Genomic DNA, 226,383 nt, shown 5'->3' on the forward strand with positions numbered 1-226,383 from the left:
CTGAACATCGGCTATCTGCCGCAGGAACCGCAGCTCGACCCGACGAAGACGGTGCGCGAGGCGGTCGAGGACGGCCTCGGCGACCTGTTCCAGGCGAACAAGAAGCTCGAGGAAATCTACGCCGCGTATGCGGAACCCGACGCCGACTTCGACGCGCTCGCGGCCGAGCAGGCCAAATACGAAGCGATCCTCGCGTCGAGCGACGGCGGCAGCCCCGAGCAGCAGCTCGAAGTGGCCGCCGACGCGCTGCGTCTGCCGCCGTGGGACGCGAAGATCGAACACCTGTCGGGCGGCGAAAAGCGCCGCGTCGCGCTGTGCAAGCTGCTGCTCGAAAAGCCCGACATGCTGCTGCTCGACGAGCCGACCAACCACCTCGACGCCGAGTCGGTCGACTGGCTCGAGCAGTTCCTGGTGCGCTTCCCCGGCACCGTCGTCGCCGTCACGCACGATCGCTACTTCCTCGACAACGCGGCCGAGTGGATTCTCGAACTCGACCGCGGCCACGGCATTCCGTGGAAGGGCAACTACAGCAGCTGGCTCGACCAGAAGGAAGAGCGCCTGAAGCAGGAGGAAGCGTCGGAATCGGCGCGCCAAAAGGCGATCAAGAAGGAACTGGAGTGGGTGCGCCAGAACCCGAAGGGCCGTCAGGCGAAGTCGAAGGCGCGGATCGCGCGCTTCGAGGAACTGAACAGCCAGGAATACCAGAAGCGCAACGAAACGCAGGAAATCTTCATTCCGGTCGGCGATCGCCTCGGCAATGAAGTGATCGAGTTCAAGAACGTCAGCAAGTCGTTCGGCGATCGCCTGCTGATCGACAACCTGAGCCTGAAGATCCCGGCCGGCGCGATCGTCGGCATCATCGGCCCGAACGGCGCCGGCAAGTCGACGCTGTTCAAGATGCTGACCGGCAAGGAGCAGCCGGATTCCGGCGAAGTCGTGCTCGGGCCGACGGTGAAGCTCGCGTACGTCGACCAGAGCCGCGATGCGCTCGACGGCTCGAAGACGGTGTTCGAGGAAATCTCCGGCGGCGCCGACGTGCTGACGGTCGGCAAGTACGAAACGCCGTCGCGCGCGTACATCGGCCGCTTCAACTTCAAGGGCGGCGACCAGCAGAAGATCGTCGGCAACCTGTCGGGCGGCGAGCGCGGCCGCCTGCACCTCGCGAAGACGCTGATCTCCGGCGGCAACGTGCTGCTGCTCGACGAACCGTCGAACGACCTCGATGTCGAAACGCTGCGCGCGCTGGAAGACGCGCTGCTGGAGTTCGCGGGCTCGGTGCTGGTGATCTCGCACGATCGCTGGTTCCTCGACCGGATCGCGACGCACATCCTCGCCTTCGAAGGCGATTCGCAGGTCACGTTCTTCGACGGCAACTACCAGGAGTACGAAGCCGACAAGCGTGCGCGCCTCGGCGAAGAAGCGGCGAAGCCGAAGCGTCTGCGCTACAAGCCGATCAGCCGCTGATCGGTACGGGGCGGCGTCCGGCGCGGTGCGCGGCAACGCGTGGCCGCACGCCCGCGCCGCCGCTTCGGGATCGCCAAAACGAAAGCGGGCCACTGGCCCGCTTTTCTATTGGCTCAACGCTCGACGCTCGCCTACGTGAGGGCGCCCAGCTCGCGCAGACGCGCCTCGGTCGCCGCCGCGCTCGTGTGATGGATGCCGTGCCAGCCGAGCGCGGTCGCGGCCGCCGCGTTGTTCGCGTTGTCGTCGATGAACACGAGTTCATGCGGCGCGACACCCGGCAGATGCGGTTCGATCCGCGCGTGCATTGCGCGGTAGATCGCCGGATCGGGCTTCACGAGCTTCACGTGGCCCGACACGACGATGTCCTTGAAGCGTCGCAGCACCGGGAAGTTGTCCCACGCATACGGAAACGTCTGCGCCGACCAATTGGTCAGCCCGAACAGCGGCATGCGCTGCGCATCGAGCCGCTCGACCAGCGCCGCGCCTTCTTCGAGCACGCCGCCGATCATCTCGTGCCAGCGTGCGTAGAACGCGCGAATCAGCGCCTCGTGTTCCGGAAACTTCGCGACGAGTTCGTCCGTTCCTTCGTCGATCGTCTGCCCGCCGTCCTGGCGGACCACCCAGTCCATCGCGCATACGTGCGTGAGGAACCAGCGGCGCTGCGCTTCGTCGGGAATCAGTTGCCGGTACAGATACTCGGGGCTCCAGTCGATCAGTACGCCGCCGAAATCGAATACCACCGCCTTGATCGTCATGCGAACTCCGTTGCGAGCACGTCCGCGAGCGGACGCGGCGTCACCGCGTTGCCCGACAGCGTGCTGTTTTCCCACACGAACTGATGGTGCGCGACGATCTGCGCGGCCGACAGATGCGTGCGCTCGTTGGTCGTATGCAGGTCCGACACGACGCTCGTCCGGTAGCCGAGCAGCGCCGCGCGGCGCGCGGCCGCATCGACGCAGAACTCGGTCGCATAGCCGCAGATCAGCACCGACCGGATGCCGTGCCCGTCGAGCTGCGCGGCGAGCGGCGTGTCGTGGAACGCATCGCTCATCTGCTTGCGGATGCGCCAGTCGGCGGGGCCGACGCTCAGCGCGTCGTGCAGTTCCCAGCCGGGTGTGCCGGGCACGATGTCGTCGTCCGCGTCGCCGTCGTGCTGCACGAAGCACACGGGCGCATTCGCCGCGCGCGCGGCCGCGGTCAGGCGGTTGATGCCCGCCACGACGTCGTCGAGCCGGTACGCGGGCCGCGCCCGCTGCAGCAGCCCGCGCTGCATGTCGATCACGATTACTGCGGTGTCTGCCATCGCGTGCCCTCGGTGATGGTCCGGCCGCCGTGCGGCCGGTATGCGGCGTCTGCTTTGCCGTGCGTCGGGCCGGGTCAGATCGGTTGCGTGCGCACGTCGAGCCAGGCCTTCGCGTCGCCGCTCACGTGCCGGCCGACCCGCTCGCGCACGCTCGCGTGATACGCGTTCAGCCAGGCGCGCTCTTCTTCGTGCAGCATCTCGATCAGCACGCAGCGCGTGTCGATCGGGCACAGCGTGAGCGTCTCGAACGCGAGGAAATCGCCGAATTCGGTCTGCCCGGCCGCGCGATTCACGACCAGGTTCTCGATCCGGATACCCCATTTGCCGGGCCGGTACACGCCCGGCTCGATCGACGTGATCATCCCCTCTTCCATCGCCGTGTGCGGCTCGGCCGGCGCGTAGTGCGAAATGACCTGCGGCCCTTCGTGCACGTTCAGGAAATAGCCGACGCCGTGACCGGTGCCGTGGCCGTAGTCGAGCCCGGCCGCCCACATCGGCGCGCGCGCGATCGCATCGAGCATCGGCGAGCGAATGCCGCGCGGGAAGCGCGCGCGCGACAGCGCCATCATCGACTTCAGCACGATCGTGAAATCGCGCCGCTGCAGATCGCCGACCGTGCCGACCGGCACGACGCGCGTGATGTCGGTCGTGCCGCCCGTGTACTGGCCGCCGGAGTCGATCAGCAGCAGGCCGTCTCCGGCGATCGTCGCATGCGACGCGGGCGTCGCGTGGTAATGCGGCATCGCGCCGTTCGCGTTGAAGCCGGCGATCGTCGCGAAGCTCGGCGACACGTAGCCGGGACGCCGGGCGCGCGCGGCCGTCAGCTGCTCCTCGATCGTCAGCTCGGTGATCGGCTCGCGGTTCACGGCCTGCTCGAACCACGCGAAGAATTCGGCGAGTGCGGCGCCGTCGTGCTCCATCGTCACGCGCACGTGCTCGATCTCGGCGGACGTCTTGCGCGACTTCGCGAACGTCGACGGGTTCACGGCCTCGATCAGCTTCACGCCGGCCGGCACGGCCTCGAGCGTGCCGAACGTGACGCGGCGCGGGTCGATCAGCAGGCTCGCGCCGTCGGGCAGCGCACCGAGCGCCGCGCGCGCGGCGTCGTACGCGCGGACCTCGACGCCGTCCTGCGCGAGCGATGCGGCCAGCGCCGGCGGCACCTTGCCGTCGGCGACGAACAACGTCGCGCGCTCGGCGCCGATCAGCGCGTGCGCGACGAACACCGGGTTGAAGTTGACGTCGGCGCCGCGCAGGTTGAACAGCCACGCGAGATCGTCGAGCGTCGACACGAAGTGCCACTGCGCGCCCTGCGCGTGCATCGCGCGGCGCACTTCGGCGAGCTTGCTGGCGCGCGTCGTGTCGGCCTGCGGCGCCGTGTGCTCGAACACCGCGGCGCCCGGCAAGCCAGGGCGCTCGGGCCAGATCGCGTCGAGCAGGTCGAGATCGGTGCGCAGCGCGATGCCGCGTGCGTCGAGCGCGGCCGTCAGCGCGCGGGCGGCCGCGATGCCGAGCACCGCGCCGTCGACGCCGACCGTCGCGCCGGCCGGCACGTTCTGCGCGAGCCAGTCGACGTGCGGCGCGCTCTGCTGGCCGCTCGTCATCTTCATCAGCTGAACGCCCGTGCCGGCAAGCTCGGCCTCTGCCTGCACCCAGTAACGGCTGTCGACCCAAAGCCCGGCGAAATCGGCGGTCACGACCAGCGTGCCGACCGAGCCGGTGAACCCGGACAGCCAGCGGCGCGCCTGCCAGCGCTCGGGCAGGTACTCGGACAGGTGCGGATCGGCGGACGGCACCAGATAGGCGGCCAGGTCCTCGCGGACCATCGCACCGCGCAGCAGCGCGAGGCGGGCCGGCACCGACGAGACTTCGGGGAGACGGGCATTCATGATTTCACCTGAGAGCTTTCAGCGACGGGCCGACACGGCGACCGTCACGGCTACGGCGAGGAACGCGACACCGGTGCAGACCGGCCATTCGAGCGTTTCGCCATCGTAAAACAGTCCGGAGAGGTTACCGGCCATGCGCGCGGCGGCGGCGGCCACGATGCCGACCAGCACCGCGATCCACCATGCCGGCCGGCCTGCGCGCCGCAGCGGGTGCAGCCACCGGCCGAACAGCCCGACGGCCGCTCCGAGAACAATGATTCCAAACCAGTTCATTCGACGCCTTCTATAAATTCAGATTCGTCCCATAGGCGTGAACGTTGCCAGCGGCTAGCATCGACTCATCCATCCATCGAAACCCCCGACCAGCCGGGCGCCGCGAACATTCGAGTGTAGGGGCCGACCTGACGTTATGGCAAGCGCGCACCGGCAGCCGTATTGAAGAAATCCTCATGCGAATTGCCCTGATCGATCCGGAGGCGCGCCATGCTGCGCTCCTGAACCGCCTGCTGTTCGCCGGCGGTCACCTCTGCCACGCGTTCGAGTCGAGCGCGGACTTCTTCGAGTGGCTCGCCACCGACACCTGCGACATGCTGATCACCGGCAACTGGGCCGGCGATCACCCGGCCGAGGAAGTCATCCCGCGGGCGCAGTCGATCCTGCCCGGGCTGCCGGCCATCGCCGTGATGCAGCGCGCGCGGGAAAGCGAAGTGGTGTCGTGCCTGCACGCGGGCGCGGACGACTGCGTCGTGCGCCCCGTGAGCGGCCCCGAGTTGCTGGCGCGCGTCAACGCGTTGAGCCGGCGCGCGGGCGTGCGGCGGCCGCCGAATCGCGCCCGCGAAACGTTCGGCGAATACGCGTTCGACGTGATCCACAGCGTCGTGCGCTTCGGCGATTCGGTCGTCGCGCTCACGCCGAAGGAATTTCGCTTCGCCGAGTTGCTGTTCGCGAACCTGTCCCGGCCGGTGTCGCGCGCCCACATCCTCGAAACGGTGTGGGCGCGTCACCGCGACATGAAGTCGCGCACGCTCGACACCCACGCGTCACGGCTGCGCTGCAAGCTGCAGCTGCTTCCCGAACGCGGCTACCGGCTCCTGCCTCTGTACGGCTACGGCTATCAGCTCAACCGCGTGCCGGTCGAGGCCCCCGCCTGCGCGCCGCCCGGCTGACGTACCCGCCACGCGCTGAGTGAGGAAATCGCCGAGACGCTATAATATGGGGCTAAACGATAGCCCCTGATATGCAACTCCTCACGATCGGAATCAATCACCACACTGCGCCTGTCGCCTTGCGCGAACGCGTGGCGTTTCCGCTCGAGCAGATCAAACCGGCTCTCGTCACGTTCAAGAACGTGTTCCTCGGCCCCCAGGCGCCGAACACGCCCGAAGCGGCGATCCTCTCCACCTGCAACCGCACCGAGCTCTATTGCGCGACGCATGATCGCGCCGCGCGCGACGGGGCGATTCGCTGGCTGTCGGAGTACCACCGGATTCCGGTCGACGAACTCGCGCCGCACGTCTACGCGCTGCCGCAATCGGAAGCGGTCCGGCACGCATTCCGCGTCGCGTCCGGCCTCGATTCGATGGTGCTCGGCGAAACCCAGATTCTGGGCCAGATGAAGGACGCCGTGCGCACCGCGACCGAAGCCGGCGCGCTCGGCACCTATCTGAACCAGCTGTTTCAGCGCACGTTCGCGGTCGCCAAGGAAGTGCGCGGCACGACCGAGATCGGCACGCAGTCGGTGTCGATGGCCGCCGCGGCGGTGCGCCTCGCGCAACGCATCTTCGAAAAGGTGGCGGATCAGCGCGTGCTGTTCATCGGCGCGGGCGAGATGATCGAGCTATGCGCGACGCATTTCGCCGCGCAAGGCCCGCGCGAGCTCGTCGTCGCGAACCGCACCGCGGAACGCGGCCAACGGCTCGCCGAACGCTTCGGCGGCCGCGCGATGCCGCTGTCGGACCTGCCGACGCGCATGCACGAGTTCGACATCATCGTGTCGTGCACCGCGTCGACGCTGCCGATCATCGGCCTCGGTGCCGTCGAGCGCGCGGTGAAGGCACGCCGCCACCGGCCCATCTTCATGGTCGACCTCGCGGTGCCGCGCGACATCGAGCCCGAAGTCGGCAAGCTGAAGGACGTGTTCCTCTACACGGTCGACGATCTCGGCGCGATCGTGCGCGAAGGCAACGCGTCGCGCCAGGCCGCGGTCGCCCAGGCCGAGGCGATCATCGAGACGCGCGTGCAGAATTTCATGCAATGGCTCGACACGCGCAGTGTCGTGCCGGTGATTCGTCACATGCATACGCAGGCCGACGCACTGCGCCGCGCCGAAGTCGAGAAGGCACAAAAGCTGCTCGCACGCGGCGACGATCCGGCCGCCGTTCTCGAAGCGCTGTCGCAGGCGCTCACCAACAAGCTGATCCACGGCCCGACGAGCGCGCTGAACCGCGTGAGCGGCGCCGATCGCGATTCGCTGATCGACCTGATGCGCGGCTTCTACCAGCACGCGCCGCGCTCGAACGACCAGTCCGGCCACTAGCGACGGTCGGCGCGACGCCGCCGGCGGCGCGCCGGCCTATCCTTTTCGAATACCCTTGCCCGGGAGCGCCGCTCCACACCATGAAGACGAGCATGCAACGCAAGCTCGACCAGCTGTCTGTCCGGCTGGCCGAACTCAATGATCTGCTGAGCCGCGAAAACGTCACGGCCGATCTCGACCAGTACCGCAAGCTGACGCGCGAACACGCGGAGCTCGGGCCGGTCGTCGAGCAGTACGCGCTGTGGCGCCAGTCGCGCAACGACGAAGCGGCCGCGCAGGAATTGCTCGCGGACGCGTCGATGCGCGACTTCGCCGAAGAGGAGATTCGCAGCGCACGCGAGCGCATGACCCGCCTCGAAGGCGAATTGCAGAAGATGCTGCTGCCGAAGGACCCGAACGACGATCGCAACATCTTCCTCGAAATCCGCGCCGGCACCGGCGGCGACGAATCGGCGCTGTTTGCGGGCGACCTGCTGCGCATGTATCTGCGCTACGCGGAACGCCAGCGCTGGCAGGTCGAGATGATGTCGGAGAGCCCGTCGGACCTCGGCGGCTACAAGGAAGTGATCGTGCGGATCGCCGGCCAGGGTGCGTATTCGCGGCTGAAGTTCGAGTCGGGCGGCCATCGCGTGCAGCGCGTGCCGGCCACCGAGACGCAGGGGCGCATCCACACGTCCGCGTGCACGGTGGCGGTGATGCCGGAAGCCGACGAGATCGGCGAGGTCGAAATCAATCCGGCCGACCTGCGGATCGACACGTTCCGCGCGTCGGGCGCGGGCGGCCAGCACATCAACAAGACCGATTCGGCGGTGCGCGTCACGCACATTCCGACCGGGATCGTGGTCGAGTGCCAGGACGACCGTTCGCAGCACAAGAACAAGGACCGCGCACTGAAGGTGCTCGCCGCGCGCATCAAGGACAAGCAGTATCACGAGCAGCACGCGAAGGAAGCCGCGACGCGCAAGAGCCTGATCGGCTCCGGCGACCGTTCGGAGCGCATCCGCACCTACAACTTCCCGCAGGGCCGGATGACCGACCACCGGATCAACCTGACGCTGTACCGGCTCGAGGCGCTGATGGACGGCGACCTCGACGAACTGATCGGCGCGCTCGTCAGCGAGCATCAGGCCGAACTGCTCGCGTCGCTCGGCGACGCCGACTGAGGCCGCGATGCCCGAGCTCACCGCCGACGATCTGTTGCGCGCGTCGCCGCTCGACGCGGTCGATGCACGCGTGCTGCTGTCGCACGCGCTCGGCTGGACCCGCACGCAGCTGATCACGCGCGGCGATGCGCCGCTCGAGCCGGCGGCGATCGCACGCTACCGCGCGCTCGAGGCACGCCGCGTGGCCGGTGAGCCGGTCGCGCAGCTCGTCGGGATGCGCGAGTTCTTCGGCCGGCCGTTCGACGTGACGCCCGACGTGCTGATCCCGCGCCCCGAAACCGAGCTGCTGGTCGAAGCCGCGCTCGACGCGATCGACGGCCGGCCGCATCCGGCCGTGCTCGATCTCGGCACCGGCAGCGGCGCGATCGCCGTGTCGATCGCGGCCGAGCGGCCCGACGCCCGCGTATGGGCGCTCGATCGCTCGCCGGCCGCGCTCGAAGTCGCGCAGCGCAACGCCGCCAAGCTGCTCGACGCGCGGCGCCCCGGCGGCCCGCTGCACTGGCTGCAGAGCGACTGGTACGCCGCGCTCGACCCGGCGCTCGCGTTCGATGCGATCGCCAGCAACCCGCCGTACATCGCGCAACACGATCCGCACCTCGAGCAGGGCGACCTGCGCTTCGAGCCGCGCGGCGCGCTCACCGACGATGCCGACGGCCTGAGCGCGATCCGCACGATCGTCGCGGGCGCCGGCGCGCATCTGAAACCGGGCGGCACGCTGTGGATCGAGCACGGCTACGACCAGGCCGAAGCCGTGCGCGCGCTGCTCGCGTCGCACGGCTTCGTCGCGGTCGAATCGCTCGCCGATCTGGCCGCGATCGAGCGTACGACCGGCGGCCGCCTGCCCGGCTGACGCCCGGCCCGCGCGGATGAAATCCGCTATCATTTCGATCTAACGCCCCGCAAACGCAAGGTCAGTCATGGACACCCAACAACGTATCAAGCAAATCGTCGACGAAAACCAGGTCGTGCTCTTCATGAAGGGCAACGCGCAATTCCCGATGTGCGGCTTCTCGGGCCGCGCAGTGCAGGTGCTGAAGGCCTGCGGCGTCGATCAGTTCAAGACGGTCAACGTCCTCGAGGACGACGAAATCCGCCAGGGCATCAAGGAATTCTCGAACTGGCCCACCATCCCGCAGCTGTACGTGAAGGGCGAATTCATCGGCGGCTCGGACATCATGATGGAGATGTACCAGTCGGGCGAACTGCAGCAACTGTTCGCCGCCGCGTAAAGCCCGTCCCGCATGGCATCTTCCAGCGCGCCGCCACGCCGGCTGATCGTCGCGATCACCGGCGCCACCGGCGCGGTCTACGGCCTGCGGCTGCTCGACATGCTGCGCGCAGCCGGCGGCGTCGAGACCCACCTGCTGGTGTCGAACGCCGGCTGGCTCAACGTCCAGCATGAACTGAAGCTGTCGAAGGCCGACGTCGAAAGCCGCGCGGACGTCGTGCATTCGGTGCGCGACGTCGGCGCGACGATCGCGTCCGGCTCGTTCGCCACCGACGGCATGGTGATCGCACCGTGCTCGATGAAGACGCTCGCAAGCGTCGCACATGGTCTGTCGGACAACCTGATCACGCGCGCGGCCGACGTCACGCTGAAGGAACGTCGCCGTCTCGTGCTGATGGTGCGCGAAACGCCGTTCAACCTCGCCCATCTCCGCAACATGACCGCCGTGACCGAAATGGGCGGCATCGTGTTCCCGCCGCTGCCCGCGTTCTACGCAATGCCGAAGACGATCGAGGAACTCGTCGATCAGACCGTCACGCGTGTGCTCGACCTGTTCGCGCTCAGCGCGCCGATGACCACGCCGTGGGCCGGCATCCGGGCCGCGCAATGAGCCGCGCGACGCGCTGTGTATCGGCGTCGTTCTCCGTGTAACGCCAAGCGATCTGCCCACTAATCAGTCGATGTGGGCGGCTTGCGATCGCGCCGACACCGCCGCGCCAGGCTTCGCGCCGATTATCAACTCCAGCGATTCAATCAAATTCCGCCCCACCCGTTTATTGACGCGTGGTACACGCCTATAGTCATAGGCAATCCGTTCCTGAAGGCTGCCTCACCATGAACCGCTTGCCGTCGCTTTACCTGTCCCACGGTGCGCCGACGCTGCCGATCGATCCGTCGCTGCCGTCGGCGGCGTTTACGCACCTCGGCGCCGAATTGCCGCGCCCGCGCGCGGTGCTGATGCTCTCCGCGCACTGGGGCACGCAGCAGCCGGTCGCGAGCGTCGCCGCGCAGCCTGAAACGATCCACGACTTCTACGGTTTTCCGCGGGCGCTGTACGAGATCCGCTATCCGGCGCCCGGCGCACCGGAGGTCGCCGAGCGCGCAGCCGAGTTGCTGAACGCGGCCGGCATCGCAACCGCGACGACCGAGCACGGCCTCGACCACGGCGCATGGGTGCCGATGCTGCTGATGTTCCCGGATGCCGACGTGCCGGTCGCGCAGTTGTCGATCCAGCCGCGCGCCGACGCGGCCCATCATTTCGCGCTCGGCCGCGCGCTGCGGCCGCTGCGCGACGAAGGCGTGATGGTGATCGGCTCGGGCCAGATCACGCACAACCTGCGCGCGGCGGATTTCGGCGCGGCGCCGGAGGATGCGGACCCGCGCGTCGCCGAATTCACCGACTGGTTCGAGGCGCGCCTCGCCGCGCGCAATGTCGACGCGCTGCTCGACTATCGCCGGCAGGCGCCGCACGCGGCGCTCATGCATCCGACCGACGAGCATCTGCTGCCGGTGTTCGCCGCGCTCGGCGCGGCCGACGACGACTATCGGCTCGGCATCCAGTCGCTCGGCACGTATCAGCGCGTGCTGGCGATGACAAACTACGTGTTCGCGAGCGCCGCCGCCTGAACCCGGCGCGGCGCTCGGCGCACCAACAAAAAGCCCGCCGGAGCGATGCTCCGGCGGGCTTTCGTATGTTTGCTGCCGCCGCCGAATCCGGCGGCAGTCGATCGCGTCAGGCGCCGATCCCTTCGAGGATCTCGTCGTGCGATTCGCGCTCGTCGAGGTACTGCGTCCGGTAGCCGGTATTCACGCCCCAGAAGTAGAACCCGAGCGAGATCACCGCGACGACCAGCATGTCCCAGCCGTACGGCAGCACGCCGTGACCGCCGAACTCCTTGCTGCCGATCAGCGACAGCACGGCCATCGTCGGCAGGTAGGCGACCAGCCACCACGCGGCCTTCAGGTCCGCGCCCCAGCCGCCCCAGCCGGCCTTCGCCTGGAAGAAGAAGTACACCGGCAGCGCGACGACCATCAGCAGGATGATTTCGCCGGTCAGCGGCCACTTCGCCCAGTACAGGATCAGCGACGCGCAGACGAACGCGAACGGGGCGATCAGCTTCATCAGCGGAATCGACAGCGGACGCTCGATGTCGGTAGCCGCGCGGCGCAGCGCCATCAGGCTGATCGGGCCGGTCAGGTACGAGATCACCGTCGCGACCGAGATCACCGCCGCGAGCGAGCTCCAGCCGCGGAAGAAGAACAGGAACACGAACGACACGAGCAGGTTGAACCACATCGCCTGGCGCGGCACGCCGTAGATCGGATGCACGTTGCCGAACATCTTCGGCATCGTGTTGTTGCGCTCCATCGCGTAGATCATGCGGGTGGTCGTCGCCATGTAGGTCGTGCCGGTGCCGCTCGGGCTGATGAACGCGTCGACGTACAGCAGGATCGCAAGCCAGTTCAGGTTCAGCGCGATCGCGAGCTCCGCGAACGGCGACGAGAAGTTGAAGTGCGCCCAGCCCTTCGCGACGTCGGCCGGGTTGACCGAGCCGATGTAGGCCATCTGCAGCAGCACGTAGATCACCAGCGCGAGCAGGATCGACGTGATCACCGCGAACGGCACGCTGCGCGACGGATTGCGCGCTTCGCCGGCGAGGTTCACCGGGCTCTGGAAGCCGTTGAACGCGAACACGATGCCGCTCGTCGCGACCGCGGTCAGCACTGCCGACCAGCCGTACGGCGCGAAGCTCGCATTCGACGCGGTGCCGAGGTTTTCCGAGTGGAAGCTCGACAGCATCAGCCCGAGGATCGTGAGGCCCGGAATCAGGAACTTGAAGATCGTGATCGCGGTGTTCGCCCGCGCGAACGCCTTCACACCCCAGTAGTTCAGCAGGAAGTAGATGACGACCAGCACGGCCGACAGCAGCAGCCCCGGTGTCGATAATTCGCCGTTCACGAACAGCGCATGCGCCCAAGGATAGGGCCACGTGCTCATGTACTGAATCGACGCTTCGGCTTCGATCGGAATCACCGACACGATCGCGATCCAGTTCGCCCAGGCGCTGATGAAGCCCACCAGCGAACCGTGCGAGTAGCGCGCATAGCGCACCATGCCGCCCGACTCGGGGAACATCGCGCCCAGTTCCGCATACGTCAGCGCAATCGCGAGAATCACGACCGCACCGATGATCCACGCGCAAATCGCCGCCGGACCGGCGATCTTCGCGGCTTTCCAGGCGCCGAACAGCCAGCCCGAGCCGATAATCGAACCCAGCCCCGTCAGCATCAATGCAAACGGGCCGATGTTCCGTTGAATAGAACTCTTCACATCCTCTCCTGTGTCTCAAAAAGCATGGTCGGCCTGCGGTCCGGGATCGGCTCGGACAGCACCGCGCACGCATTCTTGGGGGGACGGGACACCCGATCGGGGCAACCCGTCCGCGCGGCGCGTAGTTTAACGGTTGCACCTGCGAGTTGGCGCCAAAATCGTTCGGCCCCTACAAAAAATTCGCGTCCCTTGCAAGTTTTGTAAACCTGAACTCCGCAATAACCCTGAGGGAATGGAAATACGGTTGACCGCGCGACCGATTAGCCGTATAAACAACGTTGCAGGATTTCAAGCGGCGAGTGAATTGGTTCTTTCGTAGTTCGCCCATCAACGGTACTCCGGTGGTCCTATTACCCCTTCCTTGATTTTCCGCACCCCATGGGCTTCGGCCCCGTTTTATCTTTTTAGGAACAAGTAACATGGCAACCGGTACCGTCAAGTGGTTCAATGACGCAAAGGGCTTCGGCTTCATCACCCCGGAAGGCGGCGGCGACGATCTGTTCGCGCACTTCTCGGAAATCCGCGTCGAAGGCTTCAAGACGCTGCAAGAAAACCAGAAGGTTGAATTCGAAGTGAAGACGGGCCCGAAGGGTCTGCAAGCTGCGAACATCCGTCCGGTCTAAGTTCGGCGCGATATTTCGTGTAGAAAAGCCCCGCTTCGGCGGGGCTTTTTGTTTTTCCGGCACGGCACGGCGCGGCAGCATGGCCGGGCCGCCGGCCGCTTCGCGCGGCCGGCTCGTCCCGTTCAGCCGAACAGGCGCTGCGCGTGAATGCCGAGCCCCGTCGCGACGCTGGCGAGGCGATCGCCGAACACCGGCTGCGCGTCCGGGAACGCACCGGCCAGCGCACTGGAGAGAAACGCCAGCCCGGTCGAGCCGCCGGTGAAATACAGCGCGCCGACGTCGCGCGGCGCGACGCCCGCGAGCCGCACCGTTTCGCGCGCCGCCTCGACGATGCGCGCGGTGTCGTCCACGCTCGCGGCCACCAGACGGTCGGCGTCGAAGGCGATCTGCAGATCCTCTTCGACGTCGTTCAGGTCGATCATCGTCTCCCCGCCCGCCGCCACGCCGATCTTCGCCTCCTCCGCGCGCGCCATCAGCGCATGCCCGAGCCGCTGCTCGACCACACGCAGCAGCCGCTCGTGCTGCCGCACGTCCAGGTAGAGGTGCTTCATCAGCTTCAGTTCGCCCACGCGCTTCGGCGTGTAGACGGTGTTGATCAGGTGCCAGGTCGCGAGGTCGAAGTAGATCCGGTTCGGCAGTTCGCGGCCTTCGGGATCGAGCGCACGGTAGCCGAACGCGGGCAGGATCGCCGCCAGTTCGACGCGCCGGTCGTAATCGGTGCCCGCGACGTGCACGCCGTGGTGCGCCAGCACGTCGTCCTTGCGTTCGAGACGCGCCATCCGCTGCGGCCCGACCCGCACCAGCGAAAAGTCGGACGTGCCGCCGCCGATGTCGGCGACCAGCACGAGCCGCTCCGCCTGCTGGCGCGACTCGTAGTCGAACGCGGCCGCGATCGGCTCGTACTGGAAATGCACGTCGGAGAAGCCGACCGCACGTGCGGCTGCTTCGAGTTGATTCTGGGCAAGGCGGTCCGCGCGCGGATCGTCGTCGACGAAGAACACCGGCCGGCCGAGCACCGCGCGGCCGAGCGGCGCGCGCGCCTTGGCCTCCGCCTTGCGCTTCAGGTGCGTGAGGAAGCGCGCGATGATCTCGGTGTACGCGATTGCGCTGCCGTCGCCGAGGTCGGTCGTGGTTTCGGCGAGCGGCGAGCCGAGGATGCTCTTCATCGAGCGCATCAGGCGGCCGTCGAAACCGTCGATATAGGACGCGAGCGCCGCCCGGCCGAATTCGACGGTTTCCTCGTCGTTGTTGAAGAAGATCGCGGTGGGCAGCGTCAGGTGCTCGCCCTCGACGGGCGCGAGACGCATGCCGTCGCCGTCGGGCAGCGCCACGGCGGAGTTGGATGTGCCGAAGTCGATCGCGCAGTAAGTCATCGGAAGGTGCCGCAACGTGGCCGGCGCGAAAACGGAAAGGACGGGCTTTTTAACATGAAGCCCGCCGGATCACAACCGGGACGGGCATCGGTATCGCGCCGCGGTTCGATCAGACGAATCGGTGTGTCGGTTGTGACCGTGGTCGGCGCACCGGATTGGTGGTGCGGGCGGCGGCGGCGCGTTGGCCGGGCTGTTCGCACCGTCAGCGCCGTCACGCGCTCGCCACACCGGCGCGCGGCCGACGCGCGGCTCGCCCGCGCACCGAGCCGCGCTCGGCGGCTCAGGCCGCCGCGTCGAAGCCCTTCTTCCACGCGCCGGCATACGCGATCTCGCCGATCGCATGGCGCGTGCGCGGCGCCTTTTCGCGGTCGCGCAGCACCGGATCGAGCTTGTCGACGTTGCCGTAGTGGCCGAGCGAGATGATTGCCGGAATCGCGACGTCGGCCGGGATCTCGAACGCGTCGCGGAACGCCTTCGCGTCGAAGCCGCTCATCTGGTGCGCGGCGAGCCCGAGCGCGTGCGCCTGCAGCACCAGCGACATCGCGGCCGCGCCGGCGTCGTACAGCGCGGTCGGCGCCGGTTCGCCCTTCGGCGTGAACGTGTGCGCGGTGACGGCGATCAGCACCGGCGCCGGCGCGTTCCACCCCTGGTTGAACGGCACCAGCGTCGCGAACGCGCGTTTGAATGAGGCTTCGTCCTGCGTGCGATCGAACACGATGAAGCGCCACGGCTGCGCGTTGTACGCGGACGGCGCCCAGCGCGCGGCTTCGAGCACCGCGTGCAGATCGGCGGCGCTGATCGGCTCGTCCGAATACGCGCGCGGGCTCCAGCGGCCCGAGATCAGATCGTGAATCGAAACAGTGGTGGGGGCAGGTTTGACGGACATGCGGTTCCTCGCTGACATCGATGAAGGGGCGCGAACGCCCGGCGAACCGCAAGCATAACCGCTTGGGCGATCACGCGCCCGCACATCCCGCGCAATGCAAATCGACGATCCTGCATAGGCTCGCGAAGCCGGCCAGCGCGGGCCGCAACCGGCTTGCCGAGCATCGCGCGCGACCTCGGCCGGTCGATCTATACGGGGGCAGCCGCGCAACCGTGCGTGCCCCGGCATGGCCCTGCGTGCGCGGTGCGTGCCTCATGCGTGCCTGATGCACACCTCGTGCGCCCCCCCTGGATACCCGTGCATGCTTCCTGCGTGCGCCGTGTGCCCCGTGCGCGCCTCGTACATGCCTCTTGCGCGCCCCGCGCGCAGGCGCCGTGCGCCGTGCGCCCCCGCCGGCCAACCACCCTCAAACAGCCGGCTGCGCCGCAGCCCGCGACGGGCCGCGGTTGATCCGCAGCACGATGAGCGCACCGACGATGCACAGCCCGCCCGAGATCATCGAAGCAACCGTGTAGGTGCCGAGGCTCGCCCGCAGCAGCCCGGCGCCGAGCGCCGCGAAGGCCGCGCCGAGCTGGTGGCCGGCGACGATCCAGCCGAACACGACGGGCGCCGCCGCCTTGCCGAACACGTCGGTGGCGAGCCGCACGGTCGGCGGCACGGTCGCGATCCAGTCGAGCCCGTAGAACATCGCGAACAGCGGCAGCCCGAAGAAGTCGATGCCGAACGCATGCGGCAGATAGATCAGCGACAACCCGCGCAGCCCGTAGTACCAGAACAGCAGCACGCGATTGTCGTAACGGTCGGACAGCCATCCCGACAGCGTCGTGCCGAACAGGTCGAACACGCCCATCGCGGCGAGCAGCGACGCGCCCTGCACTTCGGTCATCCCGTAGTCGCTGCACATCGCGATCAGGTGCGTGCCGACGTAGCCGTTGGTGCTCGCGCCGCAGATGAAGAAGCTGAAGAACAGCAGCCAGAAGTCGCGCGAACGGCTCGCCGTCAGCAGCGTGCGGAACGCGACCGCGAGCGGATTCTCCTTGGTCGCGTCGGGCGCGGCCGGCGCGTCGGCCGGCTCGCCGTACGGGCGCAGCTTCACGTCGGCCGGCCGCTCGGGCAGCAGGAACGCGACCAGCGGAATCACGAGCGCAGCTGCCACCGCGACGACCAGCACCACCGGGCGCCAGCCGTGGCGCTGCGCGATCGCGGCGAGCATCGGCAGGAATACCAGCTGGCCGGTGGCCGTGCTCGCGGTCAGGATGCCCATCACGAGGCCGCGCCGCGCATGGAACCAGCGCGTAACGAAGGTCGCCGACAGCGTCAGCGCGACCACGCCGGTCGAGCAGCCGACCATCAGCCCCCACACCACGACCATCTGCCAGCTTTGCGTCATCATCGACGACAGCGCGACGCCCGCGCTCAACGTCACCAGCGCGGTGAGGATCGTCGGCCGCAGTCCGAAGCGCTGCATCGCCGCCGCCGCGAACGGGCCGGTCAGCCCATACAGCGCGATGTTGACCGAAATCGCCAGCGAAATCGCCGCGCGGCTCCAGCCGAGTTCGCGCTCGAGCGGCACCATCAGCACGCTGGGCGTCGCCCGCGTGCCGGCCGCCGCCAGCAGGATCAGGAAAACCACCGCCGCCGCGAGCCATCCGTAGTGAAAGCGCCCGCCGATTCGTGTCACCGCCCAGTTCATCTCGTCGTTCTCCAGTTGGCGGCCCGCGCTCGCGCATGCGCCGCCACGTCACCGCCGGGCCACCTCCGCCGCACGCTGCGTCGGCTGACCCTGGCCGACACCTGGCATTTGTCCGTCGCTCCGATCAGCGTTGTTACCGACCGGTCACAAGTGTGTTGCGATCGTAGTGACCAGTCGGTAACATGTCAAGCAATTCACCATGCAGTCGAGGGTCATCATGTCGGGCATCGAGGCGGCCAAGAAGGCGCCGGCACGCCGCACGCGGCGGCCGGTCACCGCGGCCGCCGCGCAGGAGCATCTGCTGCGCGCAGCAGAGGAGCTGTTTTACAGGGAAGGCGTGCGGGCGGTCGGCGTCGAGGCGGTCGTGGAACGCGCGGGCGTCAACAAGATGAGCCTGTATCGCCAGTTCTCGTCGAAGGACGAGCTGATCCTCGCCTATCTGGAGCGGATGGATGCGTGCTTCTTCGAGCGTTTCGATACGAGCGTCGCGAAGCATCCGGGGCAGCCGAAGGCGCAGCTGATCCAGTATTTCGTCGATCTCGCCGAGCGCGCGACGCAGCAGGACTATCGCGGCTGCCCGTTCGTCAACGTCGCGGCCGAGTTTCCCGACGCGTCGCACCCGGCGCGCGAGCGCGTCGCGCAGAACAAGGCGCTGCTGATGAAGCGGCTCGTCGAGCTGTGCGAAGGCGCCGGCGCGCGCGCGCCGCAGGCGCTCGCCGATGCGCTCGCGCTCGTGATCGAAGGGATCTACGCAGCCAGCCAGACCTACCGGCACGGCGAAACGCCGATCGGCACCGCGCCCGCGCTGGCGACGCAGCTGATCGAGGCCGCGTGCGCATGACGGACGACGCAGGTCAGATTGCAGCGCGCGCCCGCCGGCTACAATGCGCCCCTCGCTGCCGCACTACCCGACCGCCTTCGCCATGACCGACACCCGCCCCGGCCCGCACGATTCCCACGATTCGCACGACGACATCCTCGCCGCCACGCGGCACTGGCTCGCGCGCGCGGTGATCGGGCTCAATCTGTGCCCGTTCGCGAAGAGCGTGTACGTGAAGGAGCAGGTGCGCTACGCGATCAGCGAGGCGACGACGCTGGAAGACGCGCTCGCCGATCTCGAAACCGAGCTGCGCGCGCTAGAAGCGGCCGATCCGCAGCGTATCGACACCACGCTGCTGATCTTTCCGCGCGCGTTCGCGGACTTCGTCGACTACAACGATGCGCTGTTCTTCGCCGACCGGCTCGTGCAGCAATTGCGGCTCGGCGGCGTACTGCAGATCGCGAGCTTTCACCCGGCGTACCGGTTCGAAGGCAGCGAAGCCGACGACATCGAGAACTACACGAATCGCGCGCCTTACCCGATGCTGCACCTGCTGCGCGAGGACAGCATCGCGCGCGCGGTCGACGCGTTTCCGGACGCGTCCGCGATCTACGAGAAGAACCAGCAGACGCTGCGCCGCCTCGGCCACGATGGCTGGCGCGAATGGATGGAGCGGCCGGGCGACGACGTCTGACCCGTCGCGCGCCGGCCGCCGGCGCATGTCACACGCGCGGCGTGCCTGACGTACGCCCTGCGCGTCAGCCCGCGTGATCGGCCGCAGGCTGCGCGTCCGGCGCCGCGGCCGCCGGCACGAAGAAGCGCTCGTTCAGCTCGGCGAGCCCGAACATCGCGAGGATTTCGTTCAGCCGCTCGCTGGGCTTGCGGCGCGGCAGGTTCTTGTATTGCGCGATGATCAGCTCGTTCTTCATCGAGTGCTCCCAGCCGACCAGCTCGGTCACGCTCACCTGATAGCCGTGCGCCTCGAGTTGCAGGCAGCGCAGCACGTTGGTGATCTGGCTGCCGAATTCGCGCGTATGCAGCGGATGCCGCCACACTTCCGTCAGCGCATTCGCGAGCGACTTGCCCTTGTTCTTGCGCAGCACGCCGGCGACTTCCGCCTGACAGCACGGCACCAGCACGATGTGCTGCGCGCGCTTGGCGAGCGCGAAGCGGATCGCATCGTCGGTGGCCGTATCGCACGCATGCAGCGCGGTGACGACATCGACCGTCTCGGGCAGCTGCGGCGACGTGATCGAATCGGCGACCGACAGGTTCAGGAACGACATCCCGCCGAACCCGAGCCGCGCGGCCAGCTCGGCCGAGCGCGTGACGAGCTCCTCGCGCGTCTCGATCCCGTATACGTGGGACGCGAACGCCGGCGTGCCGTGTCCCGGCTGCTGCTTGAAGAACAGGTCGTACAGGATGAAGCCGAGATACGACTTGCCGGCGCCGTGATCGACGAGCGTCACGCTGCCCTTGTCGGCCTGCACGCTCGCGAGCAGCGGCTCGATGAACTGGAACAGGTGATACACCTGCTTCAGCTTGCGGCGGCTGTCCTGGTTCAGCTTGCCGTCGCGGGTCAGGATGTGCAGTTCCTTGAGCAGCTCGACGGACTGCTCCGGACGGATTTCGTAGGTCTTGTTCGACATCGTGAAGCGGCGCCGGGCCACGGTCGGTCGACCACGGCCCGGCGGCGGGGATTCGTGAGGAATGGCGACAGTTTACCGAAAATGCGCGCTCAGGCTCGCGCGCCGAGCCGCCAGAGCGACGTGACCTCCGCGCGGCGCGCCGCGTGGAGCGGGTCGTCCGCGTCGGCGGCCTTCGGATGCGCGGGGCGGATGTCTTCGCGGCCGAGCACGACCAGCCCGGCTTCGTCGATCCATTGCAGCAGCGTGTCGCGCGAGCGCAGGCCGAGATGCTCGGCAAAATCGGAAAGGATCAGCCAGCCTTCGCCGCCCGGTGCGAGATGCGCGGCGAGGCCCGACAGGAAGCCGCGCAGCATGCGGCTGTCGGGATCGTAGACGGCGTACTCGATCGGCGCGCTCGGGCGGGCCGGCACCCACGGCGGATTACAGACGACGAGCGGCGCACGGCCGGCCGGAAACAGATCGGCCGCGACGACGTCGACGCGATCGGCATGGCCGAGCCGCGCGACGTTCTCGCGCGCGCATGCGAGCGCACGCGGATCCTGGTCGGTCGCGACGACGTGCTCGACGCCGCGCGCCGCCAGCACGGCCGCGAGCACGCCGGTGCCGGTGCCGATGTCGAACGCGAGCGAGGTGGCCGGCAGCGGCGTGCGCGCGACGAGTTCGACGTATTCGCCGCGCACCGGCGAGAACACGCCGTAATGCGGATGGATCGGCGCGCCGCCGAGCGCGGGAATCGGCACGCCCTTCTTGCGCCATTCGTGCGCGCCGACGAGGCCGAGCAGCTCGCGCAGCGACACGACCGACGGCGTGCCGCCCGGCCCGTAGGCTTCCTCGCACGCGGCGCGCACGTCGGGCGCGCGGCGCAGCGGGATCGTGTAGTCGGCGTCGAGCGGAATCAGCACCATGCCGAGCGTGCGGGCGCGCTGCGACTGCGCGAGGCGGTGCAGGTTGAACGCGTCGACGCCGGCCGCGGCCTTCGCCTTTTTCGGCTTGCGTTCGACGCGCCGCGCCAGCGCCTGCACGAGCTGGCGCGCGTTCTGGAAGTCGCCCTGCCAGACCAGCGCGGTGCCCTCGCACGCGAGGCGGTAGGCGGCGTCCGCGGTGATGCGGTCGTCGGCCGGCACGGCGCGCCGCGGCGGCTGCACGCCCGCTTCGGAGCGCCAGCGCACGGCATGTTCGACGCCGTCGGCGTCGGTCCAGTGGAAAACGGGGAAATCGGTCACGCGAGCTCGGCTACGGTTGGCTTCAGACAGGCGGTGCAGACGCACCGCGCGGACGACACCATACCGCGCTTTGCCCGTCCCGGCAAAACGGCGGCTAGCCGCCCCACGCCGGCAGCGCCGGCATGCGCAACGTGCCGGCGTCGCGAAAGTGCACGGCGCCGAGCGCGCCGCCCGCGAGCCGCCCGCGCAGCGCATACGGCAACTCGCCGCTCGCGGCCGCGCCGGGCAGATTCCACGCCTGGCGCGCGGCCGCGAATGCCGACACGGACACCGGCACGTCGATCACGGCCTCGCCGAAGCGCGGCACGACGCCCGAGCGATCGCTGACGCCGCTCGCGAACGGCGAGCCGTTCACCTCGAGCGCGACCGAGATGCCGTCGTATTCGATCGGCGTGTCGTTCGGGTTCTGCACGCGCAGCTTGAGGGCGAAGCGCATCTCGAGGCCCTGTCCGGGCAGCGGATCGAGCCCGGCGACCGTCACGGACACGGGCTCGCGCGTGAGGCCGGCGCAACCGCCGAGCACGAACAGCGCGGCGAACAGCAGCAGCGCGGCGCGCAGCGGTGCGATACGGAACAGGGCGCGGGTCATCGGCAGGCCTCCTTGGCGGCAATCGGCGGAATGGATCGTCGCTGCATTGTACCGACCGCGCCCCGATTCGTAGTTTCCGCTTCGCGGCGAGATCGTTAATAGATTAAAACTACGGAAACGACTGAAGCCTCCGAAAGCGAATTAATACCGACCGGCATTCAATGCCATGCAAAAAATTCTAGATATACGCTTTCTAATTTTTTCGTTTCCTTTACCCAAAACCATCAAGTATATTTACGCATCCTTCGAGCAGGCCGACAAACCTCGAAGCCGCATGACGGCGATTTTACGGAACGGCGACATGCCGTCCTGCCGTACTGCGGCCCGGCCCGGTCCGCCCCGTGGGTCGTCGTTTCAAAGGGAATCAAGGGAATGCGCGCCCGCGCAGGGCGCGCGGCCCCGTGTCGTGTGCGCGAAATCAATTCAGTACAACCCGCGCACGGCCATTTTGAACCGGCAAGTCAACCGATATCCGGAAACACAGAGGGGGCAGTAAACCATGATTACCTTCACGTAGTCGGCCGCCGTCTTTTTCGAATAAACCGTCATTGGCATCCGTCATCGCCACCGATTAACGGCGAGGGATTTCCTTTGCCGGCGTTTTCGCAGCACTGAACGATTCTTTCAACAATCGAGGTTTCAGTCATGCCGATCAACATTCAGAAGATGCGTTATCTGCCGCTGGTTGCCGCACTCGCACTCGCGGGCTGCGGCGGCGACGATGGCGGCTCGGGCTCCGCTTCCGCGCTCAGCTCGGCCGGTGCGCCGCAAGCGAGCTCGTCGCCGGCGGTCGCCACGGCGCCGAGCGCGTCCAACGTCGACAAGAGCGTGTCGCCGGTCGAACTGCCGGACACCGTGGTGCCCGTCAACTACCGGCTGTGGTTCCGCCCGAACGAAGCGCTGAACGCGTTCGACGGGCGTGCGGACGTCGAAATCAAGGTGCTGAAGCCGGTCAACAACATCGTGATCGCCGGCCACCGGATCAAGTTCACGAACGGCCGCATCACGCTGCAGCCGGGCAACATCCAGCTGATCGCGACGCCGCAGGACAAAGGCGACTTCTACCAGCTGCGCCCCGCTGCCGGCACGATCGCACCGGGCAACTATTCGCTGCACATGGAGTGGTCGGGGATCATCAACTTCAAGTCGTACGACGATCCGGTGAACCACACCGGCGGCAGCTGCGGCGACGATCCGTATCCGGGCTGCTCGGCCGCCGAAGGCGTGTTCCGCGTCGACCTGAAGAGCACCGACGGCACGACGAGCGGCGCGATCCTCACGCAGGGCGAAACCAACCTCGCGCGCCAGTGGTTCCCGGGCTGGGACGAACCGGCGTTCCGCCCGACCTATGAAGTGACGGCCGAAGTGCCGCAGAACTGGCGCGTCGTGTCGAACGCGGCGGAGAAGCCGTCGACCAACGTCGGCGGCGGCTACAAGCTCGTGCAGTTCGAGAAGACGCCGCCGATGCCGTCGTACCTGCTGTTCTTCGGCGGCGGCATGTTCGACACCTACGAGGACAACTTCACGAGCCCGCTGCCGGGCGCCAAGGGCAGCCTGCACCTGCGCGTGTTCACGCCGCCGGGCATGAGCGACTGGGCGAAGCCGGCGATGGACCGCACCAAGCAGGCGCTCGACTTCTACTACCGCTACACGGGCATCCCGCTGCCGCTGACGAAGTTCGACACGGTCGCCGCGAACGACGCGTTCAAGGAGCAGAAGGACCTGAACTTCGGCGGGATGGAGAACTGGGGCTCGATTCTCGAGTTCGCAGACGACATCCTGCCGCAGCCGGGCCAGCCGATGTCGCATTACGGTAACGAGGTGCTGACGCACGAAGTCGCGCACCAGTGGTTCGGCGACCTCGTCACGACCGACTGGTGGGACAACGTGTGGCTCAACGAGTCGTTCGCGACGTTCTTCGAAAACAAGACGACGATCCAGTTCTTCCCCGACGAGTTCAGCTGGCTCGACCAGGTGAAGAACAAGTACCGCGTGATCAACCGCGACATCGGCCCGAACGCGTTCCCGGTCGCGCCGAACTTCAACGACTGGGCGTCGAACGACTTCGTGCTGAGCGCCAGCGCGTTCACGTACGACAAGGGCGGCCATGTGCTGAAGACGCTCGAGAACTATCTCGGCGAGCAGACCTTGCGCAAGGGCCTGCAGCAGTACCTGGTCGACTATTCGTTCGGCAACGGTACGCCGAAGCGCCTGTGGGACGAGCTGTCGAAGGCGAGCGGCCAGCCGGTCGGCCCGATCGGCGACAGCTACGTGCGCCAGACCGGCGTGCCGCTGGTCACGCTCGACACGCAGTGCGACATGACGAAGAACCAGACGATCGTCACGCTGAAACAGCAGCCGTTCCCGAACACGAACGCGTATCCGGGCCTGCAGTGGACGGTGCCGATCACGCTCGCGTACGGCCAGGGTCTCGCGCAGCGCACGACGCTCGCGCTGAAGGACACCCAGGCGCAGACGCGCGTCGACGGCTGCACGGGCGTGGTCGCCGATCCGAGCGGGCTCGACTACTACGTCGTGAACTACAGCGACGCCGCGTGGAGCGGCCTGCTCACGCAGGTCAACAGCTCGACCGATCCGGTGCTGCTCGCGAACCTGAAGAGCGAGGCCGCGCTGCTCGTCGCGAACAACCTCGCGCCGGCTTCACGCTCGACGTCGATCGGCTCGGTCGCTTCGCCGGCCGCGATGAAGCTGCGTCAGACGCCGAGCTTCGGCGGCATCGCACCGACGACGAAGGAGCGTCCGTCGCTGCGCTACCAGGGCATGTTCAAGCCGCGCAAGACGCTGGTGCAGTAACGGCGACGGCGGCGCTCGCCCGGCCGGTGCCGCCGCATGCGCGGCGCCGGTCGGCGTTCGAACCGTCTGGTCCTGCGCCGGGCCCCGCATGCGGGGCCCGTTTTTTTTGCGCGCCGCTAGCGCTCGCCGCGCCGGCGAAACGCCCACCATGCGGCGAGTGCGGTGAAGCCGGCCACCAGCAGCACCATCAGCCAGAAGCCGTGCTTGTTCTCCGCGAACGGCACGCCGCCGACGTTCATCCCGAAGAAGCCAGCGACGATGTTGATCGGCAGCGCGATCACCGTGACGAGCGTCAGCGTGAACAGCGTCCGGTTGTTCTGCTCGTCGAGCCGCGAGCCGATCTCCTCCTGCAGCAGCTTGATGCGCTCGTTGAGCCCCGACAGATCGCCGAGCACCAGCGAGAACTCTTCGGTCGACTCGCGCAGCTCCTGCACGTCTTCGGCATGCAGCCATGCGGGCGGTTTCGCGAGCAGCCGGAAGATCGAGCCGGGCTCGGGCGCGAGCATGCGCTGCAGGCGCGTCAGCGTGCGGCGCAGCGCGCCCAGCTCGACGCGATTCGACGTGAGCCGCTGCGACAGGAAGCGATCCTCGATGCGGTCGACGTCGACGCTCGTGCGCCGCATGATCTGAATCAGCAGGTCGGCCTGGTCGCGCAGCAGATGCACGAGCAGCTCGGCCGGCGACCGGAAGCGCTCGCCGTCGCGCACGCACGCGCGCAGCGTGTCGACCGAGCGCAGCGGCTTCATCCGCGCGGTGACCATGATGCGCCGCTCGACGTGGACGAACAGCGTCGCGATCTCCGACGGCGTCAGCTCGAGGTTGAACATCACGTCGTTGACGATCGCGCGCAGTGCGCCGTCTTCCTGCTCGATGCGCGTCGAGCGCGAGCCTTCGTGCAGGAACGCGAAGAAGCTGTCGGGCAGGCCGAGGTGCGTGCGCATCCAGCGCTCGCTCGCGCCGTGCGCCAGATTGAAGTGCAGCCAGACGAAGTCGTCCGCGGCGGACGCATCGCGCGCGCGGCACGTGCGCAGCCATGCGGCCGCTGCCTCGGCATCGAGCGTCGCGCCCGCTCCGCCCGGCGTGAAACGGAATCCGCACACCATGCCGGACGTATCGGCGCCGTAAGTCTGTACGATCAGGTCCATCGTGTCGAAGGTCGTGCCGCGTCGGTCGCGCCGGAAAATGAAAGGAAACGTATGCCCGACGCATGTGACGCGCGCGTGACGCGCTCGCCGTCACCCGCTGCGGGCGCGGCGGCGGCCCAAAAGCAATGCGCCGCCCGGAGGGCGGCGCATTGGCGACGAACCGATCGGCGTGACGCCGGTTACTGCCGCGTCTCCGGCGATTGCGCCGCGCTCGGGCACGCCGGATCCTTGCCCCAGTGACCGTCGCACACGCGCCAGCGGCACAGCTGATCCTCGAAGAAGCCGCGCTGTTCGCATTCCTTCACGCGCGCGGCGAGCGAACCGCCGGTCGTCGCGGCCGTCTTGGTCGGTGCGGCCTGCGCCTTCTGCGCGGCGGCCTTCTTGTCGGCCGGCTTGGTGCGTGCGACGAGCGCGGCCAGCAGATCCGCATCCGGATCGTCCTTCGCCGAGGCCTTCGCGTTCGCGGTGCGCGCCGTCGCGTCGCGCCGCTTCTTCGCCTGTGCGAGCTCCGCCTGCTGCTCCTTGTGGCGCTTGCGCGCTTCCGCCCTGGTTTCGGTCTTCGTGTCTGCCTTCGCGTCGGCCTTGCCGCGTGCGGCGAGCTTGTCGCTCTTCGCGCCGTTGGCCTTCGCGCTCTTCGTCGCAGCGGCGGCGGCCGTCGCGGCGGCGACGCCGGTCGCGGCCGTGCCCGATGCGTCGGCGGCGCCGTTCGCGAGCGCGCGCGACAGGCGGCTGTTGTCCGCGCCCGACGCCGCGGACGATGCGGATGCAACGGTTTGGGATGCGGCGTCGTCATTGACGATCGTCGCCGGTTGCGCGGCCGGCGTCGCGGACGCGGCCGAGGCGGCATTCTGCGCGACCTGCGCGGCAGCGCCGCTGGCGGGCTCGGCCTTCGCGGGCGCCTGAGCAGGCGCGGCCGCCACGACGGCGGGCTCGGCTGACTGCTGCTGCCAGCGCCACGCGCCCCAGCCGCCCACCGCCACCACCAGTGCGACGATCGCCGCGATCGGCGCCTTCAGCGAACGGCGCGGCGCTTCGGCCGGCGGCGTGACGCGTCCTTCCAGATTCGCGAGAATGCGCGACTGCTGCGGCCCGCCCTCGCCTGCCGGTTTGGTGTCGGACAGGAGGCTAGGCGGGGTTTTCGAATTGGTATTTTCCGGCGCACTCATTCAGCGTCTCATTGAATCCTGGTTTAATTCACCGCGATAATATAGCCCGGCCTCTCAAGGCAGCCTGATTCTAAGAGCAAGCATTGCAAAACACAATCAATTCCAATTTCCGGGGATATCGTTGATTGCCGTCGCCCTCGTCGCCTATTTCGCCCTCGCCGTCGCGGTCGCGGCACTGTTGCTTTTACCGGGTATCCGCGCGGCCGTTTTCGATTCGGTCGCGCAATTTCATGGCCGCCTGACGCGCCGCGCAACCGATCGCGCCGCCCGCACGCGCAGTCAAATTGTTAAATCGGCAAGCGTTACGCGCGGCGCATTAAGCGATGTGCAAAATTTACTGATTCGACGGCGCTTGATGATTATGGTATCGGCAGGTATTCTTGCGACGCCGCCATTGGTGGCCATTGCGTTACGCGGTCGGCAATTGTTTCAGTACGACGACACCGCGCGCGTGCCCGACGAGAAGATCGCCGCGCTGTTGCAGGGCGAGCAGCTCGTGCCGCCGCCGCCGTTGCCGCCTGAAGTGTTTGCGACGCGGGAGGTCGAGCAGGTGCGGCCCGCGCTCAAGGATGCGAGCCGCGACTGGAACCTGCTGGATCCCGATTTCCGTACGCGTTTGCTGCTGGTCTACAAGATCATGCACGAACAGTATGGTTACGAGATGGCGCTGCTGGAGGGTTATCGGAGTCCGGAACGTCAGAACCGGCTCGCGCAAATGGGCACCAACGTGACCAATGCGGCCGCTTTCCAGAGCTATCACCAGTTCGGGCTCGCAGCGGACAACGCATTCCTGCGCGACGGCAAGCTGGTCATTTCCGAGAAAGATCCGTGGGCGATGCGCGGCTACCAGTTGTACGGGCAGGTTGCCGAGCAGGTCGGCCTGACGTGGGGCGGCCGATGGAAAATGATGGATCTCGGACACGTGGAATACCATAAACCCGGTTTTAAACTGGGACGCGGCAGCTAGTCATGGCTGCCGGACAAGAAATAATGAGGGCGGCATGGGGCTTTTCAAACACCCGGCAGGAAATGATTTGGGCGGCGCAATCGATCGGGCATTCCGTTGCGCGATTTTTTCGGGCGCCCGCTTCCGTTTTAATTCTCACGGCATCCTTTCATTAATGCGCGCGCCTTCTCCGATGCCGCGGGCGCATTGATGCCAGCCCTTTTCATCCCGCCTGACAGCGCGGCGACACATCGCGGCGCCACGCTGTCCGCTCGGCGCGCCCGCGTCGCCTCACCGAATCGCACCGGAACCTGAACGTCCTATGCAACGCATCCTCAACGTGCTGACTCATCCGCGTACGCTCTCGATCGTCGGGATCGTCGCGCTAGCGGCGATTCTCTTCATCGTCGCCGACATGCTGCAGCTGCCGCTGCTGTGGGCCGCGCTCGCGTTCGCGGCGATCCTCGTGCTGTGGCTCGCCGTCGCGTTGTGGCGCCGCTGGCGCGTGAAGCGCGCGAACCAGCAGCTCGGCCAGGTGCTCGAAGAACAGGCCGAAACCGGCAAGATCACGGCGCCCGCCGCGGCCGCGCTCGCGCCCGACACGAAGACCGCCGACCTCGACGTGCTGCGCACGCGCCTGTCCGATGCGGTGAAGACGATCAAGACGTCGAAGATCGGCCAGGTGTCGGGCGGCTCCGCGCTGTACGAACTGCCGTGGTACATCGTGATCGGCAACCCGGCCGCGGGCAAGAGCAGCGCGGTGCTGAACTCCGGCCTGCAGTTCCCGTTCGCCGACAAGAACAGCGCGGTGATCCACGGCATCGGCGGCACGCGCAACTGCGACTGGTTCTTCACGACCGAAGGGATCCTGCTCGACACGGCCGGCCGCTACTCGGTGCACGAGGAAGACCGCAGCGAGTGGCTCGGCTTTCTCGGCCTGCTGAAACGCTACCGGCCGAAGGCGCCGATCAACGGCATCATCGTCACCGCGAGCATCGCCGAGCTCACCGGCAACCGCCCCGAGTTCGCGATCAACCTCGCGAAGAACCTGCGTCAGCGCGTCCAGGAGCTGACCGAAAAGCTCGAAGTGTTCGCACCGGTCTACGTGATGTTCACGAAGGCCGACCTGATCACCGGCTTCACCGAATTCTTCAGCAGCAGCGACAAGCACGAATACGACCGCGTGTGGGGCGCCACCCTGCCCTACGAACCGGACGAGAAGCGCGACGTCGTCACGCTGTTCGACGAGCGCTTCGAGGAGCTGTACGAGGGGCTGAAGGAGATCAGCGTCGCGCAGCTGTCGCTGTCGCGCGGCAACCAGCTGTCGCCGGGCCAGCTCAGCTTCCCGCTCGAATTCTCGACGATCAAGCCGGCGCTGCGCGCGTTCCTCGCGACGCTGTTCGAGAACAACCCGTTCCAGTACAAGCCGATCTTCCGCGGCTTCTACTTCACCAGCGCACTGCAGGAAGGCGAGACCAACAGCGCCGCCGCGCAGCGCATCGCTCAGCGCTTCGGCCTCGACGCGAGCGCGCTGCCGAAGCCGCACAGCGCATTTTCGAAGAACGGCTTCTTCCTGCGCGACCTGTTCTCGAAGGTGATCTTCGCGGACCGTCAGACCGTGCGCCAGTTCGCGAGCCCCACCAAGACGCGGCTGCGTTACGCGACCTTCTTCGGCTTCGTCGCGGCGCTCGCGCTCGCGCTCGGCGGCTGGACCTGGTCGACGATCGGCAACCAGCAGCTCGTCGCCAACGTGCAGGCCGACCTCGACAACGTCACGCGCCTGCAGCAGGGCCGCAACGACCTGCAGTCGCGGCTGCAGGCGATGGACATTCTCGAAGACCGCATCGAGCAGCTCGAGCAGTTCCGCCGCGACAAGCCGATGTCGGTGTCGCTCGGCCTGTACCAGGGCGACCGCCTCGAGCAGCATCTGCTGACCGAGTACTACAACGGCGTGCGGCAGATCCTGCTCGCGCCGGTGTCGCAGAATCTCGCGTCGTTCATGAAGGACGTGAACGCGCACCCCGAGCAGCTCGTGCCGATGACGCGTCCGCCCGAATCGGGCGCGGTGCAGGGCGGCGCGATGCCGGTCTCGACCAATCCGCCGGGCGCCACGCCGCTCGCCGGCGCCGCGCAAGGCGCGTCGGCCACGCCGGCCGCCGCGCCGCAACAGCCGGCGGCGCCGCAGGGCGGCCTCTACAGCGACGCGTCGCCGACCAACGTGCAGGACGCGTACAACGCGCTGAAGACCTACCTGATGCTCGCCGACAAGCGTCACGTCGAGCAGGCGCACCTGACCGACCAGCTTGCGCGCTTCTGGCGCGGCTGGCTGGAGACGAACCGGGGCAACATGCCGCGCGACGAGATGATCAAGAGCGCCGAGCGGATGATCTCGTTCTATCTGTCGCGCGTGAACGACGACGACTGGCCGATGATCGACGCGAACCTCGCGCTGGTCGACCAGACGCGCGAGAACCTGCGCCGCGTCGTGCGCGGCATGCCGGCGCGTCAGCGCGTCTACGAGGAAATCAAGGCGCGCGCGTCGACCCGCTTCGCGCCGATGACCATCGCGCGCATCGTCGGCGACGGCAACCAGGGGTTGATCGCCGGCAGCTACGCGATTCCGGGCACGTTCACGCGCGAAGCGTGGTTCGACTACGTGCAGCCGGCGATCCGCGACGCGGCGACCAAGGAACTGCAGGCGAAGGACTGGGTGCTGAACACGTCGACGCAGGACGACCTGACGCTCGAGGGTAGCCCCGAGCAGATCCAGAAGACGCTGGTCGGCATGTACAAGACCGAATACGCGCAGCACTGGCAGAAGTTCATGCAGGGCATCGCGGTGCAGGGCTTCACGAGCTTCGGCCAGGCCGTCGACGGGATGAACCGCCTGGGCGACCCGCAGGATTCGCCGATCCGCAAGATCCTCGAGACCGCGTACGACCAGACCTCGTGGGACAACCCGTCGCTCGCGAACGTGACGATCAAGAAGGCGCAGACGGGCGTCGTGAACTGGGTGAAGCAGTGGTTCACGCGCTCGCAGGCCGGCCAGATGGCCGCCGCGAACATCGACATCAACGGCAATCCGGCCGAGGTGCCGATGGGTCCGATCGGCCAGGAGTTCGTCGGGCTCGCGCGGATCGTCGCGACGCACGACGGCACGTCGATGCTCAAGGGCTACATGGACACGCTGTCGAAGGTGCGCACGCGCTTCAACGTGATCAAGAACCAGGGCGACCCCGGCCCCGGCGCGCGTCAGCTGATGCAGCAGACGCTCGACGGCAACGGCTCGGAGCTGGCCGATTCGCTGAAGTTCGTCGACGAGCAGATGCTGACGGGCCTCACCGATTCGCAACGCAAGTCGCTGCGTCCGCTGCTGGTGCGGCCGCTGATGCAGGCGTTCTCGGTCGTGATCCAGCCGGCCAGCGCGGAAGTGAACAAGGTCTGGAACGCGCAGGTGTACCAGCCGTTCCAGAGCTCGCTCGCGACCAAGTACCCGTTCGCGCCGAACGCGAAGGTCGAGGCCGGCGCCGGTGAAATCGCGCAGGTGTTCGGTCCGGACGGCGCGATCGCGAAGTTCGTCGGCACGACGCTCGGGCCGCTCGCGGTGCGCCGCGGCGACACCCTCGCCGCGCGCACGTGGGGCGACATGGGCATCGGCCTCACGCCGGACTTCACGAACGGCTTCGCGCGCTGGGTCGCGCCGCTCGCGGGCGGTGCGGCAGGCGGCGCGGCCGCCGCGTCCGAACCGCAGACCGTGTTCCAGATCCTGCCGCAGCCGAGCACCGGCACGACCGAATACACGATCGCGATCGACGGCCAGCAACTGCGTTACCGCAACACGCCGCCGCAGTGGACCAACTTCGTGTGGCCGAACCCGCAGGGTTCGCCCGGCGCGACGCTGTCCGCGACGACCTTCGACGGCCGCACCGTGCAGCTCGTCAACGAGCCTGGCCGCTACGGTCTCGAGAAGCTGATCAACTCGGCGCAGCGCAAGCGCCGCCCGGACGGCACGTTCGATCTGACGTGGGTTCAGGGCAGCGTGAACGTGTCGGTGACGATGCGCATCATCAGCACGTCGCAGCCGACCGGCGGCGGCGGCGACCAACCTCAGCAGCAGAGCCTGCGCGGTCTGCAGCTGCCGTCGTCGATCGCCGACGCGAGCGCCGGCGCCGCACAGAACGCGACGCAGGCGGGCGCCGGCGCGCCGGCCGCGGCACCGGCCGTCGCGGCCGCCACCGCAACGAATGCACAGGGGGCGCAATGACGCAAACCGTTCAGGCGCAGATCGCCTACTTCGGCAAGATTCCGTCGCGCGGCGACTTCGTGAAGAGCCCGCACAACCCGCAGCTGCTGCAGACGCTCGATCGCTGGATCGCGCAGGCGCTGGAGCTGCTCGCGGAGGATCCGCGCTGGAAGATCGTCTACGAGGATGCGAAGCCGATGCATTTCGCGTTCCTCGGCTCGCGCAGCAAGCTGGCGATCGCGGGGCACATGGTCGCGAGCCATGACGTGTCGATGCGCCGCTTCCCGTTCCTCGGCGCGACCGCGCTGGAGGTCGAGCGGCCGCTCGCGTTCCTCGCGCGCAGCCCGCTCGCGTTCGCGCGGCTGTGGTCGCGCGTCGCCGCGCAGATGCCGGCGCTGCTCGCGAAGGAGGAGCCGCCCGGCGCGCTGCAGGCGCTCGGCGACACGCAGGTGCCGATCGACGTCGGCGGCCCCGGCACGTCGCACGACGGCACCTTCAACGACTTCGTCGAACACCAGTCGCTGTACGGGCTGCAGCAGATGCTGCTCGAGAGCGGCCATCCGGTGCGGCTGCGCGGCGCGATGCTCGCGCTCGGCTCGCTGCTGCGGCCGGTGATGCAAAGCGGCTCGTCGCACATCGAGCGCGGCCTGACGCTGCCGCTGCCGGTCGATCCGTTCTACCGAAGCCTCGTCGCCGCGTTCTGGCTCGAACTGATTGCACCGTTCGTCGCGCAGGCCGATTTCGAGCTCGCGATCTTCATCGGCACGATCGCCGAGCGCGAACGACTGATCGTCGGCTTCAACGGTGCGTCGTCGAAGACGCTGCTGAGCGTCGTCGATCCGCAGACCTACGCCGCCCACAACATCGACATCGACGATCCCGAGTGGATCGACGCCCATGCGCAAAACGACCACCGGATCAGCAAGCTCGTCAGCTACCTCGACCAACCGCAACTGTCGCTGCGCGTCGCCATCGACGCGTTCCGCGAAGCGTTCATCGGAGGCTGACGCGATGCAACGCACGATTCACGCACGGCGCACGCGCCTGCTGCCGTTCTTCGCCGCGCTGGCTGCGGCCGGCCTCGTCGCCGGCAGCGCCTACGCGCAGAACACGGGCGGCGCGACCGTCACGCCGGTCGGCAACGGCACGGTCGCGACGACGGCGCTGCCGTCTACGCCGAATGCGAGCGACGCACCGGGGGCCGCGCCCGGCACGGCGTCGGGCACGGTCGTGCACGGCACGGCCGGCACGATCACGCCGCCGCCGGCGAACGCGACGCCCGGCCAGGTGGTGGCCGGCGGCAAGGTGCCCGACGAGGCGACCAAGGCCGCGGTACTGCAGAAGCTGCGCGACACGTACGGCGCGGCGAACGTGGTCGACCAGATCGAGGTGGGCGACGTCGCGACGCCGCCGAACTGGAGCACCAACGTGCAGAAGCTGCTCGGCGCGCAGCTCAAGCAGATCAGCAAGGGCCAGTTGAAGATCAACGGCACGCAGATCGAGGTGAAGGGCGAGGTGCACAACGAAGCGCAGCGCCAGCAGCTCGCGAGCGACATGGCGAATTCGCTGAACCCGACCTACACGATCAAGAACGGGCTGCGCGTGTCGGCGTCCGAACAGGGCGTGCTCGACCAGACGCTCGCGAACCGCACGATCGAGTTCGAGACCGGCAGCGCGACGCTGACGCCGCAAGGCAAGCAGATTCTCGATCAGATGGCGGCGGCGCTGGCGAAGATGCAGAACCGCACGGTCGACATCATCGGGCACACCGACAACTCCGGGAACCGGACCTCGAACATCGCGCTGAGCCAGGCGCGCGCGGATGCGGTGAAGGGCTATCTGATCACGAAGGGCATCCAGCCTCAGCAGATGACGACGACGGGCGTCGGGCCGGATCAGCCGATCGCGCCGAACGATACGGCGGACGGGCGGGCGAGGAATCGACGGATCGAGTTCCGGGTGGGGCAGTAGACGCGCGGGTGTGGGCATGGCGAGCCGACGGCAGGACGCCGGTGAACGCGGAACGTGGATCGCGCGGGCGCGATCGATGGGCCGCGTCCTGGTCAATGCACCGGTCCGCTGGTCGGTCGATCGTTCGATCCGGCCGTCTCCGTGAAAGACGCACTGCGCTGCCTGCGGTCGGCCGTTCTGCTGCTCGTTGGCGCGACGCTCGTGCTGATGGGTGCGGCGGACGCGATCGATTCCGCCATCCTCGTTCGCGCCCGTGCGTGGCCTCGCGTGCCCGCCGTCGTTGAGCGATGCGAGTTGTCGCTCCGATATGGGAAATCCGCCGTGACCTGGGAGGCGCGCGCCGTGTTCCGGTATGGCGCGGAACATACGCGGCAGTACGACACGACGTGGCGGCCGGCCGGGTCACCGGTGTATTCGCGTTCGGAAGCGTCCAAGCTCAGCCGCGAACAGTTCGGCGCATTCACCCATACATATTGCAGCGCGGCCGCGACCGACGGGCTGCGCGTTTCGCCGATGTTTCCCGGCGTTGCTCGGCGTAACGATGCGGTTGTTGGCGGAGCATGGGTGCGTGAAACCGGATTCGCGCTGTTCGGTCTGGTTGGCGGGTTGATGCTGTGTGCGGTGAGCGTTTCGCTGTTGCCGTGGGGCGAGGATCGCAAAAAGCAGGCGGTGAAACACAAGGCGCGGCGAGCGCGGAGTCGCGTCAGCGGTTTATGACGCAACGTGCGAGCTCGCCGATAGCGTATCGGCGAGTCCGTAAAACCGCATCGCGCTACTGCGTCGTCTGTACGTGTGGCCGAGGTTTTCAGTGTCTCGAGGAACGCAGGCCACTCCGGCTCGCGTGGATTCGGTTCTGCTCCTGCCAGTACCGCATGTCGCTGCGGAACCTGAGGCTCTCAGCTCACACGGCCATCGCTCACGACTGCTCGTCGGGCCTCACGCCGAGCAGCTCGCGGATATGCGACAGCGATCCGTCGTCCTTCACGACGCTCTCGAGCCACTTGTGCAGCGGCATGTCGGCCCATTCCGCGGCCTTGTCCGCGAGATACGCGACCGGGCTGTGCGGCTCGGTCTGGCGGAAGTAACGCGCGACCGCGCGCAGCTGGTCGACGGCCTGCGCGCGGTTCTGGATGCCGGCGATCATTTGCGCCACCGGCGCACGCGAAGCGGTCTGCGTCTGCACATGGGTCTCCTCGGTGTGGAACGCGTCGCCGAAGCTCGGTTCGACGCGCTCCGGCTGCGCTTGCTGCGCCGACGGCGCGTGCGGTGCGCTGCCCGTATATCCCTGCTCGCGCGCGAAACGCTCGACGAGCCGATACACGGTCTCGAACGCATCGCGCGTCTGCCGAAAGCTCGGCGCCGAATCGCCCGCGCGTTCGACCAGCCGCTCCTCGAACGCGTCGAGCGCGAACTCGAACGCCTTCAGGTTCGCGAGCAGCGCCGTGTAGAACGCGATCGGCGTCACGCGCCGCGATGCATCGATCTGCTCGACCGACGGCTTGCCGCGCGCGATTTCCTCGGCGTGTTCGGGATCGCGCTTCACGGCCTGCGCCACATGCTGCGCGACCTCCCAGTCGAGCGTGGTGAACGCGTTCGACGCGCCGTCGGTCACCGCGACGCCGCGCAGCAGCTCGGCCGTGCGCCCCGACAGCCACGCGACGTTGCCGAGCCGGTATTCGACGTCGTCGCCTTCGGGCAGCGGATGCACGGTGTCCCAGTAGTCGCGGCACAGGCCTTCCAGCAGCGCATAACCTTCGGTGAGGCCGGTGATGCCGTCCTCGAGCGCCAGCGCCTCGGTCAGCCACACGGCGAGCCGCAGGTCCTTGGTGCGCGTGCGCAGCAGCTCGCCGGCATGGTCGACGACGAAGCCCCAGTCGGCCTCCTTGATGTCGGTCACCCATTCGCCCTGGTCGAGCGTCGGATCGTCATGGCGCCGCGCATCCTGGATCGCGTCGAATTCGTTCGAGAACAGCAGGTCGTCGCCGCTGGGCGACGCATCGCTGATCGGCGTCAGCAGCTCGGGGAGATTGATCGGCATGGTGGGTTCAGTTCGTCATTGCAGAGAGCGCGGCCGCGCTCATTCGACGGTGTACGCGAATTCGCCCGCGTCGTCGGCGCGCACGGCGATGCGCGCGATGGCCGCACCGTCGGCGATCCGGCCGAGCACGTGGCCGGCGATCTCGGGCAGCAGCGTGCCGTTCAGGATATGGTCGACGTTGCGGGCGCCCGAATCGACTTCGGTGCAGCGCGCGAGCACCGCATCGACGAGCGACTCGTCCCATTCGAACGCGGCCTTGTGGTTCGCTTCGATGCGGCGGCGAATGCGCTCGAGCTTCAGCTCGATGATCTCGGCCAGCACGTCGTCGGAAATCGGGTAGTACGGCACGACCTTCATCCGGCCGAGGAACGCCGGCTTGAAGGTCTTGTACAGCTGCGGACGCAGCGCCTCGGCGAGCGCGTCCGGGTCGGGCAGCTCGTCGGCCGTCTTGTTCAGGCACGCCTGCATCACCGCGGCCGACCCGACGTTCGACGTCAGGATGATCAGCGTGTTGCGGAAGTCGATCTCGCGCCCTTCGGCGTCGTCCATCGTGCCCTTGTCGAACACCTGGAAGAACATCTCGAGCACGTCCGGGTGCGCCTTCTCGACTTCGTCGAGCAGCACGACGGAGTACGGATTGCGGCGCACGGCCTCGGTCAGCACGCCACCCTCGCCGTAGCCGACGTAGCCCGGCGGCGAGCCCTTCAGGCCCGACACGCTGTGCGCCTCCTGATACTCGCTCATGTTGATCGTGACCATCTTGCGCTCGCCGCCGTACAGGATGTCGGCCAGCGCGAGCGCCGTCTCGGTCTTGCCCACGCCCGACGGCCCGACGAACATGAACACGCCGCGCGGCTTGTTCGGATCCTCGAGGTTCGCGCTCGCGGTGCGCACGCGCTGCGCGATCGCGTCGAGCGCGTGATCCTGGCCGATCACGCGCGCACCGAGCAGCGGCTGCAGGTTCAGCACGGTGTCGATCTCGTCCTTCACCATCCGGCCGAGCGGAATGCCCGTCCATGCGGCGACGATCTCGGCCACGACGTGTCCGTCGACCTGCAGCGGCACCATCGGCTCGCCGCCCTGCAGTGCATGCAGCGCCGCGACGCGCTCGGCGAGCTTCTCGCGCGTGGCCGGCACGTCGACCGGCTCGCCGTCTTCCGATGCGTGGCGCGCGCGGTCGAGCGTCTCGCGCAGCTCGGTGATCTCGGCGACGATCGCGCGCTCCGCTTCATAGCGCGCTTCGTCGTCGCTCAATTGCGCGAGCGCCGTGTCGCGCGCGCCGCGCAGCTCGCCGAGCCGCTCGTCGTGCGACGCGCCGCCGGCCGCTTCGCGCTCGAGCGACGCGATCTCCGCGTCGATGCGCTCGATGCGCTTCTTCGTGTCGTCGATCGCCGCCGGCGTCGCGCTGTGCGCGAGCGCGACCTTCGCGCATGCGGTGTCGAGCACGCTGATCGCCTTGTCCGGCAGCTGGCGGCCGCTGATATAGCGATGCGACAGGCGCACGGCCTCGGTGATCGCATCGTCGAGAATCCGCACGTTGAAGTGCTTCTCCATCAGCCCCGACATCCCGCGCAGCATCGCGGCCGCGAGCGGCTCGCTCGGCTCCTCGACCTTCACGACCTGGAAGCGCCGCGCGAGCGCCGCATCCTTCTCGAAGTACTTCTTGTATTCGCTCCACGTCGTCGCGGCGATCGTGCGCAGCTCGCCGCGTGCGAGCGCCGGCTTCAGCAGGTTGGCCGCATCGTTCTGGCCGGCCTGGCCGCCCGCGCCGATGATCGTGTGCGCCTCGTCGATGAACAGGATGATCGGGTGCGCGCTCTTCTTCACCTCGTCGATCACGCTCTTCAGGCGGTTCTCGAACTCGCCCTTCACGCTCGCGCCGGCCTGCAGCAGCCCCATGTCGAGCACGTGCAGCGCGACGCCGCGCAGCGGCGGCGGCACGTCGTCCGCGGCGATCCGCAGCGCGAGCCCCTCGACGACCGCCGTTTTGCCGACGCCGGCCTCGCCGGTCATGATCGGGTTGTTCTGGCGGCGGCGCATCAGGATGTCGATCGCCTGGCGGATCTCGGCTTCGCGGCCGATCACCGGGTCGATCTTGCCGTCGCGTGCGCGCTGCGTGAGGTTCGTCGTGTACGTGTCGAGCGCGGGCGTCTTCGACGGGCCGGCCGCCGACGCGCCCGGCGCCACGCCGGACACCGCATCGCCGCCGTCGTCGCCATCGGGCTGGCGCGGCTCGGCTTCGCTCGAGCCGGCCATGATCTCGTCGAACTTGTGCTTCAGGTCGGTCACGTTCATTTCCGCGAACTGCGCGGACATCCGCTGCGCGAACTGCGCGAGATCGGGCGCGGTCAGCAGCGCGAGCAGCAGATGGCCCGAGCGGATCCGGCCGAGCTGCGAATCGAGCGACGCGATCAGCCACGCCTGCTCGAACAGCGCGATCAGATGCACGGAGAACACCGGCGTGCGCGTGTTGCCCGTCTTCAGCCGCGTGAGTTCGCGCTCGAGATCGGCACGCAGCGCATGCGGATCGACGCGGCTCGCGCGCAACGCGAGCGGCAGATCGCCCGTCGCCTCGTCGAGCAGCGCGATGAACAGGTGCTCCAGATCGACCTCGTAATGGCCGCGCGCCAGGCACGCGCTCGCCGCGCGTTCGGCCGCGTGCCGGCACAGCGGGTTCAGTTTCGTGATCAGGGTCTTCAGGGGCGTGCTCATGGCGTCGATCTCAGGTTCGATTGCTTGTTTGTTGTCAGTCAGTGAATCACGTGCAGCTCGTAGCGGGCGTCGGAGCGATCCTCCGCCGCGTCGCGCGTGCAGAGGAACGCGTCCCAGCCGAGCCGCGAGCCCGCGCCGAGCACGCTCGCGCCCACTTCCGTGCGCTTGAGCACGAGCTTGACCTCGTATTCGAGCGTGACGCCGGCGAGCAGCGTCAGCATCCGTTCGAGCGCGATCGCGTGCGGGCCGCCGGGCAGGAACGCTTCGTAATCGCGCTTGGACAGCGGGCCGACGACGATCCGCGCGCGCATGTCGCGCTGCCACACCCGTTCGCCGACCAGCGCCGTCGCGCCGAGCACGGCGTTGACTTCGCCGAGCACGCTCAGCTGATCGGGCGGCACGTCGTACCACTTGCCGACGAACTGGTCGATCTTCACCGGCACGCGGAAGTAGTCGGACAGCGTGCGCTGCAGGTACGCGGCCGACATCGGCCGATGCCGCGCGGCCAGCGCGTAGCCGGCGACGGCTTCGTCGAGCACGCCGCCCGCGCCGGCCGCGAGACTGTCGCGCACCTCGTCGCTCGGCACGCCGGCGATCGCGAGCAACAGCGGCAGATAGCGCTCGTCGCGGTCGAGTTCGTAATGGAACGGCAGCCGGTACTTCTTCCACGCAGCGTAGAACAGCGCGGTCGCGCGGTTCGAGAACACGTCGAAGAACGCGCGCGCCGCATGGTCGCGCTTGAGATGCTCGCGCGCGACGATCTGCTCGGTGTAGTGCAGCGGCAGCGCGCCCTGCCCGCCGAGCAGCCCGAAGAACGCGGGCGTCAGCTGGACGCGGCCGAGCTCGCCGGCGGCGAGCGCCGCGCCGCGCGCGTCGCCCGAATCGAGCGGCGTGCCGTCGTCGTCGAACGAGCGCGCGCCTTCGATTTCGCTCGGCGGGAAGCCGATCGACAGCGTGTTGCGGAACTCGATGCGCTGCGCGACGACGTCGCCCTGCCGCCACGCGCCCGGCGCATCGGACGCCTGCCGCGCGAACAGCCCCTCGAGCACGCGCACGGCCTGGAAGAACTCGAAGCGGTGCGGCTCGTCGAGCAGCGCGTCGACTACGCCAGGATCGATTCGCCGGTTCGGGGCTTGCATCGGATGATCTCCTCGCCGGTGCGCTTCGACACCACGACTAGTTGAACGAAACTGTTGAGGTGCACGTACAGCCCGAAGAAGCTGTCGAGCACGCGCACGAACGACGCGAGGCTCGCGCCGACGAAATGCTCCTCGTCGATGGTCAGGCGAATCTCGATGCCGCGCACGAAGGTGGCGAACGGCTTGCCGGGCAGCCACTGCACGGCGCCGCGCTGCTCGACGCCGGCGAGGCCGTCGATCTGGCGCATCGACACCGCGGTGCGCCGCAGGTCGTACAAGGTCAGCATTTCCTTGAGCGGCGCGAGCCCGTGCGCGACCAGCGACACGTGGTTCAGCGCGAGATGCGACACGAGCCGCCAGTGCGCGGCGCGGCCGCGCTCGAAGCGCACGCTCTGCGTCGGGCGCCGCAGCATCGAGATGCCGCTCGTCTGCGCGCCACCTTCCTGGAACAGGTCGCCGCCTTCGAGGCCGAACGCGAGCATCGCCGGCAGGTCGCGGTTGGTGCAGGTGAGGTCGAGGCTCAGCGTGTCGGTTTGCGGCGACGTCGGCTCGAAGTCGATGTCGACGATCGAGATCTCCGTTTCGTAGCCGGGGCTCTTTTGCGCGACCCAGTCGTTGCGGCGCGCGAACCAGTAGTGGCCGATCCGCGCCGATTCGCCGTGATGCAGCGAGTAGAACGGCCGGAACTCGATCACCGATTCCTCGTGCGCCTGCTGCCTGACGAGCTTCACCGAATCGATCGAGTACACCTCGTACGCGAACGCGCGCCGCGCCTCGGCGATCACCGGATACGACACCGCGCGGTGCGTGATGCGGATCGGCTCGCCGTGCTGGCGGAACAGGTTGACGATCGGCGTGCAGAACAGCCGGAAATGGCTGGCCGTCAGCAGCTCGAGCAGGCGCGCGACATGCGAATCGCTGCGCACGTCCTGCAGCACGAGATGCAGCGTCGCGCGCTGGCAGCGGCCCGCCGCGCGCGCGATCGCCGCGACGTCGAAATCGACGAAGTCGAACTTGTCGGGAAACGCGAAGTATTCGGTCAGCAGCCGATAGGCGGGATGCGACTTCGCCGGGTAATCGATCAGCGCGTCGTCTTCGTCGAAGCCGGCCTGCGCGGTCGGCAGGTTGCGCAACGCGGTCCAGCGGCCATTGCGCTCGGGCTCGACGTACGCGGCCAGCACGTTGACGAACAGGCAGTCGGTCAGCGCGGCGACGAACGACTGCTCGCCGTGCAAGTGCGCGCGCAGCGACGGCAGCTTCAGCGCGCCGAGGTCGAGCTGCGCGGCGAGCGATTCGAACGTGATCGAGATCACGCCCGTCGCGTTGGACGGCAGCACCGTCGCGCTCGGCGCGAGCGCGACCGGCGTGAAGCGTGCCTCGGAGATGCGGATCGGCGCGAGCGTCACGTCGTAGGCGGTGCGGAACCGGCATTGCACGCCGCGAATCGGGCGGCTCTTCAGCTCGGTGCCGCGCTGGATCACGACCGGTTCGGTCTGCTGGCCGGGCGAGGCCGGCGTGAACTGCGCGATCGAGCACGACGGGAACGGCCGCAGGTAGTGCGGATACAGCACTTCCAGCAGCGCTTCGGTGAACTCGGGGTAGTCGTCGTCGAGCTTCTTGTTGATGCGCGCGCCGAGCAGCGCGAACGACTCGATCATCCGCTCGACGTGGGGATCCTCGCAATGCTCGCCCGACAACGCGAGCCGCGCCGCGATCTTCGGATAGCGTTCCGCGAAATCTTGCGAATAGCGCCGCAAAAACGATAATTCGCGCTCGTAATACGGCAGCAATTCTTCCATCGACGCCCCCGAAGCTCAATCTTTCCTGCCGGACCCTGGTCCGCCACCGGGCGGTCCGGCCCGCTCGGCAGCTTGATTCACTGCATTCTGGCCGCGCGTGCGCGCGTGACCGAATACTGCAGCGTCGACGGCTGCAGCATCGCGTCGAAATTCACCGGCTCCTCGGCCGGATGCACGACGAGCAGCGCCTGGATCGCGAAGTACAGCGCGTTGGTCGACTGCTCGTTCAGCTCGAACGTCACCTGTACCTGCTGCAACCGCGGCTCGTGGCGTGCGATGGCCTGCTGGATCGACTTGCAGATGAACGCGCGGTCATAGTGACTCGCGAGGCTCAGGCCCGCGAAGTCGTTCAGCCCGTAGGTAAGCACCGATTTCTGGCATTCCGGCAGCGCCGCCAGCTCGAGTTCGGTGTGCGCGATACGGGTGTTGAGGATCGCCTCGACGTCGCGGGCGACCGTGTTCTTGAGCTCGTCCAGCGACAATTGCCGCATCGCTGCCGAGGCCGGCAGGTGCGGTTCGTCGTCGAACAGCTTGTCGAGAAAACTGGGTTCGAAGCGTTTCATCGGTCGGCGTTCACAGCGAAAACGGCAACGGGACGCCCAGCGCCCCGTTGCCGCAACCGACCTTAGACCGCGTAGGTCTTGTCGTTCTTCGTCAGACTCCAGGCGCCCTGCGTGTTGCCGCCCTGGTTGCCGCCGATCTTCTGCTGGGTTTGCTTCCACTGCACGGCTGCGTACTTGAGCGAGAACGTCTCGATCGGCAGACCTTCTTCACGCACGCTCGGCGCGATGCTCGAGATGATCACGTACTTGAGCTTCACTTCCAGATACTGCACGCGCTTGCCTTCGCCGTCCGCGCGCGAGAAATGGACCGTGACTTCGTCGAACGTGGTGCCGCCCGAAGCGTGCTGATACAGCAGCGGGCTCGACGAATCGATCTCCTTCGTGAAGATCATGTCGCCGTGCTCGCAACGCGTCATCGTGTGACCGCCTGCGGTCGATGCCGTTGCCGAACGCGGCTGAACGATCGAGTGATCCCACGATTTCAGTTCGATCCAGCCCTGATGGTCCTTGTCGGCGGACTCGCCCTTCACCGCCGGACTACCAAACTGCATGTGCATATGTAACATGGCCCTTCGACTCCCCAAAGAGGTGGTTTTAACGTCCTACCCAGGCGGCCCGCCCGGGCGAATTGCTCGCTTATGAATTTGCCGGTTTGGGCAGATCAGCGACAAGTCGCAGAGAAATCGAGAGTTCGTCGAGCTGAAAGTGCGGGCGCAGGAACGCGACCGAACGATACGAGCCCGGCTTGCCCGGAATCTCCGATACTTGTATGGATGCCTCGCGCAGCGGAAATTGCGCTTTCTGCTCCTGCGATGCGTTGTCGTCGAGCAGAACGTATTGCGAAATCCACCGGTTGAGGAAAGTCTCCACGTTCTGCGCCGATGCGAAGCTGCCGATCTTGTCCCGCATCATCGCCTTCAGGTAGTGCGCGACGCGCGATACCGAGAAGATGTACTGAAGCTGGGCAGACAGGACGGCGTTCGCATTCGCGCTGTCGGTGCTGTACTTTTTCGGCTTCTGCACCGATTGCGCGGCGAAGAACGCAGCGTAATCCGAGTTTTTGCAATGCACGAGCGGGATGAAGCCGAGGTCGCTCAGCTCCTTCTCGCGGCGATCGGTGATCGCGATTTCGGTCGGGCACTTCAGCGCGACTTCACCGTCGTCGGTCTTGAACGTGTGGGTCGGCAAGTCCTCGACGAGGCCGCCGCCTTCGACGCCGCGAATCGCCGCGCACCAGCCGAAGTCGTCGAACGCGGCCGTCAGGCGTGCCGCGAAGGCCCACGCCGCGTTGCACCACAGGTATTTGTCGTGCTCGGTGCCGTCGACGTCCTCGACGAAGTTGAAGTTCTCTGCGGTCTGGCCGTCCTTCGGATTGAACGGCAGGCGACCGAGGAAGCGCGGCAGCGTGAGGCCGACGTAGCGCGAATCTTCGGCATCGCGGAACGACTTCCACTTCGCGTATTCGACCGTGTCGAACACCTTGCCGAGGTCGCGCGGCTTGCCGAGATCGGCGAACGACTCGAGGCCGAGCAGCTCCGGCGACGCCGATGCGATGAACGGCGCGTGCGCGGCGGCCGCAACGTGCGACATCTGCTCGATGAAGTACATGTCTTCCGGCTGGCGCGAGATCTCGTAATCGCCGATCAGCGCGCCGAACGGCGAGCCGCCGAACGTGCCGAACTCTTCTTCGTAGACCTTCTTGAACAGCGCGCTCTGGTCGAACTCACTCGCGCCCTTGAAGTCGCGCACGAGGTCGCGCTTCGGCGCGTGCAGCGCCTTGATCTTGATCGTCTGGCCGGTGTTGCTTTCCTTGACCAGATAGTCGAGGCCGCGCCACGTGCTTTCGAGGCGCTGGAACTCCGGCGCATGCATCACCGCGGACAGCTGCGTGGAGATCAGGCGGTCGAGCTCGGCGACCCGCGCGTCGATCGTCGCCGACAGGTTGTCGGACACGATCACCGTGCCGTCGAGCACCTGATGCACGAGTTCGCCGATCAGGTCCTTCGCGCGCGCATGCTCGGAATCGGATTTCGCGACCTTGCTCTTCTCGACGATGTCGTCGAGCAGCGAAGTCCCGGCGGCGTATTCCGCGCCGCTCGCTTGGGCCGCAGCCGTTTGCTGGTTCATCTCAACACTCCGTCGTCATTCGCCGTCTTTGTCGCCGCCGGTGCCCTTCGCGAGCTCCTGCAGCTGCTGCGTGTTCTTCAGCACCTCGGACAGCAGATCCTCGAGCTTGTCGTTGCCGGCAAGCTTGTTGCGCAGATCGGCGAGCTTGGAGCGCGCCTCGAGCAGGCGGCGCAGCGGCTCGACCTGCTCGACGACTTCGTCCGGGCTGAAATCCGACAGCGAGCGGAACTTCAGGTCGACCGCGAACTTGCCGCCGTCCGCGCTCAGGCGGTTCTCCACCTGAAACGCGGCGCGCGGCTCGATCGCCTTCATCACGTCGTCGAAGTTGTCGCGGTCGATGTTGACGAACTTGCGGTCGCGCAGCTTCGGCTGCTCGACTTCCGACTGGCCCGCCAGATCGCCGACGACCCCGACGACGAACGGCAATTCCTTCACCTCGATCGCGTCGCCCTTCTCGACCTCGTAGGTCAGCTGGACACGCGGCGGCCGTATCTTCTGCAGACTTTTCTGAATGCTCTCTTTCTTGGCCATCTCGACGGCTCCCAGGTTAGTTGTGGTTATCGCGTCAGTTGCGTGCTGTTGCGCTCAGTTGCGCAGCGCGCTGAACGGATCGGCGCCGCCCTTCTGCGCGGCGGCGGCCTGCGGCGGAGCCGACTGCGCCGGCGCTGCAGCCTCGGCGGCCGGCGCCGCGCCGGCCTTCGGACGATGAATGATGCGGCGCGACGTGCGCGGCTTCGCGACGCGTTGCTCCGGCGGGAACAGCGCGGATTCGCCGAGCGTGTCGCGCAGCTGCTTCGCGAGCGCCTGCGCGTCGGACTTCGCGTCGCCCGCGAGCGATGCATCCTGGCGCAGCTCGCCGAGCGACTGCGTCGCGATCCGCAGGCCCGCGACCGCGAGCACGCTCTTCGCCTGACGGTCGGTCGCATCGCGCTGCAATGCTTCCTGCGCGGCGACGATCGCCTGGCCGTAGTGGTTCTGCGCGAACTGGATCTGCGCGATGCGCGACCACGGCTCTTCGCGCGTCGGGTCCGACTTCGCCAGCTGCTGGTACAGGCCGAGCGCCTTGTCCTGATCGCCCGACTTCGCGACGGCGTCCGCATCGGCCAGCGACTTGTTGAATACCTCGGCGCTCGGCGGTGCGGACGGCTGGGTCGCACAACCGGCGATGACGCCGCAGGCCAGCACTACCCCAGAAAGTTTTGCGAAGAGACGGTCTTTCATCGTTATATCCACCGGCGCGTGAGTATTAAATTCGTTGAGAATCTGGTTCTTTTGCTTTGCAAGAAGCGCGCGGGTATAGTACCGATCAATTTTTCATAATTCAATCGTTGCGTGCAGAGTAATTCCTTTTAAAAGTGTGCGCCCCCCTCGAAACGCCTTCCGCAATGGGCCGCGGACAGCCTTTCCAGCGAAGGGAATGCGCAACTTTTACTTGCTTCGTGGCGTGGCGCACCGAGGACGGAAAAAATTTCCGAAACACGCTGCGGCGCCCGCATGTTTAATAGTTGAAGGCCGATAAGCCGGGCATGCGCGCGATGCGCAGCAATACCGGCAGTTTTGACAGGGGAGTTAAAGGCGGCACGCCGGAAACACGATGAAATCGACCATGATTCGCTATGCGCTGCCGCTGCTCGCGAGCGCGCTGCTGGCCGGATGTGCGGCCGCCCCGTTGCTCGGCTCGGCCGCGAGCGCCGTGATGCAGGCCGCCGGCATCGGCAAGCCCGAGCTCCCGGATTCGCAGAAGCCGCCGCGCAACATCGGGCTTACGCTCGCGGCGGCGTCGAACCTGAACGCCGCGAACGATCGCAAGCCGCTCGCATTGGTGGTGAGACTCTACTCGCTGAAGGACCCGACTTCGTTCCAGCAGGCGCCGTTCGACGCGTTCACCGATCCGACCAAGGAAAAGGCCGCGCTCGGCGCCGATCTGCTGAACGTGCGCGAGATCACGCTGATTCCGGGCCAGCGCTATACGGCGACCGAAAAGGTGTCGCGCGAAGCGCAGGCATTCGGCATCGTCGCACTGTTCCGCGATCCGGCCATCCAGCGCTGGAAACTGACGTTCGACCCGGCAAAGTCGGAGAAATCCGGCATAATCATCGGCCTGCATAATTGCGCGATGACGGTCACCGATGGCACCGTGATCGCACCGCAACAGGGTGCGCCTTCGCAACCGCTGAATTTGCTTTCGTCGGTCACCTGCGGATAAGCATGACGCACGAATGTCAATTAACAAGAGTTAACAAATTGGCGATTAATTCGGGCACGACCAAATCGATTAGATCGCAACGCTACATTAACCGGATTTGACATGAGTTATTCGGCCAAGGTGCTGTGGGGGGAAGGGCTGTTCCTCCGGCCTCAACACTTTCAACGGCAGGACGCCTATCACGAGGCGCGCCTGTTCGAATCGATCCAGGCGATCCAGCCGTACAACTGGGGCTTGCGCTCGGTGCGCATCGATCGCGATGCGCTCGGCAGCAACGTGCTGCGCGTGGCCGAGCTCGCGCTCGTGTTCCCGGACGGCGCGCTGTATGCCGCGCCGCAGGCCGACGACCTGCCGCCGCCGATCGCGCTCGACACGCTGCCCGACGGCATCAACGAATTCGTGTTCTACCTCGCGCTGCATCCGCTGCGCGAGAACGGCACCAACTACAGCGACGATCCGGCGTCCGGCTTCACGACGCGTTTCGTCAGCGAGCAGACGAGCGTCGCCGACAACTTCACCGACGCGGCCGAAGCCGACATCACGTTCCTGAAGACGCAGGTGAAGCTGATCGCGCACAGCGAGCCGCGCGACCAGTTGCTGTCGGTGCCGCTCGTGCGCGTGCGGCGCACGGCGACGTCCGGCTTCGAGCTCGACGACAGCTTCGTGCCGCCGTGTCTCGCGATCGAAGCGTCGCCGATCCTGCACCAGCGGCTGCGCCAGCTGGTCGACGCGCTGCAGGCGAAGGTCAATGCGCTGTACGGCTTTCACCGCGAGCCGTCGAAGAACATCATCGAGTTCCGTTCGGGCGACATCGCGTCGTTCTGGCTGCTGCACACCGCGAACGCTGCGTTCGCGACGCTCGCGCATCTGCATCAGCATGCGGCACTGCATCCGGAGCGGCTGTTCCAGGAGCTGCTGCGCCTCGCGGGCCAGCTGATGACGTTCTCGAAGGGCTACACGCTCGCCGACCTGCCCGTGTATCGCCACGACGATCCGGGCCCGAGCTTCGCTCGTCTCGACCTGATGCTGCGCGAGCTGCTCGACACCGTGATCTCGACGCGCTACTTCGCGATCACGCTCGACGAAGTGCGTCCGTCGTTCCACCTCGGCCGCCTCGATTCGGGCAAGATCGACGACAAGACCGAGTTCTATCTGGCCGTGTCCGCCGACATGCCGAACGTCGAACTCATCGACGCGGTGCCGGCCCGCTTCAAGGTCGGTGCGCCGGACGACGTCGACAAGCTCGTGCTGTCGGCGATGCCCGGCGTGCGGCTGTCGTACATGCCGCAGGTGCCGCCCGCGATTCCGGTGCGGCCCGGTGCGTGTTACTTCCAGCTCGACTCGCGCGGCGCGCTGTACGAGCGCATGCTGCAGGCCCAGTCGGCGATGATCTATGCGCCGACTGGCATCAATGACCTGAAATTCGAACTGATCGCGGTCACATCATGAGCTACGCGCCTTCCCTGTTCGGCGACAACGCGCCGGCCCCGTTGCATACCCCGGCGTCGACCGACGCCGCGTTCCAGGCCCGCTCGCTGCTCGACCTGTTGTACGACGGGTTCTTCATGCTGTTCCTGCTCAAGAACGGCCGCGCGCCGGACAGCGCGAGCGAGTTCAGCACGAAGATTCAGGAATTCCTGTCGGACTTCGAACGCGGCGCGAAGAAGCTGAATATCGCGGCGGAGGACGTGTATGCGGCGAAGTTCGCGTATTGCGCGGCCGTCGACGAGATGGTGCTGTCGTCGCAGTTCAAGATCCGGGCCGACTGGGAACGCCGGCCGCTGCAGCTGGTGCTGTTCGGCGAGCAGCTCGCGGGCGAGAAGTTCTTCCAGTATCTGGAGGAATGCCGGGCGCAAGGTGCGGCGCGGCTGCAGTCGCTCGAGGTGTTCCACATGTGCCTGCTGCTCGGGTTCCAGGGCAAGTATCTGCTCGAGGGGCCGGAGAAGCTCGCTTATCTCACCGCGCGGCTCGGCGACGAGATCGCGCATATGAAGGGCAAGCGCGCTGCGTTCGCGCCGCATTGGCCGCTGCCGGATCAGATTGCGCACCGGTTGAAGCGCGAGGTACCGGTGTGGGCGATCGGTGCGGTGTTCGCGCTTGTGGCGCTGCTCGGGTATCTCGGGCTCAACACCTATCTGAAGGACAAGACGCTGCAGGCGCTCGCGCCTTATTCGCAGGTGATCAAGGTCGGGCCAGAGTCGGCGAATTTGACGATTTCGTTGCCTTGAGCTTGCGGTGAGCGGACGTTGTCGCGTTGGAGGGAAGGACCGCTTGGCGGTCCTTTTTTGCTGTGGCGTGGGGCGTGGCGTGGCGGGCGCGTTCAGAGAAGAATGAACTCGTCGTTGTCGACGTAGAACACGAACGCGTCGAGCAATTGCGCGATGCTTGGTTCGTCGACCTGATCATGCGCGTTGATGACGATGTCCTCGATCGTCGCGCTGTTCAAGGTCACGCGCCAACCTTCTAGTGGAGCGGTGGCGGGTGGCGTCGCGCCTTCGGCGTGAGCGGTGCCTTCGGCGAACTCGCCCTCCGTATCGAGCGTCCACGGCATCTGCGGCAAGCAGAGCCACCCGTGGAAATCGCCAGGGTGTTCAAGAATGTGCTTCAGCGACACGGTGGTCGCGGTGATCGTTGACATGGATGTTGCGGTGGTGACGGGAGTCGAATCGATGCGTTGGGCGATCGGGAAGGGGCGCGTAGGGGCTGCGGGGTAGCCGCTTGCGGCGGTGAGGGGGGATTATGCCAATTTCGTGTGCGGCGCGTGGGTTCGGCGGAGAGTGTCGGGCGGTTGGCTGAACCTGTCCGCATTTTTGTGGGCGAGGCGGTTGAACAGCACGTTATCCACGCGCCTGCATAAATCGCTCTCCGAACAGGATAGCAAACTGATTCATTGCTGATTTCCAGTCGAAGGCGGCCCGCACGGTCTTGGCCAGCACGTTGCGCAACGCCAGCCAGAGCAGCTTGATGGCCGCCTCGTCATTCGGGAAGTGACCGCGGGTCTTGATGATCTTGCGCAGCTGCATGTTCAAACTTTCTATCGCGTTCGTAACCGGCATGATATAGCCGGTGCCTCGCGTTCCCGCGCCGAGCGGTTTGAGCGTATGGTGTGACCATCCGGGACATGGGGCACTGGGGAGCACTTCGGGTGGGCAGGCCGTTCCTATACGATGAGCCGCGAGCTCGTGTTAGTAGTTGGCCGCCCCTGCGACCCGCCCGGTTGCGCTGCGAGCGCGAATCCGTAGTTGTCGTGCTGTCCCACCGGCTCCCAACAGTGATCTGAAACGGGAGACGGTTATGCGAATCGTAGGGTTAGATGTGTCGCGCTCCGTGGCCGAGATCGCGTACCTGGAGGATGGCACGCTGCATGCAGGCGGCCGCACCGGGTTGCGACGCGATGAACTGGAGCGCTTTGCGGCAAAGCTGCGTGCCACCGATCATGTGGTACTCGAAGCGACCGGCAATACCACTGCCATCGTCAACGTCTTGCGCGCGCATGTCGCGCGTGTGGCGATTGCCAATCCGCTGCAAGTTAGGCTGATCGCGGAGGCTCGCGTCAAGACGGACAAGATCGATGCAGCCGTGCTGGCACAGCTGTATGCGAGCGGTTTTCTGCCGGAAGTATGGATGCCGGACGAGCACACGCTGGCGTTGCGTCGACAGATCGCGCGCCGCTCACAGCTGGTGCGGCAACGTACACGGCTGAAGAACGAGATTCACGCAGTCCTGATTGCACACCTGATCGAGCGGTGTCCCGCCACCGATCTTTTTGGCAAGAAGGGGCGTGCGTGGCTCGGTGTTCAACCGCTGCCACTGGATGAACGACTGGGTGTTGAGCAGCGACTGCGCGAACTGGACCGCCTCGGCGACGATCTGCGCGAGGTGGAGCAAGCGCTCGCGCAAGCGACCATCGACGATGCGCGATTGCGCGTGATGCTAACGATCACTGGCGTGAACACCACAGTGGCGATCGGACTGCTATCGGCCATCGGCGACATCGCGCGGTTTCCGAATCCGGAGAAGTTGGTGAGCTACTTCGGTCTCAATCCATCAGTCTATCAATCCGGTCCGGCACCGGCCAGGCATGGTCACATCACCAAGCGCGGGCGCTCTTATGCTCGGGCGATGCTGGTCGAAGCCGCTTGGGGTGCAACGCAAGCGCCCGGGCCGCTGCGCGCCTTCTTCCTGCGCGTGCGCGATCGCCGCGGCCAGCAAATTGCCGCCGTCGCGACTGCTCGCAAACTCGCAGTAATCGTATGGTATGTGCTGACACGCGGTGAACCGTTCGCGTGGGATCGCCCGGCGTTGACTGCGCACAAACTGCGTGCGCTGGAACTGCAGGCTGGAATGCCGGCGCAGCATGGCCCGCGCAAAGGTTCGGCTGCGGCCTACAGTCTGAAGAGTGTGCGTCAGCAAGAGCGAGCCGTGGCCGAGCAGTCTGAGCGAACCTATCAGAGACTGTTTAACCGGTGGAAACAGTCGCGCCCCAAATCAGACAGCGCGCCGATACGGTGGCCGCAGGCGCGAACATAGCGAACGAGCGAAGCGCGGTGCGGGACTTGTGCATTTCATCCGTTGTGTAGACAACTCGTCGAATCTCCGGCGGAAACACGAAGAACGGTATGACGTGCTCCCATGCACGCTGCCACGACTGCACGATGGTCGGGTACTTCGCGCCCCAAGGGCCGTCAGCGAAGTCTTGCAGTGCCTGCCTTGCCGCCTCCTCGCTGGCGGCCGCGTAGATCGGGCGCAGCGCTGCGGCGAGCGCCTTACGGTCCTTGTAGCTGGCGTACTCGAGACTGTTGCGGATCAGATGCACGATGCAGGTCTGAACGGTCGTGCGGGGATAGGCTGCGCTGATGGCCTCGGCCCGCCCCTTCAGGCCATCGACGACGGCGATCAGGATGTCCTGACAGCCACGCGTCTTGAGTTCGTTGAACACCTTGAGCCAGAACTTGGCGCCCTCGGTCTGCTCGATCCAGAGGCCCAGCACGTCGCGCTGGCCGTCGGCCTGAATGCCCAAGGCCAGATAGACGGCCTTGTTGCTGACCACGCCGTCGTCGCGGATCTTGACGCGCAGCGCATCGAAGAACACCACTGGATACATCGTTTCGAGCCGGCGGCTTTGCCAGCTCAGCGCCTCGGCCATCACCTCGTCGGTGACCGAACTGATGAAGTCGGGAGACACCTCGGTGCCGTAGCTCTCAGCCAGAAAGGCCTGAATCTCGCGCACGCTCATGCCGCGGGCGTACATCGCGATGATGCGTTCGTCGAAGCCGGTGAAGCGGCGCTCGTGCTTGGGAATCAGGATCGGCTCGAAGCTGCCGTCGCGATCGCGGGGGACTTCGACCCGAACCGGGCCACGATCGGTGATGACCGTCTTGCCGCTGGCGCCGTTGCGCTCGTTGGCCTGACCGGGCGGCTTGGACTGGCCTGGTCGGTAGCCCAAATGCAGATTCATCTCGGCGCCCATCGCGCGCTCGATGACTGCCTTGTTGAACGCCAGCATCAGGTCCTGAACCTCGGCCGGCGTCATCGGCCCCTTGACCAACTGGTCCAGCAGTTCCTTGGGCAGTTCAGGCAGCGGCCCGCGGGCCGCTGCCTGACGCGCTACAGTTTGCCTTTTCTTCTTCATTGGCATATCCATGACTTTTACACCTCATGATATGCCTCGCCCACGAAATCGCGGATAGGTCCCCATGGAGAGGTGTCTGATGCCGAAGCAACGTCGTTCGTTTTCCCCCGAGTTCAAACAGCAAGCAGCCAATCAGTTGACCACTACAGATCGGGTCCTTGCTGACGAACCGGCCGCTGTTGGGATCATAGTACCTGTGCCGGTTATAGTGCAGCCAGTTTCGGTACCGTGCCGAATTCGCAGACGTGTGACATCATCCGTTTGACCAGTCGATGTAGGCGTCGTTGTCGTAGTAGTAGACGAAGGCGCTTACCAAGTCCGACACAGTCGCGCCTTGCCGCTGTGCTCTAGCATTTTCGACGACGCTTTTGATCACTTGAATTCCAAGTGCGTAGTGCAATCCGTGATCGACGGCGAATCTCGGCCTGTCGGGATCTGGCTCATTGTCGAAATCGTCTGGATTGAGCACTGCGCAAGGCGTGCCTTCATTCCAGTCGACTCCGTGTGGCATGTATAGCGCGAAGTCCCAAGGTTGCCTGTCGATGCCGTCAAGCACGTCTCGAAGGGTCGTGATCTTGTTCATTAGCGAGCGCGTCCGCCTCCCCAATTTTGTTTGCCACCTTGGCCGCCCGGATGCAGCACAGCTTGAACAGGGCCAGGCGCCTGATGCTGAGACATCGGGACCAACTGCAGAACCCCCTTACGGCACGGATGATGATGCCACGAGAACCCGGGCGGGGCACTTGATTTGTATCCGCCTCGTGGGCCAGCCGCAACGTGATCCGAAACCCCGGAATAATGTTGATCCATCATTTGCTTGAACTGTGGATCGCTTTGCATTGCTGCATCGAACTGTCGATTTGCTTCCCTGAAATGCGATGGGTCGCTACCCACCTCCTGACCAGGAGCAAGCTGAACCTCATGAAGCACTGAATATTGGCTACTGCTTAAAGGGCGGTTTGAACTATCGCATCCAGACAGCTCACGCGCTAGACCGAGTGCATCTGTCCACAAGATCGGGTTGGGCGCGTACTGATAGATGTTCGGGCCGCCTTGCAAACCAATCGGATCTTTGCTAACGAACCGGCCAGAATGAGGATCATAGTACCGATACCGGTTGTAATGCAGCCCCGTCTCATCATCCCCCCACTGCCCCTGAAACCGCAGCGCATTCTTCGCCACGATCCCCGTCGCCTTCGACGCGCGCGCGATCACCTCCCGCGCTTCACCCCACGCCTTGTACGACGCTTCCCACACAACGTCACCGTCGTCATCGGTCAGCAACTGCGGCGTCCCGATCTGGTCGCAGTGGTAGTAAAACACTGCCGCGTCGCCCCGCCGCTCCGGCATTTTCTGTAGCGGATCCTCCTCCGGCACATAGCGATCGGTGCTCTTCCACTGCGGCGTCGCAATGCCCTCCACCGGCTCCGCAACATACTGCGCCAGCGGCACGAACGTCCGCGGCTCGTACAGATAGTGCGTACCGCGCTCGCCGTCGCTCTCGTACGCCAGCGTGTCACCATCCCAACCGAACACCGTCCGCTCGCCGTTCACCTCCTTCGCAATACGCCGGCCGAACGCGTCATAGAAATACCGCGCCTCGCTCTGCCGAGACGTCTCCGCAACACGCGCGGACAGCAAGCGATTGAACTCATCCCACTCGTATTGCTGCTCGCCCACCGGCGTCCGCTTGCGCACCAAATTCCCGCGCGCGTCGTACTCGAAGTGCATCCCCGCATACGCCTTCAGCAGGTTGCCCAGCACCTTCGGCACCTCGACCGGCAACGTGCTTTCCGGCCGCACCGGGCTCGGACGCGATGCCGGCGTCTCGGCAGTCCGCACCGGATCGATGATGTTGCTCGCCGGATCGAACGCGAAGCGCTCCTTCGCCACCGGACTGATCGCCTCGACCAACCGTCCGACCGGATCGTACCGATAGTCGGTCCCGCCCTTGCGGCTGTCCTCGATTCGCGACAGTTGTCCCACCGCGTCATAGCGATACCGCCGCTCGACCAGTGGCGCGGGCGCCGTCGACCGTTGAATCGTCTGCTGCAGCACGCGCCCCGCCGGATCGTAGTGCGTGCGCTGCCCCACCTTGCTCGACAGCACGCGCACCGTCTCGCGATGCAGATCGTCGCGCTCGAACTGCACGCGCTCCTCGCCATCGAGCAACATCCCGTGCACATGCCCCGAGCCGTACATCAGCCAGTCCACGACATGCCCGTCCGGCCGCACGCTCCGACGCCGGTTGCCGAGTTCGTCGTAGTCGTGATGCCACACGTAGCTGCGCTGTTCGCCGAACAGGTCGTATGCATGATGCTCGCGCACCAGATTGCCGACCGGATCGAAGAAGAACTGCACGCGGCTGTATCGATTCACCGCGTCGATCAACCGGCCGCTGCGGTCATACGCAAACCGCTCTTCGCTGCCCCCCGCGACGCGCTTCAGCAGACGGCCGTTCACATCGACGTCGACGGACGTCACGCAGCCCGCTTCGTCCATCGATACGAGGCTGCCGCTGTCCGGATCGTATTGATAGCGCGTCGACTTGCCGTCGAACGCGACTTCCTCGATCAACCTCCCCGCCGGATCGTAGTGGAACTGGTACGTCGCAAAGTTCGCATCGGTGAGCGCCGTCAAACGTCCCAGGCGGTCGTAGCGGTAAGCGATCGTCTGCCCGAGCGCATCCGCGCGGCTCGCGATGCGGCCCACCGCGTCGTAGCCATAGCGCGTCGACCGATTGAGCTGATCGGTATGCGCGAGCAATCGGCCTTCGGCGTCGTACTGCACGTGCTCGACACCGGCCGGTGAGCGAATCTCGCTCAATTGGCCGCTCGCGCCGTATGCATAAGCGATCACGCCGCCGGATGCGTCCTTCGTCTCGATCACGCGGCCGATATCGTCGTACCGCCACTCCGTCTTCTTGCCGGAGCAATCCGTGTAGCTCGTGACCTGCCCGGCATCGTTGTACTCGAGCGCCTTCGAGCCGCCCTTCGCATCGGTGATCTGCGTCGGCAACCCCTTGTCGTTGTACGCGTACTTCGTCGAGCGCTCGAGCGGATCGATCTCTTCGACGAGATTGCCCGCATCGTCGTACTTGCGTTGCCACACGTGCCCGTTCGGATCGACGAGCCGGATCATCTGGTCCTTGTCGTCGTAGGCCATTTCGACGACGCTGCCGTCCGCGCGTTCGTGCTCGACGAGATTGCCTCGCGCGTCATACTCGCGCCGCTCGATGCTGCCGTCCTGACGGATATGCAGCACCAGATTGTGATGCGCGTCACGCCGGAACCACTCCTGGTTGCCGTCCGGATAGACGATCCGGTACACGTAGCCATGAATGTTGAAGTAGTAGCGCGTCATCTGACCGAGCGCGTCGGTCACGTAGGTGAGGCGGATATTCGGGTTCCACGCGAGACGCAGATCGAGGCTGCCGTCATCGGCATATTCGCGGATGCATTTCGCGTTCGCGTTGTCGTCGGCCTCCGCGCCATCCCATTCGAGCGTCATCCCGCGGCCGGTGCGGTCGGTGTAGCGCGTCACGAGGTGACGGTGATACCGATACGTCCGCGCATTGCCATGACGGTCGACCGCGCGCACGAGGTCGCCCGCGGTGTCGTACTCGTAGCTCGCCAGCGTCCGGCGCGCGCCGTCCTTCAGCACATGCTCGATCCGTACGATCCGCCCATGTCGGTCGTGCTCGAATGCGAGCACGTTGCCGCTCGCGTCGATCAGCCGCGCAAGGCGGTCGAGCGCGTCGTAGTCGAGCGTGATCGTGTTGCCGGCGCGATCTTTCTGCATCGCGAGCCGGAACGCGTCGCCACGACGCTCGTACGCATGCAGCGCGTCATGGCCGTAGGCGATCGTCACCCAGGTGTCGTCGAGTCGCGACAGCGTCAGGTTTTCCGACAGATCGTCGTGCACTGCGCCGGCCGCCAGCGCCGGATACTCGATGCTGCGTCCTTCCGCATCGCGATAGATCCACTGACCGTCCGCGATGTCGATCCGCGTCGTATAGGGCGTGATCCATCGCGCACCGAGCTCGCCGTCGTCATACGCGGAAAGCCGCGAACGGTACGTACGCTCCCACACGAGCGGCAGCGCGCCCGGCAGATCGAAATCCACGTGCGAGAAGGTTTCGTCGCCGAACGCGAAATCGATCGAAGCCGGCGACGCGCCGATGCCGCACGCCTTGCACGCGCTCTTGCCCGGACCTTCGGCCGGCGCTTGGCCGCTGGTCTTCTCGAGACCTTCCTGCCCGCGCGTCTTCTTTGCCTGGCTCGTCCCGGCAGCCTTGACGTCGGCCGTCTGCGCATGGAGCTTCGCGCGTGCCTTGACGCGCCCGACGGCCTCGATCAGCTGCAACACCAGCCACATCATCTTGCCTTCTTCGCTGCCGGCAAGCGAACGGATCGACGTCGCGATCTTCGGCGCCTCGGTCCGCAGGAACGTCACCGCGCCGCGAAACGGCTCGAGCCACGCGTCGGGCGCGAGCTTCGCCATCGTCCCGGCCGTCTTGTTGACGACCTGCTTGCCGAGCGCCTTGGTGCCTTCGTATGCGAACTGGATGCCATCGCCGACCCGGCTCGGGCTGTACCACGGCCGGTCGTCGGCCATCTTGGTGGCGAGCTGCTGCTGGCGCTTCAGGTTTGCGTTGGCGTCGAGCAGTTGCCCGTGCAGCGCGCGGTCCATGCCCGTCGCCAGCGCGAGCATGAGCTCCTCGGATTTCGATGCGCAGCCGTCCAGCAGTTCGACGAGGCCCGCCTTCAGCTTGTTGAGGAAATCCTCGATCTCGGTCGCGCACGTCGCGTTGACGTGCGTGACCAGCACGGAGATGATCGCCGCGCCGAGATTGCTGCGCGTGGCCAGCAACTCGTGACGCACGAGCGCGAGCAACGGGCGCGCCGACATCCGGAACGGCGCGAGCGTCGGCGGAATCGGGATGATGCCGAGCAGGTTGATCGCGAGGCTCATGTAGTCGAGCACCTGCCCGCCGCGCTTCTCGACGATCTCGGCGATGTCGCCGAGCGCATCGACCATCGCCATGATGTTGCCGACGATCGGCACCGCGCCGGCAAACGTCTTCACGTCTTCGAACGTGATGTGATTGCCGCTGATGCGGCGCAGCCATGCATCGAAGCGGTTGCCGACCGCCGCGACGTCCTTCGCCGAAACGTCACTGAGCCAGGTGACGGCTTCTTCCTTCTCGGCGCCGGGTGGAAGTTGTTGTGCCATGTCGTGGTTCGTTCAATTCGTTTTCTCAAGACGGCTGACGCGCCGCCCTCTCAGGATTTCAACGGTCCGCCGAAGCCGCTCGTCGGCAGCTTCATGCCGCCCGCTGCCGACGCCGTCGCAGTCGTCGTTGCGGCCTTGCCCGCGACTCCGGCGACACCGGGCAACGCGCTCTGGAGCGCGCCCGACGCAGCATTTGCGGCAGGCGCGGCGAGCGCAGCCAGGCCGCCCTGGCGCGCGGTCTGCACCATTGCAGCCACCTGCTTTGCCGCGCCACTAAGGCTGGAGGCCGTCTGCACGGCCGACGCGACGCCCGCTCCGCCGACCGCAGCCGCCGCGGCCGGCAACGCGGCGCCCGCGAGCCCGCCAAGTGCGGCGCCGGCGCCGCTGCCGCTCGCGAACCCCATCGCCGCCGTGGATGCCGCCGGCGCCATGCCTTGCAACTGGCTCGCAAGCTGTCCGCTCGCCGCCGCCTGCGCGGCTTCCGGCGAAGGCGCCACCGGCTCGGCCGGCCACTTCGCCTGCTTGAAGTAATTCGCCGGCTGGTCCGACGCGCGCGGATCCTTGCCGAACTCGACGCGCACCGCGCCCGGCGGCAAGCCGCTGACGACGGTATAGCCGCTGTTGTCGAGCGCGCCCTTCTTCAGCACCGTGCCATTCACGTCCTTCACCGTGAAGAGCCCGCCCTTCACGGCCTCGCCGTTCATGTACTTGTGGAACAGCTCCAGCTGGCCCGGCTGATCGGGCCGCGCGCTCGGCAACGGATAGCCCAGGCTCGCCGGTCCGGCGAACGTATGCGACGCGCCCTTCACATCGATCTTGCCCGGTGCGTGGATTTCGACGTTGCCATCCTTGACTCGGATGTACGCCCCGCCGCTCGTCAGCAGAATCCCCTGATCGGCCGCGATCTCGATCCGGTCGGTTGCGGATACAACCTTCACCGCCTTCTGCGCGGTCACCTCGACGTTGTCCGACTGCGCCTGGATCTCCACCTTGCCCTTGCCCGCGAACAGCTTCATCCCCGCGTTCTGCACGAACAGGCTCAGCTTCTGGCCGATGCTGCCGATCAGCGATTTGCCCGCCGCGACATGCACGCTCTGGCCGCTCGCGACGTTCACGTGATCGTTCGCGACCATGTGCAGCGACTCCTGCGTCGACATCGCGATCCCCGACGGGCTGCCGAACAGCATCACCGGCTCCTTGAACGCGTTCGCGCTCCCCGTGCCGCCGCCCGCGGTGCGCCCGCCCGATGCGTTGCCCGATGCACGGTCCTGCGTCGCATCGGTGAACGCACGCATCGCCTCCTGCGCGTCTTTCAGGCTTTCGGCCTGATGCTGCTCGCTCACGCCCGACAGCGCCTCGATCAGGCTCTCCCCGGACACGAGCTGCTGCTGCGCTTCCGTCACGTCGAGCGGCTGGCTGTTCGCTGCCTTCGGATGGGTCGTCACGTACAGGCCGCGGCTCGCCCGCACCGCGCCGTATGCGTCCGAGCGCAGATCGAAGCCGCTGCCCAGATACGACCCGCGCGTGTTGCCGTTCTGGTCGATGATGTAGCCGAGATGCAGCAGGCTGTTCGCGCTGCTGCTCATCAGCTGCACGCGGTTCTGCCCGGTCGCGTCGTCCATCACGAGCTGGTTGTAGCCGCTGCCCGAATATTCCTTCGAGCGGTATCCGGAGAGAATGCCGTCGCTATGCCACTGCGGCTGGTTCGCGCCGTTGTACACGCGCCCGACCGCCAGCGGCCGGTCGCAGTCGCCGCCGACGTAGTCGATCAGCACTTCCTCGCCGATGCGCGGCACGTGCACGCCGCCGTAGCCGCCACCCGTGTCCGACTGCACGACGCGCACCCAGCACGACGCGTTCTCGTTGCCCGGATTGAGGCGATCCCACACGAACTGCACGCGGATCCGGTTCAACTCGTCCGTATAGACTTCCTCGCCCTGCGGGCCGACGACGATCGCCGTCTCCAGATGCATCTTCGGCTTCTCGTGCTCGAACGGGCTGCGATACGGCACGCTCACCCGCTGCGCTTCGACTTCGACGAGATAGAAGCCCACCGAGCCGTCGTCGTGCGGCACGCGAAATGCCGGATCGGCCCCGTAGCCTTCCTGAGCTTGCGTCAACGCTTCGCGCAGACTGTACGGAAAGTCCGCGCTGCTGCTCGCGACCGGCAGGTTGTTCTCGATCCACCAGTCGACGCCGATCGTCGCGAACTCGCGCTGCTCGGCCGGATCGCGATCGTGTTCGGGATGATCCGACAGCGTGAAGCGCCGGCCCGCATCGATCGCACGCACGCCGCCCGCGCCGTGGAAGCGCTTCGCCTGCGACTCCCATGCCTCCATCCGGATCTTCGTCAGATGGTCGCCGCGGGTCTGGTCGAGGTACGTGTACGCACCGGTGTACTCGTAGACTTCGAGCTGGTCGGGCAATTCGCCCTGATCGGCCATCGTCGGCAGCGTCGTGCCCTTCGGATTCGACGGCTGGGAAGGGTTCTTGTAGTCGAACGTGCGTGTCGTGCGCGTGACGCTCTGCAGCGTGCGCGTGCCCGACCACTGCGTGAACGCGTCGGCATCGCTCGCCGTCCCGCCGCGATAGAAACGCACGGTTTGCGGCGACAGCGGCGCAAACGCCTGCAGGTTGTCGGTGATGACGAGCGTGTGCGACTTGCCGTCGTCGGCCTGCTGCCATGTGGTGTAAAGGCCTTCGCTCTCCATCAGCCGATGCACGAAATGCCAGTCGGTGTCGTGCTGGCGCGTGTACGAGCGGCTTGGCAGCGGCTGCGACAGCGCGAAGCGGAAATGCCCGCGCGCCTGCGGATGCTGGTTCAGCACATCGCTGATGATCTGGTCGACGGTCGTGTCGTTCCAGATGCGCTGATCGCGACGGAACTTCAGGAAATGGGTGAAATCGGCGAACGTCAGCTGGTAGGTGGTGAGCCCGCCGTCGGCGCCCAGGCGCCGCGCCGTGTGCACGTAGCCGTTGACGGGCCGGTAGCTGCGGTCGGCTTGCTGAATCCATAGCGTGACCGGTTGCGCGATCAGCTTTTTCAGCTCCACGTCGCTGTCGGTCGACAGCACGTCGAGCGTGAATTCATAGGCCCGGCCGATGCGCGCACGGCCGACCGCTCGTTGCACGGTCAGCACGTTGGCACCCAGTGGCGTATCGAGCTTCAACAGCCGGTCCTGCTGAAGCAACCCGCCGCGCAATGCGGCAACAGTGTTCTGCATGTTCATGGCAACGGCCTTTTCTTCTTTTGACGCACCCTCGGATGGCGCGTTGAGCGATTTCGCTCGCGCGATTTTACAGACAAATTACGGCGCGATTCGGAAAAATTCCCTGACTCGAATGGGTACTTTTAAGCGTGTCCTGAATGGCGCCGACGATCGGTTCGCCCGCATTCCGTTCGCTGAAATCGATTGCAATCGGGGCCAATTCGACTTCCGGTCGGGGCCGGTTGCGCGTAATGTCTACGTGCCCGTAGTCCGGCCCGGTTCGGGCACGACGATGCCCGGCACCCTCTGACCACATTGAACACTGGAGATCCGCGATGAAACGTTCGAAGTTCCTGCTGTCGGGCCTGCTGCTTGCGTCGGCCCTTGGCTTCACGGCCGTCGCCGCGCACGCTGAAGATCTGCTCGACTCCGTGAAGAAGGCCGGCGTGCTGCGTGTCGGGCTCGAAGGCACGTATCCGCCGTTCAACTCGCGCGGCACGTCGGGCCAGCTCGAGGGCTTCGACGTCGACGTGGCGAACGCGGTGGCCGGCAAGCTCGGCGTGAAGACGCAGTTCGTGCCGACCGAATGGAGCGGGATCATCGCGGGGCTGCAGGCGGGCAAGTTCGACGTGATCGTCAACCAGGTCACGATCACGCCGCAGCGCAAGGAAGCGCTCGACTTCAGCGAGCCGTACACGTACTCGGCCGCGCAGCTGATCCAGCGCAAGGACGACACGCGCAACTTCAAGTCGCTCGAGGATTTCAAGGGCAAGAAGCTCGGCGTGACGCTCGGCACGAACTACGACCAGATGGCGCGCAGCGTGCCGGGCATCGAAGTGCAGACGTATCCGGGCGCGCCGGAAAAGCTGCGTGATCTCGCCGCGGGCCGGATCGAGGCCACGCTCGACGACCGTCTGATGCTGCCGTACATGATCAAGACGTCGAACCTGCCGCTGCGCTCGGGCGCGGTGTTGAACGGCGGCAAGCAGGAGATGGCGATCCCGTTCCGCAAGGGCAATCCGAAGTTCGAGAAGGCGATCAACGACGCGCTGGATTCGCTGCGCAAGGAAGGCACGTTGAAGAAGATCTCGATGCACTGGTTCGGTAGTGACGTGACGGTGCCGGTTGCGCAGTAGGCGGTCTCTTGGGGGCGATGCGTCACGTTCTTCGCGTTGGGGAGGGGGTGACGCGTTGGTACCTGCTGGGCGCGAGAACTCGGTCGCGGCCGTTCCTGACGATGGCACGCTGCCGCCACGTCGCTGCGCATGGTGCGCATCACTCGCCACAACCCAGACGGTGCCTAGGACGTGTCCAACAACAGCTGCATGACGTACGTGATGGACGTGCTCAACGCCGGGGGGAGCCGACGTTCCGGCGAAGAGCTGACATGCGTGGGCATTCCTCAACCGACATGACGTCGGTCCACGCGTGAAGTAGTGGATGACGAGGTAACGACAGATGAGGTCTCAGACGTTGTGCGCCAGGCACCGCGTGCGGTCATTCACGGTCGCTGCGAAATGCATTGGCGACCGAATTCGCGAGCGCGGACGATTCGAGCCCGATGAATTGGTGCGGGTATCGCTGGATCGACCCAAACGCAGCCACGTCGTATGGATGACGCGCGCGGATCTGGACGAGCATGCGGTCACCGCCAACCATGTCGACGACGTCGCGCATGTCACCGAGTTGCGAAAGTTCGCGTTGCTCGACCGGGCGTGCGAGCATGTTTGCCCGGCTTGCCTGGATGAATTGCTCGTACGTTCAGGCGAACAACCGGACTCGCCAACGCACGTGTCACGCGCGTTCGACACGGCGGTCGTCGCCGACAATGCGACGGTGGAGGGTCCACTCGTCAAGTGCGATATCCACGGGATTACGTTCGGTTCGCGCACATCGCCCGCCCTGGCAGGCTTGATCGATCAGCGTGACGCGGGGCCGCATGGCCGACTAATCAATGTAGTCGTGATCTCAACGAAAGCAGAAAACAGATTCTGGTTCGACGAAGCCTTCCTTCTTCGTGCGCTGGGACCGGATATCGATCTCTCTACAGGCATCTATCGAACGGAATCGGGCGACCGCAGCCGCGCCCTGCTCGAAAGCGGGACATCGGTATGCAAGTACTGCCTTCGAGACTGGCTGCAGTGCAACGGCGTCGGTTAGCGATGCGCTGCGGCAATCGGGGGATGCGGGCGTCGGGTCGCGAAGCAAGCATGCGCCCGGAATCACGTGTGTCGCGCGGGGAAGCAGAAAAGACGAAGGGCCGGGAGAATCAATCTCCCGGCCCTTCGTTCAATATGGTGCGGCTGCAGGATCAACAATTCTTATCCAATCCATTGATTCAAAACGAAGATGGAATCGACGATTGGAACATGAACCCCCAAACATACCCCCAATCGGTTGAGCCCATGCGTATGAGGTCATCAAGCGAAAAAATTGTGGCGCAAGTCGCCGATCGTCGGCCGCCCGAACAGAAAACTTCTGGAGATTTGGAGATATATGCTCAATTCACCCCGGAAGCCTTACTGGTCAAGGGTCCGACTATCTCCAAGTGTATCTCCAAGACACTCATTTACTTGGAGACAAAGTTGGAGATAGCCGGCAAATACGTCGCATGACGCCAGCCGTGTCGAGTAGCACCCTGCGGTCTGGAACGCTGCGCGCAAAGAAGCTCCCATGCCGCAGCCCTCCCCGATGCCACAGCAAAGGCTGGCCTTGCGTTCAATGAAAAGTGACTTTGGACGGTCAAAAATCGCACCGCGCCATTCACCTGCGAAGCCTCCCGGCAACTTTGACAGGGTAGTTACCCTTATTCGGTGCGTGCTACAGTCCTCGCAAAACTTCAACAGAGGATTCGGCATGAGTTCTGCGTTCATTCGGGAAGGCGATACGACTTCGCACGGTGGCCGGGTGCTCGCCTGCACGTCTACCAACCTCGTCTTCGGCAAGCCACTCGCGCTCGAGGGCGACATGGTGTCGTGTCCCAAGTGCAGCGGCGTCTACCCAATCATCGGCGTCCGCGTTCGCAGCATGACGTTTGGCGGCCGGGCTGTGGCGACCGAAGGCGACAAGACTGCATGCGGTGCGACGCTGATAGCATCGCAAGGCATGGCGACGGTAGAGCCGACCTCCGGCGCAGGCGGCTCGGTTGGCGCAGGCAAAAGTGTGGTCACGCAGACGACCGCTCAAGACGATGGCGCATATCGCGGCCGCTTCCAGCTCGTCGACGACAAGACACGCGCGCCGATCCCGAATCACCCATACACGGTCACGTCGGCGGACGGCCAAACGATCCAGGGCACGACGGACGCGAGCGGCCACACCGATTGGATCAGCAGTAACCAAGCTGCATCGCTGTCGTTCCATCAGCCCGGGAGCGATGCATGACCGGCCCCTACTCCCCAGGGTCGTCAACTGGGGGCTCGAGCACCGGTGGCCAGACAACGCAGGTTGGATTAAGCGCCTCCAAACTCTCCCCGAAGGACCGGAAAGTTCTGTGTCATACGTTCTGCGAGTGCCGTCGGATCGGCGTCGCGACGAAAGCCGGAACAATCCAGCGGCAGCGCTGCGTCGAAATGCGCCTCGGGCTGCCGAACGAGGTGTCGAAGATGCAGACGGGCGTTCCAACAGAATACCGGCCGGAACAACCGTACGATATGACGACGAATCCACCCGAGCCGATCATGGACTACGACGATCCGCTAGAGCCCAATACGGGCATTCGCCAGTGGATCAAGGACGTATGGCCCAGCAAGGGCAAGAAATACGAGAAAGGCGACGTCCGCCGCCCTGACGTCGTCATCGTGAACGACCCGTCGAAACCTCCCGAGCAATCAAATATCAAGACCGTCGTGGAAATGAAATTCCCCGGCGACAGCTACGGCCCCGACCAGGAAGACGATTACATCGAAATCGCGGGCAGCCCGTCGAAGTTTGTCCACCTCGGCGCAGCCGATTGCGGATGTGGTGACGACGACGGCCAGAAGGAAACTTCGCGCTCGAAGCAATCCGCGCGACAATCCGAGCTTGACGACTTGTTCGGCGGCAATAGTAGCGCGCCCGGAGACCCACCGCTCCCGACCACGCCCTCGTTCCCGCCGCCTGCACTCCCGCTCCCGCTTTGACGCCATGACGAACGACGAAATTGAAGCTTGGGCCAAAGATCCGCGCCGTGCGGACACAATGCCTTTCGGACTTTACGAGCCCGCGCACCAAAAAGGGATTACAGGGGCCGCCCTTGTGGTGCGGGGCGTGCTCTACTTCCGCAACGGTTTCACGTCGGAGGTTCGGCAAGCGCTGGTGCGCTGCTTCAAGCAGTACAGCGCGGCGATTGATGAGTATCAGCACGCGCTCGAAGTGGCGGCCGGCCAGACGCCGTCGAAGTTCGGGCCGCTGCGTTGGTTCTATTCCGAGGGAGAAGAACCGATCCAGTACGACAAGTCTCCGGGATTCGAAAGTCTCGCGACGAGCGTCCCCGCCGACGAGGCCCTTGCGGTCGCGATGACCAGCGCCGAGCACAAGCTCGCGACCGGGTTCTATGAATTCACGGTGTTCGCGCTTAGCGAAAAGAAGGCTGCACGGAAACGCGGGCTCGACGGGCTGGCCTTCACGGTGCCACGAGCATTTATCGCACACCGCCCCGGCGTATTCGAAGCGATGTTCCGCGCGTTCGCTGAAGCGCTGCCGACGGTTAGCGGCCATGGAGGACTAGCCGTGAACGTGCCGCCAATGGGGCGGCGACCGAACGAAGCCAGCGAGTATTTCTACGCGCGCCGGTTCGGGCCAGGCATCGATGTCGGCGATCCAATGCGCTCGACCGTTCGAAAGCTCGACACGAAGATCAAGACCGTTGACTGGCTCAACGCGCTCGATGCGGACTTAGTCACGGCTGTCGGCGGCGCATCGGCACTCGGACTCCCGCCAGATTGGTTCGCCCGTATTCCACTGGGCAACGGAGGCTTAATCATTCAAGCCGGCGTCGCCCCGCAGTCCGGCGTATCAAATGGCCCCGGCATACCCGTATCGCCGCCGGCCGCGTACGTCATTCTGAATCGCGCACTGCGGCCGATCATCGCGGACGACGTCGATACGCTGCAAGACGGGACACTGGACAGTACGGCACCTCTGCTAAACACAGTCGTAGCAACCGAAAGCTGGTTGCGCCGGTTCAACGTACAAGACGATCAACTCAACGACTTCTGGGTCGAGCTACATAAGACGCCGAAGCTGGGCGGCGAAACTGCCTGATGTGGAGACCCGAGAGCGGCTTGTGATCGACCATACGCAACAACGAGCAACATGCTTCAGTGGGGGGCACTTACCAACACAAACCTACCACTCGATCCTCCAAACTTCGAACGTTGGCTCGTCGAAAGCAGACGCTAAACGCCGCGCAAATAATGTGAAATCCCGAACTGGTCTCACTCAGCAGCTCCGGCGCACTCTTAACGGCCATGGCATTTTTTGTACTTTAAGCCACTGCCACACGGACACGGATCATTCCGCCCCAGCTTTTTGGTCTTCGCAGGCGATACGACATTTTTCGGCTGGTTGAAATTCACTGTCCGCTTAGGTTGGGCCATTCGCGTAGCGTCTTCGTAAATATGGGCGTTTTCTTCCGTTCGCTCAGTCGGTATGTTGACCACGAATGACTGCGCCCGATGGTAGGTTCCATCGGCACTAGCCTCTGCCACAATGCCAACGACATTAGAAGCCTTGACGCCCACAGCGGCGGCACTGGCTTTGTCATTCACTTTGCCCCAATCAACTTGGTGGTTGTGTTGTTGAAGCCAGACGAAGAGCGGTTCACCGTCCCCGCACAGAACAAAGTAACGAGCGGGGTGCTGGTTCAGGGTTTGGCGAAGGTCGAACAGCATCTTAGCTAGGTTACTCCGCCCCTCCTCTCCCAAGTCTCGGATATGACTCTCCGCTGAAAGCCATCCGCGTGCTCGGGTGCCGTCAAGCGCTCCGAGCAGCTTCCGCACCTCCTTCGGGAAGTCTTGCGTCGGAAACGGCCGGCTTTCCCAGTCCTCACCCTCGAAACTCTTGTCGACGATGTCGCTCATGCCGCTCCAGATGACCATGTTCATCTTGCCGTCCTTCAGTTGATCGGCAATGTCCTGATCGAAGCGGTTCTTCTTCAGATACGCGCCCAAGTGGTCGAGCTCGTCAAATAAATGAGCGCGACGCGTCCCCGCCACGGCCTGCCGCACTTCCATGTAGTGGGCGAACTCGCCCGGTGTGGGCAGGAAGCGCTTGAGGACAAACAGGTCATCAATGGAGAGAGAGATAAAGGCATGCCGTCCAAGCAACGGCTCAACCTGCGGTAGCTCCTTACAGTACGTGGAAAAAGGTGAGAACGACTCGACCGTCAGCCCGATCGGTACCATCACGCGGTAGTCAGCGCGGCGGACTCGGCCGCACTCTTCGTATTTACCGTCCACCAAGTGATACAGAGGTACTTCGTCCGACGAGTTCAGATAATTGAAGAAGCGCTCACATTGCTTGTAGGCCTTGAGCACCAAGTCCTGTACGGACTGGGCGTGGCGGCCGAAATCAAGCGCTGGCGATGCGATGGTGGCAGCCGCACCGGCCTTGGCTTCAACCAAGAACAACACGTCGTCGACCAGGATGAGGGTATCGTTTTCGGACCACTGCTTGCTGGAAGGATCCTTGTAGTAGACCTCCTGGAAAACCGTGGCGTCGGGAAGCTGGGCGGCCAGAATGTCGGCGAAGGCAGCTTCGCTCATTGTCTTCTGCCGACCTTCAAAGGTCTTCTTGTAGTCAGGTCTTCGCTGAAGGAGGTTGTAGAGAAGCGCACGATACCCCGCATCGCGGGCGAGGCACGGGTCGACGGCATAGTAGTCCGATCCAAGCTGGATTAGTGGTTTCTTCCGGGCAGGCAGTGTCCGATAGGGTGTCCCCGCAAAATCGCCCGCTGCGAAAAACTCGGTTTCTTCTCCGCGCTGGTACGCTAGGTCCGCCAACAGCGTCGGCGGCAGCTTCGTGTGACGGCTCACATTAGCGATGCCGCCCCGGAACATGTCATCCATCGCCCGCCCGGCGTCTTTCGATTGTTCAGCATTGGCCGCAACCCACGCCTGCATGACGTCTTCCAGAGGTTGGTCCTGTGTCGCAGCGAAGGCCTGTGCAGCCTCAAACTGCTTCATCATCACCGTGATAGCGTCGGCATGCCCAGAACGCGTGGCGTTGGCCATGGCCTGGAAACCTTCTGCGATATCGGCGGCTTCAACGCCGTACACTTCTTTCAGGACGTCATTGTGAGGCGTCAGAACGTAGCGGTAGAACTCGCCTTCCAAGACTTGGTAGCGGTTCCCGCGTAGCGTGACCCAAGTGGATTTCGCGTGGAATTCAATGTCAGCCGTGTCGGGACCGAAAACGCCGTCTTTGGTATCCGCGGACGTGGCCATGGCAAAAAACAAGGCCTGCTGTCGCAGTTTGCGGCCAAGTTCATATAGCTCGGCGCACTTGGCTTCGTCGAATGCCAAGTCCGCAGGGGCGACATCTGACGCGAGAACCGCGTGCACGTACTCCAACAGAAACTGATTCTCGTTGATCAGATCATCCGGGCCGTCCTCTTTGTATTGATCCTGAGTGTCGCTTTGGTCTGCCATCGCTTTGATCATGCGCTGGGCGTAGATGTAGCCAAGCAGATCATGCGGAGGCATGGCGACAATCAGCTCGCGCATTCGGGCGGCAACGGCTTCCATGTCCGTCAACAAGGAAGCAGCAGCCTCCTTCCGGTTTATTTCATCCATAATTATTTATGCCTGATGTTGCCGAGGCCCCGATCCATGAAGAGTCGATTCTAGCCTCGGTGCACGTAATTGATAGCAACGTAAGAGACCGGTTCTGTGTGCAAGTCGCGATCGCTTGACCGAGAGCAGCATCATCCCGTGGTCGCTCGCGAGTTGGAAGTAGTCATACGGCGGCCACGGTCGAACATGATTAGCCGCACCTGGCCAAGAGATTCAGGGGGAATATGAGCGATCAATACACTTACGCGAGATTTTGGCGCTGCGCATTACAGGTCAATCCTGTCGGCTACAACGAAACTTACAGAGGTGCCGACCACGGACTGGGCGAAGATGGATACAACCAAGCATTGCTCCAAAAATGCCTTGAGCTACATATCTCGGTTGTTGGCTTGGCCGATCATGGTAGCGTCGCCAGTGTCGATGCCTTGCGTCAGGTGCTACAGCCGCATGGGATTGTGGTGTTCCCCGGCTTCGAGATCTCGTCGAACGACAAGACCCATTATGTCTGCCTGTTTTCGGAGCAAACGACAGGACAGCAACTCGAACGATACCTTGGCAGCCTCGATCTTCTTGACCCAACAGATGGGGTTCGGCCGTCTCGATTAAGTTCTGAGCAATTGATCGAGAAAGTCGATCAACTCGGAGGCTTCATCTATGCTGCGCACTGCACGTCGGACAGTGGCCTCCTGAAGAACCGGCTCAACCATGTGTGGAAGCTTCCCAAGTTGCGCGCTGCCCAGATTCCGGGACCGATAGACGACTTGGCGGGGGTGGAAGGCAATTTCTACCGCAAGGTGCTGCTGAACAAGGATGATGCCTACCGGCGCGAGCGGCCTGTAGCTGTCATCAATGCCAAAGATGTCGCCAAGCCCGAGGACTTGCAGCAGCCTGGCGCCACTTGTCTCATCAAGATGACGCGGCCCAATTTCGCTGCGTTCAAGGTCGCATTCCTCGATCCGGGATCGCGAGTCCGCCTCAATTCCCAAAGGGCCCAAAGCCCAATTGGCAAGGTTATTCGCATGACGGTGGTCGGTGGCTACCTTGATGGTGTCCGGGTGGATTTTTCCGATCATCTCAACACTGTCATCGGTGGACGCGGAACGGGGAAATCGACCTTGCTCGAATGCTTGCGCTACGCCTTGGACTTTCCGCCCAAAGGCAAGCAGGCCCAAAAGCTCCACCAAGACATCATCAAGGAGAACCTTGGTCGATCAGCCGGTCGAGTTGAGCTTACAGTGGTGTCATCTGCTCAGAACGGCAAGCAGTACGCCATCTCCCGCCGTTACGGCGAGCCGCCGATGGTGCGGGACATGGACGACAATGTCTCCACCCTACTACCACGCGATTTGCTGCCGGGCGTCGACATCTATGGCCAGAACGAGATTTACGAGTTGGCTCAAGATGAAACCAGCCGGGTGCAATTGCTGGATCGCTTCCTTCCTCAAGATGGGGGCTACGAGGCCAAGAGCGCAGATGTGCACCGGCGCTTGAAGGAGAACCAGCAGACGCTCGCGAAATCCTTGACCGATCTCGACGAGCTGAAAGCGCAGGTTGAGCGCCTGCCGAAGCTGGAAGAACAGCTACGCGGGTTTGACGAGCTGGGGATCAAAGAGAAGCTGGCCAATACTTCGTTGCTTGCTCGTGAGCGTGAGATTGCCAAGACTGCAAGCGAGAGCGTGCAGAGCTTTCGAGACGCGATTGCCAACCTTCGTGACAGCTTGCCCGACCTCGCCTTCATCAACGACGAAGCGCTCGATGGGTTGCCAGACGCAGCTCAGCTACTTGCTATGCGCACGACACTAGATGGGATTAAGCACGGCCTTACAACCCATCTGGCAGCTATGCAGGCCCTGTTGGATGACGGTGCGGAACAGTTCGCCACCCACCAGGAGGCGTGGCAGCAGGCCGTTAAGGAGCATGATGCCGTGTTGGAAAAGGCGCTTAGGACGTTGCCTGCAACTGCTGGAAAGAGCGGGCAGGAGGTCGGTGCGGCCTACCAGCGCCTTATGATCGAGATCGAGCGCATCAAGCCGATGAAATCGCGAGTAGCTGCCCATGAGTCTCAGCTCGACGCCTTGCGACAGGAGCGACGCAATCTGTTGGCCGAATTATCAGATTTGCGAGGACAACGCATACGCGCCTTGCAGAAGGCCGCGAAGAAGCTGAGCAAGCGGCTTGAAGGCAAGCTCAAGGTGGAAATCGTACCGGAAGCCGACCGCACTCCGCTGATGACGTTCCTTCTGGGATGCAAGCTGGACGGTGTCGGTGAAAAGCGGCTCTCATTTGTTCATGAAGCGGAGACGATCAGTCCGTTGTCGTTCGCCCAGTCGATTCAAAAAGGGGCGGCCCACGTTCAACTAGATTGGGGGGTCACGCAGATGGTGGCCGATGCTCTCACCAAGCTCCAATCCACCCAGCTCATGGAGCTGGAGGCGTTGGAGTTGGAGCACCGCGTGGACATTTTCTTGAATGTCGCGCATGGCCAAGCAGATCCGGTGTTTCGTCCGCTCAACAAACTCTCGACAGGCCAGCAGTGCACAGCAATTCTGCACATGTTGCTTTTGGAAAACGTCGACCCGCTTCTCATGGATCAGCCGGAGGACAATCTGGACAACGCTTTCATCGCGGACCGGATCGTCACCGAACTGAGGGAGGCCAAGACGAGTCGGCAATTCGTGTTCGCGACACACAACGCCAACATTCCCGTGTTTGGAGACGCCGAATGGATCGGAGTGTTTACGGCTGCTGAAAACCATGGGTGTCTCGGACTGGAAGCGCAAGGCTCGATTGACGTGCCTGTGATCCGAGATCAGGTGGCTAGCATTCTAGAAGGCGGGCGCGATGCCTTCATCCAGCGCAAAGAGAAATATGAGTTCTAGGAAGTGATAGCACCGTTCCGATGCAAATTGCGGCCTCGGACTGTCACGGCTACCGAAAAGTGAATTTGAGCGATGCGGGACTTACGCCGCGTCGCGCACCCGCATGATCGTCTGACGGCTTGTGCCGAATTGTCGGGCAAGCGCGGCCACGCTCGCCCCCGCGTCCAGCTCGCGCAGCACGTCCGCCCGTTGTTCGTCCGACAGGGCGGACGGCCGCCCCATCGCCTTGCCTTCCGCCTTAGCGCGAGCGATGCCGGCATGCGTTCGCTCGATCAGCAGATCGCGTTCGAACTCGGCCACCGCGTTCAACACCTGCATCGTCATCCGGCCGGCCGCGCTCGTCAGATCGACGCCGCCCAAGGCGAGACAATGCACCCGGATACCGCGTTCGGCCAAACCCTCGACCGTGGCCCGCACGTCCATTGTGTTGGGCGCAAAGTAATAATGAGCCACTTCGCGCGAAGTAAATCTAAGCCACCTTTCAGTACAGTCAGCCTTTTGCGCGCAAAGGCTGGCGATGCTCCAGAAGGAACAGTGGATGCAAATCCATGTGCTCAAAGCCCAAGGCGTATCGGAGCGCGAGATCGCGCGGCGCCTGGGCATTTCTCGCAACACGGTGGCGCGGTACCTGTCGGCTGAGGAAGTGCCGCGCTACAAGCCGCGTGAACCGCGGCCAACCAAGCTCGGAGCGTTCGAGGCGTACATCATCGAGCGCATGAGGGCCGCAGCACCGGAGATCATCGCAGCGCCGGCGCTGCTGCGCGAGTTGCGGGCGCGCGGCTACGAGGGCCAACTGCGAAGCCTGCAGGCTTTCATGAACACGCATAAGCCCATGCCGAAGCCCGATCCAGTCGTAAGGTTCGAGACCGAGCCCGGCCGGCAGATGCAGTGCGATTTCGTTGTCTTCCGACGAGGCACCAACCCGCTTTACGCCTTCACCGCCACGCTCGGCTTCAGTCGTTGGCGCTGGGCACGCTTCACCACCGATGAACGCGCCGAGACGCTGGTTGCCTGTCATCATGCGCTGTTCGAAGCCTTGGGTGGCATTCCTCGCGAGATCCTTTACGACAACGCCAAGACCATCGTTGTCGAACGCGATGCTTATGGCGACGGCCAACATCGCTGGCACGCCGGCCTGCTCGATCTGGCCAAGCGGTACGGCTTCCTGCCCAGATTGTGCCAACCGTACCGCGCGCAGACCAAGGGCAAGGTCGAGCGATTCCACCGCTATCTGCGCGGCAATTTCTATGTGCCGCTGGCAAGCCAGCTTAAACAATCCGGCTTGATGCTCGATGCCGCGACTGCGAACGTCGAGGTGAGTAAATGGCTGCGCGACGTGGCCAACCAGCGCGTGCATCCGGTTACCGGGCAGGCACCCGCGATTCTGTTGGAGCAACGAGAACGGGCTTGCTTGCTCGATATGCCTGGCTACACATTGCCCCGATTGCCGGCTCGCGCCGTCGCTCGGCCGCGCGTTGATCCCGCGATGTCGATCCAGCACCCGTTGTCCGTCTACCAGCAATTACTGACCGAGGTGCGCGCATGAACTTGCAGCAGGAACGCATCGACGGGCACTGCCAAAGCCTGAAGCTCGAGGGACTCATGCACCGATACGTCGCTCTGGCCAGCGACGCGGCGGCCAAGCAATGGAGTTTCCTCGACTTCCTCGAGAACGCGCTCGCGCACGAACGAGAGACGAGGCAAGTTCGTTCGCGGCAAACACTGGTGCGCATGGCCGGGTTTCCCGCCATCAAGACACTGGATGACTACGACTACAGCTTCGCCGTCGGGGTCCCACGCGAGGCAATCGACGAGCTTGCCACGCTACGCTTCATCGAGCGAGGCGAGAACGCCGTGTTGCTTGGTCCGTCGGGCGTGGGCAAGACGCACCTCGCGATCGCCATCGGATATGCAGCGACGCAGGCCGGCATCAAGACGAAGTTCATCACGGCGGCGGATCTGATGTTACAGCTCGAGGCTGCACGCCGACAGGAGCGATACGACGCCGTTCTTCGGCACAACATTCTCGGCCCGAGGCTGCTCATCGTCGATGAGATCGGCTATCTACCGCTCTCGGGCGATCAGGCCAGTCACTTCTTCCAGATCGTCGCCAAGCGCTACGAGCGTGGCTCGATGATCCTGACCAGCAACCTGCCGTTTGCGCAGTGGGACGAAACCTTCGGCGGCAACACCACCCTCACTGCAGCGATGCTCGACCGCATCCTCCACCATGCCCACATCATCCAGATCAAAGGAGACAGCTACAGACTGAAACAGCAACGCAAAGCCGGGCACGTCCCGACATCGAAGAAGTAACGACTGGCTCAGTTTTACTTTGCGCGATCAGGCGCGAAGTGGCTCAGATTTCAAATGCGTTTGACACATTGCATTGCGGCCGAGCCGATCGAGCTTCGTCACGATCAACACATCGCCTTCTTCCATCCGATCAAGTAACTTTGCGAAGCCCGGCCGCTGATCGGCGCTCACGCTCCCTGAGATGCTTTCCGACACGACGCGGCGCTTGTCGACCGAGAAGCCGGCCGCCTCGATCTCGCGTAACTGGTTCGTGGTGGTCTGGTCGGACGTACTGACGCGGGCATAAGCGAAGGTTCGGGACATATCGGGCACCCAATCTGTACGAAATAGATGTCCGAATATAAATGCCTGTCCAAAATACTTCAACCCTTACTTTCGGACAGATCGGAAAGGGGATGTCCGAAAGGGATCGGTTTCGGACAGTCTATCTCGGGCGTAATCTGGCGGCCGTCACGTGCTGGCGTCCATCGTTACGCTTGGCGAAGTGGATGACCGACGATCGCCCGTGGTTCGAATCGTGCAATCACACACGATGGCGCGGTTCGCGGATAGTGCGGACCGGACAACCTCTAGCAGCGCCTTGGTGAATTCGGGGTAGTCTTCGACCCGCTTCGGACGAAGCGCGCTGCAAGAGACGAAAAGGTCTGAATCTGACGCGTCACTTGCGGATCGTCAGTCCGCCCGCTCTGGATGCCGAGCCAGGCGGCGGTCTTTGGGTATCGGATAGCGAAATCGCCCAGTGCACGCACGAACAACCCGAGTCCGTATTCGTAACGCGACAACAGGTGATCCATTCGGCTACAGCCCCAGTCGGTCGGGACGAACGAGCGTTGGGCCGACGAAGATAAGTTTGCGCAATGACGCTTGCGGGCCGTATGGCTGCATCCGGAAGTGCGGCCGCCGCCAGTGGCCGCTTACTTCGCGCTGCGCGCTGTCCGATGGGACTGATCCGGCCGCCTCGGCGTCGAGAATCGCGGGGCCGACGACGTGTCGATCGTAGAGCTGTTCGATTTCGGCGAGCCGTTCCGTGCGCTTACGCTTGCCGAGCCCCGGAAAGTGGCGCGGCGCGTTTGAATAAGCGCGATCATGGACCACCTGCGCGTCGCGCGCGTTGAGGTACAACAACATCTTGATCGCATAGTCCAAGGCCTCGCGCCAGAACTGCTGTGCGTCAGGCGGATCGGGCATTCCGTCAGCTGCGGGCCGCTGGAACAAGTCGTCCACCAATTCACGGATCGTCTTGTCGGGGTCTTCCAGCGGCAGCGTAATCGAATCCATCGTAGCACCGTCGTCAGGACCGCCGGCCATTAGCCATGTCGCAAATCCGATCGACCGGTCATTCTTGAATATCGCAATCGCCTCAATGTCGCCAGCTTGTTTCCAGCGGGTGGGTTCGGGAATGATGCATAGCGTATCGGTCGGCATCTTCAGCATGCCGATCGGCACATCCTCCGCGATATAGGCGGCGTCAAGCAGGCGGTGCAGCGGAGGGGTCGGCTCGTAAAAAGCCCCTTTTCGTACCTCGAACGCGAGCCACACGGCGCTGTATTGAGCGACCCCGGCGAGTGCATCGGTCGAGCGGCCGTCCGCGCCGTGCGGCAGGAGGTCCCGCGTGAAGCGATCGAAATAGCGAGTCAGACGCAGGATGCCATGCGAGCGCAGCATTTCGGTTAGCGTCGGCGACGCCACACGGTCTGTTGCGGCCCTTAGCGCGTCCCACGCGGCGAGCGCGCCTGTGACCCGATAGCGAATCGGTCCGGGTAAGCGAGCGAGCTTGGGATCGGTGACGGCATCGCCCGAGTGCATCAACGCAGTAACCAGCCGCTGACGGATGTCGGCACGCAGCGCTTCACGTTGAGCATCGGATATCAAGACGGTGTTGCGAGGCGATGCCCCCGTCAAAGTTACTTTCTCCGCCCGGCCTACCGAACCGCTCATGCGCGATACCTCTATTCAAGCGACGAAATCAGTCGCGCCCCGCACTCCGTCAGATCGTCGTGGAAGGCGACCGGTGTACCGTGATGATTTCGAGTGCTGCTTTGCGGAATGATCCTGAACTGCCCGCCGCACTTCGGACATTCGGTCAGGTGCCCTTCGAGCGCGACGGGAATTCCCTGCGCTTTCAGATCGTCGCTTGCGGTGATCACGTGGCCGCCGTGCGTCGTCTTGTCGTTCAGGCGGATCACGCCGCGCCCGTTTTCATCCTTCATGATCCTTTCCGCATCGTTTGCATTGTCATGCTGTTGAACAAGCGAGACCTGATCGGTCAGGTCACCCGTCGCTCTTCGGAGCGACTCCGCTATAAGTTTTCGGATGCTGAGCATTGGCGCAAACTCGGTTCCATCCGGAGAATTCGAACGCGGTCGCGTACCGGCCGCCACTGCCGTCATCACGAATCCCGTAATTCAACTCGGGCTTCTCCAAGTTAAGCGGGCCATAGTCGGCGAGAGACGGATCATCCGAATGGGCCACATAGATAAAGCGCACTCGAACTGGTTTTCCATCCTGCTTTTTGTAGGTGGCGTATCCACAAATGAACGTGCGCTTGTAGTTCGGCGTTTGACTTATTCCATGCAAATCGGGAGTGCTTTCGTATAAGTCGAAAAACTCGATGTCCTGGTCATCGGACAGTGCTGCCCGAACCGCTTTTTCCGCAGCATCGAATTCTTTTGCCGACGCACTGGGCGTACATCCGACGAACAATGCAAGCGCGGTGGCTAGCGTCGCTACGATTCGCCTTTCTATCATGCCGGAAACCCTCGTCATCAATTACCGTTAGCTACGGGCCGCCGCGTGCATCATGTTGGCACCAGGATTTTCGAGCCAAGCCGCTGCATACATTCTGCCATCGGGTTCTCCCCCCCAGTCTTCGACCCGTGCTTTCGGATCATTCGGGTACTCGCCGCGCTGTTGGGCCAGCACGGTATCGCCCCATCCGACAGGTGTTCCGGAGCGGGGTTCCGCGTAAAGATCGTCGGGAGCGATCACGGAGATTTGCTCGATTGCGGCAGGCCAGACGGGATCGCGGCACGTTGCATTCGCAAGGATTCGCATGACGGTGAAAACCAGAATCAGCGGCATCATCAGCATGCGAATGAAGACCGGCGCACGCATCCCGAAGCTATACAGCGAGAACAGGAACGACTCACGCGGAGTCTCGCGCTGCGTGTGAAACAGCATCGGCTTGGGCAAACCGTTAGGGCCGTCGTTCATGTATGCGCACCAGTAGTTCCATTGCGCTAGTGCCATTTCGACCTGCCGCTTGCCGGTCCATTCCCGACCGATCGAGAACACACTCATGACATTGCCGTGGTCGTCAACCGTATAGTGCCGAATGTGGAAGATCGTGCCGAAGGACGTGTTCTCGCGGTGCAAACAAAAGATCGAATCTTCCGTCCACGGTGCTTCCCAAACGACATCACCCTTGCCGGACTTCGCGAAGAAGCGGCGAGCGCGAATCGCAAAAAGCTTGCGGGCTTCACGATGAAAGCGGATCGGGCGATAACGCAGACCAAAGAACAGGCCGCGCCCAAGCTTCCATGCGATTCCGCCAAACACCACTACGAATGACAGAGCCATCAGGTCCGCTATAAACAAGTCAGAAGCGGAAGCGTCGCCAGTGTGAGTATAGCTATACAGATATGGCCCATATAAGGCGGCCAGAAACACGACAAACACGCCAGTAACAAACCATTGTTTTTCTAGAAAGGACGGCTCAATCACGTCCATGAAGGTCGAGTTAATGCTGAACGTTGACCCGAAATCCTGAACGTCCGGACCGAGAAATCGATTGATCAGCAAGCGATGCGCTAGATCCCACTCCGGTACCGGCTTGCCGATACACTTTTTCATGACGCGCTCGTCCATGCGTCAGTCTCCCGCCGCCGAGCTAAATGCTTTGAGCTCTGCCTCAAGCGAGTCGTAGTGTTCCCCCGTGCTGAATTTGCAACGCGAGACCCAATCCTTGAGAGCGGACGCCTTAAAAATCGCGATCGCTATTCCCACCAGAATCGACAAAATCAGCGCCGGCCAGAAAAGTGGCCAACCGAAGAACGCGGCGGCGGCAACGTATACCCCGAGAGCACCACTCACATTGTAGAGAACCCAAAGCTTGGTTTCTTTGTTGCGATATGCCTCTGGGGCATTTTTGATTAGGTCAAACCCAGCCAACACGATGCCAGCGATCGCGCCAAGACCGCGACCGACCTTCGCCCCGACTTCAGCCCATTCACTGGCACCGGCCCACTGCTTCATGAGGAACGCCGACAAAGGATGAGCCGGCGCTTTCACCACGGTTTCCGATGCAGTTTCTATGACGGTCCCTAGGATCGAAACAACAGCACCGACTGCCTTTAAACCGGTTTCGCCTTGACTGAACTGATCACTACCCGCCCAATCTTTGGCCGCAAAGGTGAGTGTTGCCATCTGGAAAATCACCGTTACGACGCCGAGATTGAATTCCCGGGCCGAACCGAGCCACTTCTTGGCAGTATCAACACCCGGAACCTTGACAGCCTTGATCGCGCTGGCCTCCAACTTTCCGTCCTTGACGAGAGCATCGACATCCATCTCATAGGCGACGATATTCGGATCGCTCGGTGGCGCCGTCCTCATGACCTGCTTCCCAACCTGTGTTGCCGACGCGCGCTGTTCAGTCCGGTTGCCATCCAGTTTGACACCCAGTTCTCGGGCCTGCTGCAGAGCCCAATCACGAATTGCAAGCTTGCTGACTTGTGATGGTTTGAGCCGAACACCAGCCTGCATCGCCAAACGAATCGTCACGAAACCGAGTGCGACACCGCGGGTAGTTTTCGTAAGTACGCCAACGACGTGGTTGGCGGTCGTCACAATAAGCCGATCCCGCAGGTTGGCCGCGTTGCCGAGATTCTCGATCTTCTTGAACGCTTCCTTGTAGAGGTTCAGGAAGTTTTCGTACTGAATATCAGAACCGTGCACCTGCGCATCCGCAGCCTTTAGCATCGCGTCCTGATTGAACATCAGGGCACGCACGTACAGATTGCGGATATTTGAAGCTTGACCACTCAACCACTCGTCGAGCACTTTCTTGCAGGGCTCGGTGCCGACCGCCGAGCCGATCACCTGTGCGCACGACTCACTGTACGCGTAGCCGCTCCGAAGGTCCTGCGGATCATGGACGCCCGCCATCCATTCGGCGAGCATTTGCGACTTGAGCCAATCAGCATGTGCCTGTACCAATGGCTGCCATTTTGGCTTGAAGGCATCGAGTGCTTGTTGATACTCCTGTGGGAAGCGTTTGAGGGCTTCCTCATCCAGTACACTGGTCCGCCTGCCATCCGACCCAACCTTGGTCGACGCCTCTTCCCATGCATCGTTGGCCGAGGCCTCTACCGTTGCGGGAACGTTGGCCATCCTTGCATCTTCTTCCTTCGCCGCCTGTTCAAAACTACCGGTCCGGAATACCCCCTTAACAAGACGGTAAAGGCCGGCAAAGTCTGCCATAGGTGGAGCGTTGTAATTTCCAATGCGTGAATTGACGTCATTTACTCTTTGAGCCGTCTGCGACATCTCGTAAGACAGTCCAGTCAATGCCTTGGCGTTGGCGCGAATACCTTGTTCAGCCCGCTCAAGCAGCTGCGCCGACATCCACTTCCAGTACACCTGCTCGTCGAAACCGTTGTTCAGGTTGGGGACGGTCAGTTCGGCGAGGTCATTGGTAAGGCCGACGGGATCGTTAACCGCGATAACGAAACCCTTCTTGTTCGGCGATTCGAGCATCGCATCGCCGATCCGTTTGGCGACGTTCCGCTGACGCAGACGAATCTCGTCTCTGGGAACGCGGTTGCTAAAACCGAACGCAGCCTTCATCGCCTGAGCGTCCATCGCGAAATGCGCGATCTTGCTCTGGGTGGCTTGAAATTCGCCCGTATCGGTCGCCCCCCCAGCCAGCATCGCGGGAACGTTGATGCACTGCATATGCTGCTTGCGCCAAGCAGCATCATTGATTTTGTTGTGTACGAGGTCCTTGGTCCATCGCACGTTCGACCAGCCAATCCAGAGGTTGGTCGCTTCGTCACTTCCGGGCGTGTGCTCGACACTCACGCAACGGCCAAAGGATTCGAAAGCCAAGTCTCCGTTCATCGCGCAGCCTTGGGTAAGCGCGCTCTCCGCGTCACCTGGCGGCGGCGTCACGTCCGGGGGGAAATTCCACATGATCCCGTCGTCGAGAACCATATAGGCGGCCAGCTTCTTCCGTTTCTCGTCGTACGTGTATAGATAGCCAGGGCGCAATGCGCGCAGCGTGTACTTGGCGGTGGCAACGGCCTGAGGGGCGCGCGCGTCGATCCGAAAATTGCCGGACAGGGCCGGCGCTTTGGACGCGCCACGCGGGCACGCGATCGCGTATCGGACGGGATAGATCAGCAGCGACTGGCGATCGCAAAGCGGACAGCCTTTAGTGGTCGGCATGGGTTGATCCTCGGAATTTCATGATATGAAGTGACAGCCTTTATTCGGTCAGGAAAGCGTGCTGCATACGTTTAACCGCATCGTCGACGAGCGCATCGGTGGTCATCGCGTCCTGTCCGCCCGCCGAGCACAAGACCTGATCGAGTGCAGCCGGTAACTGCGCTGCCTGATCGACCGACAGTGCCGGCAGCCGCCGGCGAATCTGGTCGGCAATCTCGCTGCGGTTGATGCGTGGCCACTGGTCCGGGCGCGGCCAGCCAGACTGTTGATCGTCCGGCGGCACGATATCGGCACCTAGGCCGGCGCTGCGCCAGCGATGGCCGGCCCAAGCGAAGCACCATTCGTGGACGGGTCCCAAGAGGGCCAGCCGCTGGGTCGGATCGAACTCCGCAAGCGTGAGGCTCAAGACACGCGGATCGTAGTACCGCCAGAACACTGGCTGGCCGCCCTCGCCAGGCCCCACCAGATACCGCGCGATGTGTTCGGCGAGCGCATCGACATCCGCGGCGCTGTCGATCCACGCGCAAATCGCGGGCGGTCGTTCAACCTCCGGTTCCTCTTGCCATCGTTCGGTCGCGATCCGTCGCCCCTTCAGATCGAGCGCGGCGAGGTCGATCAACCTCGGCATCAGTTCTTCGCGATGGGCCAGCACGCGTGGCGTGCAGGCACGCATGTCGAGCGCGGCTAGATCAGGCACGTGCGCGAGGGTCGCAGGTTCCACCAGCAGGAATCCGGTCGTCATCAGTTCCTGATGATCTGGTACAGCCTGCATCGGAGGCGTGGGCGTTTTCATTCGGCCGTCCATCAGGCGAGCGCGATCGACGCTTGACCGGTTTGTGCGGCACCGTCAGCCAATTGCGAGCACAAGTCCGATCCAGGGAACTGCGCCGGCATGCTCTGCGGGCCCACCGTATCGTGGCTGCCCGCATGAATCTTGTTTTCGCCAGGCGTGTAACCGACGATGCCTTTTGCGCTGACTTCGAGCTGGCTGTTGCCGGCCGTCAAGCGGATACCCTGCTTGGCCGTGATGTTGATCCAGTCCGTCGTGCTAATGATCGACAGGACCTTCTTCGCCAGCAGTTCCAGCTCGTCGTTTTCTGCATGCACCTGCACCTTGCCGCTCGCCGCGATAAGCTTCATGCCCATCTTGTGCACGAACAGTGAGAACTTGTCCGATACGCTCGCGAAGAACGATTTGCCTGTCGCGACCGACATGCTTTCGCCGGCCGTGACCGCTACGTGCTGCCCGCCCGTGACGTGCGCCGTCGCAGGCGTCGTGACCGCGATGCCGGCCGCGCCGGCCAACAGCAGATGCGCTTCATTGAGTTCAGGGAATTCGCCCTTGTCACTGCTGCCCGTCGCACCCGCGCCCTGGATACCATCCACCTGCGATTTCAGCGCGTCGGCAATCGGCGTCTGGTCCCCTCCGTTGTCCTGTGCCTGATAGTGCTGCGCGAGCTTGCCAAGTTGCCCGTGTAACGTTTGCGCTTTAGTCAGGCGTGATGCCGGCTCTCCGATATCCGAGAGATGCCCCTGCGCGGCGGGACGCACCTCCGTGCTGATCACCATGCCCTTGCCGGTGCGGATCGCGCCGACCTCATCCGTACGCAGCTCGAAGCCCTCGCCACGGGCATCCTTGCGCCCCTGCCAATCCTCGATTCGCTTGATCTTGCCGAGCGAGAGCTGGCTTGCCGCATGGTCGGATCGAAGTTGCACCTGAATCGCGTTCGCCGTATCGTCGAAAATTAGATGATTGCTGCGACCTGACGACGCGTTGCCGTCCGCACCGTTCAGCTCCCGGCTGCGAATGCCCATTAGCGCATTCTCGTCCGGCAGCTTCCACGACGGGACGTTGCGCGCGTTCATCACGCGGCCCGTAATGATCGGGTGGTCCGGATTGCCGTCGAGCCATTGCACGATGACTTCCGAACCGATCCGCGGCAGTGCCGCCATCCCCTGGCCGCCGCCAGCCCAGCCGCTTGCGACCCGCACCCACGTCGAATACTTGCCGTCGCGATCCCAATGGAACTGAACCAGCACGCGGCCGTGTTCGTCGGTGTGAATGCTTGTGCCGGACTGGCCGACGACGATCGCCGTCTGCGGCGCGAGAATCTTCGTGTCGACGCTGTTGAAGCCGCGCCCGGGCCGCCAGGCGGTTGCCCTGGGTACGCACGTGAACTCATTGCGGTATTCCGCCAGTACCCCTGTGTCCTGCAAATAGTTGTTGGTCGCCACATGCCGAACCGCGATGATCAGGTATTCGTCGTCGCTCTGATCGCGGCTCAGCGCCGAGCCATAACGGTCCGTCAGCCGGAACCAGCGGCCCGGCTGCACGAAGCGATTGTTGCCCTTCGCGTCGAAGCGCTTGATCGTCGCTTCGATTTCCTCCATCCGGCGGTTTGCGACCTGATAGCCGTGCTCCATGTTCCGATAGCCGTACGCACCGGCGTACTCGTTCCATTCAAGCTGCGGCAGCGCGGCTTCGGGGTTCAACAGACTCGTTTGAACGTGGGTCGGCGTCGGGCTCTTGAAGTCGAAACGTGACAGTTCCGCATGCGTCGAAGTGGTCTGCTGGAACGGGGACCAGCTCAGAACGCTGTCCGATTCCTCCGCGCCCATGCCATTGTGGAAGCGGATTTCGTGCCCCCTGCCGTCGATCGCTGGCGCGGGACGCGTCGGATCAGAGACGGTCAGCTTGTGCGACGTGGCCGTGTGCTCGTACCAGTACAAATAACCAGCGTGTTCCCAGCGTCGATGAACGTAATTGTGGTCGTCTTCGTCGAACTGGCAGGCCATCGTCATGCGCGGATCGGCTTCGCCGACCCGCCACGCCCATTCTGGCAACACGCCGTAGTCCTGAAAAACTGTCGCCGTCTGGTCGTGCAGGTTCTGATCGAGGAACAAACGATTGTGCTTGCCATACTTCAGATAGCGTAGCCAAGGACCGACGTGCGCCTCGTAGAACACCCAGCCGCCGTCCGTGCGAACATGCCGGAATGCGAAGATGTGGCCGTTGAAATACCGCTGACTGCCGTCGCCACGCAACAGACTGACCGTCACGCGCTTGCCGATGAAATCCTTTGGCGCAAGGTGGTCGTTGTCCGACAGGATTTCGATCTTGTACGCGAAATCCTTCGATAGCGCTTCGACCGCCTCGAATGCGTTCGGCAGTAGGATTTTGTAGGGCGCGTTATCGTCCGGAAAGGCTATCTGCACCTGCCGGTTGTGCTGCGGCCCTAGCGCAAGTTCTCTCAGGGCTTGTGCCGTATTCTGCATTGTTTCTTATCCGTCGATCCGAGCGCGAATGCCACTGGGCCGCCCGTGCGCCCTGGAATGCGCCAGCAAGGCAGGGGGCGATGCTCGTGCCCGTCCCGACATGCTGCGATAAGCTCAGACGTATACCACAAAGCCCCTCAAAGGCACACGGTGAGAATTGTTAGCGATGTCAAAGGGCGGGTTCACACCTCGCCCTCATCCGGCACCATTTATTACTGGTACCTTACTGGATTTGTTGAGAAAATATTGGGGTCAAGCCTAGGGCGGCCACCCGAATCCCGGATTCCTTCACCGGCTGGCTTGACACCTTCCGAAGGAGACCGCACAGAAGGGTGCCTCATTGCTCGACAAGAACAACGCTCGTCCGTATTCCGCATCGCCCAAGTCCAGGCCGTTTCAGCAAAAGCGCCGTACGTCTCTCAAGCAGCATCTCCGTTCTGACGCATATGTCGCCGAGCGGCACCGTGCAGCACAGTCGAACACCGATGATGCTGGACACGAGCGGCTCGATCGCCTCCCCGATCTGTTGCCTGCGAGCGCTTCCACCGAAGAGGCAACGGAGATACTGGCGGGTCTGATCGTGCGATGCATTGACGCCAACCATCTGCATTCTGTGGACGATTTGATTCGGCACCCATTGTTCAACAGTGAGATGCTTCGGGCTGTTGTTCAATTTGCGCGTCGCGATATGGCGACCGCTTTGCGCCAGCAGATCGACGAACTGCAGACGCAGGTCAAGGAAATTGAGAATGCTGACGCATTCCGTGTTGCGACCGCGCGCGCGGAAGAGCGAGCACGTCAGCAGCACGCCAAGGAGCGGGCGCGCGAGCGGATTGGTCCGGCTCAACAAAAGCGGCTCGCCTACGCCCAGAAAAACAAGATTCTGGACGCGTTCAAGCGCAAGTTGCGCAATGGGGAAGATTTGATGGCCCGGTCCGTCAGTTCGGAATTGGCGAAGCGCTTCAACGTGTCGCAAAGTCACGTCCGTGAGCTTCGAAAGAACTGGTTGAGAACGTTAAAACCTGACAAACGCAACTGACGAAACCACAGTTGCGTTTGTGAAATCGTAAACGCAGTTGTCGATACGACAGTTGCGTTTCAGCCTGCATGCTTCGCGTTATCCCGTGCAAACCCGCACGGTCCCATAACTAGCGGAGCATAGATGCAAAACACGTCGTACCCGATCAATCGCGTTGTGCGCATGCGCTGCCTCCTCGGCCGCGTCGGTCTGAGCAAAAGCGAAATCTACCGACGCATTCAGGCAGGCGCGTTCCCGAAGCCTATTCCGCTCGGCACCCGCGCCGTCGGCTGGCTAGAGTCCGACATCAATGCATGGATCGACACACAGGCGAAGCGGGGACAGGCATGATCGCGCTCAACTTGATGGCGATCGGCCGAGGTGGTCCATATGGTGGTGCGATAGGCGCTGCCGCGATGGCTCGCGATGCAGCGTACGGTCGCTGTAAAGACAAAAAACTTCGCATAGTCGCGGCTCTTCTCGACGATGTTGAGGGGACTCTGTGGAATCAGGGTGACGACGCCCTTAAGCTTGTCGCGGTGGCCATCACGCTAGCCGCGACGCTAATGCTCGAATCCCCTCGCCTGACGCCCGATCGACTCGGCTCGGCTTCCGACAAGCTGGTCCAAGCGATCATCGCTGCCGCGCACGACGCACGGGCCTATCATCGCGAGCACAACCGCGACCTGCTGGCGGCACATCGCGCTGTTTATAGCGATATCTACGCGCACTGCACAGACGTGTCGCGTCGCTCGTCAGCACAGGCTCTCTTACGCGGTGCCGCGCTCGGCCAAACGCTCGCGCATCGTGATCCGTCACGCATAGACATCGAAGCGATAAAGCTGGCCATTGCTGTACTCAAGGAGCGCGAACAAGCATGATGCCAGCCGAAAGTCACTTTGCATTGCGAGTATTGCGATTTGCGTCGCGCGGCGGTGCGCAGTATCCTATGGGCGTCGCTGAAACAACAGTGACCCGGTTTGGCGACCGGAATTTGTCAAAGGCGGACAACCGCCTGAGCGCGGTTTTTTTGCGTCCGCACATCATGTGCCTTCTATGGTCGGGCCTGATGGGGGTGCGTTCGCGCACGCCGGTTTCCTTTGACGCCGGTTCGCCAACCCTGTCATGTGCCCGGCCACCCCATTTGGCGATGGGAGCCGGGTTCGTCAACCCGTCAAAGGAGGTCGCACCCAATGCGCCAGCCGTCGCACGCCCGTACCGGGCACCAAACCCACCTCATTCAATCCATCGTCCGCGCAGCACTGCGCGACGCAGCAACCGCCAACACGTATCAAGACGCGCTCGATGCAACCGGCGCGGCACTGGCCGCGATCGCAGCACTCGTTCGCGCGGAGGTGCGCCATGGCTGACCTGCGCTGCAAGATTGGCGATCTGGCGATCGTCACGAAATGCGATGCTCGCTCGCGTATCGGCATGCTGGTCGAGGTGGCATCGGCTCGTCCGACGCCCGATCACGATTGGCGCGTGCGGATCTTGGGCGGCCCCGTCTCGGGGCGTAGCGTCTGCGGTCGCCGGTCTAGCGATTTCACGCATGCGGCCGTCTACGACTGGAACCTCACGCCGATTCGCGGCGAAGCGGAGCTGGATTGCACGATCGACGTCGGGCAACTCCTCGCGTCGATTCTGGAGGTGTGCCATGTCTGAATTCCGCCTGCCGAACGAAGTCAAGATGATCGCCATGTGTGCGGCCCATCAGTTCGCCCAGCTCGAAGCCCTGTTCGATGCCGTCCGTTCGCATCTTGCGGAGGGCACCTACGAGCGGGCGCTCGTCGACATGGGGCAAAGCGTTGCGAGCCGGTATTCAGCCGAAATGCGTCGCACTGCGCAGCCGGAGGTGTGCCATGACTGACCAGCGCATCCGAACCGCCGTTGTCGACGGATTCGACAACGCACCGCCACTCGATACCGGCGCTCCGATCGAGCTGCAATTCGCCGTCGACCTGGGCGCGATCTGCGCCGACGCATGGCTCGACCTGAAAGGCGATGTGCGGCTGCACGACTACGCGGCCCATCAAGCCGCCGCATTCGCGCGCGGCATGGAAGCCGCCATGCAGGACGCGGGCGACGTCGACGCGCACCGCGTGACGATCAGCCGTCAGGCGTTCGCGGCCGGCCTGATGGGGCGCGTACAGCAGCATCTGTTCGCAGCCCTCGGCATCGTCACGCGCGAACCGCGCACGACGCACTGACGGAGCGACCATGGCAAAGACGAACAAGAACGCCGTGCAACCGCTCGCGCCACACTTCGTGGCCGAGGTGAACCGCCCCGATCGCAACCGCATCGGAACGCGGATCAACGATGCGATGGAGCTGCTGGACAGCCTGCATTGGGCGGCCGACAAGGCCATGTCCGATGACGACTACTGGCTTGTGCTGAGCCTGTTCCGCGCGTCCCTTCCGTCTATCGGCGCGGCGCTGGAGGCGGCCAACGACGCCCTTGGCGAGTCGCGGCTCGGCCGCTACGTCTACAGCAACGACGTCACGGCCGGCGGGGCGGTTCTGTCGGTGCCTCGCGCGGCCGGCTGACGCCCCGCCGCAAGGCATCGTCACATCATTCAATTCTTCGCGCGTCGGGTAGCTGCTTGCCCGATATGGACTACTAATCGGAAGCCGACCGACGCGCGTCCAGTGGGAACCTATGAGTAACGCACCCATGTCCGAATTCGAGCGGGCGAGAGTCGCGCTCGGCTATGTTCCGCCCGACGACCGCGACACGTGGAGTCAGGTGGGGATGGCGCTCAAGGCCGAGTTTGGCGAGGAGGGCTTCGCCCTCTGGAACGAATGGAGCCAAGGCGCGCAGAACTACAACGGCAAGGACGCGCGCGATGTGTGGAAGTCGTTCAAGGGCGGCAAGATCACCATCAACACGCTCTTTCACCTCGCCAAGCTTGGCGGCTTCGATCCGCGCGCGCATCGGGCCAAGCCCGTCGACCCAGCGGAGCGCGAGCGGCAGAAAGCCGAACGTGCGGCCCGCGAAGCGGCCGAGCTGGCCGAACTGACGGAGAAACAGCAAGCCGCGTCGGCGCTCGCCGAATCGATCTGGTCGGCGGCCGAGCCCGCGCCGGCCGATCATCCGTATCTTGTTCGCAAGCGCATTCCGGTCGACGCGCTGCGCGTCTATCGCGGCGGCTTGTGCATCGGCACGGCCGTATGCGACGGCGCACTCGTCATCCCGGCGCGTGACGCGGACGGCAAGCTGTGGACGCTGGAATTCATCCTGACGGACGGCCAGAAACGCTATCTGCCGAACGGCCGCAAGGCAGGCTGCTTCTCGTTGATCGGCGGCCCGCTATCTTCCGCGCCGTCCACGCTGCTGATTGGCGAGGGTTACGCCACGTGCGCGACGCTCGCGGCCGCGACGGGCCATCCGGCCGCCGTCGCGTTCGACGCCGGCAATCTGCACGCGGTCGCGACGGCGCTGCGCGGTCAGTATCCGGACGCCCGCATCGTCGTGTGCGCCGATGACGATCACACGACGAAGGGCAATCCGGGCGTGACGAAGGCCCGCGCGGCGGCCGAGGCCGTCGCCGGCATCGTCGCCGTGCCCGACTTCGGTCCGAACCGCCCGGCAGCCGGCACCGACTTCAATGACCTGGCTGCGCACCTCGGCCCGGATGCGGTGTCCGCCGCCGTGCGCGCTGCGCTTGCGTCGGCCGGCCTGTCGGATGCCGGCAAGGGCAAGGCTGCTCCAGCCGCCGCGAAGCCCGCCAAGCGCCCGAAAACGGCCCGCGCGCAGGACGGCAAGTCGCGGTTCGTCGTCGACGACAAGGGCGTGTGGTTTCACGGCTTCAACAATCAGGGCGACCCGCTCCCGCCGCATTGGGTCAGCACGCGTATCGACGTGATCGCGGAGACGCGCAACGAGATGAACAGCGAGTGGGGCTACCTGCTCGAATTCACGGATCGCGACGGCATCCTGAAACGGTGGGCGGTGCCGGCCGGCCTCTTTGCCGGCGACGGCACGGAGCTGCGCCGCATGCTGCTCGACATGGGCGTGAAGCTCGGCGTCACGCAGATCGCCCGCACGCAGATTGCGAACTATGTGCAGATGGCGCAGCCGGACGAGCGCGTGCGCTGCGTGCCGCGCGTCGGCTGGCATCACGGTGCGTTCGTGCTGCCCGACCGCGTGATCGGGACGGGCAAGGAGGCGCTGATCTATCAGGCCGATACGCCGATCCAGAGCCAGTTTAAGGAGCGCGGGACGCTGGACGACTGGCAACGCGAGGTCGCCGCCTACTGTGTCGGCAATAGCCGGCTGCTGTTCTGCGTCGCTACCGCCTTCGCTGGTCCGTTGCTGCACTTCTCCGGGCTTCAGTCGGGCGGCTTTCACCTGCTCGGCACGACGTCCAAGGGCAAGTCGACCGGCGGCGTCATCGCCGCGTCAGTGTTCGGCTCGCCGGATTACGTGCGGAGCTGGAAGGCGACCGACAACGCGCTCGAAGCCGTGGCCACGCAGCATAGCGACGCGCTGCTGATCCTCGACGAAATCGGGCAGGTTGAGCCGCGTTTGGTCGGCGATGTGATCTACATGCTTGCGAACGAGTCGGGCAAGGCCCGCGCGTCGCGTAGCGGTTCGGCAAAGCCGGTTCTCACGTGGCGGCTGCTGTTCCTGTCGAACGGCGAAAAGAGCGTGTCCGCGCTGATGGCCGAGGGCAACAAACCGATGAAAGGCGGTATCGAAGTGCGCTTGCCCGCGATCCCGGCCGAGGTTGGCGAAATGGGCGTCGTGGAGAAGCTGCACGGGTTCCCGACGCCGGCCGCGCTGATCGAGCATCTAGAGCGGCACGCCGGCATGCACTACGGCACGGCCGGCCCTGCGTTCATCGAGTGGGCGTCGTCGCAGGCCGGCGAGCTGGCCGAGCATCTGCGCATGCGCGTCGACGAGCTGGTCGGGCAATGGGTGCCGGATGGTTCGCATTCGCAGGTCGCGCGCGTCGCCAAGCGGTTCTGCCTCGTTGCAGTGGCCGGCGAGCTGGCGACGGCACACGGGCTGACCGGCTGGCCGCAGGGCGAAGCGGTCGAGGCCGCGCGTCGCTGTTTCGAAGGCTGGCTCGAACTGCGCGGCGGTACCGGCAATTCGGACGAGGCGGAAGCCGTGCGGCAGGTTCAGCATTTCCTCGCCGCGCACGGCGACAACCGTTTCGTGTGGATGAACCGGGCACAGGACGACCATCGGCCGAACGTGCCGCATCGAGCGGGCTTCAAGCAGCACGTGAAGCGCGACGAGCGGCGCACGCCGATCGCATCCGATCGGGAGTATTACGCCGAGTTCGGCGGCAAGATGAGCGCCGACGATGCGGAAAGCGTCGAGACGGAATACCTGATCGAAGCGGCCGTGTTTCGCAAGGACGTGTGCGCCGGCTTCGATCACAAGATCGTCGCCAAGGCACTGATGAAGCGGGGCGTGCTGATGCCGCGTAGTGACGGCTATCCGTACCGGCAGGAGTACATCCCCGGTCACGGCAAGTTCATGGTCTATCGCGTGCTTCCGTCGATCTTCACGCTTGAGTTGTGAAATGCACCGTCGCCGTCCGGGAGGGCGGTGGCGGGCATTCCTTTGCGCGGCATTTTGGCCCGCGCGTCAAAGTTACTTTGAGCGATACGCTCCAGACGGAACTGGGCGGGCGGTTGCCGCGAATCTTGCCGTAGCCGTAACAATCCAGCCCGGTTTATCTCCAGTATCTCCAGCGTTCTCCAAATCGTTTGGAGACACGCGAAGCCTTACCCCGTATGGCTTTGCGGCCGATTCAGACGTTTATCTCCAAATCTCCAACTCGTTTTGCACTGAGCGGACAGGCGTCGACCGACCGTAGCGACCGCGAAGCTATGCGGGGCGCGGCTCTCCGGGATTCCAAGGGCATCGACGACGTGTTTTCGAGGGGGTGTCCGCGATGCGCCCCGATCGGGCATTGTTGCGCCGGCCGCAAGTGACGGGGTGGCCGGAAAGCGGGGGACCCTGCGTCTAGGGCAAAGACGCGGGGGCTCACACCCGCGTGTTTTCTCTACTGACGGCGGAAACAAGGGGGGCACATAATAATAAGGGGCCAAATCATCGGCTTACCCTATGCCTAGGCCGTGTCCGTTTTACTGGTGGGAGACGCACGGAAGGGGGTCATACTCGCAGCGGTACGGACCTATCCTGCCGCCGCGATCGGGATGATCTGCGCCCCACTCTGCTTGTCGAGATAGTCCGCCCACCACTGCATCATTCGATGGCGCTCAGACAGATACTCGGCATGGTTGTATGCCGCCCGCACCCCGTCCTGCTCCGAGTGGGCGAGCTGGCGCTCGATCCAGTCGGAATTGAATCCCTTCTCGTTCAAGATCGTTGAAGCGAGACCACGGAACCCGTGCCCGGTCATACGGCTGCGATAGCCCATCCGGTATAGAGCGTACAGAATCGTGTTCTCGCTCATCTGCTGCAACGGTCTGCGGCTGTTCGGGAACAGCCAGCGACGGTGGCCCGTCAGCGCGCGCAGCTCGGAAAGCAGCGCGATCGCCTGCTCGGCGAGCGGCACGATATGCACGCGGCGCATCTTCATCTTCTCGGCCGGAATGCGCCACTCTCGGCGCTCCAAGTCGATCTCCGTCCACTCGGCCTGCCGCAGCTCGATGGTGCGAACGAACGTCAATGCCAGGAATCGCAGAGCGAGCCGGGTCTCGGGCTCGCCTTCATAGGAGGCGATCGAGCGAAGCAACTCCGGCAGCTCGCTTTCGCCGACTCGCGCCATATGCTTGACGCGCACCGCCTTCAATGCGCCTCGCAGGTCAGGCGACGGATCTCGCTCGGCACGGCTCGTTGCAACGGCATAGCGAAAGACTTGGCCGCATGTCTGCAACGTCTTGCGCGCCGTCTCGAACGCCTCTCGTCCTTCGATTCGTCGAACGACCGCGAGCAAATCCGGGGCGCCGATCGAAGAAATCGGGCGCTGGCCGATCAGGGGAAACACCTCGCGATCGAGCTGTTTCTTGACTCGGTTCGCGTGCGAAGCGCTCCATGTCGCTTGCTGCGCCTCGTACCACTCCAGCGCGACGGCCTCGAAGGTGTTCTGTGCGGCAATGGCGCGAGTCTGCTTCTCGACGTCACGCTCGAACGCAGGGTTCTTCCCTTCCGCTAACAGCCGCTTCGCTTCGTCACGCCTCGACCGAGCATCAGCGAGCGATGTCGCGGGATAGTCGCCGAACGTCAGCAGGTTTTCTTTGCCATTGAACCGGTATTTGAGCCGCCATTTCTTCGAACCACTGGAGCGCAGATCGAGATACAGGCCGCCGCCGTCGAAGAGTTTGTTCCCCCCGGCCTCATCGAATCTAGCGTTGCGGCACTTGGCGTCGGTAAGAGGTTTGGTTTTCATTGTTCGTCGGGGGTACGGCATACCCCCAAATCCCGGAAGTCATACCCCGAATCTTACCCCCAAATTTTGGGGATGCCCCGGCCTCTCACGGGACGTCCTGAAACAAAAAACCCGCGTCAGCGCTAGGCTGGACGCGGGTTTTGGGACTTCCGGGTACTACTTGAAACTAGTGTTTGGTGCCGGCTGCAGGACTCGAACCCGCCACCTGATGATTACAAATCAACTGCTCTACCAGATGAGCTAAGCCGGCGTAAGCCCGCGATTCTACCTCATTTCACGATCTTGAGGCGAGGTCTGCTACCGCCTTTCGAGCCGTCGCCGTCGGTGTTCGGCGGCTCGTCGGCGCCTTCGGACGGCTCCTCGTTCGCCCCGCTTTCAGCGACCGGCGTCAACGGCGACGCAGCATCGTCGCTCGGCATGCCCTCGTCTTCGGCCACGCCCGAATCCTCGCCCTCACCCGCCACCGCATCGACCTGGAACGCCATCCCCTGCCCGTTTTCCCGCGCATAGATCGCGAGCACGTTGGCCACCGGAATCTCGATCTTGTGCGCCTTCCCGGAAAACCGGGCGGTGAACTCGATCCACTCGTTACCCATCTGCAACTGGCTCGTGGCCTCGAAGCTGATGTTGAGCACGATCTCGCCGTCACGCACGAACTGGCGCGGCACGCGCGTCGACTGGTCGACCCTCACCGCGATATGCGGCGTGTATCCGTTATCGGTGCACCACTCGTAAAGCGCGCGCAACAGATACGGCTTCGTTGAAATCTCTTGCATCACAATCCTCGAACCCGGAGCGGGCACGCGGCACGCCGCGCCGCCCGCTCCGTCATGCACTCATTGCACCATCAGCGACGCATGACCTTTTCGGACGGCGTCAGTGCTTCGATATACGCGGGACGGCTGAAGATCCGCTCGGCATACTTCATCAGCGGCGCAGCGTTCTTCGACAGCTCGATGCCGTAGTGATCCAGACGCCACAGCAGCGGCGCGATCGCGACGTCGAGCATCGAGAACTCCTCGCCGAGCATGTACTTGTTCTTCACGAAGATCGGCGCAAGCTGCGTCAGGCGATCGCGGATCGCAAGACGCGCCTTCTCGTGATTCTTCTCCGCTGCCTTGCCCTTCTCGTTCTCGAGCGTGCTGACGTGAACGAACAGCTCCTTCTCGAAGTTCAGCAGGAACAGGCGCGCACGCGCGCGCTGCACCGGGTCGGCCGGCATCAGCTGCGGATGCGGGAAGCGCTCGTCGATGTATTCGTTGATGATGTTCGATTCGTACAGGATCAGATCGCGCTCGACCAGAATCGGCACCTGACCGTACGGGTTCATCACCGAGATGTCTTCCGGCTTGTTGAACAGGTCGACGTCACGAATTTCGAAGTCCATGCCCTTCTCGAACAGCACCAGCCGGCAACGCTGGGAGAACGGGCAAGTTGTGCCGGAATACAGAACCATCATATTTGCGTTTCCTCAAAAAAGCCGAGGGCCGGCACGCGACGCAACCCCTTTCACGGGTTCCGCCTTGCGCCGGCCCCACGCCGGTCAGGCGTGTTTACTTGATATCTTTCCAATACGCGGCATTGAGCCGCCAGGCCAGGAAAGTCAGGACGCCGAGAAAGATCAGCACCCACACGCCGAGGCGTTTGCGGGTCTGCTGAGCCGGCTCGGACATCCACGTCATATACGCCACCAGGTCGGCCACCGCAGCATCATAATCCGGCGACGACAGTGTCCCCGGTGTGACTTGCTGGAAGCCGACGAGCGTATGGACCTTCTCGCCCGTCTCCTCGTTCGTCTTGTCTTCGAATTTGGCAGTGCGCTGCCCCTGCAGCTGCCACAACACATGGGGCATGCCGACGTTCTCGAACACCGCGTTGTTCCAGCCGGTCGGCCGCGTATCGTCGCGGTAGAAACTGCGCAGATACGTATACAGCCAGTCGCGGCCGCGCGCCCGCTCCTCGACAGACAGGTCGGGCGGCATGGTGCCGAGCCAGTTCTTCGCGTCTTCGGGCCGCATCGCGACGGACATCGTGTTCCCGACCTTGTCGGTCGTGAACAGGAGATTCTTTTCGATCTCCTTCTGGGATATGCCCAGATCCGTCAGACGGTTGTAGCGCATCAGGTTCGCGCTGTGGCAGTTCAGGCAATAGTTTACAAACAATTGCGCGCCGTGCTGAAGCGAAACGAGATTTTCCGTGTTATCGGGCGCCCGGTCGAGCGGAAAATTACCTTCCGCGCGCACGGCCGGCGCCGCAAGCAGCGCCACGGCCGTCGCACCGATCAGCGCGAGCGTCGAAAGCAGTTTCTTCATGTCGTTCTCTCCTCGCTCACGTTAATGGGGCTTGAAGCGCACCCGTTCCGGCGGCTGCTTGAACGTGCCAAGCGGCGTCCAGACCGGCATGCCGAGGAAGAACGCGAAGTAGATCAGCGCACAGCCCTGCGCAATCAGCGTTGCAGCCGGCGACGGCGGCCGCGTGCCGAGGAACGCCAGCGTCAGGAACGCCGCGACGAAGATCCCGAGGAACACCTTGTGGAACAGCGGCCGGTAGCGGATCGACTTCACCGGGCTGCGGTCGAGCCACGGCAGGAAGAACAGCGTGATCACCGCCGAACCCATCACGACGACGCCCCAGAACTTCGATTCGGTCAGGAACATGAACACGACGATCGCCGCGGCCAGCACCGGCAGGCCGAGCTTCCACTTGCCGCGCGCGCGCACCAGCGCGAGCACGCCGAGCAGCGCGATCACGATCATCAGCACGATCTTGAACGGGTCGGTGGTCGCGCGCAGCATCGCGTAGAACGCGGTGAAGTACCAGACCGGCGCGATCTCCGGCGGCGTCTGCAGCGGGTTCGCGGGGACGAAGTTGTTCGACTCCAGGAAGTAGCCGCCCATCTCCGGCGCGAAGAACACGATCAGCGCGAACACCATCAGGAACACGCAGACGCCGAAGAAATCGTGCACCGAGTAATACGGATGGAACGGGATGCCGTCGAGCGGAATGCCGTTTTCGTCCTTCTTCGCCTTGATCTCGATGCCGTCCGGGTTGTTGGACCCGACCTCGTGCAGCGCGACGAGGTGCGCGACGACGAGGCCCACCAGCACGAGCGGAATCGCAATCACGTGGAATGCGAAGAAGCGGTTCAGCGTGACGTCGGACACCACATAATCGCCGCGGATCCACAGCGACAGGTCCGGGCCGACGAACGGGATCGCCGAGAACAGGTTCACGATCACCTGCGCGCCCCAGAACGACATCTGGCCCCACGGCAGCAGATAGCCGAAGAACGCCTCGGCCATCAGGCACAGGAAGATCGCGCAGCCGAAGATCCACACGAGCTCGCGCGGCTTGCGATACGACCCGTACATCAGCCCGCGGAACATGTGCAGGTACACGACGACGAAGAACATCGACGCGCCGGTCGAGTGCATGTAGCGGATCAGCCAGCCCCACGGCACTTCGCGCATGATGTACTCGACCGACGCGAACGCCAGCATCGAGTCGGGCTTGTAGTTCATCGTCAGGAAGATGCCCGTGACGATCTGGTTGACGAGCACCAGCAGCGCGAGCGAGCCGAAGAAGTACCAGAAGTTGAAGTTCTTCGGCGCGTAGTACTCGGAAACGTGCTTCTTCCAGGTGGACGTGAGCGGGAAGCGCTGGTCGATCCAGCCGGTGACACCTGTCGTGGACACTTCGTTGTTGTCGGCAGCCATCACGCTTCTCCTTTCTCGTCCTTGCCGATCACGAGGGTCGTCGCCGACGTGAACATATAGGGCGGGATGTCGAGATTCTGAGGCGCCGGCTTGTTCTTGAACACGCGGCCGGCGAGGTCGTAGGTCGAACCGTGACACGGGCAGAGGAAGCCGCCCGGCCAGTCGTCCGGCAGGTTCGGCTGCGGACCGGGCGTGAAGCGTTGGCTTGGCGTGCAGCCGAGGTGCGTACACACGGCCATCACGACGAGAATGTTCTTGCGATCGGCCCGCGCGCGATACTCGTTCGCACAATACGCGGGCAGCGGCATCGAATAGGGGGATTTCGAGGTCGGGTCGGCCACTTCCTTGTCGGCCTTGACGACGTCGGCCAGCATGTCGTCGGTGCGGTTCAGGATCCACACCGGCTTGCCGCGCCACGGCACGGTGACCATCTCGCCGGGCTTCAGGTTGCTGATGTCGACCTCGACCGGCGCGCCGGCCGCTTTCGCTTTCGCGGACGGCGCAAGCGACGCCGCGAAAGGTATGACGGTGGCTACGCCTCCCACGCCACCTGCTACGGATGTCGCAATCAGCCAGGTACGGCGGCCGCTGTCGACGCGTTTGTCTTCCTTGTCTCGCATCACACGCCCCACTTCTGAGTTGGATTTTCCGTCACGACTTTGCATTCCGCCGCTAGTGTGCGCGAATGGAGTCGCCATTTACAAGGCCCGGAGACGAAAATCCCTTCGAAGTAATTGATAGTTAAGGGTTTTCCCCCACTATCGGAGCAATTAAATCATTTCACTTTTAAGCGCCTGCTTCATTGTGAAAATTCGATGCACCGCCGCAAAATCCGCGATTCAAACCGGATTATGAATATCGATAAAAAGGTGCTCGATATCGAATTCCTCCGACAAGTGGCGGCCCAGCGCCTGGACGCCGTAGCGCTCGGTCGCATGGTGCCCCGCCGCAACGAACGCGACGCCGCTCTCGGCGGCCGCGTGCGTGGTCGATTCCGACACCTCGCCGGTCAGGAACACGTCGGCGCCCGCGTCGATCGCCGCGTCGAAATAGCTCTGCGCGCCGCCGGTGCACCACGCGACACGGCGCACCTGCATGTCGGAATCGCCGAGCACGAGCGGCGTGCGTCCGAGCGTGTTCTCGACCTTCGCGACGAAGTGCTCGAGCGTGACGGGCATCGGCAGCGTGGCCATCCAGCCGAGCTCGCCGTCGCCGAAACGCTGGTCGCCGATCAGCCCGAGCTTCTCGCCGAGCTGCGCGTTGTTGCCGAACAGCGGGTGCGCGTCGAGCGGCAGGTGGAACGCGAACAGGTTCAGGTCGTTCGCGAGCAGCAGCTTCAGCCGCCGGTACTTGCGGCCGGTGATCTGCGGCGCCTCGTTGCGCCAGAAGTAGCCGTGATGGACCAGCACGGCGTCGGCGCCCCATTCGAGCGCGGCTTCGAGCAAGGCGACCGAGGCCGTCACGCCGGTGGCGATCTTCTCGATCTTGCGCCGCCCCTCGACCTGGAGGCCGTTCGGGCAATAGTCCTTGAAGCGCGCGGTTTCAAGGGTATTGTTCAAGTACAATTCAAGTTCGATCCGATCCATATAAACCTCTAATCTATTCAGATGCTTAGACGCTTCTGGCTGTTCTTCGCGCAGGCGGTGACCGTACTGCTCGCGCTGATGTTCATCGTCGTGACGCTCAAGCCGCAATGGCTGCAACGGCAAGGACAGCTCGGCAAGCAGCTCGCCACGCCGATCGTCGCGCTGCGGGAAGTTGCGCCGGGCATCGGCGGCGGGCCGGCGACCACGTCGTACGCGGAAGCCGCGCAAAAGGCGATGCCCGCCGTCGTCAACGTGTTCTCCAGCAAGGACGGCTCGTTGCCGCCCGATCCGCGCGCGAAGGATCCGCTGTTCCGCTATTTCTTCGGCGATCGCAACAACGCCCGCAAGCAGCAGGACGAACCGGCCGCCAACCTCGGCTCCGGCGTTATCGTGAGCCCGGAAGGTTACATTCTAACGAACCAGCACGTCGTCGATGGTGCCGACCAGATCGAAGTCGCGCTCGCCGACGGCCGCACGGCCACCGCGAAGGTGATCGGCAGCGATCCGGAAACCGATCTCGCCGTGCTGAAGATCAACATGACGGACCTGCCGACCATCACGCTCGGCCGTTCGGACCGCTCGCGCGTCGGCGACGTCGTGCTGGCGATCGGCAACCCGTTCGGCGTCGGCCAGACGGTCACGATGGGCATCATCAGCGCGCTCGGCCGCAATCACCTCGGCATCAACACGTTCGAAAACTTCATCCAGACCGACGCGCCGATCAACCCCGGCAACTCGGGCGGCGCGCTCGTCGACGTGAACGGCAACCTGCTCGGCATCAACACCGCGATCTACTCGCGCTCGGGCGGCTCGCTCGGCATCGGCTTCGCGATCCCCGTGTCGACGGCCCGCACGGTGCTCGAAAGCATCATCACGACCGGCTCGGTCACGCGGGGCTGGATCGGCGTCGAGCCGCAGGACGTCACGCCGGAGATCGCCGAATCGTTCGGGCTCCAGCAGAAGTCGGGCGCGATCGTCGCGGGCGTGCTGCAGGGCGGCCCGGCCGACAAGGCCGGCATCAAGCCGGGCGACATCCTCGTCAGCGTGAACGGCGACGACATCACCGACACGACCAAGCTGCTGAATACCGTCGCGCAGATCAAGCCCGGCACGGCGACCAAGGTGCACGTGGTGCGCAAGGGCAAGGAGTTCGACGTGAACGTCGTGATCGGCAAGCGCCCGCCGCCGCCGAAGCAGACCGTCGACGAGCAGGACAGCGACAGCGAATGAACGCGCGCTGGCCGGTCGCAGCCGGCGGCCCGCAGCAGCGGTAAACGACGAAGGGCAGCCATTGGCTGCCCTTTTTGCTTTGTATCGACGTGGATTCGTCGTCCTGAAACCGCATTCGGCGGGCGCCCGGCGCCCGCGCCGCGGCTCAGGTAGCCGTACCGTTTTCCGCTTCCGGTTCCTCGCCGGGCTTCGGCACGAAGAATCGCGCGGCCAGCAGCCCGATCTCGAACAGCACGACGAGCGGCAGCGCGAGCATCAGCTGCGAGAACACGTCCGGCGGCGTGACGACCGCCGAGACGACGAAGGCGCCGACGATCACGTACGGCCGCATTTCCTTCAGCTTCTGCAGCGACAGCACGCCCATCCGCACGAGCAGCACGACGACGATCGGCACCTCGAACGTGACGCCGAACGCGATGAACATCCCGAGCACGAAGCTCAGATAGTTGTCGATATCGGTCGACATCTCGGCGCCGAGCGGCGCGTTGTAGTGCGCCATCACGCGGAAGATGGTCGGGAACACGAGGAAGTACGCGAACGCCATCCCGCACAGGAACAGCACGTAGCTGCTGCCGACGAGCGGCACGACGAGCTTCTTCTCGTGCTGGTACAGGCCCGGCGCGACGAACGCCCAGATCTGGTACAGCACGATCGGCAGCGCGATCACGAGCGCGACGAGCATCGTGACCTTCATCGGCACGAAGAACGAGCCGGTGACGTCGGTGACGATCATCCTGCCGCCCTTCGGCAAGTTCTCCATCAGCGGCCGCGCGAGCAGCCGGAAGATGTCGGGCGCCCAGTACACGAGCCCGAGGAACACGACGATCACGGCCAGCCCCGCGCGAATGATGCGATCGCGAAGCTCGACGAGATGGGAAATGAAGGTTTCTTCCGGGGCGTCGCCCGGATTCTGCTGCGGGTCGCTCACGCCGGCCCTCGGTAGGATTGACGAGCGAGCATGCGCTCGGCTCAGAAGAAACGCGTCGGCCGGCGCAGGCTGGCCGGCTGATGGCGCGCGACTCGCGCGGCGCCCGACTGCACGTGCGTGCGGCGGGCCGTCGCGCGCTTGTACCAGACCGGCGTGCTCGCCTGCTTCACACGCCAGTTGCGGCGCTTGCGCGCCAGCGCGATCGTGCTGGCGCGCCACGACGACGGCGCGGCGGGCGAATCGGTGCCCGACGTGCCGGCATCGACCGAGCCTTCATGAAGGCCGCCGACCGCGGAATTCCACGTGTCGTTCAGCTCCTTCTCGTGCTCGCGCAGGTTGTCGTGAATGGTCGTCTCGACATTGCGCGCGGCCGTCTCGAAATCGGTCTTCATCGTCCGCAGCGCGTCGAGTTCGATTTCGCGCGAGACCTCGGCCTTCACGTCGTTGATGTACCGCTGCGCGCGGCCGAACAGCGCGCCCGCCGTGCGTGCGACGCGCGGCAGGCGCTCGGGGCCGAGCACCACGAGTGCGACGACGCCGATCAGCGCCATCTTCGAAAGACCGAGATCCAGCATCGCGAATGCCTGTCAGCGTGCCGGCGTTACGCCTTGTTCGAGTCGGAACGCGTCGTTTCCTTCGCGTTGACGTCGACCGTGCCCGTGCGCGGCAGTTGCTGCGCGTCGGCCGGCGTTTCGCCTTCCTTCATGCCGTCCTTGAAACCCTTCACGGCACTACCGAGGTCGTTGCCGATATTGCGCAGCTTCTTGGTACCGAAAACCAGCGCGACGATCAGCAGCACGATCAGCCAGTGCCAAATGCTCAATCCACCCATGATCAAACCTCTCCTCAACCACGCCGCGTCGCGGCACAAATCGCCGGCGGCGCGCCGGCTTCGACTATCGATGCGGGGAAAACGCCCCGCGACGTCAACCCATCCGCTGCCACGGGCGCGGGCCGGCCAGAATGTGCGCGTGCAGGTGGTAGACCTCCTGCCCGCCGCCCGGGCCCGTATTGATCACCGTGCGAAACCCCGTCTCGCCGCCCGTGTACGCGACGCCCAGCTGATCGGCCAGACGCGCGACCAGCAGCATCAGCCGGCCGAGCATCGGCGCATCGGCTTCGTTCGCCGCCGACAGCGTCGGCAGGTGCCGGCGCGGAATCACCAGCACGTGTGTGTCGGCTGCCGGGCGGATGTCGCGGAACGCGACGAATTCGTCGTCCTCGTGCACTTTCGTGCTCGGGATCTCGCCCGCCGCGATCTTGCAGAACAGGCAATTCGGATCGTGACTCATGTTGCTCCTGCGAAACGCCCGCGCACCGTCAGAGCCAGGCCTGCGGATCGAGCGTCTTGTTGTCGTTCAGGTACAGCCAACCTTTGATGATACGGTACAGCGTCCAGATCCACGTGACAAACATGACGGCAAACCCCACCACGACAAACATCAGCGCGAAGCCGATCACGTACGCGATGAGCGCGCGCCAGAACGTGCGGATCTGCCACTCGAAGTGATCGGCGTACGGCGTGCCGGCCACGTCGTCGCGCTTCACGTAGTTGATGATGATCGCGATGATGCCGGTCACGCCGCCGGTCAGCCAATGAAACGCATAGAGGCCGTACAGCACGTGCGTCAACGTGCGCAGGCCGTTCAGGCGCTCGGCTTGCGCTGCGTCCGGCACCGACGGTGTCGGAAACTGGCTCGGCGTATCGGTCATGATGCTACCCCCGTCAGATGACAATTCTTACAGCTTACCGCACGGCTGCATGCGCGGCACGCCGCGAATCGTCAGCCGCCGTCAGCCGCCGTTCGCCTCGCGCTCGCGGCGCTTGCGCAGCGCCTTTTCCTCGATGCCCGACAGGCCTTCGCGACGCTCCAGCTCGGCGATCACGTCGGCCGGGCTCAGGTCGAAATGCGACAGCATCACGAGGCAGTGGAACCACAGATCGGCCACTTCGCCGACCAGCGCCGTCGGCGCGCCGCCCTGGCGCACGTCCTTCGCGGCCAGCACGACTTCGGTCGCCTCTTCGCCGATCTTCTTCAGCACCGCGTCGTCGCCCTTGTGGAACAGGCGCGATACATAAGATTGCTCGGGGTCGCCGCCCTTGCGGCTATCGATCACGGCCGCGAGGCGCAGCAGCGTGTCTTCGGTCGATTGCGTCATTTGTAGATGTGTTCGGGGTCTTTCAGCACCGGCTCGACCGCGACCCAGTCGCCGTTCTCGACGGTGCCTTCGAATTTCTGGAAGAAGCATGAATGCCGGCCGGTGTGGCAGGCGATGCCCGACACCTGCTCGACCTTCAGCAGCACGACGTCCTCGTCGCAGTCGAGCCGCACCTCGTGCACGTGCTGCACGTGGCCCGACTCCTCGCCCTTGAACCACAGGCGCTTGCGCGAGCGCGAATAGTAGACGGCCCGCTGCGTCTCGATCGTCTTCGCCAGCGCTTCGCGGTTCATCCACGCGAACATCAGCACGTCGTTGGTCGCCGCTTCCTGCGCGATCACCGGCACGAGGCCGTTGTCGTCCCAGCGGACCTTGTCCAGCCATGCAGGCAGGGATTGCGTGTCGGTCGTCATCACAGCCTCACCGCGATGCCCTGGTCGGCCATGAAGTGCTTCGCCTCGCCGACCGTGTGCTCGCCATAGTGGAAGATGCTCGCCGCCAGCACCGCGTCGGCGTGGCCTTGCTTGATGCCGTCCGCGAGATCCTGCAGGCAGCCGACGCCGCCCGACGCGATCACCGGCACCGGCACCGCGTCCGACACCGCGCGCGTGAGCGCGAGGTCGAAGCCCGACTTCGTGCCGTCGCGGTCCATGCTCGTGAGCAGGATCTCGCCCGCGCCGAGCTCCGCCATCTTGCGCGCCCATTCGATCGCGTCGAGGCCGGTGGCCTTGCGGCCGCCGTGCGTGAAGACTTCCCAGCGCGGCGCTTCGTTAGGCGCGGACACGCGCTTCGCGTCGATCGCGACGACGATGCACTGCGAGCCGTACTTGTCGGCCGCGTCGCGCACGAGCTGCGGATTGGCGACGGCCGACGAATTCATGCTGACCTTGTCCGCACCCGCGTTCAGCAGGCGCCGCACGTCCTCGACGGCGCGCACGCCGCCGCCGACGGTCAGCGGAATGAACACCTGCGACGCGACCGCTTCGATGATCGGCAGGATCAGGTCGCGCTGGTCGGAGGTCGCGGTGATGTCGAGGAACGTCAGTTCGTCGGCGCCCTGCTCGTCGTAGCGGCGCGCGATTTCGACGGGATCGCCGGCATCGCGCAGCTCGACGAAGTTGACGCCCTTGACGACACGCCCGGCAGTCACGTCCAGGCAGGGGATGATGCGTTTAGCTAGAGCCATGATGTTGCGCCATTGGCCGCGGTGGGACGGCCGGTTGCGAGCGTCTCGCGCGAGACGCCCGATCGGGGCCGCCCGGTGGCGGCCCCGGCGAACGGGACGGGCGCGCTTACGCGTCGTCGAGTTCGCCGTTCAGTTCGTCCGCGCGTTTCTGCGCGGCCGCGAAATCGAGATCGCCGGAGTAGATCGCACGGCCGCAGATCACGCCTTCGACGCCGTGCTCTTCCACTTCGCAGAGATTCTCGATGTCGGTCAGGTTCGACAGGCCGCCGCTCGCGATCACCGGAATGCCGACCGCCTGCGCGAGCTTCACGGTCGCGTCGATGTTGATGCCCTGAAGCATCCCGTCGCGGCCGATATCGGTGTAGACGATCGATTCGACGCCGTAATCCTCGAACTTGCGCGCGAGATCGATCACTTCGTGGCCCGTCAGCTTGCTCCAGCCGTCGGTCGCGACCTTGCCGTCCTTCGCGTCCAGCCCGACGATGATGCTGCCCGAGAACGCGGTGCACGCGTCCTGCAGGAAGCCCGGATTCTTCACGGCGGCGGTGCCGATGATCACGTACGACAGGCCGGCGTCGAGATACTTCTCGATCGTCTCCAGGCTGCGGATGCCGCCGCCCAGCTGCACGGGGATTTCGTCGCCGACCTCTTCGAGGATCGCTTCGATCGCCTCGAGATTCTTCGGCTTGCCGGCGAATGCGCCGTTCAGGTCGACCAGGTGAAGCCGCCGGGCGCCGAGATCGACCCACTTGCGGGCCATCGCCGCCGGGTCCTCGGAGAAAATCGTGGCCTGGTCCATATCGCCCTGTTTGAGGCGCACACACTGACCGTCTTTGAGATCGATGGCCGGAATCAGCAGCATAGCAATCGGGTGTCGTCGTGGAAGATGAAAAGAATCGGGCGCGTACCGGCCAAACCGGTGCCGCGCCGTCTCGCTAGTTTAGTACAACTCTTTCGGTGCAGACGCGTGCGAGCCCCGCGCGACGGGCGTTTGCCGCCCGCCCACTGTGGCTCGGACGCGACGTTCACGGCTGCCAGTGCACGAAGTTGCGATACAGACGCAAGCCGACCTCCGCGCTTTTCTCCGGATGGAATTGGGTCGCGAAGATGTTGTCGCGCGCGACCGCGGACGTAAACGGCGCGCCGTAAGCCGTCTCGCCCACCGTGTGCTGCGGGTTCTCCGGGCTCACGTAGTAGCTGTGCACGAAGTAGAAATACGCGTCGTCGGGCACGCCTTCCCACAGCGGGTGCGAGCGCGACTGATGCACGCGGTTCCAGCCCATCTGCGGCACCTTGAAGCGCGAGCCGTCGTCCTGCAGCCGGCCTTCGAGCTCGAAGCGCAGAACCTTGCCCGGCAACAGGCCGAGGCCCTTCGTGTCGCCTTCCGCGCTCCAGTCGAACAGCATCTGTTCGCCCACGCACACGCCGAGCAGCGGCTTCGTGCGCGACGCCTCGAGCACCGCCTCCTGCAGCCCCGATTCGCCGAGGCAGCGCATGCAGTCGGGCATCGCGCCCTGGCCGGGCAGCACGACGCGGTCGGCCGCGCGAATCGCGGCCGGCGTGTCGACGATCGCCACGTCGGCGGCCGGTTCGGCCTTCTTGAGCGCCTGCGCCACCGAGCGCAGGTTGCCCATCCCATAATCCACAATCGCAATCGAAGTTTTCATCTCAGTGCAGGCAGTAGCGCCCTCAGTCCATTGACGATGAATTCCACCGCCAGCGCCGACAGCATCAGACCCATCAGCCGCGTGGCGATGTTGATGCCGGTGCGGCCGATCCAGTTCGCGATCGGCTCGGCAAGCCGCATCGCGAGGAAACACAGCAGAGCGAGGACCGCGCCGATCGCGACGAGCCCCGCCCGTTCATACCAGTGATGCGAGTTCGCCGCATAGATGATCGCCGTGCTGATCGAGCCGGGGCCCGTCAGCAGCGGAATCGCCAGCGGCACGACCGCGATGTTGTCCTTCAGCTCGGCCTCGTCGCGTTCCTCGGGCGTCGATCGCGTATTGCCGATCTGCGCGTTCAGCATGTTGATCGCCATCAGCAGCATGATGATCCCGCCCCCCACTTCGAGCGAGCCGACCGAAATGCCGAAGAAATCGATGATCTGCTGGCCGAGCAGCGTCGTGATCGTCATCACGCAGAACACCGACACCGACGCGATCCGGATCGTGCGGCGCCGCTCGTGCTCCGTCTGCTGCGCGGTCAGGCTCAGGAAGAACGGCACCGCGCCGACCGGATTGATCAGCGCAAGCAGCGAAATGAACGATTTGAGCAGATCCATCGCGAGCCGGCGCGGCGCGCCGAAGCCGTCAGGTTGTCGTTGGCGTCCTGTCCGTCCGGAAGTTAGAGGCTGCCCTTCGTCGACGGAATCTGCCCCGCCGCGCGCTCGTCGAGCTCGACCGCCGCACGCAGCGCGCGACCGAAGGCCTTGAACACCGTTTCGAGCTGATGGTGCGCGTTGATCCCGCGCAGGTTGTCGATGTGCAGCGTGACGCCCGCGTGGTTCACGAACCCGCGGAAGAATTCGATCGACAGGTCGACGTCGAAGGTGCCGATGCGCGCGCGCGTGAACGGCACGTGGAATTCGAGGCCCGGCCGGCCCGAAAAGTCGATCACGACGCGCGACAGCGCCTCGTCGAGCGGCACGTACGAATGGCCGTAGCGCCGGATGCCCTTCTTGTCGCCCACGGCCTTCGCGACCGCCTGGCCGAGCGTGATGCCGACGTCCTCGACCGTATGGTGGTCGTCGATATGCGTGTCGCCATGCGCTTCGACCTCGAGATCGATCAGACCATGGCGCGCGATCTGGTCGAGCATATGGTCGAGAAACGGCACGCCGGTGGCCAGCTTCTGCCGGCCCGTACCGTCGAGGTCGAGCTTCACACGGATCTGCGTTTCGCTGGTATTGCGAACGACTTCCGCCACACGCATGGCAATTCCTTGAATGAGTCTGATGTAAATGGGGGTTGATCGTTGCGCGCCGCGCGCCCGGCTCAACCGCGCAGTGCGAGTTTCAGCGCAGCCAGGAGGCGTGCGTTTTCGTCCGGGGAACCGACGGTCAGTCGCACGCATTCGGCCAACAATGGGTGCATTTTACTCACGTTTTTGATCAACACCCGCTCGGTGAGCAATGCATCGAACACGGCGGCCGCATCGGGCACGCGCACCAGCAGGAAATTGCCGGCGCTCGGGAACACGGTCACGCCCGGCAGCGCGGCGACCGCCTGCGCGACGCGCGTGCGTTCCGCACGCAGCTCGGCTGCCTGCGCGTCGAGCACGTCGAGGTGGTCGAGCAGGAAATCCACGGTCGCCTGCGTCAGCACGTTGATGTTGTACGGCGGGCGCACCTTGTCGAATTCGGTCAGCCACGCGGGCAGCCCGGCGAGATAGCCGAGGCGGATCCCGGCGAGCCCGAGCTTCGACACCGTGCGCATCACGACGACGTTGTCGAACTCGGCCGCGCGCGGCAGCCACGAGTGCTGCGCGAACGGCTGGTACGCCTCGTCGATCACGACGAGGCTGTGCCGCGCAGCCGCGATGATCCGCTCGACGTCGGCTGCGTCGTACAGCGTGCCGGTCGGATTGTTCGGGTACGCCAGATAGACGAGCGCCGGCCGGTGCTCGGCGATCGCCGCGATCATTGCGTCTGCGTCGAGCGTAAGGTCGGCCTTCAGCGGCACGCCGACGAACTCGAGCTGCGCGAACTTCGCCGACAGCTCGTACATCACGAAGCCCGGCACCGGCGCGAGCACCTTCGCGCCGGGCTTCGCGCAGGCGACCGACATCATGCTGATGATCTCGTCGGAGCCGTTGCCGAGCAGCACGTCGCACGCGGCCGGCACGCCCATCGTGCGGCGCAGCTTGTCCAGCAGCGCACCGGGGCGCGGCGCCGGATAGCGGTTCAGCGCGACCTGCGCGAGGCGCTCGCCGAGCGCGGCGGCGAGCGGCGCGGGCAGCGGATACGGGTTCTCCATCGCGTCGAGCTTCACGAAGCCGCTCGCGTCGGGCACCGGGTAGCTCGTCATCGCGAGCACGTCGCGGCGGATGATGTCTTGTGGCGTGGTCATGGTGTCCAGCCGGCGTGCGTCGCGCCGGCATCAAATGGTCGGCAAGGCGGCGGCTGCCGCCCTGCACGGAAGTCTCCTCACGCTGCGGCGCCGATGCGTTCGCGTCGGCGCCGGCGCGCATCACCCCCTCATCCGCAGTTCGGCGCTGCGCGCGTGCGCCTGCAGCCCTTCGCCGTAGGCGAGCTCGGAGGCGATCTCGCCGAGCGTCTGCGCGCCTTCGGCGCTGACTTCGATCACGCTCGAGCGCTTGATGAAGTCGTACACGCCGAGCGGCGACGAGAAGCGCGCGGTGCGCGAGGTCGGCAGCACGTGGTTCGGGCCGGCGCAGTAATCGCCGAGGCTCTCGCTCGTGTAGCGGCCGAGGAAGATCGCGCCGGCATGGCGGATCTGCTGGCCCCATTGCTGCGGCTCGAGCGCGGAAATTTCGAGGTGCTCGGGCGCGATGTCGTTCGCGATCCGGCACGCTTCGGCCATGTCGCGCACCTTGATCAGCGCGCCGCGCCCTTCGAGCGACGCGCGGATCACGTCCTGACGCGGCATCGTCGGCAGCAGCTCGTCGATCGCCTTCTCGACGCGCTCGAGGAACGCGCCGTCCGGGCACAGCAGGATCGACTGCGCGAGCTCGTCGTGCTCGGCCTGCGAGAACAGGTCCATCGCGACCCAGCTCGGATCGGTCGTGCCATCGCACAGCACGAGGATTTCCGACGGGCCGGCGATCATGTCGATGCCGACCGTGCCGAACACGCGGCGCTTCGCCGATGCGACGTACGCATTGCCCGGGCCGCAGATCTTGTCGACCGGCGGCACCGTGGCCGTGCCGTACGCGAGCGCGCCGACCGCCTGCGCGCCGCCGATGGTGAACACGCGATCGACGCCGCCGAGCAGCGCGGCGGCCAGCACGAGGTCGTTCTTCACGCCGTCGGGGGTCGGTACGACCATCACGATCTCGCCGACGCCCGCCACGCGCGCCGGAATCGCGTTCATCAGCACCGACGACGGATAGGCGGCCTTGCCGCCCGGCACGTAGAGCCCGACGCGGTCGAGCGGCGTGATCTTCTGGCCGAGCACCGTGCCGTCGCTTTCCGTGTACTGCCAGCTGTGCGTGCCGCACTCGATCTTCTGCTTCTCGTGGTACGCACGCACGCGTGCGGCCGCGGCTTCGAGCGCCGCGCGCGCCTTCGGCGCGAGGCCGTCGAGCGCGGCCTGCAGCGCGTCCTGCGGCAGTTCGAGCGCGGCGACGCTGTCCGCGTCCAGCCGGTCGAAGCGGTTCGTGTATTCGAGCACCGCGGCGTCGCCGCGCGATTTCACGTCGGCGAGGATCTTCGCGACCGACTGCTCGATCGCTTCGTCCTCGCTCGCCTCGAAGGCGAGCAACGTACGCAGCTCGGCGTCGAAGCCGTCGCGCGTCGAATCGAGTTTGCGGATGGTGATGGCCATGGGAGTTCCGTTACGGTGATGCGCTCAGTTGCCATTCTGCGACGCGCGTTCGAACGCGTCGAGGAACGGCTTGAGCGCCGTGCGCTTCAACTTCAGCGCAGCCTGGTTCACGACGAGGCGCGACGAGATCGACATGATCTCCTCGACCTCGACCAGATTGTTCGCCTTCAGCGTGCCGCCCGAGCTGACCAGGTCGACGATCGCGTCGGCCAGCCCGACGAGCGGCGCGAGCTCCATCGAGCCGTACAGCTTGATGAGGTCGACGTGCACGCCCTTCGCGGCGAAGTGTTCGCGGGCCGTCTCGACGTACTTGGTCGCAACCCGCAGGCGCGCGCCCTGGCGCACCGCGTTCGCATAGTCGAAACCGGCCGGCACCGCCACCGACATCCGGCAGCGGGCAATGTTCAGATCGATCGGTTGATACAGGCCCGAGCCGCCGTGCTCGACCAGCACGTCCTTGCCGGCCACGCCGAAATCGGCCGCGCCGTACTCGACGTAGGTCGGCACGTCGCTCGCGCGCACGATGATCACGCGCAGGTTCGGATCGGTCGTCGGCAGGATCAGCTTGCGCGACGTTTCAGGGTCCTCGGCCACCTGCACGCCGGCGGCTGCCAGCAGCGGCAGGGTTTCCTCGAAAATCCGGCCCTTCGACAGGGCGAGGGTCAACGGCGCGCTCATGCTTGGCTCCCGGAGAGGCGGCGCACGTTGGCGCCGACGGCGGTCAATTTCGTTTCCATGCGGTCGTAGCCGCGGTCCAGATGATAGATGCGGTCGACGAGCGTCTCGCCTTCCGCGCGCAGCCCGGCGATCACGAGGCTCGCCGACGCGCGCAGGTCGGTCGCCATCACGTTCGCGCCGGACAGCTTGTCGACGCCCGTCACGAGCGCGGTGTTGCCGTCGATCGTGATGTTCGCGCCGAGCCGGTTCAGTTCCTGCACGTGCATGAAGCGGTTCTCGAAGATGGTCTCCACCACCTGCGCCGTGCCCGACGCCACCGTATTGAGGGCCATGAACTGCGCCTGCATGTCGGTCGGGAACGCCGGATATTCGGACGTGCGGATCGTCACGGCCGACGGGCGGCGGTCCATCCGCACGCGCAGCCAGCTGTCGCCTTCGTCGATCGACACGCCTGCCTCGCGCAGCTTGTCGATCACCGCGTCGAGAATGTGCGGGCGCACGCCCGTCAGCATCACGTCGCCGCCGGCCGCCGCGACCGCGCACAGGAACGTGCCGGCCTCGATGCGGTCGGGGATCACCGAATGGCGCGCGCCGTGCAGGCGCTCGACGCCCTGGATCACGAGACGGTCGGTGCCGATGCCGTCGATTTTCGCGCCCATCGCGACCAGCAAGTGTGCGAGATCGCTCACTTCGGGCTCGCGCGCCGCGTTCTCGATCACCGTTTCGCCGTCGGCGAGCGTCGCGGCCATCAGCAGGTTTTCCGTCCCCGTGACCGTGATCATGTCGGTGACGATGCGGGCGCCTTTCAGCCGCTTCGCGCGCGCCTCGATGAAGCCGTGCTCGATGCTGATCTCGGCGCCCATCGCCTGCAGGCCCTTGATGTGCTGGTCGACCGGGCGCGCGCCGATCGCGCAGCCGCCCGGCAGCGACACCTTCGCCTCGCCGAAGCGCGCGAGCAGCGGCCCCAGCACGAGGATCGACGCGCGCATCGTCTTGACGAGCTCGTACGGCGCGACCAGGTTGTCGACGCGCGACGCGTCGAGCCGCACGCGGCAGCCGTCCGTTTCGCTCTGCACGCCCATCTGGTTCAGGACCTTCAGCGTGGTGCGCACGTCCTTCAGGTTCGGCACGTTGTCGAGCTCGACGGGCTCGGCGCTGAGCAGGCCCGCACAGAGAATCGGCAGCGCCGCATTCTTCGCGCCCGACACGACGATCTCGCCGGACAGCCGGCGACCGCCTTCGATCACCAGCTTGTCCATCCCGTGTCCCTGCGATTCCCCGTTGGCGGCCGGGTGTGCCGTGGCGACGCTCTCGACGGCGTCGCGCTCGTTGGCGGTGACTTGCACTCAGTGGTTCCGGTTATGCGTTCTGCCATTCGGCGGGCGTCAGCGTCTTCATGCTGAGCGCGTGGATTTCCTGCTTCATGCGATCGCCGAGCGCCGCATAGACGAGCTGGTGCCGCTGGATCGGTCGCTTGCCTTCGAAGGCCGCCGACACGATCGTCGCGAAGAAATGCTGGCCGTCGCCTTCGACTTCCAGATGGGTGCAGGCGAGACCGCCGGCGATGTATTGCTTGACCTGTTCGGGAGTCGGCAACATGAGGGGCTCCTGTCGGCGCGCGCCGCCCGCGGCGGCCGCTGCCTGTCGATATCAATGACGCAGTTTGTAGCCGGTCGCGAGCAGCCGCATCGCGAACATCGCGAGCAGCACGAAGAAACCGGTGACGATCGCGAGGCTCTCGAGCGGGTTGATGTCGGACGCGCCGAAGAACCCGTAACGGAAGCCGTCGATCATGTAGAAAAACGGGTTGAGACGCGAGATCTCGCGCCACACGGGCGGCAGCGAGTGCGTCGAATAGAACACGCCGGACAGGAACGTCAGCGGCATGATCAGGAAGTTCTGGAACGCGGCGAGCTGGTCGAACTTCTCGGCCCAGATCCCGGCGATCAGCCCGAGCGTGCCGAGGATCGCGGAACCGAGCAGCGCGAACGCGATGATGAACAACGGCGCCGCGAAATGCATCGGGATAAACCAGATCGTCACGACGAACACGCCGGTGCCGACCGCGAGCCCGCGCACGACCGAGGCGAGCACGTACGCGCCGAAGATGTCCTTGTAGGACAGCGGCGGCAGCAGCATGAACACCAGGTTGCCGGTGATCTTCGACTGGATCAGCGACGACGAGCTGTTCGCGAATGCGTTCTGCAGCACGCTCATCATCACGAGGCCCGGCACCAGAAAGCTCACGTATTCGACGCCCGGATACACCTCGACGCGGCCCGACAGCGCGTGGCCGAAGATCGTCAGGTACAGCAGCGCCGTGACGATCGGCGCACAGACCGTCTGGAACGACACCTTCCAGAAGCGCAGCAGTTCCTTGTAGAACAGCGTTTGAAACCCGCTCATGCCAAACCCTCGATGACCTCGGCCCCGTTCATCACCTGGACGAAAACATCCTCGAGATCCGCCTTGCGGATCTCGATCTCGTCGAACGTGCAGCCGGCCGCGCGGCATTGCGCGAGGATGCGTTCGACATCGTCGTAGTTGGTGAGGCGCAGCAGATGCTCGCCCGGCGCGCGCGCGGCCGGATCGGTCTCCAGCCCGCGCAGCTCGGCGGGCAGCGCGCCGGTCGCGAGCCGCAGATACAGCTGCAGCCCCGCGAAGCGGCGCAGCAGCGCGTCGGTGCGGTCGAGCGCGACCACTTCGCCGCGACGCAGCATCGCGATGCGGTCGCACAGCGACTCGGCTTCCTCGAGGTAATGGGTCGTGAGGACGATCGTGTGGCCCTCGCGGTTCAGCCGCGAGATGAACTTCCACAGCGTCTGGCGCAGTTCGACGTCGACGCCGGCGGTCGGCTCGTCGAGCACGATCACGGGCGGCCGATGCACGAGCGCCTGCGCGACCAGCACGCGGCGCTTCATCCCGCCCGACAGCGCGCGCATGTTCGCATCGGCCTTCTCGGTGAGGTCGAGATTGGCCATCACCTCGTCGATCCAGTCGTCGTTGCGGCGCAGCCCGAAATAGCCGGACTGGATCCGCAGCGTCTCGCGCACGGTGAAGAACGGATCGAACACGAGCTCCTGCGGCACCACGCCGAGCGCGCGGCGCGCGCCGCGGAAATCCTTGACGACGTCGTGGCCGCGCACCGAAATGCTGCCTTCATCGGCCCGGGCGAGCCCGGCGAGGATGCTGATGAGCGTGGTCTTGCCTGCGCCGTTGGGGCCGAGCAGACCGAAAAACTCGCCTTCCTCGACCGACAGGCTGACGCCCTTGAGCGCCTGAAGCGACTTGTAGCGCTTCTTGACGTGACGGATTTCTATGGCTGACATGACTGTGCGCGGCGCAACGGCCGCGACGCCTATTCTGTGCTTGCTGCGAATGAAAACGGGGCCGGACGCCGATTGGCAGCCCCGCAAAACGCTTGATTATAGGGCAAACCGGCTGGTGGAGCCGGCGCCGACGGCGCGCGGCCCGAAGCGTGCGCGCGCCGGCTGGCGCGGCAGGCTTCGATCGGGCAGCGTCAATGTCGGCCGGTGCCGTCGAGCAGGGCGTCGACGCCGTACGCGCGCGCGAGGCTCGCGAGCTTGGGAGGGAGGTTGACGATGCCGAGCGTCGTGCCGCGCGCTTGGGCGGCACGTTGCCAGGCGAGCAGCACGGCGAGCGCCGACGAATCGAACTGCGTCAGCGTCGCGCAATCGACGGCGCTCGCGCCCGCGTCGATGCGCGCAAGACCGTCCGCGAGCGCGGCCTTCGCGCTCGCGACGGTCATCGAGGAGCCGGCTTGGAAGCCGCTCACGACGCCTGCTTGCCGGCGGCAAGCTCCTGGTTGCGCTGCGTGAGGAACTTGATCAGGCCGTCCACGCCGCTTTGCTGGATCTTCTCGTTGAACTGCTGCTGATACGTCTGGATCAGCCACGCGCCGAGCACGTTCAGGTCGTACACCTTCCAGCCGTTGGCCGTCTTGTACAGGCGGTAGTCGATCTGCACCGGCTGGCCGTTGTTCATCGCGACCGTCTTCACGACGACGTCGGTGTCGGCCGGATCGGCGCGGAACGGCGGGTACTGGATCTGCTGGTCGGGCTTGAGCTGCGCGAGCGCGCCCGAGTACGTGCGGATCAGCAGCAGCTTGAACTGCTCCTGAACCTGCTGCTGCTGCTCGGCCGTCGCGGCGCGCCAGTTGCGGCCCATCGCGAGCTGCGTGGTGCGGCGGAAATCGGTGTACGGCAGGATGTCCTTGTTGACGATCGTGATGATGCGGTTGGTGTCGCCCTGCTTGATCGTCTGCTGCTTGACTTCATCGAGCACCTGCTGCGTCGCCGTCTTGATCAAACCCTGCGGATTCGACTGGTCGACTTGCGCGTGCGCCGCGCTGCCGAACGAGAACAACGTCGCGAATACGGGGATCAGGAACAGTTTTTTCATCGTAATGACCTGCGTGAATGAGTCGAGGCAAAGCTTTGAGCCGGTAGCTTACGCGCAAGTTCGCGCGCGCCACCGACTGAATCGTTTCCGGCTGTAACGAATGTAAGCGGCTCAGTGCAGCTTCTCAGTGCAGCTTGATGCTCGGGAAGCGGAAGCCGCCCGGCGACGGCGGCGTCATCTGCATCGCCGGCACGTTCGTCGCGCTCGCCGGGTTCGGCGCCTCGGCGGCGCCGGATGCCGGTGCCGCAATCGCCGCGCCCGACGCACCGGCCGGCGCGGTCGCGCCGCCGACGGCTGCGGCGCCGGCGGTAGCCGGAGCCGCGCCGTCGTCCGGCAGGTCGTACTTCGGCAGCGCATCGCTGCCCGACGCCGTGGCGGCTTCGCCGCGAGCGTTGTTGATCAGCATCTGGCGGCGCTGCAGATACGCGTTGCGGACGAACGAATACTTGTCGAGCGCGGCCGCGTCGAGCACGTCGCCTGCGCCGAGCAGGTTCGCACGCGTGTTCACGAGGTTCACGCCGAACAGGCCCCAGCTCAATCCGTCCGGCTTCACGTAGGTGAGCGGGTTGCCGATGTAGTCGACGCCGAGGCCGGCCGTGTCGCGCAGCGTGCTCGGGCCGAGCAGCGGCAGCACCAGGTACGGGCCGGCCGGCACGCCGTAGCGGCCCATCGTGACGCCGAAGTCGGCCGTGTGCTTCGGCAGTTTCGCGACCGTCGCGACGTCGAACAGGCCGCCGACGCCGAACACCGTGTTGATCACGACCCGCATGATGTCGCCCACCCCGTCGGCGATGCGCAGCTGCACGATGTTGTTCGCGGCGATGTAGACGTCGCCGATGTTCGAGAAGAAGTTGGTCACGCTGTCGCGCACCGGCTGCGGCACCACGTACTGATAGCCCTTCGCCACCGGCTTCAGCGCGTACGTGTCGACGGTGTCGTTGAACTTGTACATCGACCGGTTGAAGCCCTCGAGCGGATCGCCCTTGGTCGGCGTCTGCACGGTCGCGCAACCGCTCAACGCGGCGACTGCCGCCACGGCCAGCGCGGCATGTCTGATGCGGATCGTCTGCATGGTCATTACCCTCTTGTCTTGTTCTCGTGTGGTTATTGGGCGGCCGAGCCGGACACCGCGGAGGCCGGCACCGCCACCGGTGCGGGTGCGGGCGCGGCCGGTGCAGCCGGCGCCGCGGCGGCGGGCTTCGCGCCGCCCGCGTCGGCCGCCTTGCTGTACAGGAACTGGCCGATCAGGTTCTCGAGCACGATCGCCGACTGCGTCATCGTGATCGTATCGCCCGACTTCAACATTTCCGTGTCGCCGCCCGGATCGAGGCCGATGTACTGCTCGCCGAGCAGCCCGGACGTCAGGATCTTCGCCGACGAATCCTTCGGGAACTGGTATTGGCCGTCGACGTCGATCGTCACGACCGCCTGGTACGTGTTGGTGTCGAAGCCGACCGACTTCACGCGGCCGACCACGACGCCCGCGCTCTTCACGGCCGCGCGCGGCTTCAGCCCGCCGATGTTGTCGAATTTCATCCGCACCGAGTAGGTCGGCTGAAACGACAGCGAGCTCATGTTGCCGACCTTGAGCGCAAGGAACAGCACGGCAAGGAAGCCCACCACCACGAACAGGCCGACCCAGAAGTCGAGAGCAGTCTTTTTCATCGTCATTCCAAAATTTGGCTTGGCTGAGGCTTAGCTGAACATCAGCGCGGTCAGCAGGAAATCGAGGCCGAGTACGGCGAGCGACGCGAACACGACCGTCTTGGTCGTCGCGCGCGACACGCCCTCGGGCGTGGGCTTCGCTTCATACCCCTGAAACAGCGCAATGAAGGTGACGGCGAACCCGAACACGATGCTCTTGATCACGCCGTTGCCGACGTCGGCCCAGACCTCGACACCGCCCTGCATCTGCGACCAGAACGCGCCCGGATCGACGCCGATCAGCACCACGCCGACGAAATAGCCGCCGAGCACGCCGACCGCGTTGAAGATCGCCGCGAGCAGCGGCATCGCGATGATGCCGGCCCACAGGCGCGGCGCGATCACCGTCTTCAGCGGGTCGACGGCCATCATCTCGAGCGCGGTCAGCTGTTCGCCGGCCTTCATCAGGCCGATTTCGGCGGTCAGCGACGTGCCGGCGCGGCCCGCGAACAGCAGCGCGGTCACGACCGGCCCCAGCTCGCGCACCAGCGACAGCGCGACGAGCAGCCCGAGTGCCTGCTCGGACCCGTAGCGATTCAGCGTGTAGTAGCCCTGCAGCCCGAGCACGAAGCCGACGAACAGCCCCGACACGGCGATGATCACGAACGAGTAGTTGCCGAGGAAGTGGATCTGCTTGGTGACGAGCCGAGGCCGGCGCAGCAGCGGGAAGAATTCCAGCACGAGGCGCACGAACAACCGCGTGCCGTAGCCCGCGCGCTCGAGGCCGCCGATGACGTAACGTCCGATCGCGCTGATCATGCGCGTCCTCCGCCGAGCCCGAAATCCGCCGCCAGCGGCGCGCTCGTGTAATGAAATTTGTACGGGCCGTCCGGCGCGCCGTCGATGAACTGGCGCACGCTCGGATCGGTCGATGCGCGCAGCTCGGCCGGCGTGCCCTGCGCGAGCACGCCGCCATTGGCCAGGAAGTACACGTAGTCGGCGATCGCGAACGATTCGGGCACGTCGTGCGTGACGAGGATCGACGTCGCGCCGAGCGCCTCGTTCAGCGTGCGGATCAGGTTCGCGGTGATGCCGAGCGAGATCGGATCGAGGCCGGCGAACGGCTCGTCGTACATGATCAGCTCGGGATCGAGCGCGATCGCGCGCGCGAGCGCGATGCGTCGCGCCATCCCGCCCGATACCTCGGACGGCATCAGGTCGCGGGCGCCGCGCAGCCCGACCGCGTTCAGCTTCATCAGCACGAGATCGCGGATCAGGTCGTCGGGCAGGTCGGTGTGCTCACGCAGCGCGAACGCGACGTTCTCGAACACCGACATGTCGGTAAACAGCGCGCCGAACTGGAACAGCATGCCCATCTTGCGGCGCAGCGCGTACAGGCCATCGCGCGTCTGGGCGCCGACGTCGGCGCCGTCGAACAGCACCTGGCCGCGGCTCGCGCGCACCAGGCCGCCGATCAGCCGCAGCACGGTCGTCTTGCCGCAACCCGACCCGCCCATCACGGCCACGACCCGGCCGCGCCCGAAGCGCATGTTCAGGTTCGACAGCACGAGGCGGTCGCCGTAGCCGAAGTCGACGTCGCGAAGTTCCAGCAGTGTGTCGGGAGGAGTGGGGCTCACGGAGCTGACAGTCCTTTTACGCAGAACGCCGAATTATAGGGCCTGCATCGGAATGATGTCGCGACGGCGTTTCGAGCCCTGCGGTCAACGATTGTCAAATTGTCGGGCAAACCATTGCTGCAACGCAATAACCGCCGCCCGATAATCGGCCGCGCCCGTGATGGCGCTGACCACCGCGACGCTGCCGACGCCCGTCGCCAGCACGTCCGGCAGCGCCTCCAGGCTGACGCCGCCGATCGCCACCAGCGGCGCGTGGGCCGCCGCGAAGCGTGCATAGCGCGCGATCCGCGCGAGGCCCTGCGGCGGCGCGGCGACCGCCTTGGTCGCGGTCGCGAACACGGGACCGAGCGCCAGATAGCTCGGGCGCTCGTGCAACGCGCGCAACATCTCGTAATAACCGTGGCTCGACAGTCCGAGCCGCAGGCCGGCCCGCGCGATGGTCGCGAGATCGGCCGTGTCGAGGTCTTCCTGGCCCAGATGTACGCCGTACGCGCCTTCTTCTACGGCGATCTGCCAGTGATCGTTGATGAACACGCGCGCATCCGGATAGCGCCGGCCTGCTGCCACCGCGCGCGCGATCTCGCGGCGCAGCGCGTCCGGAGTCGCGCCCTTGACCCGCAGCTGCACGGTGCGCACGCCGCAATCGAGCAGGCGTTCGACCCATTCGGCGTCGGGCACCACCGGATACAGGCCCAGTTGCGCCGGACACGGCGGGAACGCGGGCTCCGGCGCGGCCGGCAGGCCGGCTACGCGCGGGAATCGTGCCGGGTCGACGGGCCAGGGGTCCGCGTCGCCGGTTTCGTCGCCGTCGCGCCACGCCAGCGCGAGCACCAGCGCGTCGAGCGGCGCGAAGCCGCAATCGAGGAACGCCGCGAGCGCGGCGATCCAGTCGTCGGCGAGCGGATGGGCACCTTCGAGCGCATGGCGCGCGCCGGCGGCATGCAGCACCGCGCCGCGCTCGTCGAATTCGATCGCGACCGCGTCGGCGGACGCCGGGCGCGATGCGGCCGACGCGCGCACCTGGGCCGCCCGGTCGCCGGCCGACACGATCAGCACGTCGCCGTCGGCCGGCACGTCCGGCGCGGCGACGCAGATGCGCCACGGCGTCGCCGCGGCCGGCCAGTCGCCCAGGCGCGCGCGAATCCGCTCGGCCGCCTCGGCCAGTTCGTCGGCCGGCGGCCAGAACGCGTCGGCGAAGCGCGCGCTCATGCGCCGCCTCCGTCCTGGTGCCAGAACGGCATGCCGACGACCGGCGTGCTCGCATGCGCGGTCTCGCGCGCGTCCATCGGGCCGGCCAGGTATGCGGCGCGGCCGGCTTCGACGCCCTGCGCGAACGCACGCGCCATGATCTCCGGATGCGTGGCCTGCGACACGGCCGTGTTCAGCAGCACGCCGTCGAAGCCCCACTCCATCACCTGGCACGCATGCGACGGCACGCCGAGCCCGGCGTCGACGATCAGCGGCACGTCGGGCAGCCGTTCGCGCAGCACGCGCAGCCCGTACGGGTTCACGACGCCCTTGCCGGTGCCGATCGGCGCGCCCCACGGCATCAGCGCCTCGCAGCCGACGTCGAGCAGGCGGCGGCCGATCACGAGATCCTCGGTGCAGTACGGAAGCACCTTGAAGCCGTCCTTGACCAGTTGCGCGGCTGCCTCGATCAGCCCGACCGGGTCGGGCTGCAGCGTGTAGTCGTCGCCGATCAGCTCCAGCTTGATCCAGTCGGTGTCGAACACCTCGCGCGCCATGTGCGCGGTCGTCACGGCCTCGGCGACGGTCTGGCAGCCGGCCGTGTTCGGCAGCAGCGGCACCGCGTGGCGCTTGAGCAGATCGAAGAAGCCGGCCTCGGCGGTGCCGCCCGTCATCTGCCGGCGCAGCGCGACGGTCACCATCCCGGGGCGCGACGCGTCGATCGAATCGGACAGCGACTGCAGCGACGGATAGCGCGACGTGCCGAGCAGTACGCGGCTTGCGAAGGTTGCGCCGTAGAGCGTGAGTGCGTCGGCGGAAGTGTGGGACGTCATGTCGTTTTCCTGGAAGAGCGGGGGCAACGCGGCGACGCTCAGCCGCCTGCGACGGGATGCACCACGTCGAGCTTGTCGCCCGCCGCGAGTGCGCGCGCCGCATGCTGCGTGCGCGCGACGAACGTGCCGTTCAGCGCGACCGCGTACGGCGGGCGCGCGCCGTACGCGGCGAGCGCATCGGCGACGGTCGCGCCGTCGGGCAGCGTCAGGGTCTGCTGGTTGATCTGGATATCCATGAGGCTCGGTCGGATTCGGTCGGCGGCGCGCGTCAGGCCGGCTGGCGCGCGTCGTCGCGGTGATGAAGGAGCGTCGGCCAGCGCGCGGCGTCGCGCCACGCGGCAAACGCGTCGGCATCGGCGAACGCGCCGCCGAGCGCCGCCTGCGCGAGCGCGGCGGCCGCCTGCGCGACTTCCGGCGCGATCATGAAGCCGTGCCGGTACAGGCCGTTGACCGCGAGCGTCGTCGCGCCGTCCCAGATCACCGCGGGGCGGTGATCGGGCAGCGTCGGGCGGCACTGCGAATTCAGTTCGAGGATGCGCGCCTCGCCGAACGCCGGGTGCACGGAGAACGCCGCGCTCAGCAGCTCGAGCGCCGAGCGCACGCTGACGGGCGACATGTCCTCGCCTTCCACCTCGGTCGCGCCGATCACGTACAGGTCGTCCTGCTTCGGCGCGATGTACAGCGGATAGCGCGGATGCAGCAGCCGCACCGGCCGCGTGAGGCCGATGCCGGGCGCGTGCACGCGCGCGACTTCGCCGCGGATGCCGCGCAGCGCCGGCAGCGCCGGTTTCGCGCCGAGCCCGCGGCAATCGATCGTGAAATGCGCGTCGGGACGGTTCGCGTCGTCGATCGTCGCGTGCCAGTGCAGCTCGACGCTGCGTTGCGCGAGGCCGGCCGCCAGCGCGTGCAGCGCCTGCCGGTTGTCGAGCTGCCCTTCGCGCGGCAGCATCAGGCCGCGCGCGAAGCGGCCGGCGAGCGCGGGCTCGGCCGCATCCACCTGCGCGCCGGCCAGCGCCACGAAGCCGCCGTCGAACAGCTCGGCCGGCGCGTTCGCGCGCACGCGGCGCTCGAACAGCGGCGCTTCCGCGCGATCGGCGTGATGCCAGACGACCAGCGTGCCGCGATGCTGGAAGAACACGGGTTCCGGCAACTCGGCGAGCCATTGCGGCCAGCGCGCGAGCGACGCGACACCGAGCTCGGTGATCAGCAGCTCGGCGCTCGCCGCCTCGGCGACGGGCGCGAGCATCGCGGCGGCGATCCATGCGGCCGACTGCTCGCCGTCGGGGCCGCCGCGCTCGTACAGGGCGACGCGATGCCCGTCGCCGGCGAGTCGCCAGGCGACCAGGCGGCCGACGAGGCCGCCGCCGAGTACCGCGAAATCCGGGCGCGACGCGCCGAGGTTCGACGTGCGGAGATTCATCGTGCGCCCTCCATGCGAAGCGCGCGGGCCTGAACGGCCGACGCAGGCGCGTGCGCGCCGCCTCGTGCAGACGCACGCGGCAGCGGATCGGGAACAGCGAAAAAGACTGAAGATTGAGCGGTCATCATTCCTTCCGTAACGCGCGATGCGCGTACCCAAAAGGACGAAACCGGCAGCAAAGGCCGGCCGGGCGGGACTCGGACGCTGACCATGTGGGATGGCGGCCAGCGCGGCCCGGCGGGATCAGAAACTTCCCTCGCCGGTATTACCCGGATCGGGTGCGAAGGGTCTTTCTCAGCCTCGCAGCGTTGCCCGGAACTACCCATGGCCGCACTCGAAGCACCCCTGTTTCGTCGTCGGCCATTAGACCATAAAAGCGGAAAGCGCCGCAAACTGTCCCCGTGCGGCAAATTCGCCCGTCGCAGCGCGCCGCTCTGGCACAATGCCCGCAGGCCGGCTGCGCGAGCGGCCGGTTGCCGCGTCACCGCCGGCCTTAAGTGCTGTTTAAGGCGCGCGGGCGACCATCCCGACGCCCGCTGTCGGTCGGCACCTCGTCGCCGGCATCTCGTATCGCGGCGCGCGTCCGGTCCGCCCGGCCCGCGCGCCGGCCACTCACCAGGAAGCACATGACCCAATCGATCGATCCCGTCCGCTCCGACGCCGCGCCGCAGGACGAGCGCCCGGTATCCGCGTGGAGCCTCATCAAGCCCTACTGGGTGTCGTCCGAATGGAAGATCGCGTGGGGGCTGTTGATCACGATCGTCGCGATGAATCTTGCCAGCGTATGGCTCACCGTCCTGTTCAACTCCTGGTACGGTAAGTTCAACAACGCGCTGCAAGCAAAGGACGCTCACCACTTCCCCCATTTGATGCTGCAGTTCGGCGGCCTGGCATTCGCGTCGATCGTCCTGTTCGTCTACAGCCGCTACCTGCGTCAGATGCTGGGCTTCCGCTGGCGACAGTGGCTCACACATCGTTTTCTGGATGAGTGGTTGAACGGACGAGCGTTCTATCGCATTGAGCGAGACCACCTCGCCGACAACCCGGACCAGCGGATCTCGGACGATCTTCAGTCGTTTGCAACGACGACGCTGGCGCTGTCCCTCGATTTGCTGTCCACGTTCGTCACCCTGGTTTGGTTCACTGCCATTCTTTGGACACTTGCCGGTCCCCTGACACTGCCCATCGGCGGTACAACGCTCGTTATTCCCGGGTATATGGTGTGGGTGGCGGTGATCTATGCGCTATTCGGCTCGTACTTGATACAAAAAGCGGGACGTCCTCTGATCTCAATCGGCTATCAGCAACAACGCGTCGAGGCCGATCTGCGCTTTGGCCTCATCCGAGTTCGCGAAAACGCGGAGCAAATCGCCTTCTACGATGGCTCTGCGTTTGAGGAGGCGCACGCGCGCACTCTTTTTGAACGTATCCGCGAAAACTGGTGGGCCTTCATGAAGTACACGAGGCGGCTCAATTTTGTATTGAACTTCTACAGCACGATCGCAAATGTGTTTCCGTATATCGCCGCCGCGCCCGTCTATTTTGCCGGTGCATTTTCGTTCGGTACGATGATGCAGATCGCGGACACATTCAGTCGCGTCAGCGATTCGTTCTCGTGGTTCATCAACAGCTACGGCACCCTCGTCGAATGGCGCGCGACCGTCAACCGTCTGCGCGAATTCAAGCGCGTGATGGGCACGTCGCATCTGAAGGAAAGCCTGTCGCCCGCGACCGAGCACGGCGGCATCAACCTGCACTACGTCGATGCGGCGAAGCTGTCGACGTCGTCGCTGAAGCTCGCGCTGCCGAACGGCACCGCGCTCGCGAACATCGGCAACGTGACGATCGAGCCGGGCTCGCGCTGGCTGGTGGTCGGCAAGTCGGGTTCCGGCAAGAGCACCTTCATCCGCGCGCTCGCGGGCCTGTGGCCGTTCGGCGACGGCGCGATCGACGCGCCGGTCGGCGCGCGGTTGATGTTCGTGCCGCAGACGAGCTATCTGCCGATCGGCACGCTGAAGGCCGCACTCACCTATCCGGCCGCGCCCGATGCCTTCACCGACGACGCATGCCGCGACGCGCTGCGCGCGTGCCACCTCGAAGGCTACGTCGACCGTCTGGACGAAACCGGCCACTGGACGCGCGTGCTGTCGCCGGGCGAACAGCAGCGGCTCGCGGGTGCGCGCGTGCTGCTGCACAAGCCCGACTTCCTGTTCCTCGACGAAGCGACGAGCGCGCTCGACGCCGACAACGAAGCGCGGCTCTATCACTTGTTCGCCGAACGGCTGCCGAAAGCGGCGATCGTCAGCATCGCGCATCGCGAGGCGCTGGCTGAGTTCCACGTCGGCACGATCAACGTCGAGCGCGTGAACGACGACGACAAGGTTGCCGCGTAGCGCCCTGTAACGCTGCGCTCCTGCATGGCGCAGCATTCCTGACTAGCGCTGCACTCGTTATGCAGCGAAGCAACGAGCCGGCGCGCTGCACCGGCTCGCCGTCCCTTCTGCCCTACCCGCCCGCAGCCGCGATCGGCGCCGACACGATCGGCACATGCGACACGCCTTCGTGCGACAACCGGCTTTCGAACAACGTCAGCGCGTCGAAGCGCAGCGCGAGCGGCCGGCCGATCGCGCCGCCATGCGCGGGCTGCCCGTCCGCGTCGCGCGGCAGCCGTGCGAGCGTCACGTGCGGCCGGAACGGCCGGTGATCGGCCGGCACGCCGAGCTCGCGCAACACCGCAGACAACGCCGCGTTCAGCGCCGCGCACGCGGGATCGGCCGCGAGTTCGGCCACGATCAGCCTGGCGCGCGGCAGGCTCGGCCACCATGCGATCCGCTCGACCGGCTGCAGCGGCAGCGCGTGGGCGGCCGCGAGCGCCGGCAGACGCGCGGCCAGCAGGTCGCACCGCGGGCGCTCGATCGCGCCGATGAACGCAAGCGTCACGTGAAGTTGGGCCGCCGGCGTGCGGCGTGCGCCGCGCGTGACCGGCAACGCATGCAGCGCGTCGCTCGATGCCCGATCGGGCATCAGCGCGACGAATGCACGGAGCCGGTCGCCGTTCATGATTCGCGCGCCGCGATGCGCGTGTCGGCCAGCGCATCGGCGCCGGCCGGCAGCACGCATGCGCGTGCCGGGATCGTGTGGCGCGCGAACGCCGGCTTAGCGATGCGCTGCCGGCGATAGTCTCCCCACGCGGCACGCGCATGCTTGCCGGGCGAGAGGATCACAACGAAGTTGACGACCGCCATCGCCGGCACGATCCCGTAGACGGCGTTGAACAGACCAGGCACGGATGCGCTCATCCTCAATCCTTCTACAGGGCTCGGTCATATGCGCCGGCCGCGCGAACGCCGCCGTCGGGACGACATGATCGGATCGGGCAGCCCGCCCGAAAACCGCAAACGGAAACGATCGGCGCTCGCATGACATCGCGACCCGATGTGATCAGATTAGGCGACGCATCGCGAAGATGCGTCGACGCGCGCGATGCGACCGCGCACCACGGGCGGTCGGCTGCCATAAAAAAACGGGCGCCCTCGCGGACGCCCGTCTCGTCGAAACCTGCTCGCGGCCGAAATCAGCGCGGCAGTTCCGAATGCCCCATCAGGTACGCATCGACCGAGCGCGCGCACTGGCGGCCTTCGCGGATCGCCCACACGACGAGCGACTGGCCGCGGCGCATGTCGCCGGCCGCGAACACCTTGTCGACCGACGTGTAGTACGAGCGCTCGCCTTCGGTGGCAGCACGCGCATTGCCGCGCGCGTCCTTCGCGACGCCGAACGCGTCGAGCACCGGCGCCGCCGGCTGCGTGAAGCCCATTGCGAGCAGCACGAGGTCGGCCTTCATCTCGAACTCGGAGCCCGGCACTTCCTGCATCTTGCCGTCCTTCCACTCGACGCGCACCGCGATCAGCTTCTCGACCTTGCCGTTCTTGCCTTCGAGGCGCTTCGTCGCGACCGCCCAATCGCGCTCGCAGCCTTCCTCGTGCGACGACGACGTGCGCAGCTTGATCGGCCAGTACGGCCACACGAGCGGCTTGTTCTCCTCTTCCGGCGGCTGCGGCAGCAGTTCGAACTGCGTGACCTGCTTCGCGCCGTGACGGTTCGACGTGCCGACGCAGTCCGAACCCGTATCGCCGCCGCCGATCACGATCACGTGCTTGCCCTTCGCGAGCAGCTGGTCGGTGAGCTTGTCGCCGGCGTTCACGCGGTTCTGCTGCGGCAGGAAGTCCATCGCGAAATGGACGCCGGCGAGCTCGCGGCCCGGCACCGGCAGGTCGCGCGGCGTTTCCGAACCGCCCGCGATCACGACCGCGTCGAATTCTTCCTTCAGCGTGTCCGGCGAAATGGTTTCCTTCGCGAGGTTGCCGATCGACTCGGGCAGCGGCTCCTTGCCGATGAACACGCTGGTGCGGAACGTCACGCCTTCGGCTTCCATCTGGCGCATGCGGCGGTCGATCAGCCACTTCTCCAGCTTGAAGTCGGGGATCCCGTAACGCAGCAGCCCGCCGACGCGATCGTTCTTCTCGAACACCGTTACGTCATGGCCGGCGCGCGCGAGCTGCTGCGCGGCCGCGAGGCCCGCGGGGCCCGAGCCGACGACCGCGACCTTCTTGCCCGTCTTGTGCTCGGCCGGCTGCGGCTTCACCCAGCCTTCGGCCCAGGCCTTGTCGATGATCGCGTGCTCGATCGACTTGATGCCGACCGGATCGTTGTTGATCCCCAGCGTGCACGCCGCCTCGCACGGCGCCGGGCAGATCCGGCCCGTGAACTCCGGGAAGTTGTTGGTCGAATGCAGGACTTCGATCGCCTGCTGCCAGTCCTGGCGGTAAACGAGATCGTTGAAGTCCGGAATGACGTTGTTGACCGGGCAGCCGTTGTTGCAGAACGGGATGCCGCAATCCATGCAGCGCGCGCCCTGGACCTTCGCGTCCGCGTCGGTCAGCGCCGCGACGAATTCCTTGTAGTGCTTCACGCGCGTGAGCGGTGCTTCGTACGCCTCGTGGCGGCGTTCGAACTCCAGAAAACCGGTTGCCTTGCCCATAAGGTGCTCTTCTGTTCGGTGTATCGGGTGGGGGAGCCGCGCGCAGCCGTCAGGCGCGCGCGGCATTCGCTATGTCGTTCGTCGCTCAGGCGGCCAGCGCTTGCTTCGCCGCCTTCTTCGCACCGATCTCGCCCAGCGCGCGCTTGTATTCGTTCGGGAACACCTTCACGAACTGGCGGCGCGCCGCGTCCCAGTTTTCCAGCAGCGACTTCGCGCGCGGCGAACCCGTGAACTGGAAATGACGCTCGACGAGCCCCTTGAGCAGCGCTTCGTCCGTCGTGCCCGCGTGCCAGAGCGCGCGATCGACCGTGCGCTCCTGCTCGGCCTGCTGCAGCACCGGATCGAGCGCGACCATCGCCTTGTTGCACTTCGCCGCGAACGTGCCTTCCGGATCGTAGATGTACGCGACGCCGCCCGACATGCCGGCCGCGAAGTTGCGCCCGGTTTCGCCGAGCACGACCACCGTGCCGCCCGTCATGTATTCGCAGCCGTGGTCGCCCGTGCCTTCGACGACCGCCGTCGCGCCCGAGTTGCGCACGCAGAAGCGCTCGCCCGCGACGCCGCGGAAGAATGCCTCGCCTTCGAGCGCGCCGTACATCACCGTGTTGCCGCAGATGATGTTCTCTTCGGACTTGCCGCGGAAGTCGTTGGTCGGACGGATGATGATCCGCCCGCCCGACAGGCCCTTGCCGACGTAGTCGTTGCCGTCGCCGACGAGGTCGAGCGTCACGCCCTTCGCGAGGAACGCGCCGAAGCTCTGGCCGGCCGTGCCTTTCAGCTGGATGTGCACGGCGTCGTCGGCGAGGCCGTCGTGGCCGTGCTTCTTCGCGATCACGCCCGACAGCATCGCGCCGACCGTCCGGTTCACGTTGCGCACCGGCTGGATGAACGACACATGCTCGCCGTTCTCGATCGCGGCCTTCGCCTTCTCGATCAGCACGTGGTCGAGCGCGCGCTCGAGGCCGTGGTCCTGCCCTTCGACGTGGCGGCGGGCGACGTCCTCGCAGCCTTCCGGCTGATAGAACACGCGCGAGAAGTCGAGGCCCTTCGCCTTCCAGTGCTCGATGCCCTTGCGGGTGTCGAGCAGGTCGGGGCGGCCGATCAGGTCGTCGAACTTCGCGATGCCGAGCTGCGCCATGATCTCGCGCACTTCCTCGGCGACGAAGAAGAAGTAGTTCACGACGTGCTCGGGCTGGCCCTTGAACTTCGCGCGCAGCACCGGATCCTGCGTCGCGACGCCGACCGGGCACGTGTTCAGATGGCACTTGCGCATCATGATGCAGCCTTCGACGACCAGCGGCGCCGTCGCGAAGCCGAATTCGTCCGCGCCGAGCAGCGCGCCGATCACGACGTCACGGCCCGTCTTCATCTGGCCGTCGGCCTGCACGCGGATGCGGCCGCGCAGGCGGTTCAGCACCAGCGTCTGCTGCGTTTCGGCGAGGCCGAGTTCCCACGGCGTGCCCGCATGCTTGACCGACGACAGCGGCGACGCGCCGGTGCCGCCGTCATGGCCGGCGATCACGACGTGGTCGGCCTTCGCCTTCGCGACACCGGCCGCAACCGTGCCGACGCCGACTTCCGACACCAGCTTCACCGAGATGCTCGAGCTCGGGTTGACGTTCTTCAGGTCGTGGATCAGCTGCGCCAGATCCTCGATCGAGTAGATGTCGTGGTGCGGCGGCGGCGAGATCAGGCCGACGCCCGGCACCGAATAACGCAGCTTGCCGATGTACTCGGACACCTTGTGGCCCGGCAGCTGGCCGCCTTCGCCCGGCTTCGCGCCCTGCGCCATCTTGATCTGGATCTGGTCGGCCGACGCGAGGTACTCGGCGGTGACACCGAAGCGGCCCGACGCGACCTGCTTGATCTTCGAGCGCAGCGAATCGCCGTCCTTCAGCGGAATGTCGCTGACGATCTCGTCGCCGATCACCGACTTCAGCGTCTCGCCCGCCTTGATCGGAATGCCGCGCAGTTCGTTGCGGTAGCGCTTGTCGTCCTCGCCGCCTTCGCCGGTGTTCGACTTGCCGCCGATCCGGTTCATCGCGATCGCGAGCGTCGCGTGCGCTTCGGTGCTGATCGAGCCGAGCGACATCGCTCCCGTCGCGAAACGCTTGACGATTTCCTTCGCCGGCTCGACGTCGTCGATCGGGATCGCACGGGTCGGGTCGACCTTGAACTCGAACAGGCCGCGCAACGTCATGTGGCGCTTGGTCTGGTCGTTGATCAGGTGCGCGTATTCCTTGTACGTCTGGTACGAGTTGCTGCGCGTCGCGTGCTGGAGCTTCGCGATCGAATCCGGCGTCCACATGTGGTCTTCGCCGCGCACGCGGTAGGCGTACTCGCCGCCCGCGTCGAGCATGTCGCGCAGCACCGGGTTGTCGCCGAACGCATCGCGGTGCAGGCGGATCGCTTCTTCCGCGACTTCGAACAGGCCGATGCCGCCGACCTTCGATGCCGTGCCCTTGAAGTACTTCTCGACGAGGTCGCTCGACAGGCCGAGCGCTTCGAAGATCTGCGCGCCCGTGTACGACATGTACGTCGAGATGCCCATCTTCGACATCACTTTCTGAAGGCCCTTGCCGACCGCCTTCGTGAAGTTGTAGATCGCCTTCTCCGGCGACAGGTCGCCCGGCAGGCCTTCGGCCATCTTCGCGAGCGTTTCCATCGCGAGGTACGGGTGCACGGCTTCCGCGCCGTAGCCGGCGAGCAGCGCGAAGTGGTGCGTCTCGCGCGCGGAGCCCGTCTCGACGACGAGGCCCGTGCTCGTGCGCAGCCCTTGCTGGACGAGGTGCGTGTGGATCGCCGACGTGGCGAGCAGCGCCGGAATCGCGACGTGGTCGGCATCGGTCTTGCGGTCCGACACGATCAGCATGTTGTAGCCGGACTTCACCGCGTCGACGGCTTCGGCGCACAGCGACGCGAGGCGCGCCTCGATGCCTTCCTTGCCCCATGCGACCGGATAGCAGATGTTCAGCTCGTACGCGCTGAACTTGCCGCCCGTGTACTGGTCGATCGCGCGGATCTTCGCGATGTCCTTGAAGTCGAGCACCGGCTGCGACACTTCGAGACGCATCGGCGGGTTGATGTTGTTGGTGTCGAGCAGGTTCGGCTTCGGGCCGATGAACGACACGAGCGACATCACCATGTTCTCGCGGATCGGGTCGATCGGCGGGTTCGTGACCTGCGCGAACAGCTGCTTGAAGTAGTGATAGAGCGTCTTGTTCTTGTTCGACATCACCGCGAGCGGCGAGTCGTTGCCCATCGAGCCGACGGCTTCCTCACCCTGCGCCGCCATCGGCGCCATCAGGAACTTCAGGTCTTCCTGCGTATAGCCGAACGCCTGCTGACGGTCGAGCAGCGCGGCGCCCTGCGTGCGGCCGGCCGCCACGTCCTCGGCCTTCGGCTCGATTTCGTCGAGCTTGATGCGCACGGCGTCGATCCAGCTCTTGTACGGCTTCGCGTTCGCGAGGTTGTCCTTGAGCTCCTTGTCGTCGATGATGCGGCCGTGCTCCATGTCGATCAGGAACATCTTGCCCGGCTGCAGGCGCCACTTCTTGACGATCTTCGATTCGGGGATCGGCAGCGTGCCGGCTTCCGACGCCATGATCACGAGATCGTCGTCGGTCACGATGTAGCGCGCCGGGCGCAGGCCGTTGCGGTCGAGCGTCGCGCCGATCTGGCGGCCGTCGGTGAACGCGATCGCGGCCGGGCCGTCCCACGGCTCCATCATCGCGGCGTGGTATTCGTAGAACGCGCGGCGGTTCTCGTCCATCAGCGTGTGCTGCTCCCATGCTTCCGGGATCATCATCATCACTGCGTGCACGAGCGGATAGCCGGCCATCACCAGCAGTTCGAGACAGTTGTCGAACGATGCGGTGTCGGACTGGCCCGGATAGATCAGCGGCCACAGCTTCGGCAGATCGTCGCCGAGCACGTGCGACGCGATCGCGCCGGTACGCGCGTTCAGCCAGTTCACGTTGCCCTTCACGGTGTTGATCTCGCCGTTGTGCGCGATCATCCGGTACGGGTGAGCGAGTTCCCAGGCCGGGAACGTGTTGGTCGAGAAGCGCTGGTGCACGAGCGCGAGCGCCGACACGACGCGCGCGTCCTGCAGGTCGCGGTAATACACGCCGACCTGGCCGGCGAGCAGCAGCCCCTTGTACACGATGGTGCGCGCCGACATCGACGGCACGAAATATTCCTTGCCGTGCTTGAGCTTCAGCGCCTGGATGCGGTGGCTGGCGGTCTTGCGGATCACGTACAGCTTACGCTCCAGCGCATCCGTCACCATGATGTCCTTGCCGCGGCCGATGAAGATCTGGCGGATCAGCGGCTCGCTCGCCTTCACGGTCGGCGAGATCGGCATCGCATGGTCGACCGGCACGTCGCGCCAGCCGAGCACGACCTGGCCTTCGGCGCGCACGGTGCGCTCGAGCTCCTGCTCGCAGGCGAGGCGCGACGCGTTTTCCTTCGGCAGGAAGATCATGCCGACCCCGTATTCGCCGGCCGGCGGCAGCGTCACGCCCTGCTTCGACATTTCCTCGCGATAGAACGCGTCCGGGATCTGGATCAGGATGCCCGCGCCGTCGCCCATCAGCGGATCGGCGCCGACGGCGCCCCGGTGATCGAGGTTCTCGAGGATCTTCAGGCCCTGCTGAATGATCTCGTGGCTCTTCTTGCCCTTGATGTGAGCGACGAAGCCGACGCCACAGGCGTCGTGTTCGTTTTGCGGGTCGTACAGACCTTGTGCGGCGGGCACCGCGGCGAGCGGCTTCTGGTGGTCGTTCATGGGGACACCGTCGTAAAGGGGCCTCGAGGGCCGTTGAACCATTTTTCTGTTGCCGTCGATCCCGCTCCGGCAGGAGACGGCACGGCCGACGGTGGTTGGGCATGCTGCATGCGCCCGGGCCACCGGAATTCGGAATATACGCGACGAATCAAGGGAATAGCAACAAAAACCGGATGATCGAACCCCAATTAAACAGATGCTCAGATGTGGTGCCTATTTATTGGGGCCGTAACGATTTGGTGCAAAAAGAAGCGGCGCACGCAGCGCCGCTCCCCGCCCGCCTCCCCGGCGCTACTGCTGGGCCGGCGGCGTGTTTTCGCGCACCTTTCTGGGGCGTCCGCGCGGCAGCGGCGACACGCGCCGGTTCGCGGTGCGGGCGGCCCACTCGCGGTAGTTGTCGCCGCCGAGCACCCAGCCTTTCAGCGTCGCCTGCTGAAGCTGATCGGCCTGCCGCTCGTCGAGCGGTTGTTCGCACAGCTCCTTGTACGCGCGCTGACGGTCGAACGGCGTGTTGCCGAGCGCCCAGTAGAGCGGGTGGTCGGTAATCAGGCTGTCGACGGTCAGGCCCACGTGGTGCCGGTAGCTCGACCATCGATACGCGTCGGCCGTCGCCACCAGCTGCGAGCGCACCGGGCTCATCTCGACCACGCGGCTCGCGAGCAGGAAATAGCGCTCGCCTTCGATCACCGTCGCGCGGTAGCGGCCTTCCCACAACGTGCCGCGACGCGAGTAGCGCCGGTTGAAGTGCGCGACGTAGCGGCGGCCGACGGCCTGCATCGCCTTCGGCAGGCTCGCCTCGTCGCTCGGCGTGACGAGCAACTGCACCTGACGCGGCAGCAGCACGTACGCGTGCACCGAAAGATGGTGATCGCGTGCCGCCGCCTTCAGACAATCGATGAAGAGTTCGTAGTCCTGGTCGTCGACGAACGCGGGTTGCTGATCCAGCCCGCGCAGTATCACGTGCTGAGGCTGGTCGGGAACATAGAGTCGTGCTAACCGTGCCATGCTGAATGTCCGTTTGAACGCGTTAGGAAATACCCTGGGGTCCGAATTACGCATTTGCGTAGAATGCCTGTCCCTGCGGGGCGCGAAAGCGTACGGTCGTGCGGATCCTAGGGAGAAAGCTCTAACTTACGAGCTTGTTTGGTTTTAAACGCAGTCGTCATAATGAGCACGCCTTTGATCGGAGGAGACACAATGAAACGAAAACTGGCCATTACGGGGGCCGCTGCGCTCGCATTCGCGGCCGCAGGCGGCACGGCACACGCACAATCCGCAGGTGATTTCTACGTCAGCACCGGCTGGTTCCACCTGTCACCGCAAGACAGCAGCGACCCGCTGTTCGTGTACGGCGTCGGCGGCACGCCCGTCAATCAATCCGTTCCCAACACCGGCGCCGGCATCAACGACGCCGATACGCTCGGCTTCGCATCCGGCTACTTCCTTACCGACCACATCTCCACCGAATTCGTTCTCGGCATACCGCCGAAGTTCGACATCACCGGCAAGGGTCAGTTCTCGCGCTTCGGCGTGCTCGGCCGGGCATACCAGTGGAGTCCGGCGGTGTTGCTGCGCTACCACTTCAACGACGCCAACGCGAAGTTCCGGCCGTACATCGGCGTCGGCGCTACCTACGTCTGGTTCACCGGCGCGAAGATCACCAACAGCACCTTCGAGAACGGCGTGCTCGGCGGCCCGACCAGCGCCACCACGAGCAACCAGTGGGCGCCCGTGTTCAACGCCGGCTTCTCGTACAACTTCACGAAGCACTGGTTCGCCGGGCTGTCGATCTCGTACGTGCCGGTGAGCGTCACCGCCACGTTCACGACCGCCCGCCGCACCCAGGTCGGCACGCTGACCGAGACGTCGAAGGCTCGCATCGCGCTGAACCCGATCGTCACGTACGTGAACGTCGGCTACCGCTTCTAAGCGTAGTCGAATATTTGGGGAATGGTTAATCCTGCTGCAATTTGTAGCGGATTTTTCCGAGCGTAACGTCTCCACGATGCAAAACGCCCCGGCGGGAAACCGCCGGGGCGTCGTTTTTTCGCGTCAGGCACGCTGGCGAAACGCGAAACGAATTGGGCTCGCGCGGGCTTACACGATGTCGTCGAGCGCCGTCGGGCCGATCAGGTCGATGCGGTCGGTGCAGATCGCGTCCACGCCCCAGCGCACGAGCTCGCGCGCCCTGCCGAGGTCGTTCACCGTGTAAACCAGGATGCGCAGGCCGGCCGCCTTGATTGCCCGCACGAGCGGCTCGCTCAATTGCGTGTGGTCCGCATGCAACGACGTGCAGTCGAGCGCGCCGACGGCCTGCGCGTGCCAGTCGTCGGGCACGCGCTCGTACAGCATGCCGCGCGGCAGCGCGGGCGCCGCGTCGCGCGCGTGCCGCAGTGCATCGAACGAGAACGACGACAGCAGCGGCGGCACGGCGGCGCCGTGCCAGTACGCCGCCGCATCGGCGGCCACCCGCCGCCCGGTGTCGGATTCTCGGCCGGGGCACGGCTTGATCTCGACGTTCGCGGCCAGCCCGAGCGTCATGCAGCGCGCCGCCGCCGCCTCGAGCGTCGGCATCCGCTCGCTGGCAAAGCGCGCGTCGAACCACGCGCCGGCGTCGAGCGCGGCGAGCGCCGCATAGCGCATGCCCGCCGCCGGCCCGCTTCCGTCGGACGTGCGATCGACCGTGTCGTCGTGCAGCAGGAACGTCACGTCGTCGCCGGACAGCTTCGCGTCGAATTCGACCATCCGGTGGCCGCGCCGCGCGCCCTCGTCGAGCGCGGCAAGCGTGTTCTCCGGCGCGAGCGTGCCGCCGCCGCGATGGGCGACGACGCGCGGATAGGGCCAGTCGGGTCGGGAAGTCATCGTCAGCCTCGTCGCTCGTTCGGAGGTTCGTCGGGTCAGCCGGCGCGCCGGCCGGTTTCGGGATCGAAGAAGTGCAGCCGGTGCGCAGGCAACGACGCAGCCAGCGCGGTGCCGCGCGCCGGACGGTCCGCGTGCGGCAGCCGCACCGCGACGTCGTGGTTGCCCCAGCGGCCGTGCGCGAGGTTGTCCGCGCCGAGCAGCTCGCACGAATCGACCGGCAACGTCGCCTGGGCGACGCCCGGCTGCGGCGTCATATGCTCCGGCCGCACGCCGAGCACCCAGTCGCGACCGGTGGCGATCGTCGTGCCGACGCCCGGTGCGCCGGCCACCGGCAGCGCCGGGCCGCCGCCCGCGACCGTGAACGTCGCGCCGTCCGCCGACAGCGCGCCGTGCATCAGATTCATCGCCGGCGAGCCGATGAAGCCGGCGACGAACACCGTCGCCGGCTTCTCGTACACGTCGACCGGCGCGCCGATCTGCTCCGCGTAGCCGCGGTTCATCACGATCACGCGCTGCGCCAGCGTCATCGCCTCGATCTGGTCGTGCGTCACGTACACGCTCGTGGTCGCGAGCCGCGCATGCAGCCGCTGGATCTCGAGGCGCATCTGCACGCGCAGCTTCGCGTCGAGGTTCGACAGCGGCTCGTCGAACAGGAACACCGACGGCTCGCGCACGATCGCACGCCCCATCGCGACGCGCTGGCGCTGGCCGCCCGACAGCTCGCGCGGCCGCCGCGCGAGCAGCGGCTCGAGCTCGAGGATCTTCGCCGCCGCGGCCACCCGCTCGTCGATCGTCGCGCGCTCGACGCCGCGAATCTTCAGCCCGTAGCCCATGTTCTGCGCGACCGTCATGTGCGGATACAGCGCGTAGTTCTGGAACACCATCGCGATGTCGCGATCCTTCGGCTCCAGCGCGTTGACCACGCGATCGCCGATCGCGATTTCGCCGTCCGTCACCGTCTCGAGCCCCGCGATCATCCGCAGCAGCGTCGACTTGCCGCAGCCCGACGGGCCGACCAGCACGATGAATTCGCCGTCGGCGATCTCCACGTCGATGCCGTGCAGCACGTGCTGCTTGCCGTCGTAGGATTTCCTGACGCCCTTCAAGCTCAGCGCAGCCATACCTGGTCCTTCTCCCGGTTACCGGAGGTTGATCATTTTTCGGAATCGACGAGGCCGCGCACGAACCAGCGCTGCATCGCCAGCACGACGACGAGCGGCGGAATCATCGCCAGCAGCGTCGCCGCCATCACGTATTGCCATTCGGTCGCGGCGTCGCCGCTCGCGATCATCGTCTTGATGCCGACCACCGCCGTCGACAGCGACGCCTCCGTCGTGATCAGGATCGGCCACAGATACTGGTTCCAGCCGTAGATGAACGTGATCACGAACAGCGCGGCGATGCTCGTCTTCGACAGCGGCAGCACGACGTCCCAGAAAAACCGCAGCGGCCCCGCGCCGTCGATGCGCGCGGCGTCCATCAGCTCGTCGGGCAGCGTCATGAAGAACTGGCGGAACAGGAACGTCGCGGTCGCCGACGCGATCAGCGGCAGCGACAGCCCCGCGTAGGTGTTGGTCAGGTGCAGCGTCGACACGACCTGCACGGTCGGGAAGATCCGCACCTCGACCGGCAGCATCAGCGTGACGAAGATCAGCCAGAACGCGGTGTTGCGCAGCGGGAAGCGGAAATAGACGATGGCGTACGCGGACAGGATCGACACCGCGATCTTGCCGACCGCGATCCCGAGCGCCATCACGAAGCTGTTCACCAGCAGCCGGCCGAACGGCGCGGTCGTGCCGCCGCTGCCGTGGCTCCAGATGTACGCGACGTTCTCCAGCAGATGCGTGCTCGGCACCAGCGACAGCGGGATCGTGAACACTTCCTGCGCATTCATCGTCGCCGCGCAGAACGCGACGTACACCGGGAACACGATCACGACGACGCCCGCGAGCAGCACCGCGTGGCAGAACAGGTCGAAGCCCTTGCGATTTTCGATCATGCGTATTGCACCCTGCGTTCGACGAAGCGGAACTGGATCACCGTCAGGCCGACGACGATGATCATCAGCACGACCGACTGCGCGCCCGAGCTGCCGATGTCGAGGCCCTGGAAGCCTTCCGTGAAGATCTTGTAGATCAGTGTCTTCGTGCTTTGCGCGGGGCCGCCGCCGGTGGCCGCGTCGATCACCGGGAACGTGTCGAAGAACGCGTACACGAGATTGACGACCAGCAGGAAGAAGCTGGTCGGCGACAGCAGCGGCAGCACGATGTTGAAGAAGCGCCGCACCGGCCCGGCGCCGTCGATCGCGGCCGCCTCGATCAGCGAGCGCGGAATCGCCTGCAGGCCCGCGTAGAAGAACAGGAAGTTGTAGCTGACCTGCTTCCACACCGATGCGAGCACGACCAGGAACATCGCCTGGCCGCCGTTCAGCGCGTGGTTCCAGACGATGCCGCCCTTGGCGAGCGCATAGGTGACGAGGCCGATGCTCGGATTGAACAGGAACGCCCACAGCACGGCCGCGATCGTCGGCGCGACGGCGTACGGCCAGATCAGCAGCGTCCGGTACACGCGCGCGCCGCGGATCACGCGGTCGGCGCACGCGGCGAGCAGCAGCGACACGACGAGCCCGCTGACCGTGACGAGCGTGCTGAACACCAGCGTCGTGCGGAACGAGTCGACGTAGAGCGGATCGGCGAACAGACGCGTGAAATTCGCGAAGCCGACGAATTCGCTCGACGTGCCGAACGCGTCCTGCATCTGCGTCGACTGCCACAGCGCGACGCCTGCCGGCCACAGGAAGAATACGGCGGTGATCGCGAGCTGCGGCGCGATCAGCAGATACGGCAGCAGGCTCGCGCCGAAACGGGAACGGGATTGCATCGCGGAGATCCGGTCAGGCAAAGCGGAAAGGAGGCCGTGCCGCCGCCCGCGCGCGCCACTGCGACGCGCCGGCCGGCGACACGAACGCGACGCGGGCTCAGCCGCCCGACTTCTCGAAGCGGCGCAGCAGCTCGTCGCCGCGCGATGCGGCCGAGTCGAGCGCGTCCTTCGGCGACTTCTTCTGCGCCCAGACCTGCTCGAGCTCCTCGTCGACGACGGTGCGGATCTGCGGCATGTTGCCGAGCCGCAGCCCCTTCGTGTAAGGCAGTGGCGGCTTGTTCATCATCTGCTTGATCGCCGTTTCCGCGCTCGGGTTCTTCGCATAGAAGCCCTGCTGACGCGTGAGCTCGTACGCGGCGGTCGTCACCGGCAGATAGCCGGTTTCCTGATGCCACTTCGCGGCGATCGGCGGCGACGCGAGGAACGCGAGAAATTTCGCGACGCCCTTGTAGGTGGCCGCGTCCTTGCCGCCCAGCACCCACAGGCTCGCGCCGCCGATGATCGCGTTCTGCGGCGCGCCCTTCACGTTCGCGTCGTACGGCATCATGCCGGTGCCGTAGTTGAACTTGGCGAACTTCTGCACGTTGGCGAGCGCGCCCGACGACGTCGTCAGGATCCCGCAGTCGCCGCTGTAGAACTTCGCGGACGCTTCGTCCTTGCGGCCCGCATACGTGAACGTGCCGTCCTTCACCATCTGCTGCAGGAACGCGATGTGAGCGATCTGCTGCGGCTTGTTGAATTCGAGCACCGCGTCGGCGCCGTCGAAGCCGTTGTTGCGGCTCGCGTACGGCAACGCATGCCACGCGCTGTAGTTCTCGAGCTGGATCCAGCCCTGCCAGCCGGTCGTGAAGCCACAGGACATCCCGGACTTGCGCAGCTTCTCCGCGTCGGCCTGCACGTCGGCCCAGGTCTTCGGCGGCTGGTTCGGATCGAGCCCGGCCTTCTTGAACGCGTCCTTGTTGTAGTACAGCACCGGCGTCGAGCTGTTGAACGGCATCGACACCAGATGGCCCGTCTTCGCGTCGCTGTAGTAGCTGGCGATGGTCGGCACGAACGCCTTTTCGTCGAGCGGCACGCCGGCCTGCTTGAACACGTCGTAGACGGGCACGACGGCCTTCTTCGCCTGCATCATCGTCGCGGTGCCGACTTCATAGACCTGGAGGATCGCCGGCGCGTTGCCGCTGCGATACGCCGCGATGCCGGCCGCGAGCGCCTGGTCGTAGGTGCCCTTGAAGACCGGCACGATCTTGTAGTCGCTCTGCGATGCGTTGAACTGCGCGGCGAGCTCGTTCACGCGCTCGCCGAGCGCCGACTCCATCGCATGCCAGAACTGGATTTCCGTCGCGGCCCATGCCGCGTGCTGCATCCCGAACATCAACGCGCCGCCGAGCGCGATCGAGCGAACCAGGGTCCCCGCAGGCTTCTTATTCATCGACCTCTCTCCTATGAAAACGTTACCAACAGCGTGTGCAACATTCCCATCGCCATTGAACCGGCGAAGTCTAGTGATCGTTTGTGACAGTCAGTTGTCGTTGACGACGAACAGGCGCTGATATTCCTTCAGCGCGAAGCGGTCGGTCATGCCGGCGATGTAGTGTGCGACGAGCCGCGGCTGCTGCGCGGGATCGTCCGACTGGTACGGCGGCGGCAGCAGGCGCGGATCGTCGATGAACGCGTCGAACAGCCCGGTGACGACGCGCTGCGCCTTGTTGGCCATGCGCATCACCTTGTAGTGGCGGTACAGGTTCTTGAACAGGAAGCGCTTGAGCGCGGCGGCCTGCGCGGCGACGGGCTCGCTGTGCGCGACGAGCTGCGGCGCCGCGCGCACGTCGTCGAGCGAGGCCGGTGCGACGCGGGCGAGATTGCGCGTGGTCTCGTCGATCAGGTCGACGATCAGCGTGTTGATGATGCGGCGCACCGTCTCGTGCACGAGGCGGCGGCCTTCGAGATGCGGGAACTCGGCGAGCGCGGCGTCGTAGTGGCGCTGCCACAGCTCGACTTCGGCGAGCTGCTCGATCGTGATCAGCCCGGAGCGCAGGCCGTCGTCGACGTCGTGATTGTTGTACGCGATTTCGTCGGCGATGTTCGCGAGCTGCGCTTCGAGCGACGGCTGGCGGCCTTGCAGGAAGCGCTCGCCGAGCGCGCCGAGCTTGCGCGCGTTCTCGCGCGAGCAATGCTTGAGGATGCCTTCGCGCGTCTCGAAGCACAGGTTCAGGCCGTTGAACGCGCCATAGTGTTCCTCGAGCTCGTCGACGACGGCCAGGCTCTGCAGATTGTGCTCGAAGCCGCCGTGCTCGCGCATGCACGCGTTCAATGCGTCCTGCCCGGCATGGCCGAACGGCGTATGGCCGAGATCGTGCGCGAGCGAAATCGCTTCGACGAGATCCTCGTTCAGGCGCAGGTTGCGCGCCACCGAACGCGCGATCTGCGCGACTTCCAGGCTGTGCGTGAGACGGGTGCGGAACAGGTCGCCTTCGTGATTGACGAACACCTGGGTCTTGTATTCGAGCCGGCGGAACGCGGTCGAATGAACGATGCGGTCGCGGTCGCGCTGGAACTCGGTGCGGGCCGCCGGCGGCTGTTCGGCATGACGGCGCCCGCGCGACTGCGACGCATGAGCGGCATACGGAGCAAGATGGGCTTCCAGCGCCGCCAGCGTCGGCGGCTCGGCCGGCGCCGCGACGGATGCGCGGCCGGCTTCGATCGGTTTGCTGCTGGATGTCTCGCTCACGTGTGCTCCATGTCAGGGGCGCCGGGCCATCCGGAGCGCCGTTACCGGGTAGTCTTCGCCAGCGTGGCGAACACGGCTTCGTCGGGTGCCGGCGCGATCAGCGTATCGCCGAATCGCTTCAGCAGGATGAACTTGATCGCGCCGGCCTCGGCCTTCTTGTCGACGCGCATCAGGTCCATATAGCGCGCCTCGCCGAGCGCCGGCCCGCTCACCGGCAGACGGGCCGCGGCGATCACCGCATCGAGCCGCTGCCGCGATGCTTCGTCGAGCAGGCCGAGCCGCACGGACAGATCGCCCGCCATCACCATCCCGCAGCCGACCGCCTCGCCGTGCAGCCATTCGCCGTAGCCGAGCCCGGCCTCGATCGCATGACCGAACGTATGGCCGAAGTTCAGGATCGCGCGCAGGCCGCCTTCGCGCTCGTCGGCGGCGACCACGCTCGCCTTGATCTCGCACGAGCGCTTCACCGCATGCACGAGCGCGGCCGGCTCGCGGCGGTTCAGCGCGTCGACGTTGGCCTCGATCCAGTCGAAGAATTCGGCATCGGCGATCGCGCCGGTCTTGATGACCTCGGCGATGCCGGCCGCCAGCTCGCGATCGGGCAGCGTCGCCAGCGCGCCGATATCGGCGACGACCGCCTGCGGCTGGTAGAACGCGCCGATCATGTTCTTGCCGAGCGGATGATTGATGCCCGTCTTGCCGCCGACCGACGAATCGACCTGCGACAGCAGCGTCGTGGGCACCTGGATGAACGGCACGCCGCGCATGTAGCAGGCAGCCGCGAAACCGGTCATGTCGCCGATCACGCCGCCACCGAGTGCGATCAGCGTCGTCTTGCGATCGGCGCGCTCGGTGAGCAGCCCGTCGAAGATCAGGTTGAGCGTTTCCCAGTTCTTGTAGGCCTCGCCGTCCGGCAGGACGACGGTGGACACGCGCTTGCCGAGCGGCGCGAGCGCGGCGCGCAGCGCATCGCCGTACAGCGGATCGACGGTCGTGTTGGTGACGATCGTCACCGACGAACCGTTGATGTGAGGAGCGAACAGCTCGGTGCGGCCAATCAGGCCGGCACCAATGTGAATCGGGTAGGCGCGGTCGCCCAGATCGACGTTGACGGTAATCATGCTTGTAGCGGCTTGGCGATGACGCCTGCGAGTTCGAGTTGCATCAGCACCATGTTGACGAGGCCGTTGACCGACGGGCGGCCCGTCTCGATGATGAAATCCGCGCATTCGCGGTACAGCGGGTCGCGCGCTTCGTACAGCGCTTCGAGGCGGGCTTTCGGATCGTCGGTCTGCAACAGCGGGCGGTTCTTGTCCTTGCGCGTGCGCAGCCACAGATCGTGCGGATTGGCGCGCAGATAGATGACGATGCCGTGGTTTTTGAGGCATTCGCGATTTTCGGCGCGCAGCACCGCGCCGCCGCCGGTCGCCAGCACGATGTTCTCGCGCTGCGTCAGTTCGGCGATCACCTGCGATTCGCGGTCGCGAAAGCCGGCCTCGCCCTCCATCTCGAAGATCACCGGGATGCGGGCGCCCGTGCGGGCCTCGATTTCGTGGTCGGAGTCGAAGAACGTCCTGTCGAGCCGGCGCGCGACCGCACGGCCCACGGTGGTCTTACCCGCTCCCATAAGGCCGACGAAAAATACGTTTGCGTGTGGGTCCCGCGCTTGCAACGGCTTCCTCTGCTTGAATCTTGCTGGTGTGTGGCGCAGCTTACTGGCAAAGCGGCCGCCTTGTCGAGCCTGCGCCGTCGGCTTCCGGCCCCGTTTGTGCCGGATCGGCGTCGCTCGTCACGGCGGGGTCGCAACGTGCGCCGACGACCGTCGGCGTGATGAAGACGACCAGTTCGCTGCGCTGGTCGCTGCGCGCGCGGTGTCGGAACAGCGCGCCCAGAACCGGTATTCTGCCCAACAGCGGCACGCGCGTCACATCGTCCCGCCTCAGTTGCTCGTAGATCCCGCCGATCGCGACCGTACCGCCGTCCTCCACCTCCACGCGCGTCTGAACGTGCTTCGTATGAATCGCCGGACCGGCCGCGGTCGGCTCGCCGATGCTGTCCTTCGTCACGTCGAGGTCGAGCACGACGCGCCCGTCGGGCGTGATCTGCGGCTCGACCTCGAGCTTCAGCGTCGCGCGGCGGAACTGCACGCCGCTCACGCCGTTGCCGACCTTTGCCTGGTACGGCACCTCGGAACCCTGTTCGACGATCGCCTTCACGCGATCGGCCGTCACCACGCGCGGCCTGGAAACGATCTGGCCGCGCCCTTGCGCCTCCAGCGCGCTCAGCTCGATGTCGAGCACGCGACTGAGCGGCGCGGCGAATAGTGTGAAACCGGCCGTGGCCGCGTCGAAGCCGCCGATGGCGCGGGCCGTCAGATCGAGCGCATTGCGCGTGTCGGTTGCGGCCGCCGCGCCGTCGGCCGCCGGGGCGCGCCCGTGGGCGCGCAGCGCGACGCGCGCGCCGAGGTTGCGCGAAAAGCCCTGTTCGCCTTCGACGATCCGCGCCTCGATCCGGACCTGTCGCGAAGCTCGGTCGATCGCGTCGATCAGCTCCGCAATCTGGGCGATGCGCGGCGCAAGATCGGTGACGAACAGCAGGTTCATCCGCGGATCGGCGGCCGCGGCGCCGCGTCTGGACAGCAGGCGCTGGCCGGTCGCGCCGGCCAGCAGCCGCTGCACGTCCGCCGCACGCGGGTAACGCAGCGCGAAGGTGCGGCTCGCGAGCGGCTCCAGCTCGGCCGCGCGCGCATGGGTTTCGAAGCGCTCGCGCTCCCGGGCAGCCAGTTCGGCCGCCGGCGTGACCCAGATCACGTTGCCGCGCCGGGACATCGCGAGCCCGTGCGTGTCGAGCAGCGTATCGAATGCATCGCGCCAACGGACATTGTTCAGACGCAACGTAACGGTGCCGCGCACCTGCTCGCCGACGATGATGTTCAGGCCGGTGAAGCGCGCGAGCGCGTCGAACGCAGCGGCCAGCGCGGCGCCTTGCAGATTCAGCGAGATTCGCCGTGCATCGTCCGCGTCGCCCGCATGCCGCGCCGCGGGGTCGTTCATCCGCGTGGGCGGCGGCAATGGAATCGGCGGACCTTCCAGCACCGGCTGCTGCGGCGGCAACGCCGACGACGCGCTCGCGCCTGCGTCGTGCACCGTGCGCGCCGCCGCGTCGAACGGCGCTGGCTCGGCCGGCCCGTCGGCGGCAACGGTCGGGCCGTCGGGCGCGCCTTGCGGCAACGGCACATCGGCGCCGTGCAGTGGTATCGACGCGATCGGCCATCCTGACGGCGGCAAAGGCGGCAGCGTCGCCTGTGCCGCCGACGCGCCCAGCCCGGCGCCGAGTACGATCGCCCACCATGCATGCCGGCTCATGGGTTGCCTCCGTCGTCCACGACGAACCGGCGTGCGCCGTCGGCCGTCGCGAGCGTCACCGCGCCAGCCTCGACACGCGTCACGCGCGCCGCGCCGAGAGCGTCGCCGGGCGCGACCGTCGAGAACTTGCCGTTGCCGGATTCGAACAATGCGAGCGCCGCACGAGCGTCGCGAATCGTGCCGGCGAGGCGCGGTGCGGAATTATCGGACATCGGCTCGCCCGCGCCGCCGAACGGATCGCCGGCCGCCGTTACGGCAGGCGGCGCAGCGGCATCGCCGGGCATCGAAGCGGGCCGCAACCCCGGGAACACGTCGAGCGTCACGTCCATCCGGGCGGCGGACGCCTTCCGCTCGATCTGCAGGAGCGTGGGCACCACGAGCGCTCGCAAGCGCGCCAGGCCGTCCATCAGCCGCAGCAGCGCCGCGAAACCGCCTTCCGCGACCATTCGCACGGTTCGCCGGCCATCCGGCGCAGTCTGGTCTGCACGCCCCGGCTCGATCGACACGATCCGCAAGCCGCTCGCGCCGGCCAGGTCCGCCAGTTCCAGCAGCAGCGCGGGCCACGCCGGTGTGGCTGGCGCGCCGCGGTCGCGCTGCTGCGCGGCTGCCGTCGGAAGCATCCGCCGTGCAGCAGCGACGCGCGCGTGCGCGGTCGCCAGCAGTGCACGGCTGCGGTGGAACCCGCTCGCGTCGGCGGCGTCCATCAGATATATGACGCCGCACGCGACGGCGGTAAATGCCAGCACGCAGCCTATCGCGTGGGCGACCGCCGGCGACATCCGCGTCACGCGGCCGAGGCGCTGCGCAACGCCGGGCATGGAGCGATACGCGAGCGCCGTCATGCGCCGCCTCCCTTCACGTTAGGCCGTGGCGACGCATCGTGCCAGCGCACCTGCACGGAGAACCGGAACGGCGCGGCGGCGCCCGCGTCCGGCGCACCCGAAGCAGGCGTCAGCGCGCCAAGGTCGAATTGCCAGCCGGGCTGCCCGGCCGCGATCCGGGCAAGCCACCGTGCGGCCGCAGTGTAGGTCGACGCGCGCGCGTCGAGCACGGCTCCTGACGAAGTCGTCCGCAGCGCGTCGAGTCGCACCGAGTCGTCGGACGCATGCGCCAGTATCGCGAGCAACGCGACGACGCGCCGGGACGGTGCAGCCAGCTCGGCGGCCCGCGCGTCGCGTTGCGCGGCATCCGCGGCCACGCCGGCGGCACGCCGGGCGACATCCAGCTGCGGCTGCCACTGGCGCAACTGCGCGTCCAGCCGCGCGCGCTCGGCGTCGAGGTTCCATCGCCACACGGTCGCGGCTCCCGTCCAAAGACCGGCCGCGAGCACGCCGAGCACGATGGCCGCGCCCAGATGCGTCGCGCGCCGACGGCGCAACACCTGGGCGACGCGCTCTCGGTACGGCAGCAGATTGAAGCCGCCGAGCGCGGCTCGGCTCGCGATAGCCGGCCCGGCTCCCATGCCGGCCATCATTCCCACACCCCGCGCAACGCCAGCCCGATCGCGAGCGCAAATGCCGGCTCGCCCGCGCAGCCTACGGGCCCGCTGGGCAGCCCGTCCCATCCGGTGCAGTCGAACGGCACCGCCGCTACGCCGAGCGCATCGCCGATGTCGGCGACCGACGTGCCGCAGCGGGCCATGCAGCGCTCGTCGCCGGCCACCAGCGCGCAGCGCACGGGCTCGAGAGCGCAGCGCCGCAACGCGTCCGGCAACCCCGACCGCTCGTTGCCCGACACCGCGAGCACCGAGGCGGCGACCGATCCGTCGACCCGCCAACCGTACACGCCCGAATCGCCGAACCAGAACGCTGCGTACGGCCCGTGCGCATCGTGCTCGAACTGCGCGGCATAGCGCAGCGCGCGCAGCGCGGCCGCCGACTCTGCGTCGACCGCCGTCAGGTCGATGCCGGCCTGCGCGGCGACGTCGATCCGCCGCTCGAGCAACGCCTGCGGCGCCACGGCGACCGCAATCTCGCCCACGCATGCGCCGTCGTCCTGCCGCCAGTCGTACGCGAGACTGTCGGGCGCCAGCCCCGAGATGCGCTCGGCGGCCTGACGGGCGGCATCAGCGACGTCGGCGCGTCCGGCCAGATCGAGCGTCGCCGTGCGCATCTCGTCATCGCGCAGCGCCATCACGCCGCGCGTGTCGCAGCGCACGCCAGCCGCGGACAGCCGCGCCACGGCCGCCGCCAATGCGCGCGCCACCGAGGCCCAGCGCGCATCGTCGGGCCCGCCCGCGAGGCCCACCGACTCCCGTTCGAGGCCGTCGACACGCACCTCCGCAGCTCGGCCGCGCCGGCTCAGCACGGCCACTCTCACCTCGTCAGCCGCGACGTCGATCCCCGTCGAACGGTGCCTGCCCGGCGCGAAGCGCGCCGCCCATCGTCCAGCCATCCCAGCCTCCCGCGATCGTTGCGGCCCACGCCGCGTTTCCGAGCACTGATTCTGCTGAGCGGCGGGCGCGGCCGACAGTCGGCCGAACGGCCAGTTGTGGCGCGAGCCGAGCGCGTGGACACTGTGTCGGCGACACCGCGATTGGCCGCTTCGCCGCGGGCGCGCGCCGTGTCAGGACCGGTCGTACCGGGCAGCTATAATCGCGGGACTGTTTTCCGGTATGCCTATGCAATCCACGTCTCCTACGTCCCCGCCTCCCGCGCCCGAGCCGAAGAAGCGCCCCTGGTGGCTGAAGGCCCTGATCGGGCTCGCCGCGATGTGCGTGGCCATCGTCGTGGCCGGCGGCCTCGTGCTCGGCTATGCGCTCGTCGTCGCATGGCCGAACATGCCGTCGCTCGACGCGCTGACCGACTACCGCCCGAAGGTGCCGCTGCGCATCTACACGTCCGATCACGTGCTGATCGGCGAATTCGGCGAGGAACGGCGCGACATCGTCCATTTCAAGGACGTGCCGGATTCGCTGAAGAAGGCGATCCTCGCGATCGAGGACGCACGGTTCTACGATCATGGCGGCGTCGACCTCACCGGCATCGCCCGCGCGGGCTTCGTCGCGTTGACGAACGGCCATGCGTCGCAGGGCGCGAGCACGATCACGATGCAGGTCGCGCGCAACTTCTTCCTGTCGAGCGAAAAGACCTACACCCGCAAGATCTACGAGATGCTGCTCGCGTACCGGATCGAGCGCGCGCTGACGAAAGATCAGATTCTCGAGGTCTATATGAATCAGATCTACCTCGGCCAGCGTGCATACGGCTTCGCGAGCGCAGCGCGGGTCTACTTCGGCAAGGACCTGAAGGACATCACGCTCGCCGAGGCGGCGATGCTCGCGGGGTTGCCGAAGGCGCCGTCGGCGTATAACCCGGTCGTCAATCCGAAGCGCGCGAAGGTGCGTCAGGAGTACATCCTGCAACGGATGCTCGAGCTGAACTTCATCACGCGCGAGCAGTACGACGAAGCCGTCGCGCAGCCGCTCGTCGTCAAGGGCGCGGGGCGCGAGTTCAGCGTGCACGCCGAGTACGTCGCGGAGATGGTCCGGCAGATGATGTACGCGCAGTACCGGGAAGAAACCTACACGCGCGGCTTCAACGTGGTCACGACGATCGACTCCGCCGATCAGCAGGTCGCGTACACCGCGTTGCGCAAGGGCATCATGGATTACGAGCGCCGTCACGGCTATCGTGGGCCGGAGGGCTTCATCGAGCTGCCGGCCGGCGCGGACGATCGCGAGCAGGCGATCGACGACGCGCTGCTCGAGCATCCCGACAACGGCGAGCTGATCGCGGCGGTCGTCACCGCGACGAGCCCGCGCCAGATCACCGTGGCGTTCATCGACGGCAGCAGCGCGACGATCGACGGCGACAATCTGCGCTTCGCGTCGAGCGCGCTGTCGGCCAACGCGCAGCCGAACCGCCGGATCCGGCCGGGCGCGATCGTGCGCGTCGTGAAGAGCGACACCGGCAAATGGTCGATCACGCAGTTGCCGCAGGTCGAAGGCGCGTTCATCTCGATCGTCCCGCAGGACGGCGCGATCCGCTCGCTCGTCGGCGGCTTCGATTACAACAAGAACAAGTTCAATCACGTCACGCAGGCGTGGCGGCAGCCCGGCTCGTCGTTCAAGCCGTTCATCTATTCGGCGTCGCTCGACAAGGGGCTCGGGCCGGCCACCGTGATCAACGACGGCCCGCTGTATTTCAGCGCGGCCGAAACCGGCGGCCAGCCGTGGGAGCCGAAGAACTACGGCGGCGGCTTCGAAGGCCCGATGTCGATGCGCACCGCGCTGCAGCGCTCGCGCAACCTCGTCTCGATCCGGATCCTGAACCACATCGGCACGAAGTACGCGCAGCAGTACATCACGCGCTTCGGCTTCGACGCCGAGCGCCATCCGGCCTACCTGCCGATGGCGCTGGGCGCGGGCCAGGTCACGCCGCTGCAGATGGCCGGCGCGTACTCGGTGTTCGCGAACGGCGGCTTCCGCGTGAATCCGTATCTGATCGCCGAAGTGACCGATCCGAGCGGCGCGATCGTCGCGCGCGCGCAACCGCTCATCGCCGAGCAGAACGCGCCGCGCGCGATCGACGCACGCAACGCATACGTGATGAACAGCCTGCTGCAGAGCGTCGCGCAGCGCGGCACCGGCGCGCGCACCAACGTGCTCAAGCGCACCGACCTCGCCGGCAAGACGGGCACGACGAACGATTCGCACGACGCGTGGTTCGCCGGCTATCAGCACACGCTCGCGGCGATCGCGTGGATCGGCTACGACAACCCGCGCAGCCTCGGCGATCGCGAAACGGGCGGCGGGCTGTCGCTGCCGGTCTGGATCGACTACATGGGCGCGGCGCTGAAGGACGTGCCCGAGTTCAAGCCGACCATGCCCGACGACGTCCAGTCGCTCGGCGGCGAGCTGTACTTCACCGAGTTCACGCCGGGGCACGGCTTCGTGTCGACGGTCGGCGTACCGCAGGCGGCGACTCCGCAGAACGTCGACGAAGAAGCGCCGCATGTCGACGAGCAGGAAAAGCAGGACATCATGAACCTGTTCCGCGGCCACTGACGCTCCGGCGGCCCGGAAATGAAAAAAGCGCCCGCGGGCGCTTTTTTTCATGCCGCTGCGCCGAGCGCCGGCGTCACGCGCGGAACGTGATCGGCAGGCCGGCCTGTTGCGTCGCGTAGTCGGTCAGTGCGGAGAAGAACTCGGTGCCGGTGCGCGTATCGCGCCATTCGCCGTCCACGAACCGGTAGTGGAATCCACCGGCCTTCGCGGCGATCCACAGCTCCTTCATCGGCGGCTGCAGATTGACGATGATCTTCGAGCCGTTCTCGAACGTCAGCGTCAGCACGCTGCCGTTGCGCTCCAGATCGATGTCGTGATCGCCGTCGTTCGCGGCGTCGACGGTACGTTCCACGGCCGCCAGCACGGCCTCTGCGCGAGCCAGGTATTCAGTATCGGACATGCTAAACTCTATCGGTTAAATTGTTCAGGGACGATCATGCGAGTCGTTTTCCGGATGAGCGCGATTGTAGCGGCTTTGGCGATTCTTGCCGGCTGCGGTCAACGCGGTCCGCTCTATCTGCCCACCGTGCCCCCGTTGCCGGCCAAGCCCATTCAGCAGCAGGACACGCCGCCGTCGGACGTCACGCCGACCGATGAAAACGCGTCGTACGACAGCATCCCCGACTCTTCCGGCACGCCGCTGACACTGTCGCCGGAGCTCTCGAGCAGCACGTCGAAGGCGGCAACGGCAGCATCGAGCCCGGCGGCCGCGAAGTAATCGAGCGCTGCGCCGCTCGCGGTTCACCTGTCGACACGACAAAAGGCGATGACTCCCCGTCATCGCCTTTTGTTTTTCCGCGCGTGCGTCGTTCATCGTCACGCGCGAATGCGACGTCGGCTCCATTCGAACAGCCGCCAGCCGAGCAGCACGGCGACGATCGCCGCGTACAGCTTCGGCTGCGCGAGATCGTGCTTGCCGGCCCGCATCCACCAGAAATGCAGCACGCCGAACAGCGCGATCGCATAGATCGCCCGGTGCAACGTCGCCCAATGACGGCCGAGCCGACGCGCCATCGCACGCGGCGACGTCGCGGCCAGCGGAATCAACAGCACGAACGCGGCGAAACCGACGGTGATGAACGGACGCTTGCCGACGTCCTTCAGGATCGCCAGCACGTCGAACCACTTGTCGAACCACACGTACGTTGCGAAGTGCAGCGTCGCGTAAAAGAACGCGAACAACCCGATCATCCGGCGAAAGCGCAGCAACGCGGCCACGCCCGTCATGCGCCGCAGCGGCGTGACAGCGAGCGTGGCGCAGAGGATCACGAGCGTCCACCGGCCGGTGGAGCGCGTGATGAATTCGATCGGGTTCGCGCCGAGCCGGTCGGTCAGCCCGAACAGCACCAGACGCGCGAGCGGATAAAGGCCGACCGCAAACACCAGCAGCCTGGCCGGCACAAGCCAGCGCTGCGGCGCAGCCCGCGCCGCGGTGCCCGCCCGCGCAACACCGGCGGCCGCCGCGGGCGGGCTGGACGCCCGCCGCGGCTCCAGCGTCGACGGATGCATGTCGTTTCTCACGGTCGTCGCACTCAGAAGTTCTTCTTCAGGTCCATGCCCTGATACATCGATGCGACCAGATCGCCGTAGCCGTTGAACATCAGCGTCTTGCGCTTCGGCGTGAAGAACCCGTCGTCGCCGATCCGCCGCTCGGTCGCCTGGCTCCAGCGCGGGTGATCGACATTCGGATTCACGTTCGAATAAAAGCCGTATTCGTTCGATGCGTAGGTGTTCCAGCTCGTCTTCGGCTGCTTGTCGACGAAGCGGATCTTCACCAGCGACTTCGCGCTCTTGAAGCCGTACTTCCACGGCACGACGATACGCACCGGCGCGCCGTTCTGATTCGGCAGCACCTGGCCGTAGACGCCCATCGTCAGCAGCGTGAGCGGGTTCATCGCCTCGTCCATGCGCAGCCCTTCGGAGTAAGGCCAGTCGAGTACCGGCGTCGACAGCCCCGGCATCTGCGACGGATCGGCCAGCGTGATGAACTGCACATATTTCGCGTTGCCGGTCGGCTGCACGCGCTTGACCAGTTCGGAGAACGGCACGCCGATCCACGGAATCACCATCGACCAGCCCTCGACGCAGCGCAGCCGGTACACGCGCTCCTCGAGCGGCGCCAGCTTCAGCAGTTCGTCGAGATCGAACACCTTCGGATGCAGCACCTCGCCTTCGACGCTCACCCGCCACGGGCGCGGCCGCAGCGTGCCGGCATTCTGCGCCGGGTCGCCCTTGTCGGTGCCGAATTCGTAGAAGTTGTTGTAGGACGTGATGTCCTTGAACGGCGTGACCTTGTCGGCCGCGACGAATTTCGGATTGGTCTTCGCCGCGAGCTTCGCGGCCCGCGCGTCGGGCGACGCATACGCGCCGAATGCCGCGCCGCTGCCGCCGAGCAATCCGCCCGCCGCCGCAAGGCCGGCCGCCTGCAATACGCGGCGCCGGTTCTCGAACACCGCGCGCGCGGTGATCTCGCTGGGCGCAATGTCGGCGCCGGTCAACAGGTTGCGCAGGGAATGCCTGATCCACATGGTGCTGCTCCTCATGCATGCGCGGCGCGCACGCTTCATCTGCGTTCGACCCGGCCCGTCATGCGCCGTTCGACGCGCGGCGCGCCCGTCGGTAACAAAAGAAAACCGCCGGGGCACGCAGTGCGCCGGCGGTCTTTTGTCGGACCCGCATCGGAAATCTTACAGCTTGCCGTAGCTGTGCAGCCCTGACAGGAACATGTTGACGCCGAGGAACGCGAACGTCGTCACGAGCAGGCCCGTGAGCGCCCACCATGCGGCGACCGTGCCGCGCAGCCCCTTCATCAGGCGCATGTGCAGCCACGCCGCGTAATTGAGCCACACGATCAGCGCCCAGGTTTCCTTCGGGTCCCAGCTCCAGTAGCCGCCCCACGCTTCCGCCGCCCACAGCGCGCCGAGAATCGTCGCGATCGTGAAGAACGCGAAGCCGACGGCGATCGACTTGTACATCACGTCGTCGAGCACGTCGAGCGTCGGCAGCCGATCGGCCAGCATGCCGCGTTCCTTCATCAGATACGCGACCGCCACCATCGCCGACAGCGCGAAGCTGCCGTAGCCGATGAAGTTCGCCGGCACGTGGATCTTCATCCACCAGCTCTGCAGCGCCGGCACGAGCGGCTGGATCTGCTGCGCGTCGCGCGCGACCGAGTACCACATCAGGAAGCCGACGGCCGCGCTGATCACGAGCAGCACGAACGCACCGAGCGCAGGCGTGCCGTAATGGCCCTCGTAATACAGGTAGAGCAGCGCGGTGATCAGGCTGAACAGCACGAACACTTCATACAGGTTCGACACGGGGATATGCCCGACGTCGGCGCCGATCAGATAGGACTCGTACCAACGTACCATCAGGCCGACGAAGCCCATCAGCACGGCGGCCCACGTGAGCTTCTGGCCGATCGCGGAGCCCGTCGCGGCGCGCGCGAGCAGGCCGATCCAGTAGAAGATCGTCGCGAGCACGAACAAGGCGCTCATCCAGAGGATCGCCGACTGGCTCGACAGGAAGTATTTCAGGAAGAACGCCGAATCGGCGCGCGCGAGGTCGCCCTGGTAGATCTGGATCGACAGCAAGGACAGCACGGCGATCGCCGCCATCAGCAGCCGCGCGGGTTTCCAGCGCCAGCCGAGCACGACGAGCGCCGGCACCGTGCCGATCATCACTGCCTTGTCGTAGTAATTCATGTGCTCGTTGTAGTGCACGAACGCATAGCCCGCGCCGACCACGAGCGCCAGCGCGAACAGCCAGTCAAGCACGGACAGGCGCGAGAGGAACGGACGGCCGTCGAACAACGGCGCCGGATTCGGGGCCTTGACGGTCCCCGGACGGGAAGAGGAGGCTTGAGTGAGATCCATGATGTTACCGGGTGGAATTCTCGGAATCGGAACCGCCGCCGACGGGCGGGCGGGCAGTTGCAGCCGCGCCGGCGGGCGCGGCGTCGCGGGGTGCGGCGCCCAGGGCGGCGCCGGCCGCATCGCGCGTCTGCACGAATTCGTTCTCGAAATCGAACGTCTTGCGCGCCGTGGACATCGCCATCACCACTTCGACGCCCGCACCGGCATCCTTGAGCCAGAACCACAGGCGCCGCTCGCGCACGTAGAACATCGAGAAGATGCCGGCGACCAACAGCAGGCTGCCAAGATACACCAGATTCTTGCCGGGCGCGCGCGTCAGCTGAAATACCGAGGCTTGCACCTGCTTGAAGGAATCGAGCTGCAAATAGACCGGCGATCCGTACAGGAAGCTGTCGGATAGCGCATTGATCGCGTTCTGCACGAAGCGGACCGTGTCGGCGCCCTGCTGGACGGCCGGCTCGCCGGCCCGCTCGCGCGCGATCTGCCAGACCTCCCACATCGAGCCCTCGAGCATGCGCAGCAGCAGGCTCGCCGCCTTTTCCTGCTCGGCTTTCGGCACCGACCGGTCGATGAAGGTGGCCACCGCCTGGAAGCCGCCGACCGGCTGCCCGTCCGCACCGCGACCGACGCTGTCGTCACTCGCCGCAAAGAGGGTCAACACCTTGAACGCGCTGTCCTGCAGCCGGCCGCGCAGCGACGCGTCGGTGGTCGGCAGCGAACGCTGGGCGAAACGGGCGGCGGCGTCCGCGCGCACCGCCGGATCCTCGAGCGCGGCGCGCAGGCGCATCCATTCGCCGATCGAATCCTCGCTGTCGGCCGGAATCCGCATGTAGCGGAACGCGTCGTTCGGGCTCGCGCGCACGCCCGCGAGGAACACGCGCGCGCCGCCCATGTCGACCGGCAGCATGTAGTTGTTGAACTCGCGCGCCTGGCCGTCCTTGCCGCGGATCTTGTACTGCACGGACGGCCCGATGTTATGAAGCTGCATCGGCTTCGACGTCTTCGCGCCCGAGCCGAGCCGTTCGTCGAACGCCTGCTTCAGCGACTCCGTCTTCGCCACGCCGCGCACGTCCGGCTTGCCGTTCGCGTCGGCCATGTTCTCGACGTTGATCGCGCGGAAGTCCGAGAACTCGATCGTGTCGCCGTCGCTGCCCGGCATCTGCAGCGGCGCCGTGCTGCCGATCGTGCCCTTCACGGCGAACGTCTTCGCGGTGTCGCCCGTCATCGGATAGGCCGTCATCTGCATCTGCGAGCCGCCGTCCTGGAAGCTCGACTGATAGATCGACACGCCCTTGTAGGTGAACGGCTTGTTCACTTCGACGCGCGCCGGAATCTTCCGGCCCGTCTCGCGATCGATCACGACGATGTCGCTCGCAAACAGCTTCGGCATCCCGGTCGTGTAGTAATCGACGATGAACTTGTTCAGCTGGATCGAGAACGGCAGGTCCTGGATCAACGAGCCGTTCGGCTGGTTGAGGATCGCGGTGGACACGAACTGGCCTTCGGGCACCCATGCGTAGCCGCGGAACGTCGGGTTCGACGCGGACAGCCGGTGATCGGGCGAGATCTCGCTGATCGTCGCGCTCGTATTGACCGGGCTCTTGCCGAACATCCACATCTGGAATTTGATCGGCAGGTTGCTGTCGAGCAGGCCGCCGATACAGATCACGACGATCGCCAGGTGCGCGGAAATGTAGCCCCACTTCGTCAGCGCGCCGCGTTTCGCGGAGATCAGCGTCGCGCCGTCGGTTTCGCGCACGACGTGCTTGTAGCCGCCCTTCGCGACGAATGCGGCGAGCGTCGCCGCGACGCTCGCGCGCGTGCCGGCAACGGTGTATTCGGCCTTGTGATGGAACGCGCGCAGGCTGCCTTCGCGGACCTTGTCCTTCCAGCTCTTCGCGTCGGCGAGCATCTTCGGCGCGTTGCGGATCACGCACAGCGAGATCGACGCGACCAGGAAGATCAGGATCAGCATGAACCACCACGCGCTGTACACGTTGTACAGGCCGAGCGAGCGGAAGATGTCCGCCCAGAACGGCCCGAACTGGTTCACGTAGTTCGGATAGGGGTCGTCCTGGGTCAGCACCGTGCCGATGATGCTCGCGATCGACAGCACCACCAACAGTGCGATCGCGAAGCGCATCGAGCTGATCAGCTCGATCGCGCGCCTGGACGCACTTTGACCCGACTTCGACTGCAACCCCGACGTGGTAACGCTCATTCAAACTCCGACTGACAACAAAAAAGGGCAAGGCGGCCGCAAGCATGCGGCGCCCCACCCTTTTCTTGTTCTGACTCCGGCCGCCGTTCCGGCGACCGGTCATTCCATTCGCGACGGACCGCTCAACGCAGGCCCGCGATGTAATCCGCCACGGCCTTGATCTCGGTGTCCGACAGACGCGAGGCGATCTGATGCATCGCCTCGTTGTTGTTGCGCGCGCCGGCACCTTGCTGGAACGCGGTCAACTGGGCCACCGTGTAATCGGCCCACTGCCCCGACAGACGCGGGTACTGGACCGGTATCCCTTGCCCCGTCGGCCCGTGGCAGCTCGCGCAGGCCGGTACGCCCTTTTCCGCGATGCCGCCGCGATAGATCTTCTGACCGATCGGCACGGTCGCCGCATCGCGTGCGGTGCCGAGCTTGGTCGTTTGCGAGCCGTAATACGCGGCGACGTTGCGCATGTCGTCCGCGCTCAATGCGCTCGCAAATCCGACCATCACCGAATTGTTCCGCGCCGGCCCCTTCGCGCCCGGCTGCGTCTTGAAGTCGTTCAACTGCTTGACCAAATATTCGGGATGCTGACCGGCGAGCTTCGGGAAACTGCCCGACGCACTGTTGCCGTCGGCGCCGTGACACGACGCGCACACCTGCCCGGCAATCGCCTTGCCGCGGTCCAGATCCGGCTTTGCCGCACCTGCCGCATTTGCCTCCGCCACGAAACCTACGAATCCTGCTGCAACCTGAAGCACCATCAGAGACTTGCACAGTCGATTCATTCGCACACCCTGTTTCGTCTTGTGGGAATTTGAGGTTCTGCAAAAAACGACGTCGACCAGTCTACCGCAGAAGCTGCATAAAAGCGCGAGGCGGGCGCCCGCAACCCTTCGGCAAAACCGCCGTATTGTACAATATCGCGTTGAAAGCTCCCGCGCCTATCGGGGCTACCCCGCCTCCACCAAGCGGCTCGCGCCGCCCGTCCCACCGGTTTCCCCCATGGCCTTTTTGCTCCATCAAGCTCGCTTCTACACGACCGTCAACCATCTGCGCGACCTGCCGCCGACGGTGCAGCCGGAAATCGCATTCGCGGGCCGTTCGAATGCCGGCAAATCGACGGCGATCAACGTGCTGTGCAATCAGAAGCGACTCGCGTTCGCGTCGAAGACGCCCGGTCGCACGCAGCACATCAACTACTTCTCGGTCGGCCCCGCCGCGGAGCCCGTCGCGAACCTCGTCGACCTGCCCGGCTACGGCTATGCGGAAGTGCCCGGGGCCGCGAAGGCCCACTGGGAAATGCTGCTGTCGTCCTATCTCGCGACGCGCTCGCAGCTCTGCGGCCTGATCCTGATGATGGATTCGCGCCGCCCGCTGACCGACCTCGATCGCCGGATGATCGAGTGGTTCGCCCCGACCGGCAAGCCGATCCACACGCTGCTGACGAAGTGCGACAAATTGACGCGACAAGAGAGCATCAACGCGCTGCGCAACACGCAGAAGGGGCTCGACGCGTACCGCGACCAGGGCGTGAAGGGCAAGCTGACCGTCCAGCTGTTCTCGGCGCTGAAGCGCACGGGGCTCGACGAGGCGCACGAATTGATCGAGAGCTGGCTGCGGCCGTCCGTCGCCGACGCAGAAGGCGCACCTGTAGCACAATGAACGGGCAGCGCTCGGCCGGCAGCGGCCGGGCGCACCTGACGGTGTCTGCGGATTCGGCCGGCTCATAAAAAAACCCGCCGTCGAACGGCGGGTCAAACAGCCTAATCGAAAAACGACAGGCACCCGCTCAGGGAGGAGAAGCGGGGAGCAGCACGCAACGCGCGCCGCTCGATCGCTATCATATACCAACGATCTCGAAAATGACCTAAGGGATCCGTAAGGTCCTTCTTGCCCCGATTTCATTCACATCGCACATGAGCTTCCATCCTCTTCATCGTCCGCGCCGCATGCGCCGCGACGACTTCTCCCGGCGCCTGATGCGCGAAAACCGCCTGACCACCGACGATCTGATCTATCCGGTGTTCGTCGTCGACGGCACCAACCAACGTCAGCCGGTGCCGTCGATGCCGGGCGTCGAGCGCGTGTCGGTCGATCTGCTGATGCACGTCGCCGAACAGTGCGTCGAACTCGGCGTGCCCGTGCTGTCGCTGTTTCCGGCCATCGAAGCGTCGCTGAAAACGCCTGACGGCCGCGAGGCGGCCAACCCGGAAGGGCTGATTCCGCGCGCGGTGCGCGAGCTGAAGAAGCGCTTCCCCGAACTCGGCGTGCTGACCGACGTCGCGCTCGATCCGTACACGAGCCACGGCCAGGACGGCGTGCTCGACGAGAACGGCTACGTGATCAACGACGACACGATCGAAATCCTGATCGAACAGGCGCGCGCGCAGGCGGAAGCCGGCGTCGACATCGTCGCGCCGTCCGACATGATGGATGGCCGCATCGGCGCGGTACGTGAAATGCTCGAAAGCGACGGGCATATCCATACGCGCATCATGGCCTATTCGGCCAAGTTCGCGTCCGCGTTCTACGGTCCGTTCCGCGACGCGGTCGGCTCGGCGTCGAATCTGGGCAAGGGCAACAAGATGACCTACCAGATGGACCCGGCGAACAGCGACGAAGCGTTGCGCGAGGTGCGCCTCGACATCGACGAAGGCGCCGACATGGTGATGGTCAAACCGGGCATGCCGTATCTCGACATCGTGCGCCGCGTGAAGGACGAGTTCCGCTTCCCGACGTACGTGTACCAGGTGAGCGGCGAATACGCGATGCTGAAGGCGGCCGCGATGAACGGCTGGCTCGACCACGACAAGGTCGTGCTCGAATCGCTGCTCGCATTCAAGCGTGCGGGCGCCGACGGCGTGCTCACGTACTTCGCGCTCGATGCGGCGCGGCTGCTGAAGGCGCAGCGCTGAGCCGCGCTGCCGATCGGCACGCAAGATGAAAAAACGGCGGGACACTTCGGTGTCCCGCCGTTTTTTTGTGCGCTGGGCGGCCAGGTCGGTCCAGCTCGGATCAGACCGTCGGCACCGCTGCGCGATCGAGGCTGCGCAGGAACGTGTCGGCTGCCTGATAGCCGACCACCCGGCCGATCTCGTTACCGTTGCGATCGAAGAAGATGATGCCCGGCGGGCCGAACAGGTTGAACCGCTTGAGCAGTGCCTGATCGTCGGAATTGTTCGCGGTGACGTCCGCGCGCACCAGGTGCAGCTGCGCGAGCCGCGCCTGCACGCGGGAATCGGTGAACGTCAGATGCTCCATCTCCTTGCAGCTCACGCACCAGTCCGCATAGAAATCGAGCATCACGGGCCGGCTCGACGCCTTCAGCAGCGCATCGAGCTCCCCGCTGGAGCGCACCGCCGCGAACGCGGGCGCGGCCTGCCCGGCCGCCTGGCCGGCCGCCGACGTCGCAGCGCCCGACGCAACCGTACGCGCGGCCAGCACGGCGAGCGGCTTCACCGGATCGGTCGAACCGGCGGCCAGGCCGACGAGCAGCGTCGCCGCCCAGATCGCGAGCGCGGCGCCGAGGCCGCGGCCGAACCGGCGCCAGATGGAGGCGGCTCCGGCATGGGGCGTGAACAGTCCGAGCGCCGCTGCGGCGATCAGCAACCACAACGCGGCGAGCATCATCTTCAGGCCGCCCGCCAGCACCGGCCATACGATCCAGAGCGCGGCGGCGAGCAGCACGATGCCGAAGAACACCTTGACGCCATCCATCCATGCGCCGGCGCGCGGCAGCACCGTGCCGGCGCCGAGCCCCACGACGAGCAGCGGCACGCCGAGCCCGAGCCCCATGGCGAACAGCGCCGCGCCGCCGAGGAACGCGTTGCCGGTGTGCGCGATGAAGGCGAGCACCGCGAACAGCGGCGCCGTCATGCATGCGCCGACGACCAGCGCCGACAGTGCACCCATCGCGGCAACCGCGGCGAAATGGCCGCCCTGGCGCGCGCTCGACACCTGCGCCGCGCCGTTCTGCCAGCGCGCCGGCAGCATGAGGTCCTTGCCGGAGATCAGCGACACCGCGAACGCGGTGAGCAGCAAGCCGAAGGCGCCGAGCACCCACGGATTCTGCAGCCATGCGCCGAGGCTCTGGCCGACCAGCGCGGCAGCGATGCCGAGCGCCGTATAGACGAGCGCCATGCCGACCACATACGTCAGCGACAGCGCAAAGCCGCGCGCATGCGTTGCGCGCGTGCCCTGGCCGATGATGATCGCGGAGACGATCGGAATCATCGGGTACGAACACGGCAGCAGGCTCAACACGACGCCTGCGACGAAATACAGCGCGACGATCGTGAGGAAGCCGTGCCCCTCGAGCAGCGATTGCGCGAAATCCGCGCTGGTGACCTTGTCGAACCAGCTGCCCGATGCGGCCGCGCCGTCAGCCGCTGCGGCCGCGCCGAGCGCCGCGCCGTCGATCTTCACGACGTGTTCGGCGGGCGGGTAGCAGATCCCTTCGTCGGCGCACCCTTGCGACGTCACCGTGAGCTCGAACGGCCCGGCCGCCTGCTTGACCGGCACGTGGACCACGACGTCGTCGCGATAGGTTTCGACTTCCTTCTGGAACGTCTGGTCGAACTTCACGTGGCCGGGCGGAAACTGCGGCGCGCCGAGCGTCGCATTGCCGCTCTTCACCGCGAACGCGAACCGCTCGCGGTAAAGGTAATAGCCGTTGGCGATCTTGAAGCGGACGTCGACCTGTCCCGGGGCTTCGCTCGCGCTGAACTTGAATGCGACCGACGGATCGAGAAAATCGTCGGCCGCGCGCGCGACCGACGGGCCGCCCAGCACCAGCACGAACGACAACAGAGCCGCGAATGCGCGCAGCGCGCGCACGGAAAGCGCCATACCGTTAAACATGAAATAGACGTTGAGTTTCGCTCGTCACCCACTGGCCGTACGCGGCAGAGGCCGCGGCCTGCCACGAGACGATTTCGGGCGTCTCGTAAGGATGATGCGCGAGGATGAATCGCTCCAGTTCCAGCGAGCGCACCGCGCTCGTCTTGAACAGCAACTGGATCTCGTCGGCCGTTTCGACCTTGCCCTGCCAGTGATAGCGCGACTTGATCGTACCGAGCTCCGATACGCAGGCGGCAAGCCGCGCGTCGAGCGCGCCGGTGGCGAGGGCCTCAGCCGTTGCTGCATCGGGCACCGTCGTCAGCATCAACACCACCATACGCACTCTCCTGGCTGATTTCCGCGCTTCGGCCGCCCGCTGCGCGCACCTCGCGCCCTCGACAGCCCCTTATCGTAGCGCAGCGCGCGCAACGTTGCCGGCAGCGGCCGGTGAAAATCGATCGCGACGCGGCGCCGCCAAAAAGCAAAAAGGGCCAAGCAATTGCTCGGCCCTTTCGGATTCTGCTACGTACCGAAGCTTATTCAGCTTCTTGCACGTTTTCCGTTTCGTCGACTTCCGGACGATCGAGCAGCTCGACCAGTGCCATCGGTGCGTTGTCGCCGACGCGGAAGCCGAACTTCAGCACGCGCAGGTAGCCGCCCGGACGGTTCGCGAAACGCGGACCGAGGACGTCGAACAGCTTCGCGACCGAGTCACGATCGCGCAGGCGGTTGAATGCCAGGCGACGGTTTGCCAGCGACGGCTTCTTGCCGAGCGTGATCAGCGGCTCGACGACTTTACGGAGTTCCTTCGCCTTCGGCAGCGTCGTCTTGATGACTTCGTGCTCGATCAGCGAGTTGGACATGTTACGGAGCATAGCCAGACGGTGGCTGCTCGTGCGGTTCAGTTTCCGCAGACCATGACGATGGCGCATTTCAGTTTCCTTGATTCAAAGTTTTGATCCAGCTCTTCTATCGCACCTCGGCGGGTGCACGGGCCGGTAACGAAAAAGGCAAGATGCGGATTTTAAAGGAAAATCCGCATCTTTGCCAACTACGACTACAGCGCAGCTACAGTCGGGCTTACTTGTCGAGACCAGCCGGCGGCCAGTTTTCGAGCTTCATGCCCAGCGTGAGGCCGCGCGAAGCCAGCACTTCCTTGATCTCGTTCAGCGACTTGCGACCGAGGTTCGGCGTCTTCAGCAGTTCGTTTTCCGTGCGCTGGATCAGGTCGCCGATGTAGTAGATGTTCTCGGCCTTCAGGCAGTTCGCGGAACGAACCGTCAGCTCGAGATCGTCCACCGGACGCAGCAGGATCGGATCGATCTGCGGTGCACGCGACGGTGCTTCGGCAGCCGTTTCCGTGCCTTCCAGCGCCGCGAACACGGACAGCTGGTCGACCAGGATGCGGGCCGATTGACGGATCGCCTCTTCCGGGGTGATCACGCCGCTCGTCTCGATGTTCATCACGAGCTTGTCGAGGTCGGTACGCTGCTCGACACGTGCGCTTTCGACTGCATAGCTCACGCGGCGAACCGGCGAGAACGATGCGTCGAGGACGATGCGGCCGATGATCTTGGCCGTGTCTTCGCCGTAGCGACGAACGTTGCCCGGCACGTAGCCGCGACCCTTCTCGATCTTGATCTGAACGTCGAGCTTGCCGCCCTTGGACAGATGTGCGATCACGTGATTCGGGTTGATGACTTCGCAATCGTGCGCGAGCTCGATATCGCCGGCCGTGACGACGCCTTCGCCTTCCTTGCGCAGCGTGACCGTGACTTCGTCACGGTTGTGCAGCTTGAACACCACGCCCTTCAGGTTCAGCAGCAGGTTGACCACGTCTTCCTGCACGCCGTCGAGCGTCGAATACTCGTGCACCACGCCGGCGATCGTCACTTCGGTCGGCGCGTAGCCGACCATCGACGACAGCAGCACGCGGCGCAGCGCGTTGCCCAAGGTGTGGCCGTAACCGCGTTCGAACGGTTCCATGACCACCCTCGCGTGGTTCTCGCCCAGCGATTCCACGGCGATGATCTTGGGTTTCAGCAAACTGGTTTGCATGGGCTTTCCTTTTCAATACCCTCGGCTCGTTACACCGATAAGGCTGACCGGTAACAACCAGAAAATAAACAGCCGAGGCCCCTCCTTGCGAAACGCAATCGGGGTACCTCGGCCGTCAATCGGATTAACGCGAATACAATTCGACGATCAGGCTTTCGTTGATGTCGCCTGCGATGTCAGCGCGTTCCGGCATTTGCTTGAACGTGCCTTCGAACTTCTTCGCATCGACTGCAACCCAGCTCGGCATGCCGCCTTGCTCGGCGAGCGACAGCGCTTCGATGATACGCGCCTGCTTCTTCGCCTTTTCGCGGATCGCGATCACGTCGCCAGCCTTCACTTGTTGCGACGGCACGTTCGCGACGACGCCGTTCACGGTGATCGACTTATGGCTCACCAGCTGACGCGCTTCTGCGCGGGTCGAGCCGAAGCCCATGCGATACACGACGTTGTCGAGACGCGACTCGAGCAGTTGCAGCAGGTTTTCACCCGTGTTGCCCTTGCGGCGGTCGGCTTCAGCGAAGTAGCGGCGGAACTGACGTTCCAGCACGCCGTAGATACGCTTGACCTTTTGCTTTTCGCGCAGCTGCGTACCATAGTCGGACGTACGAGCGCCCGAGGTACGGCCGTGCTGACCCGGCTTGCTGTCGAGCTTGCACTTGTCGGCGAGCGAGCGGCGCGCGCTCTTCAGGAACAGGTCGGTGCCTTCACGGCGGGACAGCTTGGCCTTGGGGCCGATATAACGTGCCACGTTGCATTCCTTTATCAATCGGTCACGCGGATCGAAATCCGCGCTAGTTCGCGCCCTTTGGGGCGAACGGTGGGCTTAGTCAATCAAAAAAGCAACGCCCGTCGGCGCTATGCGACGACAGGCAATGCGCCAGCACGAACGTGCCAGCAGCATTCTTAGATACGACGGCGCTTCGGCGGACGGCAGCCGTTGTGCGGAATCGGGGTGACGTCCGAAATCGCGGTGATCTTGATGCCGAGGCCGTGCAGTGCGCGCACTGCCGACTCACGACCCGGGCCCGGGCCCTTGATCCGCACTTCCAGATTCTTCACGCCGTATTCCATCGCCACACGACCGGCCGACTCAGCAGCAACCTGAGCAGCGAACGGCGTCGACTTGCGCGAGCCCTTGAAGCCCTGGCCGCCCGACGTCGCCCATGCCAGAGCATTGCCCTGACGATCGGTGATCGTGATGATCGTGTTGTTGAACGACGCGTGAACGTGCACCACGCCTTCAGCGACGTTCTTCTTGACCTTCTTGCGAACGCGTTGCGCCGCGGTGTTCGAAGCCTTAGCCATTACGTTTTCCTGTAACTGTCAGTTCCGCTTACTTCTTCAGCGCTTGCGCTGCACGACGCGGACCCTTGCGGGTACGTGCGTTCGTACGCGTACGCTGACCACGCATCGGCAGGCCCTTGCGATGACGAACACCACGGTAGCAACCGAGGTCCATCAGGCGCTTGATGTTCATCGTCACTTCACGGCGCAGGTCGCCTTCGACGATGAACTTGCCCACTTCCTCACGCAGCTTTTCGAGGTCTGCGTCGGTCAGGTCCTTGACCTTCTTCGAGAATTCCACGCCAGCTGCCGAGCAGATGCTGCGCGAGCGCGTGCGGCCGATACCGAAGATTGCCGTCAGGCCGATCTCGGTATGCTGGTGATTCGGGATGTTAACCCCTGCGATACGAGCCATTGTTTTTCCTCAAACAAAAAGCGCAAACAAACGCGCGGTCAGCCTTGGCGCTGCTTGTGGCGCGGATCCGAGCTGCAGATCACGCGAACGACGCCTTTGCGCTTGATGATCTTGCAATTGCGGCAAATGCGCTTAACCGATGCCATCACTTTCATGATAATACCCTTTTTTCAAATCACTTCGCCCGGAACACGATCCGCGCACGAGACAGATCGTAAGGCGTCAATTCAACCGTGACCTTGTCGCCCGGCAAGATACGGATGTAGTGCATCCGCATCTTCCCGGAGATATGCCCCAACACGACATGGCCGTTTTCCAGCTTCACACGGAAGGTCGCATTCGGGAGGTTTTCGATCACCTCACCCTGCATCTGGATTACATCGTCTTTGGCCATAGTCCTTAATTAACGCATTGGGATGTTGCCGCCCTTGAAGTTTGCCTTCTTGAGCAGCGACTCATACTGTTGCGACATAACGTACGACTGCACCTGCGCCATGAAGTCCATCGTGACGACGACAATGATCAGCAGCGACGTTCCACCAAAATAAAACGGCACGTTCCAGCGCAGCACCAGGAATTCCGGCAGCAAACAAACGAAGACGATATAAATCGCACCGGCCAGCGTCAGACGCGTGAGGATGCGGTCGATATATCGCGCAGTTTGGTCGCCCGGACGGATGCCAGGAACGAACGCCCCGCTCTTCTTCAGGTTGTCCGCGGTTTCCCTGCTGTTGAACACCAGTGCGGTGTAGAAGAAGCAGAAAAACACGATCGCCAGCGTGTACAGCAACACATAGACCGGCTGGCCCGGCTTCAGCGCCTCCGCGACGTTATGCAACGTGTTGGAGATCCAGCTTCCCGACGGTTGACCCGTGCTGAACCAGCCGAGAATCGTGGCCGGGAACAGGATGATCGACGATGCGAAGATCGGCGGAATCACGCCCGACATGTTCAGCTTCAGCGGCAAGTGCGACGACTGGCCACCGTAGATCTTGTTGCCGACCTGGCGCTTCGCGTAGTTCACGAGGATCTTGCGCTGCCCGCGTTCGATGAACACGACCAGGTAAGTCACCGCGGCGATCAGAACGACTATGATGATCGCCGAAATGATGCTCATCGAACCCGTACGCACCAGCTCGAACAGCCCACCGACGGCATTCGGAAACCCTGCTGCGATCCCGCCGAAGATGATGATCGAGATGCCGTTGCCGAGACCACGCTCGGTGATCTGCTCACCCAGCCACATCAGGAACATCGTGCCGGTAACCAGCGTCACGACCGTCGTCAGCCGGAACAGCATGCCGGGATCGATCACGAGGCCAGGCTGGTTTTCCAGCGCAGCCGCGATACCGAACGCCTGGAAGGTCGCGAGCACCACGGTGAAATACCGCGTGTACTGCGTGATCTTCCGTTGCCCTGCCTGCCCTTCCTTCTTCAGCGCCTCGAGCTGCGGCGAGACGATCGCCAGCAACTGCATGATGATCGACGCCGAGATGTACGGCATGATCCCCAGCGCGAAGATCGTGAAGCGGGACAGTGCGCCACCCGAGAACATGTTGAACATGCCCAGGATGCCGCCCGCCTGACTCTGGAACAGCTTCGCCAGTTGATCCGGATCGATGCCCGGCACGGGGATGTGCGCGCCGATGCGATAGACGATCAGCGCCAGGAGCAGGAACATCGCTCGCCGGCGCAGATCGCCGAATTTCGCCGTGCTTCGACCGGGTTTTGCAAGACTCGGGCTGTTAGCCAAGTACCTTCTCCGATGAATGCAAGTAACGACGCGCTACGCGTGTCACTCGGCGAACGAACCGCCAGCCGCTTCGATCGCAGCGCGCGCACCCTTGGTGGCGCCCAGACCCTTCACGACGATCTTGCGCTTCAGTTCGCCCGTCGCGATGATCTTTGCGCTCTTCGTCAGCTCGCCGACCAGGCCGGCTTGCTTCAGTGCGAGCAGATCGATTTCATCGACCGGCAGCTTCTCGAGGTCGCCCAGGCGCACTTCACCGACGAATTCCTTCGTCAGCGACGTGAAGCCGCGCTTCGGCAGACGACGTTGCAGCGGCATCTGACCGCCTTCGAAACCGACTTTGTGGAAGCCGCCCGAACGCGATTTCTGACCCTTGTGACCACGGCCAGCCGTCTTGCCGAGGCCCGAACCGATGCCGCGGCCGACGCGACGCTTGGCGTGCTTTGCACCAGCGGCCGGCTTCAGGTTATTCAATTCCATATCAACTCCTTGATCCGTAGGGCCGCTTACGCGATGACCTTAACGAGGTACGAGACCTTGTTGATCATGCCGCGGACCGCCGGCGTATCCTGCAGCTCGCTAACCGAGTTGAGTCGGCGCAGGCCCAGGCCACGCACGGTCGCACGGTGCGATTCGCGGGTCCCGATCAGGCTCTTCACGAGCTGAACCTTGACAGTTTTTTCAGACATGGTGACCACCCGGGCTTAGCCCAAAATATCTTCGACGGACTTGCCGCGCTTCGCCGCGATGTCTGCCGGGGTCGACTGCTTGCGCAGACCGTCCAGCGTGGCGCGAACGAGGTTGTACGGGTTCGTCGAACCGTGGCTCTTCGCCACGACGTTCTGCACGCCCATCACGTCGAACACTGCGCGCATCGGGCCGCCGGCGATCACGCCCGTACCTGCCTTCGCCGGAGCGAGGAGGACTGCGGATGCGCCATGCTTGCCGTGCACTTCGTGCTGCAGCGTGCCGTTCTTGAGCGGCACCTTGAACATGTTGCGGCGAGCCTGTTCCATTGCCTTCTGGACAGCGACCGGCACTTCCTTCGCCTTGCCCTTGCCCATACCGATGCGGCCATCACCATCGCCGACCACGGTCAGTGCGGCGAAGCCGAGAATACGGCCACCCTTCACGACCTTGGTCACGCGATTGACCGAAATCATCTTTTCGCGAAGGCCGTCGTCGCGTTCGTCAGCCTGAACTTTCGCTTGCATCTTTGCCATGACGAATTCCTTCCCTTAGAACTTGAGCCCAGCTTCGCGAGCTGCCTCAGCCAGCGCCTTGACGCGGCCGTGGTAGCGGAAGCCCGAGCGGTCGAAGGCGACGGATTCGATGCCGGCAGCCTTTGCCTTTTCGGCAATACGCTTGCCGATCAGCGTCGCGGCATTAACGTTGCCGCCCTTGCCCGACTTGTCGGCGAGTTCGGCGCGCACTTCTGCTTCGAGCGTCGACGCGCTGGCGAGCACCTTGGTGCCGCAGGGCGAGAACACTTGAGCGTAGATGTGCGTGTTCGTGCGATGCACGGCGAGACGCGCGACCTGCAGCTCAGCGATCTTGATACGCGTCTGGCGAGCGCGGCGCAGGCGAGATTGAGTCTTATCCATGATTGCGCACCCTTACTTCTTCTTCGTTTCTTTGAGGATCACAACCTCGTCGGAATAGCGCACGCCCTTGCCCTTGTAGGGCTCCGGCGGACGGTAACCGCGAACTTCCGCAGCTACTTGACCGACTTGTTGCTTGTTGATCCCCTTGATCACGATTTCGGTTTGCGTCGGAGTTTCAGCCTTGACGCCTTCCGGCATCTGGTGCACCACCGGGTGCGAGAAACCCAGCGACAGGTTCAGCTTGTCGCCTTGCGCTTGCGCACGATAACCGACGCCAACCAGCGTCAGCTTGCGCTCGAAACCCTTGGTCACGCCGTGCACGGCGTTCGCGATGATCGCGCGCATCGTGCCCGACATTGCGTTTGCTTCGCGGCTTTCGTTGACCGGCGCCAGATTCAGCGTGCCGTCGTTGTTCGCCACGTTCACGAGCGGATTCACCGGCTGCGTGATGGTGCCCAGCGGGCCCTTGACGGTGATCGCACCGTCGGCCAGCTTGACTTCCGCGCCTTGCAGCGCGATCGGGCTCTTACCTACTCGAGACATGTTTCTCTCTCCTCGGCTTTAAGCGACGTAGCAGATGACTTCGCCGCCGACGCCGGTAGCGCGCGCCTTGCGGTCGGTCATCACGCCCTTCGGCGTCGAAACGATTGCCACGCCCAGGCCGTTCATGACCTGCGGAATGTCGTTACGACCGCGGTACACGCGCAGACCAGGCTTCGACACGCGCTCGAGGCGTTCGATGACCGGGCGACCTGCGTAGTACTTCAGCGCGATATTCAGTTCGGACTTCGCACCTTCCGCCTTTACGGCGAAATCGTCGATATAACCTTCGTCCTTCAGGACTTGCGCGATTGCAACCTTGACCTTCGACGAGGGCATCGCGACCGATACCTTCTCGACCATCTGCGCGTTGCGGATGCGAGTCAGCATATCGGCGATAGGATCACTCATGCTCATTTACGTTTCTCCTATTACCAGCTCGCCTTGGTCAGGCCAGGAATCTCGCCACGGAATGCGATTTCACGAATCTTGTTGCGCGCGAGGCCGAATTTACGGAACGTGCCACGCGGACGGCCCGTGATCGCGCAGCGGTTACGCTGGCGGGTCGGGTTCGAGTTGCGGGGCAGTTGCTGCAGCTCCAGGCGTGCTTCGTAGCGCTCTTCTTCCGACTTGCTTTGGTCTTCGACGATCGCCTTCAGCGCTTCGCGCTTTGCTGCGAACTTCGCGACCAGGCGGGCGCGCTTCTTTTCACGTTCGATCAGTGCCAGTTTAGCCACGGTAACCTCAGTTTCTGAACGGGAACTTGAAGCTGGCGAGCAGAGCCTTTGCTTCGTCGTCGGTCTTCGCAGTCGTCGTGATGCTGATATTCAGCCCACGCAGTGCGTCGATCTTGTCGTAGTCGATTTCGGGGAAAATGATCTGCTCTTTCACACCGATGTTGTAGTTGCCGCGGCCATCGAAGGCACGACCCGACACGCCGCGGAAGTCACGCACGCGGGGCAGGGCAACGGTCACGAAACGGTCGAGGAATTCGTACATCGCACGGCCGCGCAGCGTCACCATCGCGCCGATGGGATAGCCCTGGCGGATCTTGAAGCCTGCGATTGCCTTGCGTGCCTTCGTGACGACCGGCTTCTGACCGGCGATCTTCGTGAGGTCGCCAACGGCGTTCTCGATGACCTTCTTGTCAGCGATCGCTTCGCCAAGACCCATGTTCAGCGTGATCTTGGTGATGCGCGGCACTTCCATGACCGACTTGTAACCGAACTTCTCGATCAGGCCGGGCACAACCTTTTCTTTGTAAAACTCTTGAAAACGAGCCATTTTTTACTCCGCTGCGTCAGGCGCTCAGTACGGCACCGGTCGTCTTCAGGAAGCGAACCTTCTTGCCTTCCTCGACCTTGATGCCAACACGCGACGCCTTGCCATTCGCGTCGACCAGTGCGACGTTCGAAATATGCAGGGGCATCGTCTTCGCTTCCACGCCGCCCGTCGTACCCTTCATCGGGTTCGGCTTCACATGCTTCTTGACGAGGTTGATACCCTCAACCGTCACATGTTCAGCACCGACAGCCAGCACGACGCCGCGCTTGCCCTTGTCCTTGCCAGTGACGACGATCACTTCGTCACCTTTGCGAATCTTGTTCATCGCGACTCCTTACAGCACTTCCGGCGCCAGCGAAACGATCTTCATGAATCGTTCGCTACGCAGCTCACGCGTCACCGGCCCGAAAATGCGGGTGCCGATCGGCTCAAGCTTGTTATTCAAAAGCACAGCGGCGTTGCCGTCGAACTTGATCAGCGAGCCGTCTTGACGGCGAACACCCTTGGCGGTGCGGACCACCACGGCGTTGTAGATTTCGCCTTTCTTCACGCGCCCGCGCGGCGTTGCTTCTTTGACGGTCACCTTGATGATGTCGCCAATGCCGGCATAACGACGCTTCGAGCCGCCGAGCACCTTGATGCACATGACTTCACGCGCACCCGTGTTGTCGGCTACTTCGAGCCGAGATTCGGTCTGGATCATGGTTTGTCTTTCCCAACTTAATCCGGATGCACCACCATGATGCATACGGTCAGTCTTGGTCCCGTCAGCCAATCGGCTGCTTGGGTTGGAACAGCAGCGACGGCAAACGAAACCCGCCATCGCAATTCGGTGAATCTTTCGGACAGGCTGGCGCCAGTCCGCTTCCCCCACCAACTTCGCCCGCGACGGGGCTCCCATAAAGAGGGAAGACCGGGATTATAACAAATAATCCCGGTCACGCAAGCAAAAACTTTGCGATTTCAAGCACTTCATGGCGAAGTGCCTGTTACTGCCTACTGCTCTGCCCGCTTAGATGACGCGAGCTGCTTCGACGAGGCGCGACACCGTCCAGGCCTTCGTCTTCGAAACAGGACGGGTTTCCTGGATTTCGACGAGATCGCCTTCGTTGCAGGTGTTCGCTTCATCGTGCGCGTGGTACTTCTTCGAACGCACGACATACTTGCCGTAGATCGGGTGCTTGACGCGGTGCTCGATCAGCACGGTGACGGTCTTGTCCATCTTGTTGCTGACGACCCGACCGACCAGCGTCCGCTTCAGCGAGGTTTTCACGCTATCGTTCATTTCTGGTTCGCCTTCTGAGTCATGACGGTCCGCACACGTGCGATGTCGCGACGAACCTTCTTCAGCTGGCTCGTGTTCGTGAGCTGCTGGGTCGCGAGTTGCATGCGCAGGCCGAATTGCGCCTTCAGCAGGTCCGCCAGCTCCTTGTTGAGCGCGGCCTGGTCTTTCTGGAGAAGTTCGGAAGCCTTCATGTTTTCTCCTTAGGCGCCGAGCTGGCGCACGATGAACGCCGTCTTCAGCGGCAGCTTCGCTGCAGCCAGACGGAACGCTTCGCGTGCCAGTTCTTCGGTTACGCCGTCCATTTCATAGAGCATCTTGCCCGGCTGGATCTCGGCGACGTAGTACTCCGGGTTACCCTTACCGTTACCCATACGCACTTCGGCCGGCTTTTGCGAGATCGGCTTGTCCGGGAAGATCCGGATCCAGATGCGGCCGCCACGCTTGATGTGACGCGTCATTGCACGACGCGCTGCTTCAATTTGACGCGCGGTCAAACGGCCGCGACCGATCGCCTTCAGGCCGAATTCACCGAACGACACCGCGTTGCCGCGCGTCGCCTTGCCGGTGTTACGACCCTTCTGCTCTTTGCGATACTTCCTGCGTTTCGGTTGCAGCATCGTTATTCTCCAGTCTTGCCGTCTTCCGGCTTGCCGGCGCCGCGGCGCGGTGCGCCACGACGAGCACCCGGAGCGCCGCCTTCGCCGTCACGGCGCGGACGACGGTCGCCCGGACGCGCATTGCGACGCGGACGCTTGTCTTCGGCTACTTCTTCGACCACCGGCGCGTCATTGCGGCCGAGCGTGTCGCCCTTGTAAACCCAAACCTTGACACCGATGATGCCGTAGGTCGTCTTCGCTTCCGAGGTTGCGTAGTCGATATCGGCGCGCAGCGTGTGAAGGGGCACGCGACCTTCGCGATACCACTCCGTACGAGCGATTTCGATACCGTTCAGACGGCCTGCGCTCATGATCTTGATGCCCTGGGCACCCAGACGCATCGCGTTCTGCATCGCACGCTTCATCGCGCGACGGAACATGATCCGGCGCTCGAGCTGTTGCGTGATCGAGTCAGCGATCAGTTGAGCATCGGTTTCCGGCTTGCGGATCTCTTCGATGTTGACATGAACCGGCACGCCCATGCGGCGTTGCAGTTCCGTCTTCAGCTGTTCGATATCCTCGCCCTTCTTGCCGATGACGACGCCCGGACGCGAGCTGTAAATCGTGATGCGCGCGTTCTTTGCCGGACGCTCGATGACGACCCGACCGACCGAAGCGTTCTTCAGCTTCTTCTTCAGGTATTCACGAACACCGATGTCTTCCTGCAGCATCGCCGCGAAATTGTTGTTGTTCGCGTACCAACGCGAAGCCCAATTGCGGCTGACAGCCAGGCGGAAGCCAGTCGGATGAATTTTCTGTCCCATCGTATGGCTCCTTAATTCCCGACCGTCACAGTGATGTGACAGGATTGCTTCTCGATGCGGTTACCGCGGCCCTTGGCGCGCGCGGTGAAACGCTTGAGCGATGCAGCCTTGTCGACGTAGATGCTCTTGATCTTGAGCTCGTCGATATCGGCGCCTTCGTTGTGCTCCGCATTCGCGATTGCCGACAGCACAACCTTCTTCACGATGCCAGCCGCCTTCTTCGGCGAGAACGTCAGAACGTTCAGCGCCTTGTCGACCGGCAAACCGCGGATCTGGTCAGCCACAAGGCGCGTTTTTTGCGCCGAGATGCGGGCACCGCGATGAATTGCTTTCACTTCCATCTTGATTGCCCCTTATTTCTTGGCCTTCTTGTCGGCTGCGTGACCCTTGAACGTACGGGTCAGTGCGAACTCGCCAAGCTTGTGGCCGACCATGTTTTCCGAGATGTACACCGGAACGTGTTGACGGCCGTTGTGAACAGCGATCGTCAGGCCGATGAAATCCGGCAGAATCGTCGAGCGACGCGACCAGGTCTTGATCGGCTTTTTGTCGCGCGAAGCTGCAGCCGCCTCAACTTTCTTCAGCAAATGGGCGTCGCAGAACGGACCTTTTTTTACAGAACGTGCCATTGCCTACTCCTTAACGCTTGTGACGGCGCTGGACGATCATCGTCGTCGTGCGCTTGTTGCTGCGGGTGCGATAACCCTTGGTCGGCGTGCCCCACGGGCTCACCGGATCGCGACCTGCAGCCGTCTTGCCCTCACCACCACCGTGCGGGTGATCGACCGGGTTCATCGCAACGCCACGCACCGTCGGGCGGATACCGCGCCAGCGGTTCGCGCCAGCCTTGCCGATCTGGCGCAGGCTATGCTCTTCGTTGCCGACTTCACCGATCGTTGCACGGCACTCGATGTGCACGCGGCGGATTTCGCCCGAGCGCAGACGAACCTGCGCGTAGACGCCTTCACGCGCCAGCAGCATGGCCGACGTGCCAGCCGAACGCGCCATTTGCGCGCCCTTGCCCGGCAACATCTCGATGCAGTGGATCGTCGTACCGACCGGAATGTTGCGGATCGGCAGCGTATTGCCTGCACGGATCGGCGCTTCCGAACCCGACATCAGCTGTTGGCCGACGGTCAGGCCCTTCGGGGCGATGATGTAGCGACGTTCGCCGTCAGCGTAGAGCACCAGCGCGATGTTCGCGCTGCGGTTCGGGTCGTACTCGAGACGCTCGACCTTTGCCGGAATGCCATCCTTCGTGCGACGGAAGTCGACGATACGATAGTGATGCTTGTGACCACCGCCCTTATGGCGGGTGGTGATGCGACCGTTGTTGTTACGGCCGGCGGTCGAGCTCTGCGTGTCGAGCAGTGCCGCGTGCGGCTTGCCCTGGTGCAGATCCTTGTTGACCACCTTGACCATCGCGCGGCGACCCGGCGAAGTCGGTTTAACTTTCACGATTGCCATGATTACTTGGCCTCCGCTTCAAAGTTGATTTCCTGGCCGGGCTTCAGGCAAACGTACGCCTTCTTCACGTCCTTGCGACGGCCCATCGAACGGCCGAAGCGCTTTTGCTTGCCCTTCTGAACCAGCACGTTGACCGAATCAACCTCAACCTTGAACAGCAGCTCGACAGCCGCCTTCACTTCCTGCTTCGTGGCATCCGGTGCGACTTCGAACACGACCTGCTCGTTCTTGTCGGCAACCAGCGTCGCCTTTTCGGAAATCACCGGTGCGAGCAGGACCTGCATCAAACGATGATCGTTCTTGCGAATCTCGCTCATGACAGCAACTCCTCGATCTGGGCGACCGCAGCCTTCGTGACCAGCACTTTCTTGAAGTAGATCAGCGACAGCGGGTCAGCGTAGCGCGGCTCGACAATCGCCACGTGCGGCAGGTTGCGCGAAGCCAGGTACAGGTTCTCGTCGACCGTATCCGTGATGATCAGGACGGAGTCGAGACCCATGGTCTTGAATTTGTCGGCCAGCAGCTTGGTCTTCGGCGCTTCGAGGATGATGTCCTCGACGACCGACAGACGGCCTTCACGGGCCAGCTGCGAGAAGATCGAGCAGAGACCTGCGCGATGCATCTTCTTGTTGACCTTGTGCGAGAAGTTCTCTTCCGGCGAGTTCGGGAAGATGCGACCACCGCCACGCCACAACGGGCTCGACGACATACCGGCACGAGCGCGGCCCGTACCCTTCTGACGCCACGGCTTCTTGGTGGTGTGCTTGACTTGCTCACGGTCCTTCTGTGCGCGGTTACCCTGGCGAGCATTCGCCTGGTACGCGACGACGACCTGGTGGATCAGCGCTTCGTTGTAGTCACGACCGAACACGACGTCCGACGCGTTGACCACTGCACCTTCCTGACCATTTTCGTTCAGGAGCTTGAGTTCCATTATTTCGCCCCCTTGGTCTTGACGGCCGGCGTCACGAAAACCTTGCCGCCCTTCGCGCCCGGAATCGCGCCCTTGACGAGCAGCAGCTTGCGCTCTGCGTCGATACGAGCGATTTCGAGGTTCTGCACCGTCACCGTAACGTCACCGAGGTGACCCGTCATGCGCTTACCCGGGAAAACGCGACCCGGATCCTGCGCCATACCGATCGAGCCCGGCACGTTGTGCGAGCGCGAGTTACCGTGCGTGGCACGGCCGGAGGAGAAGTTGTAACGCTTGATCGTACCGGCGTAGCCCTTACCGATCGACACGCCTTGCACGTCGACCTTCTGGCCTACTTCGAAAAGATCTGCACCGACCACGGCGCCATTCGACAGCTCGGCTGCCTTGGCCGCGTCAATGCGGAATTCCTTGAGGATTTCACCGGCTTCGACACCGGCTTTGGCGAGATGACCTGCCAGCGGCTTCGTCACGCGCGATGCGCGGCGGGAGCCGAATGCAACCTGCACGGCCGTGTAGCCGTCGGTTTCAACAGTCTTGATCTGCGTCACGCGGTTGTCCGACACGTCCAGCACGGTGACGGGAATCGAATCCCCTTCAGCCGTGAAGATACGGGTCATGCCAACCTTGCGACCTACGAGTCCAAGGCTCATCATTTTCTCCATTCCCGACTGCGATTGGTCGGGGCTGATTTACAAAATGCCGGGCACGCAAGGCCCGACTTTTTTACGCGAATGCGCGAAAAGCCAAGCAGTATAGCCCGACCCTTCGATTTCCGCAAGCAATACAAAGACTTAGCACCGCCCGGCAAGCCCGGCGGCGCCGGAAGCCTTACTGCAGCTTGATTTCCACGTCGACGCCTGCCGGCAGATCGAGCTTCATCAGCGCGTCAACCGTCTTGTCCGTCGGGTCGACGATGTCCATCAGGCGCTGGTGGGTACGGATTTCGAGCTGATCGCGCGACGTCTTGTTGACGTGCGGCGAACGCAGAATGTCAAAACGCTGAATGCGCGTCGGCAGCGGCACCGGGCCACGGACGATTGCGCCAGTCCGCTTCGCGGTATCGACGATTTCGGCAGCCGATTGATCGATCAGACGATAGTCGAAAGCCTTCAGGCGAATGCGGATTTTCTGTTGCTGCATGACGATTCCTTGAAAAGAGCGAGGCGATCTTGCATCGCCGGACACTAAAAGAACGCGAGACCTGTTGCCTGCGGGGAGCGAGGCGACACGTCCCGAACGGTACTTCCACTGCTAAGCCCGCGATTCTACACGAAAAATCAAAGCGGTGGCGCGCATTTGTCAATACCACGCTGCGCGCACCACAAAAAAACCGGGCGCCAGATCAAACTGGACACCCGGTTTCGACGGCACGACAGCTGCCGTGAGGCGCGAGCCCGTGAAGGGCCCGCGGATCGTCGATGTTACTCGATGATCTTGGCGACGACGCCAGCGCCGACGGTACGGCCGCCTTCGCGGATTGCGAAGCGCAGACCTTCTTCCATCGCGATCGGCGCAATCAGCTTCACCGTGATCGACACGTTGTCGCCCGGCATCACCATTTCCTTGTCCTTCGGCAGCTCGATCGAGCCCGTCACGTCCGTCGTACGGAAGTAGAACTGCGGACGGTAGTTGTTGAAGAACGGCGTGTGGCGACCGCCTTCGTCCTTGCTCAGCACGTACACTTCAGCCGTGAAGTGCGTGTGCGGCGTGATCGAACCCGGCTTCGCCAGAACCTGGCCGCGCTCGACGTCTTCACGCTTCGTGCCGCGCAGCAGGATACCGACGTTGTCGCCCGCCTGACCTTGGTCCAGCAGCTTGCGGAACATTTCAACGCCCGTGCAGGTCGTCTTCACCGTCGGCTTGATACCGACGATTTCGATTTCCTCGCCGACCTTCACGATGCCGCGCTCGACGCGACCCGTCACCACCGTGCCGCGACCCGAGATCGAGAACACGTCTTCCACCGGCATCAGGAACGCGCCGTCAACCGCACGCTCCGGCGTCGGGATGTACGTGTCCAGTGCGTCTGCCAGGTTCATGATCGCCACTTCGCCCAGCTCGCCCGTGTCGCCTTCCAGCGCCAGCTTGGCCGAACCCTTCACGATCGGCGTGTCGTCGCCCGGGAAGTCGTACTTCGACAGGAGTTCGCGAACTTCCATCTCGACCAGCTCGAGCAGTTCAGCGTCGTCCACCATGTCGCACTTGTTCAGGAACACGATGATGTACGGAACGCCAACCTGACGTGCCAGCAGGATGTGCTCGCGCGTTTGCGGCATCGGGCCGTCTGCTGCCGAGCAAACCAGGATCGCGCCGTCCATCTGCGCTGCGCCCGTGATCATGTTCTTCACGTAGTCGGCGTGGCCCGGGCAGTCGACGTGTGCGTAGTGGCGGTTCGCCGTTTCGTACTCGACGTGTGCCGTGTTGATCGTGATGCCGCGCGCCTTTTCTTCCGGTGCCGCGTCGATCTGATCGTAGGCCTTCGCTTCGCCGCCGAACTTCTTCGTCAGCACCGTCGTGATCGCTGCCGTCAGCGTCGTCTTGCCGTGGTCAACGTGACCGATCGTACCAACGTTGACGTGCGGCTTGGTCCGCTCAAACTTTTCTTTTGCCATGATTCTCTTCTTTCAAAAAATATCGGTTGGGTAGCTTCAGATTTACTTCGACTTCGCGCTGATGATCGCGTCAGCAACGTTGCGCGGAGCTTCGGCGTAGTGCTTGAACTCCATCGTGTACGTTGCGCGACCTTGCGTCAGCGAGCGCAGCGACGTCGAGTAACCGAACATTTCCGACAGCGGCACTTCGGCGCGAACGATCTTGCCGCCGCCAACCATGTCTTCCATGCCCTGGACGATACCGCGACGGCCCGACAGGTCGCCCATCACGTTGCCCATGTAGTCTTCCGGCGTCTCGACTTCGACAGCCATCATCGGCTCGAGGACGACCGGGTTCGCCTTGCGCATTGCTTCCTTGAACGCCATCGAACCGGCCATGCGGAACGCATTTTCGTTCGAGTCGACGTCGTGGTACGAACCGAACGTCAGGTGAACCTTCACGTCGACGACCGGGAAGCCGGCCAGCACGCCCGACTTCAGCGTGTCCTGGATACCCTTGTCGACCGCCGGGATGTATTCACGCGGAATCACACCACCCTTGATCTCGTCGAAGAACTCGTAGCCCTTGCCCTGCTCGTTCGGCTCGAGCGTGATGACCGCGTGACCGTACTGGCCGCGACCACCCGACTGCTTGACGAACTTGCCGTCGACGTCCTTCGCCGTCGAACGGATCGTTTCGCGGTATGCAACCTGCGGCTTGCCGACGGTTGCTTCCACGCCGAATTCACGCTTCATCCGGTCGACCAGAATTTCGAGGTGGAGCTCGCCCATGCCCGAAATGATGGTCTGGCCCGATTCTTCGTCGGTCTGCACGCGGAACGACGGGTCTTCCTGCGCCAGACGGTTCAGCGCGAGGCCCATCTTTTCCTGGTCGGCCTTCGTCTTCGGCTCGACGGCCTGCGAAATCACCGGCTCCGGGAACACCATGCGTTCGAGAACGATCGGGTTCGCCGGGTCGCACAGCGTGTCGCCCGTGGTTGCTTCCTTCAGGCCGACCGCAGCGGCGATGTCGCCGGCGCGAACTTCCTTGATTTCTTCGCGCTGGTTCGCGTGCATCTGCAGAATCCGGCCGAGGCGTTCCTTCTTGCCCTTGGTCGAGTTCAGCAGCGTGTCGCCCGAGTTGACGACGCCCGAGTACACACGGAAGAAGATCAGCTGGCCGACGAACGGGTCGGTCATGATCTTGAACGCCAGCGACGAGAACTTCTCTTCGTCCGATGCCTTGCGCTCTGCCGCTTCACCGTTTTCGAGTTCGCCCTTGACCGGCGGAATGTCGACCGGCGACGGCAGGAAGTCGATCACGGCGTCGAGCATGCGCTGCACGCCCTTGTTCTTGAACGCGGTACCGCACAGCATCGGCTGGATTTCGCACGCGATCGTACGGTCGCGCAGCGCCTTGATGATGTCGGCTTCCGGCAGATCGCCTTCTTCCAGGTACTTGTTCATCAGGTCTTCGCTGGCTTCAGCAGCCGCTTCGACCATCTTTTCGCGCCATTCCTTGCAGGTTTCCGCGAGCTCGGCCGGGATGTCGACGTAGTCGAACTTCGTGCCTTGCGACGCTTCGTCCCAAATGATCGCCTTCATCTTGATCAGGTCGACCACGCCCTTGAAGTTTTCTTCCGAGCCGATCGGCACCACGACCGGAACCGGGTTCGCCTTCAGGCGCAGACGGAGCTGGTCGTAGACCTTGAAGAAGTTCGCGCCGGTACGGTCCATCTTGTTGACGAACGCGAGACGGGGCACCTTGTACTTGTTCGCCTGGCGCCACACCGTTTCCGACTGCGGCTGCACGCCGCCCACTGCGCAGTAGACCATGCACGCACCGTCGAGCACGCGCATCGAGCGCTCGACTTCGATCGTGAAGTCGACGTGGCCCGGGGTGTCGATGATGTTGATGCGGTGTTCCGGATAGTTGCCGCCCATGCCCTTCCAGAAGGCCGTGGTTGCAGCGGACGTGATCGTGATGCCACGCTCCTGTTCCTGCTCCATCCAGTCCATCGTTGCTGCGCCGTCGTGGACTTCACCGATCTTGTGGTTCACACCGGTGTAAAACAGAATGCGCTCGGTCGTCGTCGTCTTGCCGGCGTCGATGTGAGCGCTAATACCGATATTGCGGTAGCGCTCGATGGGAGTCTTGCGAGCCACTTTGATCCTCTACTGGGATGACGTGACGCAGCCCTGCTGCATCACGCCTCAACACAAACGGGCGAGGCGCCTGAAAAGCGCACCCGCCCGGAATTTATTTCCGCTACAGCCCAGCCAGGCGCTTAGAAACGGAAATGCGAGAACGCGCGGTTGGCTTCTGCCATGCGGTGAACTTCATCGCGCTTCTTCATCGCGCCGCCACGGCCTTCGGCCGCTTCGGAGAGTTCGCCTGCCAGACGCAGAGCCATCGACTTCTCGCTGCGCTTCTTCGCAGCCTCACGCAGCCAGCGCATCGCCAATGCCATACGACGCGACGGGCGCACTTCGACCGGAACTTGATAGTTGGCACCACCAACGCGGCGGCTCTTCACTTCGACCACCGGCTTCACGTTGTTGAGCGCAACGGTGAACACTTCCAGCGGGTCCTTGCCACCCTTGGTCTGGATCTGTTCGAATGCGCCATAAACGATGCGTTCTGCAACCGACTTCTTGCCGGACAGCATCAGCATGTTCATGAACTTGGCTACATCAACGTTGCCGAACTTCGGATCCGGCAACACTTCCCGCTTGGGGACTTCGCGACGACGCGGCATGATTCTTCCTTTACCTGTTCAGTTGGAGCTGCATCCAGCTCCGCGGCCACCAACAAACCCGATCACATCTTCACGACTAACCAGCTTGGCCGGGTGACCACTTACTCGACAGCACCGGCAATCCGGCACTCCCGCCTTGACCGCCCTGCGGCGATCCCTGATCAAAAACTGCTTACTTGGCAGCCTTTGCACGCTTCGCGCCGTACTTCGAGCGCGCTTGCTTACGGTCCTTGACGCCCTGGGTATCCAGCGAGCCGCGAACCATGTGGTAACGCACACCCGGCAAGTCCTTCACACGGCCGCCGCGGATCAGCACAACCGAGTGTTCCTGCAGGTTGTGGCCTTCACCGCCGATGTACGAAATCACTTCGAAGCCGTTCGTCAGACGAACCTTGGCAACCTTACGGAGTGCCGAGTTCGGCTTCTTCGGCGTCGTCGTGTACACACGGGTGCACACGCCGCGACGCTGGGGGCAGTCCTGCAGGGCCGGGCTCTTGCTCTTCGTCGTTTCCGACTGACGGCCTTTGCGAACCAGTTGGTTGATGGTTGGCATTGTTTATTCCTGAAATTGAACAAAATCTGCACACCGATTTCGGGCAAAGCGAAAATCGGCGCACAGTTGACTTCCGAACCGGCGATACGGGCACGAACCTTCGAACAGCGCTCGACGCGACTCGGCCCACCGAATACCGGAACCCAACATCATATTCCGGAAATACCAACTAAGTCAACGGCTTGCGTGATTTGCCGGGCGCGCGGCCGGTTTACGTCGACGGTTGGGACGGACACGGTCGTGCTGCCCGCGCGCCGCCGTCACGCTTCGATCACGCCGATTCGACGACGTCGATGATCTCGTCGCCGAAGCGTTCGAGCTTGCGCACGCCCATGCCGGGGATATGGCGCAGGTCTTCGATCGTCTCCGGCGCGTTGCGCGCGATTTCGGCGAGCGTCGCGTCGTGGAAGATCACATACGCCGGCACGCCGTCTGACTTCGCGGTTTCCGCGCGCCATGCGCGCAGCGCGTCCCAGCGTGCCCGCTCGCGCGCGCCCATGCCGGCCGTCGGGTCGACGCGCGTGCCGCTGCGGCTGGACGACTGGCGCGAGGAGCGCTGCGGCTTCACGTAGCGGCGCAGCGTCACCTTCTCCTCATTCTTCAGCACCGGCTTCGCGGCCTCGGTCAGCACGAGCGCGCCGAAGCCCCCGTGATCGACGGCCAGATAGCCGTACGCGACCAGTTGCCGGAAAATCGCGCGCCACTCGGGCTCGGACAGCGCCGCGCCGATCCCGAAGGTGCTCAATTGATCATGGCCGCGCTGCAGGACCTTCTCGGTGCGCGCGCCGCGCAGGATCTCGATCAGATGGCTCGCGCCGAAATTGAAGCCGCTCGCGCGCTGCGCGCGGAACACGCACGACAGCGCCATCTGCGCCTCGCGCGTCGCATCCCACGAATCGGGCGGCTCGAGACAGGTATCGCAGTTGCCGCACGGCTCGCTCGCCTCGCCGAAGTAATTCAGCAAGCGCACGCGGCGGCACGAGATCGTCTCGCACAGCCCGAGCAGCGCGTCGAGCTTCGACGTTTGCACGCGCTTGTGCGCGTCGTCCGCATCGGATTCGTCGATCATCTTGCGCTGCTGCACGACGTCGCCGAGGCCGTACGCCATCCACGCGTTCGCCGGCAAACCGTCGCGCCCGGCGCGGCCGGTTTCCTGGTAGTAGCCCTCGACACTCTTCGGCAAATCGAGGTGCGCGACGAAGCGCACGTCGGGTTTGTCGATGCCCATGCCGAACGCGATCGTCGCGCACATCACGACGCCTTCTTCGCGCTGGAACATTTCCTGGTGCTTTTGCCGCACCTCGAACTCCATCCCCGCGTGATACGGCAGCGCGCGCACGCCTTGCGCCTTCAGCCATTCGGCCGTCTCCTCGACCTTGCGGCGCGACAGGCAGTAGACGACGCCCGCGTCGGTCGTGCCGTCCGCGTTCGTGTGTTCGGCGCGGATGAAGTCGAGCAGCTGCGCGCGCGCGTTGTCCTTTTCGACGATCCGGTAGCGGATGTTCGGCCGGTCGAAGCTCGACACGAACACGCGCGCATCGTCGAGCGCGAGACGATGGATGATCTCGTCGCGCGTGATCGCGTCGGCGGTGGCCGTCAGCGCGATGCGCGGCACCGACGGGAAACGCTCGTGCAGCACCGACAGCTGGATGTATTCAGGCCGGAAATCGTGCCCCCACTGCGACACGCAGTGCGCCTCGTCGATCGCGAACAGGCCGATCCTCGCGCGCTCGAGCAGCTCGAGGAAGCGGCCGGTCATCAGACGCTCCGGCGCGACGTACAGCAGATCGATCTCGCCTTCGCGCAGCGCGCGCTCGGTCGCGGCGGCCTCGGCGCCAGAGAGCGTCGAGTTCAGGTACGCGGCGCGCACGCCGACTTCGCGCAGCGCGGCGACCTGGTCCTGCATCAGCGCGATCAGCGGCGACACGACGATGCCGGCGCCCTGCCCGGCCTCGCGGCGCAGCAGCGCGGGAATCTGGTAGCACAGCGACTTGCCGCCGCCCGTCGGCATCAGCACGAGGCAATCGCCGCCGCCGGCGACGTGTTCGACGATCTCGCCCTGCTGGCCGCGAAAGGCGGAATAACCGAAGACTTCGTCGAGGATTTCGAGGGCGCGGGACATGAATGAGAGATAGGACAGCGGAAGGATGACCGCAATTTTAACAACCCGCCCGCACAACGCACGGCGTATCGTGCAACGTCGGCCGATCGGACGGGGTCGCGCGCGCGCATGACGGGCCTGCCCGATCGTGCGGCAAGCCCGTCATGCGCGTGGACGACGGACAAAAAAAACCGCCCGGCGGACCGGGCGGTTTCGACGACAGCGAATAAGGCAACGGGAAGCGGCTCGCGCCGCCCCGCGCTTATTCGGCTGCCGGGTGTTGCGGCTCTTCCGCGGGCGCGCTCGGCGTGCCGAAGTCGAATGCCTCTTCCGCTGCGATCTGGTCGAAACGCTCGCGGTCGGACATCTCCTTCGCCTTGCGTGCCTTGTGGAACGCGAGACCCGTACCGGCCGGAATCAGACGGCCGACGATCACGTTTTCCTTCAGGCCGCGCAGATCGTCGCGCTTGCCCATGATCGCCGCTTCGGTCAGCACGCGGGTCGTTTCCTGGAACGATGCCGCGGAGATGAACGAGTCGGTCGACAGCGACGCCTTCGTGATACCGAGCAGCACGTTGTCGTACGAAGCCGGGCGCTTGCCCTCGGCGATCATGCGATCGTTCTCGTCCAGCATGTCGGAACGCTCGACCTGTTCGCCCGGGATGAAGCGCGTATCGCCGTTGTCGGTGATCTGCACACGACGCAGCATCTGGCGAACGATCACCTCGATGTGCTTGTCGTTGATCTTCACGCCCTGCAGACGGTACACGTCCTGCACTTCGTCGACGATGTAGCGTGACAGCGCCTCGATACCCTGCAGACGCAGGATGTCGTGCGGATCGGCCGGGCCGTCCACGATCATTTCGCCCTTGTTGACGACCTGAGCATCGTGGACCAGCACCTGCTTTTCCTTCGCGATCAGGAACTCGTGCTGATTGCCTTCGAGGTCCGTGATGACGAGACGCTGCTTGCCCTTCGTGTCCTTGCCGAACGACGTCGTGCCGGTGACTTCCGCGAGGATGCCCGCATCCTTCGGCGAACGCGCTTCGAACAGTTCCGCCACCCGCGGCAGACCGCCGGTAATGTCACGCGTCTTCTGCGCTTCGGTCGGGATACGTGCGAGCACTTCACCCACCTGCACTTGCTGACCATCCTTCACGGTGATCAGTGCGCCAACCTGGAAGCCGATCTGCACCGCGTGCTCCGTGCCCGGGATCTTCACTTCCTCGCCGTTCGCGTCGAGCAACTTCACCTGCGGACGCACGCTCTTCGACGCCTGCGAACCGCGGCGCTTCACGTCGATCACGACCAGCGTCGACAGACCGGTCACGTCGTCGATCTGCTTCGCGACGGTCACGCCTTCCTCGACGTTCTCGAACTTCACCGTACCACCGTACTCGGTGATGATCGGACGCGTCATCGGGTCCCACGTCGCCAGCTGCGTGCCGGCCTTGATCGTCGCACCGTCGAGCTGCAGCAGCGTCGCGCCGTACGGGATCTTGTGACGTTCGCGCTCGCGGCCGATATCGTCGGTGATCAGCGCCTCGCCCGAGCGCGAAATGACGATCTGCTCGCCCTTCGCGTTCGTCACGTAGCGCATCGTCGCCGTGAAACGCACGATACCGTTGCTCTTCGCTTCGACCGACGACGCCACTGCCGCACGCGATGCCGCACCACCGATGTGGAACGTACGCATCGTCAGCTGCGTGCCCGGTTCGCCGATCGACTGTGCCGCGATCACGCCGACTGCTTCGCCGACGTTCACCAGCGAGCCGCGGCCGAGGTCGCGGCCGTAGCAGGCCGCGCACAGACCGTAGCGCGTTTCGCAGGTCAGCGGCGTGCGCACGCGCACTTCGTCGATGCCGAGGCGTTCGATTTCCTCGACCGCCGTTTCGTCGAGCAGCGTGCCCGATTCGTACAGCGTTTCCTGCGTTTCCGGATTGACGACGTCCGCCACCGCGACGCGGCCGAGGATACGGTCGCGCAGCGCTTCGACGACTTCACCGCCTTCGACCAGCGCCTTCATCGCGACGCCGTTCGACGTGCCGCAATCGTCCTCGACCACCACCAGATCCTGCGTGACGTCGACGAGACGACGCGTCAGGTAACCCGAGTTCGCGGTCTTCAGTGCCGTATCAGCCAGACCCTTACGTGCACCGTGGGTCGAGATGAAGTACTGCAGCACGTTCAGGCCTTCGCGGAAGTTCGCGGTAATCGGCGTCTCGATAATGGAGCCGTCCGGCTTCGCCATCAGGCCACGCATACCGGCCAGCTGACGAATCTGCACCGCCGAACCCCGGGCGCCCGAGTCGGCCATCATGTAGATCGAGTTGAACGACTCCTGGCGCGTCTCGTTGCCGTCGCGGTCGATCACCGGCTCCGTCGACAGCTGCTCCATCATCGCCTTGCCGACCGCTTCCGACGTTGCCGACCAGATGTCGACCACGTTGTTGTAGCGTTCCTGCGCGGTGACGAGACCCGACATGTACTGACGGTCGTACTCCTTCACCTTCTTCGCGGCGTCGCCGACGATCGTTTCCTTCTGCGGCGGCACGAGCATGTCGTCCACGCAGATCGAAATACCGGCACGCGTCGCGAGACGGAAACCCGACTGCATCAGCTGGTCGGCGAACACGACCGTCGCACGCAGACCGCACTTGCGGAACGCGGTGTTGATCAGGCGCGAGATTTCCTTCTTCTTCAGCGGCTTGTTCAGCACCGAGAACGGCAGGCCGTGCGGCAGGATCTCCGACAGGATCGCGCGGCCGACGGTCGTCGCGTACAGCGAGATCTTCGGCACGAATTGCGGCGCGCCTTCCGACGTGTCCTCGTTGCGGACCATTTCGGTGATCCGCACGTTCACGCGCGATGCGAGCTCGACTTCCTTGTTCTCGTACGCGCGGATCACTTCCGACACGCCGGTGAACGAGAGGCCTTCGCCCTTCGCGTTGACCGCTTCGCGGGTCGCGTAGTACAGACCCAGCACGATATCCTGCGACGGCACGATCGACGGATCGCCGTTGGCCGGGAACAGCACGTTGTTCGACGCCAGCATCAGCGTGCGCGCTTCCATCTGCGCTTCGAGCGACAGCGGCACGTGAACGGCCATCTGGTCACCGTCGAAGTCGGCGTTGAACGCCGCGCAGACGAGCGGGTGCAGCTGGATCGCCTTGCCTTCGATCAGCACCGGCTCGAACGCCTGGATACCGAGACGGTGCAGCGTCGGCGCACGGTTCAGCATCACTGGATGCTCGCGGATCACCTCTTCGAGGATGTCCCACACGACCGGCGTCTGGTTCTCGACTTCCTTCTTCGCAGCCTTGATGGTCGTCGCGACGCCCATCACTTCCAGCTTGTTGAAGATGAACGGCTTGAACAGTTCGAGCGCCATCAGCTTCGGCAGACCGCACTGGTGCAGCTTCAGCGTCGGGCCGACCACGATGACCGAACGGCCCGAGTAGTCGACGCGCTTGCCCAGCAGGTTCTGACGGAAGCGACCGCCCTTACCCTTGATCATGTCGGCGAGCGACTTCAGCGGACGCTTGTTCGCGCCCGTCATCGCCTTGCCGCGACGGCCGTTGTCGAGCAGCGAGTCGACGGCTTCCTGCAGCATCCGCTTTTCGTTGCGGACGATGATTTCAGGCGCCTTCAGCTCGAGCAGACGCTTCAACCGGTTGTTACGGTTGATCACGCGGCGATACAGGTCGTTCAGGTCCGACGTCGCGAAACGGCCGCCGTCCAGCGGCACGAGCGGACGCAGTTCCGGCGGCAGCACCGGCAGCACTTCGAGGATCATCCACTCGGGCTTGATGCCCGAGCGCTGGAATGCCTCGAGGACCTTCAGGCGCTTCGCGTACTTCTTGATCTTCGCTTCCGAGCCGGTGTTCTTCAGCTCGGTGCGCAGCGTCTCGACCTGCTCGTCGATGTTGATCGCGCGCAGCAGCTCACGCACGCCTTCCGCGCCCATCTCGGCACGGAATTCGTCGCCGTATTCCTCGACCTTGTTGTAGTAATCCTCTTCGGTCATGATCTGCCGCGCCTTCAGCGGCGTCATGCCCGGTTCGATCACCACGTACGCTTCGAAGTACAGCACGCGTTCGATGTCGCGCAGCGTCATGTCGAGCACCATGCCCAGACGCGACGGCAGCGACTTCAGGAACCAGATGTGCGCGACCGGCGAGGCCAGCTCGATGTGGCCCATGCGTTCGCGACGCACCTTCGCCAGCGTCACTTCGACGCCGCACTTCTCGCAGATCACGCCGCGGTGCTTCAGGCGCTTGTACTTGCCGCACAGGCACTCGTAGTCCTTGATCGGCCCGAAGATCTTCGCGCAGAACAGACCATCGCGTTCCGGCTTGAACGTACGGTAGTTGATGGTCTCCGGCTTCTTCACTTCGCCGAACGACCACGAACGGATCTTGTCCGGCGAGGCCAGACCGATCTTGATCGCGTCGAAAACTTCTTCCTGTTGGACTTGCTTGAATAGATCGAGCAGAGCTTTCATTGCCTTCTCTCCGTAGTCCGATTAATTGCGGTCGAGATCGATGTCGATACCGAGCGAGCGGATTTCCTTCACCAGCACGTTGAAGGATTCCGGCATGCCTGCATCGATCACGTGATCGCCCTTGACGAGGTTCTCGTAGACCTTCGTCCGGCCGGTCACGTCGTCCGACTTCACCGTCAGCATTTCCTGCAGCACGTAGGACGCGCCGTACGCTTCGAGTGCCCACACTTCCATTTCACCGAAACGCTGACCGCCGAACTGCGCCTTACCACCCAGCGGCTGCTGCGTGACGAGCGAGTACGGGCCCGTCGAACGCGCGTGCATCTTGTCGTCGACAAGGTGGTGCAGCTTCAGGTAGTGCATGTAGCCGAGCGTCACGCGACGTTCGAACTGCTCGCCCGTGCGACCGTCGTACAGGCGGACCTGGTTCTTCGACGGGTTCATGTCGAGCTGTTGCGCGATGTCGTCCGGGAACGCGAGGTCGAGCATCTTGCCCATTTCTTCCTCGGTCGCACCGTCGAACACCGGCGTCGCGAACGGCACGCCTTCGCGCAGGTTCTTCGCGAGTTCGAGGATCTCTTCGTCGGTGAAGCTTTCCAGATCTTCCTGGCGGCCCGACTCGTTGTAGATCTTCGTCAGGAACACGCGCAGTTCCTCGATCTTCGCCTGACGCTGCAGCATTTCGCCGATCCGCCAGCCGAGACCCTTCGCAGCCCAGCCGAGGTGAACTTCGAGCACCTGACCCACGTTCATCCGCGACGGCACGCCGAGCGGGTTCAGCACGACGTCGGCCGGACGGCCGTCGGCCATGTACGGCATGTCTTCGATCGGGACGATCTTCGACACGACACCCTTGTTACCGTGACGGCCTGCCATCTTGTCGCCAGGCTGCAGGCGGCGCTTCACCGCGAGGTACACCTTGACCATCTTCAGCACGCCCGGCGGCAGTTCGTCGCCTTGCGTGAGCTTCTTGCGCTTCTCTTCGAACGCGAGGTCGAACTGGTGACGCTTCTCTTCGATCGAGTTCTTGATCGCTTCGAGCTGCGCCGCTGCTTCGTCGTCCGCGAGGCGGATGTCGAACCAGTGGTAGTGGTCGAGATCTTCCAGGTAAGCCTGGTCGATCTTCGTGCCCTTCGCGAGCTTCTTCGGACCGCCGTTCGCGACCTTGCCCACCAGCATGCGGGCGAGACGCTGGAACGCGTCGCCTTCCACGATGCGCAGCTGGTCGTTCAGGTCGAGACGGTAGCGCTTCAGTTCGTCGTCGATGATCTGTTGCGCACGCTTGTCGCGCTGGATGCCTTCGCGCGTGAACACCTGGACGTCGATCACCGTGCCGCTCATGCCCGACGGCACGCGCAGCGACGTGTCCTTCACATCCGAAGCCTTCTCGCCGAAGATCGCGCGCAGCAGCTTCTCTTCCGGCGTCAGCTGGGTCTCGCCCTTCGGCGTGACCTTGCCGACCAGCACGTCGCCCGCTTCGACTTCAGCACCGATGTACACGATGCCCGATTCGTCGAGACGGCCGAGCTGGACTTCCGCCAGGTTCGAGATGTCGCGCGTGATTTCTTCCGGCCCGAGCTTCGTGTCGCGTGCAACGACGTTCAGCTCTTCGATGTGGATCGACGTGTAGCGATCGTCCGCGACCACTTTCTCCGAGATCAGGATCGAGTCTTCGAAGTTGTAGCCGTTCCACGGCATGAACGCGATCAGCATGTTCTGGCCGAGCGCGAGCTCGCCCAGATCCGTCGAGGCGCCGTCGGCCAGCACGTCGCCGCGCGAGACCTTGTCGCCCATCTTCACGATCGGACGCTGGTTGATGTTCGTGTTCTGGTTCGAACGCGTGTACTTGATCAGGTTGTAGATGTCGACACCGACTTCACCTGCGACCGCTTCGTCGTCGTTCACGCGAATCACGATACGGCCTGCGTCGACGTAGTCGACCACACCGCCGCGGAACGCCTGAACCGTCGTGCCCGAGTCGACCGCACAGGTGCGCTCGATGCCCGTACCGACGACCGGCTTCTCCGGACGCAGACACGGCACGGCCTGACGCTGCATGTTCGAGCCCATCAGTGCACGGTTCGCGTCGTCGTGCTCGAGGAACGGAATCAGCGAAGCTGCCACCGACACGATCTGCGACGGCGCGACGTCCATGTACTGGATGCGATCCGGCGTGACCATCATCGTTTCGCCGGCTTCACGCGACGACACGAGTTCGTCGATCAGCTGGCCGTTCTCGTCGATCGCGGCGTTCGCCTGAGCGATCATGTAGCGCCCTTCCTCGATCGCCGACAGGTAGTCGATCTGGTCGGTCACCTTGCTGTCCACGACCTTGCGGTACGGCGTCTCGAGGAAGCCGTACTCGTTCAGGTGCGCGTACAGTGCGAGCGAGTTGATCAGGCCGATGTTCGGACCTTCCGGCGTTTCGATCGGGCACACGCGGCCATAGTGGGTCGGGTGCACGTCGCGGACTTCGAAGCCTGCGCGCTCGCGCGTCAGACCGCCCGGGCCCAGCGCGGAAACGCGGCGCTTGTGCGTGATTTCCGACAGCGGGTTGGTCTGGTCCATGAACTGCGACAGCTGCGACGAACCGAAGAACTCGCGGATCGCCGACGAAATCGGCTTCGAGTTGATCAGGTCGTGCGGCATCAGGTTTTCGCTTTCGGCCTGGCCGAGGCGCTCCTTCACCGCGCGCTCGACACGCACGAGACCGGCGCGGAACTGGTTTTCCGCCAGTTCGCCGACGCAACGCACGCGGCGGTTGCCGAGGTGGTCGATGTCGTCCACTTCGCCCTTGCCGTTGCGCAGCTCGACGAGGATCTTGATCGTCGCGAGGATGTCGTCGTCCTGCAGCGTCATCGGGCCGACGATTTCGTCACGGCCCACGCGGCGGTTGAACTTCATGCGGCCGACCTTGGACAGGTCGTACGCTTCTTCGCTGTAGAACAGACGGTTGAACAGCGCCTCGACCGCTTCTTCGGTCGGCGGTTCGCCCGGACGCATCATGCGGTAGATCGCGATGCGCGCGGCCGTACGGTCGGTCGTTTCGTCGACGCGCAGCGTCGACGAAATGTACGGACCCTGATCCAGATCGTTCGTGTAGAGCGTCTGGATGTCCTTGATGCCGGCTTCGCGCAGCTTCTCGAGCACGCTTTCCGTGACTTCGTCGTTCGCGCTCGCGATCACTTCCCCGGTGTCGCCGTCAACGACGTTCTTCGCCAGCACGCGGCCGAGCAGATAGTCTTCCGGCACCGAGATGAACTTGGTCTTCGCGGCTTCGAGGTCGCGAATGTGCTTCGCGTTGATCCGCTTGTCCTTCTGGACGATGACCTTGCCGTCGCGATCGGTGATGTCGAAACGCGCGACTTCACCGCGCAGGCGCTCGGGCACGAACTCGAGTTGCGCGCCTTCGTCCATCAGCGTGAAGTTGTCGAACACGAAGAAGTTCGCGAGGATCTGTTCCGGCGTGAGGCCGATGGCCTTCAGCAGGATCGTGACCGGCATCTTGCGGCGACGGTCGACGCGGAAGTACAGGATGTCCTTCGGATCGAATTCGAAGTCGAGCCACGAGCCGCGGTACGGAATGATCCGTGCCGAGAACAGCAGCTTGCCCGAGCTGTGCGTCTTGCCCTTGTCGTGTTCGAAGAACACGCCCGGCGAACGGTGCAGCTGCGAGACGATGACACGCTCGGTGCCGTTGATGACGAACGAGCCCGTCGGCGTCATGAGCGGAATTTCGCCCATGTACACTTCCTGCTCCTTCACTTCCTTGACGACCGGCTTGTTCGGCGATTCCTTGTCGAGGATGACGAGGCGGACCTTCGCGCGCAGCGCCGAGCAGTACGTCAGGCCCCGCTGCTGGCATTCCTTGATGTTGAATGCCGGCGAGGACAGCGCATAGCTCACGAACTCGAGGCGCGCGAAACCGTTGTGCGAAACAATGGGAAATACCGACGTGAACGCGGCCTGCAAGCCTTCGGGCTTGCGTTGCGTTGCCGGCACATCAGCTTGCAGAAACGTGCTGAATGATTCAAGCTGGGTGGCCAGCAAGAACGGAACTTGGTGAACGATGGGGCGCTTCGCGAAACTCTTGCGAATGCGCTTCTTCTCGGTGAAGGAATATTGCATACGATCTCCGAATCACGGCGGGTGCTGTCGAGGCGGGATACCTGGACGTTTCAAACCCGAGTGTTCACCGACTGAGACCCGATGGCCGCCCGATGGCTTGAACGAGCCGAGAAGCTTGGTGGTTGGCCGCTACCAACCGCTGGCTGACGGCAGCGGATGCCTGTGTTGCCCGCTACCCGACCAAACTTGCCTTCTGCAGTCGCTTCAGAAGACAAAGAGAAACGCCAGTCGCGACATCGGCAACGATTTGACGGTTTTCTTTGGCTTCTGGGGCCGATCATTCGGGCTCCCGAAAGAGTGCCAGAATAACGTCCCCACAAAGCACAAAAAGGCCGGCGGTGAAAATACCGCCAGCCTTCGCACAGCGCGTCGAAACTTACTTGACTTCGACCTTCGCGCCTGCTTCTTCCAGCTTCTTCTTGGCTTCTTCAGCAGCAGCCTTGTCGACGCCTTCCTTGACAGCCTTCGGTGCGCCGTCAACGACGTCCTTCGCTTCCTTCAGGCCCAGGCCCGTCAGTTCGCGAACTGCCTTGATGACTGCAACCTTGTTGCTGCCTGCTTCAGTCAGGACGACCGTGAATTCGGTCTTCTCTTCCACAGCAGCGGCTGCGCCGCCTGCCGGGCCAGCGACTGCCACTGCAGCTGCCGACACGCCAAACTTCTCTTCGAACGCCTTGACCAGTTCGTTCAGTTCCAGAACGGTCATCCCTTCGACTGCTGCCAGGATGTCTTCTTTTGCGATTGCCATTTGAAATACTCCTAAATTGAATTCGGATACAGCCAGCGATCAATGACGCTGATGCACGTTCGCTTACGCAGCTTCCGCTTGCTTCTTCTCGGCCAGCGCGGCGAGAGCGCGCGCGAAGCCCGAAACAGGCGATTGCATAACGAACAGCAGCTTCGAGAGCAGTTCTTCGCGGCTCGGGATGCTTGCCAGCGCTTGCACGCCAGCCTTGTCCATCACCTTGCCATCGAACGAACCAGCCTTGATGACCAACTTTTCATTGCCCTTGCTGAAGTCGTTGACGACCTTAGCAGCAGCAATGGCATCTTCCGAGATGCCGTAGATCAGGGGACCAGTCATCTGCTCTGCCAGCGGAGCAAACGGCGTACCTTCGACGGCGCGACGCGCCAGCGTGTTCTTCAACACGCGCAGGTAAACCTGTTGCTCACGCGCTTTCGCGCGCAGCTTGGTCAGATCGCCAACCGCAATTCCACGATACTCAGCCAGCACAACGGTCTGGGCCTTCGCGACTTGCGCGGCAACCTCAGCGACGACGGCTTGCTTGTCTTCTCTATTAAGCGGCACGGTTAGCCTCCAGAAACGATACGTTCGGCTTGCCGATAGGGCTACCTCACGTACCTCGTTCAACAACGGCGTCCGACCTCGTTAGGAGTATTTCCACCTCATGCCGTGAATCGCTTCACGACCTGCGGCTTCACCACTGCAAAACTTTTTCGGGTTCGCCATCTGCGTTGGCTTGAATTAAGGGATCGCCTGCCTGCTGCGTCCCACCAACGGTCTTTGATAACCGGTTGTTCGCCTTGCTGCACGAACAACCGCCCAAAGCCCATTTAGGCCGCCTCGCGAACGAGGCGGCCCGAATACTTGCTTACTGCGCTGCCAGCGTAGCCTGGTCGACGCGCACGCCGACGCCCATCGTGCTCGACAGTGCGATCTTGCGCAGGTAGACGCCCTTGCTCGTTGCCGGCTTGGCCTTCTGCAGCGCTTCGATCAGTGCCGACAGGTTCGAACGCAGTGCGGTCGCTTCGAACGACGCACGGCCGATCGTTGCGTGGATGATACCGGCCTTGTCGACGCGGAATTGCACCTGACCTGCCTTTGCGTTCTTCACTGCCGTCGCGACGTCCGGCGTGACCGTGCCGACCTTCGGGTTCGGCATCAGGCCGCGCGGGCCGAGGATCTGACCGAGCGTACCGACGATACGCATCGTGTCCGGCGAAGCGATCACGATGTCGAAGTCCATCTGGCCAGCCTTGATCTGCTCAGCCAGGTCTTCCATACCGACGATTTCGGCGCCTGCTGCGCGAGCCTGCTCGGCCTTTTCGCCTTGCGCGAACACCGCAACGCGAACCGACTTGCCCGTACCTGCCGGCAGAACGACCGAACCACGAACGACCTGGTCCGACTTCTTCGCATCGATGCCGAGCTGAACTGCGACGTCGATCGACTCGTTGAACTTCGCGCTCGCGCATTCCTTCACGAGTGCCAGTGCGTCTTCGATCGCGTACAGCTTCTGACGATCGACCTTCGCTTCGAATGCCTGACGGCGCTTGGAGATCTTAGCCATTTACACGCCCTCCACGGTGATGCCCATCGAGCGTGCGCTACCAGCGATGGTGCGAACGGCTGCGTCCAGATCAGCTGCCGTAAGGTCCGGCATCTTGGTCTTCGCGATTTCTTCGGCTTGAGCGCGCGTGATCGAACCGACCTTGTCGGTGTGCGGCTTGCTCGAGCCCTTGTCCACCTTCGCCGCCTTCTTGATCAGGACGGTCGCCGGCGGCGTCTTCATCACGAACGTGAAGCTCTTGTCAGCGAATGCCGTGATGACCACCGGCACCGGCAGACCCGGCTCCATGCCTTGAGTCTGCGCGTTGAACGCCTTGCAGAACTCCATGATGTTCAGGCCGCGCTGGCCCAGTGCCGGACCGACCGGCGGCGACGGGTTGGCTTTACCTGCAGGGATCTGCAGCTTGATAAAGCCGACAATCTTCTTTGCCATTTGAAAACCTCGTTGGAACGCCAGGCGGCGTTCGGTGAGTGATAACGCGCGTTCGCCGCTGGCTACTGACGCTCCTCAACGGCCATGACGCGGGCCGTAAGCGCGAAGGTGGGCAGCCTGGGCTGCCCACCGAATCGGGATCAAACTTTTTCGACCTGGCCGAACTCGAGCTCGACCGGAGTGGACCGGCCAAAGATCGTGACCGATACACGCACGCGCGACTTCTCGTAGTTGACTTCCTCGACGGTGCCGTTGAAGTCCGTAAACGGGCCTTCCTTGACACGCACCATCTCGCCAACTTCGAACAGGGTCTTCGGACGCGGCTTTTCCACGCCTTCCTGCATCTGCGACATGATCTTTTCGACTTCCTTCGGGGAAATCGGGGTCGGGCGGTTGCGCGCACCGCCGACGAAACCGGTGACCTTCGCGGTGTTCTTCACGAGGTGCCACGTTTCGTCCGTCATTTCCATTTCCACCAGCACGTAGCCGGGGAAAAAACGACGCTCGGTCACTGCCTTGTGACCGCCTTTGACTTCGACCACTTCTTCGGTCGGAACGAGTATCTGACCGAACTTGTCCTGCATGCCGGCACGTTCGATGCGCTCTTGAAGCGCACGCTGCACGCTCTTCTCCATGCCGGAGTAGGCGTGCACGACGTACCAACGCTTTCCGCTCGGGGATGCCGGAGTATCGCTCATATCATTTCCAACCCAGAATCGCCGAGAAAATCACCCATTCGATCGATTTGTCACTCAACCAGAGGAAAATCGCCATCACGAGCACGAAACCGAACACGACGAGTGTGGTTTGCGTTGCTTCCTTGCGGGTGGGCCAAACGACCTTGCGGACTTCCTTGTACGAATCCTTGGCAAAGGCGATGAGGCTCTTGCCAGGTGCGGACATCAGACCGACGGCCACGCCGGCGATGATACCTACCGCCAATGCGGCACCGCGGACATACCACTGCTGGTTGGCCAGCCAGAAGAAGCCCACGAATCCGGCCAAGACCAGCAATACGCCCAGGGCCAGCATCAGCTTATCGCCGGAGGTATTTACAGTTTCGACGGATGGATTCGCCATAACACCTTAAAACAAATGCCACGTGTGACACGTGGCGATTTTTGGCAGGGGCAGAGGGAATCGAACCCCCAACCTTCGGTTTTGGAGACCGACGCTCTGCCAGTTGAGCTATACCCCTAAACCATGTTGGGGCCGGCTGCTGCCAACCCCAAAACTGTCGATCAACGAATAACTGGCTTACTCGATGATCTTGGCGACGACGCCAGCGCCGACGGTACGGCCACCTTCGCGGATTGCGAAGCGCAGACCTTCTTCCATCGCGATCGGCGCAATCAGCTTCACCGTGATCGACACGTTGTCGCCCGGCATCACCATTTCCTTGTCCTTCGGCAGCTCGATCGAGCCCGTCACGTCCGTCGTACGGAAGTAGAACTGCGGACGGTAGTTGTTGAAGAACGGCGTGTGACGGCCGCCTTCGTCCTTGCTCAGCACGTACACTTCAGCCGTGAAGTGCGTGTGCGGCGTGATCGAACCCGGCTTCGCCAGAACCTGGCCGCGCTCCACGTCTTCACGCTTCGTGCCGCGCAGCAGGATACCGACGTTGTCGCCTGCCTGACCCTGGTCCAGCAGCTTGCGGAACATTTCAACGCCCGTGCAGGTCGTCTTCACCGTCGGCTTGATACCGACGATTTCGATTTCCTCGCCGACCTTCACGATGCCGCGCTCGACGCGACCCGTCACCACCGTGCCGCGACCCGAGATCGAGAACACGTCTTCCACCGGCATCAGGAACGCGCCGTCAACCGCACGCTCCGGCGTCGGGATGTACGTGTCCAGTGCGTCTGCCAGGTTCATGATCGCCACTTCGCCCAGCTCGCCCGTGTCGCCTTCCAGCGCCAGCTTGGCCGAACCCTTCACGATCGGCGTGTCGTCGCCCGGGAAGTCGTACTTCGACAGGAGTTCGCGAACTTCCATCTCGACCAGCTCGAGCAGTTCAGCGTCGTCCACCATGTCGCACTTGTTCAGGAACACGATGATGTACGGAACGCCAACCTGACGTGCCAGCAGGATGTGCTCGCGCGTTTGCGGCATCGGGCCGTCTGCTGCCGAGCAAACCAGGATCGCGCCGTCCATCTGCGCTGCGCCCGTGATCATGTTCTTCACGTAGTCGGCGTGGCCCGGGCAGTCGACGTGTGCGTAGTGGCGGTTCGCCGTTTCGTACTCGACGTGTGCCGTGTTGATCGTGATGCCGCGCGCCTTTTCTTCCGGTGCCGCGTCGATCTGGTCGTAGGCCTTCGCTTCGCCGCCGAACTTCTTCGTCAGCACCGTCGTGATCGCTGCCGTCAGCGTCGTCTTGCCGTGGTCAACGTGACCGATCGTACCAACGTTGACGTGCGGCTTGGTCCGCTCAAACTTTTCCTTGGCCATTTTCAACTCCCGAAAGGAATTTCACATGTTGCGCCGCGCGCAAACAGACACTGACTTTTTACTGCTGGTGCCCATGGGCAGGATCGAACTGCCGACCTCTCCCTTACCAAGGGAGTGCTCTACCACTGAGCCACATGGGCATGTAACGCTTCAACTTCGCGGACTGGAGCGGGTGAAGGGAATCGAACCCTCGTCGTAAGCTTGGAAGGCTTCTGCTCTACCATTGAGCTACACCCGCACGGGCCACTAACGATTCCCTACCGCTCTCTGCGCTGATGTTCTGGTGGAGGAGGTTGGATTCGAACCAACGTAGGCGTAAGCCAACAGATTTACAGTCTGCCCCCTTTAGCCACTCGGGCACCCCTCCGTAGAGAACTGACGATTATGGGGGTGCATCACACTCTTGTCAAGCACATCCGGAAGATTATTTTCATTTTCTTCCAAGGCACCAGACCGACACACCCGACACCCGCACTCGCCCGGCTAAAGGCAAGCTCGAGAGGATCGCCATCGGCGTCCACATCTTCGTCAGACCCCGTCTTCAGCAGCGATTTGCATCTTTGCTGAAAACGAAAGACCGCCATCATACGACCTCCTGCCCGGAATGCCAAGCAGGTAGACGAAAAAATTTCGCAATTTCCATGCCGGGCAATTGGAACGGCGTCGGTTGGAATGTTTGGCGGCGGTTCGGATGTCGTGGAGACGGGCTCGACATAATGCTCTTCGTTGTGCTGGAGCTGGGATCGCAGATCCGCTGTTGCTCGCGCACGCTACGAAGCGCGTGATCTCCGCACGACGGCGGACGCGCTCTTCGTCGGCGATGGCTGGGGCGCGTTATAAGCAGCCCCCCAGTGCCCGTGCAGCCATAGTTGGCTGTATGGCGACCGTTAGGACGGTCGCCATACGCCGATCGAGCTGAAAATGCCTCCGGCTAGGCCACTCCCGGTCGGCGCAATCGAGTAATAGCAGGCGCCCAAGGCACAAAACATCGGCAGCACAACTTCGCCCCGACCTACACGTGCCCACCGTGCACGCTCTTACGCGCCACCCTGGCCGCCCTCAAGTGACGATGTCGTGGACACGCCACCGGGCCGCCCATGCTGCACGGACTGAGACCACCAGGTCGCGGCCGGCCAAGCCCTAAATCTTGACGGAACGGACCGCAGCTGCGGCTCGTCGCCGGAGGGAGATATCGGAAATCGGCCGCAGTTCATTGCAGTACGCGTCCGGATATCGCGGGGTGTGGTGCACCATCGCTGGAAGCGATAGATGTCCAGCGGGCCGATAACCCGTTCGATTTCCGAGGAGCTACCGACCGCCCGAGGGACGCACTCAAGCGGCACCATGCTCTGGCGGGCAGCACAAGATTAACCCGCAGTTCGGACTGCCGAAGTGACTATAGGGAGCAGGTACCCGGGAGGGTGTACTGCTTAGCGCTGTGCCTACAGGCATCCGTTCTCGGCCTGTCGATGCGTCGTCCGCTGGGGCGGCTGATCGATATATGTAGGCAGGGGACCTCGGGCGACACGCTGGCAGCAGAGCTTACTACCAAGTCACGAAGGCATAAGACTTTTCCGTCGCGCCAATGCAAAAACCCCCGCCTTTCGGGCGGGGGTTCTTGGCTTAGGGAGCCTGACGATTACCTACTTTCACACGGGAATCCGCACTATCATCGGCGTAGAGTCGTTTCACGGTCCTGTTCGGGATGGGAAGGGGTGGGACCGACTCGCTATGGTCATCAGGCAAAGAGGGTTGTTCTGCTGGCATGGCCAACAGAACCAATCTTGGAAGAAGCAGTAATCTTGAGTTGTGTGTATCACACACGAGAATCCAACATGTCGCTCTGGATCGCGGCCAGTGCTTTCGCACGGCGCCGATCTACAAGGCAGACTTGTTATAGGATCAAGCCTTACGGGCAATTAGTATCAGTTAGCTGAACGCATTACTGCGCTTACACACCTGACCTATCAACGTCCTGGTCTCGAACGACCCTTCAAGGGGATCTAGTCCCCAGGGATATCTCATCTTAAGGCGAGTTTCCCGCTTAGATGCTTTCAGCGGTTATCTCTTCCGAACATAGCTACCCGGCGATGCCACTGGCGTGACAACCGGTACACCAGAGGTTCGTCCACTCCGGTCCTCTCGTACTAGGAGCAGCCCCCTTCAAATATCCAACGCCCACGGCAGATAGGGACCAAACTGTCTCACGACGTTTTAAACCCAGCTCACGTACCTCTTTAAATGGCGAACAGCCATACCCTTGGGACCGGCTACAGCCCCAGGATGAGATGAGCCGACATCGAGGTGCCAAACACCGCCGTCGATATGAACTCTTGGGCGGTATCAGCCTGTTATCCCCAGAGTACCTTTTATCCGTTGAGCGATGGCCCTTCCATACAGAACCACCGGATCACTATGACCTGCTTTCGCACCTGCTCGACTTGTCGGTCTCGCAGTTAAGCACGCTTATGCCATTGCACTATCAGCACGATTTCCGACCGTACCTAGCGTACCTTCGTACTCCTCCGTTACGCTTTGGGAGGAGACCGCCCCAGTCAAACTGCCTACCATGCACTGTCCCCGACCCGGATCACGGGCCAAGGTTAGAACCTCAAACAAACCAGGGTGGTATTTCAAGGACGGCTCCACCGAAACTAGCGTTCCGGTTTCATAGCCTCCCACCTATCCTACACAGATCGGTTCAAAGTCCAATGCAAAGCTACAGTAAAGGTTCATGGGGTCTTTCCGTCTAGCCGCGGGTAGATTGCATCATCACAAACACTTCAACTTCGCTGAGTCTCGGGAGGAGACAGTGTGGCCATCGTTACGCCATTCGTGCAGGTCGGAACTTACCCGACAAGGAATTTCGCTACCTTAGGACCGTTATAGTTACGGCCGCCGTTTACCGGGACTTCAATCAAGAGCTTGCACCCCATCATTTAATCTTCCGGCACCGGGCAGGCGTCACACCCTATACGTCCACTTTCGTGTTTGCAGAGTGCTGTGTTTTTATTAAACAGTCGCAGCCACCAGTTTATTGCAACCCCTTCACCCTCCTGGCGCAGGCCAGTCAAGCTACAAGGGCGTACCTTATCCCGAAGTTACGGTACCAATTTGCCGAGTTCCTTCTCCCGAGTTCTCTCAAGCGCCTTAGAATACTCATCTCGCCCACCTGTGTCGGTTTGCGGTACGGTCATCGTTAGACTGAAGCTTAGAGGCTTTTCTTGGAACCACTTCCAATTGCTTCGCTCCCGAAGGAGCTCGCGCCACACCCTTGAATTACGCACCCGGATTTGCCTAAGTGCCTTCTCCAATGCAGCGACCGGGACTTCCAACACCCGGACAACCTTCCGCGATCCGTCCCCCCATCGCATCTAACAATGGTGCAGGAATATTGACCTGCTTCCCATCAGCTACGCATTTCTGCCTCGCCTTAGGGGCCGACTCACCCTACGCCGATGAACGTTGCGTAGGAAACCTTGGGCTTACGGCGAGGGGGCCTTTCACCCCCTTTATCGCTACTCATGTCAGCATTCGCACTTCCGATACCTCCAGCACCCTTTACAAGGCACCTTCGCAGGCTTACGGAACGCTCTCCTACCATGCGAGCAAAGCTCGCATCCGCAGCTTCGGTATATAGCTTAGCCCCGTTACATCTTCCGCGCAGGACGACTCGATCAGTGAGCTATTACGCTTTCTTTAAAGGGTGGCTGCTTCTAAGCCAACCTCCTGACTGTTTTAGCCTTCCCACTTCGTTTCCCACTTAGCTATATTTGGGGACCTTAGCTGGCGGTCTGGGTTGTTTCCCTCTTGACACCGGACGTTAGCACCCGATGTCTGTCTCCCGTGATTGCACTCTTCGGTATTCGGAGTTTGCTATGGCGGGGTAATCTGCAATAGACCCCCCAACCATGACAGTGCTCTACCCCCGAAGGTGAGACACGAGGCACTACCTAAATAGTTTTCGGAGAGAACCAGCTATTTCCAGGTTTGTTTAGCCTTTCACCCCTATCCACAGCTCATCCCCTAACTTTTCAACGTTAGTGGGTTCGGACCTCCAGTACGTGTTACCGCACCTTCATCCTGGCCATGGATAGATCACCTGGTTTCGGGTCTACGCCCAGCAACTGAACGCCCTATTCGGACTCGCTTTCGCTACGCCTGCCCTATACGGTTAAGCTTGCTACTGAACGTAAGTCGCTGACCCATTATACAAAAGGTACGCCGTCACCCCTTACGAGGCTCCGACTGTTTGTATGCATGCGGTTTCAGGATCTATTTCACTCCCCTCCCGGGGTTCTTTTCGCCTTTCCCTCACGGTACTGGTTCACTATCGGTCGATCACGAGTATTTAGCCTTGGAGGATGGTCCCCCCATCTTCAGACAGGATTTCACGTGTCCCGCCCTACTTGTCGCACACCTAGTTCTTTCATACTGTTTTCGCCTACAGGGCTATCACCTGCTATGGCCGCACTTTCCAGAGCGTTCGGCTAACAATACAAATAAAGAGTGCAAGGCTCATCCCATTTCGCTCGCCACTACTTTGGGAATCTCGGTTGATTTCTTTTCCTGCGGTTACTTAGATGTTTCAGTTCACCGCGTTCGCTTCTCTGGACCTATGTATTTAGTCCAGGATGACCCAAAAGGGCCGGGTTTCCCCATTCGGACATCTACGGATCAAAGCTCGTTTGCCAGCTCCCCGTAGCTTTTCGCAGGCTACCGCGTCCTTCATCGCCTGTGATCGCCAAGGCATCCACCACATGCACTTGTTCGCTTGACCCTATAACGAGTCTGTCTCGTTACAGGTTGAGTTCTCGCGTTGTGCCGTATTCCAATTGAGCCGAACATGAAGTTCGAATCATCTTGAGATACATCGATACAATCACAACCCGGATAGTTTTCACGTCCATCTCAAGACGCTTCCGCTATCCAAATTACTTACTTCTTCCAGATTGTTAAAGAACGACAGCCGATATGGTGTTACTCATATCACTCTGACTGGCTCAATCGCCAATGGCAAAAGCTCGACGCGTCGAACGCTTGTCATTGAGGATTGGTGGAGGCAGACGGGATCGAACCGACGACCCCCTGCTTGCAAAGCAGGTGCTCTCCCAGCTGAGCTATGCCCCCATGAGTACAGATGCCTCAGGTATTTCAGCCGGTCGGCTTGGGGTACTCGTAAGCGCTAAAGCGCTAACGATCACCGACACGTCAGACAATGGTGGGTCTGGTTGGATTCGAACCAACGACCCCCGCCTTATCAAGACGGTGCTCTAACCGACTGAGCTACAGACCCCTGAGTCTGTCTTTAAATTTACAGCCGATAAGCGTGAGCGCTCAATTTTGCGAGAAGCTCTGGAAAGGAGGTGATCCAGCCGCACCTTCCGATACGGCTACCTTGTTACGACTTCACCCCAGTCATGAATCCTACCGTGGTGACCGTCCTCCTTGCGGTTAGACTAGCCACTTCTGGTAAAACCCACTCCCATGGTGTGACGGGCGGTGTGTACAAGACCCGGGAACGTATTCACCGCGGCATGCTGATCCGCGATTACTAGCGATTCCAGCTTCATGCACTCGAGTTGCAGAGTGCAATCCGGACTACGATCGGTTTTCTGGGATTAGCTCCCCCTCGCGGGTTGGCAACCCTCTGTTCCGACCATTGTATGACGTGTGAAGCCCTACCCATAAGGGCCATGAGGACTTGACGTCATCCCCACCTTCCTCCGGTTTGTCACCGGCAGTCTCCTTAGAGTGCTCTTGCGTAGCAACTAAGGACAAGGGTTGCGCTCGTTGCGGGACTTAACCCAACATCTCACGACACGAGCTGACGACAGCCATGCAGCACCTGTGCGCCGGTTCTCTTTCGAGCACTCCCGAATCTCTTCAGGATTCCGACCATGTCAAGGGTAGGTAAGGTTTTTCGCGTTGCATCGAATTAATCCACATCATCCACCGCTTGTGCGGGTCCCCGTCAATTCCTTTGAGTTTTAATCTTGCGACCGTACTCCCCAGGCGGTCAACTTCACGCGTTAGCTACGTTACTAAGGAAATGAATCCCCAACAACTAGTTGACATCGTTTAGGGCGTGGACTACCAGGGTATCTAATCCTGTTTGCTCCCCACGCTTTCGTGCATGAGCGTCAGTATTGGCCCAGGGGGCTGCCTTCGCCATCGGTATTCCTCCACATCTCTACGCATTTCACTGCTACACGTGGAATTCTACCCCCCTCTGCCATACTCTAGCCTGCCAGTCACCAATGCAGTTCCCAGGTTGAGCCCGGGGATTTCACATCGGTCTTAGCAAACCGCCTGCGCACGCTTTACGCCCAGTAATTCCGATTAACGCTTGCACCCTACGTATTACCGCGGCTGCTGGCACGTAGTTAGCCGGTGCTTATTCTTCCGGTACCGTCATCCCCCGACTGTATTAGAGCCAAGGATTTCTTTCCGGACAAAAGTGCTTTACAACCCGAAGGCCTTCTTCACACACGCGGCATTGCTGGATCAGGCTTTCGCCCATTGTCCAAAATTCCCCACTGCTGCCTCCCGTAGGAGTCTGGGCCGTGTCTCAGTCCCAGTGTGGCTGGTCGTCCTCTCAGACCAGCTACTGATCGTCGCCTTGGTAGGCCTTTACCCCACCAACTAGCTAATCAGCCATCGGCCAACCCTATAGCGCGAGGCCCGAAGGTCCCCCGCTTTCATCCATAGATCGTATGCGGTATTAATCCGGCTTTCGCCGGGCTATCCCCCACTACAGGACATGTTCCGATGTATTACTCACCCGTTCGCCACTCGCCACCAGGTGCAAGCACCCGTGCTGCCGTTCGACTTGCATGTGTAAGGCATGCCGCCAGCGTTCAATCTGAGCCAGGATCAAACTCTTCAGTTTAAACCTGTTACTGTTTTCGGTTCCGTTAAGAACCGGTCGCTCACTCAAAGCTGACAGGTATATGAATCTCTTCATAAACCTGACTTACTTTAGTGTGAGACTCTTGATACTTTCGCTTTCTGACCCGAAGATCAGCTCGCTTCCATCAAGCGCCCACACTTATCGGCTGTTAATTTTTAAAGAGCATTTCTGCGAGGAACTTCGCGTTCCTCAGCAGCGCTGCGTTTTCAGCAGCAGAGAAGCGAGATTATGAACCGTCTTTCTTCACTCGTCAACAACTTTTTGAACTGCTTCGTTGTGACGGTGAGGGGTTCAGCTTCGTGTGCGTTCGGGTCGTTACAACCGCCCCAACCGCACCGCTTCCCTTCTTCTCCCGCGCCGCGTTTCCGGTAGCGCGAAAGAGGCGTGATTCTATGCACCCGCCTCTCGCAATGCAACCCCTTTGTGAAAATATTTTGAAAAAGCCCCGCACGCTGCCGCGTGCGGGGCTCAGGTTAGACCGGCAATACCTCGGCGCCGCGTCGTTTTCTATATAGATAGAGTAGGTGCAGGCAACTCAGTTACCGGCCACCGCCGCCCGCAATTGCTCCAACGGCACGGCGTCGGCCATCGCCGTGTAGCCGGCGTCGCTCGGATGAATCCCGTCGCCGCTGTCATAGCGGCGCTGCAGCACGCTCGGGCGCGCCGGGTCGCGCAACGCCGCATCGAAGTCCACCACTCCGTCGAACCCGCCGCCGCTGCGGATCCACCGGTTCACCTCCAGCCGGGTCGCCTCGCGCGCCGCGGGCAGCGCGGCCGGCGTCAGCGTCGCGCCGAAAACCTTCACGCCCCGGCGATGCGCGGCGTCGATCAACCGCCGATATCCGTCGATCAACGACGCGGCCGTAACCTGAGTGTGCGGGCTGTCGCAGTCGAGCCCCGCACGCGCCGGCATCGCCGCGAAGTTGATGTCGTTGATGCCGATCAGCACGATCGCTGCCTTCACGCCCGAGCGCGACAGCGCATCGCGCTCGTACCGTGCCGCCAGCGACGTGCCGTAGCACGCGGAATCGCTCAGCAACCGGTTGCCGCTGATGCCGAGATTCACGACGCCGACCGAATCCGAGCCCGCAGCCGCCAGCCTGCGCGCGAGCGCATCCGGCCAGCGGTGGTTGCGGTTCAGGCTCGAGCGCAGCCCGTCGGTAATCGAATCGCCGATCGCCGCGACGCTGGCCCGTGCGGAGCCGTCCTCGACGGCCAGTTCCGTCACCCACGCGTACTGCGTGAAGCGGGTTCGGAACGCGCGAGCGTCGGCGTCGGTTACGTAGTCGCCGGGCGACGACACGTAGTTGACCTGGTTCGACACCCGGTGCCACACCGTCATCCGCTGGCGCGCGCCCATCTGCAAACTGATCGCATACGGTCGCCCGGACGTCACGTCGATAGTCACCGGATCGCTTTCGAGTTCCTGGCCCGGCGCGAGCGTCACCGCCGCCCGTCCGCCGAAGCGCACCGCGGCTGCACCACCCGCAAGCGCCGCACCGTCGCCCGCCGGCGCCAGGCTCGCCGCGTCGATCTGGAGCGGCGCATGCCCGTACGCGTTGCTCACGCGGATTCGCGCGGCCCGCCCCGATACCGTCGGGTAGACGATCTGCCGGACCGTACGACCGGCCACGTCCGGCGCGCGGTAGAGCGGCGGCGGCGCAGCGAGGTCGGGGATCGGCTGCAACGCGGTCGCCCACGCGGCAACCCATCCGCCCGGTGCGGCGGACGCCGCAACCGGCGACAGGAATACGGACGCGCCCACCAGCGCCGCGACGAAACCACTTCGAAATGACATCGGCGAAATCCTCTTCGGAAAGCGGGAATTGTGCCGCAGAACCGGCTCCCGTCACGCAGCGCACCATAAATCGGACGCAATCCCCTCTCGCCGCGACACCTGTCGTTTACCCGCATCTCGCCGTGAATCCATGCAAAATATATTAACCGACCGGTCGGTTGGTTTATACTTTGCGCACAATCAACCGGACGAGAATCTCCGCCATGTACACGCAATCCCTCGACATCCCCGGCAACGTCGCGCCGCTCGACGCCGCAGCCGAGTCACCCGAGCAAGCGCGGTTCGACGCGGTCATGGCCGCGGACGGCAAGGTCGAACCGCAGGACTGGATGCCCGACGCCTATCGCAAGACGCTGATCCGGCAAATCTCGCAGCATGCGCACTCGGAAGTCGTCGGCATGCTGCCGGAAGGCAACTGGATCTCGCGCGCGCCGAGCCTGAAGCGCAAGGCGATCCTGCTCGCGAAAGTACAGGACGAAGCCGGCCACGGCCTTTATCTATATAGCGCGGTCGAAACGCTCGGCGTGTCGCGCGAATCGCTGATCGACGCGCTGCACGCCGGCAAGGCGAAATATTCGAGCATCTTCAACTACCCGACGCCGACCTGGGCCGACGTCGGCGTGATCGGCTGGCTCGTCGACGGCGCCGCGATCATGAACCAGATTCCGCTGTGCCGCTGCACCTACGGCCCGTATGCGCGCGCCATGATCCGCGTGTGCAAGGAGGAATCGTTCCATCAGCGGCAGGGCTTCGATGCCCTGCTGTCGATGATGAAGGGCACCGACGCGCAGCGCGCGATGGTTCAGCAGGCGGTGGACCGCTGGTGGTGGCCGGTGCTGATGATGTTCGGCCCGAGCGATGCCGATTCGGTCCACAGCAACCAGTCCGCGAAGTGGGGCATCAAGCGGATCTCGAACGACGACCTGCGGCAGAAGTTCGTCGACGCGACCGTCGAGCAGGCCAAGGTGCTCGGCGTCACGCTGCCCGACCCCGACCTCAAGTGGAACGACGCGCGCGGCCACTACGACTACGGCGCGATCGACTGGGATGAATTCTGGCGCGTCGTCAACGGCGACGGCCCGTGCAACAAGGAACGCCTCGCGACCCGCGTGAAGGCGCACGCGGACGGCGCATGGGTGCGCGAAGCCGCGCTCGCGCACGAAGCGAAGCGCCGCGCCCGCGCCGAACAGCACGCCGCCTGAGCGGCACCATCGAATACAGGATTCAGGAGAGAGTGATGAACAAGGAATGGCCGATCTGGGAAGTGTTCGTGCGCAGCAAGCAGGGGCTCGACCACAAGCATTGCGGCAGCCTGCACGCGGCAGACGCGTCGATGGCGCTGCGCATGGCGCGCGACGTCTACACGCGCCGCCAGGAAGGCGTGAGCATCTGGGTGGTGCCGTCGTCGGCCATCACCGCGTCGGATCCGGCCGAAAAGGCCGAGCTGTTCGAACCGGCGGGCGACAAGATCTACCGCCATCCGACGTTCTACACGCTGCCCGACGAAGTCAACCACATGTAACGCCCGCGCCATGACGATCACGCCCGAACACCTCTCCTACGTGCTGCGCCTCGCGGACAATGCGCTGATCCTCGGTCAGCGCAACGCCGAATGGTGCGGCCACGGCCCGATCCTCGAGGAAGACATCGCGCTCACCAACATGAGTCTCGACCTGATCGGCCAGGCCCGCATGCTGTACACGCACGCAGCCGAGCTCGAGTGCCAGCTCAACGGCGCGGCGAAGACGGAGGACGATTACGCGTACTTCCGCACCGAACGCGAGTTCGCGAACTTCACGCTCGTCGAGCTGCCGCACTACGGCCCGCTCGCCGGCACCGCGCACGCCGACAAGGACTACGCGGTGACGATCGTGCGCAACTTCCTCTACACGACGCTGATGCTGCACGTGTGGACCGCGCTCGAAACCTCGACGGACGCGCAACTCGCGGCGATCGCCGCGAAATCGGTGAAGGAGACGCGCTATCACGTGCAGCACGCGCGCGAATGGCTGGTGCGCCTCGGCGACGGCACCGACGAATCGCATCGCCGCGCCCAGGCCGCGCTCGACTATCTGCTGCCGTACACGCGCGAGTTCTTCGTCGCGGACGCGATCGACGCCGCCGCCGTCGCCCAGGGCCTCGGCCCGGCCGCGGCCGCGCTCGAGACCGCGTGGCGCGCGGACGTGGACGATACGCTCGCCGAAGCGACGCTCGTGCCGCCCGCGCCCGTGCAGCACGTGACGACCGGCAAGCACGGCGAGCACTCGGAGCACATGGGCTACCTGCTCGCCGAAATGCAGAGCCTCGCGCGCCAGCATCCCGGCGCGAGCTGGTAAGCGGCCGCCGCGACCCACCGAACGGAGCCCGACGATGTCCGCCCAGACTGCCGCCCCCGCCCATGCCGACGCCGCGCCCGCCGCGCAGCGCGACGATCCGTTGCTCGCACGCGCGTGGGACGTGCTCGAGGCCGTGCCCGATCCCGAAATCCCGGTCGTATCGATTCGCGAGCTCGGCATCCTGCGCGACGTCCGCCGCGCGCACGATGGCCTGCTCGAGGTCGTGATCACGCCGACCTACTCGGGCTGCCCGGCGATGTCGCAAATCGCCGAGGACATCGCGGCCGCGCTGCAGGCGGCCGGCCTGCCGCCGCACCGGATCGAGACGGTGCTCGCGCCCGCCTGGACGACCGACTGGATCACGCAGGAAGCGCGCGACAAGCTGCGCGCGTACGGCATTGCGCCGCCCGTCGGCCAGTGCGGCAGCGCCGCGCCGCGCGAGCAGGTCGTGCGCTTCGTGCCGCGTCCCGTCGCAGCGCCCGTGTGCCCGCGCTGCGGCTCCGCGCGCACCGAACGACTCGCGCAATTTGCGTCCACGGCCTGCAAGGCGCTGTATCGCTGCGTCGACTGCCGCGAACCCTTCGACTACTTCAAACCTTACTGATCATGGCGACCCCGCAATTCCACCCGCTGCGTATCCGCGACGTGCGCCCCGAAACCGCCGACGCCGTCACCGTCTCGTTCGACGTGCCGCCCGAGCTGCGCGACGCGTACCGCTTCACGCAGGGCCAGTTCGTCACGCTGAAGACGCACATCGACGGCGAGGAAACGCGCCGTTCGTATTCGATCTGCGTCGGCACGACCGACTACGACCGCGACGGCGAACTGCGCATCGGCATCAAGCGGGTGCGCGGCGGCCGCTTCTCGAACTTCGCGTTCGACACGCTGAAGCCGGGCCACACGATCGACGTGATGACGCCGGACGGCCGCTTCTTCACGCACCTGAACGCCGACCACGGCAAGCAGTACGTCGCGTTCTCGGGCGGCTCTGGCATCACGCCGGTGCTGGCCATCGTGAAGACCACGCTCGAGCTCGAGCCGCGCAGCACGTTCACGCTGATCTACGGCAACCGCAGCGTCGACGCGATCATGTTCGCGGAAGAGCTGGAGGACCTGAAGAACCGCTTCATGAACCGCTTCGTGCTGTATCACGTGCTGTCGGACGATCAGCAGGACGTCGAGCTGTTCAACGGCGTGCTCGACCAGGCGAAATGCGCGCAATTCCTCGCGACGCTGATGCCGGCCGACGCGATCGACGAAGCGTTCATCTGCGGCCCCGCACCGATGATGGATGCGGCCGAGGCCGCGCTGAAGGCCGCCGGCGTGTCGCCGGAGAAGGTGCACGTCGAGCGCTTCGGCACGCCGCTGCCGCAAGCCGGCGCGCCGGTCGTCGAGATCACCGAGCAGACGCCGGCCGCGGACCTCGAAATCGTCCTCGACGGCAAGAAGCGCAAGCTGCGCTTGCCGTACGAAGGCGTGAGCCTTCTCGACGTGGGGCTGCGCGCGGGCCTCGCGCTGCCGTACGCGTGCAAGGGCGGCGTGTGCTGCACGTGCCGCGCGAAGGTGGTCGAAGGCGAGGTGCGGATGGACAAGAACTACACGCTCGACGAGCGCGAAGTGAAGGACGGCTTCGTGCTGACGTGCCAGTGTCATCCGGTCAGCGACAAGGTCGTCGTGAGTTTCGACGAGCGTTGAGCGGCGTCGCACCGGCGCGCCGCGCCGGTTTCTCGCCGTCACACATCTCGCTTACACTAGGGGCCGCCGGCCGGTCGGACGTCGCAACGTCCGGCCGGCCGGCGGTTTTCTTTTGTTGACCACAGGCCGATGAGTACCATTCACGTGATTCAAGGCGGCAGCGCCGCCGAGTCGCTGCGCGACGCGCTCGCGCAAGCGGGACGCGACGAGCTCGTCGTCGGATTGCTCGACGATCTCGCGGTCGGCCCCTTGCAGGGCGTCGACGAGACGCCGGACACGCGCGCCGCGTTCTGGCAGCACGTGCTAGGCGACCAGATTCCCGACTGGCACGCGCAGATCGAAGCCGAGCTGGCCCGGCTCGACGCGCTCGCGGCGGACTCCGGCCAGGTGGTCGTCTGGCATGCGCCGAGCGTCGGCGACAAGCTGCTGCTGCGCCGCGTCGCCTATCATCTGCGCAACGTGCCGCAGCGGCTGAACGAAGTGCGGATGTCGCCGGCCGATCTCGATGCACCGGCCCGCGCGGCGCTGACGCGCACCGATCAGGCGTGCGCGACCGGGATGTTCCCGCCGGCGGCGTTCGCCCGCAAACGCCCGGTGGCCGCGCCGATCTCGGTGCTGCGCATCGGCCGGCTCGCGCTCGAATGGCAGGAGGCGAAGCACCTGAACGCGGAATTGCGCTACTGGGTCAGCAACACGATCAAGAGCGGGCACTACACCGACCTCGACGCGCTGATCCTCGCGCATGCCGAAGCCGGCTGGCTGCCCGCGCGACGGCTCGTCGGCAGCATCATGGCCGGCGCCGACCGCGGCGGGCTGTTCGTCAGCGATTCGATCGCGTGGTGGCGCTGCCGCGAACTGGCGGCAGCCGGCCGCCTCGAGCTGCAGGACGACGCGCCGGCCGCCCTCTCTTCCACGCAGGTGCGCGCGGCAGCGTCCGCCCGCTAACGTCCCTGCATCTCCCTCTTTCGTCCCCTTTCGCATTCCACCATGGCCCGTACCCGAGCGCCCGACCACGAATCCCAGCGCGAGCAGATCCTCGATCTCGCCGCCGAGAAGTTTGCGCAGACGAGCTATCCGAGCACGTCGATGTCCGATCTGGCGACCGCGAGCGGCACGTCGAAGGCCCGCCTCTATCACTACTACGAGAGCAAGGAAGCGATCCTGTTCGACCTGCTCGACCGCTACACGAAGCGGCTGATGCTGATCATCGCCGAGGTCGAAGGCGCGAGCCAGCGGCGCGGGCTCAGCGAGCGCGACGCATTCGCCGAGCTCGTGCGCGCGTTCCTCGCCGAGTATGAGACGTCGCACAGCCGCCACGTGGCGCTGCTCAACGACGTCAAGTATCTGGAGGACGCACAGCGCGAGATCGTGCTCGATCGCCAGCGCGATATCGTCGCGGCGTTCGCGCGCCAGCTCGCACGCGCCTATCCCGACCGGATCTCGAAGGAAAACCAGACGTCGGTCACGATGATGGTGTTCGGGATGATCAACTGGACCTTCACGTGGCTGAAGCCCGGCGGCCGCCTGCGCTACCGCGACTTCGCCGAACAGGTGATCGACCTGATGGAGCGCGGGCTGTCCGGCACGGCATGATTGCCGCGCAGCAGCATGCGTTGCGCGGCCGTCACACTGCGACAGGCGGCCGCGCGTTTCATATGACGAATTTTTAACCCGTTAAAAATCAAATAGATAGGCGGTGAACTAAGCGGATTTAGAATTCCCCCTCGGCACGAACACGGCGAAATACGGGTTTTCCCCAACCCACTCAGGTAGAATGCTGCTGCGTCGCACAAGTCGCTTGTGCAGCTACACACTGAGGAACCCACGATGAACACGCAATCCGACCGCCGTGCCGATGCTGTCGGCAACGCCGGGACTGCGCCGGTTCTCGTCAGGGAACTGGCTTCCAAAGACCGTGAGCGCATGCTCACTCACTTTCTCTCGCTCGACGAAGAGGACCGCCTGCTGCGCTTCGGCCAGATGGTGCCCGACCACGTGATCGAGAACTATGTCCGTACGATCGATTTCGGTCGCGATACCGTATTCGGCGTGTTCGACCATGCGCTCGAACTGATCGGCGTCGGCCATCTGGCGTACTTGCCGGCCGACGGCGACAAGCGCACGGCCGAATTCGGCGTGTCGGTGCTGGAACGCGCGCGCGGTTGCGGCGTCGGCTCGAAGCTGTTCGAGCGCGCGGCGATCCGCAGCCGCAATACCCACGTGACGATGCTGTACATGCATTGCCTGTCGCGCAACGCGACGATGATGCACATCGCGAAGAAATCGGGGATGCGGATCGAATATGCCTACGGCGAAGCCGATGCATATCTGTCGCTGCCGCCGGCCGACCACTCGACGATCCTCGCCGAGATGCTGCAGGAGCAGGCCGCGGTGTTCGACTATGCGCTGAAGCGCCAGGCGCACCGCACGTCGAAGTTCATCGAATCGATGATGCCCGCCGCGCTGACGGCGTAACGCATCGGCCGGTCGCGCCGCCCTGCCGGGCTGCGCGGCCGGCACACTTCCCCACTTCATCCGCGCGCTAGCGCACCGACCGGATCGGCAACGCGGTCGTCTCCTTGAAGCATTCGAGCGAGAAGCTCGTCTTCACGTCGATCACCGACGGATGGTGCAGCAGATGCTCCTGCACGAAGCGGGAGAAATGCGCCATGTCCTCGACCTGCACCCGCAGCAGGTAATCCATGTCGCCCGTCATCGCATGGCACGCCACCACCTCCGGCCAGGTCTGCACCGCCGCGCGGAACAGCTCCGCGTGGGTCGCGCCCGCGCGCGCCGACGTCTCGTCGCCGCGGGCCGGCGCCAGGCCGCCGCGCTTCTCGAGCCGCACGCTGACGTACGCGAGCAGGTCGAGCCCGAGCTTCTGCGGGTCGAGCAGCGCGACGTAGCCGGTGATCACCCCGATCTCCTCGAGCCGCCGGATTCGCCGCAGGCACGGGCTCGGCGACAGGTTCACGCGCTCGGCGAGCTCCTGATTCGACAGGCGGCCGTTTTCCTGAAGGATCGCGAGAATCCGCCGATCGATGGCGTCCAATTCGACGAGCGCCATTTTCTGCCCTCCGTTCGTGATATTGAGGCTGGAAATTGCGCCATCGTAGGCACCCGCGATTAAGTTCGCAAGTTTTCGCTCGTGGCTGCCCGCTACACTCTGTCGCAGGTATCGATCGCGTTGTGCGCGCCCGCGGCGCGCCGCGTTCGACGTGAACCGGGCCAGCGCCCCGCATCGCCCGGCCGATCGCCAAGCAGACAGGAGACAAGGCATGCAGATCCCCAACTGGGACAACCCCGTCGGTACCGACGGCTTCGAATTCATCGAATACACGGCGCCGGATCCGAAAGCGCTCGGACAGTTGTTCGAGCGGATGGGTTTCACCGCGATCGCGCGCCATCGCCACAAGGACGTGACGGTCTACCGTCAGGGCGACATCAACTTCATCATCAACGCCGAGCCGGATTCGTTCGCGCAGCGCTTCGCGCGCCTGCACGGCCCGTCGATCTGCGCGATCGCGTTCCGCGTGCAGGACGCCGCGAAAGCGTACCGGCACGCGCTCGAACTCGGCGCGTGGGGCTTCGACAACAAGACGGGTCCGATGGAGCTGAACATTCCGGCAATCAAGGGCATCGGCGATTCGCTGATCTATTTCGTCGACCGCTGGCGCGGCAAGAACGGCGCGCAGCCGGGCGCGATCGGCGACATCAGCATCTATGACGTCGACTTCGAGCCGATTCCCGGTGCCAACCCGAACCCGGTCGGCCACGGCCTCACTTATATCGACCACCTGACGCACAACGTGCATCGCGGCCGCATGCAGGAATGGGCGGAATTCTACGAACGCCTGTTCAACTTCCGCGAAGTGCGTTACTTCGACATCGAAGGCAAGGTCACCGGCGTGAAGTCGAAGGCGATGACGTCGCCGTGCGGCAAGATCCGGATCCCGATCAACGAGGAAGGCTCGGACACGGCCGGCCAGATCCAGGAATATTTGGACGCGTACCACGGCGAAGGCATCCAGCACATCGCGCTCGGCACGAACGACATCTACGGCGCCGTCGACGGGCTGCGCGGCAAGGGCGTGAAGCTGCTCGACACGATCGATACGTATTACGAGCTGGTCGATCGTCGCGTGCCGAACCACGGCGAATCGCTGGACGAACTGAAGAAGCGCAAGATCCTGATCGACGGCGCGCGCGACGACCTGCTGCTGCAGATCTTCACCGAGAACCAGATCGGCCCGATCTTCTTCGAGATCATCCAGCGCAAGGGCAATCAGGGCTTCGGCGAAGGCAACTTCAAGGCGTTGTTCGAATCGATCGAGCTCGATCAGATCCGTCGCGGCGTGGTGCAGGACAAAGCCTGACGCACCGGCCTCCTGCCCCGCGTCCGCACAGGAAAAAGGGCGGGAATCTTGCGATTCCCGCCCTTTTGTCGTCTTGCTCCAGCGGCGCGGCCGGACGGCCGCGCGAGCGGATCAACGCGCGTTCGCCTTACGTGCGGCGCGCGCCGCGGCCGGCTGCGCATCGGCGTCCTGCTGCGGCGCGACGTGGCGCAGCTGCGCGCCGACGCTCGCCAGTGCGCTCGCACCTTGCGCGCGCACCGGGCCGGTCATCGCGAAAAAGGCCGCGGACACGATCAGGAAACTCTGGATATGGCGTGTGTTCATTGCACCTCCTTTAAAACTGCCGGCGCCTCCCCGGTTGCACCGGAGCAAACCGACGCGGCCGGGCACCTCCGGCAGGCCCACAAGATTAACGGCGTTTGCACGAAGATGGGGACGGCTTTACATGCTTTTACATGATGTAACGCAATGCCGCGTGCAACTTCATTGCCTTGCGGCGGCACGGCCGGCGCTGGGCGGCGGGTTTATCCCAGTGCTACCATCACTTAAAACCGGCCAATATGCCGGCCACTGCCGACACGTTCACAAGACGTCGACGCAATCGAAGCTTTGGTGATCCCAAACTGGGTGGAGGAGACTGTTAATGAATGCCCCGCTAGACGCAGGCCAACGCGCGTCGCTTGAAGCCGCGCTGAAGTCCGTCACGCTTGACGACAAATACACGCTCGAACGCGGCCGCGCGTACATGAGCGGCATCCAGGCGCTCGTCCGGCTGCCGATGCTACAGCAGGAACGCGACCGCGCCGCCGGCCTGAACACGGCCGGCTTCATCTCCGGCTACCGCGGCTCGCCGCTCGGCGGCCTCGACCTCTCGCTCTGGAAGGCCAAGCAGCATCTCGCCGCGCACCAGATCGTGTTCCAGCCCGGCCTGAACGAAGATCTCGCCGCCACCGCCGTGTGGGGCTCCCAGCAGGTGAACCTGTACCCCGGCGCGAAGTACGACGGCGTATTCGGCATGTGGTACGGCAAAGGCCCGGGCGTCGACCGCACCGGCGACGTGTTCAAGCATGCGAACTCGGCCGGCTCGTCCGCGCACGGCGGCGTGCTCGTGCTCGCCGGCGACGATCACGCCGCGAAATCCTCGACGCTCGCGCATCAGTCGGAACACATCTTCAAGGCCTGCGGGCTGCCGGTGCTGTTTCCGTCCAACGTGCAGGAATATCTCGACTTCGGCCTGCACGGCTGGGCGATGAGCCGCTACTCGGGGCTGTGGGTCGCGCTCAAGTGCGTGACGGACGTCGTCGAATCGTCGGCATCGGTCGACATCGACCCGCATCGCACCGACATCGTGCTGCCGACCGACTTCGTGCTGCCGGAAGGCGGCCTGAACATCCGCTGGCCGGACCCGCCGCTCGTGCAGGAAGCGCGGTTGCTCGACTACAAGTGGTACGCGGCGCTCGCGTACGTGCGCGCGAACAAGCTCGATCGGATCGAGATCGACTCGCCGAATGCCCGCTTCGGGATCATGACGGCCGGCAAGGCCTACCTCGACGTGCGTCAGGCGCTGACCGACCTCGGCCTCGACGACGACACCTGCGCGCGGATCGGCATCCGCCTGTACAAGGTCGGCTGTGTGTGGCCACTCGAAGCGCAGGGCGCGCAGGCGTTCGCGCGCGGCCTCGACGAAATCCTGGTCGTCGAGGAAAAGCGCCAGATCCTCGAATACGCGATCAAGGAAGAGCTGTACAACTGGCCCGACGCGCAGCGCCCGCGCGTGTTCGGCAAGTTCGACGAAAAGGACGGCGCCGGCGGCGAATGGTCGGTGCCGATGGGCAACTGGCTGCTGCCCGCGCATTACGAGCTGTCGCCCGCGATCATCGCGAAGGCGATCGCGACGCGCCTCGACAAGTTCGAGCTGCCGTCCGACGTGCGCGCGCGCATCGCCGCGCGGCTCGCGGTGATCAACGCGAAGGAAATGGCGCTCGCGAAGCCGCACGTGCAGACCGAACGCAAGCCGTGGTTCTGCTCGGGCTGCCCGCACAACACGTCGACCAACGTGCCGGAAGGCTCGCGCGCGATCGCCGGGATCGGCTGCCATTACATGACGGTCTGGATGGACCGCAACACGAGCACCTTCAGCCAGATGGGCGGCGAAGGCGTGCCGTGGATCGGCCAGGCGCCGTTTACCGACGAGAAGCACGTGTTCGCGAACCTCGGCGACGGCACCTACTTCCACTCGGGCCTGCTGGCGGTGCGCGCGGCGATCTCGTCGAAGGCGAACATCACCTACAAGATCCTCTACAACGACGCGGTCGCGATGACGGGCGGCCAGCCGGTCGACGGCGTGCTGACGGTGCCGCAGATCACGCACCAGCTCGCGTCCGAAGGCGCGAAGCGGATCGTGATCGTCACCGACGAGCCGGAAAAGTACGACAGCCAGAAGGCGCTGCTCGCGCCCGGCGTGACGGTCCATCACCGCGACCAGCTCGACGACGTGCAGCGCGAGTTGCGCGAGATCGCAGGCACGACGATCCTGATCTACGACCAGACCTGCGCGACCGAGAAGCGCCGTCGCCGCAAGCGCGGCACGTATCCCGACCCGGCGAAGCGCGTCGTGATCAACGATGCGGTATGCGAAGGCTGCGGCGACTGCTCGGTGAAGTCGAACTGCCTGTCGGTCGAGCCGCTCGAAACGGAATTCGGCACGAAGCGCCAGATCAATCAGTCGAGCTGCAACAAGGATTTCTCCTGTGTGAAGGGGTTCTGCCCGAGCTTCGTCACGGTCGAAGGCGGCCAGTTGAAGAAGCCGAAGGCGGTGGCCGTCGACGGCGGCGCGCTGCCGCCGATCCCGGAGCCGGCGCTGCCGGCGATCGACCGCGCCTACGGCGTGCTCGTGACCGGCGTGGGCGGCACCGGCGTCGTCACGATCGGCGCACTGCTCGGGATGGCCGCGCACCTGGAGAACAAGGGCGTGACCGTGCTCGACGTCACCGGCCTCGCGCAGAAGGGCGGCGCGGTGATGAGCCATGTGCAGATCTCGCATGCGCCGACCGACATCCATGCGACGCGGATCGCGATGGGCGAGGCCGACCTCGTGATCGGCTGCGACGCGATCGTCACGGCCGGCGACGAATGCACGTCGCGGATGCGGCGCGATGCGACGCGCGTCGTCGTGAACAGCGCGCAAACGCCGACCGCCGAGTTCATCAAGAACCCGAACTGGACGTTCCCGGGCTTGTCGGCCGAGAACGACATTCGCGCGGCGGCCGGCGAAGCCGTCGACTTCATCGACGCCAACCGCTTCGCGGTCGCGCTGCTCGGCGATGCGATCTACACGAACCCGTTCGTGCTCGGCTACGCGTGGCAGAAAGGCTGGCTGCCGCTCACGCTCGCGTCGCTCGAACGGGCGATCGAGCTGAACGCGGTGTCGGTCGAGAAGAACCGCGCCGCATTCGACTGGGGCCGCCGCGCGGCGCACGACCTGGCGAGCGTGAAGCAGGCGGCCGCCGGCGCCGCGGGCGCCGCGCAACGCGCCACCGTGATCGCGCTGCACACGAAGAAGGCGGTCGATGCGCTGATCGCGAAGCGCGTGGAGTTCCTCACCGCTTACCAGAACGCCGCATATGCGGCGCGCTATGCGGCCTTCGTCGACAAGGTGCGCGCGGCCGAACGGGCGCTTGCCGACGGCGACGCCGCGCAGGAGCCGCTGACCGAAGCAGTCGCGCGCAACCTGTTCAAGCTGATGGCGTACAAGGACGAATACGAGGTCGCGCGCCTGCAGTCCGATCCGGCGTTCGTCGCGCGTCTGTCGTCGCAGTTCGAAGGCGACTGGAAGCTGAAATTCCACCTCGCGCCACCGCTGTTCGCGAAGAAGGACGCGCACGGCCATCTCGTGAAGAAGGCGTACGGCCCGTGGATGCTGTCGGCGTTCCGCCTGCTCGCGAAGGCGAAGTTCCTGCGCGGCACCGGCCTCGATCCGTTCGGACGCACCGAGGAGCGCCGCACCGAGCGCGCGCTGATCGGCGAGTACGAGGCGCTGATCGACGAAGTGCTGGGCCGGCTGAACGCGGCCAACCGCCCGCTCGCGCTCGAGCTGGCCGCGCTGCCGGACGGCATCCGCGGGTTCGGCCACGTGAAGGAGAACAACCTGCGCGCGGTGCGCCAGAAGTGGGATGCGCTGCTGGCGAAGTGGCGCTCACCGGCCGGCGGGCAGTCGCACCAGCAGGTCGCGTAACGGCAGGTGGCGGGCGGTCGCGCCGCCCGCCGCCCGCCGTTGCAATAGCGCCGGTTCGCAGCAAAAGCGCGAAAAAAGCCACGGAACCTGCATTCCGTGGCTTTTTCCATTGCGCGGCGCGCATAAGCGCGCCGGCGACCTTACTTCGTGTTCGCGTTCGCGGCGGCCACGGCGGTCATGTTGATGATCCGGCGCACGGTCGCAGCCGGCGTCAGGATGTGAACCGGCTTCGCGGCGCCGAGCAGGAACGGGCCGACCGTCACGCCGTCCCCGCCGACCATCTTCAGCAGGTTGTACGCGATGTTCGCCGCTTCGACGTTCGGCATGATCAGCAGGTTCGCTTCGCCCGACAGCGTGGTGCCCGGGAACGCAGCCTTGCGGACCGCTTCGGACAGCGCCGCATCGCCATGCATTTCGCCATCGACCTCGAGGTTCGGCGCACGCTCGTTGATCAGCCGGCGGGCTTCGGCCATCCGGCGCGACGACGCCGACGGCGCGCTGCCGAAGTTCGAGTTCGACAGCAGTGCGGCCTTCGGCGTGATGCCGAAGCGCTCGATCTCGCCGGCCGCCTGGATCGTCATGTCGGCGAGCTGCTCGGCGCTCGGCAGCTCGTTCACGTAGGTGTCGCACATGAACAGGTTGCGGCCCGGCAGCATCAGCAGGTTCATCGCCGCGAAATGCTCGGCGCCCTTCGCACGGCCCAGCACCTGCTCGATGAACTTCAGGTGCGTGTGGAACGTGTCGATCATCCCGCAGATCATCCCGTCCGCGTCGCCCAGATGCACGAGCATCGCGCCGATCAGCGTGTTGAACTTGCGCAGCGCCGCCTTCGCGACTTCCGGCGTCACGCCGTCGCGCGCGCCGATCTCGTGGTACGCCTGCCAGTAGCGCTGGTAGCGCGTATCGTCTTCCGGATTCACGATCTCGAAATCGACGCCGGCCTTCAGCTTCGAGCCGATCTTCTCGAGGCGCATCTCGACGACCGACGGCCGGCCGATGATGACCGGCTTCGCGATCTTCTCGAGCAGCACGAATTGCGCGGCACGCAGCACGCGCTCGTCCTCGCCCTCGGCGAACACGATGCGCGCTTCCTTCTTCTTCGCGGTCGCGAACACCGGACGCATCACCATGCCGGTGCGGTAGACGGTCGTGCCGAGTTGCTCGCGGTAGGCGTCCATGTCCTCGATCGGACGGGTCGCGACGCCCGAATCCATCGCGGCCTGCGCGACGGCCGGCGCGATCTTGATGATCAGGCGCGGATCGAACGGCTTCGGAATCAGGTATTCCGGCCCGAACTCGAGCGAGTGGCCTTCATATGCCTTCGCGACTTCCTCGCTCTGGTCGGTTTCCTCGGCCAGTTCGGCGATCGCGCGCACGCATGCGAGCTTCATTTCCTCGGTGATCGTCGTCGCGCCGACGTCCAGCGCGCCGCGGAAGATGAACGGGAAGCACAGCACGTTGTTGACCTGGTTCGGATAGTCCGAACGGCCGGTCGCGACGATCGCGTCCGGGCGCACGGCCTTCGCGTCTTCCGGGCGGATTTCCGGCTCCGGGTTCGCCAGTGCGAGGATCAGCGGCCGGTCGCCCATCGTCTTGACCATGTCCTGCTTCAGCACGCCCGCGCTCGAGCAGCCGAGGAACACGTCCGCGCCGACGATCGCATCGGCGAGCGTGCGCGCGTCGGTGGTCGCCGCATAGCGCTGCTTCGACGGATCGAGATTGCCGCGCCCTTCGTAGATCACGCCCTTCGAGTCGGCCACCAGGATGTTCGTCTTCGTCAGGCCGAGCTTCACGAGCAGGTCCAGACACGCGATCGCGGCCGCGCCGGCGCCCGAGCACACGAGTTTCACGTCGGCGAGCTTCTTGCCGACGACCTTCAGGCCGTTCAGGATCGCGGCCGACGCGATGATCGCGGTGCCGTGCTGGTCGTCGTGGAAGACCGGAATCTTCATGCGCTCGCGCAGCTTCTGCTCGATGTAGAAGCATTCGGGCGCCTTGATGTCCTCGAGGTTGATGCCGCCGAGCGTCGGCTCGAGCATCGCGATCGCCTCGACCAGCTTGTCGGGGTCCGATTCGGACAGTTCGATGTCGAACACGTCGATGCCCGCGAACTTCTTGAACAGGCAGCCCTTGCCCTCCATCACCGGCTTGGCGGCCAGCGGGCCGATGTTGCCGAGGCCGAGCACGGCCGTGCCGTTCGTCACGACGCCGACCAGGTTGCCGCGCGACGTGTATTTCTGCGCGTCGAGCGGATCGGCGTGGATCGCCTCGCACGCGGCGGCGACGCCCGGCGAGTAAGCGAGCGACAGATCGAGCTGGTTCGACAGCGGCTTGGTCGGCGTGACCGAAATCTTGCCGGGCTTCGGGTTCAGGTGATAAGCGAGAGCGGCCTGCTTCAGTTGTTCGTCCATGATTGACCTGCGAGAGACATGCGAATATTGACGGTTCAGTACACAGCACCAGCGGCCGCATCTGCGTGAATCGAAGAGGTAGTCGACTGCGAGACGGCCCGCGGCACGCCCGGTCGGCGCGCCATCGAACCTCGGCGGGTGGCAACGGGAAAGTACAAAGTACTGAACGATTTCCAAGGGGCGACTAGTGTACACCCGCGCATGCGCCGTGTTGGTGCGCCGCCGCATATGCACCGTCGATGGACGTTCGATCGGTCCCCGGTTGATCCGGCGGCGTCGGCCGCCCGCCCGAACCCGCGAATTCCGCCGAAAACCGGCCTGAATCGGGTAAAATAGCGGGCTACGCGCGCAGCGAAACGATCGGTGTTCCGGTCGTGCCCCGGCCCTTTGGGCAGGTTCCCCTTGCTGCGCCATCGGGCGCGCGCCCGCTCTTCGCTCATCACCCAAGGAATGCCCATGACAGGCTACGATCGTCAGTCGATCTCGGATACGACCGCCAAAATCCTGCTGGAAGTGCAGGCGGTGCACTTCAACGCCGAAAAACCGTTCATCTTCACGTCCGGGTGGGCAAGCCCCGTCTACATCGACTGCCGCAAGCTGATTTCGTATCCGCGCGTGCGCCGTGCGCTGATGGAAATGGCGGAAACGACGATCATGCGCGACGTCGGCTTCGAGCAGATCGACTCGGTGGCGGGCGGCGAGACGGCCGGCATCCCGTTCGCGGCATGGCTCGCCGACCGCATGATGGTGCCGATGCAGTACGTGCGCAAGAAGCCGAAGGGCTTCGGCCGCAACGCGCAGATCGAGGGTCATCTGGAAGAAGGCTCGCGCGTGCTGCTGGTGGAAGACCTGACGACCGACAGCCGCAGCAAGATCAACTTCGTCAACGCGCTGCGCACCGCGGGCGCGACGGTGAACCACTGCTTCGTGCTGTTCCACTACAACATCTTCAAGGAAAGCGTGTCGGTCCTGAAGGACATCGACGTCGACCTGCACGCGCTCGCGACCTGGTGGGACGTGCTGCGCGTCGCGAAGGCGTCGGGCTACTTCGAGACCAAGACGCTCGACGAAGTCGAGAAATTCCTGCACGCGCCGGCCGAGTGGTCGGCGGCGCACGGCGGCGCCACGGCCCCGAAGGAATGACGCCACCCCGGCCACGCTGCCGGCGCCCAGGCTGAAACGGCCGCCCGCGACCTCGCGGGCGGTTTTTTTTCGTCCGTCGATCCAGATCAGCATCGGGCCGCGTCCGCGGCCACGGCATGCATCGCGCATCCAACCCTAATGCTAGACTTGCTCCAGCGCCGCCATCGGCTGCGCGCGCAACCACCTACAACGCCAATCACGCCGGGAGCGTCGGCCCGGCTCACGTGACGGGAGCAGCGCCATATGCGTGTGGATCGCCGGATCACCTCACCTGCGCCACCCGGTCGTACGGCTCCGTTCATCGCTACCCTGCTCTGCGCCGCCGCCGCGTTGGCCACGTTCGCCACCGCGCCCGCGCGCGCGGAAGGCCCGTTCACCGTCACGAGCACCGACCTCGCGCCCGGTGGGCGCGTCGGCGCCGCGCAGCTGTTCGACCGCGGCGAATGCAACGGTGAAAACCGCTCGCCGCAGCTCAGTTGGCGCAATCCGCCGCCCGGCACGCGCGGCTACGCGGTGACGATCTTCGATCCCGATGCGCCGGGGCACGGCTGGTGGCACTGGGCCGTCGCCGACCTTCCCGCGACCGTCACGAGCCTGCCGGCCAATGCGAGCGCGTCGGGCTTCCTGCGGCGCATCGGCGCGAGCGAGGCGCGCAACGACTTCGGAACCGACGGCTACGGCGGCCCGTGCCCGCCGCCGGGCAAACCGCACCGCTACGTGATCACCGTGTACGCGCTCAAGGGCACGGACCTGCGCGTGGCCCAAGGGCGCCCCGCGCCGATGTTCGAGCACGAAATCGGCACGCTGACGATCGGCACCGCGCAGCTCACCGTCACCTACGGGCGATGAGCGCAGGCGGGCGTCGCGATCGCTTCGGCGCGCGAACGTCCACGCACCGCGCGCCGTTCTCCCGTCATTTCGGCTTGCTAGACTCCACCGCAGCGGTCGCGGCATCCCGCCGCGCACCCGTCGCGCCGCCCCGCTGCGGCGCGTGACGCGGCAGGCCGCGGCGGCCGCCGTGTCGTCCCCTTCCGGAGAACGCCTCATGTCGAACATCGTCATCGTCTATCACAGCGGCTACGGTCATACGCAGAAACTCGCCGAAGCCGTCCACGCCGGCGCGCAGGACGCCGGCGCGGCCGCACGGCTGATCGCAGTCGGCGAGCTCGACGACGCGGGCTGGGCCGCGCTCGACGCGGCAGACGCGATCGTCTTCGGCGCGCCGACCTACATGGGCGGGCCGTCCGCACAGTTCAAACAGTTTGCAGATGCGACGTCGAAACCGTGGTTCACGCAGAAATGGAAGGACAAGCTCGCCGCCGGCTTCACGAACTCGGCGACGATGAACGGCGACAAGTTCTCGACGATTCAATATTTCGTCACGCTGGCGATGCAGCATGGGATGGTATGGGTCGGCACGGGGATGATGCCGGCCAACTCGAAGGCGGCGACCCGCAACGACATCAATTACGTCGGCGGCTTCACGGGCCTGCTGGCGCAGTCGCCGGCCGACGCGACGCCCGACGAGGCGCCGCTGCCCGGCGACCTCGAGACGGCCAAGCTGTTCGGCCAGCGCGTCGCGCAGGCCGCCGTGCGCTGGACGGCCGGCGGCCGCTGAACGCCCGACGCTGGGCAGCGCGGCGGCACGCGCCAAAGCGACACAAGGCGGCCCGCGGGCCGTCTTTTTTTGGCCGCCGGCGGGCAGGCCCGCCGGCTGACGTCTTAAAATGGCGGTTTCAGGGCGCCGCGGCTCCCGTTTCATTCAGCGAGAACGAAATGAGCACCAAAGTTTTTGTCGACGGCCAGGAAGGCACCACCGGCCTCAAGATCTTCGAATACCTGTCGGCGCGCAACGACATCGAAATCCTGCGCATCGACGAAGCGAAGCGCAAGGACGTCGACGAGCGCCGCCGCCTGATCAATGCATCGGACGTCACGTTCCTGTGCCTGCCGGACGTCGCATCGCGCGAGTCGGCCTCGCTCGTCGAGAACCCGAACACGACGCTGATCGACGCGAGCACCGCGTTCCGCACCAGCGCCGACTGGGCGTACGGCCTGCCCGAGCTGACCCGCACGCAGCGCGACAAGATTCGCAACGCGAAGCGCATCGCGGTGCCGGGCTGCCACGCGTCGGCGTTCGTGCTGGCGATGCGCCCGCTCGTCGATGCCGGCATCGTCGCCCCGAGCTTCGCCGCGCACAGCTACTCGATCACCGGCTACAGCGGCGGCGGCAAGTCGATGATCGCCGACTACGAAAACGCGGCGCCGGGCGGCAAGCTCGCGAGCCCGCGCCCGTATGCGCTCGCGCTCGCGCACAAGCACCTGCCGGAAATGGCCGCGCACACGGGCCTCGCGCACGCGCCGATCTTCACGCCGATCGTCGGGCCGTTCCTGAAGGGCCTCGCGGTCACGACCTACTTCTCGCCGGAGCAGCTCGCGAAGCGCGCGACGCCGCAGGACGTGCAGCGCGTGTTCGCCGAGTACTACGCGGACGAGCCGTTCGTGCGCGTCGCGCCGTTCAACGCCGACGAAAATCTCGACAGCGGCTTCTTCGACGTGCAGGCCAACAACGACACGAACCGCGTCGACCTGTTCGTGTTCGGCAACGAAGAGCGCTTCGTCACGGTCGCCCGCCTGGACAACCTCGGCAAGGGCGCATCGGGCGCCGCGATCCAGTGCATGAACCTCAACATCGGCGCCGCCGAGGACACCGGCCTCAAACGCTGAGCGCGCTTGCACGCGATGCAAAGCCGGCCGCGGGCCGGCTTTTTATTTGCCCATATCGGGCAATGAATTAAATCCAGTCGCCGGATTTACAAATATTTACAAGCTTTCCATTGCGCGAGTGGCGTTGAATTAATTCAACGGTTTTTATCCAGTCAATCCCGAATAGGGATAAACCGGATACCCGCGATTTAAACGCAGCCGTTATACGCGGGAAGGCTCCGGACGCCCGAGCCGCGCGGCCGACGCCCACCGCGGCGCCACTCTATGACGCGTCGCGCGTTTTAATTCTTACTGAAATCCGCTTCCCGCAAGGATTCGTCGTGGGCGCTTTGTTTCAAGCGCCTTTTTTAGACGAGTTCATCAATTGACAGCGAATATCCAGACGGCGACATTAGCTCGCACAATTAAACGATTGGAGACAGCGGCATGTCGCACGCCTTATCGAAGGGGGTGGCAACGGCCTTTGCCATCGCACCTTTCCTGATTGCCTGTGGTGGGGGGGATTCCGGCGGCGCGCTCGCGCCGGTCGACGCGCCCCAATGTTCCGGATCGAGTTGCGGCACGCAAGGCCAGCCGCCGTCGCAGCCCATCAACGGCGCGCTGTGTCCGGCCGATGCCGACATCGTGAAGAGTACGTACCTCGGCGGCGCCGGCAGCGGCGAGGTCGTCAGCGTCAACATCGACGCGGTCGCGATGACCTACACGCTCAAATGGCTCGAATCGCCGATTCCGCTCGCGACCGGCACCGTCACGCCGAGCCGCGCCGGCGTCACGATCACCGGCAAGGTCGTGCACCCGCCGACCGGCACGCTGCCCACCGCCGAGCAGACCCGCTGCGCGTTCGTGCTGACGCCGGGCGCCGGCACCGCCCCGAACGGCTCGACCTACTCGACGGCCGCCGACTTCAACCAGGCGAACCCGCCGATGCTGCTGGTCGGCATGGGCGTCGCGGGCGGCGGCATCCCCGGTGCGACGGTCCAGTACGACGGGCTCACGATCATCCCCGGTGTGATCCAGAACGTCGGCCAGGTGCCGAACCGCCATTTCGATTTCTACCCGTTCCTCGGCTTCGCGAGCACGACGACCGACCTCTCGAAGCTGCCGGGCACCTACAACGCGCTGATCTATCACCTCGTGCCGTCGGGCAACTACGCGACGAAGGGCGTCAACTCGAGCGAGACGTTCGATGCGAACGGTGCGTGCACGTCGTCGTCCGGCAGCTGCATGACGACCGGCAATCCGTGGACGCCGCATGCGAGCGGCGGCTACTTCGACAGCACGCAGGCGCCGCAGATTCTGCCGCAGACGTCGCTGCCGCTGATCGGCGCGACCGGCAAGTCGGCGACCGTGCACATGGTGATCGGGCAGCTCAACGGCGCGACGGTGCCGGTGATCGTGCGTACCGGCGACGTGAACCTCGGCACGCCGCCGCTGCATACGGACGCCAAGGTCGACGACGAATCGGGGATCGCGGTGCTCGCCGGCGCGACGGCGATCCAGTCGGGCGCGATCGACGGCGGCTACGCGGGCGCGGACTCGAATTTCAAGTACACCGCCGCGCTGATCCGCGGCAGCAACGCGTCGTTCATCAATCCGAGCACGCAGGCCGAAGAGGACGGCTTCACGCTCGACTACGGCCAGTCGACGCCGGGCCTGCTGAACACGACCACGAAGCCGGCCAGCGGCGCGACCTACCCGTCCGCGTCGGGCGTGGTGATCGCGACGGGCGGCCTGTACGCGGCACTCGTGCAGGGCACCGTGAACGGCGGCGTCACGTCGACGTCGGCGAACGCGAGCACCTCGTCGACGCCGTACTTCGGCGTGGGCGCGCAGATCAGCAAATAAGCGGTGCGCGGCGGCGGGCGCGCCGCCGCGCACCGCACGCATCGCAGGAAAGGCACGAAACGACGGCGCCCGGCACGGCGCAGCTACGCACGCGGCACGAGCAACGAAACAGAAGCGGTCGACAGGGAGCCGGCCGCCGAACAAGACAAATCTGGAGGAGCAACATGAAGCGCAACCTCGTTCTGGCGGCGGCCCTTGCCGCCCCCCTTCTTTCCGCATGCGGCGGCGGCAGCGACAACCCGCCGCCGCTCGTCGAAGACCGGCTCTGCCCGGCGTCGCTCGACTACAGCACCGTCTTCACGGGCGGCGCGGGCAGCGGCGAACTGGCCAAGGTCCAGCTCGACACGACCAAGATGACCTGGCAGGTCACCTACGTCGAATCGGCGGTTCCGCAAACCACCGGTACCGTCACGCCGACGCGCGCCGGCACCGTGGACAGCGGCACGCTCACGCAGGAAACGATGTTGCCGACCAACAAGCTCAACCAGTGCGCGTTCCGCCTGAACGGCGCGAGCCTCGATCCGTCGCGGCCGGCGCGCATCTTCGTCGGCTTCGGCGTCGCCGGCGGCACGATTCCGGGCAAGGAGATCCAGTTCAACGGCGTGCTCGGCCAGGCCGCGGTGCCCGACACGAAGTTCCCGTACTACCCGTTCATCGGTTTCTCGTCGATCGAAACCGACATCACGAAGGTCGCCGGCACGTACAGCCATATCGGCTTCGGCGAAGTGCCGTCGCAGAAATTCGCGCCAGCGTCGATCGATGCGAAGGTGACGATCAACGCCGACGGCACGTGGACCAAATGCGACACGACCGGCCAGTTCGCCGGCGGCGCGTGCGTGCAGCAGGGCACGAACTTCGTGCAGTCGGCCGACGGCAGCGGCGCGTTCCAGAGCAACAACTACCAGAGCCAGCTGAAGCCGACGCTGTCGGCGACGCCGCAGGGCAAGGGCTTCATGATCGTCGGCAGGCTGCGCAACCAGCTCGTGCCGGTGCTCGTGCGCACGGGCGTCGCGAACCCGAACCCGACGCCGGACAGCAACGGCGTGCCGGGCCTGACCGCCGACGACGAATCGAGCATCTCGATCCTGTCGCCGCAGACGGCGATCGCGGCCGGATCGCAGAACGGCGAATACATCGGCGTCGACAGCCAGTTCGACTACCGCACCACCGCGCTGATCAACAACCAGGCCACGCTGCTCGATCCGTTCCAGCCGTCGCAGGCTTCGCTCGCGACCGCGCTCGACCTCGACTACACGCAGAAGGTGCCGGGCACGGTCACGACGATCCACACGGGCTCGGGCAGCACGTCGCCGACCGGCAAGTTCATCTTCACGGGCGGCGTGTTCGGCTTCCTCGACAACGCTGGGACGACGCCGTATTTCACGATCGGCGCGTTCGTCCAGTAAGCGGAGGCAAGCCGTGATGAACAAGACCCTTCTCTGCGCGGCAGCCGGGGCGCTTGCCCTGGCGCCGCTCGCCGCGCAGGCGCAGAGCGCCGGCAGCAACGTCGTCACACTGGGCTGGTTCCACGTGATGCCGCAGCAAAGCAGCACGCCGATGACGACCAACGTCGCGCCGACGCCGATCAACACGCCGCTGCGGCTGCCGCCGACGTTCACGTCGCCCGGCACCGGCCTGCGCACGAGCGGCGCCGACACGGTCGGCCTGACGGTCAGCCATTTCCTGACCGACCACATCGCGGTGACGTCGGTGGCCGGCGTGCCGCCGGTGTTCAAGGTGTCGGGCCAGGGGACCATCAGGCCGCCGGGACCGGCCGGCGCGCTCGGCACGCAGAACATCGGGCTCGCGTCGGTGAACCCGATCGTCAAGAGCGTGCGGCAGTGGAGCCCCGCGGTGTTGCTGCAGTACTACTTCGGCGCGGCGACCGCGAAGTTCCGGCCGTTCCTCGGGCTGGGCGTGTCGTACAACTGGTTCAGCGACCTGCAGCTCAATACGAACTTCATCAAGCAGACGCAGGACAATCTGGGCGCGATTCTCGCGGCGGGCGCGGGCAAACCGGGGACGACGTCGGTGGAGGCGAAGGCTTCGTCGTCGTGGCAGCCGGTGTTCAACGCGGGCTTGCAGTACAACTTGACCGAGCACTTCGGGCTGATCGCGTCGGTGACCTACATCCCGCTGAAGACGACGTCGACGGTGACGATCAAGGCCGCCGACGGCACGGTGCTCGCGGAGTCGAAATCGGAGCTGAAGGCGGATCCGATCATCAGTTACGTCGGGATGACGTACAAGTTCTGACGCGGACGAAGCCGGATGAAACCGGCCGAAGCTGCAGGAAGCGGCAGCCCGCGTCAAAAAACGCGGGCAAAAAAAAGCCCGCCTAAGAGGCGGGCTGAATCCATATCAGAGGAGACATGGAGGAGACAGGTGTAACTATAGCGAATCGAATGCGGCATTGCAACATTTCCGTAGAGAAAATCAGGATTTTCCCTCGAACGCACACTCTAGCCGTTTAGTCGTCATCCGACCCCTCCCCGTTCTCCCGCTCCAGCACGGCGCCGAGCGTGTCGCGCAGCAGCGCGACCGGCCGCGTCAGGCGGCCCGGCAGCGCGCCGTGCACCATCCATACGTTGATCCGCGTCTCGAGCCCCGTGGTTTGCACCACGCGCAGCGCGTCGCGATGTGCGCTGCGCGCGAGCGCATTCGGCGAGGCGATGCCGATGCCCGCGCCGCGCGCGACCAGCGACAGCTGCAATTCCGAGCCGAACGCCTCGACCGCAACGTCGAACGGCAGGCCGGCCGCGCCGAGCGCGCGGCTCAGCGCCGAACGCATGCCGCAGCCGTCCTGACTCAGCACCCACGGAAAACCCGACAGCACGTCGAGCGACAGCGGCCCGTCCGGCAGCGGGAAATCGCGCGCGGCGACCAGCACCGTCGGCTGCGTGCCGAGCAGCGTGGCCGTCAGCGTGTCGGGCAGCGCCGCGCTGGCCGGCACCATCACGGTCGCGACATCGACCGTGCCGCGCTCGATGCCCTGCACCAGCGCCGGCGACCAGCCGGCCGTCACGCGCAACGTGAGCCGCGGAAACGCATCGCGCAGCCGGTCGATCGGCTGCTCCAGCGCGAGTTCGGACAGAAACGGCGGCACGCCGATGCGCAGCTCGCCCGACGGCTCGCTGTCGGGCGAGCCGGCCGCCATCAGCTCGTCGATCGCACCGAGCACGTTGCGCGCCAGCGCATAGACGTCGCGCCCGGCGGCGGTCGGCTTCAGCGGCTTGCTCTGCCGCTCGAGCAGCGGCAGGCCCAATAGCGCCTCGAGGTTCTGCACGCGGCGCGTCAGGCCCGGTTGCGTCAGATGGAGCTTCGCGGCGGCGGCGACCATCGAGCCGCTGTCGACCACGGCGACGAACGCCTCGAGATCACGCGTATTCAAAGCAAACTCGCATAATCATGTTAGACATATTTCAATTGTCGCATAACGATGCGATACCTACGATGAGGACTTCTTCCTCACTTGCGCGGAGCTCCGATGAACTGCCCTGCCGACGCCTGCCCCGCCG

General features: G+C 64.6%; 209 protein-coding genes, 7 tRNA genes, 3 rRNA genes, 5 pseudogenes and 1 riboswitch (2 of these 225 only partly in view). Of the genes and pseudogenes, 65 read left to right on the forward strand and 159 right to left on the reverse strand.

Translation table 11 applies throughout. The features are described from left to right. Positions 1-1,464, forward strand: the 3' portion of a protein-coding gene (ettA, locus tag AK36_RS11510) for an energy-dependent translational throttle protein EttA (protein WP_014722364.1). 204 nt of this gene lie to the left of the window's left edge; only the last 1,464 of its 1,668 coding nucleotides appear in the window; the start codon falls outside the window, past its left edge; the stop codon is at positions 1,462-1,464. A 131-nt stretch (positions 1,465-1,595) separates the two neighbouring features. On the opposite strand, the gene AK36_RS11515 is transcribed toward ettA, so the two are convergent. From AK36_RS11515 to AK36_RS11530, 4 genes are all read right to left on the reverse strand, one after another. Then, positions 1,596-2,219 carry an HAD family hydrolase gene (locus tag AK36_RS11515; protein WP_011883140.1) on the reverse strand — a complete coding sequence of 208 codons (624 nt, stop codon included), beginning with the start codon at positions 2,217-2,219 and terminating at the stop codon, positions 1,596-1,598. After that, the gene (locus AK36_RS11520; protein ID WP_014722362.1) at positions 2,216-2,767 is read right to left on the reverse strand and encodes an isochorismatase family protein; all 552 of its coding nucleotides are present in this window, start codon (positions 2,765-2,767) and stop codon (positions 2,216-2,218) included. Before AK36_RS11520 ends, AK36_RS11515 begins: the two co-directional genes overlap by 4 nt. A gap of 74 nt (positions 2,768-2,841) precedes the next feature. Then, the gene (locus AK36_RS11525) at positions 2,842-4,656 is read right to left on the reverse strand and encodes an aminopeptidase P family protein (protein ID WP_011883138.1); all 1,815 of its coding nucleotides are present in this window, start codon (positions 4,654-4,656) and stop codon (positions 2,842-2,844) included. A gap of 18 nt (positions 4,657-4,674) precedes the next feature. Then, complete coding sequence (locus AK36_RS11530; protein ID WP_011883137.1) at positions 4,675-4,929, reverse strand: hypothetical protein; 255 nt, start codon at positions 4,927-4,929, stop codon at positions 4,675-4,677. 176 nt (positions 4,930-5,105) lie between these two features. Between AK36_RS11530 and AK36_RS11535 the strand changes: the two genes are divergently transcribed. The 7 genes from AK36_RS11535 to AK36_RS11565 all read left to right on the forward strand — a co-directional run bounded on the left by AK36_RS11535 (position 5,106) and on the right by AK36_RS11565 (position 11,209). After that, positions 5,106-5,822, forward strand: a complete 717-nt coding sequence (locus AK36_RS11535; protein ID WP_011883136.1) for a response regulator transcription factor — start codon at positions 5,106-5,108, stop codon at positions 5,820-5,822. Between the two features lie 71 nt (positions 5,823-5,893). Then, a complete protein-coding gene (hemA, locus tag AK36_RS11540) occupies positions 5,894-7,192 on the forward strand; it encodes a glutamyl-tRNA reductase (protein ID WP_011883135.1) in 1,299 nt (432 codons plus the stop codon). Between the two features lie 80 nt (positions 7,193-7,272). Continuing rightward, entirely contained in the window at positions 7,273-8,355 is a 1,083-nt protein-coding gene (gene prfA / locus AK36_RS11545) for a peptide chain release factor 1 (RefSeq protein WP_014722360.1), read from the forward strand. Between the two features lie 7 nt (positions 8,356-8,362). Next, positions 8,363-9,205, forward strand: coding sequence for a peptide chain release factor N(5)-glutamine methyltransferase (gene prmC, locus AK36_RS11550; protein ID WP_045578560.1), 843 nt, complete (start codon positions 8,363-8,365; stop codon positions 9,203-9,205). 67 nt (positions 9,206-9,272) lie between these two features. After that, positions 9,273-9,584, forward strand: coding sequence for a Grx4 family monothiol glutaredoxin (grxD, locus tag AK36_RS11555; RefSeq protein ID WP_011883132.1), 312 nt, complete (start codon positions 9,273-9,275; stop codon positions 9,582-9,584). A gap of 12 nt (positions 9,585-9,596) precedes the next feature. Further along, positions 9,597-10,193 carry a UbiX family flavin prenyltransferase gene (locus AK36_RS11560; RefSeq protein ID WP_011883131.1) on the forward strand — a complete coding sequence of 199 codons (597 nt, stop codon included), beginning with the start codon at positions 9,597-9,599 and terminating at the stop codon, positions 10,191-10,193. A 224-nt stretch (positions 10,194-10,417) separates the two neighbouring features. After that, positions 10,418-11,209, forward strand: a complete 792-nt coding sequence (locus tag AK36_RS11565; protein WP_011883130.1) for a DODA-type extradiol aromatic ring-opening family dioxygenase — start codon at positions 10,418-10,420, stop codon at positions 11,207-11,209. Positions 11,210-11,315: 106 nt separating this feature from the next. On the opposite strand, the gene AK36_RS11570 is transcribed toward AK36_RS11565, so the two are convergent. Next, positions 11,316-12,914 carry an APC family permease gene (locus AK36_RS11570; protein WP_011883129.1) on the reverse strand — a complete coding sequence of 533 codons (1,599 nt, stop codon included), beginning with the start codon at positions 12,912-12,914 and terminating at the stop codon, positions 11,316-11,318. A gap of 419 nt (positions 12,915-13,333) precedes the next feature. Here AK36_RS11570 and AK36_RS11575 point away from each other — a divergent pair, with 419 nt between their 5' ends. Next, entirely contained in the window at positions 13,334-13,537 is a 204-nt protein-coding gene (locus AK36_RS11575) for a cold-shock protein (protein WP_006477070.1), read from the forward strand. A gap of 122 nt (positions 13,538-13,659) precedes the next feature. Here AK36_RS11575 and AK36_RS11580 read toward each other — a convergent pair whose 3' ends face one another. From AK36_RS11580 to AK36_RS11590, 3 genes are all read right to left on the reverse strand, one after another. Next, on the reverse strand, positions 13,660-14,910 hold the full coding sequence (locus tag AK36_RS11580; RefSeq protein ID WP_045578561.1) for an Hsp70 family protein: 1,251 nt from the start codon (positions 14,908-14,910) through the stop codon (positions 13,660-13,662). 280 nt (positions 14,911-15,190) lie between these two features. After that, entirely contained in the window at positions 15,191-15,796 is a 606-nt protein-coding gene (locus tag AK36_RS11585; protein ID WP_011883127.1) for a nitroreductase family protein, read from the reverse strand. 406 nt (positions 15,797-16,202) lie between these two features. Further along, the gene (locus AK36_RS11590) at positions 16,203-17,489 is read right to left on the reverse strand and encodes an MFS transporter (RefSeq protein ID WP_011883126.1); all 1,287 of its coding nucleotides are present in this window, start codon (positions 17,487-17,489) and stop codon (positions 16,203-16,205) included. 217 nt (positions 17,490-17,706) lie between these two features. On the opposite strand from AK36_RS11590, the gene AK36_RS11595 reads away from it, so the two are divergent. Both AK36_RS11595 and AK36_RS11600 read left to right on the forward strand, forming a co-directional pair. Beyond that, positions 17,707-18,330 carry a TetR/AcrR family transcriptional regulator gene (locus tag AK36_RS11595; protein WP_045578562.1) on the forward strand — a complete coding sequence of 208 codons (624 nt, stop codon included), beginning with the start codon at positions 17,707-17,709 and terminating at the stop codon, positions 18,328-18,330. Positions 18,331-18,412: 82 nt separating this feature from the next. Further along, entirely contained in the window at positions 18,413-19,003 is a 591-nt protein-coding gene (locus AK36_RS11600) for a DUF1415 domain-containing protein (protein WP_045579409.1), read from the forward strand. A 64-nt stretch (positions 19,004-19,067) separates the two neighbouring features. Here the strand turns inward: AK36_RS11600 and AK36_RS11605 are convergent, their stop codons facing one another. From AK36_RS11605 to AK36_RS11615, 3 genes are all read right to left on the reverse strand, one after another. Continuing rightward, complete coding sequence (locus AK36_RS11605; RefSeq protein WP_011883123.1) at positions 19,068-19,958, reverse strand: class I SAM-dependent methyltransferase; 891 nt, start codon at positions 19,956-19,958, stop codon at positions 19,068-19,070. Positions 19,959-20,047: 89 nt separating this feature from the next. Continuing rightward, a complete protein-coding gene (locus AK36_RS11610; protein ID WP_034193980.1) occupies positions 20,048-21,181 on the reverse strand; it encodes a methyltransferase in 1,134 nt (377 codons plus the stop codon). 94 nt (positions 21,182-21,275) lie between these two features. After that, positions 21,276-21,770 carry an LEA/WHy family protein gene (locus AK36_RS11615; protein WP_014722351.1) on the reverse strand — a complete coding sequence of 165 codons (495 nt, stop codon included), beginning with the start codon at positions 21,768-21,770 and terminating at the stop codon, positions 21,276-21,278. Positions 21,771-22,415: 645 nt separating this feature from the next. On the opposite strand from AK36_RS11615, the gene AK36_RS11620 reads away from it, so the two are divergent. Next, on the forward strand, positions 22,416-24,584 hold the full coding sequence (locus AK36_RS11620) for a M1 family metallopeptidase (RefSeq protein ID WP_034193981.1): 2,169 nt from the start codon (positions 22,416-22,418) through the stop codon (positions 24,582-24,584). Between the two features lie 116 nt (positions 24,585-24,700). Here AK36_RS11620 and AK36_RS11625 read toward each other — a convergent pair whose 3' ends face one another. Both AK36_RS11625 and AK36_RS11630 read right to left on the reverse strand, forming a co-directional pair. Continuing rightward, complete coding sequence (locus tag AK36_RS11625) at positions 24,701-25,729, reverse strand: transporter (protein WP_011883118.1); 1,029 nt, start codon at positions 25,727-25,729, stop codon at positions 24,701-24,703. A gap of 179 nt (positions 25,730-25,908) precedes the next feature. Next, positions 25,909-26,895 carry a hypothetical protein gene (locus AK36_RS11630; RefSeq protein ID WP_034193983.1) on the reverse strand — a complete coding sequence of 329 codons (987 nt, stop codon included), beginning with the start codon at positions 26,893-26,895 and terminating at the stop codon, positions 25,909-25,911. A 121-nt stretch (positions 26,896-27,016) separates the two neighbouring features. Between AK36_RS11630 and AK36_RS11635 the strand changes: the two genes are divergently transcribed. From AK36_RS11635 to AK36_RS11655, 5 genes are all read left to right on the forward strand, one after another. Next, the gene (locus tag AK36_RS11635; protein WP_014722348.1) at positions 27,017-27,862 is read left to right on the forward strand and encodes a M15 family metallopeptidase; all 846 of its coding nucleotides are present in this window, start codon (positions 27,017-27,019) and stop codon (positions 27,860-27,862) included. A 301-nt stretch (positions 27,863-28,163) separates the two neighbouring features. Further along, the gene (tssM, locus tag AK36_RS11640; RefSeq protein ID WP_011883115.1) at positions 28,164-32,105 is read left to right on the forward strand and encodes a type VI secretion system membrane subunit TssM; all 3,942 of its coding nucleotides are present in this window, start codon (positions 28,164-28,166) and stop codon (positions 32,103-32,105) included. Next, complete coding sequence (gene tagF / locus AK36_RS11645; protein WP_011883114.1) at positions 32,102-33,091, forward strand: type VI secretion system-associated protein TagF; 990 nt, start codon at positions 32,102-32,104, stop codon at positions 33,089-33,091. Before tssM ends, tagF begins: the two co-directional genes overlap by 4 nt. A 4-nt stretch (positions 33,092-33,095) precedes the next feature. After that, positions 33,096-34,055, forward strand: coding sequence for an OmpA family protein (locus AK36_RS11650; protein ID WP_045578563.1), 960 nt, complete (start codon positions 33,096-33,098; stop codon positions 34,053-34,055). A gap of 141 nt (positions 34,056-34,196) precedes the next feature. Continuing rightward, positions 34,197-34,772 (forward strand): hypothetical protein, encoded by a 576-nt coding sequence (locus tag AK36_RS11655; protein ID WP_045578564.1) that lies wholly within the window; start codon positions 34,197-34,199, stop codon positions 34,770-34,772. A gap of 199 nt (positions 34,773-34,971) precedes the next feature. Here AK36_RS11655 and tssA read toward each other — a convergent pair whose 3' ends face one another. From tssA to AK36_RS11700, 9 genes are all read right to left on the reverse strand, one after another. Further along, the gene (tssA, locus tag AK36_RS11660) at positions 34,972-36,093 is read right to left on the reverse strand and encodes a type VI secretion system protein TssA (protein WP_011883111.1); all 1,122 of its coding nucleotides are present in this window, start codon (positions 36,091-36,093) and stop codon (positions 34,972-34,974) included. Positions 36,094-36,132: 39 nt separating this feature from the next. Further along, a complete protein-coding gene (tssH, locus tag AK36_RS11665; protein ID WP_014722343.1) occupies positions 36,133-38,805 on the reverse strand; it encodes a type VI secretion system ATPase TssH in 2,673 nt (890 codons plus the stop codon). Between the two features lie 38 nt (positions 38,806-38,843). Further along, the gene (tssG, locus tag AK36_RS11670) at positions 38,844-39,944 is read right to left on the reverse strand and encodes a type VI secretion system baseplate subunit TssG (RefSeq protein ID WP_011883109.1); all 1,101 of its coding nucleotides are present in this window, start codon (positions 39,942-39,944) and stop codon (positions 38,844-38,846) included. Then, complete coding sequence (tssF, locus tag AK36_RS11675; protein WP_045578565.1) at positions 39,908-41,743, reverse strand: type VI secretion system baseplate subunit TssF; 1,836 nt, start codon at positions 41,741-41,743, stop codon at positions 39,908-39,910. The genes tssG and tssF overlap by 37 nt, the downstream gene beginning before the upstream one ends. A 77-nt stretch (positions 41,744-41,820) precedes the next feature. Beyond that, a complete protein-coding gene (gene tssE, locus AK36_RS11680; protein WP_011883107.1) occupies positions 41,821-42,306 on the reverse strand; it encodes a type VI secretion system baseplate subunit TssE in 486 nt (161 codons plus the stop codon). A gap of 62 nt (positions 42,307-42,368) precedes the next feature. Beyond that, complete coding sequence (locus tag AK36_RS11685) at positions 42,369-42,872, reverse strand: Hcp family type VI secretion system effector (RefSeq protein ID WP_011883106.1); 504 nt, start codon at positions 42,870-42,872, stop codon at positions 42,369-42,371. Between the two features lie 70 nt (positions 42,873-42,942). Then, positions 42,943-44,433, reverse strand: coding sequence for a type VI secretion system contractile sheath large subunit (gene tssC, locus AK36_RS11690; protein ID WP_011883105.1), 1,491 nt, complete (start codon positions 44,431-44,433; stop codon positions 42,943-42,945). Positions 44,434-44,448: 15 nt separating this feature from the next. Next, the gene (gene tssB, locus AK36_RS11695; protein ID WP_045578566.1) at positions 44,449-44,964 is read right to left on the reverse strand and encodes a type VI secretion system contractile sheath small subunit; all 516 of its coding nucleotides are present in this window, start codon (positions 44,962-44,964) and stop codon (positions 44,449-44,451) included. A 54-nt stretch (positions 44,965-45,018) separates the two neighbouring features. Then, complete coding sequence (locus AK36_RS11700; protein WP_011883103.1) at positions 45,019-45,654, reverse strand: tetratricopeptide repeat protein; 636 nt, start codon at positions 45,652-45,654, stop codon at positions 45,019-45,021. Between the two features lie 385 nt (positions 45,655-46,039). Here AK36_RS11700 and tssJ point away from each other — a divergent pair, with 385 nt between their 5' ends. From tssJ to icmH, 3 genes are all read left to right on the forward strand, one after another. Beyond that, a complete protein-coding gene (tssJ, locus tag AK36_RS11705; protein WP_172820452.1) occupies positions 46,040-46,639 on the forward strand; it encodes a type VI secretion system lipoprotein TssJ in 600 nt (199 codons plus the stop codon). A 102-nt stretch (positions 46,640-46,741) separates the two neighbouring features. After that, the gene (gene tssK, locus AK36_RS11710; protein ID WP_011883101.1) at positions 46,742-48,088 is read left to right on the forward strand and encodes a type VI secretion system baseplate subunit TssK; all 1,347 of its coding nucleotides are present in this window, start codon (positions 46,742-46,744) and stop codon (positions 48,086-48,088) included. Then, positions 48,085-48,867 carry a type IVB secretion system protein IcmH/DotU gene (icmH, locus tag AK36_RS11715; protein ID WP_011883100.1) on the forward strand — a complete coding sequence of 261 codons (783 nt, stop codon included), beginning with the start codon at positions 48,085-48,087 and terminating at the stop codon, positions 48,865-48,867. Before tssK ends, icmH begins: the two co-directional genes overlap by 4 nt. 92 nt (positions 48,868-48,959) lie before the next feature. Here icmH and AK36_RS11720 read toward each other — a convergent pair whose 3' ends face one another. Together AK36_RS11720 and AK36_RS11725 are read right to left on the reverse strand one after the other, a co-directional pair. Then, positions 48,960-49,277 (reverse strand): DUF7716 domain-containing protein, encoded by a 318-nt coding sequence (locus AK36_RS11720; protein WP_014722338.1) that lies wholly within the window; start codon positions 49,275-49,277, stop codon positions 48,960-48,962. Positions 49,278-49,476: 199 nt separating this feature from the next. Next, positions 49,477-49,698 (reverse strand): annotated as a pseudogene (locus tag AK36_RS11725) (transposase); the annotation flags it as partial. Positions 49,699-49,933: 235 nt separating this feature from the next. Here AK36_RS11725 and AK36_RS31010 point away from each other — a divergent pair. Further along, the gene (locus tag AK36_RS31010) at positions 49,934-51,169 is read left to right on the forward strand and encodes an IS110 family RNA-guided transposase (RefSeq protein ID WP_059606722.1); all 1,236 of its coding nucleotides are present in this window, start codon (positions 49,934-49,936) and stop codon (positions 51,167-51,169) included. 7 nt (positions 51,170-51,176) lie between these two features. Here AK36_RS31010 and AK36_RS11745 read toward each other — a convergent pair. The 5 genes and pseudogenes from AK36_RS11745 to AK36_RS11760 form a co-directional block, all read right to left on the reverse strand. After that, positions 51,177-52,277 (reverse strand): annotated as a pseudogene (locus AK36_RS11745) (IS256 family transposase); the annotation flags it as partial. A gap of 142 nt (positions 52,278-52,419) precedes the next feature. Next, positions 52,420-52,485, reverse strand: a pseudogene (locus tag AK36_RS34730) (RHS repeat-associated core domain-containing protein); the annotation flags it as partial. A gap of 39 nt (positions 52,486-52,524) precedes the next feature. Further along, positions 52,525-52,854: a DUF7716 domain-containing protein gene (locus AK36_RS11750; RefSeq protein ID WP_011883097.1), complete on the reverse strand. Its 330-nt coding sequence runs from the start codon at positions 52,852-52,854 to the stop codon at positions 52,525-52,527. Beyond that, positions 52,854-57,506 (reverse strand): RHS repeat-associated core domain-containing protein, encoded by a 4,653-nt coding sequence (locus tag AK36_RS11755; RefSeq protein WP_045578569.1) that lies wholly within the window; start codon positions 57,504-57,506, stop codon positions 52,854-52,856. Before AK36_RS11755 ends, AK36_RS11750 begins: the two co-directional genes overlap by 1 nt. A 50-nt stretch (positions 57,507-57,556) precedes the next feature. Then, a complete protein-coding gene (locus AK36_RS11760) occupies positions 57,557-60,736 on the reverse strand; it encodes a type VI secretion system Vgr family protein (RefSeq protein ID WP_045578570.1) in 3,180 nt (1,059 codons plus the stop codon). On the opposite strand from AK36_RS11760, the gene AK36_RS32870 reads away from it, so the two are divergent. The 7 genes from AK36_RS32870 (at position 60,735) to AK36_RS11785 (ending at position 65,959) form a co-directional block, all read left to right on the forward strand. Further along, positions 60,735-61,025 (forward strand): hypothetical protein, encoded by a 291-nt coding sequence (locus AK36_RS32870; RefSeq protein ID WP_155753930.1) that lies wholly within the window; start codon positions 60,735-60,737, stop codon positions 61,023-61,025. The genes AK36_RS11760 and AK36_RS32870 overlap by 2 nt on opposite strands. Positions 61,026-61,050: 25 nt before the next feature. Then, positions 61,051-61,851: a transporter substrate-binding domain-containing protein gene (locus AK36_RS11765; RefSeq protein WP_014722334.1), complete on the forward strand. Its 801-nt coding sequence runs from the start codon at positions 61,051-61,053 to the stop codon at positions 61,849-61,851. 355 nt (positions 61,852-62,206) lie between these two features. Continuing rightward, on the forward strand, positions 62,207-62,875 hold the full coding sequence (locus tag AK36_RS32875; RefSeq protein WP_144410644.1) for a hypothetical protein: 669 nt from the start codon (positions 62,207-62,209) through the stop codon (positions 62,873-62,875). Positions 62,876-62,925: 50 nt separating this feature from the next. After that, positions 62,926-63,330, forward strand: coding sequence for a hypothetical protein (locus AK36_RS32880; RefSeq protein WP_144410645.1), 405 nt, complete (start codon positions 62,926-62,928; stop codon positions 63,328-63,330). A 241-nt stretch (positions 63,331-63,571) separates the two neighbouring features. After that, complete coding sequence (locus AK36_RS11775) at positions 63,572-64,099, forward strand: PAAR domain-containing protein (RefSeq protein ID WP_045578571.1); 528 nt, start codon at positions 63,572-63,574, stop codon at positions 64,097-64,099. Next, on the forward strand, positions 64,096-64,836 hold the full coding sequence (locus AK36_RS11780; protein WP_045578572.1) for a VRR-NUC domain-containing protein: 741 nt from the start codon (positions 64,096-64,098) through the stop codon (positions 64,834-64,836). The genes AK36_RS11775 and AK36_RS11780 overlap by 4 nt, the downstream gene beginning before the upstream one ends. A gap of 4 nt (positions 64,837-64,840) precedes the next feature. Beyond that, entirely contained in the window at positions 64,841-65,959 is a 1,119-nt protein-coding gene (locus AK36_RS11785) for a DUF3396 domain-containing protein (RefSeq protein WP_045578573.1), read from the forward strand. A gap of 197 nt (positions 65,960-66,156) precedes the next feature. On the opposite strand, the gene AK36_RS11790 is transcribed toward AK36_RS11785, so the two are convergent. Further along, entirely contained in the window at positions 66,157-68,442 is a 2,286-nt protein-coding gene (locus tag AK36_RS11790) for a YecA family protein (protein ID WP_224383371.1), read from the reverse strand. Positions 68,443-68,714: 272 nt separating this feature from the next. Here AK36_RS11790 and AK36_RS11795 point away from each other — a divergent pair, with 272 nt between their 5' ends. Continuing rightward, positions 68,715-71,369, forward strand: coding sequence for a TrlF family AAA-like ATPase (locus AK36_RS11795; RefSeq protein ID WP_045578575.1), 2,655 nt, complete (start codon positions 68,715-68,717; stop codon positions 71,367-71,369). Between the two features lie 81 nt (positions 71,370-71,450). On the opposite strand, the pseudogene AK36_RS11800 reads toward AK36_RS11795, so the two are convergent. Further along, positions 71,451-71,798 (reverse strand): annotated as a pseudogene (locus AK36_RS11800) (recombinase family protein); the annotation flags it as partial. 88 nt (positions 71,799-71,886) lie between these two features. On the opposite strand from AK36_RS11800, the gene istA reads away from it, so the two are divergent. Continuing rightward, positions 71,887-72,915, forward strand: coding sequence for an IS21 family transposase (istA, locus tag AK36_RS11805; protein WP_045578576.1), 1,029 nt, complete (start codon positions 71,887-71,889; stop codon positions 72,913-72,915). Then, positions 72,912-73,685 carry an IS21-like element ISBcen13 family helper ATPase IstB gene (gene istB, locus AK36_RS11810; RefSeq protein ID WP_011881749.1) on the forward strand — a complete coding sequence of 258 codons (774 nt, stop codon included), beginning with the start codon at positions 72,912-72,914 and terminating at the stop codon, positions 73,683-73,685. The genes istA and istB overlap by 4 nt, the downstream gene beginning before the upstream one ends. A 66-nt stretch (positions 73,686-73,751) precedes the next feature. Here the strand turns inward: istB and AK36_RS11815 are convergent. The 9 genes and pseudogenes from AK36_RS11815 to AK36_RS11845 all read right to left on the reverse strand — a co-directional run. Beyond that, positions 73,752-73,988 (reverse strand): annotated as a pseudogene (locus AK36_RS11815) (recombinase family protein); the annotation flags it as partial. Positions 73,989-74,254: 266 nt separating this feature from the next. Next, positions 74,255-74,479, reverse strand: coding sequence for a type VI secretion system baseplate subunit TssF (locus AK36_RS32885; RefSeq protein ID WP_011883087.1), 225 nt, complete (start codon positions 74,477-74,479; stop codon positions 74,255-74,257). A 4-nt stretch (positions 74,480-74,483) separates the two neighbouring features. Further along, positions 74,484-75,623 (reverse strand): AcrVA2 family anti-CRISPR protein, encoded by a 1,140-nt coding sequence (locus tag AK36_RS11820; RefSeq protein ID WP_011883086.1) that lies wholly within the window; start codon positions 75,621-75,623, stop codon positions 74,484-74,486. A gap of 11 nt (positions 75,624-75,634) precedes the next feature. Further along, positions 75,635-75,895: a PAAR domain-containing protein gene (locus AK36_RS11825; protein WP_011883085.1), complete on the reverse strand. Its 261-nt coding sequence runs from the start codon at positions 75,893-75,895 to the stop codon at positions 75,635-75,637. 61 nt (positions 75,896-75,956) lie between these two features. Beyond that, the gene (locus AK36_RS32890) at positions 75,957-76,451 is read right to left on the reverse strand and encodes a hypothetical protein (RefSeq protein ID WP_131753409.1); all 495 of its coding nucleotides are present in this window, start codon (positions 76,449-76,451) and stop codon (positions 75,957-75,959) included. A gap of 9 nt (positions 76,452-76,460) precedes the next feature. Beyond that, entirely contained in the window at positions 76,461-77,552 is a 1,092-nt protein-coding gene (locus AK36_RS11830) for a DUF6708 domain-containing protein (protein WP_011883084.1), read from the reverse strand. Between the two features lie 3 nt (positions 77,553-77,555). Beyond that, complete coding sequence (locus AK36_RS11835) at positions 77,556-80,132, reverse strand: T6SS effector BTH_I2691 family protein (RefSeq protein WP_045578577.1); 2,577 nt, start codon at positions 80,130-80,132, stop codon at positions 77,556-77,558. A gap of 40 nt (positions 80,133-80,172) precedes the next feature. Continuing rightward, the gene (locus AK36_RS11840) at positions 80,173-80,925 is read right to left on the reverse strand and encodes a DUF4123 domain-containing protein (protein ID WP_224383370.1); all 753 of its coding nucleotides are present in this window, start codon (positions 80,923-80,925) and stop codon (positions 80,173-80,175) included. Between the two features lie 11 nt (positions 80,926-80,936). Then, positions 80,937-83,408 (reverse strand): type VI secretion system Vgr family protein, encoded by a 2,472-nt coding sequence (locus AK36_RS11845; protein ID WP_011883081.1) that lies wholly within the window; start codon positions 83,406-83,408, stop codon positions 80,937-80,939. 340 nt (positions 83,409-83,748) lie between these two features. On the opposite strand from AK36_RS11845, the gene AK36_RS32895 reads away from it, so the two are divergent. From AK36_RS32895 to AK36_RS11885, 9 genes are all read left to right on the forward strand, one after another. Continuing rightward, positions 83,749-84,447 (forward strand): DNA-binding protein, encoded by a 699-nt coding sequence (locus AK36_RS32895; protein WP_131753408.1) that lies wholly within the window; start codon positions 83,749-83,751, stop codon positions 84,445-84,447. A gap of 123 nt (positions 84,448-84,570) precedes the next feature. After that, the gene (locus AK36_RS11855; protein ID WP_011883078.1) at positions 84,571-84,777 is read left to right on the forward strand and encodes a helix-turn-helix transcriptional regulator; all 207 of its coding nucleotides are present in this window, start codon (positions 84,571-84,573) and stop codon (positions 84,775-84,777) included. Continuing rightward, positions 84,774-85,307 carry a hypothetical protein gene (locus AK36_RS11860; RefSeq protein WP_045578578.1) on the forward strand — a complete coding sequence of 178 codons (534 nt, stop codon included), beginning with the start codon at positions 84,774-84,776 and terminating at the stop codon, positions 85,305-85,307. Before AK36_RS11855 ends, AK36_RS11860 begins: the two co-directional genes overlap by 4 nt. A 312-nt stretch (positions 85,308-85,619) precedes the next feature. Beyond that, positions 85,620-85,796 (forward strand): hypothetical protein, encoded by a 177-nt coding sequence (locus AK36_RS33950; RefSeq protein ID WP_011883076.1) that lies wholly within the window; start codon positions 85,620-85,622, stop codon positions 85,794-85,796. Beyond that, on the forward strand, positions 85,789-86,091 hold the full coding sequence (locus AK36_RS11865) for a hypothetical protein (protein ID WP_011883075.1): 303 nt from the start codon (positions 85,789-85,791) through the stop codon (positions 86,089-86,091). The genes AK36_RS33950 and AK36_RS11865 overlap by 8 nt, the downstream gene beginning before the upstream one ends. Then, the gene (locus AK36_RS11870) at positions 86,084-86,296 is read left to right on the forward strand and encodes a hypothetical protein (RefSeq protein ID WP_038785424.1); all 213 of its coding nucleotides are present in this window, start codon (positions 86,084-86,086) and stop codon (positions 86,294-86,296) included. Before AK36_RS11865 ends, AK36_RS11870 begins: the two co-directional genes overlap by 8 nt. Then, on the forward strand, positions 86,289-86,636 hold the full coding sequence (locus AK36_RS11875; RefSeq protein WP_011883074.1) for a hypothetical protein: 348 nt from the start codon (positions 86,289-86,291) through the stop codon (positions 86,634-86,636). The genes AK36_RS11870 and AK36_RS11875 overlap by 8 nt, the downstream gene beginning before the upstream one ends. Before the next feature lie 10 nt (positions 86,637-86,646). Continuing rightward, entirely contained in the window at positions 86,647-86,973 is a 327-nt protein-coding gene (locus AK36_RS11880; protein ID WP_011883073.1) for a hypothetical protein, read from the forward strand. Positions 86,974-87,100: 127 nt separating this feature from the next. Further along, the gene (locus tag AK36_RS11885) at positions 87,101-89,962 is read left to right on the forward strand and encodes a DUF927 domain-containing protein (RefSeq protein WP_043290731.1); all 2,862 of its coding nucleotides are present in this window, start codon (positions 87,101-87,103) and stop codon (positions 89,960-89,962) included. A gap of 619 nt (positions 89,963-90,581) precedes the next feature. On the opposite strand, the gene AK36_RS11890 is transcribed toward AK36_RS11885, so the two are convergent. From AK36_RS11890 to AK36_RS11925, 8 genes are all read right to left on the reverse strand, one after another. Continuing rightward, the gene (locus AK36_RS11890; RefSeq protein WP_045578579.1) at positions 90,582-91,799 is read right to left on the reverse strand and encodes a tyrosine-type recombinase/integrase; all 1,218 of its coding nucleotides are present in this window, start codon (positions 91,797-91,799) and stop codon (positions 90,582-90,584) included. 174 nt (positions 91,800-91,973) lie between these two features. Next, positions 91,974-92,049, reverse strand: a tRNA-Thr gene (locus AK36_RS11895). Positions 92,050-92,068: 19 nt separating this feature from the next. After that, positions 92,069-92,575 carry a ClpXP protease specificity-enhancing factor gene (locus AK36_RS11900; RefSeq protein WP_014722317.1) on the reverse strand — a complete coding sequence of 169 codons (507 nt, stop codon included), beginning with the start codon at positions 92,573-92,575 and terminating at the stop codon, positions 92,069-92,071. A 71-nt stretch (positions 92,576-92,646) separates the two neighbouring features. After that, positions 92,647-93,258, reverse strand: coding sequence for a glutathione S-transferase N-terminal domain-containing protein (locus AK36_RS11905; protein WP_006400565.1), 612 nt, complete (start codon positions 93,256-93,258; stop codon positions 92,647-92,649). A gap of 94 nt (positions 93,259-93,352) precedes the next feature. Further along, positions 93,353-94,111 (reverse strand): cytochrome c1, encoded by a 759-nt coding sequence (locus AK36_RS11910; RefSeq protein ID WP_011883069.1) that lies wholly within the window; start codon positions 94,109-94,111, stop codon positions 93,353-93,355. Positions 94,112-94,132: 21 nt separating this feature from the next. Further along, complete coding sequence (locus AK36_RS11915; protein ID WP_011883068.1) at positions 94,133-95,515, reverse strand: cytochrome b; 1,383 nt, start codon at positions 95,513-95,515, stop codon at positions 94,133-94,135. Continuing rightward, positions 95,515-96,135, reverse strand: a complete 621-nt coding sequence (gene petA, locus AK36_RS11920; RefSeq protein ID WP_011883067.1) for a ubiquinol-cytochrome c reductase iron-sulfur subunit — start codon at positions 96,133-96,135, stop codon at positions 95,515-95,517. The genes AK36_RS11915 and petA overlap by 1 nt, the downstream gene beginning before the upstream one ends. A gap of 219 nt (positions 96,136-96,354) precedes the next feature. Then, entirely contained in the window at positions 96,355-97,101 is a 747-nt protein-coding gene (locus tag AK36_RS11925; RefSeq protein WP_011883066.1) for a Nif3-like dinuclear metal center hexameric protein, read from the reverse strand. A gap of 21 nt (positions 97,102-97,122) precedes the next feature. Between AK36_RS11925 and AK36_RS11930 the strand changes: the two genes are divergently transcribed. Further along, positions 97,123-98,331, forward strand: a complete 1,209-nt coding sequence (locus AK36_RS11930; protein WP_011883065.1) for a Do family serine endopeptidase — start codon at positions 97,123-97,125, stop codon at positions 98,329-98,331. Between the two features lie 145 nt (positions 98,332-98,476). On the opposite strand, the gene tatC is transcribed toward AK36_RS11930, so the two are convergent. The 29 genes from tatC to AK36_RS12075 all read right to left on the reverse strand — a co-directional run bounded on the left by tatC (position 98,477) and on the right by AK36_RS12075 (position 119,934). Further along, complete coding sequence (gene tatC, locus AK36_RS11935; protein WP_011883064.1) at positions 98,477-99,259, reverse strand: twin-arginine translocase subunit TatC; 783 nt, start codon at positions 99,257-99,259, stop codon at positions 98,477-98,479. Positions 99,260-99,300: 41 nt separating this feature from the next. Continuing rightward, entirely contained in the window at positions 99,301-99,834 is a 534-nt protein-coding gene (gene tatB / locus AK36_RS11940; RefSeq protein ID WP_045578580.1) for a Sec-independent protein translocase protein TatB, read from the reverse strand. 26 nt (positions 99,835-99,860) lie between these two features. After that, positions 99,861-100,091: a Sec-independent protein translocase subunit TatA gene (gene tatA / locus AK36_RS11945; protein WP_006751795.1), complete on the reverse strand. Its 231-nt coding sequence runs from the start codon at positions 100,089-100,091 to the stop codon at positions 99,861-99,863. A 94-nt stretch (positions 100,092-100,185) separates the two neighbouring features. Beyond that, positions 100,186-100,551 carry a histidine triad nucleotide-binding protein gene (locus AK36_RS11950; protein WP_045578581.1) on the reverse strand — a complete coding sequence of 122 codons (366 nt, stop codon included), beginning with the start codon at positions 100,549-100,551 and terminating at the stop codon, positions 100,186-100,188. A 28-nt stretch (positions 100,552-100,579) separates the two neighbouring features. Further along, positions 100,580-100,972 carry a DUF4870 family protein gene (locus AK36_RS11955; protein WP_011883061.1) on the reverse strand — a complete coding sequence of 131 codons (393 nt, stop codon included), beginning with the start codon at positions 100,970-100,972 and terminating at the stop codon, positions 100,580-100,582. 81 nt (positions 100,973-101,053) lie between these two features. Next, positions 101,054-101,419 (reverse strand): phosphoribosyl-ATP diphosphatase, encoded by a 366-nt coding sequence (locus tag AK36_RS11960; RefSeq protein WP_011883060.1) that lies wholly within the window; start codon positions 101,417-101,419, stop codon positions 101,054-101,056. Next, positions 101,416-101,832, reverse strand: a complete 417-nt coding sequence (gene hisI, locus AK36_RS11965) for a phosphoribosyl-AMP cyclohydrolase (RefSeq protein ID WP_011883059.1) — start codon at positions 101,830-101,832, stop codon at positions 101,416-101,418. Before hisI ends, AK36_RS11960 begins: the two co-directional genes overlap by 4 nt. Then, positions 101,832-102,605 carry an imidazole glycerol phosphate synthase subunit HisF gene (gene hisF / locus AK36_RS11970; protein ID WP_011883058.1) on the reverse strand — a complete coding sequence of 258 codons (774 nt, stop codon included), beginning with the start codon at positions 102,603-102,605 and terminating at the stop codon, positions 101,832-101,834. Before hisF ends, hisI begins: the two co-directional genes overlap by 1 nt. Positions 102,606-102,711: 106 nt before the next feature. Further along, positions 102,712-103,467, reverse strand: coding sequence for a 1-(5-phosphoribosyl)-5-[(5-phosphoribosylamino)methylideneamino]imidazole-4-carboxamide isomerase (hisA, locus tag AK36_RS11975; RefSeq protein WP_011883057.1), 756 nt, complete (start codon positions 103,465-103,467; stop codon positions 102,712-102,714). A gap of 163 nt (positions 103,468-103,630) precedes the next feature. Then, positions 103,631-104,272, reverse strand: coding sequence for an imidazole glycerol phosphate synthase subunit HisH (gene hisH / locus AK36_RS11980; RefSeq protein WP_011883056.1), 642 nt, complete (start codon positions 104,270-104,272; stop codon positions 103,631-103,633). Beyond that, positions 104,269-104,889, reverse strand: coding sequence for a YchE family NAAT transporter (locus tag AK36_RS11985; protein ID WP_011883055.1), 621 nt, complete (start codon positions 104,887-104,889; stop codon positions 104,269-104,271). Before AK36_RS11985 ends, hisH begins: the two co-directional genes overlap by 4 nt. Before the next feature lie 62 nt (positions 104,890-104,951). Beyond that, on the reverse strand, positions 104,952-105,539 hold the full coding sequence (gene hisB, locus AK36_RS11990) for an imidazoleglycerol-phosphate dehydratase HisB (protein WP_006765368.1): 588 nt from the start codon (positions 105,537-105,539) through the stop codon (positions 104,952-104,954). 62 nt (positions 105,540-105,601) lie between these two features. After that, positions 105,602-106,675, reverse strand: coding sequence for a histidinol-phosphate transaminase (gene hisC, locus AK36_RS11995; RefSeq protein WP_045578582.1), 1,074 nt, complete (start codon positions 106,673-106,675; stop codon positions 105,602-105,604). A 120-nt stretch (positions 106,676-106,795) separates the two neighbouring features. Further along, complete coding sequence (hisD, locus tag AK36_RS12000) at positions 106,796-108,112, reverse strand: histidinol dehydrogenase (RefSeq protein WP_011883053.1); 1,317 nt, start codon at positions 108,110-108,112, stop codon at positions 106,796-106,798. Between the two features lie 24 nt (positions 108,113-108,136). Further along, positions 108,137-108,790, reverse strand: a complete 654-nt coding sequence (hisG, locus tag AK36_RS12005; protein ID WP_011883052.1) for an ATP phosphoribosyltransferase — start codon at positions 108,788-108,790, stop codon at positions 108,137-108,139. Then, the gene (gene murA / locus AK36_RS12010) at positions 108,787-110,136 is read right to left on the reverse strand and encodes a UDP-N-acetylglucosamine 1-carboxyvinyltransferase (RefSeq protein WP_011883051.1); all 1,350 of its coding nucleotides are present in this window, start codon (positions 110,134-110,136) and stop codon (positions 108,787-108,789) included. Before murA ends, hisG begins: the two co-directional genes overlap by 4 nt. A gap of 13 nt (positions 110,137-110,149) precedes the next feature. Next, positions 110,150-110,389, reverse strand: a complete 240-nt coding sequence (locus AK36_RS12015; RefSeq protein WP_006477131.1) for a BolA family protein — start codon at positions 110,387-110,389, stop codon at positions 110,150-110,152. Between the two features lie 51 nt (positions 110,390-110,440). Further along, on the reverse strand, positions 110,441-111,196 hold the full coding sequence (locus tag AK36_RS12020; protein WP_011883050.1) for an ABC transporter permease: 756 nt from the start codon (positions 111,194-111,196) through the stop codon (positions 110,441-110,443). Further along, positions 111,193-112,119: an ABC transporter ATP-binding protein gene (locus tag AK36_RS12025; RefSeq protein WP_011883049.1), complete on the reverse strand. Its 927-nt coding sequence runs from the start codon at positions 112,117-112,119 to the stop codon at positions 111,193-111,195. Before AK36_RS12025 ends, AK36_RS12020 begins: the two co-directional genes overlap by 4 nt. Before the next feature lie 191 nt (positions 112,120-112,310). Continuing rightward, positions 112,311-112,586, reverse strand: a complete 276-nt coding sequence (locus tag AK36_RS12030; RefSeq protein ID WP_045578583.1) for an STAS domain-containing protein — start codon at positions 112,584-112,586, stop codon at positions 112,311-112,313. After that, on the reverse strand, positions 112,583-113,212 hold the full coding sequence (locus tag AK36_RS12035) for an MlaC/ttg2D family ABC transporter substrate-binding protein (protein WP_011883047.1): 630 nt from the start codon (positions 113,210-113,212) through the stop codon (positions 112,583-112,585). Before AK36_RS12035 ends, AK36_RS12030 begins: the two co-directional genes overlap by 4 nt. Before the next feature lie 124 nt (positions 113,213-113,336). Then, entirely contained in the window at positions 113,337-114,284 is a 948-nt protein-coding gene (locus AK36_RS12040) for an MlaA family lipoprotein (protein WP_011883046.1), read from the reverse strand. 32 nt (positions 114,285-114,316) lie between these two features. Then, positions 114,317-114,883 (reverse strand): outer membrane lipid asymmetry maintenance protein MlaD, encoded by a 567-nt coding sequence (gene mlaD / locus AK36_RS12045; RefSeq protein WP_034193998.1) that lies wholly within the window; start codon positions 114,881-114,883, stop codon positions 114,317-114,319. Between the two features lie 24 nt (positions 114,884-114,907). Continuing rightward, positions 114,908-115,675 (reverse strand): lipid asymmetry maintenance ABC transporter permease subunit MlaE, encoded by a 768-nt coding sequence (mlaE, locus tag AK36_RS12050; protein ID WP_011883044.1) that lies wholly within the window; start codon positions 115,673-115,675, stop codon positions 114,908-114,910. Further along, positions 115,672-116,493, reverse strand: coding sequence for an ABC transporter ATP-binding protein (locus AK36_RS12055; protein ID WP_011883043.1), 822 nt, complete (start codon positions 116,491-116,493; stop codon positions 115,672-115,674). Before AK36_RS12055 ends, mlaE begins: the two co-directional genes overlap by 4 nt. An 84-nt stretch (positions 116,494-116,577) precedes the next feature. Then, the gene (thiE, locus tag AK36_RS31025; RefSeq protein WP_045578584.1) at positions 116,578-117,702 is read right to left on the reverse strand and encodes a thiamine phosphate synthase; all 1,125 of its coding nucleotides are present in this window, start codon (positions 117,700-117,702) and stop codon (positions 116,578-116,580) included. Further along, positions 117,699-118,514, reverse strand: coding sequence for a thiazole synthase (locus AK36_RS12065; protein ID WP_011883041.1), 816 nt, complete (start codon positions 118,512-118,514; stop codon positions 117,699-117,701). The genes thiE and AK36_RS12065 overlap by 4 nt, the downstream gene beginning before the upstream one ends. A gap of 38 nt (positions 118,515-118,552) precedes the next feature. Further along, positions 118,553-118,750: a sulfur carrier protein ThiS gene (thiS, locus tag AK36_RS12070; RefSeq protein WP_011883040.1), complete on the reverse strand. Its 198-nt coding sequence runs from the start codon at positions 118,748-118,750 to the stop codon at positions 118,553-118,555. A gap of 32 nt (positions 118,751-118,782) precedes the next feature. Continuing rightward, positions 118,783-119,934 carry an FAD-dependent oxidoreductase gene (locus tag AK36_RS12075; protein WP_045578585.1) on the reverse strand — a complete coding sequence of 384 codons (1,152 nt, stop codon included), beginning with the start codon at positions 119,932-119,934 and terminating at the stop codon, positions 118,783-118,785. 234 nt (positions 119,935-120,168) lie between these two features. After that, positions 120,169-120,291, reverse strand: a riboswitch (TPP riboswitch). A gap of 269 nt (positions 120,292-120,560) precedes the next feature. On the opposite strand from AK36_RS12075, the gene AK36_RS12080 reads away from it, so the two are divergent. After that, positions 120,561-122,327 (forward strand): ABC transporter ATP-binding protein/permease, encoded by a 1,767-nt coding sequence (locus tag AK36_RS12080; protein WP_045578586.1) that lies wholly within the window; start codon positions 120,561-120,563, stop codon positions 122,325-122,327. Positions 122,328-122,439: 112 nt separating this feature from the next. Here AK36_RS12080 and thpR read toward each other — a convergent pair whose 3' ends face one another. The 5 genes from thpR to AK36_RS12105 form a co-directional block, all read right to left on the reverse strand. Then, positions 122,440-122,994, reverse strand: coding sequence for an RNA 2',3'-cyclic phosphodiesterase (thpR, locus tag AK36_RS12085; protein WP_034194001.1), 555 nt, complete (start codon positions 122,992-122,994; stop codon positions 122,440-122,442). Continuing rightward, positions 122,991-123,233 (reverse strand): hypothetical protein, encoded by a 243-nt coding sequence (locus AK36_RS12090; RefSeq protein ID WP_014722302.1) that lies wholly within the window; start codon positions 123,231-123,233, stop codon positions 122,991-122,993. The genes thpR and AK36_RS12090 overlap by 4 nt, the downstream gene beginning before the upstream one ends. Before the next feature lie 275 nt (positions 123,234-123,508). Then, positions 123,509-124,975 carry a glutamate synthase subunit beta gene (locus tag AK36_RS12095; protein WP_011883036.1) on the reverse strand — a complete coding sequence of 489 codons (1,467 nt, stop codon included), beginning with the start codon at positions 124,973-124,975 and terminating at the stop codon, positions 123,509-123,511. Between the two features lie 85 nt (positions 124,976-125,060). Then, positions 125,061-129,764: a glutamate synthase-related protein gene (locus AK36_RS12100; protein ID WP_011883035.1), complete on the reverse strand. Its 4,704-nt coding sequence runs from the start codon at positions 129,762-129,764 to the stop codon at positions 125,061-125,063. A gap of 291 nt (positions 129,765-130,055) precedes the next feature. Further along, complete coding sequence (locus AK36_RS12105; RefSeq protein ID WP_034194003.1) at positions 130,056-130,769, reverse strand: transposase; 714 nt, start codon at positions 130,767-130,769, stop codon at positions 130,056-130,058. Positions 130,770-130,961: 192 nt separating this feature from the next. Between AK36_RS12105 and AK36_RS12110 the strand changes: the two genes are divergently transcribed. Further along, entirely contained in the window at positions 130,962-131,693 is a 732-nt protein-coding gene (locus tag AK36_RS12110) for an OmpW/AlkL family protein (protein ID WP_045578587.1), read from the forward strand. 168 nt (positions 131,694-131,861) lie between these two features. Here the strand turns inward: AK36_RS12110 and ugpQ are convergent, their stop codons facing one another. The 12 genes from ugpQ to AK36_RS12170 all read right to left on the reverse strand — a co-directional run bounded on the left by ugpQ (position 131,862) and on the right by AK36_RS12170 (position 143,996). After that, entirely contained in the window at positions 131,862-132,626 is a 765-nt protein-coding gene (ugpQ, locus tag AK36_RS12115) for a glycerophosphodiester phosphodiesterase (RefSeq protein ID WP_045578588.1), read from the reverse strand. Positions 132,627-132,661: 35 nt separating this feature from the next. Further along, positions 132,662-133,747 carry a sn-glycerol-3-phosphate import ATP-binding protein UgpC gene (locus AK36_RS12120; RefSeq protein WP_011883031.1) on the reverse strand — a complete coding sequence of 362 codons (1,086 nt, stop codon included), beginning with the start codon at positions 133,745-133,747 and terminating at the stop codon, positions 132,662-132,664. Between the two features lie 32 nt (positions 133,748-133,779). Beyond that, positions 133,780-134,625, reverse strand: coding sequence for a sn-glycerol-3-phosphate ABC transporter permease UgpE (gene ugpE, locus AK36_RS12125; protein WP_011883030.1), 846 nt, complete (start codon positions 134,623-134,625; stop codon positions 133,780-133,782). Beyond that, on the reverse strand, positions 134,622-135,506 hold the full coding sequence (gene ugpA, locus AK36_RS12130) for a sn-glycerol-3-phosphate ABC transporter permease UgpA (RefSeq protein ID WP_041493739.1): 885 nt from the start codon (positions 135,504-135,506) through the stop codon (positions 134,622-134,624). The genes ugpE and ugpA overlap by 4 nt, the downstream gene beginning before the upstream one ends. Positions 135,507-135,603: 97 nt before the next feature. Continuing rightward, a complete protein-coding gene (ugpB, locus tag AK36_RS12135) occupies positions 135,604-136,938 on the reverse strand; it encodes a sn-glycerol-3-phosphate ABC transporter substrate-binding protein UgpB (RefSeq protein ID WP_011883028.1) in 1,335 nt (444 codons plus the stop codon). A gap of 90 nt (positions 136,939-137,028) precedes the next feature. Next, positions 137,029-138,237 (reverse strand): deoxyguanosinetriphosphate triphosphohydrolase, encoded by a 1,209-nt coding sequence (locus AK36_RS12140; RefSeq protein WP_011883027.1) that lies wholly within the window; start codon positions 138,235-138,237, stop codon positions 137,029-137,031. 41 nt (positions 138,238-138,278) lie between these two features. Further along, a complete protein-coding gene (gene aroB, locus AK36_RS12145) occupies positions 138,279-139,358 on the reverse strand; it encodes a 3-dehydroquinate synthase (RefSeq protein ID WP_014722299.1) in 1,080 nt (359 codons plus the stop codon). Beyond that, a complete protein-coding gene (locus AK36_RS12150) occupies positions 139,355-139,909 on the reverse strand; it encodes a shikimate kinase (protein WP_011883025.1) in 555 nt (184 codons plus the stop codon). Before AK36_RS12150 ends, aroB begins: the two co-directional genes overlap by 4 nt. Before the next feature lie 40 nt (positions 139,910-139,949). Further along, positions 139,950-141,602, reverse strand: a complete 1,653-nt coding sequence (locus AK36_RS12155; protein ID WP_045578589.1) for a type IV pilus secretin PilQ — start codon at positions 141,600-141,602, stop codon at positions 139,950-139,952. After that, positions 141,599-142,444: a hypothetical protein gene (locus tag AK36_RS12160; RefSeq protein WP_045578590.1), complete on the reverse strand. Its 846-nt coding sequence runs from the start codon at positions 142,442-142,444 to the stop codon at positions 141,599-141,601. Before AK36_RS12160 ends, AK36_RS12155 begins: the two co-directional genes overlap by 4 nt. Beyond that, the gene (locus tag AK36_RS12165) at positions 142,441-143,064 is read right to left on the reverse strand and encodes a hypothetical protein (protein WP_045579414.1); all 624 of its coding nucleotides are present in this window, start codon (positions 143,062-143,064) and stop codon (positions 142,441-142,443) included. Before AK36_RS12165 ends, AK36_RS12160 begins: the two co-directional genes overlap by 4 nt. An 8-nt stretch (positions 143,065-143,072) precedes the next feature. After that, positions 143,073-143,996 carry a hypothetical protein gene (locus tag AK36_RS12170; RefSeq protein ID WP_041493738.1) on the reverse strand — a complete coding sequence of 308 codons (924 nt, stop codon included), beginning with the start codon at positions 143,994-143,996 and terminating at the stop codon, positions 143,073-143,075. A gap of 226 nt (positions 143,997-144,222) precedes the next feature. On the opposite strand from AK36_RS12170, the gene AK36_RS12175 reads away from it, so the two are divergent. Continuing rightward, entirely contained in the window at positions 144,223-146,610 is a 2,388-nt protein-coding gene (locus tag AK36_RS12175) for a penicillin-binding protein 1A (RefSeq protein ID WP_085954458.1), read from the forward strand. A gap of 73 nt (positions 146,611-146,683) precedes the next feature. Here AK36_RS12175 and cyaY read toward each other — a convergent pair whose 3' ends face one another. Continuing rightward, positions 146,684-147,010, reverse strand: a complete 327-nt coding sequence (cyaY, locus tag AK36_RS12180; RefSeq protein WP_011883019.1) for an iron donor protein CyaY — start codon at positions 147,008-147,010, stop codon at positions 146,684-146,686. 36 nt (positions 147,011-147,046) lie between these two features. Here cyaY and lptM point away from each other — a divergent pair, with 36 nt between their 5' ends. Continuing rightward, positions 147,047-147,328, forward strand: coding sequence for an LPS translocon maturation chaperone LptM (gene lptM / locus AK36_RS12185; protein WP_034194009.1), 282 nt, complete (start codon positions 147,047-147,049; stop codon positions 147,326-147,328). 98 nt (positions 147,329-147,426) lie between these two features. Here the strand turns inward: lptM and msrQ are convergent, their stop codons facing one another. The 5 genes from msrQ to AK36_RS12210 all read right to left on the reverse strand — a co-directional run bounded on the left by msrQ (position 147,427) and on the right by AK36_RS12210 (position 153,485). Further along, positions 147,427-148,119 (reverse strand): protein-methionine-sulfoxide reductase heme-binding subunit MsrQ, encoded by a 693-nt coding sequence (gene msrQ, locus AK36_RS12190; protein ID WP_011883017.1) that lies wholly within the window; start codon positions 148,117-148,119, stop codon positions 147,427-147,429. A gap of 23 nt (positions 148,120-148,142) precedes the next feature. Next, a complete protein-coding gene (gene msrP / locus AK36_RS12195; RefSeq protein ID WP_045579415.1) occupies positions 148,143-149,138 on the reverse strand; it encodes a protein-methionine-sulfoxide reductase catalytic subunit MsrP in 996 nt (331 codons plus the stop codon). Positions 149,139-149,297: 159 nt separating this feature from the next. Then, positions 149,298-150,488, reverse strand: coding sequence for a c-type cytochrome biogenesis protein CcsB (gene ccsB / locus AK36_RS12200; protein WP_045579416.1), 1,191 nt, complete (start codon positions 150,486-150,488; stop codon positions 149,298-149,300). Positions 150,489-150,492: 4 nt separating this feature from the next. Continuing rightward, positions 150,493-152,709 (reverse strand): cytochrome c biogenesis protein ResB, encoded by a 2,217-nt coding sequence (locus tag AK36_RS12205; RefSeq protein WP_045578591.1) that lies wholly within the window; start codon positions 152,707-152,709, stop codon positions 150,493-150,495. Between the two features lie 122 nt (positions 152,710-152,831). Continuing rightward, on the reverse strand, positions 152,832-153,485 hold the full coding sequence (locus tag AK36_RS12210; RefSeq protein ID WP_034194011.1) for a c-type cytochrome: 654 nt from the start codon (positions 153,483-153,485) through the stop codon (positions 152,832-152,834). A 217-nt stretch (positions 153,486-153,702) separates the two neighbouring features. On the opposite strand from AK36_RS12210, the gene yihA reads away from it, so the two are divergent. Both yihA and hemB read left to right on the forward strand, forming a co-directional pair. Next, positions 153,703-154,362 (forward strand): ribosome biogenesis GTP-binding protein YihA/YsxC, encoded by a 660-nt coding sequence (yihA, locus tag AK36_RS12215; RefSeq protein ID WP_011883012.1) that lies wholly within the window; start codon positions 153,703-153,705, stop codon positions 154,360-154,362. 254 nt (positions 154,363-154,616) lie between these two features. Further along, complete coding sequence (gene hemB / locus AK36_RS12220; RefSeq protein WP_045578592.1) at positions 154,617-155,615, forward strand: porphobilinogen synthase; 999 nt, start codon at positions 154,617-154,619, stop codon at positions 155,613-155,615. Between the two features lie 100 nt (positions 155,616-155,715). Here hemB and dsbD read toward each other — a convergent pair whose 3' ends face one another. The 55 genes from dsbD to AK36_RS12500 all read right to left on the reverse strand — a co-directional run bounded on the left by dsbD (position 155,716) and on the right by AK36_RS12500 (position 202,119). After that, positions 155,716-157,560 carry a protein-disulfide reductase DsbD gene (dsbD, locus tag AK36_RS12225; protein WP_045578593.1) on the reverse strand — a complete coding sequence of 615 codons (1,845 nt, stop codon included), beginning with the start codon at positions 157,558-157,560 and terminating at the stop codon, positions 155,716-155,718. Then, positions 157,553-157,876: a divalent-cation tolerance protein CutA gene (cutA, locus tag AK36_RS12230; protein WP_014722285.1), complete on the reverse strand. Its 324-nt coding sequence runs from the start codon at positions 157,874-157,876 to the stop codon at positions 157,553-157,555. Before cutA ends, dsbD begins: the two co-directional genes overlap by 8 nt. Before the next feature lie 199 nt (positions 157,877-158,075). Further along, the gene (gene rplQ / locus AK36_RS12235) at positions 158,076-158,471 is read right to left on the reverse strand and encodes a 50S ribosomal protein L17 (RefSeq protein ID WP_006477175.1); all 396 of its coding nucleotides are present in this window, start codon (positions 158,469-158,471) and stop codon (positions 158,076-158,078) included. 148 nt (positions 158,472-158,619) lie between these two features. Continuing rightward, on the reverse strand, positions 158,620-159,597 hold the full coding sequence (locus AK36_RS12240; RefSeq protein ID WP_006477176.1) for a DNA-directed RNA polymerase subunit alpha: 978 nt from the start codon (positions 159,595-159,597) through the stop codon (positions 158,620-158,622). 124 nt (positions 159,598-159,721) lie between these two features. After that, positions 159,722-160,345 carry a 30S ribosomal protein S4 gene (rpsD, locus tag AK36_RS12245; protein WP_014722284.1) on the reverse strand — a complete coding sequence of 208 codons (624 nt, stop codon included), beginning with the start codon at positions 160,343-160,345 and terminating at the stop codon, positions 159,722-159,724. Positions 160,346-160,500: 155 nt separating this feature from the next. Further along, positions 160,501-160,902 carry a 30S ribosomal protein S11 gene (gene rpsK / locus AK36_RS12250; RefSeq protein ID WP_004197937.1) on the reverse strand — a complete coding sequence of 134 codons (402 nt, stop codon included), beginning with the start codon at positions 160,900-160,902 and terminating at the stop codon, positions 160,501-160,503. 28 nt (positions 160,903-160,930) lie between these two features. After that, positions 160,931-161,296 (reverse strand): 30S ribosomal protein S13, encoded by a 366-nt coding sequence (rpsM, locus tag AK36_RS12255; RefSeq protein WP_006752933.1) that lies wholly within the window; start codon positions 161,294-161,296, stop codon positions 160,931-160,933. Between the two features lie 38 nt (positions 161,297-161,334). Further along, the gene (gene rpmJ / locus AK36_RS12260; protein WP_004199844.1) at positions 161,335-161,451 is read right to left on the reverse strand and encodes a 50S ribosomal protein L36; all 117 of its coding nucleotides are present in this window, start codon (positions 161,449-161,451) and stop codon (positions 161,335-161,337) included. Between the two features lie 20 nt (positions 161,452-161,471). Next, a complete protein-coding gene (gene infA, locus AK36_RS12265) occupies positions 161,472-161,690 on the reverse strand; it encodes a translation initiation factor IF-1 (RefSeq protein ID WP_004521905.1) in 219 nt (72 codons plus the stop codon). 9 nt (positions 161,691-161,699) lie between these two features. After that, positions 161,700-163,049, reverse strand: coding sequence for a preprotein translocase subunit SecY (gene secY / locus AK36_RS12270; protein ID WP_006400642.1), 1,350 nt, complete (start codon positions 163,047-163,049; stop codon positions 161,700-161,702). 42 nt (positions 163,050-163,091) lie between these two features. Next, positions 163,092-163,526, reverse strand: coding sequence for a 50S ribosomal protein L15 (rplO, locus tag AK36_RS12275; protein WP_006482880.1), 435 nt, complete (start codon positions 163,524-163,526; stop codon positions 163,092-163,094). A gap of 26 nt (positions 163,527-163,552) precedes the next feature. Further along, entirely contained in the window at positions 163,553-163,735 is a 183-nt protein-coding gene (gene rpmD / locus AK36_RS12280) for a 50S ribosomal protein L30 (protein ID WP_006400644.1), read from the reverse strand. Between the two features lie 15 nt (positions 163,736-163,750). Then, a complete protein-coding gene (rpsE, locus tag AK36_RS12285; RefSeq protein ID WP_006752931.1) occupies positions 163,751-164,269 on the reverse strand; it encodes a 30S ribosomal protein S5 in 519 nt (172 codons plus the stop codon). Between the two features lie 15 nt (positions 164,270-164,284). Next, positions 164,285-164,650, reverse strand: a complete 366-nt coding sequence (gene rplR / locus AK36_RS12290; RefSeq protein WP_006477183.1) for a 50S ribosomal protein L18 — start codon at positions 164,648-164,650, stop codon at positions 164,285-164,287. Between the two features lie 12 nt (positions 164,651-164,662). Beyond that, complete coding sequence (rplF, locus tag AK36_RS12295) at positions 164,663-165,193, reverse strand: 50S ribosomal protein L6 (RefSeq protein WP_011883007.1); 531 nt, start codon at positions 165,191-165,193, stop codon at positions 164,663-164,665. Positions 165,194-165,211: 18 nt separating this feature from the next. Further along, entirely contained in the window at positions 165,212-165,607 is a 396-nt protein-coding gene (gene rpsH / locus AK36_RS12300) for a 30S ribosomal protein S8 (RefSeq protein ID WP_006477185.1), read from the reverse strand. A gap of 14 nt (positions 165,608-165,621) precedes the next feature. Next, positions 165,622-165,927, reverse strand: coding sequence for a 30S ribosomal protein S14 (rpsN, locus tag AK36_RS12305; protein ID WP_011883006.1), 306 nt, complete (start codon positions 165,925-165,927; stop codon positions 165,622-165,624). 7 nt (positions 165,928-165,934) lie between these two features. Then, positions 165,935-166,474: a 50S ribosomal protein L5 gene (gene rplE, locus AK36_RS12310; RefSeq protein ID WP_011883005.1), complete on the reverse strand. Its 540-nt coding sequence runs from the start codon at positions 166,472-166,474 to the stop codon at positions 165,935-165,937. 16 nt (positions 166,475-166,490) lie between these two features. Beyond that, on the reverse strand, positions 166,491-166,799 hold the full coding sequence (gene rplX / locus AK36_RS12315) for a 50S ribosomal protein L24 (protein ID WP_006477187.1): 309 nt from the start codon (positions 166,797-166,799) through the stop codon (positions 166,491-166,493). A gap of 9 nt (positions 166,800-166,808) precedes the next feature. After that, positions 166,809-167,177 (reverse strand): 50S ribosomal protein L14, encoded by a 369-nt coding sequence (rplN, locus tag AK36_RS12320; protein ID WP_006752929.1) that lies wholly within the window; start codon positions 167,175-167,177, stop codon positions 166,809-166,811. Between the two features lie 309 nt (positions 167,178-167,486). Then, positions 167,487-167,759 carry a 30S ribosomal protein S17 gene (gene rpsQ, locus AK36_RS12325; protein WP_006752928.1) on the reverse strand — a complete coding sequence of 91 codons (273 nt, stop codon included), beginning with the start codon at positions 167,757-167,759 and terminating at the stop codon, positions 167,487-167,489. Next, positions 167,756-167,950, reverse strand: a complete 195-nt coding sequence (gene rpmC, locus AK36_RS12330) for a 50S ribosomal protein L29 (RefSeq protein ID WP_006400652.1) — start codon at positions 167,948-167,950, stop codon at positions 167,756-167,758. Before rpmC ends, rpsQ begins: the two co-directional genes overlap by 4 nt. Before the next feature lie 9 nt (positions 167,951-167,959). Further along, the gene (rplP, locus tag AK36_RS12335) at positions 167,960-168,376 is read right to left on the reverse strand and encodes a 50S ribosomal protein L16 (RefSeq protein WP_006482873.1); all 417 of its coding nucleotides are present in this window, start codon (positions 168,374-168,376) and stop codon (positions 167,960-167,962) included. 2 nt (positions 168,377-168,378) lie between these two features. After that, entirely contained in the window at positions 168,379-169,179 is an 801-nt protein-coding gene (rpsC, locus tag AK36_RS12340; protein WP_006482899.1) for a 30S ribosomal protein S3, read from the reverse strand. Between the two features lie 11 nt (positions 169,180-169,190). Continuing rightward, positions 169,191-169,520: a 50S ribosomal protein L22 gene (gene rplV / locus AK36_RS12345; RefSeq protein WP_004199272.1), complete on the reverse strand. Its 330-nt coding sequence runs from the start codon at positions 169,518-169,520 to the stop codon at positions 169,191-169,193. Between the two features lie 12 nt (positions 169,521-169,532). After that, a complete protein-coding gene (gene rpsS, locus AK36_RS12350; protein WP_004199273.1) occupies positions 169,533-169,808 on the reverse strand; it encodes a 30S ribosomal protein S19 in 276 nt (91 codons plus the stop codon). Positions 169,809-169,818: 10 nt separating this feature from the next. Continuing rightward, on the reverse strand, positions 169,819-170,646 hold the full coding sequence (gene rplB / locus AK36_RS12355; protein WP_011883004.1) for a 50S ribosomal protein L2: 828 nt from the start codon (positions 170,644-170,646) through the stop codon (positions 169,819-169,821). Between the two features lie 2 nt (positions 170,647-170,648). After that, a complete protein-coding gene (gene rplW / locus AK36_RS12360) occupies positions 170,649-170,963 on the reverse strand; it encodes a 50S ribosomal protein L23 (RefSeq protein ID WP_004199275.1) in 315 nt (104 codons plus the stop codon). Further along, on the reverse strand, positions 170,960-171,580 hold the full coding sequence (gene rplD, locus AK36_RS12365; protein ID WP_006477192.1) for a 50S ribosomal protein L4: 621 nt from the start codon (positions 171,578-171,580) through the stop codon (positions 170,960-170,962). Before rplD ends, rplW begins: the two co-directional genes overlap by 4 nt. Beyond that, positions 171,580-172,230, reverse strand: a complete 651-nt coding sequence (rplC, locus tag AK36_RS12370) for a 50S ribosomal protein L3 (protein WP_006752926.1) — start codon at positions 172,228-172,230, stop codon at positions 171,580-171,582. The genes rplD and rplC overlap by 1 nt, the downstream gene beginning before the upstream one ends. A 178-nt stretch (positions 172,231-172,408) precedes the next feature. Further along, positions 172,409-172,720, reverse strand: coding sequence for a 30S ribosomal protein S10 (gene rpsJ / locus AK36_RS12375; protein ID WP_004199280.1), 312 nt, complete (start codon positions 172,718-172,720; stop codon positions 172,409-172,411). 281 nt (positions 172,721-173,001) lie between these two features. Then, complete coding sequence (tuf, locus tag AK36_RS12380) at positions 173,002-174,192, reverse strand: elongation factor Tu (protein WP_011882996.1); 1,191 nt, start codon at positions 174,190-174,192, stop codon at positions 173,002-173,004. Between the two features lie 42 nt (positions 174,193-174,234). Then, on the reverse strand, positions 174,235-176,337 hold the full coding sequence (gene fusA / locus AK36_RS12385) for an elongation factor G (protein ID WP_011883003.1): 2,103 nt from the start codon (positions 176,335-176,337) through the stop codon (positions 174,235-174,237). Positions 176,338-176,459: 122 nt separating this feature from the next. Then, complete coding sequence (rpsG, locus tag AK36_RS12390; RefSeq protein ID WP_006477195.1) at positions 176,460-176,930, reverse strand: 30S ribosomal protein S7; 471 nt, start codon at positions 176,928-176,930, stop codon at positions 176,460-176,462. Between the two features lie 172 nt (positions 176,931-177,102). Then, complete coding sequence (gene rpsL / locus AK36_RS12395; RefSeq protein ID WP_006400662.1) at positions 177,103-177,483, reverse strand: 30S ribosomal protein S12; 381 nt, start codon at positions 177,481-177,483, stop codon at positions 177,103-177,105. Between the two features lie 271 nt (positions 177,484-177,754). Continuing rightward, positions 177,755-179,605: a DNA helicase RecQ gene (gene recQ / locus AK36_RS12400; protein ID WP_034194839.1), complete on the reverse strand. Its 1,851-nt coding sequence runs from the start codon at positions 179,603-179,605 to the stop codon at positions 177,755-177,757. Positions 179,606-179,846: 241 nt separating this feature from the next. Beyond that, on the reverse strand, positions 179,847-184,088 hold the full coding sequence (gene rpoC / locus AK36_RS12405) for a DNA-directed RNA polymerase subunit beta' (RefSeq protein ID WP_011883001.1): 4,242 nt from the start codon (positions 184,086-184,088) through the stop codon (positions 179,847-179,849). Positions 184,089-184,109: 21 nt separating this feature from the next. Further along, positions 184,110-188,216, reverse strand: coding sequence for a DNA-directed RNA polymerase subunit beta (gene rpoB, locus AK36_RS12410; protein WP_011883000.1), 4,107 nt, complete (start codon positions 188,214-188,216; stop codon positions 184,110-184,112). A gap of 376 nt (positions 188,217-188,592) precedes the next feature. Next, positions 188,593-188,964, reverse strand: coding sequence for a 50S ribosomal protein L7/L12 (gene rplL / locus AK36_RS12415; RefSeq protein WP_011882999.1), 372 nt, complete (start codon positions 188,962-188,964; stop codon positions 188,593-188,595). A 63-nt stretch (positions 188,965-189,027) separates the two neighbouring features. Continuing rightward, positions 189,028-189,525 (reverse strand): 50S ribosomal protein L10, encoded by a 498-nt coding sequence (gene rplJ / locus AK36_RS12420; RefSeq protein WP_014722280.1) that lies wholly within the window; start codon positions 189,523-189,525, stop codon positions 189,028-189,030. 304 nt (positions 189,526-189,829) lie between these two features. Next, positions 189,830-190,528: a 50S ribosomal protein L1 gene (rplA, locus tag AK36_RS12425; protein WP_011882997.1), complete on the reverse strand. Its 699-nt coding sequence runs from the start codon at positions 190,526-190,528 to the stop codon at positions 189,830-189,832. Then, a complete protein-coding gene (gene rplK, locus AK36_RS12430) occupies positions 190,529-190,960 on the reverse strand; it encodes a 50S ribosomal protein L11 (protein WP_006753591.1) in 432 nt (143 codons plus the stop codon). It lies immediately after the preceding gene. A gap of 140 nt (positions 190,961-191,100) precedes the next feature. Further along, positions 191,101-191,658: a transcription termination/antitermination protein NusG gene (gene nusG, locus AK36_RS12435; protein WP_006400672.1), complete on the reverse strand. Its 558-nt coding sequence runs from the start codon at positions 191,656-191,658 to the stop codon at positions 191,101-191,103. Between the two features lies 1 nt (position 191,659). After that, entirely contained in the window at positions 191,660-192,040 is a 381-nt protein-coding gene (gene secE / locus AK36_RS12440; RefSeq protein WP_006482892.1) for a preprotein translocase subunit SecE, read from the reverse strand. Between the two features lie 42 nt (positions 192,041-192,082). Continuing rightward, positions 192,083-192,158 (reverse strand) — tRNA-Trp (locus tag AK36_RS12445). Between the two features lie 59 nt (positions 192,159-192,217). After that, positions 192,218-193,408: an elongation factor Tu gene (tuf, locus tag AK36_RS12450; protein WP_011882996.1), complete on the reverse strand. Its 1,191-nt coding sequence runs from the start codon at positions 193,406-193,408 to the stop codon at positions 192,218-192,220. A 65-nt stretch (positions 193,409-193,473) separates the two neighbouring features. Further along, positions 193,474-193,548: transfer RNA gene (locus AK36_RS12455), tRNA-Thr, on the reverse strand. A 24-nt stretch (positions 193,549-193,572) separates the two neighbouring features. Then, positions 193,573-193,646: transfer RNA gene (locus AK36_RS12460), tRNA-Gly, on the reverse strand. A 43-nt stretch (positions 193,647-193,689) separates the two neighbouring features. Continuing rightward, positions 193,690-193,775, reverse strand: a tRNA-Tyr gene (locus tag AK36_RS12465). Positions 193,776-195,038: 1,263 nt separating this feature from the next. Further along, positions 195,039-195,151: ribosomal RNA gene (rrf, locus tag AK36_RS12475) — 5S ribosomal RNA — on the reverse strand. Between the two features lie 155 nt (positions 195,152-195,306). Next, a 23S ribosomal RNA gene (locus AK36_RS12480) occupies positions 195,307-198,188 on the reverse strand. A gap of 274 nt (positions 198,189-198,462) precedes the next feature. After that, positions 198,463-198,538 (reverse strand) — tRNA-Ala (locus AK36_RS12485). 89 nt (positions 198,539-198,627) lie between these two features. Further along, positions 198,628-198,704 (reverse strand) — tRNA-Ile (locus AK36_RS12490). Between the two features lie 63 nt (positions 198,705-198,767). Continuing rightward, positions 198,768-200,300: ribosomal RNA gene (locus tag AK36_RS12495) — 16S ribosomal RNA — on the reverse strand. Together the 16S, 23S and 5S rRNA genes with 2 tRNA genes alongside form the textbook arrangement of a ribosomal RNA operon. Positions 200,301-200,856: 556 nt before the next feature. Continuing rightward, positions 200,857-202,119 (reverse strand): SGNH/GDSL hydrolase family protein, encoded by a 1,263-nt coding sequence (locus AK36_RS12500; protein ID WP_045578595.1) that lies wholly within the window; start codon positions 202,117-202,119, stop codon positions 200,857-200,859. 203 nt (positions 202,120-202,322) lie between these two features. Between AK36_RS12500 and paaA the strand changes: the two genes are divergently transcribed. The 8 genes from paaA (at position 202,323) to AK36_RS12540 (ending at position 208,625) form a co-directional block, all read left to right on the forward strand. Continuing rightward, positions 202,323-203,321: a 1,2-phenylacetyl-CoA epoxidase subunit PaaA gene (paaA, locus tag AK36_RS12505; protein WP_011882993.1), complete on the forward strand. Its 999-nt coding sequence runs from the start codon at positions 202,323-202,325 to the stop codon at positions 203,319-203,321. Between the two features lie 35 nt (positions 203,322-203,356). Next, a complete protein-coding gene (paaB, locus tag AK36_RS12510) occupies positions 203,357-203,641 on the forward strand; it encodes a 1,2-phenylacetyl-CoA epoxidase subunit PaaB (RefSeq protein WP_006752453.1) in 285 nt (94 codons plus the stop codon). Between the two features lie 10 nt (positions 203,642-203,651). Beyond that, the gene (gene paaC / locus AK36_RS12515) at positions 203,652-204,455 is read left to right on the forward strand and encodes a 1,2-phenylacetyl-CoA epoxidase subunit PaaC (RefSeq protein WP_045578596.1); all 804 of its coding nucleotides are present in this window, start codon (positions 203,652-203,654) and stop codon (positions 204,453-204,455) included. 34 nt (positions 204,456-204,489) lie between these two features. Next, the gene (gene paaD / locus AK36_RS12520; RefSeq protein WP_011882991.1) at positions 204,490-205,059 is read left to right on the forward strand and encodes a 1,2-phenylacetyl-CoA epoxidase subunit PaaD; all 570 of its coding nucleotides are present in this window, start codon (positions 204,490-204,492) and stop codon (positions 205,057-205,059) included. Positions 205,060-205,061: 2 nt separating this feature from the next. Beyond that, the gene (gene paaE / locus AK36_RS12525; protein ID WP_011882990.1) at positions 205,062-206,150 is read left to right on the forward strand and encodes a 1,2-phenylacetyl-CoA epoxidase subunit PaaE; all 1,089 of its coding nucleotides are present in this window, start codon (positions 205,062-205,064) and stop codon (positions 206,148-206,150) included. 129 nt (positions 206,151-206,279) lie between these two features. Then, a complete protein-coding gene (locus AK36_RS12530) occupies positions 206,280-207,095 on the forward strand; it encodes a DUF1835 domain-containing protein (protein WP_045578597.1) in 816 nt (271 codons plus the stop codon). A gap of 42 nt (positions 207,096-207,137) precedes the next feature. Next, positions 207,138-207,743, forward strand: coding sequence for a TetR/AcrR family transcriptional regulator (locus AK36_RS12535; RefSeq protein WP_045578598.1), 606 nt, complete (start codon positions 207,138-207,140; stop codon positions 207,741-207,743). Between the two features lie 234 nt (positions 207,744-207,977). Further along, positions 207,978-208,625: a GNAT family N-acetyltransferase gene (locus tag AK36_RS12540; protein WP_011882987.1), complete on the forward strand. Its 648-nt coding sequence runs from the start codon at positions 207,978-207,980 to the stop codon at positions 208,623-208,625. Between the two features lie 67 nt (positions 208,626-208,692). On the opposite strand, the gene AK36_RS12545 is transcribed toward AK36_RS12540, so the two are convergent. Next, positions 208,693-209,217: an Lrp/AsnC family transcriptional regulator gene (locus AK36_RS12545; protein WP_011882986.1), complete on the reverse strand. Its 525-nt coding sequence runs from the start codon at positions 209,215-209,217 to the stop codon at positions 208,693-208,695. A gap of 211 nt (positions 209,218-209,428) precedes the next feature. Here AK36_RS12545 and hppD point away from each other — a divergent pair, with 211 nt between their 5' ends. Further along, entirely contained in the window at positions 209,429-210,526 is a 1,098-nt protein-coding gene (hppD, locus tag AK36_RS12550; protein ID WP_041493933.1) for a 4-hydroxyphenylpyruvate dioxygenase, read from the forward strand. A 111-nt stretch (positions 210,527-210,637) separates the two neighbouring features. Here the strand turns inward: hppD and AK36_RS12555 are convergent, their stop codons facing one another. Next, complete coding sequence (locus AK36_RS12555; RefSeq protein WP_014722271.1) at positions 210,638-210,829, reverse strand: hypothetical protein; 192 nt, start codon at positions 210,827-210,829, stop codon at positions 210,638-210,640. A 319-nt stretch (positions 210,830-211,148) separates the two neighbouring features. Between AK36_RS12555 and AK36_RS12560 the strand changes: the two genes are divergently transcribed. Next, positions 211,149-214,739, forward strand: a complete 3,591-nt coding sequence (locus tag AK36_RS12560) for an indolepyruvate ferredoxin oxidoreductase family protein (protein WP_034192914.1) — start codon at positions 211,149-211,151, stop codon at positions 214,737-214,739. 140 nt (positions 214,740-214,879) lie between these two features. Here AK36_RS12560 and AK36_RS12565 read toward each other — a convergent pair whose 3' ends face one another. Further along, positions 214,880-217,150, reverse strand: a complete 2,271-nt coding sequence (locus AK36_RS12565) for an NADP-dependent malic enzyme (protein WP_011882982.1) — start codon at positions 217,148-217,150, stop codon at positions 214,880-214,882. Between the two features lie 456 nt (positions 217,151-217,606). On the opposite strand from AK36_RS12565, the gene AK36_RS12570 reads away from it, so the two are divergent. From AK36_RS12570 to AK36_RS12600, 7 genes are all read left to right on the forward strand, one after another. After that, a complete protein-coding gene (locus AK36_RS12570) occupies positions 217,607-218,293 on the forward strand; it encodes an orotate phosphoribosyltransferase (protein ID WP_006752465.1) in 687 nt (228 codons plus the stop codon). A 243-nt stretch (positions 218,294-218,536) separates the two neighbouring features. After that, the gene (locus AK36_RS12575) at positions 218,537-219,142 is read left to right on the forward strand and encodes a YbhB/YbcL family Raf kinase inhibitor-like protein (protein WP_011882981.1); all 606 of its coding nucleotides are present in this window, start codon (positions 218,537-218,539) and stop codon (positions 219,140-219,142) included. A gap of 196 nt (positions 219,143-219,338) precedes the next feature. Next, complete coding sequence (locus AK36_RS12580) at positions 219,339-219,911, forward strand: flavodoxin family protein (protein ID WP_011882980.1); 573 nt, start codon at positions 219,339-219,341, stop codon at positions 219,909-219,911. Positions 219,912-220,069: 158 nt separating this feature from the next. Further along, positions 220,070-221,020: an N-acetyl-gamma-glutamyl-phosphate reductase gene (gene argC, locus AK36_RS12585; protein WP_014722267.1), complete on the forward strand. Its 951-nt coding sequence runs from the start codon at positions 220,070-220,072 to the stop codon at positions 221,018-221,020. A 426-nt stretch (positions 221,021-221,446) separates the two neighbouring features. After that, the gene (locus AK36_RS12590; RefSeq protein ID WP_045578599.1) at positions 221,447-222,865 is read left to right on the forward strand and encodes a DUF2957 domain-containing protein; all 1,419 of its coding nucleotides are present in this window, start codon (positions 221,447-221,449) and stop codon (positions 222,863-222,865) included. Positions 222,866-223,029: 164 nt separating this feature from the next. After that, positions 223,030-224,271: a DUF2957 domain-containing protein gene (locus tag AK36_RS12595; protein ID WP_011882977.1), complete on the forward strand. Its 1,242-nt coding sequence runs from the start codon at positions 223,030-223,032 to the stop codon at positions 224,269-224,271. A 16-nt stretch (positions 224,272-224,287) separates the two neighbouring features. Continuing rightward, positions 224,288-225,121, forward strand: a complete 834-nt coding sequence (locus AK36_RS12600; protein ID WP_011882976.1) for an OmpW/AlkL family protein — start codon at positions 224,288-224,290, stop codon at positions 225,119-225,121. 214 nt (positions 225,122-225,335) lie between these two features. On the opposite strand, the gene AK36_RS12605 is transcribed toward AK36_RS12600, so the two are convergent. Continuing rightward, complete coding sequence (locus AK36_RS12605; protein ID WP_011882975.1) at positions 225,336-226,256, reverse strand: LysR family transcriptional regulator; 921 nt, start codon at positions 226,254-226,256, stop codon at positions 225,336-225,338. Positions 226,257-226,352: 96 nt separating this feature from the next. Here AK36_RS12605 and AK36_RS12610 point away from each other — a divergent pair, with 96 nt between their 5' ends. Then, positions 226,353-226,383, forward strand: partial view of an MFS transporter gene (locus AK36_RS12610; protein ID WP_045578600.1) — the 5' end (the start) only. 1,253 nt of this gene lie beyond the right edge of the window; 31 of the gene's 1,284 nt are visible here — the first part of the coding sequence; the start codon lies at positions 226,353-226,355; its stop codon lies beyond the right edge, outside the window.

This window comes from Burkholderia vietnamiensis LMG 10929, from assembly GCF_000959445.1.
Lineage (GTDB): Bacteria > Pseudomonadota > Gammaproteobacteria > Burkholderiales > Burkholderiaceae > Burkholderia > Burkholderia vietnamiensis.

What these genes read in the sequence shown, in the direction of transcription:
- rplP (WP_006482873.1), bottom strand. Translation starts at nt 168,376, where the DNA reads ATGCTGCAACCGAAACGCAGGAAGTATCGCAAAGAGCAGAAGGGTCGT.
- AK36_RS12560 (WP_034192914.1), top strand. Translation starts at nt 211,149, where the DNA reads ATGAATGCCCCGCTAGACGCAGGCCAACGCGCGTCGCTTGAAGCCGCG.
- rplC (WP_006752926.1), bottom strand. Translation starts at nt 172,230, where the DNA reads ATGAGCCTTGGACTCGTAGGTCGCAAGGTTGGCATGACCCGTATCTTC.
- hisI (WP_011883059.1), bottom strand. Translation starts at nt 101,832, where the DNA reads ATGACGACCGACACGCAATCCCTGCCTGCATGGCTGGACAAGGTCCGC.
- mlaD (WP_034193998.1), bottom strand. Translation starts at nt 114,883, where the DNA reads ATGACGATGAAAAAGACTGCTCTCGACTTCTGGGTCGGCCTGTTCGTG.
- AK36_RS11605 (WP_011883123.1), bottom strand. Translation starts at nt 19,958, where the DNA reads ATGTCGAACAAGACCTACGAAATCCGTCCGGAGCAGTCCGTCGAGCTG.
- AK36_RS11790 (WP_224383371.1), bottom strand. Translation starts at nt 68,442, where the DNA reads ATGGAAGCCGTTGCCGCCCGAATGCGCGAGCTGATTGTCGCCATGCCT.
- AK36_RS11630 (WP_034193983.1), bottom strand. Translation starts at nt 26,895, where the DNA reads ATGAGTGCGCCGGAAAATACCAATTCGAAAACCCCGCCTAGCCTCCTG.
- AK36_RS12100 (WP_011883035.1), bottom strand. Translation starts at nt 129,764, where the DNA reads ATGAACGACCACCAGAAGCCGCTCGCCGCGGTGCCCGCCGCACAAGGT.
- rpmJ (WP_004199844.1), bottom strand. Translation starts at nt 161,451, where the DNA reads ATGAAAGTGATGGCATCGGTTAAGCGCATTTGCCGCAATTGCAAGATC.
- AK36_RS11860 (WP_045578578.1), top strand. Translation starts at nt 84,774, where the DNA reads ATGATCGCGCTCAACTTGATGGCGATCGGCCGAGGTGGTCCATATGGT.
- hisG (WP_011883052.1), bottom strand. Translation starts at nt 108,790, where the DNA reads ATGAGCGCGCCGTTGACCCTCGCCCTGTCGAAGGGCCGGATTTTCGAG.
- hemA (WP_011883135.1), top strand. Translation starts at nt 5,894, where the DNA reads ATGCAACTCCTCACGATCGGAATCAATCACCACACTGCGCCTGTCGCC.
- dsbD (WP_045578593.1), bottom strand. Translation starts at nt 157,560, where the DNA reads ATGTTTAACGGTATGGCGCTTTCCGTGCGCGCGCTGCGCGCATTCGCG.
- prmC (WP_045578560.1), top strand. Translation starts at nt 8,363, where the DNA reads ATGCCCGAGCTCACCGCCGACGATCTGTTGCGCGCGTCGCCGCTCGAC.
- AK36_RS12210 (WP_034194011.1), bottom strand. Translation starts at nt 153,485, where the DNA reads ATGAATCGACTGTGCAAGTCTCTGATGGTGCTTCAGGTTGCAGCAGGA.
- AK36_RS11615 (WP_014722351.1), bottom strand. Translation starts at nt 21,770, where the DNA reads ATGACCCGCGCCCTGTTCCGTATCGCACCGCTGCGCGCCGCGCTGCTG.
- AK36_RS11755 (WP_045578569.1), bottom strand. Translation starts at nt 57,506, where the DNA reads ATGGCACAACAACTTCCACCCGGCGCCGAGAAGGAAGAAGCCGTCACC.
- rplB (WP_011883004.1), bottom strand. Translation starts at nt 170,646, where the DNA reads ATGGCAATCGTGAAAGTTAAACCGACTTCGCCGGGTCGCCGCGCGATG.
- secE (WP_006482892.1), bottom strand. Translation starts at nt 192,040, where the DNA reads ATGGCGAATCCATCCGTCGAAACTGTAAATACCTCCGGCGATAAGCTG.
- argC (WP_014722267.1), top strand. Translation starts at nt 220,070, where the DNA reads ATGAGCACCAAAGTTTTTGTCGACGGCCAGGAAGGCACCACCGGCCTC.
- AK36_RS12120 (WP_011883031.1), bottom strand. Translation starts at nt 133,747, where the DNA reads ATGGCTGCGCTGAGCTTGAAGGGCGTCAGGAAATCCTACGACGGCAAG.
- ugpA (WP_041493739.1), bottom strand. Translation starts at nt 135,506, where the DNA reads ATGCAATCCCGTTCCCGTTTCGGCGCGAGCCTGCTGCCGTATCTGCTG.
- rplF (WP_011883007.1), bottom strand. Translation starts at nt 165,193, where the DNA reads ATGTCTCGAGTAGGTAAGAGCCCGATCGCGCTGCAAGGCGCGGAAGTC.
- rpsC (WP_006482899.1), bottom strand. Translation starts at nt 169,179, where the DNA reads ATGGGACAGAAAATTCATCCGACTGGCTTCCGCCTGGCTGTCAGCCGC.
- AK36_RS11515 (WP_011883140.1), bottom strand. Translation starts at nt 2,219, where the DNA reads ATGACGATCAAGGCGGTGGTATTCGATTTCGGCGGCGTACTGATCGAC.
- rplV (WP_004199272.1), bottom strand. Translation starts at nt 169,520, where the DNA reads ATGGAAGTGAAAGCAATTCATCGCGGTGCCCGCATCTCGGCGCAAAAA.
- tssM (WP_011883115.1), top strand. Translation starts at nt 28,164, where the DNA reads ATGCAACGCATCCTCAACGTGCTGACTCATCCGCGTACGCTCTCGATC.
- rpsH (WP_006477185.1), bottom strand. Translation starts at nt 165,607, where the DNA reads ATGAGCATGAGTGATCCTATCGCCGATATGCTGACTCGCATCCGCAAC.
- AK36_RS11650 (WP_045578563.1), top strand. Translation starts at nt 33,096, where the DNA reads ATGCAACGCACGATTCACGCACGGCGCACGCGCCTGCTGCCGTTCTTC.
- AK36_RS11530 (WP_011883137.1), bottom strand. Translation starts at nt 4,929, where the DNA reads ATGAACTGGTTTGGAATCATTGTTCTCGGAGCGGCCGTCGGGCTGTTC.
- tatA (WP_006751795.1), bottom strand. Translation starts at nt 100,091, where the DNA reads ATGGGTGGATTGAGCATTTGGCACTGGCTGATCGTGCTGCTGATCGTC.
- AK36_RS11880 (WP_011883073.1), top strand. Translation starts at nt 86,647, where the DNA reads ATGGCAAAGACGAACAAGAACGCCGTGCAACCGCTCGCGCCACACTTC.
- hemB (WP_045578592.1), top strand. Translation starts at nt 154,617, where the DNA reads ATGAGCTTCCATCCTCTTCATCGTCCGCGCCGCATGCGCCGCGACGAC.
- rpsE (WP_006752931.1), bottom strand. Translation starts at nt 164,269, where the DNA reads ATGGCAAAGATGCAAGCGAAAGTTCAGGCTGACGAACGCGACGACGGC.
- AK36_RS12105 (WP_034194003.1), bottom strand. Translation starts at nt 130,769, where the DNA reads ATGGCACGGTTAGCACGACTCTATGTTCCCGACCAGCCTCAGCACGTG.
- aroB (WP_014722299.1), bottom strand. Translation starts at nt 139,358, where the DNA reads ATGATTACCGTCAACGTCGATCTGGGCGACCGCGCCTACCCGATTCAC.
- AK36_RS11600 (WP_045579409.1), top strand. Translation starts at nt 18,413, where the DNA reads ATGACCGACACCCGCCCCGGCCCGCACGATTCCCACGATTCGCACGAC.
- AK36_RS12160 (WP_045578590.1), bottom strand. Translation starts at nt 142,444, where the DNA reads ATGACGGCGCTCGCGTATCGCTCCATGCCCGGCGTTGCGCAGCGCCTC.
- rplA (WP_011882997.1), bottom strand. Translation starts at nt 190,528, where the DNA reads ATGGCTAAGATCTCCAAGCGCCGTCAGGCATTCGAAGCGAAGGTCGAT.
- AK36_RS12155 (WP_045578589.1), bottom strand. Translation starts at nt 141,602, where the DNA reads ATGAGCCGGCATGCATGGTGGGCGATCGTACTCGGCGCCGGGCTGGGC.
- thiS (WP_011883040.1), bottom strand. Translation starts at nt 118,750, where the DNA reads ATGGATATCCAGATCAACCAGCAGACCCTGACGCTGCCCGACGGCGCG.
- hppD (WP_041493933.1), top strand. Translation starts at nt 209,429, where the DNA reads ATGCAGATCCCCAACTGGGACAACCCCGTCGGTACCGACGGCTTCGAA.
- msrP (WP_045579415.1), bottom strand. Translation starts at nt 149,138, where the DNA reads ATGTGGATCAGGCATTCCCTGCGCAACCTGTTGACCGGCGCCGACATT.
- infA (WP_004521905.1), bottom strand. Translation starts at nt 161,690, where the DNA reads ATGGCCAAAGACGATGTAATCCAGATGCAGGGTGAGGTGATCGAAAAC.
- icmH (WP_011883100.1), top strand. Translation starts at nt 48,085, where the DNA reads ATGAGCTACGCGCCTTCCCTGTTCGGCGACAACGCGCCGGCCCCGTTG.
- recQ (WP_034194839.1), bottom strand. Translation starts at nt 179,605, where the DNA reads ATGTCCCGCGCCCTCGAAATCCTCGACGAAGTCTTCGGTTATTCCGCC.
- tssB (WP_045578566.1), bottom strand. Translation starts at nt 44,964, where the DNA reads ATGGCCAAGAAAGAGAGCATTCAGAAAAGTCTGCAGAAGATACGGCCG.
- AK36_RS12170 (WP_041493738.1), bottom strand. Translation starts at nt 143,996, where the DNA reads ATGGCTGGACGATGGGCGGCGCGCTTCGCGCCGGGCAGGCACCGTTCG.
- paaE (WP_011882990.1), top strand. Translation starts at nt 205,062, where the DNA reads ATGGCGACCCCGCAATTCCACCCGCTGCGTATCCGCGACGTGCGCCCC.
- ccsB (WP_045579416.1), bottom strand. Translation starts at nt 150,488, where the DNA reads ATGGATCTCACTCAAGCCTCCTCTTCCCGTCCGGGGACCGTCAAGGCC.
- mlaE (WP_011883044.1), bottom strand. Translation starts at nt 115,675, where the DNA reads ATGATCAGCGCGATCGGACGTTACGTCATCGGCGGCCTCGAGCGCGCG.
- thiE (WP_045578584.1), bottom strand. Translation starts at nt 117,702, where the DNA reads ATGAGCGCGCGCTTCGCCGACGCGTTCTGGCCGCCGGCCGACGAACTG.
- tssF (WP_045578565.1), bottom strand. Translation starts at nt 41,743, where the DNA reads ATGGAAGAATTGCTGCCGTATTACGAGCGCGAATTATCGTTTTTGCGG.
- istA (WP_045578576.1), top strand. Translation starts at nt 71,887, where the DNA reads ATGCTCCAGAAGGAACAGTGGATGCAAATCCATGTGCTCAAAGCCCAA.
- AK36_RS12575 (WP_011882981.1), top strand. Translation starts at nt 218,537, where the DNA reads ATGCGTGTGGATCGCCGGATCACCTCACCTGCGCCACCCGGTCGTACG.
- prfA (WP_014722360.1), top strand. Translation starts at nt 7,273, where the DNA reads ATGAAGACGAGCATGCAACGCAAGCTCGACCAGCTGTCTGTCCGGCTG.
- rplN (WP_006752929.1), bottom strand. Translation starts at nt 167,177, where the DNA reads ATGATCCAGACCGAATCTCGGCTCGAAGTAGCCGACAACACGGGTGCG.
- paaA (WP_011882993.1), top strand. Translation starts at nt 202,323, where the DNA reads ATGTACACGCAATCCCTCGACATCCCCGGCAACGTCGCGCCGCTCGAC.
- tssH (WP_014722343.1), bottom strand. Translation starts at nt 38,805, where the DNA reads ATGAGCACGCCCCTGAAGACCCTGATCACGAAACTGAACCCGCTGTGC.
- AK36_RS12240 (WP_006477176.1), bottom strand. Translation starts at nt 159,597, where the DNA reads ATGCAAACCAGTTTGCTGAAACCCAAGATCATCGCCGTGGAATCGCTG.
- AK36_RS12535 (WP_045578598.1), top strand. Translation starts at nt 207,138, where the DNA reads ATGGCCCGTACCCGAGCGCCCGACCACGAATCCCAGCGCGAGCAGATC.
- AK36_RS11960 (WP_011883060.1), bottom strand. Translation starts at nt 101,419, where the DNA reads ATGACGCAATCGACCGAAGACACGCTGCTGCGCCTCGCGGCCGTGATC.
- rplO (WP_006482880.1), bottom strand. Translation starts at nt 163,526, where the DNA reads ATGGAATTGAATAACCTGAAGCCGGCCGCTGGTGCAAAGCACGCCAAG.
- AK36_RS11575 (WP_006477070.1), top strand. Translation starts at nt 13,334, where the DNA reads ATGGCAACCGGTACCGTCAAGTGGTTCAATGACGCAAAGGGCTTCGGC.
- rpsG (WP_006477195.1), bottom strand. Translation starts at nt 176,930, where the DNA reads ATGCCGCGTCGTCGCGAAGTCCCCAAGCGGGAAGTGTTGCCGGATCCG.
- rpoB (WP_011883000.1), bottom strand. Translation starts at nt 188,216, where the DNA reads ATGCAATATTCCTTCACCGAGAAGAAGCGCATTCGCAAGAGTTTCGCG.
- AK36_RS12040 (WP_011883046.1), bottom strand. Translation starts at nt 114,284, where the DNA reads ATGCAGACGATCCGCATCAGACATGCCGCGCTGGCCGTGGCGGCAGTC.
- AK36_RS11955 (WP_011883061.1), bottom strand. Translation starts at nt 100,972, where the DNA reads ATGACCGATACGCCGAGCCAGTTTCCGACACCGTCGGTGCCGGACGCA.
- AK36_RS12600 (WP_011882976.1), top strand. Translation starts at nt 224,288, where the DNA reads ATGAACAAGACCCTTCTCTGCGCGGCAGCCGGGGCGCTTGCCCTGGCG.
- AK36_RS11590 (WP_011883126.1), bottom strand. Translation starts at nt 17,489, where the DNA reads ATGAACTGGGCGGTGACACGAATCGGCGGGCGCTTTCACTACGGATGG.
- rpsK (WP_004197937.1), bottom strand. Translation starts at nt 160,902, where the DNA reads ATGGCTAAGGCTTCGAACACCGCGGCGCAACGCGTTCGCAAGAAGGTC.
- AK36_RS12165 (WP_045579414.1), bottom strand. Translation starts at nt 143,064, where the DNA reads ATGGGAGCCGGGCCGGCTATCGCGAGCCGAGCCGCGCTCGGCGGCTTC.
- AK36_RS11915 (WP_011883068.1), bottom strand. Translation starts at nt 95,515, where the DNA reads ATGGCTGCCGACAACAACGAAGTGTCCACGACAGGTGTCACCGGCTGG.
- paaB (WP_006752453.1), top strand. Translation starts at nt 203,357, where the DNA reads ATGAACAAGGAATGGCCGATCTGGGAAGTGTTCGTGCGCAGCAAGCAG.
- AK36_RS11855 (WP_011883078.1), top strand. Translation starts at nt 84,571, where the DNA reads ATGCAAAACACGTCGTACCCGATCAATCGCGTTGTGCGCATGCGCTGC.
- AK36_RS11890 (WP_045578579.1), bottom strand. Translation starts at nt 91,799, where the DNA reads ATGAAAACCAAACCTCTTACCGACGCCAAGTGCCGCAACGCTAGATTC.
- hisH (WP_011883056.1), bottom strand. Translation starts at nt 104,272, where the DNA reads ATGAAAACTTCGATTGCGATTGTGGATTATGGGATGGGCAACCTGCGC.
- cutA (WP_014722285.1), bottom strand. Translation starts at nt 157,876, where the DNA reads ATGGTGGTGTTGATGCTGACGACGGTGCCCGATGCAGCAACGGCTGAG.
- AK36_RS11875 (WP_011883074.1), top strand. Translation starts at nt 86,289, where the DNA reads ATGACTGACCAGCGCATCCGAACCGCCGTTGTCGACGGATTCGACAAC.
- paaC (WP_045578596.1), top strand. Translation starts at nt 203,652, where the DNA reads ATGACGATCACGCCCGAACACCTCTCCTACGTGCTGCGCCTCGCGGAC.
- paaD (WP_011882991.1), top strand. Translation starts at nt 204,490, where the DNA reads ATGTCCGCCCAGACTGCCGCCCCCGCCCATGCCGACGCCGCGCCCGCC.
- ugpQ (WP_045578588.1), bottom strand. Translation starts at nt 132,626, where the DNA reads ATGACTTCCCGACCCGACTGGCCCTATCCGCGCGTCGTCGCCCATCGC.
- AK36_RS11595 (WP_045578562.1), top strand. Translation starts at nt 17,707, where the DNA reads ATGTCGGGCATCGAGGCGGCCAAGAAGGCGCCGGCACGCCGCACGCGG.
- AK36_RS12015 (WP_006477131.1), bottom strand. Translation starts at nt 110,389, where the DNA reads ATGTTGCCGACTCCCGAACAGGTCAAGCAATACATCGCCGGCGGTCTC.
- AK36_RS11535 (WP_011883136.1), top strand. Translation starts at nt 5,106, where the DNA reads ATGCGAATTGCCCTGATCGATCCGGAGGCGCGCCATGCTGCGCTCCTG.
- rplE (WP_011883005.1), bottom strand. Translation starts at nt 166,474, where the DNA reads ATGGCTCGTTTTCAAGAGTTTTACAAAGAAAAGGTTGTGCCCGGCCTG.
- AK36_RS12555 (WP_014722271.1), bottom strand. Translation starts at nt 210,829, where the DNA reads ATGAACACACGCCATATCCAGAGTTTCCTGATCGTGTCCGCGGCCTTT.
- AK36_RS12540 (WP_011882987.1), top strand. Translation starts at nt 207,978, where the DNA reads ATGAACACGCAATCCGACCGCCGTGCCGATGCTGTCGGCAACGCCGGG.
- AK36_RS11525 (WP_011883138.1), bottom strand. Translation starts at nt 4,656, where the DNA reads ATGAATGCCCGTCTCCCCGAAGTCTCGTCGGTGCCGGCCCGCCTCGCG.
- tssK (WP_011883101.1), top strand. Translation starts at nt 46,742, where the DNA reads ATGAGTTATTCGGCCAAGGTGCTGTGGGGGGAAGGGCTGTTCCTCCGG.
- AK36_RS12035 (WP_011883047.1), bottom strand. Translation starts at nt 113,212, where the DNA reads ATGAAAAAACTGTTCCTGATCCCCGTATTCGCGACGTTGTTCTCGTTC.
- istB (WP_011881749.1), top strand. Translation starts at nt 72,912, where the DNA reads ATGAACTTGCAGCAGGAACGCATCGACGGGCACTGCCAAAGCCTGAAG.
- AK36_RS12595 (WP_011882977.1), top strand. Translation starts at nt 223,030, where the DNA reads ATGAAGCGCAACCTCGTTCTGGCGGCGGCCCTTGCCGCCCCCCTTCTT.
- AK36_RS11795 (WP_045578575.1), top strand. Translation starts at nt 68,715, where the DNA reads ATGAGCGATCAATACACTTACGCGAGATTTTGGCGCTGCGCATTACAG.
- rplL (WP_011882999.1), bottom strand. Translation starts at nt 188,964, where the DNA reads ATGGCAATCGCAAAAGAAGACATCCTGGCAGCAGTCGAAGGGATGACC.
- AK36_RS12565 (WP_011882982.1), bottom strand. Translation starts at nt 217,150, where the DNA reads ATGGACGAACAACTGAAGCAGGCCGCTCTCGCTTATCACCTGAACCCG.
- rpmD (WP_006400644.1), bottom strand. Translation starts at nt 163,735, where the DNA reads ATGTCTGAAAAAACTGTCAAGGTTCAGCTCGTGAAGAGCCTGATCGGG.
- AK36_RS11865 (WP_011883075.1), top strand. Translation starts at nt 85,789, where the DNA reads ATGGCTGACCTGCGCTGCAAGATTGGCGATCTGGCGATCGTCACGAAA.
- cyaY (WP_011883019.1), bottom strand. Translation starts at nt 147,010, where the DNA reads ATGTCCGATACTGAATACCTGGCTCGCGCAGAGGCCGTGCTGGCGGCC.
- rpsL (WP_006400662.1), bottom strand. Translation starts at nt 177,483, where the DNA reads ATGCCAACCATCAACCAACTGGTTCGCAAAGGCCGTCAGTCGGAAACG.
- msrQ (WP_011883017.1), bottom strand. Translation starts at nt 148,119, where the DNA reads ATGCATCCGTCGACGCTGGAGCCGCGGCGGGCGTCCAGCCCGCCCGCG.
- AK36_RS11760 (WP_045578570.1), bottom strand. Translation starts at nt 60,736, where the DNA reads ATGAACATGCAGAACACTGTTGCCGCATTGCGCGGCGGGTTGCTTCAG.
- AK36_RS11885 (WP_043290731.1), top strand. Translation starts at nt 87,101, where the DNA reads ATGTCCGAATTCGAGCGGGCGAGAGTCGCGCTCGGCTATGTTCCGCCC.
- rpsQ (WP_006752928.1), bottom strand. Translation starts at nt 167,759, where the DNA reads ATGAACGATAGCGTGAAAACCTCGCTGAAGCGGACGCTGGTCGGTCGG.
- tssG (WP_011883109.1), bottom strand. Translation starts at nt 39,944, where the DNA reads ATGCAAGCCCCGAACCGGCGAATCGATCCTGGCGTAGTCGACGCGCTG.
- AK36_RS11685 (WP_011883106.1), bottom strand. Translation starts at nt 42,872, where the DNA reads ATGTTACATATGCACATGCAGTTTGGTAGTCCGGCGGTGAAGGGCGAG.
- thpR (WP_034194001.1), bottom strand. Translation starts at nt 122,994, where the DNA reads ATGAACGGCGACCGGCTCCGTGCATTCGTCGCGCTGATGCCCGATCGG.
- rpsJ (WP_004199280.1), bottom strand. Translation starts at nt 172,720, where the DNA reads ATGCAGCAACAGAAAATCCGCATTCGCCTGAAGGCTTTCGACTATCGT.
- rplR (WP_006477183.1), bottom strand. Translation starts at nt 164,650, where the DNA reads ATGGATAAGACTCAATCTCGCCTGCGCCGCGCTCGCCAGACGCGTATC.
- hisA (WP_011883057.1), bottom strand. Translation starts at nt 103,467, where the DNA reads ATGCTGCTGATTCCGGCCATCGATCTCAAAGACGGTCAGTGTGTGCGC.
- AK36_RS11780 (WP_045578572.1), top strand. Translation starts at nt 64,096, where the DNA reads ATGACCGGCCCCTACTCCCCAGGGTCGTCAACTGGGGGCTCGAGCACC.
- AK36_RS32885 (WP_011883087.1), bottom strand. Translation starts at nt 74,479, where the DNA reads ATGGATCACCTGTTGTCGCGTTACGAATACGGACTCGGGTTGTTCGTG.
- AK36_RS12080 (WP_045578586.1), top strand. Translation starts at nt 120,561, where the DNA reads ATGACCCAATCGATCGATCCCGTCCGCTCCGACGCCGCGCCGCAGGAC.
- AK36_RS11830 (WP_011883084.1), bottom strand. Translation starts at nt 77,552, where the DNA reads ATGGACGAGCGCGTCATGAAAAAGTGTATCGGCAAGCCGGTACCGGAG.
- AK36_RS11720 (WP_014722338.1), bottom strand. Translation starts at nt 49,277, where the DNA reads ATGTCAACGATCACCGCGACCACCGTGTCGCTGAAGCACATTCTTGAA.
- AK36_RS33950 (WP_011883076.1), top strand. Translation starts at nt 85,620, where the DNA reads ATGCGCCAGCCGTCGCACGCCCGTACCGGGCACCAAACCCACCTCATT.
- AK36_RS11580 (WP_045578561.1), bottom strand. Translation starts at nt 14,910, where the DNA reads ATGACTTACTGCGCGATCGACTTCGGCACATCCAACTCCGCCGTGGCG.
- tssA (WP_011883111.1), bottom strand. Translation starts at nt 36,093, where the DNA reads ATGCCGATCAATCTCCCCGAGCTGCTGACGCCGATCAGCGATGCGTCG.
- AK36_RS12110 (WP_045578587.1), top strand. Translation starts at nt 130,962, where the DNA reads ATGAAACGAAAACTGGCCATTACGGGGGCCGCTGCGCTCGCATTCGCG.
- AK36_RS11840 (WP_224383370.1), bottom strand. Translation starts at nt 80,925, where the DNA reads ATGAAAACGCCCACGCCTCCGATGCAGGCTGTACCAGATCATCAGGAA.
- rpsM (WP_006752933.1), bottom strand. Translation starts at nt 161,296, where the DNA reads ATGGCTCGTATCGCAGGGGTTAACATCCCGAATCACCAGCATACCGAG.
- AK36_RS11930 (WP_011883065.1), top strand. Translation starts at nt 97,123, where the DNA reads ATGCTTAGACGCTTCTGGCTGTTCTTCGCGCAGGCGGTGACCGTACTG.
- ugpB (WP_011883028.1), bottom strand. Translation starts at nt 136,938, where the DNA reads ATGAATAAGAAGCCTGCGGGGACCCTGGTTCGCTCGATCGCGCTCGGC.
- AK36_RS12590 (WP_045578599.1), top strand. Translation starts at nt 221,447, where the DNA reads ATGTCGCACGCCTTATCGAAGGGGGTGGCAACGGCCTTTGCCATCGCA.
- AK36_RS11900 (WP_014722317.1), bottom strand. Translation starts at nt 92,575, where the DNA reads ATGCAAGAGATTTCAACGAAGCCGTATCTGTTGCGCGCGCTTTACGAG.
- AK36_RS12175 (WP_085954458.1), top strand. Translation starts at nt 144,223, where the DNA reads ATGCAATCCACGTCTCCTACGTCCCCGCCTCCCGCGCCCGAGCCGAAG.
- hisD (WP_011883053.1), bottom strand. Translation starts at nt 108,112, where the DNA reads ATGGCCATCACCATCCGCAAACTCGATTCGACGCGCGACGGCTTCGAC.
- AK36_RS11620 (WP_034193981.1), top strand. Translation starts at nt 22,416, where the DNA reads ATGCCGATCAACATTCAGAAGATGCGTTATCTGCCGCTGGTTGCCGCA.
- AK36_RS12025 (WP_011883049.1), bottom strand. Translation starts at nt 112,119, where the DNA reads ATGTCAGCCATAGAAATCCGTCACGTCAAGAAGCGCTACAAGTCGCTT.
- AK36_RS11700 (WP_011883103.1), bottom strand. Translation starts at nt 45,654, where the DNA reads ATGAAAGACCGTCTCTTCGCAAAACTTTCTGGGGTAGTGCTGGCCTGC.
- tssJ (WP_172820452.1), top strand. Translation starts at nt 46,040, where the DNA reads ATGATTCGCTATGCGCTGCCGCTGCTCGCGAGCGCGCTGCTGGCCGGA.
- AK36_RS11825 (WP_011883085.1), bottom strand. Translation starts at nt 75,895, where the DNA reads ATGAAGGATGAAAACGGGCGCGGCGTGATCCGCCTGAACGACAAGACG.
- rpoC (WP_011883001.1), bottom strand. Translation starts at nt 184,088, where the DNA reads ATGAAAGCTCTGCTCGATCTATTCAAGCAAGTCCAACAGGAAGAAGTT.
- AK36_RS11560 (WP_011883131.1), top strand. Translation starts at nt 9,597, where the DNA reads ATGGCATCTTCCAGCGCGCCGCCACGCCGGCTGATCGTCGCGATCACC.
- rpsS (WP_004199273.1), bottom strand. Translation starts at nt 169,808, where the DNA reads ATGGCACGTTCTGTAAAAAAAGGTCCGTTCTGCGACGCCCATTTGCTG.
- AK36_RS11845 (WP_011883081.1), bottom strand. Translation starts at nt 83,408, where the DNA reads ATGCAGAATACGGCACAAGCCCTGAGAGAACTTGCGCTAGGGCCGCAG.
- ugpE (WP_011883030.1), bottom strand. Translation starts at nt 134,625, where the DNA reads ATGATCGAAAATCGCAAGGGCTTCGACCTGTTCTGCCACGCGGTGCTG.
- AK36_RS11925 (WP_011883066.1), bottom strand. Translation starts at nt 97,101, where the DNA reads ATGGATCGGATCGAACTTGAATTGTACTTGAACAATACCCTTGAAACC.
- AK36_RS11870 (WP_038785424.1), top strand. Translation starts at nt 86,084, where the DNA reads ATGTCTGAATTCCGCCTGCCGAACGAAGTCAAGATGATCGCCATGTGT.
- tatB (WP_045578580.1), bottom strand. Translation starts at nt 99,834, where the DNA reads ATGCTGGATCTCGGTCTTTCGAAGATGGCGCTGATCGGCGTCGTCGCA.
- AK36_RS32880 (WP_144410645.1), top strand. Translation starts at nt 62,926, where the DNA reads ATGCGCCCGGAATCACGTGTGTCGCGCGGGGAAGCAGAAAAGACGAAG.
- tuf (WP_011882996.1), bottom strand. Translation starts at nt 193,408, where the DNA reads ATGGCCAAGGAAAAGTTTGAGCGGACCAAGCCGCACGTCAACGTTGGT.
- AK36_RS11820 (WP_011883086.1), bottom strand. Translation starts at nt 75,623, where the DNA reads ATGAGCGGTTCGGTAGGCCGGGCGGAGAAAGTAACTTTGACGGGGGCA.
- AK36_RS12500 (WP_045578595.1), bottom strand. Translation starts at nt 202,119, where the DNA reads ATGTCATTTCGAAGTGGTTTCGTCGCGGCGCTGGTGGGCGCGTCCGTA.
- tagF (WP_011883114.1), top strand. Translation starts at nt 32,102, where the DNA reads ATGACGCAAACCGTTCAGGCGCAGATCGCCTACTTCGGCAAGATTCCG.
- grxD (WP_011883132.1), top strand. Translation starts at nt 9,273, where the DNA reads ATGGACACCCAACAACGTATCAAGCAAATCGTCGACGAAAACCAGGTC.
- AK36_RS12065 (WP_011883041.1), bottom strand. Translation starts at nt 118,514, where the DNA reads ATGACGTCCCACACTTCCGCCGACGCACTCACGCTCTACGGCGCAACC.
- nusG (WP_006400672.1), bottom strand. Translation starts at nt 191,658, where the DNA reads ATGAGCGATACTCCGGCATCCCCGAGCGGAAAGCGTTGGTACGTCGTG.
- lptM (WP_034194009.1), top strand. Translation starts at nt 147,047, where the DNA reads ATGCGAGTCGTTTTCCGGATGAGCGCGATTGTAGCGGCTTTGGCGATT.
- AK36_RS11625 (WP_011883118.1), bottom strand. Translation starts at nt 25,729, where the DNA reads ATGGACCTGATCGTACAGACTTACGGCGCCGATACGTCCGGCATGGTG.
- AK36_RS11585 (WP_011883127.1), bottom strand. Translation starts at nt 15,796, where the DNA reads ATGTCCGTCAAACCTGCCCCCACCACTGTTTCGATTCACGATCTGATC.
- rplW (WP_004199275.1), bottom strand. Translation starts at nt 170,963, where the DNA reads ATGAGCGAGATTCGCAAGAACGATCATCGTTTGATGCAGGTCCTGCTC.
- AK36_RS11750 (WP_011883097.1), bottom strand. Translation starts at nt 52,854, where the DNA reads ATGAACAAGATCACGACCCTTCGAGACGTGCTTGACGGCATCGACAGG.
- AK36_RS32890 (WP_131753409.1), bottom strand. Translation starts at nt 76,451, where the DNA reads ATGACGAGGGTTTCCGGCATGATAGAAAGGCGAATCGTAGCGACGCTA.
- AK36_RS12570 (WP_006752465.1), top strand. Translation starts at nt 217,607, where the DNA reads ATGACAGGCTACGATCGTCAGTCGATCTCGGATACGACCGCCAAAATC.
- AK36_RS12020 (WP_011883050.1), bottom strand. Translation starts at nt 111,196, where the DNA reads ATGAGCGGGTTTCAAACGCTGTTCTACAAGGAACTGCTGCGCTTCTGG.
- AK36_RS11775 (WP_045578571.1), top strand. Translation starts at nt 63,572, where the DNA reads ATGAGTTCTGCGTTCATTCGGGAAGGCGATACGACTTCGCACGGTGGC.
- AK36_RS11950 (WP_045578581.1), bottom strand. Translation starts at nt 100,551, where the DNA reads ATGAGTCACGATCCGAATTGCCTGTTCTGCAAGATCGCGGCGGGCGAG.
- AK36_RS12545 (WP_011882986.1), bottom strand. Translation starts at nt 209,217, where the DNA reads ATGGCGCTCGTCGAATTGGACGCCATCGATCGGCGGATTCTCGCGATC.
- petA (WP_011883067.1), bottom strand. Translation starts at nt 96,135, where the DNA reads ATGCGAGACAAGGAAGACAAACGCGTCGACAGCGGCCGCCGTACCTGG.
- AK36_RS11985 (WP_011883055.1), bottom strand. Translation starts at nt 104,889, where the DNA reads ATGGATCTGCTCAAATCGTTCATTTCGCTGCTTGCGCTGATCAATCCG.
- AK36_RS31010 (WP_059606722.1), top strand. Translation starts at nt 49,934, where the DNA reads ATGCGAATCGTAGGGTTAGATGTGTCGCGCTCCGTGGCCGAGATCGCG.
- AK36_RS11905 (WP_006400565.1), bottom strand. Translation starts at nt 93,258, where the DNA reads ATGATGGTTCTGTATTCCGGCACAACTTGCCCGTTCTCCCAGCGTTGC.
- AK36_RS11785 (WP_045578573.1), top strand. Translation starts at nt 64,841, where the DNA reads ATGACGAACGACGAAATTGAAGCTTGGGCCAAAGATCCGCGCCGTGCG.
- rpmC (WP_006400652.1), bottom strand. Translation starts at nt 167,950, where the DNA reads ATGAAGGCTTCCGAACTTCTCCAGAAAGACCAGGCCGCGCTCAACAAG.
- AK36_RS11910 (WP_011883069.1), bottom strand. Translation starts at nt 94,111, where the DNA reads ATGAAGAAACTGCTTTCGACGCTCGCGCTGATCGGTGCGACGGCCGTG.
- rplD (WP_006477192.1), bottom strand. Translation starts at nt 171,580, where the DNA reads ATGGAACTCAAGCTCCTGAACGAAAATGGTCAGGAAGGTGCAGTGGTC.
- AK36_RS12090 (WP_014722302.1), bottom strand. Translation starts at nt 123,233, where the DNA reads ATGAGCGCATCCGTGCCTGGTCTGTTCAACGCCGTCTACGGGATCGTG.
- AK36_RS12095 (WP_011883036.1), bottom strand. Translation starts at nt 124,975, where the DNA reads ATGGGCAAGGCAACCGGTTTTCTGGAGTTCGAACGCCGCCACGAGGCG.
- hisB (WP_006765368.1), bottom strand. Translation starts at nt 105,539, where the DNA reads ATGCGTGTGGCGGAAGTCGTTCGCAATACCAGCGAAACGCAGATCCGT.
- tuf (WP_011882996.1), bottom strand. Translation starts at nt 174,192, where the DNA reads ATGGCAAAAGAAAAGTTTGAGCGGACCAAGCCGCACGTCAACGTTGGT.
- rplQ (WP_006477175.1), bottom strand. Translation starts at nt 158,471, where the DNA reads ATGCGCCATCGTCATGGTCTGCGGAAACTGAACCGCACGAGCAGCCAC.
- tssE (WP_011883107.1), bottom strand. Translation starts at nt 42,306, where the DNA reads ATGAAACGCTTCGAACCCAGTTTTCTCGACAAGCTGTTCGACGACGAA.
- AK36_RS11565 (WP_011883130.1), top strand. Translation starts at nt 10,418, where the DNA reads ATGAACCGCTTGCCGTCGCTTTACCTGTCCCACGGTGCGCCGACGCTG.
- AK36_RS12580 (WP_011882980.1), top strand. Translation starts at nt 219,339, where the DNA reads ATGTCGAACATCGTCATCGTCTATCACAGCGGCTACGGTCATACGCAG.
- hisF (WP_011883058.1), bottom strand. Translation starts at nt 102,605, where the DNA reads ATGGCTCTAGCTAAACGCATCATCCCCTGCCTGGACGTGACTGCCGGG.
- AK36_RS12075 (WP_045578585.1), bottom strand. Translation starts at nt 119,934, where the DNA reads ATGAATCTCCGCACGTCGAACCTCGGCGCGTCGCGCCCGGATTTCGCG.
- AK36_RS12530 (WP_045578597.1), top strand. Translation starts at nt 206,280, where the DNA reads ATGAGTACCATTCACGTGATTCAAGGCGGCAGCGCCGCCGAGTCGCTG.
- AK36_RS11520 (WP_014722362.1), bottom strand. Translation starts at nt 2,767, where the DNA reads ATGGCAGACACCGCAGTAATCGTGATCGACATGCAGCGCGGGCTGCTG.
- AK36_RS11765 (WP_014722334.1), top strand. Translation starts at nt 61,051, where the DNA reads ATGAAACGTTCGAAGTTCCTGCTGTCGGGCCTGCTGCTTGCGTCGGCC.
- AK36_RS12205 (WP_045578591.1), bottom strand. Translation starts at nt 152,709, where the DNA reads ATGAGCGTTACCACGTCGGGGTTGCAGTCGAAGTCGGGTCAAAGTGCG.
- AK36_RS32870 (WP_155753930.1), top strand. Translation starts at nt 60,735, where the DNA reads ATGGCAACGGCCTTTTCTTCTTTTGACGCACCCTCGGATGGCGCGTTG.
- tssC (WP_011883105.1), bottom strand. Translation starts at nt 44,433, where the DNA reads ATGAACCAGCAAACGGCTGCGGCCCAAGCGAGCGGCGCGGAATACGCC.
- hisC (WP_045578582.1), bottom strand. Translation starts at nt 106,675, where the DNA reads ATGACCACGCCACAAGACATCATCCGCCGCGACGTGCTCGCGATGACG.
- yihA (WP_011883012.1), top strand. Translation starts at nt 153,703, where the DNA reads ATGGCCTTTTTGCTCCATCAAGCTCGCTTCTACACGACCGTCAACCAT.
- AK36_RS11835 (WP_045578577.1), bottom strand. Translation starts at nt 80,132, where the DNA reads ATGCCGACCACTAAAGGCTGTCCGCTTTGCGATCGCCAGTCGCTGCTG.
- rplX (WP_006477187.1), bottom strand. Translation starts at nt 166,799, where the DNA reads ATGAACAAGATTCGCAAAGGTGACGAAGTGATCGTCGTCACTGGCAAG.
- rplK (WP_006753591.1), bottom strand. Translation starts at nt 190,960, where the DNA reads ATGGCAAAGAAGATTGTCGGCTTTATCAAGCTGCAGATCCCTGCAGGT.